194 protein-coding genes, 7 tRNA genes, 1 other RNA gene and 1 pseudogene (2 of these 203 cut by a window edge) are annotated in these 230,686 nt (G+C 70.8%); 78 read left to right on the top strand and 125 right to left on the bottom strand.

Going from position 1 to position 230,686, the window contains the following annotated elements:
- The 5 genes from QK288_RS14415 to manA form a co-directional block, all read right to left on the bottom strand.
- Positions 1–523: the 5' end (the start) of a DUF5719 family protein gene (locus QK288_RS14415; protein WP_281264970.1), read on the bottom strand. 875 nt of this gene lie to the left of the window's left edge; only the first 523 of its 1,398 coding nucleotides appear in the window; the start codon lies at positions 521–523; its stop codon lies beyond the left edge, outside the window.
- Positions 520–3,372 (bottom strand): glycosyltransferase family 2 protein, encoded by a 2,853-nt coding sequence (locus QK288_RS14420; protein ID WP_281264971.1) that lies wholly within the window; start codon positions 3,370–3,372, stop codon positions 520–522. Before QK288_RS14420 ends, QK288_RS14415 begins: the two co-directional genes overlap by 4 nt.
- Before the next feature lie 128 nt (positions 3,373–3,500).
- Entirely contained in the window at positions 3,501–3,824 is a 324-nt protein-coding gene (locus tag QK288_RS14425; RefSeq protein ID WP_281264972.1) for a WhiB family transcriptional regulator, read from the bottom strand.
- Positions 3,825–4,152: 328 nt separating this feature from the next.
- Positions 4,153–5,115, bottom strand: a complete 963-nt coding sequence (galE, locus tag QK288_RS14430) for a UDP-glucose 4-epimerase GalE (protein ID WP_281264973.1) — start codon at positions 5,113–5,115, stop codon at positions 4,153–4,155.
- 117 nt (positions 5,116–5,232) lie between these two features.
- On the bottom strand, positions 5,233–6,450 hold the full coding sequence (gene manA, locus QK288_RS14435; protein ID WP_281264974.1) for a mannose-6-phosphate isomerase, class I: 1,218 nt from the start codon (positions 6,448–6,450) through the stop codon (positions 5,233–5,235).
- A gap of 78 nt (positions 6,451–6,528) precedes the next feature.
- On the opposite strand from manA, the gene QK288_RS14440 reads away from it, so the two are divergent.
- On the top strand, positions 6,529–8,640 hold the full coding sequence (locus QK288_RS14440) for an acyltransferase family protein (protein ID WP_281264975.1): 2,112 nt from the start codon (positions 6,529–6,531) through the stop codon (positions 8,638–8,640).
- A 19-nt stretch (positions 8,641–8,659) separates the two neighbouring features.
- On the top strand, positions 8,660–10,039 hold the full coding sequence (locus QK288_RS14445) for an O-antigen ligase family protein (RefSeq protein WP_281264976.1): 1,380 nt from the start codon (positions 8,660–8,662) through the stop codon (positions 10,037–10,039).
- Positions 10,040–10,054: 15 nt separating this feature from the next.
- Here QK288_RS14445 and QK288_RS14450 read toward each other — a convergent pair whose 3' ends face one another.
- Entirely contained in the window at positions 10,055–11,377 is a 1,323-nt protein-coding gene (locus QK288_RS14450) for a hypothetical protein (protein WP_281264977.1), read from the bottom strand.
- Between the two features lie 143 nt (positions 11,378–11,520).
- Here QK288_RS14450 and QK288_RS14455 point away from each other — a divergent pair, with 143 nt between their 5' ends.
- The 5 genes from QK288_RS14455 to QK288_RS14475 all read left to right on the top strand — a co-directional run bounded on the left by QK288_RS14455 (position 11,521) and on the right by QK288_RS14475 (position 20,370).
- Positions 11,521–12,834 carry an exopolysaccharide production protein gene (locus QK288_RS14455; RefSeq protein WP_281264978.1) on the top strand — a complete coding sequence of 438 codons (1,314 nt, stop codon included), beginning with the start codon at positions 11,521–11,523 and terminating at the stop codon, positions 12,832–12,834.
- 122 nt (positions 12,835–12,956) lie between these two features.
- Positions 12,957–14,963, top strand: coding sequence for a hypothetical protein (locus QK288_RS14460; RefSeq protein ID WP_281264979.1), 2,007 nt, complete (start codon positions 12,957–12,959; stop codon positions 14,961–14,963).
- A gap of 38 nt (positions 14,964–15,001) precedes the next feature.
- Positions 15,002–16,948, top strand: a complete 1,947-nt coding sequence (locus tag QK288_RS14465) for a hypothetical protein (RefSeq protein ID WP_281264980.1) — start codon at positions 15,002–15,004, stop codon at positions 16,946–16,948.
- A 125-nt stretch (positions 16,949–17,073) separates the two neighbouring features.
- Positions 17,074–18,405, top strand: a complete 1,332-nt coding sequence (locus tag QK288_RS14470; protein ID WP_281264981.1) for a hypothetical protein — start codon at positions 17,074–17,076, stop codon at positions 18,403–18,405.
- A gap of 72 nt (positions 18,406–18,477) precedes the next feature.
- Positions 18,478–20,370, top strand: a complete 1,893-nt coding sequence (locus QK288_RS14475; RefSeq protein WP_281264982.1) for a hypothetical protein — start codon at positions 18,478–18,480, stop codon at positions 20,368–20,370.
- A gap of 9 nt (positions 20,371–20,379) precedes the next feature.
- Here the strand turns inward: QK288_RS14475 and QK288_RS14480 are convergent, their stop codons facing one another.
- Together QK288_RS14480 and QK288_RS14485 are read right to left on the bottom strand one after the other, a co-directional pair.
- Complete coding sequence (locus tag QK288_RS14480; RefSeq protein ID WP_281264983.1) at positions 20,380–21,144, bottom strand: polyprenol monophosphomannose synthase; 765 nt, start codon at positions 21,142–21,144, stop codon at positions 20,380–20,382.
- Positions 21,141–22,184 (bottom strand): glycosyltransferase family 2 protein, encoded by a 1,044-nt coding sequence (locus tag QK288_RS14485; RefSeq protein WP_281264984.1) that lies wholly within the window; start codon positions 22,182–22,184, stop codon positions 21,141–21,143. The genes QK288_RS14480 and QK288_RS14485 overlap by 4 nt, the downstream gene beginning before the upstream one ends.
- A gap of 123 nt (positions 22,185–22,307) precedes the next feature.
- On the opposite strand from QK288_RS14485, the gene QK288_RS14490 reads away from it, so the two are divergent.
- Positions 22,308–22,784, top strand: coding sequence for a GtrA family protein (locus tag QK288_RS14490; RefSeq protein WP_281264985.1), 477 nt, complete (start codon positions 22,308–22,310; stop codon positions 22,782–22,784).
- Positions 22,785–22,791: 7 nt separating this feature from the next.
- Here the strand turns inward: QK288_RS14490 and QK288_RS14495 are convergent, their stop codons facing one another.
- The 3 genes from QK288_RS14495 to QK288_RS14505 all read right to left on the bottom strand — a co-directional run bounded on the left by QK288_RS14495 (position 22,792) and on the right by QK288_RS14505 (position 28,225).
- Positions 22,792–24,858: a hypothetical protein gene (locus tag QK288_RS14495; RefSeq protein ID WP_281264986.1), complete on the bottom strand. Its 2,067-nt coding sequence runs from the start codon at positions 24,856–24,858 to the stop codon at positions 22,792–22,794.
- A 26-nt stretch (positions 24,859–24,884) separates the two neighbouring features.
- Positions 24,885–26,978, bottom strand: coding sequence for a hypothetical protein (locus QK288_RS14500; protein ID WP_281264987.1), 2,094 nt, complete (start codon positions 26,976–26,978; stop codon positions 24,885–24,887).
- A 218-nt stretch (positions 26,979–27,196) separates the two neighbouring features.
- The gene (locus tag QK288_RS14505) at positions 27,197–28,225 is read right to left on the bottom strand and encodes a glycosyltransferase (protein ID WP_281264988.1); all 1,029 of its coding nucleotides are present in this window, start codon (positions 28,223–28,225) and stop codon (positions 27,197–27,199) included.
- Positions 28,226–28,348: 123 nt separating this feature from the next.
- Between QK288_RS14505 and QK288_RS14510 the strand changes: the two genes are divergently transcribed.
- From QK288_RS14510 to QK288_RS14535, 6 genes are all read left to right on the top strand, one after another.
- Positions 28,349–30,916, top strand: a complete 2,568-nt coding sequence (locus QK288_RS14510; protein ID WP_281264989.1) for a glycosyltransferase — start codon at positions 28,349–28,351, stop codon at positions 30,914–30,916.
- A 69-nt stretch (positions 30,917–30,985) separates the two neighbouring features.
- Positions 30,986–31,882, top strand: coding sequence for an ABC transporter permease (locus QK288_RS14515; RefSeq protein WP_281264990.1), 897 nt, complete (start codon positions 30,986–30,988; stop codon positions 31,880–31,882).
- Positions 31,883–31,886: 4 nt separating this feature from the next.
- Positions 31,887–33,128, top strand: a complete 1,242-nt coding sequence (locus QK288_RS14520; protein ID WP_281264991.1) for an ABC transporter ATP-binding protein — start codon at positions 31,887–31,889, stop codon at positions 33,126–33,128.
- 16 nt (positions 33,129–33,144) lie between these two features.
- Positions 33,145–34,260 (top strand): glycosyltransferase family 1 protein, encoded by a 1,116-nt coding sequence (locus QK288_RS14525; RefSeq protein ID WP_281264992.1) that lies wholly within the window; start codon positions 33,145–33,147, stop codon positions 34,258–34,260.
- Positions 34,257–35,102: a glycosyltransferase family 2 protein gene (locus QK288_RS14530; protein WP_281264993.1), complete on the top strand. Its 846-nt coding sequence runs from the start codon at positions 34,257–34,259 to the stop codon at positions 35,100–35,102. Before QK288_RS14525 ends, QK288_RS14530 begins: the two co-directional genes overlap by 4 nt.
- 53 nt (positions 35,103–35,155) lie before the next feature.
- Positions 35,156–36,301 carry a glycosyltransferase family 2 protein gene (locus tag QK288_RS14535; RefSeq protein WP_281264994.1) on the top strand — a complete coding sequence of 382 codons (1,146 nt, stop codon included), beginning with the start codon at positions 35,156–35,158 and terminating at the stop codon, positions 36,299–36,301.
- Here the strand turns inward: QK288_RS14535 and QK288_RS14540 are convergent.
- The 3 genes from QK288_RS14540 to rfbC all read right to left on the bottom strand — a co-directional run bounded on the left by QK288_RS14540 (position 36,298) and on the right by rfbC (position 39,694).
- Positions 36,298–38,094, bottom strand: a complete 1,797-nt coding sequence (locus QK288_RS14540; RefSeq protein WP_281264995.1) for a glycosyltransferase — start codon at positions 38,092–38,094, stop codon at positions 36,298–36,300. The genes QK288_RS14535 and QK288_RS14540 overlap by 4 nt on opposite strands.
- A gap of 119 nt (positions 38,095–38,213) precedes the next feature.
- Positions 38,214–39,077, bottom strand: coding sequence for a glucose-1-phosphate thymidylyltransferase RfbA (rfbA, locus tag QK288_RS14545; protein ID WP_281264996.1), 864 nt, complete (start codon positions 39,075–39,077; stop codon positions 38,214–38,216).
- A gap of 8 nt (positions 39,078–39,085) precedes the next feature.
- Positions 39,086–39,694 carry a dTDP-4-dehydrorhamnose 3,5-epimerase gene (rfbC, locus tag QK288_RS14550; protein WP_281264997.1) on the bottom strand — a complete coding sequence of 203 codons (609 nt, stop codon included), beginning with the start codon at positions 39,692–39,694 and terminating at the stop codon, positions 39,086–39,088.
- A gap of 133 nt (positions 39,695–39,827) precedes the next feature.
- On the opposite strand from rfbC, the gene QK288_RS14555 reads away from it, so the two are divergent.
- Entirely contained in the window at positions 39,828–41,369 is a 1,542-nt protein-coding gene (locus QK288_RS14555; protein WP_281264998.1) for a DUF2142 domain-containing protein, read from the top strand.
- Positions 41,370–41,396: 27 nt separating this feature from the next.
- On the opposite strand, the gene QK288_RS14560 is transcribed toward QK288_RS14555, so the two are convergent.
- The gene (locus QK288_RS14560; RefSeq protein WP_281264999.1) at positions 41,397–42,494 is read right to left on the bottom strand and encodes a hypothetical protein; all 1,098 of its coding nucleotides are present in this window, start codon (positions 42,492–42,494) and stop codon (positions 41,397–41,399) included.
- Between the two features lie 172 nt (positions 42,495–42,666).
- Here QK288_RS14560 and QK288_RS14565 point away from each other — a divergent pair, with 172 nt between their 5' ends.
- Genes QK288_RS14565 through QK288_RS14595 form a run of 7 tightly spaced genes read left to right on the top strand, consistent with a single transcriptional unit; the run spans position 42,667 to position 51,036 of the window.
- The gene (locus tag QK288_RS14565) at positions 42,667–43,608 is read left to right on the top strand and encodes a glycosyltransferase family 2 protein (RefSeq protein WP_281265000.1); all 942 of its coding nucleotides are present in this window, start codon (positions 42,667–42,669) and stop codon (positions 43,606–43,608) included.
- Positions 43,601–45,157: a glycosyltransferase family 39 protein gene (locus QK288_RS14570; RefSeq protein ID WP_281265001.1), complete on the top strand. Its 1,557-nt coding sequence runs from the start codon at positions 43,601–43,603 to the stop codon at positions 45,155–45,157. The genes QK288_RS14565 and QK288_RS14570 overlap by 8 nt, the downstream gene beginning before the upstream one ends.
- Positions 45,154–46,701: a hypothetical protein gene (locus tag QK288_RS14575; protein ID WP_281265002.1), complete on the top strand. Its 1,548-nt coding sequence runs from the start codon at positions 45,154–45,156 to the stop codon at positions 46,699–46,701. Before QK288_RS14570 ends, QK288_RS14575 begins: the two co-directional genes overlap by 4 nt.
- Entirely contained in the window at positions 46,698–47,684 is a 987-nt protein-coding gene (gene rfbB / locus QK288_RS14580; RefSeq protein ID WP_281265003.1) for a dTDP-glucose 4,6-dehydratase, read from the top strand. Before QK288_RS14575 ends, rfbB begins: the two co-directional genes overlap by 4 nt.
- A 27-nt stretch (positions 47,685–47,711) precedes the next feature.
- Positions 47,712–48,563 (top strand): dTDP-4-dehydrorhamnose reductase, encoded by an 852-nt coding sequence (gene rfbD / locus QK288_RS14585; RefSeq protein ID WP_281265004.1) that lies wholly within the window; start codon positions 47,712–47,714, stop codon positions 48,561–48,563.
- A complete protein-coding gene (locus QK288_RS14590) occupies positions 48,560–49,540 on the top strand; it encodes an NAD-dependent epimerase/dehydratase family protein (protein ID WP_281265005.1) in 981 nt (326 codons plus the stop codon). The genes rfbD and QK288_RS14590 overlap by 4 nt, the downstream gene beginning before the upstream one ends.
- Complete coding sequence (locus QK288_RS14595; RefSeq protein WP_281265006.1) at positions 49,537–51,036, top strand: hypothetical protein; 1,500 nt, start codon at positions 49,537–49,539, stop codon at positions 51,034–51,036. Before QK288_RS14590 ends, QK288_RS14595 begins: the two co-directional genes overlap by 4 nt.
- Before the next feature lie 36 nt (positions 51,037–51,072).
- On the opposite strand, the gene QK288_RS14600 is transcribed toward QK288_RS14595, so the two are convergent.
- Entirely contained in the window at positions 51,073–52,254 is a 1,182-nt protein-coding gene (locus QK288_RS14600; protein ID WP_281265007.1) for a glycosyltransferase, read from the bottom strand.
- Between the two features lie 29 nt (positions 52,255–52,283).
- Between QK288_RS14600 and QK288_RS14605 the strand changes: the two genes are divergently transcribed.
- The 4 genes from QK288_RS14605 to QK288_RS14620 all read left to right on the top strand — a co-directional run bounded on the left by QK288_RS14605 (position 52,284) and on the right by QK288_RS14620 (position 56,346).
- Positions 52,284–53,339, top strand: coding sequence for a YbhN family protein (locus QK288_RS14605; protein ID WP_281265008.1), 1,056 nt, complete (start codon positions 52,284–52,286; stop codon positions 53,337–53,339).
- Between the two features lie 82 nt (positions 53,340–53,421).
- Positions 53,422–54,564, top strand: a complete 1,143-nt coding sequence (locus QK288_RS14610) for a glycosyltransferase family 1 protein (protein ID WP_281265009.1) — start codon at positions 53,422–53,424, stop codon at positions 54,562–54,564.
- Between the two features lie 100 nt (positions 54,565–54,664).
- Positions 54,665–55,318, top strand: a complete 654-nt coding sequence (locus QK288_RS14615; protein WP_281265010.1) for a hypothetical protein — start codon at positions 54,665–54,667, stop codon at positions 55,316–55,318.
- A 98-nt stretch (positions 55,319–55,416) separates the two neighbouring features.
- Positions 55,417–56,346: a GH25 family lysozyme gene (locus QK288_RS14620; protein WP_281265011.1), complete on the top strand. Its 930-nt coding sequence runs from the start codon at positions 55,417–55,419 to the stop codon at positions 56,344–56,346.
- Positions 56,347–56,377: 31 nt separating this feature from the next.
- Here QK288_RS14620 and purE read toward each other — a convergent pair whose 3' ends face one another.
- From purE to QK288_RS14635, 3 genes are all read right to left on the bottom strand, one after another.
- Positions 56,378–56,887 (bottom strand): 5-(carboxyamino)imidazole ribonucleotide mutase, encoded by a 510-nt coding sequence (gene purE, locus QK288_RS14625; RefSeq protein WP_281265012.1) that lies wholly within the window; start codon positions 56,885–56,887, stop codon positions 56,378–56,380.
- A 70-nt stretch (positions 56,888–56,957) separates the two neighbouring features.
- Positions 56,958–58,937 (bottom strand): glycoside hydrolase family 6 protein, encoded by a 1,980-nt coding sequence (locus QK288_RS14630; RefSeq protein ID WP_281265013.1) that lies wholly within the window; start codon positions 58,935–58,937, stop codon positions 56,958–56,960.
- 120 nt (positions 58,938–59,057) lie between these two features.
- Positions 59,058–60,221 carry a 5-(carboxyamino)imidazole ribonucleotide synthase gene (locus QK288_RS14635; protein WP_348639024.1) on the bottom strand — a complete coding sequence of 388 codons (1,164 nt, stop codon included), beginning with the start codon at positions 60,219–60,221 and terminating at the stop codon, positions 59,058–59,060.
- A 103-nt stretch (positions 60,222–60,324) separates the two neighbouring features.
- Here QK288_RS14635 and QK288_RS14640 point away from each other — a divergent pair, with 103 nt between their 5' ends.
- Complete coding sequence (locus QK288_RS14640) at positions 60,325–60,858, top strand: GtrA family protein (RefSeq protein WP_281265015.1); 534 nt, start codon at positions 60,325–60,327, stop codon at positions 60,856–60,858.
- A gap of 50 nt (positions 60,859–60,908) precedes the next feature.
- Here the strand turns inward: QK288_RS14640 and QK288_RS14645 are convergent, their stop codons facing one another.
- The 3 genes from QK288_RS14645 to QK288_RS14655 are packed head-to-tail and all read right to left on the bottom strand — an operon-like array spanning position 60,909 to position 63,633.
- Complete coding sequence (locus QK288_RS14645) at positions 60,909–62,216, bottom strand: UDP-glucose/GDP-mannose dehydrogenase family protein (RefSeq protein ID WP_281265016.1); 1,308 nt, start codon at positions 62,214–62,216, stop codon at positions 60,909–60,911.
- A gap of 54 nt (positions 62,217–62,270) precedes the next feature.
- A complete protein-coding gene (locus QK288_RS14650) occupies positions 62,271–62,798 on the bottom strand; it encodes a PH domain-containing protein (RefSeq protein ID WP_281265017.1) in 528 nt (175 codons plus the stop codon).
- A 4-nt stretch (positions 62,799–62,802) separates the two neighbouring features.
- Positions 62,803–63,633, bottom strand: a complete 831-nt coding sequence (locus QK288_RS14655; RefSeq protein ID WP_281265018.1) for a biotin--[acetyl-CoA-carboxylase] ligase — start codon at positions 63,631–63,633, stop codon at positions 62,803–62,805.
- Positions 63,634–63,707: 74 nt separating this feature from the next.
- Here QK288_RS14655 and QK288_RS14660 point away from each other — a divergent pair, with 74 nt between their 5' ends.
- Entirely contained in the window at positions 63,708–65,303 is a 1,596-nt protein-coding gene (locus tag QK288_RS14660) for an acyl-CoA carboxylase subunit beta (protein ID WP_281265019.1), read from the top strand.
- Positions 65,303–65,557, top strand: coding sequence for an acyl-CoA carboxylase subunit epsilon (locus tag QK288_RS14665; RefSeq protein ID WP_281265020.1), 255 nt, complete (start codon positions 65,303–65,305; stop codon positions 65,555–65,557). Before QK288_RS14660 ends, QK288_RS14665 begins: the two co-directional genes overlap by 1 nt.
- Positions 65,558–66,091: 534 nt before the next feature.
- Here QK288_RS14665 and QK288_RS14670 read toward each other — a convergent pair.
- From QK288_RS14670 to QK288_RS14685, 4 genes are read right to left on the bottom strand one after another with little or no spacing between them, the layout of a single operon-like run.
- On the bottom strand, positions 66,092–67,144 hold the full coding sequence (locus tag QK288_RS14670) for a hypothetical protein (RefSeq protein WP_281265021.1): 1,053 nt from the start codon (positions 67,142–67,144) through the stop codon (positions 66,092–66,094).
- Entirely contained in the window at positions 67,141–68,406 is a 1,266-nt protein-coding gene (locus QK288_RS14675; protein WP_281265022.1) for an ATP-binding protein, read from the bottom strand. Before QK288_RS14675 ends, QK288_RS14670 begins: the two co-directional genes overlap by 4 nt.
- Positions 68,390–69,154: a response regulator transcription factor gene (locus tag QK288_RS14680; protein ID WP_281265023.1), complete on the bottom strand. Its 765-nt coding sequence runs from the start codon at positions 69,152–69,154 to the stop codon at positions 68,390–68,392. Before QK288_RS14680 ends, QK288_RS14675 begins: the two co-directional genes overlap by 17 nt.
- A 59-nt stretch (positions 69,155–69,213) precedes the next feature.
- Positions 69,214–70,473, bottom strand: coding sequence for a TRAM domain-containing protein (locus QK288_RS14685; RefSeq protein ID WP_281265024.1), 1,260 nt, complete (start codon positions 70,471–70,473; stop codon positions 69,214–69,216).
- 14 nt (positions 70,474–70,487) lie between these two features.
- On the opposite strand from QK288_RS14685, the gene QK288_RS14690 reads away from it, so the two are divergent.
- A complete protein-coding gene (locus QK288_RS14690) occupies positions 70,488–71,267 on the top strand; it encodes a Maf family protein (protein ID WP_281265025.1) in 780 nt (259 codons plus the stop codon).
- Between the two features lie 79 nt (positions 71,268–71,346).
- The gene (locus QK288_RS14695; RefSeq protein ID WP_281265026.1) at positions 71,347–73,125 is read left to right on the top strand and encodes a biotin carboxylase N-terminal domain-containing protein; all 1,779 of its coding nucleotides are present in this window, start codon (positions 71,347–71,349) and stop codon (positions 73,123–73,125) included.
- Positions 73,126–73,209: 84 nt separating this feature from the next.
- On the opposite strand, the gene QK288_RS14700 is transcribed toward QK288_RS14695, so the two are convergent.
- From QK288_RS14700 to QK288_RS14760, 13 genes are all read right to left on the bottom strand, one after another.
- The gene (locus QK288_RS14700) at positions 73,210–74,013 is read right to left on the bottom strand and encodes a hypothetical protein (RefSeq protein WP_281265027.1); all 804 of its coding nucleotides are present in this window, start codon (positions 74,011–74,013) and stop codon (positions 73,210–73,212) included.
- Between the two features lie 374 nt (positions 74,014–74,387).
- The gene (locus tag QK288_RS14705) at positions 74,388–76,031 is read right to left on the bottom strand and encodes a phospho-sugar mutase (protein WP_281267603.1); all 1,644 of its coding nucleotides are present in this window, start codon (positions 76,029–76,031) and stop codon (positions 74,388–74,390) included.
- Positions 76,032–76,087: 56 nt separating this feature from the next.
- Positions 76,088–76,915 carry a purine-nucleoside phosphorylase gene (locus QK288_RS14710; RefSeq protein WP_281265028.1) on the bottom strand — a complete coding sequence of 276 codons (828 nt, stop codon included), beginning with the start codon at positions 76,913–76,915 and terminating at the stop codon, positions 76,088–76,090.
- 56 nt (positions 76,916–76,971) lie between these two features.
- On the bottom strand, positions 76,972–77,259 hold the full coding sequence (locus QK288_RS14715) for a PTS sugar transporter subunit IIB (protein WP_281265029.1): 288 nt from the start codon (positions 77,257–77,259) through the stop codon (positions 76,972–76,974).
- The gene (locus QK288_RS14720) at positions 77,256–77,702 is read right to left on the bottom strand and encodes a PTS sugar transporter subunit IIA (RefSeq protein ID WP_281265030.1); all 447 of its coding nucleotides are present in this window, start codon (positions 77,700–77,702) and stop codon (positions 77,256–77,258) included. The genes QK288_RS14715 and QK288_RS14720 overlap by 4 nt, the downstream gene beginning before the upstream one ends.
- Positions 77,703–77,706: 4 nt before the next feature.
- Complete coding sequence (locus QK288_RS14725) at positions 77,707–78,822, bottom strand: adenosine deaminase (RefSeq protein WP_281265031.1); 1,116 nt, start codon at positions 78,820–78,822, stop codon at positions 77,707–77,709.
- A gap of 98 nt (positions 78,823–78,920) precedes the next feature.
- Positions 78,921–80,207, bottom strand: coding sequence for a thymidine phosphorylase (locus QK288_RS14730; protein ID WP_281265032.1), 1,287 nt, complete (start codon positions 80,205–80,207; stop codon positions 78,921–78,923).
- A gap of 1 nt (position 80,208) precedes the next feature.
- The gene (locus QK288_RS14735; RefSeq protein WP_281265033.1) at positions 80,209–80,688 is read right to left on the bottom strand and encodes a cytidine deaminase; all 480 of its coding nucleotides are present in this window, start codon (positions 80,686–80,688) and stop codon (positions 80,209–80,211) included.
- 16 nt (positions 80,689–80,704) lie between these two features.
- Positions 80,705–81,976 carry an ABC transporter permease gene (locus QK288_RS14740; RefSeq protein ID WP_281267604.1) on the bottom strand — a complete coding sequence of 424 codons (1,272 nt, stop codon included), beginning with the start codon at positions 81,974–81,976 and terminating at the stop codon, positions 80,705–80,707.
- Between the two features lie 17 nt (positions 81,977–81,993).
- Positions 81,994–83,247, bottom strand: a complete 1,254-nt coding sequence (locus tag QK288_RS14745; RefSeq protein WP_281267605.1) for an ABC transporter permease — start codon at positions 83,245–83,247, stop codon at positions 81,994–81,996.
- A 92-nt stretch (positions 83,248–83,339) separates the two neighbouring features.
- A complete protein-coding gene (locus QK288_RS14750; protein WP_281265034.1) occupies positions 83,340–84,860 on the bottom strand; it encodes an ABC transporter ATP-binding protein in 1,521 nt (506 codons plus the stop codon).
- Between the two features lie 80 nt (positions 84,861–84,940).
- Positions 84,941–86,014, bottom strand: a complete 1,074-nt coding sequence (locus tag QK288_RS14755; RefSeq protein WP_281265035.1) for a BMP family ABC transporter substrate-binding protein — start codon at positions 86,012–86,014, stop codon at positions 84,941–84,943.
- Between the two features lie 197 nt (positions 86,015–86,211).
- A complete protein-coding gene (locus QK288_RS14760) occupies positions 86,212–87,324 on the bottom strand; it encodes a mannose-1-phosphate guanylyltransferase (protein ID WP_281265036.1) in 1,113 nt (370 codons plus the stop codon).
- Positions 87,325–87,475: 151 nt separating this feature from the next.
- On the opposite strand from QK288_RS14760, the gene QK288_RS14765 reads away from it, so the two are divergent.
- The 6 genes from QK288_RS14765 to QK288_RS14790 all read left to right on the top strand — a co-directional run bounded on the left by QK288_RS14765 (position 87,476) and on the right by QK288_RS14790 (position 93,007).
- Positions 87,476–88,714, top strand: coding sequence for a glycosyltransferase family 1 protein (locus tag QK288_RS14765; protein WP_281265037.1), 1,239 nt, complete (start codon positions 87,476–87,478; stop codon positions 88,712–88,714).
- Positions 88,715–88,789: 75 nt separating this feature from the next.
- Entirely contained in the window at positions 88,790–89,239 is a 450-nt protein-coding gene (sdhC, locus tag QK288_RS14770; protein ID WP_281265038.1) for a succinate dehydrogenase, cytochrome b556 subunit, read from the top strand.
- Positions 89,240–89,253: 14 nt separating this feature from the next.
- Positions 89,254–89,700 (top strand): succinate dehydrogenase, hydrophobic membrane anchor protein, encoded by a 447-nt coding sequence (sdhD, locus tag QK288_RS14775; RefSeq protein WP_281265039.1) that lies wholly within the window; start codon positions 89,254–89,256, stop codon positions 89,698–89,700.
- 47 nt (positions 89,701–89,747) lie between these two features.
- Entirely contained in the window at positions 89,748–91,541 is a 1,794-nt protein-coding gene (gene sdhA, locus QK288_RS14780; protein ID WP_281265040.1) for a succinate dehydrogenase flavoprotein subunit, read from the top strand.
- A complete protein-coding gene (locus QK288_RS14785) occupies positions 91,541–92,311 on the top strand; it encodes a succinate dehydrogenase iron-sulfur subunit (RefSeq protein ID WP_281265041.1) in 771 nt (256 codons plus the stop codon). The genes sdhA and QK288_RS14785 overlap by 1 nt, the downstream gene beginning before the upstream one ends.
- 51 nt (positions 92,312–92,362) lie before the next feature.
- Positions 92,363–93,007, top strand: coding sequence for a TNT domain-containing protein (locus QK288_RS14790; protein ID WP_281265042.1), 645 nt, complete (start codon positions 92,363–92,365; stop codon positions 93,005–93,007).
- A gap of 63 nt (positions 93,008–93,070) precedes the next feature.
- On the opposite strand, the gene QK288_RS14795 is transcribed toward QK288_RS14790, so the two are convergent.
- The 8 genes from QK288_RS14795 to ptsP form a co-directional block, all read right to left on the bottom strand.
- A complete protein-coding gene (locus QK288_RS14795) occupies positions 93,071–93,625 on the bottom strand; it encodes a DUF805 domain-containing protein (RefSeq protein WP_281265043.1) in 555 nt (184 codons plus the stop codon).
- A gap of 78 nt (positions 93,626–93,703) precedes the next feature.
- A complete protein-coding gene (locus tag QK288_RS14800) occupies positions 93,704–94,450 on the bottom strand; it encodes a DUF805 domain-containing protein (RefSeq protein WP_281265044.1) in 747 nt (248 codons plus the stop codon).
- 49 nt (positions 94,451–94,499) lie between these two features.
- Complete coding sequence (locus tag QK288_RS14805; RefSeq protein ID WP_281265045.1) at positions 94,500–94,988, bottom strand: DUF805 domain-containing protein; 489 nt, start codon at positions 94,986–94,988, stop codon at positions 94,500–94,502.
- 20 nt (positions 94,989–95,008) lie between these two features.
- Complete coding sequence (locus QK288_RS14810; protein ID WP_281265046.1) at positions 95,009–95,926, bottom strand: NADP-dependent oxidoreductase; 918 nt, start codon at positions 95,924–95,926, stop codon at positions 95,009–95,011.
- 151 nt (positions 95,927–96,077) lie between these two features.
- Positions 96,078–97,238, bottom strand: coding sequence for a mannitol-1-phosphate 5-dehydrogenase (locus QK288_RS14815; RefSeq protein WP_281265047.1), 1,161 nt, complete (start codon positions 97,236–97,238; stop codon positions 96,078–96,080).
- The gene (locus QK288_RS14820) at positions 97,235–97,672 is read right to left on the bottom strand and encodes a PTS sugar transporter subunit IIA (RefSeq protein WP_281265048.1); all 438 of its coding nucleotides are present in this window, start codon (positions 97,670–97,672) and stop codon (positions 97,235–97,237) included. Before QK288_RS14820 ends, QK288_RS14815 begins: the two co-directional genes overlap by 4 nt.
- A 73-nt stretch (positions 97,673–97,745) precedes the next feature.
- On the bottom strand, positions 97,746–99,284 hold the full coding sequence (locus tag QK288_RS14825) for a PTS mannitol transporter subunit IICB (RefSeq protein ID WP_281265049.1): 1,539 nt from the start codon (positions 99,282–99,284) through the stop codon (positions 97,746–97,748).
- 64 nt (positions 99,285–99,348) lie between these two features.
- On the bottom strand, positions 99,349–101,004 hold the full coding sequence (ptsP, locus tag QK288_RS14830) for a phosphoenolpyruvate--protein phosphotransferase (protein ID WP_281265050.1): 1,656 nt from the start codon (positions 101,002–101,004) through the stop codon (positions 99,349–99,351).
- A 312-nt stretch (positions 101,005–101,316) separates the two neighbouring features.
- On the opposite strand from ptsP, the gene QK288_RS14835 reads away from it, so the two are divergent.
- The 10 genes and pseudogenes from QK288_RS14835 to QK288_RS14880 all read left to right on the top strand — a co-directional run bounded on the left by QK288_RS14835 (position 101,317) and on the right by QK288_RS14880 (position 110,966).
- Positions 101,317–102,087 (top strand): DeoR/GlpR family DNA-binding transcription regulator, encoded by a 771-nt coding sequence (locus QK288_RS14835; RefSeq protein WP_281265051.1) that lies wholly within the window; start codon positions 101,317–101,319, stop codon positions 102,085–102,087.
- Between the two features lie 71 nt (positions 102,088–102,158).
- The gene (locus QK288_RS14840; RefSeq protein ID WP_111106577.1) at positions 102,159–102,431 is read left to right on the top strand and encodes an HPr family phosphocarrier protein; all 273 of its coding nucleotides are present in this window, start codon (positions 102,159–102,161) and stop codon (positions 102,429–102,431) included.
- Positions 102,432–102,545: 114 nt separating this feature from the next.
- Positions 102,546–103,388 (top strand): exodeoxyribonuclease III, encoded by an 843-nt coding sequence (locus QK288_RS14845; RefSeq protein WP_281265052.1) that lies wholly within the window; start codon positions 102,546–102,548, stop codon positions 103,386–103,388.
- Positions 103,389–103,424: 36 nt separating this feature from the next.
- Positions 103,425–104,435, top strand: a complete 1,011-nt coding sequence (gene trpS, locus QK288_RS14850) for a tryptophan--tRNA ligase (protein WP_281265053.1) — start codon at positions 103,425–103,427, stop codon at positions 104,433–104,435.
- Between the two features lie 2 nt (positions 104,436–104,437).
- Entirely contained in the window at positions 104,438–105,010 is a 573-nt protein-coding gene (locus QK288_RS14855; RefSeq protein ID WP_281265054.1) for a GNAT family N-acetyltransferase, read from the top strand.
- Between the two features lie 75 nt (positions 105,011–105,085).
- Entirely contained in the window at positions 105,086–106,144 is a 1,059-nt protein-coding gene (ribD, locus tag QK288_RS14860; RefSeq protein WP_281267606.1) for a bifunctional diaminohydroxyphosphoribosylaminopyrimidine deaminase/5-amino-6-(5-phosphoribosylamino)uracil reductase RibD, read from the top strand.
- A 29-nt stretch (positions 106,145–106,173) separates the two neighbouring features.
- Positions 106,174–106,797: pseudogene (gene ribA / locus QK288_RS14865) on the top strand (GTP cyclohydrolase II); the annotation flags it as partial.
- 199 nt (positions 106,798–106,996) lie between these two features.
- Positions 106,997–108,436: an MFS transporter gene (locus QK288_RS14870; RefSeq protein WP_281265055.1), complete on the top strand. Its 1,440-nt coding sequence runs from the start codon at positions 106,997–106,999 to the stop codon at positions 108,434–108,436.
- 460 nt (positions 108,437–108,896) lie between these two features.
- The gene (locus QK288_RS14875) at positions 108,897–109,112 is read left to right on the top strand and encodes a hypothetical protein (protein WP_022907338.1); all 216 of its coding nucleotides are present in this window, start codon (positions 108,897–108,899) and stop codon (positions 109,110–109,112) included.
- Positions 109,113–109,118: 6 nt separating this feature from the next.
- Positions 109,119–110,966 carry an ABC transporter ATP-binding protein gene (locus QK288_RS14880; RefSeq protein ID WP_281265056.1) on the top strand — a complete coding sequence of 616 codons (1,848 nt, stop codon included), beginning with the start codon at positions 109,119–109,121 and terminating at the stop codon, positions 110,964–110,966.
- 1 nt (position 110,967) lies between these two features.
- On the opposite strand, the gene QK288_RS14885 is transcribed toward QK288_RS14880, so the two are convergent.
- The 4 genes from QK288_RS14885 to QK288_RS14900 form a co-directional block, all read right to left on the bottom strand.
- A complete protein-coding gene (locus tag QK288_RS14885; protein ID WP_281265057.1) occupies positions 110,968–111,684 on the bottom strand; it encodes a hypothetical protein in 717 nt (238 codons plus the stop codon).
- Positions 111,685–111,787: 103 nt separating this feature from the next.
- Positions 111,788–112,408, bottom strand: coding sequence for an isochorismatase family protein (locus QK288_RS14890; protein WP_281265058.1), 621 nt, complete (start codon positions 112,406–112,408; stop codon positions 111,788–111,790).
- Between the two features lie 23 nt (positions 112,409–112,431).
- Positions 112,432–113,910: a D-alanyl-D-alanine carboxypeptidase/D-alanyl-D-alanine-endopeptidase gene (gene dacB / locus QK288_RS14895; RefSeq protein ID WP_281265059.1), complete on the bottom strand. Its 1,479-nt coding sequence runs from the start codon at positions 113,908–113,910 to the stop codon at positions 112,432–112,434.
- A gap of 11 nt (positions 113,911–113,921) precedes the next feature.
- On the bottom strand, positions 113,922–114,971 hold the full coding sequence (locus QK288_RS14900) for a Gfo/Idh/MocA family oxidoreductase (protein WP_281265060.1): 1,050 nt from the start codon (positions 114,969–114,971) through the stop codon (positions 113,922–113,924).
- A 129-nt stretch (positions 114,972–115,100) separates the two neighbouring features.
- Between QK288_RS14900 and QK288_RS14905 the strand changes: the two genes are divergently transcribed.
- Together QK288_RS14905 and QK288_RS14910 are read left to right on the top strand one after the other, a co-directional pair.
- Positions 115,101–116,780: an HAD family acid phosphatase gene (locus QK288_RS14905; protein ID WP_281265061.1), complete on the top strand. Its 1,680-nt coding sequence runs from the start codon at positions 115,101–115,103 to the stop codon at positions 116,778–116,780.
- A 51-nt stretch (positions 116,781–116,831) separates the two neighbouring features.
- Positions 116,832–118,535 carry an alpha-glucosidase gene (locus QK288_RS14910; protein ID WP_281265062.1) on the top strand — a complete coding sequence of 568 codons (1,704 nt, stop codon included), beginning with the start codon at positions 116,832–116,834 and terminating at the stop codon, positions 118,533–118,535.
- A gap of 123 nt (positions 118,536–118,658) precedes the next feature.
- Here the strand turns inward: QK288_RS14910 and QK288_RS14915 are convergent, their stop codons facing one another.
- The 11 genes from QK288_RS14915 to QK288_RS14965 all read right to left on the bottom strand — a co-directional run bounded on the left by QK288_RS14915 (position 118,659) and on the right by QK288_RS14965 (position 129,009).
- Positions 118,659–119,513, bottom strand: a complete 855-nt coding sequence (locus QK288_RS14915; protein WP_281265063.1) for an ABC transporter permease — start codon at positions 119,511–119,513, stop codon at positions 118,659–118,661.
- Positions 119,510–120,442: an ABC transporter ATP-binding protein gene (locus tag QK288_RS14920; RefSeq protein WP_281265064.1), complete on the bottom strand. Its 933-nt coding sequence runs from the start codon at positions 120,440–120,442 to the stop codon at positions 119,510–119,512. The genes QK288_RS14915 and QK288_RS14920 overlap by 4 nt, the downstream gene beginning before the upstream one ends.
- A gap of 140 nt (positions 120,443–120,582) precedes the next feature.
- Positions 120,583–120,658: transfer RNA gene (locus tag QK288_RS14925), tRNA-Thr, on the bottom strand.
- 44 nt (positions 120,659–120,702) lie between these two features.
- Entirely contained in the window at positions 120,703–121,338 is a 636-nt protein-coding gene (locus tag QK288_RS14930; RefSeq protein WP_281265065.1) for a TetR/AcrR family transcriptional regulator, read from the bottom strand.
- A gap of 78 nt (positions 121,339–121,416) precedes the next feature.
- A complete protein-coding gene (locus tag QK288_RS14935; RefSeq protein ID WP_281265066.1) occupies positions 121,417–122,559 on the bottom strand; it encodes a DNA polymerase III subunit delta' in 1,143 nt (380 codons plus the stop codon).
- A gap of 52 nt (positions 122,560–122,611) precedes the next feature.
- Positions 122,612–123,244, bottom strand: coding sequence for a dTMP kinase (gene tmk / locus QK288_RS14940; RefSeq protein ID WP_281265067.1), 633 nt, complete (start codon positions 123,242–123,244; stop codon positions 122,612–122,614).
- Positions 123,241–126,006 carry a type I DNA topoisomerase gene (gene topA, locus QK288_RS14945; RefSeq protein ID WP_281265068.1) on the bottom strand — a complete coding sequence of 922 codons (2,766 nt, stop codon included), beginning with the start codon at positions 126,004–126,006 and terminating at the stop codon, positions 123,241–123,243. Before topA ends, tmk begins: the two co-directional genes overlap by 4 nt.
- A gap of 475 nt (positions 126,007–126,481) precedes the next feature.
- On the bottom strand, positions 126,482–126,832 hold the full coding sequence (locus QK288_RS14950; RefSeq protein WP_281265069.1) for a TadE family type IV pilus minor pilin: 351 nt from the start codon (positions 126,830–126,832) through the stop codon (positions 126,482–126,484).
- Entirely contained in the window at positions 126,816–127,028 is a 213-nt protein-coding gene (locus QK288_RS14955; RefSeq protein ID WP_281265070.1) for a DUF4244 domain-containing protein, read from the bottom strand. Before QK288_RS14955 ends, QK288_RS14950 begins: the two co-directional genes overlap by 17 nt.
- A gap of 83 nt (positions 127,029–127,111) precedes the next feature.
- Positions 127,112–127,924: a hypothetical protein gene (locus tag QK288_RS14960; protein ID WP_281265071.1), complete on the bottom strand. Its 813-nt coding sequence runs from the start codon at positions 127,922–127,924 to the stop codon at positions 127,112–127,114.
- 59 nt (positions 127,925–127,983) lie between these two features.
- Positions 127,984–129,009, bottom strand: a complete 1,026-nt coding sequence (locus QK288_RS14965) for a TadA family conjugal transfer-associated ATPase (protein WP_281265072.1) — start codon at positions 129,007–129,009, stop codon at positions 127,984–127,986.
- A gap of 625 nt (positions 129,010–129,634) precedes the next feature.
- Between QK288_RS14965 and acs the strand changes: the two genes are divergently transcribed.
- A complete protein-coding gene (gene acs, locus QK288_RS14970) occupies positions 129,635–131,602 on the top strand; it encodes an acetate--CoA ligase (RefSeq protein WP_281265073.1) in 1,968 nt (655 codons plus the stop codon).
- Positions 131,603–131,680: 78 nt separating this feature from the next.
- On the opposite strand, the gene QK288_RS14975 is transcribed toward acs, so the two are convergent.
- Positions 131,681–132,142, bottom strand: coding sequence for a RidA family protein (locus QK288_RS14975; protein WP_281265074.1), 462 nt, complete (start codon positions 132,140–132,142; stop codon positions 131,681–131,683).
- Positions 132,139–132,297, bottom strand: a complete 159-nt coding sequence (locus tag QK288_RS14980; RefSeq protein WP_022907077.1) for a hypothetical protein — start codon at positions 132,295–132,297, stop codon at positions 132,139–132,141. The genes QK288_RS14975 and QK288_RS14980 overlap by 4 nt, the downstream gene beginning before the upstream one ends.
- Positions 132,298–132,347: 50 nt before the next feature.
- Here QK288_RS14980 and QK288_RS14985 point away from each other — a divergent pair, with 50 nt between their 5' ends.
- Both QK288_RS14985 and QK288_RS14990 read left to right on the top strand, forming a co-directional pair.
- Entirely contained in the window at positions 132,348–134,987 is a 2,640-nt protein-coding gene (locus QK288_RS14985; RefSeq protein ID WP_281265075.1) for a transglycosylase domain-containing protein, read from the top strand.
- On the top strand, positions 134,984–135,937 hold the full coding sequence (locus QK288_RS14990) for a metallophosphoesterase (protein ID WP_281265076.1): 954 nt from the start codon (positions 134,984–134,986) through the stop codon (positions 135,935–135,937). Before QK288_RS14985 ends, QK288_RS14990 begins: the two co-directional genes overlap by 4 nt.
- 18 nt (positions 135,938–135,955) lie before the next feature.
- Here the strand turns inward: QK288_RS14990 and QK288_RS14995 are convergent, their stop codons facing one another.
- On the bottom strand, positions 135,956–136,372 hold the full coding sequence (locus tag QK288_RS14995; protein WP_281265077.1) for a peptidoglycan-binding domain-containing protein: 417 nt from the start codon (positions 136,370–136,372) through the stop codon (positions 135,956–135,958).
- A 145-nt stretch (positions 136,373–136,517) separates the two neighbouring features.
- On the opposite strand from QK288_RS14995, the gene QK288_RS15000 reads away from it, so the two are divergent.
- From QK288_RS15000 to QK288_RS15030, 7 genes are all read left to right on the top strand, one after another.
- The gene (locus tag QK288_RS15000; protein WP_281265078.1) at positions 136,518–136,880 is read left to right on the top strand and encodes a peptidoglycan-binding protein; all 363 of its coding nucleotides are present in this window, start codon (positions 136,518–136,520) and stop codon (positions 136,878–136,880) included.
- Between the two features lie 95 nt (positions 136,881–136,975).
- Positions 136,976–137,049 (top strand) — tRNA-Pro (locus tag QK288_RS15005).
- A gap of 172 nt (positions 137,050–137,221) precedes the next feature.
- Entirely contained in the window at positions 137,222–138,271 is a 1,050-nt protein-coding gene (locus QK288_RS15010) for a hypothetical protein (protein ID WP_281265079.1), read from the top strand.
- 10 nt (positions 138,272–138,281) lie between these two features.
- Positions 138,282–140,606 carry a glycoside hydrolase domain-containing protein gene (locus tag QK288_RS15015; RefSeq protein WP_281265080.1) on the top strand — a complete coding sequence of 775 codons (2,325 nt, stop codon included), beginning with the start codon at positions 138,282–138,284 and terminating at the stop codon, positions 140,604–140,606.
- Positions 140,607–140,644: 38 nt separating this feature from the next.
- A complete protein-coding gene (locus QK288_RS15020; protein ID WP_281265081.1) occupies positions 140,645–141,127 on the top strand; it encodes a hypothetical protein in 483 nt (160 codons plus the stop codon).
- 152 nt (positions 141,128–141,279) lie between these two features.
- Positions 141,280–142,305, top strand: a complete 1,026-nt coding sequence (locus QK288_RS15025; RefSeq protein ID WP_281265082.1) for an ATP-binding protein — start codon at positions 141,280–141,282, stop codon at positions 142,303–142,305.
- Entirely contained in the window at positions 142,302–142,925 is a 624-nt protein-coding gene (locus QK288_RS15030; RefSeq protein WP_281265083.1) for a response regulator transcription factor, read from the top strand. Before QK288_RS15025 ends, QK288_RS15030 begins: the two co-directional genes overlap by 4 nt.
- 36 nt (positions 142,926–142,961) lie before the next feature.
- On the opposite strand, the gene QK288_RS15035 is transcribed toward QK288_RS15030, so the two are convergent.
- The 14 genes from QK288_RS15035 to ffs all read right to left on the bottom strand — a co-directional run bounded on the left by QK288_RS15035 (position 142,962) and on the right by ffs (position 164,829).
- The gene (locus QK288_RS15035) at positions 142,962–144,002 is read right to left on the bottom strand and encodes an LLM class flavin-dependent oxidoreductase (RefSeq protein WP_281265084.1); all 1,041 of its coding nucleotides are present in this window, start codon (positions 144,000–144,002) and stop codon (positions 142,962–142,964) included.
- Between the two features lie 383 nt (positions 144,003–144,385).
- On the bottom strand, positions 144,386–145,018 hold the full coding sequence (locus QK288_RS15040) for a thymidine kinase (protein WP_281265085.1): 633 nt from the start codon (positions 145,016–145,018) through the stop codon (positions 144,386–144,388).
- On the bottom strand, positions 145,018–145,719 hold the full coding sequence (locus QK288_RS15045) for a response regulator (RefSeq protein WP_281265086.1): 702 nt from the start codon (positions 145,717–145,719) through the stop codon (positions 145,018–145,020). Before QK288_RS15045 ends, QK288_RS15040 begins: the two co-directional genes overlap by 1 nt.
- A complete protein-coding gene (locus QK288_RS15050) occupies positions 145,706–146,794 on the bottom strand; it encodes a hypothetical protein (protein WP_281265087.1) in 1,089 nt (362 codons plus the stop codon). The genes QK288_RS15045 and QK288_RS15050 overlap by 14 nt, the downstream gene beginning before the upstream one ends.
- 101 nt (positions 146,795–146,895) lie before the next feature.
- Complete coding sequence (locus tag QK288_RS15055; RefSeq protein WP_281265088.1) at positions 146,896–148,125, bottom strand: ATP-binding protein; 1,230 nt, start codon at positions 148,123–148,125, stop codon at positions 146,896–146,898.
- 157 nt (positions 148,126–148,282) lie between these two features.
- Positions 148,283–149,419 (bottom strand): Rv2578c family radical SAM protein, encoded by a 1,137-nt coding sequence (locus QK288_RS15060; RefSeq protein ID WP_281265089.1) that lies wholly within the window; start codon positions 149,417–149,419, stop codon positions 148,283–148,285.
- Positions 149,420–149,456: 37 nt separating this feature from the next.
- The gene (locus QK288_RS15065; RefSeq protein WP_281265090.1) at positions 149,457–150,944 is read right to left on the bottom strand and encodes a malate:quinone oxidoreductase; all 1,488 of its coding nucleotides are present in this window, start codon (positions 150,942–150,944) and stop codon (positions 149,457–149,459) included.
- Positions 150,945–151,040: 96 nt separating this feature from the next.
- Entirely contained in the window at positions 151,041–152,096 is a 1,056-nt protein-coding gene (locus QK288_RS15070) for an aspartate-semialdehyde dehydrogenase (RefSeq protein ID WP_281265091.1), read from the bottom strand.
- Positions 152,097–152,107: 11 nt separating this feature from the next.
- On the bottom strand, positions 152,108–153,370 hold the full coding sequence (locus QK288_RS15075) for an aspartate kinase (protein WP_281265092.1): 1,263 nt from the start codon (positions 153,368–153,370) through the stop codon (positions 152,108–152,110).
- A gap of 145 nt (positions 153,371–153,515) precedes the next feature.
- Positions 153,516–154,115 carry a recombination mediator RecR gene (recR, locus tag QK288_RS15080; RefSeq protein ID WP_144763514.1) on the bottom strand — a complete coding sequence of 200 codons (600 nt, stop codon included), beginning with the start codon at positions 154,113–154,115 and terminating at the stop codon, positions 153,516–153,518.
- Positions 154,115–154,570: a hypothetical protein gene (locus QK288_RS15085; protein ID WP_281265093.1), complete on the bottom strand. Its 456-nt coding sequence runs from the start codon at positions 154,568–154,570 to the stop codon at positions 154,115–154,117. Before QK288_RS15085 ends, recR begins: the two co-directional genes overlap by 1 nt.
- Positions 154,477–156,810, bottom strand: coding sequence for a DNA polymerase III subunit gamma and tau (locus QK288_RS15090; protein ID WP_281265094.1), 2,334 nt, complete (start codon positions 156,808–156,810; stop codon positions 154,477–154,479). The genes QK288_RS15085 and QK288_RS15090 overlap by 94 nt, the downstream gene beginning before the upstream one ends.
- Positions 156,811–156,972: 162 nt before the next feature.
- Positions 156,973–164,511, bottom strand: coding sequence for a choice-of-anchor G family protein (locus tag QK288_RS15095; protein WP_281265095.1), 7,539 nt, complete (start codon positions 164,509–164,511; stop codon positions 156,973–156,975).
- Positions 164,512–164,732: 221 nt separating this feature from the next.
- Positions 164,733–164,829, bottom strand: an RNA gene (gene ffs, locus QK288_RS15100) — signal recognition particle sRNA small type.
- Between the two features lie 36 nt (positions 164,830–164,865).
- Here ffs and QK288_RS15105 point away from each other — a divergent pair.
- Positions 164,866–165,540, top strand: a complete 675-nt coding sequence (locus QK288_RS15105) for an NAD(P)H-binding protein (RefSeq protein WP_281265096.1) — start codon at positions 164,866–164,868, stop codon at positions 165,538–165,540.
- Between the two features lie 111 nt (positions 165,541–165,651).
- On the opposite strand, the gene QK288_RS15110 is transcribed toward QK288_RS15105, so the two are convergent.
- Together QK288_RS15110 and pta are read right to left on the bottom strand one after the other, a co-directional pair.
- Positions 165,652–166,848: an acetate kinase gene (locus tag QK288_RS15110; protein WP_281265097.1), complete on the bottom strand. Its 1,197-nt coding sequence runs from the start codon at positions 166,846–166,848 to the stop codon at positions 165,652–165,654.
- A gap of 64 nt (positions 166,849–166,912) precedes the next feature.
- Positions 166,913–169,039, bottom strand: a complete 2,127-nt coding sequence (gene pta / locus QK288_RS15115) for a phosphate acetyltransferase (RefSeq protein ID WP_281265098.1) — start codon at positions 169,037–169,039, stop codon at positions 166,913–166,915.
- Positions 169,040–169,162: 123 nt separating this feature from the next.
- On the opposite strand from pta, the gene QK288_RS15120 reads away from it, so the two are divergent.
- Positions 169,163–169,247, top strand: a tRNA-Ser gene (locus tag QK288_RS15120).
- Positions 169,248–169,480: 233 nt separating this feature from the next.
- A complete protein-coding gene (locus QK288_RS15125) occupies positions 169,481–170,035 on the top strand; it encodes a hypothetical protein (protein ID WP_281265099.1) in 555 nt (184 codons plus the stop codon).
- A gap of 57 nt (positions 170,036–170,092) precedes the next feature.
- Here QK288_RS15125 and QK288_RS15130 read toward each other — a convergent pair whose 3' ends face one another.
- Both QK288_RS15130 and QK288_RS15135 read right to left on the bottom strand, forming a co-directional pair.
- Positions 170,093–172,171, bottom strand: a complete 2,079-nt coding sequence (locus tag QK288_RS15130) for a helicase HerA-like domain-containing protein (RefSeq protein WP_281265100.1) — start codon at positions 172,169–172,171, stop codon at positions 170,093–170,095.
- Between the two features lie 147 nt (positions 172,172–172,318).
- Positions 172,319–173,575: a multidrug effflux MFS transporter gene (locus tag QK288_RS15135; protein ID WP_281265101.1), complete on the bottom strand. Its 1,257-nt coding sequence runs from the start codon at positions 173,573–173,575 to the stop codon at positions 172,319–172,321.
- Positions 173,576–173,804: 229 nt separating this feature from the next.
- Between QK288_RS15135 and QK288_RS15140 the strand changes: the two genes are divergently transcribed.
- Positions 173,805–174,386 carry a TetR/AcrR family transcriptional regulator gene (locus QK288_RS15140; RefSeq protein ID WP_281265102.1) on the top strand — a complete coding sequence of 194 codons (582 nt, stop codon included), beginning with the start codon at positions 173,805–173,807 and terminating at the stop codon, positions 174,384–174,386.
- A gap of 195 nt (positions 174,387–174,581) precedes the next feature.
- On the opposite strand, the gene QK288_RS15145 is transcribed toward QK288_RS15140, so the two are convergent.
- From QK288_RS15145 to QK288_RS15175, 7 genes are all read right to left on the bottom strand, one after another.
- The gene (locus QK288_RS15145) at positions 174,582–175,145 is read right to left on the bottom strand and encodes a substrate-binding domain-containing protein (RefSeq protein ID WP_281265103.1); all 564 of its coding nucleotides are present in this window, start codon (positions 175,143–175,145) and stop codon (positions 174,582–174,584) included.
- A 28-nt stretch (positions 175,146–175,173) separates the two neighbouring features.
- Positions 175,174–176,562 (bottom strand): MFS transporter, encoded by a 1,389-nt coding sequence (locus tag QK288_RS15150; protein ID WP_281265104.1) that lies wholly within the window; start codon positions 176,560–176,562, stop codon positions 175,174–175,176.
- A 71-nt stretch (positions 176,563–176,633) separates the two neighbouring features.
- Positions 176,634–177,779 (bottom strand): cystathionine gamma-synthase, encoded by a 1,146-nt coding sequence (locus tag QK288_RS15155; protein ID WP_281265105.1) that lies wholly within the window; start codon positions 177,777–177,779, stop codon positions 176,634–176,636.
- Between the two features lie 74 nt (positions 177,780–177,853).
- On the bottom strand, positions 177,854–179,218 hold the full coding sequence (locus tag QK288_RS15160) for a cystathionine beta-synthase (RefSeq protein ID WP_281265106.1): 1,365 nt from the start codon (positions 179,216–179,218) through the stop codon (positions 177,854–177,856).
- A 187-nt stretch (positions 179,219–179,405) separates the two neighbouring features.
- Positions 179,406–180,833: a mechanosensitive ion channel domain-containing protein gene (locus tag QK288_RS15165; RefSeq protein ID WP_281265107.1), complete on the bottom strand. Its 1,428-nt coding sequence runs from the start codon at positions 180,831–180,833 to the stop codon at positions 179,406–179,408.
- Positions 180,830–183,061 carry an adenylate/guanylate cyclase domain-containing protein gene (locus QK288_RS15170; RefSeq protein ID WP_281265108.1) on the bottom strand — a complete coding sequence of 744 codons (2,232 nt, stop codon included), beginning with the start codon at positions 183,059–183,061 and terminating at the stop codon, positions 180,830–180,832. The genes QK288_RS15165 and QK288_RS15170 overlap by 4 nt, the downstream gene beginning before the upstream one ends.
- Positions 183,062–183,204: 143 nt before the next feature.
- Positions 183,205–185,091: an ABC transporter ATP-binding protein gene (locus QK288_RS15175; protein WP_281267607.1), complete on the bottom strand. Its 1,887-nt coding sequence runs from the start codon at positions 185,089–185,091 to the stop codon at positions 183,205–183,207.
- 170 nt (positions 185,092–185,261) lie between these two features.
- Here QK288_RS15175 and QK288_RS15180 point away from each other — a divergent pair, with 170 nt between their 5' ends.
- On the top strand, positions 185,262–186,689 hold the full coding sequence (locus tag QK288_RS15180) for an amino acid permease (RefSeq protein WP_281265109.1): 1,428 nt from the start codon (positions 185,262–185,264) through the stop codon (positions 186,687–186,689).
- A gap of 132 nt (positions 186,690–186,821) precedes the next feature.
- Here the strand turns inward: QK288_RS15180 and QK288_RS15185 are convergent, their stop codons facing one another.
- The 5 genes from QK288_RS15185 to QK288_RS15205 form a co-directional block, all read right to left on the bottom strand.
- Positions 186,822–187,739 carry a hypothetical protein gene (locus tag QK288_RS15185; protein WP_281265110.1) on the bottom strand — a complete coding sequence of 306 codons (918 nt, stop codon included), beginning with the start codon at positions 187,737–187,739 and terminating at the stop codon, positions 186,822–186,824.
- A gap of 311 nt (positions 187,740–188,050) precedes the next feature.
- Positions 188,051–188,434, bottom strand: coding sequence for a 50S ribosomal protein L7/L12 (gene rplL / locus QK288_RS15190; protein WP_281265111.1), 384 nt, complete (start codon positions 188,432–188,434; stop codon positions 188,051–188,053).
- Positions 188,435–188,488: 54 nt separating this feature from the next.
- Positions 188,489–189,004: a 50S ribosomal protein L10 gene (rplJ, locus tag QK288_RS15195; RefSeq protein ID WP_123655473.1), complete on the bottom strand. Its 516-nt coding sequence runs from the start codon at positions 189,002–189,004 to the stop codon at positions 188,489–188,491.
- Positions 189,005–189,387: 383 nt separating this feature from the next.
- Positions 189,388–190,869: a HAMP domain-containing sensor histidine kinase gene (locus tag QK288_RS15200; RefSeq protein ID WP_281265112.1), complete on the bottom strand. Its 1,482-nt coding sequence runs from the start codon at positions 190,867–190,869 to the stop codon at positions 189,388–189,390.
- Positions 190,870–190,876: 7 nt separating this feature from the next.
- Positions 190,877–191,617 (bottom strand): response regulator transcription factor, encoded by a 741-nt coding sequence (locus QK288_RS15205; protein WP_281265113.1) that lies wholly within the window; start codon positions 191,615–191,617, stop codon positions 190,877–190,879.
- Between the two features lie 105 nt (positions 191,618–191,722).
- Between QK288_RS15205 and QK288_RS15210 the strand changes: the two genes are divergently transcribed.
- From QK288_RS15210 to QK288_RS15230, 5 genes are all read left to right on the top strand, one after another.
- On the top strand, positions 191,723–192,733 hold the full coding sequence (locus QK288_RS15210) for an acyl-CoA dehydrogenase (protein ID WP_281265114.1): 1,011 nt from the start codon (positions 191,723–191,725) through the stop codon (positions 192,731–192,733).
- Positions 192,727–194,079, top strand: a complete 1,353-nt coding sequence (locus QK288_RS15215; RefSeq protein WP_281265115.1) for a bifunctional PIG-L family deacetylase/class I SAM-dependent methyltransferase — start codon at positions 192,727–192,729, stop codon at positions 194,077–194,079. Before QK288_RS15210 ends, QK288_RS15215 begins: the two co-directional genes overlap by 7 nt.
- Entirely contained in the window at positions 194,076–194,774 is a 699-nt protein-coding gene (locus QK288_RS15220; RefSeq protein ID WP_281265116.1) for a glycosyltransferase, read from the top strand. Before QK288_RS15215 ends, QK288_RS15220 begins: the two co-directional genes overlap by 4 nt.
- A 108-nt stretch (positions 194,775–194,882) precedes the next feature.
- Positions 194,883–196,415: an ABC transporter permease gene (locus tag QK288_RS15225; RefSeq protein WP_281265117.1), complete on the top strand. Its 1,533-nt coding sequence runs from the start codon at positions 194,883–194,885 to the stop codon at positions 196,413–196,415.
- A 125-nt stretch (positions 196,416–196,540) separates the two neighbouring features.
- Complete coding sequence (locus QK288_RS15230; protein WP_281267608.1) at positions 196,541–197,215, top strand: ABC transporter ATP-binding protein; 675 nt, start codon at positions 196,541–196,543, stop codon at positions 197,213–197,215.
- Between the two features lie 90 nt (positions 197,216–197,305).
- Here QK288_RS15230 and QK288_RS15235 read toward each other — a convergent pair whose 3' ends face one another.
- From QK288_RS15235 to QK288_RS15260, 6 genes are all read right to left on the bottom strand, one after another.
- Positions 197,306–198,238 (bottom strand): biopolymer transporter Tol, encoded by a 933-nt coding sequence (locus QK288_RS15235; protein WP_281265118.1) that lies wholly within the window; start codon positions 198,236–198,238, stop codon positions 197,306–197,308.
- Positions 198,239–198,345: 107 nt separating this feature from the next.
- Entirely contained in the window at positions 198,346–199,185 is an 840-nt protein-coding gene (locus QK288_RS15240) for a carbohydrate ABC transporter permease (RefSeq protein WP_281265119.1), read from the bottom strand.
- Positions 199,178–200,176, bottom strand: coding sequence for a sugar ABC transporter permease (locus QK288_RS15245; protein WP_281265120.1), 999 nt, complete (start codon positions 200,174–200,176; stop codon positions 199,178–199,180). The genes QK288_RS15240 and QK288_RS15245 overlap by 8 nt, the downstream gene beginning before the upstream one ends.
- A gap of 121 nt (positions 200,177–200,297) precedes the next feature.
- A complete protein-coding gene (locus tag QK288_RS15250; protein WP_281265121.1) occupies positions 200,298–201,599 on the bottom strand; it encodes a sugar ABC transporter substrate-binding protein in 1,302 nt (433 codons plus the stop codon).
- 136 nt (positions 201,600–201,735) lie between these two features.
- Positions 201,736–202,881 carry a Gfo/Idh/MocA family oxidoreductase gene (locus QK288_RS15255; protein ID WP_281265122.1) on the bottom strand — a complete coding sequence of 382 codons (1,146 nt, stop codon included), beginning with the start codon at positions 202,879–202,881 and terminating at the stop codon, positions 201,736–201,738.
- On the bottom strand, positions 202,878–203,624 hold the full coding sequence (locus QK288_RS15260) for a sugar phosphate isomerase/epimerase (RefSeq protein ID WP_281265123.1): 747 nt from the start codon (positions 203,622–203,624) through the stop codon (positions 202,878–202,880). The genes QK288_RS15255 and QK288_RS15260 overlap by 4 nt, the downstream gene beginning before the upstream one ends.
- A gap of 141 nt (positions 203,625–203,765) precedes the next feature.
- Here QK288_RS15260 and QK288_RS15265 point away from each other — a divergent pair, with 141 nt between their 5' ends.
- Both QK288_RS15265 and QK288_RS15270 read left to right on the top strand, forming a co-directional pair.
- On the top strand, positions 203,766–204,977 hold the full coding sequence (locus QK288_RS15265) for an ROK family protein (protein WP_281265124.1): 1,212 nt from the start codon (positions 203,766–203,768) through the stop codon (positions 204,975–204,977).
- 180 nt (positions 204,978–205,157) lie between these two features.
- Complete coding sequence (locus QK288_RS15270) at positions 205,158–205,712, top strand: YqaJ viral recombinase family protein (protein WP_281267609.1); 555 nt, start codon at positions 205,158–205,160, stop codon at positions 205,710–205,712.
- Positions 205,713–205,719: 7 nt separating this feature from the next.
- On the opposite strand, the gene QK288_RS15275 is transcribed toward QK288_RS15270, so the two are convergent.
- The 6 genes from QK288_RS15275 to QK288_RS15300 all read right to left on the bottom strand — a co-directional run bounded on the left by QK288_RS15275 (position 205,720) and on the right by QK288_RS15300 (position 209,304).
- On the bottom strand, positions 205,720–206,334 hold the full coding sequence (locus QK288_RS15275) for a Pr6Pr family membrane protein (protein ID WP_281265125.1): 615 nt from the start codon (positions 206,332–206,334) through the stop codon (positions 205,720–205,722).
- Positions 206,335–206,412: 78 nt separating this feature from the next.
- Positions 206,413–207,102, bottom strand: a complete 690-nt coding sequence (rplA, locus tag QK288_RS15280) for a 50S ribosomal protein L1 (protein ID WP_281265126.1) — start codon at positions 207,100–207,102, stop codon at positions 206,413–206,415.
- Positions 207,103–207,191: 89 nt separating this feature from the next.
- Positions 207,192–207,623 (bottom strand): 50S ribosomal protein L11, encoded by a 432-nt coding sequence (rplK, locus tag QK288_RS15285; RefSeq protein ID WP_281265127.1) that lies wholly within the window; start codon positions 207,621–207,623, stop codon positions 207,192–207,194.
- A gap of 128 nt (positions 207,624–207,751) precedes the next feature.
- A complete protein-coding gene (gene nusG, locus QK288_RS15290; RefSeq protein WP_281265128.1) occupies positions 207,752–208,759 on the bottom strand; it encodes a transcription termination/antitermination protein NusG in 1,008 nt (335 codons plus the stop codon).
- Positions 208,760–208,932: 173 nt separating this feature from the next.
- Complete coding sequence (secE, locus tag QK288_RS15295) at positions 208,933–209,211, bottom strand: preprotein translocase subunit SecE (protein WP_281265129.1); 279 nt, start codon at positions 209,209–209,211, stop codon at positions 208,933–208,935.
- Between the two features lie 20 nt (positions 209,212–209,231).
- Positions 209,232–209,304, bottom strand: a tRNA-Trp gene (locus QK288_RS15300).
- A gap of 138 nt (positions 209,305–209,442) precedes the next feature.
- Between QK288_RS15300 and QK288_RS15305 the strand changes: the two genes are divergently transcribed.
- Positions 209,443–210,675 carry a pyridoxal phosphate-dependent aminotransferase gene (locus QK288_RS15305; RefSeq protein ID WP_281265130.1) on the top strand — a complete coding sequence of 411 codons (1,233 nt, stop codon included), beginning with the start codon at positions 209,443–209,445 and terminating at the stop codon, positions 210,673–210,675.
- A 99-nt stretch (positions 210,676–210,774) separates the two neighbouring features.
- On the opposite strand, the gene QK288_RS15310 is transcribed toward QK288_RS15305, so the two are convergent.
- Genes QK288_RS15310 through QK288_RS15320 form a run of 3 tightly spaced genes read right to left on the bottom strand, consistent with a single transcriptional unit; the run spans position 210,775 to position 212,674 of the window.
- Positions 210,775–211,803, bottom strand: a complete 1,029-nt coding sequence (locus QK288_RS15310; protein WP_281265131.1) for a UDP-N-acetylmuramate dehydrogenase — start codon at positions 211,801–211,803, stop codon at positions 210,775–210,777.
- A gap of 2 nt (positions 211,804–211,805) precedes the next feature.
- Positions 211,806–212,228, bottom strand: a complete 423-nt coding sequence (locus tag QK288_RS15315) for a MaoC/PaaZ C-terminal domain-containing protein (RefSeq protein ID WP_281265132.1) — start codon at positions 212,226–212,228, stop codon at positions 211,806–211,808.
- Positions 212,225–212,674, bottom strand: coding sequence for a MaoC family dehydratase N-terminal domain-containing protein (locus QK288_RS15320; RefSeq protein WP_281265133.1), 450 nt, complete (start codon positions 212,672–212,674; stop codon positions 212,225–212,227). The genes QK288_RS15315 and QK288_RS15320 overlap by 4 nt, the downstream gene beginning before the upstream one ends.
- A gap of 108 nt (positions 212,675–212,782) precedes the next feature.
- Between QK288_RS15320 and QK288_RS15325 the strand changes: the two genes are divergently transcribed.
- Entirely contained in the window at positions 212,783–213,172 is a 390-nt protein-coding gene (locus QK288_RS15325) for a hypothetical protein (RefSeq protein ID WP_281265134.1), read from the top strand.
- A 170-nt stretch (positions 213,173–213,342) separates the two neighbouring features.
- On the opposite strand, the gene QK288_RS15330 is transcribed toward QK288_RS15325, so the two are convergent.
- The 5 genes from QK288_RS15330 to QK288_RS15350 all read right to left on the bottom strand — a co-directional run bounded on the left by QK288_RS15330 (position 213,343) and on the right by QK288_RS15350 (position 215,858).
- Positions 213,343–213,416 (bottom strand) — tRNA-Met (locus tag QK288_RS15330).
- A 32-nt stretch (positions 213,417–213,448) separates the two neighbouring features.
- Positions 213,449–213,520 (bottom strand) — tRNA-Thr (locus tag QK288_RS15335).
- Between the two features lie 90 nt (positions 213,521–213,610).
- Complete coding sequence (locus tag QK288_RS15340) at positions 213,611–214,654, bottom strand: peptidoglycan DD-metalloendopeptidase family protein (protein WP_281265135.1); 1,044 nt, start codon at positions 214,652–214,654, stop codon at positions 213,611–213,613.
- A 226-nt stretch (positions 214,655–214,880) separates the two neighbouring features.
- Positions 214,881–215,702: an inositol monophosphatase family protein gene (locus QK288_RS15345; protein WP_281265136.1), complete on the bottom strand. Its 822-nt coding sequence runs from the start codon at positions 215,700–215,702 to the stop codon at positions 214,881–214,883.
- Between the two features lie 74 nt (positions 215,703–215,776).
- Positions 215,777–215,858 (bottom strand) — tRNA-Tyr (locus QK288_RS15350).
- Between the two features lie 124 nt (positions 215,859–215,982).
- On the opposite strand from QK288_RS15350, the gene QK288_RS15355 reads away from it, so the two are divergent.
- Complete coding sequence (locus QK288_RS15355) at positions 215,983–216,471, top strand: YajQ family cyclic di-GMP-binding protein (protein WP_281265137.1); 489 nt, start codon at positions 215,983–215,985, stop codon at positions 216,469–216,471.
- A gap of 37 nt (positions 216,472–216,508) precedes the next feature.
- Positions 216,509–217,969 (top strand): cardiolipin synthase, encoded by a 1,461-nt coding sequence (gene cls, locus QK288_RS15360; RefSeq protein ID WP_281265138.1) that lies wholly within the window; start codon positions 216,509–216,511, stop codon positions 217,967–217,969.
- A 40-nt stretch (positions 217,970–218,009) separates the two neighbouring features.
- Here the strand turns inward: cls and QK288_RS15365 are convergent, their stop codons facing one another.
- The 4 genes from QK288_RS15365 to QK288_RS15380 are packed head-to-tail and all read right to left on the bottom strand — an operon-like array spanning position 218,010 to position 222,464.
- Positions 218,010–219,107, bottom strand: coding sequence for a heparan-alpha-glucosaminide N-acetyltransferase domain-containing protein (locus QK288_RS15365; protein WP_281265139.1), 1,098 nt, complete (start codon positions 219,105–219,107; stop codon positions 218,010–218,012).
- 4 nt (positions 219,108–219,111) lie between these two features.
- The gene (locus QK288_RS15370) at positions 219,112–220,494 is read right to left on the bottom strand and encodes an FAD-dependent oxidoreductase (RefSeq protein WP_281265140.1); all 1,383 of its coding nucleotides are present in this window, start codon (positions 220,492–220,494) and stop codon (positions 219,112–219,114) included.
- A gap of 57 nt (positions 220,495–220,551) precedes the next feature.
- Positions 220,552–221,628, bottom strand: a complete 1,077-nt coding sequence (locus tag QK288_RS15375) for a polyprenyl synthetase family protein (protein ID WP_281265141.1) — start codon at positions 221,626–221,628, stop codon at positions 220,552–220,554.
- Positions 221,629–221,672: 44 nt separating this feature from the next.
- Entirely contained in the window at positions 221,673–222,464 is a 792-nt protein-coding gene (locus QK288_RS15380; protein ID WP_281265142.1) for a demethylmenaquinone methyltransferase, read from the bottom strand.
- A gap of 86 nt (positions 222,465–222,550) precedes the next feature.
- On the opposite strand from QK288_RS15380, the gene QK288_RS15385 reads away from it, so the two are divergent.
- On the top strand, positions 222,551–223,810 hold the full coding sequence (locus QK288_RS15385; protein WP_281265143.1) for a chorismate-binding protein: 1,260 nt from the start codon (positions 222,551–222,553) through the stop codon (positions 223,808–223,810).
- A 437-nt stretch (positions 223,811–224,247) separates the two neighbouring features.
- On the opposite strand, the gene menD is transcribed toward QK288_RS15385, so the two are convergent.
- Positions 224,248–225,975, bottom strand: coding sequence for a 2-succinyl-5-enolpyruvyl-6-hydroxy-3-cyclohexene-1-carboxylic-acid synthase (gene menD, locus QK288_RS15390; protein ID WP_281267610.1), 1,728 nt, complete (start codon positions 225,973–225,975; stop codon positions 224,248–224,250).
- Positions 225,968–226,321 carry a PLD nuclease N-terminal domain-containing protein gene (locus QK288_RS15395; RefSeq protein WP_281265144.1) on the bottom strand — a complete coding sequence of 118 codons (354 nt, stop codon included), beginning with the start codon at positions 226,319–226,321 and terminating at the stop codon, positions 225,968–225,970. The genes menD and QK288_RS15395 overlap by 8 nt, the downstream gene beginning before the upstream one ends.
- A gap of 65 nt (positions 226,322–226,386) precedes the next feature.
- Here QK288_RS15395 and QK288_RS15400 point away from each other — a divergent pair, with 65 nt between their 5' ends.
- The gene (locus QK288_RS15400) at positions 226,387–226,704 is read left to right on the top strand and encodes a DUF4229 domain-containing protein (protein WP_281265145.1); all 318 of its coding nucleotides are present in this window, start codon (positions 226,387–226,389) and stop codon (positions 226,702–226,704) included.
- 22 nt (positions 226,705–226,726) lie between these two features.
- On the opposite strand, the gene QK288_RS15405 is transcribed toward QK288_RS15400, so the two are convergent.
- The 4 genes from QK288_RS15405 to QK288_RS15420 all read right to left on the bottom strand — a co-directional run bounded on the left by QK288_RS15405 (position 226,727) and on the right by QK288_RS15420 (position 230,346).
- Positions 226,727–227,722 (bottom strand): 1,4-dihydroxy-2-naphthoate polyprenyltransferase, encoded by a 996-nt coding sequence (locus QK288_RS15405; RefSeq protein WP_281265146.1) that lies wholly within the window; start codon positions 227,720–227,722, stop codon positions 226,727–226,729.
- Positions 227,723–227,746: 24 nt separating this feature from the next.
- A complete protein-coding gene (locus tag QK288_RS15410) occupies positions 227,747–228,880 on the bottom strand; it encodes an AMP-binding protein (RefSeq protein ID WP_281265147.1) in 1,134 nt (377 codons plus the stop codon).
- A 13-nt stretch (positions 228,881–228,893) separates the two neighbouring features.
- Entirely contained in the window at positions 228,894–229,823 is a 930-nt protein-coding gene (locus tag QK288_RS15415; protein ID WP_281265148.1) for a 1,4-dihydroxy-2-naphthoyl-CoA synthase, read from the bottom strand.
- Between the two features lie 103 nt (positions 229,824–229,926).
- A complete protein-coding gene (locus QK288_RS15420; protein ID WP_281265149.1) occupies positions 229,927–230,346 on the bottom strand; it encodes a hypothetical protein in 420 nt (139 codons plus the stop codon).
- 119 nt (positions 230,347–230,465) lie between these two features.
- Between QK288_RS15420 and QK288_RS15425 the strand changes: the two genes are divergently transcribed.
- Positions 230,466–230,686, top strand: the 5' end (the start) of a protein-coding gene (locus QK288_RS15425) for an o-succinylbenzoate synthase (RefSeq protein WP_281265150.1). Its footprint extends 772 nt past the window's final position; 221 of the gene's 993 nt are visible here — the first part of the coding sequence; its start codon is at positions 230,466–230,468; its stop codon lies off the right edge, out of view.

Raw genomic sequence — 230,686 nt, forward strand, 5'->3', positions numbered from 1 at the left:
CGTTCACGTCGGTCGGGTTCGACAGGGTGATGAGGCTGGTGCGGCCGGTCTCGGTCGAGCCGCCGACGAGCCACGTCGACTGCGACGGGTCGTCGCACGACGCGGCTGCCACGCCGACGAGGTCGCCGTTCGACACGTTCTGGTAGCTCGATCCGGCGACCTGCGGGGTGGTGTCGCCCGCCGGCGCGGTGAGCAGGGTCGGGTCGCTGCTGCCGTTCGTGCTCGACGCCAGGTCGGATCGCTCGACGGACTCCCCCGTGGTCGCCGTCGCCACCGTGGCCGTCCCGACCGTGGTCGCCTTCGTCGCGTCGTTGCCGGCGTCGTCGGAGAGCCGGAGGGCGCTGCCGGCGCACACGCGCTCGGCGTCGGCCGGCACCGGGGTCACCGTGCGTCCGGCCGGTCTGCCGGGGGCCTCGGTGGTCCCGAACGCGTGGGCGGCTCCGATCGTGCCGACGGCGACGACCACCGCGATGGCGGTCGCCGTGCCGCGGACGATCCAGCGGCGCGCGGGGGTGGTGCTCATTCGTCGCGCTCCTCGTCGAAGGTGGTGGCGGGTTCCTCGGCCTCGATGACGTTCGAGGTGGCACGGCGCCGGCGCGGGGCGGTCGGGACGGCGAGGAGTGCTGCCGCGCCGAACACCACCCCGAGGACCACGAGGTACAGCACGTGGGTGGTCTTCGCGGCGGCCGACCCGGTACCGGTGCGGTCGACGTCGCCCTCGTAGTGGAACAGCTGACCGCTCGTGGTCTCACCGATGCTGGTGAAGAGCGCGTTCTGCCCGATCGCACCGGCAGCGCGGTCGTGCACGGCCTTCGCCTGGTCGTCCGCCGGGGCGTCGTCGAGCAGCACGAAGCTCACGCCGAGCTCCTTGAGCGCGGGACGCGGGTCGTAGCCGCTCCGGCTGGCGAGGTTCCCCGCGAGGGTGGCAAGGCGTGACCCGGACGGCGACAGCGACAGCGCCGTGGCGTCGAGCGTGGACTGGTCGTCGAGCGTCGAACCCTGTCCGCGCTCGAGCGAGACCGCGAGCGAGCCGTCCGTCTGCGGGTCGACGACGAGGGTGCCGACGTCGGGGTTCGCCTGCGCCTCGGCGTTCACGTAGGCACTCAGCACCCGGCCGGTGGTCGGCTGGATCACCGCGTTGCCGAGGTAGAACGCCGCGAACGCCGGCGCGACGGCGACCCCGGCGAAGACCGTCGCGACGAGCCCGATGACCGGAGCCTGCCGCGGCACGGTGTCGATGCCGATGCAGGCCGCGAGGACGATCGCCAGCCAGTACACGGTCAGCCCGCTGCCCGGCCACACGATGGTGGTCGTCGAGCCGACGCCGGTCACGGTGACGTGGGTGGCGGCGAACGCGGTGGCGAAGCCGAGGAGCGCGGCGATGAGCGCGGCACCAGCCACGGACCAGCGGTGCCCGAGCATCGAGCCGAGCGCGGTCACCGCGATCGGCAGCGCCAGGATCGCCAGCGCGATCGGCAGCGCCGCGAGGACGAGGGACAGCGGCTCGCTGACCGGCAGCCACCCGTTCCAGTCCGGCAGCGGCTGCCCGATCGCGAGCTGCAGCGCGGAGGGGGCCCTGGTCGCGGACGGCACGCCGGGGTCGGCGAAGATCCCGAGCACGTTGCCGCGGGCGAGCTGGGTCAGCACGAGCGGCAGGAAGAGCACCGCGGCGGGGACCGCGATGAAGACCCGGCGGTGCGCGTGGCGCCAGCCGATGCCGAGCGCCACGAGCCACCCGACGAGCAGCACGGGCAGGAGCGACGGCGCGGACGCGGCGACGCCGGCGAAGAGCAGGGCCGCACCGGACGCCGACGCCCACGAGCGGTGCGCCTCGAGCACGGTGAGGAAGAGCCACGGCAGGAGCACGTGGGCGATCACGGCACCGAGGTGGCCGGTCGTGACGGCCCCGACCAGCGACGGCGCGATCGTGTACAGCGCCGCACCGATGACGGGTACCCACGTGCGGGTCGTGACCTTGCGGACCACGAACCACGCACCGAGCGCCGACACCGGGAAGGCGAGCAGCATCACGACGACGACCGCGGTAGACGGTGACCAGAAGACGATCGACCCGAGCACGGCGAGCACCGCGGCGAAGGGGTCGCTCGGTCCGGTGAACCCGGTGCCGAGGGTGTGCCAGCCGTAGCCGACGTTCTGCCAGAGCTGCCCGACCGTCGTCGACAGCGGCAGCAGGCCACCACCGGTCAGCGCCGGGGAGCCGAGCAGCGGGAAGAGCGTGACGACGCTGAGGACGGCAGCGGCGAGGACGACCCAGATGCCGCCGTCGCCGAGGAACGACGCCCGGGCGATCGGCGCGTCCTCCACCCGCGCGAGCTCGACGTCGCGCGAGGTCGTGCGCCGTTCGTGCACGCGACGCCAACTGACGCGCAGCGGCTCGACCGCCGCCCATCCGAGCTTCTTCGTGCGTGCGAGTGCCGTCCTGGACCGACCGGCGCCGCCGCCGAAGGCCACGGCGAACGCTGCGGCCAGTTCACCGGACACCGCTGCCGGGTGCTTCGCGACGAGGTGCCCGATCGCACGACCGAGCGCGAACGGCACGAGCGTGAGCCAGTGGATCCAGAGCACCCCGGCCGATGCGTACGTCATGCGGCGGTGCAGCTGCGCCTGCCGGTGCAGGCGCACGCGACGGCCTTCGGAGACGCGCTTGCGTCCGAACTCCTCGATCGGGCCGGCGCTCGTCGTCCGCGCATCGGGGACGACCGCGACCCGGTGGCCCGCGAGGCGCACGCGCACGCAGAAGTCGAGTGCGGCGTCGACGTCGGGCAGCGCCTGGTCGAAGCCGCCGAGCGCGACCCACACGGAGCGGCGCACGAGCATGCCGCCGGCGGCGACCGCCAGGACGTCGGTGTTCCGGTCGTGCTGCCCCTGGTCGAGTTCGTCCTGCACGAGCACCAGCGAGCGGCCGAACCGGGTCATGCTCTCGCCGAACGCGCGGATGCGGGAGGGGTCCTCGTCGTCCACGAGCTTCGGGCCGGCGACCGCCACGGAGGGGGCGATCTCGACGGCCGCGAGCATCTCGGCCAGTGCCGTCGGCGCCGGCGCGTTGTCGTGACCGACCAGCCAGAGCCACTCGTCGACCGCTTCGTCGGACTCGGGGTGCGGAGCAGCCTTCTCGCCCGCGGCGACCGCGTCGCCGAAGGAACGTCCGGCGGGGATCCTGGTGAGCTGGGCGGATCCGCCGAACTCGAGCTCGGCGGTCGACCCGTCGGTGGAACCGACGTCGACGACGACCAGGTTCTCGGGGTGGCGGGTCTGGTTCGCGAGGGCGGCCAGGGTCCGGTCGAGGTGGTCGGCACCGTTCGCGCAGACGAGGATCGCGGTGACACGGGGCTGAGCGGAACTGGGCTGCATGACGGGCGTCACTCTACGGTCTGGAGGCCCGGCCACAGCCCGACGGGACGGCGTGCCGTGAACCTGTGGGGACGATCAACGCATGGTGCGAGGCGGACGTTCGTCCAGCCTCCAGGGTGGCTACGCGGCTACGCGCGCTTGCGGAGCTTGCGACGCTCGCGCTCGGAGAGGCCGCCCCAGATCCCGAAGCGCTCATCGTTCTCGAGCGCGTACTCGAGGCACTGGGCCCGGACCTCGCACGAGGTGCAGATCTTCTTCGCCTCCCGCGTCGAGCCGCCCTTCTCGGGGAAGAAGGCCTCCGGGTCGGTCTGCGCGCAGAGGGAGTCGACCTGCCAGGCAAGCGGGTTCTCCTCGTCGTCGCCAGCGGCTCGGCGGACACCCGGGACGCCGAGCGCCACGGGGTCGACGTGCCAGTCCTCTGGAACTCCGGCGTGGAAGTCGGAACCGCTCACCCTGATCACCCCTTGGTTCGTCTCGCTGTCGCCGCCTGTCGCAGCGTGTCTTGCCTGTAATTACAGCGGTGTGATTCGTCGGAGTCAAGTCGCGGATCATAGAAGGCACTGACCGTTCCGGCGTGTCATGTCCCCCATTCGGGCGTGTCGCGCCGGTTCTGTCGGCGTCTCGGGGGACAACGGGGTGCGGTACATGGCGGACGTGCCTCGGTTGCGCGCGTTGCGCCCCCATGCGAACATCGCGCCCCGTCGTGACGGGGCGCGATGTTCGTGGCTGGGCGCAAACCGGGACACGGAGGCAGGCACGGCCGTGCGCGGGACGCGGGCCCTACGCCACGCGGCGGCGGGCCTCCCAGGCGCTCGTGACCATCTCGTCGAGGGTGTGGCGCATCGCCCACTCGAGGTCGCGGGATGCGGCCTCGCCGGTCGCGACGATGCGTGCCGGGTCGCCGGGGCGGCGCGGGGCGACCTCGGGCTCGAAGGCGATGCCGGTTCCCCTGGCCATGGCGTCCATGATCTGCCGGACGCTGACGCCGTCGCCGCTGCCGAGGTTGTACGCACGGTCGAGCGGCTCCCCCGCCTCGAGCTTCCGTGCCGCCACGGCGTGCGAGTGCGCCAGGTCGGCGACGTGCACGTAGTCCCGCACGCAGGTGCCGTCGGGGGTGGCGTAGTCGTCGCCGTTGATCCGGGGGGTCTTGCCGGCGAGGAGCGCGTCGAACACCAGCGGGAAGAGGTTGTGGGGGCTCGCGTCGTAGAGGTCCGGCTCTCCCGACCCGACGACGTTGAAGTAGCGGAGCGACGTGGTGGTGAACCCGCGGGCGACCTCCATGTCCCGGAGCAGCCACTCGCCGATGAGCTTCGACTCGCCGTAGGGCGACTCCGGGTTCTTCGCGGTGGACTCCACGACCGTCTCGACGTCCGGCGTGCCGTACACCGCGGCGCTCGAGGAGAACACCACCTTGTCGACGTCCGCGTCGGCCATCGCCCGCAGGAGCGTCGCCATCCCGGTGACGTTCTGCTCGTAGGTGTGCAGCGGACGCTCGACCGAGACGCCCGCGTACTTGAACCCGGCGACGTGCACGACGCCCGTGACGTCGTGCTCCCGGATCGTCCGCGCGAGCAGGTCGGCGTCGAGGATCGTGCCCTCGACGAACGGCACGTCCGACGGGACGAACGCGCGGAAGCCGCTCGAGAGGTCGTCCAGCGCGACGGTGTCGATGCCGTCTGCGCCGAGCGCGCGGACGACGTGGGATCCGATGTACCCGGCACCGCCGGTGACCAGCCAACTCATGCCAGCCACGCTAGCGGACCGCGTGACGCGGACTCCCGCGCACCCGGTGCGCGAACCCGCTCGTCGCTACTCGCTGGTGCCCGTCACTCGCTGGTGCCCGTCACTCGCTGGTGCCCGTCACTCGCTGGTTCCCGTCGCGATGAAGACGGTCGACGTGAGCCCGGTGGTCGAGTCGGCCTCGACGGTCACGTCGCCTTCGTCCGGCGTGATGAAGCACGACTCCCCCTGCCGCAGCAGCGTCGCGGACCGGGCGCCGACGAGTGTCACGACGCCCTCGGTGCAGATCGCGATCGACGGGCCGGACAGCGGCGCGACGCCACCGGTGCCGAGCCCAACGGGCTTGCCGTCGCCGGTCACGCGGACGAGCGCGAAGCCGACGCCGTCCGGCGCGAACCGGTCGACACCAGAGGCGAGCGGCTCCGGCACGAGCACCGGCGCCGGGTAGGCAGTGAAGTCGAGCACGTGCAGCAGCTCCTGCACGTCGACGTGCTTCGGCGTGAGCCCCCCGCGCAGGACGTTGTCGGACGGCGCCATGAGCTCGATGCCGAGGCCGTCGAGGTACGCGTGGATGTTGCCGGCCGGGAGGTACATCGCCTCGCCGTGCGCGAGCGTCACGCGGTGCATGAGCAGCGAGACCACGACACCGGGGTCGCCCGGGTAGCGCTCGGCGAGCGCAGCGGCGGTGGCCAGGTTCGGGCTGACGTCCCCCGCTGCGACCGCGTCGGTGGCGAGGTGGCCCACGGCGTCGACGATCGCCAGGGCGGACGGGTCAGCGGTCTCGAGCCAGCGCACGGTGTCCTCGAGCCCCTGCTGCAGGTGTGCGACGAGCGGGCCGAGGCGTCCGCTGTCCGCGTCGAGTACCTCGACGTCGGCGAGCGTCGACTCGATCGGCCGGAACCCGCTCAGGGCCTCGAACCGCTCGCTCAGCGCGACCACGAGCTCCGGCTTCGGGAACGGGTCCTTGTAGTTCCTGGCGGGGTCGTCGAGCGGGACGCCAGCCGCGTTCTCGCGCTCGTACCCCGCTCGTGCCTGCTCCGGGGTGGGGTGCGCCTGCAGGGACAGCGGTGCGGCGGCGGCGAGGAGCTTCAGCAGGAACGGCAGCCCGGTGTGCCCGGCGCCGAGCGCGGTCTCCGGTTCCGCGGCGATCCAGTCGAGGACGGTGTCCGCGCCACCGACCATCGCCGGGTTCACGACGACGCTCGGGCTGCCGGGGTGCGCGCCCAGCCAGAGTTCAGCCTGCGGGGCGCCGGTGACGGTCCGGCCGAGGAGTTCTGGGATCGCGGTGACCGATCCCCACGCGTAGTCGCGCGCCGTGTTGGTGATGCCGAGGAACATGCCCCGAAGCGTATCGGGCACGACCGTCAGGCCGCCTCCTGCGCACTGGCACGATCCGCGATACATAGACTTTCCGCGATGTCCGACCAGCCCGCCGCCACTCGCCGCCGTCCCGACGCCACGCGGCCCGACACCACACGGTGGGACATCCAGGGGCTCCGCGCCTTCGCCGTGCTCGCCGTGGTGCTCTACCACCTCTGGCCGAACCGGCTCCCCGGCGGGTTCGTCGGCGTCGACGTCTTCTTCGTCATCTCCGGCTTCCTCATCACCGGGCACCTGCTCCGCGAGCAGACCGCGACCGGGCGGATCGCGCTCGGCCGGTTCTGGTCGCGGCGGGCGAAGCGTCTGCTCCCCGGGGCGTTCCTGACCCTGCTCGCGACGGGTGCTGCCGTCCTCGTGCTGGTCCCGAGCACGCTCTGGGGGCAGTACGGTCGCGAGCTCATCGCGTCGACGATCTACGTGCAGAACTGGCAGCTCGCGTCCGACTCGGTGGACTACCTGGCGTCGGACAACCAGCCGTCGCCGTTCCAGCACTTCTGGTCGCTGTCGGTCGAGGAGCAGTTCTACATCGCGCTGCCGATCCTGCTCGTGCTGCTCGCGCTGGTGCTGCGGCGCACGCGGTGGCACGCCCCGGTCCGCACCGCCCGGGTGCTGCTCGGCGCGGTGGTCGTCGTGTCGCTCGTCTGGTGCGTCGTCGAGACCCGCACGGCCCCCGGCATCGCGTACTTCTCCACGGCGACGCGTGCGTGGGAGTTCGCGCTCGGCGGGCTCGCGTCCACCGTCACGCTCGCGGCTCCCCGCACGCAGGTGGCCAGGCTGGTCCGGACGGGAGGCTCGTGGCTGGGTGTCGCACTGCTGCTCGCGTCGCTCGTCGTGATCACCCCGGCGACGGCGTTCCCCGGCATCGCCGCGCTCCTCCCGGTCTCGGGAGCGACGCTGGTCGTCCTGCTCGGCGCCCGCTCGGGACTCGACGTCCTCGGCCGCTTCGCGCCCGTCGCGTTCCTCGGCCGGATCTCCTACGCCGTGTACCTCTGGCACTGGCCGGCCGTCGTCCTGCTGCCGATCGCCACCGGGCACCCGCTCGGCACGCGGAGCAAGGTCGCGATCCTCGTCGCCTCGCTCGTCATCGCCGCCGTGACGACGCTCTTCGTCGAGGAACCACTCAGGTTCTCGACCTGGGTCCGTGCGCTCCGCCCGCGTCGTGTCGCGCTGTACGGAGCGCTGAGCACCGTGCTCGTCGTCGCGCTCGGCGCCTCGACCCTCGGCGCGCTCCATGTCCAGCAGGTCCAGGCGGCGGCGTTCCAGAAGTCGCTCGAGACCGGCGACGTGGACTGCTTCGGTGCCGCTGCCCGGATCGGGAGCGCCCACCCCTGCGTGAACCCGAAGCTCGCGGACGTGCGGGTGCCCACTCCCGCGGCTGCCGGCAAGGACGACGTCAACAGCTACGCGTGCTGGTCGAACACGACAGCGGACTTCAACGTCTGCTCGCTCGGGCCGAAGACCGGGTACACGAAGCACATCGCGGCGATCGGCGACTCGCACAACAACGCCCTGCTCAGCGCGTACGCCGCGATCGCGAAGCAGCGGAACTGGCGGATCGACGTCGCCGGGCACGTGGGCTGCTACCTCACCACCGCGGAGCAGCAGGCGCCGTCCCAGGCGTACACGGACTCGTGCGACGGCTGGAAGCGGTCGGCACTCACCTGGATCCGGCAGCACCCCGGGCTCGACGCCCTCGTGGTCACCCACGCGACGACGAAGTCGCCCGTGATCGTGCCGGATGGTTCGACGAACGAGGACACCGTCGTCCGGGGACTCGTCGGGGCGTGGAGCGCCGCGACCGAGGCCGGTGTGCCGGTCATCGCCATCCGGGACAACCCGGTCGCGCGGGACGACGTGCTGACCTGCCTCGGGAAGATGTCCGGACCGACCACCGACGCGTGCGACTCCCCCAGGGCCGACGCGCTGTCGTCGTTCGACGGATCCGCAGAGGCCGCCGCGACGCTCAGTGACCGTGCACGCACCATCGACCTCACCGACTCGTACTGCACCGCGACCGCGTGTCCCGCGGTGATCGGCGGCGTCGTCGTGCACCGCGATCCCACGCACCTGACCGCGACGTTCGCGACGACCCTCGCGCCGTACCTCGGCGCCGACATCGCGAAGGCACTCGGATCGTTCGGGGCGTGACCGGCGCTAGCCTGTCCCGGTGACGAACACCTGGCCCCTGGCACGCGGCACCGTGCCCGAGCGTGAGGCCTTCGCCTTCGCCACCACGATCCTGTTCACGATGTTCGCCGGCGACGCCGTGCCGAACATGCTGACCTGGTACGGCGCAGCCGTCGTCTGGGCGCTCGAGGCAACGTGGGGCATCACGATCGTCGTCCGGGCGAAGCCGACCGTCGCGCGGACCCCGAGGGCACTGTGGCTGTTCCTCGCCTGGTGCCTGGTCTCGGTCGCCTGGTCGCACTGGCGTGCGGCGACGCTCGCGAGCATGGCCGCCCAGCTCCTCTGCGTGCTCGTCGCCTTCGCGATCGCCTCCACGCTGACGTGGCGGCGCATCCTCGACGCCGTCAGCGCCGCGCTGCGCTGGGTCCTCGGCCTGTCGCTCCTCTTCGAGGCCGTGGTCGCCGTGGTCGTGCGGCACCCCATCGCGCCGATCTGGACCCACTACGGCGACCGCAAGATCCCGGACGCGTTCTACTTCTCCCGCGCCGAGCTCTTCACGGGCGGGCGCATCCAGGGCTTCCCCGGCAACGCCAATCTGCTCGCGATGGTCGCCCTCCTCGCGGCGATCGCCGTCGCCGTGCAGTTCGCCGAAGGTCGGATGGGCAGGAACCGCGCGATCGGGTGGCTCGTGGTCGCCGCAGCGGTGTTCGTCCTGACGCGATCGTCGACCGTGATCGTCGCAGCCGCGGTCGTGGCGGTGGCGTTCGCGCTCGCCGTCCTCGTCCGCCGGGTCCCGACCGAGCGCCGGACACCGCGGTACCTGCTCATCGCCGCCGTCGCCGTCGTCGTGGTCGTCGTCGGTGTCCTGGCCAGGGGCGCGATCGCCGGTCTGCTCGGCAAGAGCTCGGACTTCACCGGCCGGAGCGACATCTGGTCGGCCGTGCTCGGCATGATCGACCAGCACCCCGTCGTCGGCTGGGGCTGGATCGGGTACTGGTGGCCGAGCATCCACCAGCTCGCCGACCTGGCACCGCGCAAGGGTGTGACCTACCTGCAGGCGCACGACGCGTTCCTCGACGTGTGGATGCAGACCGGTCTGATCGGGCTGATCCTGTTCGGCATCTACGTCCTCACGACGCTGAACCGCTCGTGGTCCTGCGCGACGCGGATCGGGTACGGCGCCGACCAGCTCCCCCGCCCCTTCGACCCGGTGTCGCTCTTCCCGTTGCTCGTCGTCGTGGCGCTCCTCGTGCAGTCCCTCGCCGAGTCGCGGCTGCTCTACCAGGGCAACTGGGTCCTCTTCGCCCTCATCGCGATCAAGACGCGCATCGTGCTCGTCGGCGAGGAACCGGTGTCGATCGGCGACGGCCCGCGTACCCCGCACGGCAAGCGCGAGTTCCGCTGGGCAGCACGGTCCTGACCGACCGCCGAGGTCTCAGCGGTCCCGCAGCACCAATGAGCACGGAACCTCGGCCGCCCACGGCGCCGTCCTGATCACCAGGATGCGTCCGGGCTCGGCGCGGCAGGCAGCGATCGACTCCGTCACCTGCGGCGCCCACACGGGGCCGGCGCTGCGCTGCGCCGGACCAGGTGCGACGTTCAGGACCGACACCGCGACGACCAGCGCGACCACGCACCAAGCGACGGCCGCCCCGATCACGCGACCCGTGCCTCCCGTCCGCTGCTGCTCGACCAGGACGGCCGCAGTGAGCACGACCGCGGAGAGCAGCAGCATGCCGGCGGCGGCCGCGTAGCGGGTCGCGCCGAGCGTCGCGAGGTGCGCGTCGTCGAGCGATCCCCAGCGGCCGTCCGCCGAGCTGTTCGCGACGAGTGCCGCCACCCAGACGGCGACCGACCCGCCTGCGAGGCCGACGAGCAGGAACCTCGCAGGCCAGGTGCCGACGACCATCGCGGCGAGGACGAGCAGCACGAGGACGACGACGGGGACGGCCACGACCCACCAGCCGTGCGCGGCGACCGCCCGGCCGACCGCGGCCACGTCCCGGTCCCACGTCGCTGCGACCGGCTGCACCAGGTACCCGGCGACGACGTCGACGACCGACGGGTCGCCGCGGACGGACGACCGGTGTGTCGTCAGCGCGACGACGGCCTGCGCCGCACCGGCACCGAGTGCGACGACGGTGACGGGCAGCGCCCGGAGCCGTGGCGCCGACCTCGGGAACCACGCCAGGAGCAGCAGCGGCAGGAACAGGACCGTCTGCACCTCGGTGAGGACCGCCACCAGCGCGAGCACGGCGACGACCGAGGCGCCCCACCACGTCCTGGCGCGGTACGAGAACAGCCACGGGACCGCGACGAGCATGTACCAGTGCAGGTTCGCCGCCGTGCCGCTGATCTCGTACGGCGCCAGCGGCAACACGACGGGCACGGCGGCGAGCACCAGGCGGAGCGGCCACGCCCTGACGACGTCTCGGGACAGCAGGAACACGGTGGCGCAGACCGCTCCGGCGATCGCGCAGGACGCCGCCGAGACGGTCAGCGCGTACTGCTCGATCGGGCGGGCGACACCGAGGTCGACGACCAGCCGGGGCAGGAGGTGCAGGTACCCGGCGTACGGGTGCAGCAGCGACCCGTCGACGCCGAGCGCCAGACGTTCGCGGAGGAACAGCCCGCCGTCCTCGGCCCACGCCGTCCCGCGGGTGACCGGGCCGAGCCGGTACCACGCGAGCGCGGTCGCCCCGATGCCGACCACCACCGCGGCGAGCGCCGTCAGCAGGGTCCTCCTCGTGCGTTCCATCGACGGCCGACGCTACCGGTTCATCGCCCACAGCGATATCAACACGGTGCGATATCAACCCGGTGCGATGTCAACCCAGTGCGATACCGACGCACCGGGCGGACCGGGAGCCGGGACACGGGGCGGTGCGAGAGGATGGTGCGGTGACGGACGGCAGGGTGACCAGGCGAGCGCTCGCACGCCGGTACCTGTCGGCGTGGATCGGGTTCTCGGCCGGTGGCCGCTTCAGCCAGGCCCTCGCGACCGTGATGCTGCTCTTCGCGTTCGGGCAGCCCACCGTGCACGCACTCGTCGGCACCGCGGGGACGTGGGCGGTCCTCGTGACGCTGGTCGTCCTCGCCGGGCTCAGCCTGCTCGGCCAGCGCTACCGGATCGAGTGGCACGGCGTGCTGCCGCTGTCGCTCCTCGCCTTCGTCGGCTACTGCGCGCTCAGCGTCCTGTGGAGCGAGTACTCCTGGGTGGCGCTCCGTGGGTTCGTCGGCACCGTGTGCTTCGTCGGGCTGGGGCTCTACCTGGCGCTCGGCCGCGACCTCGTCCAGGTGATCCGCGCGTCGGGTGACGCCTTCCGCATCCTGCTCGTCGTGGGTCTCGGACTCGAGGTCCTGTCCGGGCTGGTGCTGGACGTGCCGATCCCGGCGTTCGGGATCCACGGCGACATCGCGTACGGCGGGCCGATCCAGGGCATCGGCGAGACCCGCAACTTCATGGGGTTCGTCGCGGCCACGGCACTCGTCACCTTCGTCGTCGAGTTCCTCACCCGCTCCGTGACGATGTGGCGCGCCGTCGGGTCCACCGCGCTCGCCGTGATCGCGCTCATGCTCGTGCAGTCCCCCATCACCGGCCTCGCGATGATCGCGCTCGCGGTGACCGCCCTCGCACTCTGGTCGCTGCGGCACGCGCAGGCACGGACCCGGCCGGTCGTGAACGGGGTGCTCGCCGCCTTCGTGGTGGGGGTCGGGATCGTCGGGGTGCTCGCGCGGCACCGCATCCTGGCGGAGATCGGTGCGGCGGGCGGCAGCGCCATCCGGATCGACCTCTGGTCGCAGATCCGCGTCTTCATCGGGCAGTTCCCGATCCAGGGCTGGGGGTGGGTCGGCACGTGGCCGAGCGAGCCGGTCGTGCCGTTCGCCGTCTTCGTCGACCCGTCCGGCGCCCGGTTCACGTCCGGGCTCAACGCCTTCGTGGACGCGTGGCTGCAGATCGGGCTCGCCGGCATGCTGATCCTGCTGCTCACGGCGCTGCTCGCGTTCGCCCGAGCCTGGGTCACGGCCACCACGTTCCCCGGTGTCGCCTACGTGTGGCCGGCGGCGATCCTGGTGCTCCTCGGGGTGACGAGCACCGCGGAGAGCTACCTGCTGCACGGCGCGGGCTTGATGATCTTCACGACGGTGCTCGTGGTCGCGGCCAGGCGGCGGTCGTGGCGGCGGTTGCTGCCGCGGAACGACCACGCGGGCTGACACCAGAAGAGGGGTCGTCTGCCTGTACGGATCGACAGCCGCCTGGCTCCTGCGCACCCGTACGATCCCAAGGTGCCCGTGCGGGCCACCGTCGCGGGAGCGACGGATTCCGAGGGGGAACCATGCTGTCGTCTCGTCGACTCGCCGTCGTCTCCGTCGTCCTCGCGGCCATCGTGACGACGGCCATCGCCGGTCCGGCGTTCGCAGCGCCCTCGACGGACGCAGCCACAGCCGCGCCGTCGGCAGCCGCGACCGCACCGGCCGCTACGACCGCGCCGGCCGCCGCGTCGTCCGCCTCCGGTGCGCAGCCCACGGCGCGCTCCCTCCCCGACGGCGGCCGCTACACCCCGCTGGACACCACCCGCGCATGGCACGGGACGGTCAGGGCCCCGGGGACCTCCGTCGAACTCCAGACGCTCGCGCACCTGCCGGCGGACGCGACGGCGGTCGTGGTCAACGTCGAGGTCGAACACCCGACACAGGACGGGTGGATCCGGGTCGCTCCGTACGAGTCCTCGGCCCAGGGAGCGACGCAGGTGTTCCGCGCGGGCCAGACCGTCTCCGGACTCACGACGGTGGCACTCCGGGTGAACGTCGGCGGCATGGTCGACGTCACCCTCTCCGGCGGGTCGGCGACGGTGTACCTCGACGTCGCCGGTTCGTACGGGCCGACCGGGTCGACCTACGACCCGCTCCCGCCCGCCCGCATCGCAGCGCCGAGCGTCGGCACCGCTCCCGTGCGAGTGCCCGTCGCGGGTCGTGGCGGCGTCCCGGCGGACGCGACCGCCGTCGCGCTGAACGTCGAGGTCGGCTCCCCGACCGCCGCCGGCTACGTCCGGGTGACGCCGGCCGGCCGTGACGCGGCCGTCGCGTCGCAGGAGTTCGAACGGGGGCGGACCATCTCGAACCTGGTCATCGTCCGGCTCCGGGACGGTGCGGCGCAGGTGAAGCTCTCCGCGGGACGCGCGACGGTGTTCGTCGACGTCGTCGGGGCGTACCGACCGGGCGACGACGGCTCGGTGTTCGTGCCGGAGGATCCCGTCCGCGTCGGGACGACCACGGTCGGACGCACGGCGACCCCGGTCCAGGTGACCGGCATCGGTGACATCCCGGGGGCTGCGAGCGCGGTGGCGGCGACCGTCGAGGTCGAGCGCACGACGGCGGCCGGGTACGTGCGGGTCACGACGCCCGGGACCGACGCGCAGGTCGCGACCCAGGTGTTCTCCGCGGGCGGGGCGCAGTCGAACACCGTCATGCCCGCCGTCACGGGGACGGACACGGCCAGGTCGATCGACGTCCGCGTCTCCGCGGGCACCGCACGGGTCGACGTCGACGTCGTCGGGTACTTCCTCGACGGGTCCGTGGGCATCGGCTTCGGCGAGTCCGTCTCGAGCCTCGGGTGCGTCGGATCGAAGCTGCCCGCGAGCACCGCGACCCGGCACGCCGCGTTCGTCGTCGTGTCGGCCGATCATGGCCCCGGCGAGCCGAACCCCTGTCTCGCCGCCGCCCTCGACGTCGCCTCCACCGCGGTCGGCGCCCTCGGACAGCCGGCCGTGCAGTTCTCCCTGCAGGCCGGACACTGGTTCACGAGCTCGGCGCCGGACCCTGCGCACCCCTGGCCGACGAGCGACGCGATCCCGGGCGGTCCGACGGTGACCGGGAGTCCGTACGGATCGTGTCACGCGATCGTCGACCAGGCGTGCTCGTACGTGCTCGGGTACTGGCACGCCGTCATCGCTGCGCGGCAGCCCGGGATCACCGACCCCGGTGCGCACCGCTGGTGGCTGAAGGTCGACACCGACGGCGGGTGGGTCGTCCCGTGGCTCGGGTCCACGCGCGAGCTCGGCAGGAACCGGGCGTACCTCGAGGGCGAGACCGCGTACCTGGAGTCGATCGGCGCGTCCGTCGGCGTGATCGGTCACACCCCGGGGTCCGTCGCGCAGCTGATCGGGACCGTTCCCCCCGAGAGCGACCTGGCCCAGCTGCCCACCTCGACGATCTGGCAGAACGCGCTCGACCTGGCCGCGGCACGGCGAGCGTGCACGACGGTCTCCCCGATCCTCGGCGGCCCGGTCGAGATGCTCAGCTTCCAGGGGTACGACCGCTCGGCGCTGGTGAGCTGCCGATGACCCGCGCACACCGGATCCGTGAGAGGAACTCCCCGCCCGTGACCACACTCCGCCGTCTCACGATCGTCCTCCTGGCGTCCGCCCTCGCCGTCGCGGGCATCGGCACCGCACAGGCCGGAGCAGCCGCGGCGGCACAGGCCGATCCGACCGCGCCCGCCGCGGTGGCCCCGGCCGCCCAGACCGCCCGGACGTTGCCGGCGGGCGGCCGGTTCACTCCGGTGGACACGACGAGGATCTGGCGTGGCACGGTCGGCACGAAGCCCGTGCGCGTCGAAGTCCCGCAGCTCGTCGGTCTCCCCGGCCTCGGGAACGCAGCGGTGCTGAACGTCGAGGTGGAGCACCCGACCGCTGCCGGATGGGTGCGGATCACCCCGGACGGCGCGACCGCAGCCGTCGCGGACCAGGTGTTCGCCCGAGACCAGACGATCTCCGCGCTGACCACCGTCGGCGTGGTCGACGGTGCCGTCCTGGTGTCGATCAAGTCCGGCACGGCGACGGTCTCCCTCGACCTGTCGGGGTACTACGCGGACACCGTCGGCTCGACCTTCACCCCGGTGAGCGCGGTCCGGACGTTCACCGGCACGGTCGGCACCGCTCCGGTGCGCGTCCCGCTGGCCGGCCGGGCCGGGATCCCGACGGACGCCACCGCCGTCGCCGTGAACACCGGCATCGGCTCCCCGACGACGTCCGGCTACGTCCGTGTCACGCCGGCCGGCCGCGACGCGCAGGTCGCCACCCAGGAGTTCACGGCGGGCCGTCCGGTGTCGAACCTGACGATCGTGCGCCTGGTCGACGGCGCCGCACAGGTGAAGGTGTCTGCAGGGCGCGCCCAGGTCTTCATGGACGTCGCCGGGTACTACACCGCGGACGACCGCGGCTCCGCCTTCGTGTCCGTCGCCCCCACGAGGACCGCGACCGTGCACCCCACCACGACAGCGAGCCTGGTCCCGGTCACCGGGACGGGCCCGGTGCCGGCGACCGCGTCGGCGGTCGTCGCCACGGTCGGTGTCAGCGCCCCCAGCGCGGCCGGGTACGTCCGGGTCACCGCTCCCGGTCAGGACGCGCAGGTCGCGGTCCAGTCGTTCCGCGCTGGTGAGGCGGTCTCCAACCTCGTCATGACGCCGGTGAGCGGGACGGACCGGACGAGGAACCTCCAGGTGAAGGTCTCGTCGGGGTCGGCGACGGTGTTCCTCGACGTCGCCGGGTACTTCGTCGACGGCTCGACCGGGTCCGCCGTCGGGGTCGACTACGGGCAGGGCGCGTGCTCGAGCCCCGCGAACACGGTCGACACCAGGCGCGCGCCGTCCGACGCCGCGTTCGGCGTCGTCGACGTCGGGAGCCGCACGAGCGCCGCCTACCGGTCAGCGTGCGTCCCCCCGCTCCTGGCGGCCGCGCAGACGGCGGTCGGCATCGCCGGCGAGGACCGTGTGCAGTACGTGATGCACGCCGGCAACCACGGCGACAAGTACGCGGCACGGTTCCCGGACGTCCTCCCCTGGCCGACCAGCGACACCGCTCCCACCGGCGGCCCGGTCGTCACGGGCAACCGGTACGGCTCGTGTGCCGGCGCGCTCGACGAGGCGTGCTCCTACGTGCTCGGTGTCTGGGCGGCGTGGGACGCGACCTCCGTCGCCGGTGTCCCCGACCCGGCCGACCAGATGTGGTGGCTCGACGTCCACAACGCCAGGTGGGCGGTGCAGGACGACCCGGCGTTCGGCCAGGCGTACCTGGAGGGCGCGACGACCTACCTGGAGTCCCGCGGTGCCCGCGTGGGCATCAGGGGGACGGCCGACGAGCTGTGGCAGCACCTCGGACCGGTGCCCGCGACCAGCGTCATCGCCGACCTGCCGTCCGCGGCGGTCGTTGCCGGGGACCTCACCGACGCGCACCGGATGTGCGTCACCGGGGCGCCGCTCCTCGGCGGCCCGCTCGAACAGGTGGTGTACTCCGGCGGCGGCGGCAGCCGCGTCGTCTCCTGCCGCTGAACCACGGCTCCAGACGCTGGAAGCACCGGACGGGAGGCACGGTGCGGGGCCGCCCCGTGCCTCCAGGACGGCCGTGGCTGGCCAGGCGGCCGTGGTCGCGTGCCGCGACCGGCTACCGTGATCACGTGCCGCTCCGCCTCCCCGAACGCATCGCGATGTGCGTCGTCGCCGCCGCGTTCTCCGTGCTGAACCTGCTCAACAAGCTCCTCTGCACGGTTCCCCAGCCCGCCGACGTGTCCCGCGGCGAGTACGTCAACCGCTACGGCTGCTGGTCGGACGTGGTGTCGCTGTGGAACCAGCGCGACCTCGGCGCCCACGTGTTCCCGTACGTGTTCGGGACCTACCGCGGCGATCCGCCCGTCCTCGGCGGCGGCACGGTCGAGTACCCGACCCTCACCGGCGTCTGGGTGTGGTTCACCGCGTTGTTCGCGCACTCGGCGGCGTCGTTCCTCGTCGTCACGGGTGTGGTCGCTGCGCTCCTCGCCGTCGTCGTCACCCTCGCGCTCGCCCGCATCGCCGGGCGGCGGGCGTGGGTGTTCGCCGCGACGCCCCCGCTCGCGCTGTACGCGGCCTACAACTGGGACCTCCTGCCGGTCGCCTGCACCGTCGCCGGTCTGCTCGTGATGACCGCGGCGCCCCGGTCCTGGCCGCCGCTCGTCCGCTGGGCCGTCACCGGGTTCGCCTTCGGTGTCGGCGGGGCGTTCAAGCTCTACCCGCTGATGTTCCTCGCCGCGCTCGTGCTCGCCGCGTTCCTCGACCGTGACCTCGACCTGCCCGGTCGCCTCCACCGGTCCCTCGTCGCGCTCGGCACGGGTGTCGGAGCGGTGCTGGTCGCGAACGTGCCGTTCATGGTCGTGAACTTCGAGGGGTGGCTCTCCGTCTTCCAGTTCCAGGCGGGGCGACCGATCGGCGCCTCGACGCTGTCGGTCTGGTACTACGGACTGCTCCCGTGGTCCGCGGACCTCGACGGCCCGTTCCAGGACACGATGTCGATGCTCGCGACCGTGTCGACCGGCCTCGGCATCCTGGTCGTCCTCGGCGTCACGGTCGCGATCGGAGTCCGCACGGGACGCACCCCCTGGATCCAGTCCTCGGCCGCGATGCTCTGCGTGTACATGGTCTGCAACAAGGTCGACTCGCCGCAGTACGTGCTGTGGCTGCTGCCGTTCTTCGTGGTGCTCCGCCTCGGGGGGTGGTGGATCGCCGCGTACCTGGTGACGGACGTCGCGCTCACGACGGGCTTCTTCCGGAACGGGTACTACGCGGCGATCGGCCAGACCGGGGACACCTGGGCATCGCAGATGATGACCGCGGGGATCTGGGTGCGTGCCGCGCTGCTCGTCGTCTTCGTGGTGGTGTTCCTCCGGACGCCGGTGGTCCGCCGACCGCTCGCCGACCGGACGGCCACCGGGAGGCGTCGCGCCGATGTGTCCGTGGACGCACCACCCGCGCGGTGACCACGGCCGGACACCCCGTGCCCGTACACTTCCGGTGACCGTCAGGGGGACGGTCCTGATCGAAGGAACGCCATGACGCGCCCGCTCCACCGGTTCGCCCTCGTCGTCACCACCGCACTCGTCGCGATCGGCCTGGTCAGCGCCGGCGTCGTCGCGGTCACACCGTCACCGGCAGCGGCAGCCGCGCCCACCACCGGGCGGTACGTGCCGGTGGACACCGCCCGCGTCTGGTCCGGAACCGTCGGCACCTCCCCCACCGTGGTGACGATCGCCGGCAAGGTCGGCGTCCCGTCGAACGCCACCGCCGTCGTCGTCAACGTCGAGGTGGGCACCCCGACCGCGAACGGGTACGTCCGCGTCACGCCGCGTGGGTCTGACCCGCAGGTGGCGACCCAGGAGTTCTCCGCCGGACAGACGATCTCGAACCTCTCGACCGTGAAGCTCGCGCGAGGCGGTGTGCAGGTCAAGCTGTCGGCGGGGACCGGCACCGTGTTCATGGACGTCTCCGGGTACTACGTGGACGGCTCCGGTGCGACGTACACCCCCCTCGACGCGACGCGCGTGTTCCAGGGGACGGTCGGCACGACGCCCGTCCGGGTCCCGCTGACCGGAGTCGGCGGGGTCCCGTCGACGGCCACCGCGGTCGCCGTCAACACGCAGGTGCAGGACACGACCGCGAACGGGTACGTGCGCGTCACCCCGTCCGGCCAGGATCCGCAGGTGGCCGCGCAGGTGTTCACCCGCGGGACCGCGATCTCCAACCTCGTCATCGTGAAGCTCGTCGGGGGCGCTGCTCAGGTGAAGGTGTCGAGCGGCACCGCGACGGTGTTCATGGACGTCTCCGGGTACTACGAGAACTCGGACAGCGGTTCGGTGTTCGTGCCCCTCGACACCACGCGCGCCTACGCGGGCCCGGTCACGACCACGGCACGCGTCGTCCGACTCTCCGGCACGGCCGGTGTCCCGGGGACCGCCACCGCCGTCGTCGCGAACGCCGAGACCGAGAAGACCACGGCGGCCGGGTACCTCCGGGTCACCCCGGCCGGCAAGGACGCCCAGGTCGCGACCCAGGTCTTCGGGGCGAACCGCGCGGTGTCGAACCTCGTGATGGCGAAGGTGACCGGCAGCACCGTGAACCGCGGTGTCCAGGCGAAGGTGTCGGCCGGGTCGGCCACGCTCGACCTCGACGTGGCCGGGTACTTCATGGACGGGTCGTCCGGATCGGGCATCGGCGCGGACATCTCGTGGCCGCAGTGCGGCTCGGCGTCGACGTGGCCAGACGACATGGCGTTCGGCCTGATCGGCGTCAACAACGGCCTCGCGAACAACGACAACCCGTGCTTCGGGCAGCAGCTCGTCTGGGCGCTGGGATCGGCCGGTGGGACGACACAGCCGAAGGTCCAGCTCTACGTGAACACCGCGAACCCGGGTGAGTACTTCAAGAACAACCCGGGCGCGAGCCGGGCGTCATGGCCGACGAGCAACGCGGGGAGCGACTCGACGAGGCCGACGAACCCGTACGGCACGTGCACGAACGACACCGCGGGGCTCACGTCGACCGCGTGCTCGTGGATGTACGGCTGGAACCGCGCGGTGGAGGACGCGAACGACCGCAGCGTCTCGAACCCGGGCAGCTACCGGTGGTGGCTCGACGCCGAGACGAACGGCACGTGGCAGAGCGGGATCGGCCAGAACCGCGCGACCCTCGAGGGGATGACCGCGTACTTCACGTCGATCGGGGCGTCCGTCGGGCTGTACTCCTCGCCGTCGGAGTGGAGCACGCTGTTCGGCTCGGTCCCGTCGTCGAGCGCGCTGTACCGCCTGCCGAGCTGGCGCGCGGTCGGCACCGCCACGCTCGCCACGGCGCAGCAGTCGTGTGCGGCCACCCCGTTCACCGCAGGCGGGCGCATCGAGATGGTCCAGTACGTCGCCGACGGGTTCGACCGGAACGCCACCTGCGTGTAGGGCTCGGACTCAGCGCCGGTCCGCCCGCGGTCGGACGGACCGTCGTCGGGCGAACCGGCGCTGCAGTCCCCACTGGGTGACGCGGAGCATGGCCTCGAGCACGATGGCCTGACTCATCTTGGAGACACCGCGGAGCCGGTCTCGGAACCGGATCGGTACCTCGACGATGGTGCCGCCGAGGTCGTGCACGCGGAGCGTCATGTCGACCTGGAAGCAGTAGCCCTTGGAGTCGATCGAATCGAGGTCCATCCGGGCGATCACGTCGGCGCGGTAGACGCGGAACCCCGCGGTGATGTCCCGGACGTCGATGCGCAGCATCCACCGGGCGTAGGCGTTCCCGCCGCGGCTCAGGGCCTCGCGGTACTTCGGCCAGTCGACCACGGAGCCGCCGGGGACCCACCGCGACCCGATCGCCAGTGCGACCCCCGCGTCGCCCACGACGGCCTCGATGAGGGCGGGCAGCCGGTCTGCCGGGTGCGACCCGTCGGCGTCCATCTCGACGAGCAGGTCGTACCCCCGCTCGAGTCCCCACCGGAACCCGGCGACGTACGCGCTCCCGAGCCCGAGCTTGCCGGCCCGCCGCATCAGGTGGACGCGATCGTCGTGGGCCGCGATCCCCGCGACGACGTCGCCGGTGCCGTCCGGGCTGCCGTCGTCGACGACGAGCACGTGCGCGGTCGGCACGGCACCGAGGACGAGCGACAGGATGTCACCGACGTTCTCGGCCTCGTCGTACGTCGGGACGATGACGAGGGGAACCGGACTGGTGGTCATCGGGCGGGGGTGCTCCCCGGCTCGTCACGGCCGATCGTCCTGCTGGCGATCTCGGACGGCGTCGCGGACTCCGGGGCGGAGTGCTCGGTCGGCAGCCGGCGCTGCGCAGCACCCGGCGCCGAGTAGGTCAGGTAGTTGAGCCGGCTCGTCTCGCGTCGGAGCCGTGTCACGCCCTCCAGCACGAAGCCCAGTATCCACGTCAGGAACGCGATCACCATGAGCGATGCGGCGAGGAACGCGGTCGGGAACCGCGGGACGAGTCCGGTGCGTCCGAACTCGATGAAGAGCGGGATCGCGAGGACGATGCCGACCACCGCGAACAGCGCGCCGATGATCCCGTGGAAGAGCACCGGGCGCTCGAACCGGATCAGGTGCGCGATGAGGGAGAGGATCTTGAAGCCGTCGCTGTAGGTGTTGAGCTTCGACTCGGTGCCGGCAGCGCGGTCGCGGAACCCGACCGGGACCTCGGTGTGCGGGACGCGGAGGTTCATCACGTGCACGGTGAGCTCGGTCTCCGTCTCGAACTCGCGGGAGAGCGCGGGGAACGACTTCACGAAGCGACGCGACATGACGCGGTAGCCGCTCAGCATGTCCGAGACGGGCGTCCCGAAGAGCCGGCCGACCACGCGGTTGAACATCCGGTTGCCGGCTTCGTGACCGGGACGGTAGGCGGTCGACGTCGGGTCGTCCTGCCGGACGCCGAGGATGTGGTCGTACGGTCCCTCGAGCAGGGTCCTGATCATCTCGGGGGCGGCTGCGGCGTCGTAGGTGTCGTCGCCGTCGATCATCAGGTAGACGTCGGCGTCGATGTCGCCGAACGCTCGGCGGATGACGTTGCCCTTGCCCTTGGTGTGTTCGTACCGGACCTCGGCACCGGCACGACGCGCTTCGTCGTCGGTGCCGTCGGTGCTGTTGTTGTCGTAGACGTACACGTGGATGCCCGGGACCGCCTGCTTGAGGTCGGTCACCACCTTGTGGATCGCGGGTGCCTCGTTGTAGCACGGGACGATCGCGGCGATGACGAGGTCGTCGAGAGTCACGGGTAGGGTCCTTCAGTGTCACGGATCCGTCGAGCGGCGGGGTCGTGGTCACGAAACCCCTGCGAGAGGCTAACAGTTCCCGTGCTCGACGGCGGACGCGCCCCGCGGAACAGGAAGGACACCGTGTCGAGAGCATCCGAGTGGTTCGTCGGGCACCTGCGCCGAGGGGGCTCGTTCCTCGTCGTCGGGGGCATCGGCTTCGTCGTCGACGCAGTCGTCTACAACGTGCTGGTCTTCTGGGGCGGCCACGGCCCCCTCTTCGCGCTCCCCCTGCTCGGCAAGGTCATCGCGATCGCCGTCGCCAGCGTCGCCACCTACTTCGGCAGCCGGCTGTGGACCTACCGGGACCGGAGCGGCGAGCAGACGCTGAAGAGCTTCGGCGTGTTCGCACTGCTCAACGTCATCGCGATCCTGCTGCAGCTCGGCTGCCTCGGGTTCTCGCGCTACGTGCTGCACCTCGACTCCCCGCTCGCCGACAACGTGTCCGGCACGCTCGTCGGGCAGGCCGTCGCGACCGTCTTCCGCTACTTCGCGTACGGCAAGTGGGTGTTCCCGGACCGCAAGGACGGCGCCGAGGAAGCGGTCCGCCAGGCGGTCTGAGCGACGCTCAGCGCTTGTCGACCTCGTAGATCCAGAGCGTCTCGGCACCCTCGGTGATCTTCCGCACCGGCGAGATGCAGTCGTCGGTGACGGGCTGGTCGGACAGCACGTACTGCACGTTCTCCTGCGCGAAGCGGCTGCACCCGTCGAAGCTCACCTGGATCTGGTCACGGACCGGCAGGAAGAGCTGCGGCGCCCCGTCGCCGTCGAGCCAGTTGACGTTCGCGAGACGGTTCCAGACGTCCGAGGACTTCCCCGACGGGTCGATCTCGTCCCACATCTCCTCGGGCGGGTAGGTCTGCACGCCGTTGTAGGAGTGCGCGCCGCTCTCGAGGAGCATCGCCGTCGGGACGTACCCGCCGATGCCGACCCAGTGCGCGTCCGGGTCGTCCCGGACGATGGCCGAGACCGCACGGCCTGCCGTCGTCTCGGTACCGAGGTCGTACACGCCGCGGTACAGCGGGTTGACCTGTCCGCCGACCGCGACCGAGACGGCGAGCACGAGGAGCGCGCCGACGGCGATCCACCGACGCGCGATGCAGACGACCGCGACGACGAGCAGGACGGCGGCGTACCGCCAGGCGTGGGAGGCGAGCACGATCGACTGGCCCGCGTGCAGGTGGGTGTACACGACGGCGATCGATCCGGCCACGAGGACGACCGAGTACCCGGCGACGAGCCACGGGGTGCGCGCCGCACCGGTCCCGGCTTCGGCGCGCCGGCGATCGAGCCGTGCCGCGATGAGGGCGACGGAGGCCAACCCGAGCAGGTCGAAGGCGAGCCGGAGTCGCGCGTCCGTGCTGCGGTCGAGCAGGAGCAGGTGCGCCACGGCGTCCCAGTGCGGCACGAAGACGAACGCGAGCAGGATGAGCAGCACGACGACGGTCGCGAGTACCGGCCAGTCCATCCGCCGGCGTCGGAGCGAGGTGACGAGCAGCCAGAGCAGGACCGGCAGCACGAAGACGACGACCATGATCGGCGCGGCGCCCTCCGACTGGTTCACCGCGAGTCCGCCGATGTGTCCACTCTGGAACGACCGCTGGAACGGGCCGCTGAACAGCGACATCAGTGCGTTGTAGTTCGACGCACCGGTCGCCTCGAGGCGCTGCCCCGGGTACACGGTGCCGAGGACGGCCTTGATGGTGTCGATGCGGGTGAGCGCCCACACGCCGATCACCACGACGGCCCCCACCGCGGCCGACGCGAGCGGGACGAGCCGCAGGAGCGTGCCGCGCCACGGGACGCCGGGGGTGCGGAGCCGTTCGACCAGGAACCCGATCGCGAGCGCCACGAGCACCACGCCGGCCGGGACCATGTACGGCACGTAGATGCTCATCACCATCGTGACGGTGAGGTACCCGGTGATCACGGCGGCCACGATCGACGGCCAACGCCGGGTGGAGCGGAACGCCCACAGCACGGCGGTGAGGCCGGCGAAGGCCCACGCCACCGGCCAGATCGTCGTCGGCAGGAACCACCACTGGATCATCGGCGACAGGCACAGCGCGACGGCCAGGAAGGCCGCGGTCGCCGGGCGGCGCGGCATCACGGTGACCGCGAACACGTACGCGGCGACCAGGGCGCCGAGGACCGGGATCCACCACCGCACGGCCATGCCCTGGTCGAGCGGCAGGAAGAGGAAGCCCACGACGTGCGGGCGGAAGACGCTCGACCAGTCCCACGACGGCAGGTCGTTCTGGATGGTCGCGTCCATGCCACCGGGGAACGACTGGTTGACGACCGGGAAGCCCTCGCGCACCTGCGACACGATCCAGCTCGACTGGACGAGCCACTCGTCGCTCCTGATGCCCTGGGGGTGGCCGGCGAGGAGGTTCGGGTCGGTTCCCGTGCCGAAGCTCTGCCAGTACACGCCGGTGGAGCTCCCGGAGATGCCGAGCGCCACGAGCACGACCACGATGAGCGCCGCGACGACGGGGAAGCCGAGCAGCACGACGAGGTTCGGGAGTCCGGACGCCCTGGGCTCGACGACCCGTTGCCAGCCGGCCTCGAGGCGGACCCACGCCGTCAGGAGCGGGTTCCGTGTGCGGGCTCGGTCGGTGGTGGGTGCGCTCACGCGGTGATCTTTCGGGTTGGTTCGCCTCACCCGACGGTGACGGCCTGGCAGCCGAGGAGGACGTTCTTCCCGGCCCCGACATTTATCGCATACGAGCAGACGGTGTGCGAACCGGCTCGCGCGGCGAAGGACTGGTTGATGCCGTGCGCGGAGCCCGCCGCCGGGTAGATCCGACCCACGTCGGCGCGCGCCGCGTTCGCCGGCCCGGACGCGACGCCGACGCCGTCGAGGTACGTGTCGACGCGGATGGCCGTCTTCTGCTGGTCGGGATCGATCGTCCACCCGTTCACCTGCACCCGGCCGGCCGCGGGCGACGAGGCGTCCATGCCGCCGAACGGCGAGGAGTTCGCAGCGATCGTGGCCGTGTCGCAGCCGAGCGCGGTGTCACTGCCGCCACCGACGTTCTTCGCGGTCACGCAGATCGTGTGTGCACCCTGCCGGAGGTCGTAGGACACGTTGATCCCGTGCTTCGCTCCGTACTTCGGGTACACCCGACCGATGTCGCCGCGCGTGGCGTTCGCGGTGGAGGTGCCCATGGCGACACCGTCCACGGTCAGGGCGATCTGCACCGGTGCCGTGGTGTCCGGGTCGATCGTCCAACCGTTCACGGTCGCGGTCGACCCGCTCGTCGTGACGTCCATGCCACCGAAGGGCGACGCGTCGGCGACGGTCACGCTGCGGCAGCCGAGGTTCGTGCTGCCGCCGGGCCCGGTCGCGTTCAGCCCGTAGACGCAGACCTGGTGCGTGCCGGCCGACGCCGAGACGGTCGTGGCGATGCCGTGTGCGTTGCCGTAGTTGGCGTAGACGCGCCCGACGTCGGGACGTGACGCGTTCGCGACCGAGCGACCGCGGTTGCGCCCGTCGACGTAGACGTCCACGGAGATCGACGCGGCAGTGTCGGGGTCGATCGTCCAGCCGCCGACGGCGATCGTGCCTGCCGACGGGGACGACACGTCCATGCCACCGATCGGGGACCCGGTGGACACCGCGACGGTGACGCACTGGCCGATCTGGGCGTTGGACCCGGAGCCGATGTTCACGCCGACGGCGCAGATCGAGTGCGTGCCGCCGCCGACCGTCAGGGTGTTCAGGATCCCGTGGTTGTTCCCGGCACCCGGGTAGGCGCGGCCGACGTCCGGTCGGGATGCGTTGGCGGGCAGGGTGCCGAGGAGCTTGCCGTCCGAGTACCACTGCACCTGCACGGTGGCTGCCTTGTTGTTCGGGTCGAGCGCCCAGCCGCCGACCTGCACGTAGCCGGGGCCGTACTGCTTGGCGTCGATGCCGCCGAAGGGGTTGTCGGCGGTGGAGACGCCGAACCAGTCGTTGTAGAGCCGCCAGAAGTTGCGGTTGCCGTAGGCCGAGCAGCCGTCGCCCGTGCCGTACAGGTTGTTCAGCGCCGCCTGGTTCGGCGTGTACGGCGTGTAGTAGTACAGCGCCGCCGTCGCCTTGTTCTGGATGTAGACGCTCTTCGTGCCGCACGCCGCGTTCGGGCTGTACTGCACGTTGCGGTTCGCGCCGGGGCCGAACCAGGTGAAGTAGTTGCTCGTGCCGGCGGGGTTGCCGTAGCGCTTCCACTGCCACGACGCCCAGAAGACCTGGTTGCCGACACCGGAGTACGCCGGGTCGCATCCACCGTTGGCGCTGTCCGGGCACGCGTAGCCCATGGCCCGGGCGAGCACGGCCGCTGACGGGTTGCGGGCGGTGCCGCCGTTCACCAGCGTCTGCTCCTTCTGGAGCGTGACGAGGATGACCTTGGGGTTGATGCCGCACGCGGCGCCGACACGGGCGATGATCTGCGCCGCGGAGAGCGAGGTCCCGCCGGCGACGGCGTTGCACATCGCGTCGGCACCGTGGCTGTTGAGCGAGTAGCGCCCGACGTTGAGGCACGAACTTGACGCGCAGGTGCCGACCTGGGCGTTGAGGAAGGTCTGGATGGCCGTCTCGGACATCCCTCCCCCGTTGTAGAACTCGGAGTCCGGGATGATGTTGCCCGGGTCGAACTGCGAGCCGCTCAGTGCGGATGCGGAGTCCTGCGACGCGGTCGGTCCGGTGATCTGGAAGCCGACCAGGACGCTCGCGACGGCGAGCACGCTCGCGGCGACGGCGATGAGCTTTTTCACGTCGGGGGCCTCCCTGGGGCGGCGACGGGGGTGGTTGGCACGCGCTTCGCGGTGGCGGCCGAAGCCGGATCCCTGGAACCGGCCAAGTCACACGTGCCACAGCAGGCTACCTCGATCACAGTGATCACACAGCCCCCAAGCCCTCCCCCGAACGGGAGGCGCGGCGCGGCTCCGCGCCGTCAGTGCGTTCCCGAGATGGTCACCACCTGAGTGCGTGTTCAGTCTGCGGTGTCGACCAGCGTCTCGACGCGCACACGCGCGGCGCGGTCGAAACCGTCCGCCCGGCGGGCGCGACGCGCGTGGCGGAGCACGGCAGGGGCCTCCAGGACGAGCCGGCGCCACGCGGACGGCGCGAGCTGCGCGCCGGACGGACGCGCCAGGTCGCGCAGCATGCGCACGACGGTGCGCACACCGACCCGGAGCGCGAAGGCCGGTGAGCCGTTGCGCACCACGACCGCGAGGCGGTTCCGCATGCTCTGGTACCGGACGAGCGGTGAGTCGCTGCCGGAGCTGGCGGCGTGCCGGTGGACGACGACCGCATCGGGGGCGTAGCGGACGTCGAACCCGGCGAGCCGGAGCCGCCACGCGACGTCGAGGTCCTCGTAGTACATGAAGAGGGACTCGTCGAAGCCGCCGACCTGCTCGAGCGGTCCGCGGCGCAGGAACACCGCTCCCCCGGAGAACCCGAACAACGGCGCCGACTCCGGCGCGTCGTCGATCGGGCGCAGCCAGTCCCGGTCGCGACCGTTGCCGGCGCGGTCGACGACGACGCCGGTGCCGTTGACGAGCGTCTGACCGGTGCCGGACCGACGCCAGCGCGTCCCGTCCCCGGCGACCAGGTCGTCGTCGCCGCGGTCGGCGCCGGTGACCCGGGTGAAGGCGCCCTCCAGCACCGCGGTGGCGGCCACCGCGGCGACGACGTCACCGCCGGCGGCCAGCACCGCGAGCCCGCGGTCGAGGAACCCGTGGTCCGCGACCGCGTCGTTGTTGAGGAGCACGACGACGTCACCGGAGGACGCGCGGATCCCGCGGGTGACCCCGCCGGCGAACCCGGAGTTGGTCGGCTCGGCGACGACGACCGCGTCCGGGTGGTCGGCGCGGTAGGCGGCGACGGTCGCGTCGTCGGCCTCGTTCACGACGATCACGAGCTCGATCGCCGCGTCGACGCGCTGCGAGCGCACGGAGTCGATCGCCCGACGGGTGAGTTCGGGCTGGTGCCAATCGACGATGACCACGGAGACGTCCACGCCGCCAGTCTCCCAGGCTCCCGGGCGGTCCGAGCCCCGGGCCGCCCGCACCGTGGATACGGCGTCGGTATAGTGGTGCCGCCTTCCGGGGCACCACCGCCAGCCGACGTATGGAGTTCGTCCGTGTCCACTTTCGCGCCTCGCGTGTCCGTCGTCGTCATCAACTTCCGCGGAACCGACGACACGCTCGAGTGCATCGCCCGCCTCAGCGAGGTCGACTGGCCGGCGGACCGTCTCGAGATCGTCGTCGTCGAGAACGGGTCGGGTGACGACAGCGAAGCGCGCCTCCGTGCCGCGCTCGGCGAGCAGAAGAACGTCAGGATCATCGTCTCCGAGGAGAACCTCGGGTTCACCGGCGGCAGCAACCTCGGTGCCCGTGAGGCGAGCGGCGACGTCGTCGCGTTCCTCAACAACGACGCCAAGCCCGACGTCAACTGGGTCAAGGAGGGCATCGCCGGGTTCGCACCGAGCCCCCGCGTCGCCGCCGTGGCCAGCAAGGTCCTCGACTGGGAGGGCAAGACGATCGACTTCGTCGAGTCAGGGCTCAGCTGGTTCGGCATGGGCTACAAGAACCACATCGCCGAGCTCGACGACGGCCGCTTCGACGAGCCGCGCGACCTGCTCTTCGGCACCGGCTCGGCACTCTTCGTGCGCCGCGACGTCTTCCTCGAGGTCGGCGGCTTCGATGAGGGCCTGTTCATGTTCTACGACGACGTGGACCTCGGCTGGCGCCTCAACCTGCTCGGCTACCGCGTCCGGTTCGCGCCGCGCTCGGTCGTCTACCACAAGCACCACGGCTCGATGAAGTCGTTCGGCGACCACCGCGAGATGTACCTGCTCGAGCGGAACGCCCTGCACCTGCTCTACAAGAACCTCTCCGACGAGAACCTCGGCACCTTCCTGCCGGCAGCGCTGGCGCTCCTGGCCCGCCGCGCGGTGGCGAAGAGCGGCCGCGACTCCGGCGAGTTCGACATCCGCCGCTTCACCGGCGCACCGGACGAGTTCGACCCGACGACGCCGATGTCCAAGGAAGCCGTCGCCGGCCTCTACGCGCTCGACCAGTTCGTCGCCGACCTGCCGCGCCTGTCCGAGGACCGCCGCCGCATCCAGGGCCAGCGGGTGAAGACCGACAAGGAGGTCTTCCGGCTCTTCGGCGACGCGTTCAAGCCGCTGTTCGAGGACGGCTACTTCCTCGAGGGCTACCAGGCCATCATCGAGGCCTTCGACGTCGAGCAGCCGATGCACCGAAACCGTGTGCTCGTCATCACCGGCGACGCCCTCGGCGAGAAGATGGCCGGCCCCGGCATGCGCGCGTGGAAGATCGCAGAGGCCCTCAGCGAGCACAACGACGTCCGTCTCGTGACCTGGAACGTCGCGAACCGCAAGTCCGACACGTTCGAGGTCTCCCGGGTGCCGCTCCAGCACGAGCGCACCATGAAGGACCACGAAGAGTGGGCCGACGTCATCTTCTTCCAGGGCTACGCGCTCCACCACTTCCAGACGCTGCAGCGCTCGAACAAGATCATGGTCGTCGACCTGTACGACCCGATGCACCTCGAGCAGCTCGAGCAGGCTCGCGACAACGGCGACGTCGGCTGGCGCAACCAGGTCACCTCGACGACCGAGGTCATCAACGCCCAGCTCGAGCGCGGCGACTTCTTCCTGTGCGCCTCGGAGCGCCAGCGCCTGTTCTGGCTCGGCCAGCTCGCCGGAGTCGGTCGTGTCAACCCGGACAACTACCTGGCGGACGACAACCTCAACAAGCTCATCGCCATCGCGCCGTTCGGCATGGACTCCACCCCGCCGAAGCACGAGCGCAAGGCGATCCGCGGCGTGACGCCCGGCATCGGCGAGGACGACAAGGTCGTCATCTGGGGCGGAGGTATCTACAACTGGTTCGACACCCCCTCGCTGGTCCGCGCCGTCGCGAAGGTCGCCGAGACCCACGACGACATCCGGCTGTTCTTCCTCGGCGTCGCGCACCCGAACCCGGACGTGCCCGAGATGGCGATCGTCTCCGAGACCCGCCGCATCAGCGACCAGCTCGGCCTGACGAACAAGCACGTGTTCTTCAACGAGCAGTGGGTCGCACTCGACGACCGGCAGAACTACCTGCTCGAGGCCGACGCCGGCGTGTCGACGCACTTCGCGCACATCGAGACCACGTTCTCGTTCCGCACGCGCATCCTCGACTACATGTGGGCGAACCTGCCCATCGTCACGACGGACGGCGACAGCTTCGGCGACCTCGTCGCAGCGGAGGGCATGGGCGTCGCGGTCAAGGAGCGCGACGTCGACGGCCTCGCCGCCGCACTCGAGTCGATGCTCTACGACGAGCAGGCGGCGCAGGCCGCTCGTGACGCCGTCAGCCGTGTCCGCTCGGACTTCACGTGGGACCGCGCCCTCGCGCCGCTCGTCGAGTTCTGCAAGGACCCGCACGTGGCCGCGGACCGCGCCCACGAAGCCGCGGTGCCCGCGGGGTCCGTCGCGGCCGGCGGACGTCCGCGCGTCGCCCTCAGCCCGGCCCGCCAGCGCGAGCTGCAGTTCCACCAGATCGCGAACAGCCGCCACGGCATCTCCCGTGACGTCCGTCTGGCGACCTGGTACCTCCGCGAGAACGGCGTCTCCGGGCTCCGCGACAAGGTGCAGAACCGGGTGCGCATCATGCGGGAGAGCAAGAACGGCCGCTGACCTCAGGCGGCCCCCAACGGCCGCCGATGTACAGTTGTCCGTCGCCCGCGTCGAATGTAAGGACCCCTTTTGAGCAACATCGTCACCGAGCGGTTCGATCGCCTCCGGCAGGAACACATGGTTCCCGCCGGTCGACCGGCCACGGCCGTCATCGGGTCGCTGCGCGAGATCTTCGCGCACCGGCAGCTGCTCGACCTGCTGATCCGCCGCGACCTGAAGTCGCGGTACAAGGACAGTGCCCTCGGGTTCGCCTGGACCCTGATCCGTCCGCTCGTCCAGCTGGCGATCTACTACTTCGTGCTCGGCGAGATCCTCGGCGCGTCCCGGAACATCCCCGAGTTCGCGATCTACGTGTTCTCCGGGCTGACCCTGTACGGGCTCTTCAGCGAGATCGTCGCGGCCGGTACCGCGTCGATCGTCGGGAACGCCGGCCTGATCAAGAAGATCTACCTGCCCCGTGAGATCTACCCGCTGGCGAGCGTCGGCGCCGCGCTGTTCAACTTCGGCGTCCAGCTCGTCGTCCTGCTCGCGGCCGCGATCCTGCAGAGCGGCTTCGCCTGGATCCGTCCCGACCTGCTGTACTTCTTCCCGGCGACCCTGGTGATCCTGATCTGGGCCACCGCGTTCGCGCTGCTGCTCGCCGCGGCGAACGTCTACCTCCGTGACATGCAGTACCTCGTCGAGGTCCTCGTGCTCCTGCTCATGTGGGGCTCCCCCATCGTCTACAGCTGGCAGATGGTCGCGACCCGCGCACCCGAGTGGCTGCTGAGCATCTACACGTCCAACCCGATCACCCTCGCCGTCCTCGGCATCCACCGTGCGTTCTGGACCGCCGGTGCCGACTCCGAGTACCCGTCGCACCTGCTGCTCCGCCTGGTCGTCGCCGGTGTCGTCGGCCTCGTCGCGCTGCTGGTCTGCCAGCGGGTGTTCGCCAAGCTGCAGGGCAACTTCGCCCAGGAGATCTGACCCGATGAGCATCGACAACGACATCGCCCAGGAGACCCGGTCCCCGTTCACCGACGCACCGGCCGTCGTCACGGTCAAGAACGTCTCGAAGCGCTTCACGATCCGCAAGGACAACTCCCTCAAGGAGCGCATCGTCACCCTCGGCCGCGCCGGACGTCGGCACAGCGAGGACTTCTGGGCGCTCAAGGACATCAGCCTGGACATCCCGGCCGGCACCACGATCGGGCTGCTCGGCCCGAACGGCTCCGGCAAGTCGACGCTGCTGAAGACCATCGGCGGCATCCTCGAACCGACGACGGGTTCGGTCGAGCGCCGTGGTCGTCTCGCCGCACTCATCGAGCTCGGCGCCGGGTTCCACCCCGACCTGACCGGCCGCGAGAACGTCTACCTCAACGCCGCGATCCTCGGCCAGACGCAGGAGGAGACCGAGGCCCGCTTCGAGGACATCCTGCAGTTCTCCGGCATCGGCGACTTCATCGACACCCAGGTGAAGTTCTACTCGTCCGGCATGTACGTCCGGCTCGCCTTCGCGGTCGCGATCAACACCGACCCTGATGTCCTGCTGGTCGACGAGGTCCTGGCGGTCGGTGACGAGCAGTTCCAGAAGAAGTGCCTCGACAAGATCCGCGAGTTCCAGGAGCAGGGCCGCACGATCATCCTCGTGTCGCACTCCCTCGGACAGGTCCAGGAACTCTGCGACTCCGCCGTCGTCCTGCACCACGGCGAGGTCAAGTTCCAGGGCTCGGCGCGCCTCGCGGTGAAGAACTTCCGCGAGATCCTCGAGGGCCGTCGTGTCGCCGAGGCCGAGGCCGCGAACCCCGAGGCGGACGCGAACCCCGGCAAGGTCGAGCACGTCGAGCTCGAGATCCCCGGCCGCGCCCCCGGGGCCGAACACCGCCACGGCGACGACCTGGTGATCCGTGCGACCTTCTCGCACAAGGACGTCCTGCCCGAGTGGCGTGCCGGCATCAAGATCGAGACGCACCTCGGCCACCCCGCGTTCGGCATCGACAGCCGCCAGACGCAGGTGCGGCACGATCCGCTCCGCGGCACGGCCACCGTCGAGTGGCACCTCACCGACCTGCGGCTCGGTGGCGGCCAGTACTTCGTGCACGTCTTCCTCGCGAAGCCGAACGGCGAACACATCGTCATCGAGCGCGAGGCCGCGCGGTTCGTGGTCGTCGACGAGGACACGCAGTCCGGCATCGCCTGGACGAAGACCACCGAGCGCCAGGTCAAGGGCTGACGTGCAGGAACGGCCGGTGCTGATCGACGCCACGTCGGTCCCGCCGAACCGTGGCGGGGTGGCTCGGTACATCTCGGGGCTCCTCACCGGCCTGGCCGACCTCGACGTCCGCGTCGACGTGATCGCGAAGCCCGGTGACCTCGACTGGCTCCGCGGGCTCGCACCGGTGCACCGCTACCACGCGGCGCCGGGGTGGACCGCCTCGCGGCCGGCGCGGTTCGTCTGGGAGCAGATCGGCCTGCCCCGTGCGGTGCGCCGTGTCGGGGCGACCATCCTGCACAGCCCGCACTACACGTTCCCGGTGACCCGTGCCTCCAGGACGGTCGTCACCCTGCACGACGCGACCTTCTTCAGCGACCCGGCCGCGCACTCGAGACTGAAGGTGCTCTTCTTCCGTACCTGGACGCGCCTTGCGCGCCGGTTCGCCCGTGCCACGGTGGCACCGAGTGCCGCCACGGTCAGCGAGCTCGACCGGTTCGCCGGTCCCGCGCGGACGGCGACGGTGGTCGCCCACCTCGGGGTGGACGCCGCCCTGTTCCACGCACCGGGCGCCGACGAGGTCGCGGCCTTCCGCAGCACCCACCGGATCGACGACGGCACGGAGTGGATCGCGTTCCTCGGCACCGTCGAACCACGGAAGCGCGTGCCGGAGCTCATCGCAGCGCACCGTGCCCTCGCCGACCGCACCGGCACCGACGTCCCCGCGCTGCTCGTCGCCGGTGGCCTCGGCTGGGACGAGACCGCCCGCGGACAGCTCGAAGCGGCCGGTGACCGACCGGGGGCGCCGCTGCGCTACCTCGGGTACCTGCCGATCGACCAGCTCCGCGCCTTCCTCGGTGGCTCCCGCGTCGTCGCCTACCCGAGCATCGCCGAGGGCTTCGGCCTCCCCGTGCTCGAGGCGATGGCGTCGCGTGCCGACGTCCTGACCACGGACCGTCTGGCGATCCCGGAGGTCGGCGGCGACACCGTCACCTACACCGAGCCGGACGCCGGCCCCATCGCGGACGCACTCGAGCAGCTGCTCGCGCAGGACCCCGCGGTCAGGGCGGACCGCGTGGAGCGCGCCGGTGCTCGTGCCGACGGCTTCACCTGGGCCGCGTGTGCCCGTGCCCACCTCGGGGTGTTCGCATGAGCGGGCGGGCCGCGATCGTCACGGTGTCGTACAACTCCCTCGACGTGCTGCCGCCGTTCCTCACGTCCACGGCGGACGCCAGCGCCGACGACGTCGAGGTCGTCGTGGCGGACAACGACTCCGCCGACGCCGACGAGCTCCGCGGCATCACCGAGGCGGCCGGCGCACGCTTCCTGGAGCTCGGCGAGAACCGCGGGTACGGTGCCGCGGCGAACAGCGCGGTCGCCACGCTCGACCGGGACGTCCGATGGGTCCTCGTCTCGAACCCCGACGTCGTGCTCGAACCGCTCGCACTCGACCGGATGATCGCCACGGCGTCCGCCGACACCACGATCGGCGCCGTCGGGCCCCGACTCCTCGAACCCACCGGCGAGGTCTACCCCTCGGCGCGGCTGGTGCCGTCGCTCCGGACCGGACTCGGGCACGCCGCGTTCGCGAACGTCTGGCCGGGGAACCCGTGGACCAAGCGCTACCGCCAGGACGGCGACCACTCCGCCCGGCGCGACGCCGGGTGGCTGTCCGGCGCGTGCGTGCTGGTCCGCCGGGACGTGTTCGACCGGCTCGGCGGCTTCGACGAGGGCTACTTCATGTACTTCGAGGACGTGGACCTCGGCTGGCGGATCGGCAAGGCCGGCTTCCGCAACGTGTACGACCCGTCGGCCACCGCCGTCCACGTCGGCGGGACCGCCACCAAGGGTTCGTCGGAGCGCATGCGGAAGGCCCACCACGAGAGCGCCTACCGGTTCCTCGCGCAGAAGTACTCCGCGTGGTGGCTCTGGCCACTCCGCGTCGCGCTGAAGGTCGCACTGTCCGTGCGTGCCCGCGCCACCCACACCCGCTGACCCACTAGCGTCGTACCGCAGCCCGACCCGTTCCCGAACCGGAGTTCTCCCCGATGATCCTCGCCGTCACCCTGATGGTCCGCGACGAAGCGGACGTCATCCCCGCCTGGCTCGACTACCACGTCGCGCAGGGGTTCGACGTCTTCGTCATCACCGACAACGGATCAGTCGACGGCACGACGGAGCTCCTGACGGCCTTCGCCGAACGCGACGACGTGACCGTGGACCTGCGACACGACCCCGTGCACCGGAAGCAGCAGGGCACCGTCGTCACGGGCATGGCACGCGACGCGGCGACCGTCCACCACGCCGACTGGGTCGTCAACGCCGACGCCGACGAGTTCATCGTCCCGGTGGACCGTTCCCTGACGGTGCGACAGGTCTTCGAACGGCTCGACCCCGCCATCGGCGCGTTCACCGTGCCGGTCGTGAACCTCACCGGTCGTCTCGCGAAGTCCGGCGGGGGCATCGAGCGACTGCACTGGCGTGACGAGCGCTCCGTCGACGACCTCCGTGCGGCCGGCCTCGTCGCACCACCGACCACCAACGCGATCCACGTGGGCTCCCCCGACGTCACCGTCGTGCAGGGCAACCACCAGGTGAGCGTCGCCAACGGCGCCCCGGTGCCCGATGCGCTCCGGCTCGAGGTCCTGCACCTGCCGTGGCGCTCCTGGAAGCAGTACGAGCACCGTGTCGACGTGAGCGGCAAGGCCTACGAGGCGAACCCGGACCTGACCCCGAGCCCGCGCCACCACGGCATGCGCGACTACCGGCGGCTGCACGAGGGCGTCCTGCAGTCGACCTTCGCGCTCCGGTTCGTCACCGACGAGGACGCCGTCGACGGCCCGTTCACCCGGGACGACGGCGTGGCCGAGGTGCTGCGCCGCGCCGGCTCCCCCGCCGTGGACGCCGGAAGCGACCCGCTCGTCCCCGCGGCAGAACTCCTCCGCCTGCAGACCCTCGGGCGCGCGATCACCGAGCGGGACCTGCGGATCGAGGAGCTCGAGGACCAGGTCCGCGTCGGCGAGGAGACGGCGAACACGCTCCGCTCGACCGTGCAGTTCGAACGGGAGCGTGCCGAGGCCGCGATCCGCGAGACCGCCGCCCGTGACGCCGAGCTCGCCGCGATGCACGCCAGGCGGGTGGTCCGGCTCGCCGACAAGGCCGGGGACCTCGCGCGCCGGGTCCGCCGCCGCTAGCGAGCCGACGCGGCGCGCGCGCTCCTGACGGCGTCGAGCAGCACCGCTGCCCGGCGCGCGAACGAGTGCTCCGCGCCGATCCGTTCCCCGCGGACGCGGCGCTGCTCGTCCGTCGCCGCTTCCCCGCCCGCGACGAGCGCCTGCAGCGCCTCCACCGAGTCGTACGTCCGGACCGCACCGTGGAACAGCTCGTCGACGCCTGGGACCGGGTCCGTGACGACGAGCGCTCCTGATGCCGCGGCGTCGAAGAGCCGGTTCGACAGGAACCCGTCCCGCGCCATGTCGTCCCAGTGGTCGTTCAGCACGACGCGAGCGCTGCGGTAGAGCGCCGGCAGCTCGTCGTTCGGCACGAAGACACCGCGGTGCACGCCCTCCGGCAGCAGCCCCTCCCAGCCCTCGCCCCACACCGCCATGTCGGCACCGGCCGCCACGGCGTCGCGGACCACCGGCCGGAACACCGCCCGGGTCTTGCCGACGAACGCCGTGTCGAGCCCCGCGTACGCCGGGTCCTGGCTGCCCGGGTGGAACCGCGCCGGGTCGGTGGCCTGCAGGAGCGGAGCAATGGGCAACCCGGTCGACGACGCCGTGCGGGACGCCCACGCCGGTCCGGCAGCGAACCGCAGGTCGTAGCGGGCGAGTTCGGCCGGTGTCAGCAGGTCGGGGTGCGAGATCACCCAGAGCACGTTCGTCGCCGATGGGTGCACGGGGGTGTCGTCGAGCCCGCGCAGCGTCAGTGCGACGTCGTCCAGGTGCTCGGAGAACGGCCGGACGTGGGACTCGCGGTGGTCGATCACGACCTCTTGCCCGAGGGACCGGAGTGCGGCGGCGAGGTCGCGCGCGAAGAACGTGTCGCCCCAGTCGTCCCCGCGGGGTCCCGGGTGTGCGGCGATCCGGATCGACCACCGGAGCCGCTCGCCGCGGTCGAGGAGCGTCAGCCGCCCCGGACCGCGTTCGGCCCGGACGATCGGCTCCCGCAGCGCGACCGGTGCGCCCACCTGGTCGGCCGACGGCACGCCCGGCACGAAGCCGAGTCGGCCGAGCGCGGCGGTGGCGGTGTCGTCCGTCCGTCCACCCCAGGCGAGCAGGGCGTCAGCGGCATCGGTGTCGTAGCGGCGCTCACGCAGCGCGGTCGTCCGGTAGACCCGGCCGAGCGGCACGACGACGCAGTCGCCGTCAGCACCGTCCGCGGTGTCCCGGGTGAGCCGGGCGACGGCCGTGCGGGTGTCGACGGTCCGGACCGGTGCCGCCAGGTCCGCCGTGCGGGTGGCGAAGCACGGCTCGTCAGCGGCGAAGACGGCGACGCCGTCGAGGACCTCGGCGTCCTCGGCGGGGTGGCCCCGGAGGAGCGACGCGACGGGAGCCGTCGCACGCGGCAGCACCGCACCGGCGCTCGCGACCACGTCGTCCCCGGTGCGGACGACGGCCAGGGCGACCCGTGCCTCCTGGCCGAGCGCGCGGAGCAGGCGGCCGTACCCGTCGACCGGCACCGTGACGGACGCGTCCTGGACGACGACCGATGCGCTCGTCAGGAGCGGGCGTGCCGCGGCGACCGCGCCGCCCCAGGTGGCCGCGACGGTCGCGCGGGCGGCGACGTGGTCGTCGCCGTCGACGACGGCCGGGTAGACGCTCGTCGGACCGGCGTGCACGTCGTACGCGCTCACGACGACCGACGCCGCGCCGGCCGCGCGCGCGGCCGCGACCGCCGCCAGGTATGCGCCGTCGCGGTACGCGGACTCCGCGACGGTGACGACGACGTCGAAGCCGCCGTCACCAGGTCGCGGCGCGTCCGTCACGAGGGACGTGTCGACCGGGAGGCTCGTCTCGCCTCCGTCGGTCGGGTCCGGTGCCGACGTGGCCGGCTCGGGCGAGCCGGGCCGCCCCAGCAACCGGCGCAGCCCCGCTCGGGCCATCGTCAGCCGCGCAGCAGGTTCTGCAGGTAGACGCCGTAGCCGCCCTTGACGAGCGGTGCGGCGAGGTCGGCGAGCTGTGCGTCGTCGATCCAGCCGTTGCGCCAGGCGATCTCCTCGATGCAGCCGACCTTGAAGCCCTGACGGTCCTCGATGACCTTCACGTACTCGGAGGCCTGCATCATCGACTCGAACGTGCCGGTGTCGAGCCAGGCGGTTCCGCGGTCGAGGACCTGCACGCCGAGCTCGCCCGCCTCGAGGTAGCGCTCGTTGACCGTCGAGATCTCGAGCTCCCCGCGGGCGCTCGGCTCGATGGTCTTCGCGATCTCGATGACCTTGTTGTCGTAGAAGTACAGGCCGGGAACGGCGTAGTTGGACTTCGGCTCCGCCGGCTTCTCCTCGATGGAGACCGCGGTGAAGTCGTCGTCGAACTCCACGACGCCGTACGCCTTCGGGTCGGCCACGTGGTACGCGAAGATCGTCGCGCCCTGGACCTCGGTGTTCTTCTTCAGGCTGGTGCCGAGACCGGTGCCGTGGAAGATGTTGTCGCCGAGGACGAGCGCGACGCTGTCGTCGCCGATGAAGTCCTCGCCGATGACGAAGGCCTGCGCGAGGCCGTCGGGGGACGGCTGCACGGCGTACTGGATCTCCATGCCGAGGGCCGAGCCGTCGCCGAGGAGCGCCTTGAACTGCTCGTTGTACTCCGGCGTCGTGATCACGAGGACCTCGCGGATGCCGGCCATCATGAGCGTCGACAGCGGGTAGTAGACCATCGGCTTGTCGTAGATCGGCATGAGCTGCTTGCTGATGCCCTTGGTGATCGGCCAGAGGCGCGTGCCGGAACCGCCGGCGAGGATGATGCCCTTCACGGGTCTCCTTAGTTCTTGGTCCGGAGGGACTCGGTGTAGGCGACGCACTCGTCGTACGTCGGCAGCAGACCGAGCTCGGCCGCCTGCTCGAGCGTCGGTGCGCTGGTGTCCTTCTCGGAGAGCACCGGCTCGCCGATGCCGTCCGGCAGCTCGAGCCCGACGGTCGGGTCGAGGATCGTGATGCCCTTCTCGCGCTCCGGGTTGTAGTGGGCGCTGACGAGGTAGTTCACGGTGGAGGCGTCCTCGAGCGCGACGATCGCGTGGCCGAGCCCCTCGGAGAGGTAGACGGCCTTGCGGTCGACGTCGTCGATGCGGACCGAGTCCCACTGCCCGAACGTCGGCGACCCGACGCGGATGTCGACGATGTAGTCGATGAACGCGCCACGGACGGCCGTCACGTACTTGGCCTGGCTCGGCGCGACGAGGGCGTAGTGGATCCCGCGCGCGACGCCGCGCGACGAGACGGACATGTTCACCTGGCGGAGGTCGAGCGGGTGCCCGACGGTCTCCTCGAGGACGTCGGCGCGGTAGGCCTCGAGGAATGCTCCTCGTGCGTCGCCGTGCTGGACGGGGGTGAACTCCCACGCGCCGGGGATCTTCAGTTCGCGGATCTGCACCGGAGCAGCCTAGCAAGGACCCCGATCACCGCCCTGCGAGCACCTTCACCAAACCGAGACGTGCCGTTGCCCGATTGCCAGTTGTCGATCCGCTACTTTTCCGGATGTCACATCCTTGGGGGAACCAGAGAACATGCTCGCGAACGTCGATGAACCGTCCGGCACCACGGTGCGGGAGCTGCCACCTCGACCGCGGCGTGTCCTCGACCCGGTGCTCGGGCCGATCGGCCGACTGCTGCGCCGACTCGGTGCCGCACCGGTGCTCTACGCGATCGTCGCGGCCGTCACGGTCGGGTACTTCATCGCAGCGGTGCCGGCCGGCTGGGGGCTCGACGAGCAGTCGCACGTCAACCGGGCGTACCAGGTGCAGCAGGGACAGCTGCTCCCCCAGCTCCGGGACGACGGCCGGACCTTCGGTGGGGAGATCCCGACCGACCTGCAGCGCTTCGACATGCTCGGGTGGGACTGGGCGAACCACGTCGACTACCGAGCCCCGTACTTCCAGCGCCACGACTTCCGCGACCGCGCCCAGTACGACGAGCTGGGCTCCGTCGTCCTGGGCCCCGATTCCCCCACCGAGTCCGTCGACTTCACCAACGCGGGCGCGTCGAGCTTCGTGCCGTACCTGCCGAGTGCCGTGGGGATGCGGATCGGCCTCGCACTGCACCAGGACGTCGCGACGGTGATGGTGCTCGGCCGGGTCGTGAACGCCCTCGTCGCGATCGGGTTGACGACACTCGCCATCGGTCTGCTCCGACGCAGCCGGTCCCGCTGGTTGTTGATGGCGGTGGGGCTCCTGCCGAGCGTGCTGTTCCTGGACTCGTACACGACCGCCGACTCCTTCACGACCGCGATCTGCATGCTCTTCGTCGCCGGCATCGTGCGGCTCTGCACGGACCAGCACCCCCGCCTCGCGATCGTCATCGGGACGGCCGCCGCCGGCCTCGGCGTCGTGGCCGCGAAACCCACGTACGTGCTGCTCCTCGCGCTCGCGCTCCTCGTCCCGCTCGCCAGGTGGACCACCGCTCGTCGATCGGACGCCGCCGGGCGACCCAGGACGCTCCGCGAGTTCGGTGCGGCCGCAGCGTTCCTGGTCGTCGCCGCGGTGCCGACGCTCGTCCTGCTGTCCGTGACCAGCCCGATCGCGAAGGCCATCCGACTGCAGCGGGTGGGCGTCTGGCAGGGCATCGACTCCGGCCGGCAGGTGCACTTCCTGCTCGAGCACCCGACGGCGTTGGCCGGCATCCTCGGCCGGTCGGTCGCATCGTTCGGCGAGTGGTGGGTGCACGGCCTCGTCGGGGCGTTCGGGTACAACGCCGTCGACCTCATGCAGCCGTTCAGCACGATCGCCGTCATCGGCGTCGTCCTCGCGGCGGTCGTCGCGGACCGGCTGCCGCGGCTCGTCGCGCTCGGGATGGCCGTCGTCGGAGCCGTGACCGCGCTCGCCGTGATCGTCGCGCTCTACCTGACCTTCAACGTGGTGGGGTCCCCCGACGTCGTCGGCGTGCAGGGTCGGTACTTCGCTCCGCTCGTGGCGCTGCTCGGGGTCGGCATCGCCGGACTCGTCCCGATCCGCGCACGGGTGAGCGACCGCGGCGGCGCGGCGTTGTTCACGACGCTCGCGGTCGTGCCGCTGGTCGCGTCCGTGGTGCAGTGGCACGTGACCCTCTACTGACGCGCGGCGCTGACCACCCAGGGCTCGTCAGACGCCGAGGGCCGCTCGCCACGCCGTCTCGGCACCGATCGACCGCTCGGCCCTGACGTACTCCTGTGCCAGCGCGACCCGGGCGTCCGACTCCGCGAACGCCGTGAGCAGGGCGCGTCGCCACGGGTCGACGCCGTCCCCGGCGAGGAGCCCGCCGTGGGCGTCCACCCCGGCGTAGGAGGGACGATCCGACCCGACGAACGGCAGGCCCAGCATCGCGTACTCCAGGAACTTCAGGTCGCTCTTGGCGTCGTTGAACGGATCGGCGGTGAGCGGCGCGACACCGGCCGACCACCGCGAGGCGTTCGCGCGCAGGAACGCCACGAACTCCGGGTAGTGGGTCCCGCCCTCCGGCAGCGGCAGGCGGTCGAACCACTGGTCGTCGACGTCGGTCACGCCGATCACCTCGAGGCGCACCGGCCGGCCCGTGGCGTCGGCGAACCCGTCGAACACCGGCCGGAGCAGGTCCAGGTCGCCCCCGTGCGTCGCGGAGCCCATGTACAGGACCCGCCTGGGACCGTCCGGGTCGGGACGCACCGGCCCGTCGCCCCACATGCCCGGCTGCACCGCGTTCGGGACGACCACGACGTCGAGCCCCTCGGCACGGAGCACCGCGCCGAGGGGCTCGGTCGACGTGACCACGACGTCCGCCGCTCGGACGATCCGCTGGACGGACTCGAGCCGATCGGGCGCGTACTCGGCACGGGCGAGCCGCGCCCGGGCGTCGTCGCTGAAGAAGTCGTCGTCGATCTCGGCCACGATCCGGGTGCCCTCCCGGGCTGCCCGCTCGAGCGCGGCGTCCACGGAGGCCAGGGGGAAGGCGTCACGCTGGACCAGCAGCACGTCGATGTGCGCCGTGTCGGAGCCGTCCGCCCACCGCACCGGGTCGACCTGCGCGACGATCGCGGCACCCGTCGCGGCCAGGGCCGACATCCGACCGGTGACGCGAATGTGCGCGGATGCGGGGTGCACGCCGCCTGCACCGTGCACGACGAACCCCACCAGCGGCGGCGGTGTGGACACGGTGGCACCGGGTGCCGGTGCGGAGCCTGGACGGCGGAGGAATCGGGCGACGGACGACCGGAAGGGTGCCATCCGACCATCGTGGCACGGCGAGCGTCCAGCCAGGCGCGCGCCCACGGCTCGGCTCCGGTCTGCATAGACTGAGTCGTCTGTGCGCCCGCACGATCAGTGCATCCGCATAGAATGTCCGGCGACTTCCGGGCCGGAACCCGCCGGCCGACGACCCCACAGGACCCACTCCCCCGTGAAACTGTTCGTGCAGATCCCTTGCCTCAACGAGGAGCAGACGCTCCCCTCGGTGCTCGAGACCATCCCCACGTCGATCCCCGGGGTCGACGAGATCGAGATCCTCGTCATCGACGACGGCTCGACCGACCGCACCGTCGAGGTCGCGAAGGCGCACGGCGTCCGGCACTTCGTGCGGCACACGACGAACATGGGGCTCGCCCGGTCGTTCCGCGACGGGGTCGACTACGCACTGCTGCACGGTGCGGACATCGTCGTGAACACCGACGGCGACAACCAGTACCCGCAGTCCCAGATCGCCGACCTCGTCCAGCCGATCCTCCGACGCGAGGCGGAGATCGTGATCGGCGACCGGCAGACGCGGACGATCGAGCACTTCTCCGGCTTCAAGAAGCTGATGCAGCGATTCGGTTCGTGGGTCGCGAGCCGCGCAGCCGGGCTCGACCTCCCCGACGCCGCGAGCGGGTTCCGCGCGTACTCGAAGTACTCGCTCATCCGGCTGAACATCGTCACGCGCTTCAGCTACTGCATGGAGACGATCGTCCAGGCCGGGTACAAGCGCCTGGCGATCGCAAGCATCCCGATCACGACGAACGCCAAGACCCGGGAATCGCGCCTCTTCAAGAACATCTGGCAGCACATGTTCCAATCGGGCTCGGCGATCGCCCGTGTCTACCTGATGTACCGGCCGATGGCGCTGTTCCTCTGGGTGGCGCTCGTCCTCGGCGGACTCGGCGCGTGGCCGCTGGTGCGCTACCTGGTGCTGCTCGCGATGCACACCGGCGGGAACCACCTCCAGTCGATCATCCTCGGTGTGGTGCTGCTCATCACCGCGGTCCTCGCGATCGTGATCGGTGTCGTCGCCGACCTCACCAGGCTGAACCGGACCCTCGCGGAAGAGCAGCTCGACCTGCAGAAGCTCGCACGGTACGGTGACTGACCGCGGCACCGTGGCGGACGAACGCGGGCTCGGCGCGCCCCGTCCGACCCGGTCCGAGGGCATCACCGTCACGGTCGTCACCGCCCTCTTCGTGCTCGTGCTCTGCGCGTTCGCCGTCATCACCCGCCCGTACGACGCCGCCGACGAGATGGCACACGTCGACGCGGTACTGCAGCTCGCGACCGGGCACGCCTGGGCGGCCCCGGGGACGATGCACGTCCTCGACGCCGTGCACGCCTCGGTGTCGTCGGCGTCCGCCGCGACGGCCACGTGGGGCGAGCTGCTCGCCGGTCACCCCGGGTACTACGAGCGCATCACCGACCAGATGACGCAGCACCCGCCGACCTACTACCTGATCGGTGCCGGGTTCCTCCACCTCATCGGCTTCGAGGACCTGCACTGGTCCGACGGCGTGCTGGCGCTGCGCCTGCTCGACGTCGCGTTCGTCGCCCCGCTCCCGGTGATCGCCTGGGCCACCGTCCGACGGCTCACCCGGTCCGGGCGCGCCGGGGTCGTCGGTGCAGCCGCCGTGCTGGCGGTCCCGCAGGTCGCGGTGGTCGGATCGGCCGTGACGAACGACGCCCCCGTCCTCCTGTTCTCCGGACTGGTCACGCTCGTGGCGGTCCGGGTGCTCACGGGTGACCGACGGCTCCTGGTCGCGGTCCTCCTCGCGCTGCTCACCGGCGCCCTGGTCTGGTTCAAGGGCACCGGCCTGCCGGCGGTGCCCTTCGTCCTCGTCGCCGTCCTGTTGCCGGCGGTGCGCTGGTGGGGCTGGCCACGCGCCCTCCCGCGGACCGTCGTCGTCGGCGCGGTCACCGCGGCCGTCGGCTCGTGGTGGTGGCTGCACAACCTGCTCGCCTACGGCACCGTGCAGCCGGACGGGTTCGTCGCACGCAAGGCACAGTCGTTCCCGGACGGACAGGGACCTGATCTCGCGCAGTTCGTCCAGGTCACCTGGGACACGATCGTCCGGACGTTCTGGGGCAGCTCGGGGGTCGGCGCCTCGAACGCCGTGACCCCGTACCTGTCGGTCGTCGGCACCGTGCTCGGGATCGTCGTCATCGCGGTGTTCGCGTTCCGTCGGGGACGCACGCTCGTGCCGGCGATCACCCTCGCGGTCCTGCCCGTCGTGATCCTGCTGCTGCAGACGCAGACCACCTGGTCGGCGTACCTCCGGTCGACCGAGATCGCCGGCACCCAGGGGCGGTACTACTTCCCCGCCCTGGTCGCACTCATCGCCCTCAGCGCGCTCGCCTGGCGACGGCTCCCCCGCACCGAGGCCGGTCGTCGCCGACTCGCCGCCGGCATCGGCATCGTCGCGATCGCGATCGCCGTCTACGGTGTCTGGCTGCAGTGGCGTGCCGGTTGGGAGGGACGGTCGTTCCTCGTGACCACCGGCGGTATCGACGACTACGCCGCGAACGGTCCGGTGCCGCTCGCCGCACTGGTGGTCGTCCTGGTGGCGCTCCTGGTGGGTGGCGTTGTCGCCGTGGTGCTCGTGGTGCGCGCGACCCGGTCCGTGGTCCCGTCGACGGAAGGCACAGCGTGAGGCGCTTCACCCGTCCGACCGTCCTGCTCCTCGCACTCACGACCATCGCGTGGATCGCGTTGCTGACGCTCTGGGCCCTCGTCACCCCGGCGTTCGGCACGCACGGCGAGGTCGACGGCGTCGACGCGGCCTTCCGGACCGCGCTCGGGGCCGGCTGGCCCGCCCCGGGGCAGATGCACGCGCTGGCCTCGACACGATGGCTGTTCGAGAACCCCGCCGATCGGTCCACGGTCGCCGCCGTGCTCGCGGCGCACCCGGGCGAGACGACGATCGTCAACCCGTTGTCGCAGCATCCCCAGACGTACTTCCTCGCCGCGGGCGCCGTCCTGCGGATCGCACACTGGGAGTCGCTCCGCTGGGACCACGCCGTCCTGCTGATCCGCCTGGTCGACGTCGTCCTGCTCGCACCGCTCCCGCTGCTCGTCGCCGGGACCGTCCGTCGACTCGTCGGATCGCCGCGTGTCGCCGTCGTCGCACCCCTGCTGCTCTTCGCCGTCCCGAAGGCCGCGCAGTTCGGCGCATCGGTCACGCTCTGGGCACCGCTCGTCCTCATCGCAGCGATCGTGACCTGGCTCGCGGCACGCGTCCTCACCGGCGACCGGTCGTGGTGGACGTCCGTCGGACTCGCCGTGGCGGCGGCGTGCGGCGCGACGATCAACGCGATGGGGCTGCTGCTCGTGGTCTTCGCGCTCACGATCGTGCTCGTCGCCCGCCACGACCTGCGGTGGTCCGAGACCCTCGTCCGCCGCGCGATCGACGTCGTGGTCGTCATCGTCCCGGCGGCGATCGTCGGAGCCGTGTTCTGGCGGAGCCTCCGGACCGGATGGGTCCCGGACGCCGCCCCGCAGCCGGACCCGATCCCCCCGGCATCCCCGACCGGGATGAACCCCGGCGACTTCCTCAACGGGCAGTGGAACGGCGGCACGGCCACGTTCTGGGGCGGACTCGGCGACGACGCGTTCGGATTCACGCCACCGCTCGTCGCCGGACTCACCGTGGTCGGCCTCGGCGTGCTCTTCTGGGCGGCCGTCCGCGCCGACCGTGCCCTGCGTCCGACGTGGGGTGTGCTGCTGTGGCCGGCGCTCGTCGTCGCGGCCGTGCTCGGCTACGAGTGGCGCAACGCCCTCGCCGACAACCAGATCGCCACGTCGAGCGGCCGCTTCCTGCTCGTCGCCGTCCCCGCCCTGGTCGCGGGGTTCGTCGCCGCCGCCGCGTCGCTCCTCCCGAGCACCCGAGCCCGTCGCACCACGGCGCTCGTCGGCGGGGTCGGAGCGCTCCTCATCGCGGCATACGGGCTCCTCATCGGCTTCTCCGGCGCGTACCAGGCCGGACGTTTCGGGCTGACCGGTGCCGGGATCGCCGCCCTCGCCGAGTCGACCCCGCTCGGGTGGCAGGTCGTGGCCGCAGTGGCCGCGCTCCTCGGCGCGGCATCGGTCGCAGCCGTGGTCGCGCTCGTGGTGGTCGTGGCCGCCAGGAGTACGCCGCCGCCGCTCCCGCTAGACTCTCCGCCGACCGTCGAACCGACACAAAGGAACAATCCGTGAAGATCCTCGTCACCGGAGGAGCCGGCTTCATCGGCTCGAACTTCGTCCGCCGGACCCTCCAGGACGCCTACCCGGGCCTCGAGGGCGCCGAGGTCGTCGTCTACGACGCACTGACCTACTCGGGGAACCTGGCGAACCTCGCTCCCGTCGCCGACTCCCCCCGGTACAGCTTCGTGCAGGGCGACATCCGCGACGCCGCGAAGCTCGACGAGGTCGTGCCGACCGTGGACGCGATCGTGCACTTCGCCGCCGAGTCCCACGTCGACCGCTCGGTCCGCGACTCCGGCATCTTCGTCGAGACCAACGTCGTCGGCACCCAGCGTCTGCTCGACGCCGCGCTCCGGCACGGCACCGAGCGCTTCGTGCACGTCTCCACCGACGAGGTGTACGGGTCGATCAGCGAGGGCTCGTGGGACGAGGAGCGCCCGCTCGAGCCGAACTCGCCGTACTCGGCGTCGAAGGCCGGCAGCGACCTCCTCGCCCGCAGCTACCACCGCACGCACGGACTCAACCTCTCGATCACGCGCTGCTCGAACAACTACGGGCCGTACCACTTCCCCGAGAAGGTCATCCCGCTCTTCGTCACGAACCTCATCGACGACGTGCACGTGCCGCTCTACGGCGAGGGCAACAACATCCGCGACTGGCTGCACGTCGACGACCACACCCGCGGCATCGCGATGGTCCTGACCCGCGGTCGCGCCGGTGAGATCTACAACATCGGTGGCGGCACGGAGCTCACGAACAAGGAGCTCACCGAGCTCCTCCTCGAGGCGACCGGCAAGGACTGGTCGTACGTCGATCGCGTCGCCGACCGGCTCGGCCACGACCTCCGCTACTCGGTCGACATCTCGAAGATCCAGGCGGAGCTCGGCTACGAGCCGCAGGTCCCCTTCGCCCAGGGCCTCGCCGACGTCGTCCAGTGGTACCGCGACAACCGTTCGTGGTGGGAGCCCCTCAAGGAGCGCGCCGCGCTCGCCTGAGCACGGCCAGGAACGACGGACGCACGCATGACCCGCTACCTCATCACCGGCGCTGCCGGCATGCTCGGTCAGGACCTCCAGCAGGCCCTGGCCGGGCGTGACGTGACCGCACTGTCCCGAGCCGACCTCGACATCACCGACCAGGCAGCCGTCACCGCAGCGGTGGCCGGGCACGACGTGGTCATCAACGCGGCCGCGTACACGAAGGTCGACGACGCCGAGTCGCACGAGGACGACGCCCACGCCGTGAACGCGCAGGGCCCAGCCGTTCTCGCGACGGCTGCGGTCGCGGCCGGCGCGAAGCTCGTGCAGGTCTCGACGGATTACGTCTTCGACGGCAACGGCACGTCCCCCTACGCCGAGGACGAGCCCACCGACCCGATCGGTGCGTACGGCCGGACGAAGGCGGCCGGTGAGGCAGCCGTCCTCGCGATCGCGCCGGACTCGTCGTACATCGTCCGGGCCGCGTGGCTCTACGGTGCGCACGGTCCGAACTTCGCGAAGACGATGATCCGACTGTCCGCGTCCCACGACACCGTGAGCGTCGTCACCGACCAGATCGGGCAGCCCACCTGGACCGGCGACCTCGCCCGGCAGATCGTGGCGATGCTCGACGCCGACGCGCCGGCCGGGATCTACCACGGCACCAACGGCGGCCAGGGGTCCTGGTTCGACTTCACCAAGGCGATCTTCACCGAGGCCGGCCTCGACCCTGCACGGGTCCTCCCGACGGACAGCGCCGCGTTCGTCCGCCCGGCCCCACGCCCCGCGTACTCGGTGCTCGGGCACGACGCCTGGTCGCGCGCCGGCATCCCGCCGATGCGCGACTGGCGCGAGGCACTCCACGCCGCGGCCGCGGACGGGGTCCTCGCCGCGTGACGGTCACCACTTCGCTCGTCGTCGGGGGCGGCGGGTTCCTCGGCCGTGCGGTCGTCGCCGCGCTCGAGGGCGCCGGCGACCGGGTGCTCGTGCCCCGCGTGCCTTGGGGCGACCAGGACGCAGCAGCAGCGGTCCTGGTCGACGCCGTCCGTGCGCTCCGTGCAGGCGACGGCCCCTGGCGGCTGGTCTGGTGCGCCGGGACGGGCTTCGTGGCGACCGGAGCGGACGCCTTCGCCATCGAGGCCGCGTTGCTGGCCCGCGTGCTCGACCCCGCTGCGACCGCCCCCGACGGGGCCGCCGCGGCGAGCACCCCCGGCATCGTGTTCTTCGCGTCGTCCGCGGGTGCCACCTACGCCGGGTCGACCGGGGTCCCGTTCGACGAGTCCACCGATCCCCGCCCGCTCGCACCGTACGGCTCGAGCCGGCTGGCGGCCGAAGCGCAGTTCCACAGCTGGGCGGCGGCAACCGGCACCCGCGCGCTCGTCGGCCGGATCGCGAACCTCTACGGCCCGGGTGCCAACCTGGCGAAGCCGCAGGGTCTGGTGTCGCAGCTCGCGCTCGCGCACGTCGAGGGTCGCCCGTCGTCGATCTACGTGCCGTTCGAGACCACGCGCGACTACCTGTACATCGACGACGCCGCCGCGATGATCGTGGATGCGCTGGACGCGGTCGCCGCCGACCCGGTCGGATCGGCGCGGACCAAGATCTTCGCCTCGCAGGAGGGCCGGTCCATCGCCGAGGTGATCACGGCCGTCGAGCAGGCGTTCGGCTCGTCGCTCGACGTGATCGCCGGGCAGGACCCGTCGGCGTCCTTCCAAGGCACCGACCTCCGCTTCCGGTCGACAGTGCTCCCGAGCGTCGACGACCGGCAGCTCCTGCCCTTCGCGGACGGGGTGGCGCGCACCGTCGACGCGATCCGATCGGCGGCGAGTTCGACGACACACCCGCAGGACGAACGAGGAGAACGACGAGGATGACCCGCACCGGAACCCGCCGCGAACGGCTCGTCGCATGGACCGCGGCGCACCCATGGGCCGGGTTCACCGTGCTCTGTGCGCTGGTCTTCGTCCTCGCCGCGTCCACGGCCCGCGCCTTCACCTACCCGCCGCTGAACGGCGGCGACGAGCCGGCGCACCTCGACTACGTGATCACCGTCTGGCACCTGCACCTGCCGGTGTTCGAGAACGGGATCACCTACCACGCCCCGTTCGGCGCCACGACGCCGGTGCAGTGGGTGTCGCAGCACCCGCCGCTGTACTACCTCGTCCTCGCGCCGGTCGTCGGACCGCTGTTCGACGGCGGACACCCCCTGATGGCCGTCATCGCCGGACGGCTGATCAGTGCGCTGATGGCCGGTGCCGTGGTCGTGGCCTCGGCGTGGGCTGCGTGGCGGTGCTTCCCCACCGCGCGTCGGCTCCCCGGCGGCGTCGCGATCGTCACCGCCCTCGCGGGCATGCTCATCCAGCAGGGCGGCTCGATCTACAACGACGTCCTGTTCGTGCTGTTCTGCGTGCTCGCGTGCGGCATCGCCGGTGCCGCGCTGCGCTCCGGCGTCGGTCCCGGCCTGTTCGTCGGCGCCGCCCTGGTCGGCGCGGCCGGGATGACCACCCGGTTGTCGTTCGCGCTCTGGCTCGTCGCGATCGTCGTCGCCGTCGTCCTCGCCCGCCGCGTGCGGTTCTGGGGCCTGTCCGGGATCTGGGCGCGGATCGTCGCCGGTGCCGCACCGGTCGTCGCCGCGGTCGCAGCCTCCGGGTGGTTCTACCTGCACAACAAGCGCACGGCCGGCAACTTCAGCGGCCGGCACGCCGACTGGGGCATCCAGAACATGGGCCGTGTCGAGCGCCCCATCCCGGAGGTCGCGTTCGACGGCAAGTTCTGGACCGACCTGTACGGCATCTACCGAGGCGTGCTGCCCCAGTCCGACCCGATCCAGTGGGTGCTGATGATCCTCCCGATGGCCCTCGCGGTCGTGGTCGGCGTCACCCTCCTGGTCCGACGCCGCCGGAGCACACCCGCCGGCCTCGACGCCCGCGCCGGCGTCACCGCACAGCGCCGCGACCGTCTGTCGACGCTGCTCATCGTCCTGATGTTCGTGGCCGTGTCGGCACTGCTCAGCGTGACCGAGATCGACTACGTGCACGGCGGCGGTGCGCCGAACACGCGGTACGCCCTGACGATCCTGCCGGTCATCACGATCGCGATGGCGGCTGGACTGACGGGGTGGCGTCGCGCGTCCGGGATCCTCGTCACCGTGTGGATCGCCGTGTCGTTCGTGCCGTACCTGTCGCTGGTCGGCCTCCACGTCGCCGGCATCGTGCCCCACGCCGCCCGCGTCGTCCAGCTCATGTTCGCGATCTCGGTGGTCGCGGCGGTCGGGTGCGCGGTCGGTGCCTTCCTCGACGCACGGCGCGCCCGACCTGCCGCCGTGACGGAGCCCCGCGAGACCGCAGAACCGGTCGACGTCGAACGCTGACCCGCGCTGCGGGCCCGGTCCGGGAGCGCCGAACGGTCAGCCGCGCAGCGCCGCGGTGAGCAAGCCGCGGTACCGGTCCGCGACGGCGTCGACGGTGTGCGCGGCCGCGGTCACCGCTGCTGCGCGTCCGAGGCGCTCTGCGAGGTCCGGATCGGCGAGCAGTCGATCCACGGCGGCGGCGAGTGCGGCGGCATCCCCTGGTGGCACCAGGAGCCCGTTCTCGCCGTCCCGGATCACGTCGACGATGCCGGGGACGGCCGATGCGACGATCGCGCAGCCGGCGGACATCGCCTCGAGCAGCGCGACGGGCAGACCGTCGCGGTCGCCGTTCGCCGCGGGGACCGACGGGTAGAGCGCGATCGACGCACGCGCGTACTCAGAGGCCAGGTCGTCCTTGCCCCGGGCGCCGAGGAACGTGACGCCGTCGCCCGCACGACGCTCGAGCGCCCCGCGGAGCGGTCCGTCCCCGACGACGACGACCTCGGCCGGGCGCTCCGCCATGCGGTCGAGCGCGTCGAGCAGGACCACGGCACCCTTCTTCTCGACGAGTCGGCCGACGAACAGCACCCGACCGGGCACGCGGGACTCGCGGGCGACCGCCGCGGTGATCGGCGCCAGGTCGACGCCCATCGGGACGACGTGGACCTGGTCGGGTCGTGCGCCGAGCTTGCCGAGTTCGCTCGCCATGTCCGTGCTCATGCAGGTCACGGAGGAAGCGTTCCGGATGACGGCACGCTTGACGGCCTGGAGGACCGGGTTGCGCAGGGCGTAGAGGTCGCCACCCAGCGTGGTCACCACCCGCGGCAGGTCGCCGAGCACGAGCCGGCCGACGGCCCCCTGGGGGATGATCCAGTGCAGGAGGGCGACGTCGGGCCGCGACCGCCGGCGCTCACGACCGAGCGCGGTCGCCATCGCACCGAAGAAGAACGGCACCTGCACCCAGCGAGCGCGCTTCGCACGCAGGTTGTCGACGATCGCGCCGTCGGCGAGGTCCTGCCAGCGGCTCGGGAAGTAGGTGTACCGCCGGACCTCGACGTCGCCGATCCGCTGGTGCTTCCGTGCGCCCTTCGTCATCGGTGCGACGACCACGATCCGGTACTCGTCGGACAGCGCCGTCGCGAGGTCGAGGACGAACCCCGGCGTCCCGTCGCCCGGTTCGGCCGGGAACGTCGACGCGGCGACGAGCAGTGTCGGTCGGGCAGCGGGGTCGGGTTGCATGCAGCGCACTCGCTTAGAGTTGTCGGTCGATGGACGCACGACAGCCTACGGGGTCGACCCCGACCTCCCCGGAACCCCTCGACACGACGGCGGGGCCCGTTCCGGACCCACCCGCCAGACGGGGCCGTCGAGAGCGCGTCCTGACCGTCGTGAAGTGGGTGGCGGCCGTCGTCGCCGTCGGGCTGCTCGTGTGGGGCGTCGTCAAGCAGTGGGACGACATCGCCCGCGACTTCGCACGCCTCGACGCCTCCACGATCACCCTCGGCATCGTGTTCACGCTCGCGGCACTCGTCGCGAACATGCTGTCGTGGCGCTCCATGATGGCAGCGACGGGGCACCGGGTGCGCCTCGCCCCGTCGTCGTCGATCTTCTTCGTCGGACAGCTCGGCAAGTACATCCCCGGTGGCGTCTGGTCGATCGCCGCGCAGGCGGAGCTCGGTCGCGCCCACGGACTCGCCAGGACCGGCAGCGCCGTCGCGTCGCTCGCGTCGATGCTCGTCAGCATGGTGACCGCGGCGCTCGTCGGCATCGTCGCCCTCCTCTTCTCCGCCACGGACGGCCTCGCACACTTCTGGTGGCTCGCCATCGTCGTCGTGATCGGGCTCGTGGCGCTCACCCCGCCGGTGCTCGGACGGCTCATCGCACTCGCGTTCCGGCTGCTCCGGCGGCCGCCGCAGGAGATCTCGCTCACGTGGTCGGGCACGACGATGTCGATGGTGTGGTCCGTCGTGATGTGGATCGCGTACGGCGTCCAGGCCTCCTTCGTGCTCCGGGTGTTCGGAGCCGACGACCCGACGCTGTTCCCGGTGGCCACCGGTGCCTACGCGGTCGCGTGGCTGGTCGGGTTCCTGGTCGTCATCGCACCAGCCGGTGTCGGTCCTCGGGAAGCGGTGCTCGTCCTGCTCCTCGGCTCGGTCGCCAGCCCGTCCGCTGCACTCGCGCTCGCGGTGATCAGCCGTGCGTTCATGACCGTCGGGGACGTCGTGCTCGCCGGCTTCGGTGCCGCGCTGGCGGTGCGCCACCGTCGGCGGGCAGCCGTTCCCGGTGCCCAGGTGGGCGGCCCGGTTCCTCCCGGCGGCCACTGATAGTGTCTGCCATCGGAGCGGCCGGACCGCTCCGATCGACGGCCGAGCCGTTCCGACCGACGGCCAGCAGGAGGCGCACCAGATGACCACACTCCGCGTGATCGTGGACCAGGTGATCGCACCGGTCCCCGGCGGCATCGGTCGCTACGCGGAGGAACTCACCCGGCAGCTGATCGCCACCGCCCCGAGCGGATGCGACGTCGAAGCCGTGGTCTCCGCGGCATCGCCGGCAGAGATCGAGCACCTCACCATGCTCCTCCCCGGGCTGTCCGGGATGGACCGGCTGGCACTCCCCCGTCGTGAGCTCGCGCTCGCCTGGCAGGGCGGCATGGCGCGCGGGGCCTCGCAGGGCATGGTGCACGCACCGAGTGTCCTCGCGCCCCTCGTGAAGCACGATCGCACGCAGGAGCCCGGTCGTCAGACGGTCGTCACGGTGCACGACACCGTGCCGTGGACGCACCCGGAGACCCTCACGCCGCGCGGCGTGCACTTCCACAAGGCCATGGTGAAGCGCGCGTACAAGTACGCCGACGCCGTGGTGGTCCCCACGCACGCGGTCGCCTCGGCGCTCAACGAGATCCACCGCTTCGACGAACGGCTCCGGGTCATCGGCGGCGCTCCGAGCGGTCGCCTCCGGGTGCCCGTGGACGCGGACCTCCGCGCCGAACGACTCGGCCTCCCGGAGCGCTACGTGCTCGCGGTCGGCACCCTCGAGCCACGGAAGGGCCTCACCGCCCTGATCGAGGCGATGGCCCACCCGGATGCTCCGCAGGACGTCCCGCTCGTCATCTCCGGCCCCGACGGCTGGGGCGACGTGGACGTCGTCGGCACCGCCGAGCGTGCCGGACTCGCGCCCGACCGCGTGAAGGTGCTCGGCCGTGTGGACGACGCCGACCTCGCCGTGGTCTACGACCGCGCGACGGTGTTCGTGTTCCCGAGCCTCGCCGAGGGGTTCGGCCTCCCCGTGATCGAGGCCATGAGCCTGGGGACGCCCGTCGTGCACTCCGACGACCCGGCCGTCCGCGAAGTCGCCTCGGACGCCGGCGTGTGCGTCGAGCGCTCCCCGAGCGATCGCTACCCGGAGCGTCTGGCGCAGGCCGTGTTCCAGGTCGTGAACGACCCGCTCCTCCGCTCGCAGCTCGCGATCGCGGGGCCGGACCGTGCCCGGATGTTCGACTGGCGCGACTCGGCGCTCGAGACCTGGCAGCTGCACGCCGACCTCTGAGGCGACGGGCATCCGGCGCCGAATCACGGCTCCGCATCGATCGCCTCCGGCCACCGTGTCGTCCAGCTCCGTCGGCGCGAGCACCTGCCATCATCGGCTCATGGCACGCCGCAACCGCATCACGGTCCTCACCGCTTCCCTCGTCATCGGCATCGGCATGACCGCCGTGCTCGCGGCCTGCTCGACCGGGGACGACGCGGCGCCCAGCGGATCGGCGTCGCCATCGGCATCACGGAGCGCGTCGACCTCCCCGAGCGCGACCCCGACCGACGACCAGACCGGTTCCGCCGACGACGGCACCGGTCCCGGCACGGGCAACGGCAGCGGCGTCGACAACCCGACCTCGGTCGACTGGGCGACCGTGACGAAGCAGGGGCTCGCGGCAGCCGGTGGCGGCACGGTCGTCTCGCTCACCGGAGCCGGCGACAACTGGACCGTGGTCGTCGCCGATGCCAGCGGTGCCCGGACGCAGTCGGTCGTGTCCGCGACGCTCGCACGGGTGACCTCCGGACCGTTCCCGAAGGCATCGGACAGCCAGACGATGGCCGACGACGTCGCGCGTGCGGCGGCGCTGAAGGTCGACGCCGCGGCGGCCGCCGCCGACGCCGAGAAGTCCACCGCTGGGGCGAAGCTCTCGTCGCTCGTCCTCGGCGGGACCGGGGCCGCACCGGTGTGGACGGCGACGCTGACCGTGTCCGGCGCGACCACGACGGTGACGGTCGACGGCACGACGGGGGCGACCACGGCCTCCTGAGCGACGGCACGCGCCGTCTGCGCACGGCGCGTATGCTCTCCCGAACGTGACCGAGGTGGGTCCGCCACGGTCACTGTCGACAGGGAGGACGAGACCGGATGCGAACGACGAGATGGCGCACGATCGCCGTGGGGACGATCCTCGGGGTGGGGGCGGTGACCGCCCTGGCGAGCGGGCCGGCCGCCGCCGTGACCGGTGTGGATCCCACACCGACCGCGACCAGCAGCACGTCGACGGCCGAGGACCCGTCGATCGCCACGATGGACCAGACCGGCAACCACGCCATGGGTGCGAGCATCGCGGCGCACGCCGCCTCGGCGGGGTCGGCTGCCGGTGCCCGGGCCCAGGCGACCACGCAGGCCGCGACCGGCGGCCCGCCGCCTGGACGGGTGCAGGGCATGGACGTCAGCGCGTGGCAGCACGACGTCGACTTCCGCAGCGCGTACGCGAAGGGTGCCCGCTTCGCCTACATCAAGGTGTCCGAGGGCGTCAGCTACACGAGTCCGTACTACCCACGGCAGTACAACGCCTCGAAGAACGCGGGCGTGATCCGCGGGGGGTACGCGTACGCACAACCGTCCCAGGCGAGCGGCACCGCGACGGCCGCGTACTTCTTCTCGCACGGCGGCGGGTGGAGCAACGACGGCAAGACCCTGCCTCCGCTCCTCGACATCGAGTACGGCAGCGCCGCGCAGGGCACCTGCTACGGGCTGAGCCAGACGGCGATGGTCAACTGGATCCTGGAGTACTCGACGGCCGTGTACGACAAGGTCCACCGTTGGCCGGCGATCTACACGACGACCGACTGGTGGAAGCGCTGCACCGGCAACTCCGCGAAGTTCCCGGGCAACCCGCTGTTCGTCGCCCTCTACCCGGTCAACGACTTCACCACGCCCGGCACCGTCGGCGCGAGCTGGGGACGGTGGACCTTCTGGCAGTGGGCGTCGACCGGCACGTTCCCGGGTGACCAGGACGTGACCGTGCACTCCGTCTCGTCGCTCCGCGTGTTCGCCAGCCGCACCGACTGACGAGCGTTCGACCGGCGACCGGCGGCCGGGCTCAGAGTGCGTCGCGGAGGGCCTGCGCCTTCCGCTCGACGACGTCCTCGAGCCCGGCCGCGTACTCGGCGAGCCTGGCCGCGACGCCCGGGTCGGATGCCCCGATGATCCGGGCGGCGAAGAGTCCGGCGTTGGCGGCTCCGTTGATCGCCATCGTGGCGACCGGGATGCCCGCCGGCATCTGGACGATCGACAGCAGGGAGTCGATGCCGTCGAGCCGCGCGAGCTGCACGGGGACGCCGATGACCGGCAGGGTCGTCACCGATGCGACCATCCCGGGGAGGTGTGCTGCGCCACCGGCCCCGGCGATCACCGCCCGGATGCCACGTCCCGCCGCCGAGCGGCCGAAGCGCATCATCTTGTCCGGGGTGCGGTGCGCCGAGACGACGTCCGCTTCGAACGGGATGCCCAGCTCGGTCAGGATGTCGGCTGCCGCACGCATCGTGGGCCAGTCCGAGTCGGACCCCATGATGATCGAGACGAGCGGTGCGGGCTGGGCGGTGTCGGTCACAGGTCGAGCCTACCGGCGGCCGGTCAGCGGACGGTGGCGGTACTGGTCATCGGACCGCGACGGCGGCCGGTCAGCGGACGGCGACGGTCCGGCACCCGAGGTCCGCGTCGCCGCCGCTGCCGAGGCCGACCGCCCGGACGCAGATCCGGTGCGTCCCTGACGGGCTCACCACCCGTCCGCCGTAGCCGTGCGCCGGCCCGGCACGGTACGTCGTGTCGACGTCGGCGCGTGCCCGGTTCGCCGTGAGGCGTCCGGTGGTGTTGCCGTCGACGGTGACCACGACGCTCACAGCGGTGTTGACGGCATCGCGGTCGAACACCCAGCCGGACACGTCGACGCGCCGCGTGGACGGTGACGAGGCGGATCCGAACGTGCCGAAGGGTGCACTCGCCGCGACGGTGACCGTTCGGCACGCCGACGTCGTGTCGGAGCCGACGCCACGGTTCCGCGCGACGACGCACACGCTGTGCTTGCCGGACCCCCCTGGCACGGTGAGGTCCCAGCCGTGCCCCGTCCCAGCCCCGTCCGGCACGGCACCGAGGTCCGCGCGCTGCAGGTTCGCCGTCGCGGCCGCCACACCCCGCCCGTCGACGGTCACCGCGATCCTGACCGGGGACGCGGCCTCGTCGGGGTCGACGGCCCACCCGGTCACCACGATGCCCGCACGAGCGACACCGACCCGTTCGAGCTGCACCACCGGGTCGTGTCCGTACACGGTCACCGCGACGCAGCCGAGCTGTCGATCGGCCCCGGCGCCGACGTTGACCGCCGTCACGCAGACGTTCCTCGTGCCGGAGCCGGCTGCGACCGTCATGTCGAAGCCGTGGTCCGCCCCGACCCCTGCTGCCCGGTCGACGTCAGGACGGGTCGTGTCGGCGAGTGCGGTGCCGACGACCGTGCCGTCCACGGACACCCGTACCGTGACCGGGGACTCCGGGTCGTCCGCGTCGAACGTCCACCCGCGGACCCGGACGGTGCCCGCCCCACCCGCTGCTGCGTCCACCGTGCCCTGCGGCGACGTCACTGCGGCCGGGGCGCCGAGCGAGGCGTTGGCGACCAGCTGCTGCGCGTACGCCGAGTACCACTTGCCCGCGGCCGGGCCCCCGTTGCAGGTCCCGTCGCTCGCACCGGGGGTCTTCACCCAGAGCAGCGCGTCGAGGGCCGTCCCGTCCGTCGCCACCCGCGGCGAGGTCCCGAGTCCGGCGCCGGGGCCGTTGCACCACGTCCCCCGCCATCCACGACCGTTCCGGGAGGTGTCGATCACGTAGTGCGAGCCGCCGGTGAGCGCGGAGACCTTCTGCGCGTACGACTGCTCCTGTGCGGTCGGGTAGTAGTTCGCGACGTTCGTGAAGAACCCGCGGGCCTGCCGCACGCCGGCGGCGTCGAGCCGGGCGGCGATCGTCGCGGGCTGCACCCAGTTCGAGTTGCCGGCGTCGAGGTACGCGGGGATGCCGGCGGCGGTGAGCGCGGCGACCTCCCTCGAGAGGATCCGGTACCGCTGCTGGTCGAGCGCCGGTGTGCACCTGCTGTCGCTCAGCATGGCGAGGGAGTCCGGCTCCACGATGACCGCAGCACGCTTCCCGGCGAGCCCCGCGACGATCTGGTCCACCCATGCGTCGTACCCGGCTTCGTCGAACCCGCCTGCCGAGTAGCCGCCGCAGTCACGCTCCGGGATCGCGTAGGTGACGAAGACCGCCGTGGTGCCGTTCGCCGCGGCGCCCGCCGTCGCGCTCTGGAGGGTCTTCGTCAGGCCGGTGCCGGTCGACCACTCACCGAGCCACGTGGCGACCGGGTACTTCGCGATCGTCGATGCGGCCGCAGCGCCCGCCGGGTCGCTCGAGGCGAGGGCCGCGGCGTTCTTCGCGGCCTCGCTCGTCGGCGAGTTGTACTGCCCGTTGCCGTACAGCTGCGCCGCCGTCCGCGAGCGCAGGTCGGTCGCCGTCGTCGCGGCGGTCGCGCGGTCGGCCCCGATCGGCGCGACGGGCGCGATCACACCACCGAGCACCCCGGCGAGCGCGATGCAGACGGTGAGGGCGGTACTGGTGCGCATGCGCGATCCCCTGGCTGGTCGGTCGTCCCCTGACCGATCCATGGCACCACGCGTTGCCTCGTGCAACCAGCCGCCAGAACGGGTGCCACCACGACGGGTGGCACCCGCACCGGACGCTCGTCAGTCGTCGAAGTGCGACGCTGCCGACCGTGCCCGGTACACGACGTCGTCCGGGTCCTCGCCGGTGACCGTGACGTGCCCGATCTTCCGGCCGGGCCGGGGTGCCTTGCCGTAGAAGTGGTACTTCGCCTCGGGGAACGCCCCGAGCGCGGCGGGGTAGCGTCCGGCGAGGTCGCCGTCCGACGGACCACCGAGGACGTTGATCATGACCGCGACGGGGGCGTTCATCCCGGTGGCGCCCAGCGGCAGGTCGAGGACGGCACGCAGGTGCTGTTCGAACTGACTCGTGGTCGCGCCGTCGATCGTCCAGTGCCCGGTGTTGTGCGGCCGCATCGCGAGCTCGTTGATCAGGATCCGCTCGTCGTCGGTCTGGAACAGCTCGACGGCGAGGACTCCCGTCACCCCGAGTTCCTCCGCGACCCGCACGGCGATCGACTCCGCCAGGTCGGCGATCCGGCCGGCGCTGTCCGGGGCCGGCGCGAGCACCTCGGCGCACACGCCGTCGCGCTGCACCGTCTCGACGAGGGGCCACGCGACGATCTCGCCGGACGGGCGACGTGCCACCGACTGCGCGAGCTCCCGGGTGAACGAGACGAGCTCCTCGACGAGGAGCGCCTGCCCGCCACCGGCCTCGGCGACGGCGATGAACCAGTCCTCGACCTCGGCGGGGTCGGACACGACCCGGACGCCCTTGCCGTCGTAGCCGCCGCGCGGGGTCTTCACGACCGCACGACCGCCGTGCTCGTCGATGAAGGCACGGAGCTCATCGGGGTCGTGCACCGCTGCCCAGTCGGGCACCGGGAGCCCGAGCTCGGTCAGGCGGGTCCGCATCGTGATCTTGTCCTGCGCGACCGCGAGGGGCTCCGGCCCTGGTCGGACGGCCACACCGGCATCGACGAGTGCCCGGAGGACGCTCTGCGGCACGTGCTCGTGGTCGAAGGTGACCACGTCGACGTCGCGGGCGAAGGCGAGCACCGTCTCGGCGTCGTGGTAGTCGCCCTCGGCGGTCGCGGCGATGGCCGCCGACATCCCGGGCCCCTCCGCGAGCACGCGGATGTCGATGCCGAGTTCGACGGCCGCCGGGACCATCATCCTGGCGAGCTGTCCTCCGCCGATCACACCGACCCGCAACGCCATGCTGTGTGTTCCTTCCGCCGCTCTCACCGCACGGTGAGTGCGCGCTGTCTACAATCGCTGTTCGGCCGGGTGTTCACCGGCCGGGACCGCCGGAGCGGTCAGCGACAACTCTACGGACACTGGAGAACACGTGCGGCGACTCATTGCGCAGCTGGCCCGGTTCGGCGTCGTCGGGGCCGTGGGCTTCGTCGTCGACACGGTCATCTTCAACGTGCTGCGCGCGACGGTGCTCGCGCCGGAGGACGTCCACGCCGGCCCGTTCATCGCGAAGGTCATCTCGACGGTCGTCGCGATCTTCGTGAACTGGATGGGCAACCGCTACTGGACGTTCCGCGACCAGCGCCGAGCCGTCGCTGCACGAGAGGGCTTCGAGTTCGTGGTCGTCTCGCTCGGCGGCATGGTGATCTCGCTCGGCTGCCTGGGGCTCTCGCACTACGTGTTCGGGTTCACGTCCGCGCTCGCCGACAACATCTCCGGCAACGTCATCGGGCTCCTGCTCGGGACCGCGTTCCGCTTCTGGCTCTACCGCGTCTGGGTGTACCACCCCGACCGCCAGACCGCCGTCCGTCCGGTCGCGGACGGCACCGGCGCAACCGGCACCACCAAGAACGGCGCCGGCACCATCGGTACCGACGCCGTCACGGACGAACAGGTCGCACGCTGACGCCAAGCGCGAGCAGCGAACAGGGAGCAGCGAGCAGCGAGCAGCGCTGACTAGCGCCCCATCCCGCGGTAGGTGAAGCCCGCCGCGGTCCAGGCGTCCCGGTCGAGGCAGTTCCGTCCGTCGATCACGACGGGGCTCGCCACCTGCGCGACCACCGCTGCCGGGTCGAGCGTGCGGAACTCGTTCCACTCGGTGAGCACGAGCACGAGGTCCACGTCCTGCAGCGCGGCGGACGCACTGTCGACGTAGGACAGCGACGGGTGGATGCGCGCCGCGGTGTGGTTCGCCTCGGGGTCGTACGCGGACACGGTGGCGCCGAGCTCGAGCAGGCGCGCGGCGATGTCGAGCGCCGGGGAGTCGCGGACGTCGTCGGAGTTCGGCTTGAACGCGAGCCCGAGCACCGCGACCCGCTTGCCGGCGACCGCGCCGCCCAGCAGCTCCGAAGCGAGCGTCACGACGTGGGCGCGGCGACGCAGGTTGATCGCGTCGACGTCGGCCAGGAAGTCGAGCGACTCCCCCACCCCGAGTTCGGTCGCACGGGCCTGGAACGCGCGGATGTCCTTCGGCAGGCAGCCGCCGCCGAACCCGAGTCCGGCGTTCAGGAACTTGCGGCCGATCCGGTCGTCGTGCCCGATCGCGTCGGCGAGCGCCGTCACGTCCGCCTCGGCGACCTCGGCGATCTCGGCCATCGCGTTGATGAAGGAGATCTTCGTCGCCAGGAACGCGTTCGCGCTGACCTTGACGAGCTCGGCCGTCGGCAGGTTCACGACGAGACGCGGGGTCCCCTCGGCCAGGGTCGTCGCGTACACCTCGTCGAGGGCCTCGACCGCCGACGATCCCGCGGGGCCGGACGGCACGCCGTAGACCAGCCGGTCGGGCGAGATGGTGTCCTGCACGGCGAATCCCTCGCGGAGGAACTCCGGGTTCCACACGAGCGTCGCGCCGGGCACCGCGTCCTGCAGGCCGGCGGCGAGCCGCGCAGCGGTCCCGACGGGCACGGTCGACTTGCCGACGACGAACTCCCCGGCGGCGACGTGGGGCGTCAGCGACGCGATCGCGGAGTCGATGTAGGTCATGTCCGCAGCGCCGGTCGGCCCCTGGGGGGTCCCGACGGCGAGGAAGTGCACGCGGGACCCGGCGACCTCGGCGTAGTCCGTCGTGAAGCGGATGCGGCCGGAGGCGATCGCCTCGGCGAGGATCTCGGGGAGTCCCGGTTCGAAGAAGGGGGCGTCGCCCGCGGCGAGCCGCTCGATCTTCACCGGGTCGACGTCGACCGCGACGACCTCGTGTCCGAGTTTGGCCATGGATGCGGCGTGCACGGCACCGAGGTACCCGCAGCCGATGACAGAGATACGCACGGGACGACGGTACCGGACCCCGCGCGAACTTCCGCCGAGAGCGATGACGACGCCTCAGGAGCGGTCAGGGCCCCGCACGATCTCGTCCCAGTCCGGCTCGCGGTGCCGACGGCGGGCCTCGTACGCCTCGACCATGTCGTGCAACACCGCGACCACGAGGTCGGCGTGCGGCACGTCGGCGAGCACCACGGCGGGGTCGTCGCCGGGGAACACGAGGACGTCTCCGGACCGGAACAGCCCCTGCAGCCCACGCCGCCGGACGGTCACGTCGTACCCACGCGAGTGCAGGAGCTCCTGCCGGGTCCTGGTGCCGAAGCCGTGCACGACGACGAGTCGCCTCGTGGTGACCACGTACCGCTCGGTCATCCACCGCACCAGCGGCACGACGCCGCCGAACAGCACCAGCACGAGCACGAGTCCGGCGACCACGGCGTTGATCCACGCGAGCTGCGCCTGGAAGACCCCGAACCCGAAACCGCCGGCGACCGCGACCAGGACGACGAACACCGCCGGACGCACCAGACGACGCGCGTGGGGCCGGAGCCGGGCCACGACGCGTTCGGGCGGTGGCTCGGCGGTCATGCCGTCATGCATACCGCAGGTGGGTGACGTCACCCACGGCGACGCCCCTCTCCGCGCCGTCTCGATCCCGGATCGTGATCCGGCCGTCGTCGTCGATGCCGGTCGCGTCGGCTTCCTCGGTGCTGCCGTCCGGCAGCTCGAGGCGCACCCGCGCGCCGATCGTGCCGCAGCCCGCGCGGACGTGCGACCGCACCGCCTCGGCAGCCACGCCGCCGGCGACCAGGGCGACCACGGCCTCCCGGACGCCCGACCAGAAGGCGGACAGGACCGCATCCGCCAGGTCGACCGCCTCGCCGGTCGCGCCCGCCACGGCGAGCGAGGTGGACGTCGGGGTCGGGAGCCGGTCGGCCGGGATGGTCAGGTTGACGCCGGCGCCGACGACGACGGAGCCGTCGGCGGCGACCTGGCAGAGGATGCCGCAGAGCTTCCTGCCGTCCACGAGCACGTCGTTCGGCCACTTCACGGTCGTCCTGGAGGACCGTCCTGACCCCGCCTCGCCGGTCCCGTCCTGCGCATCCGGCTCCAGGGCCGCGATCACCGCGTCCCGCATCGCTGCGCCGGCCACCAGGGGCAGCCAGCCGCGGTCACGGTCGGACAGCGCGGCACGGACGAGCACGCTCGCCGCGAGGGTCTCCCCGACCGGTGCCGACCACGAACGGTCGAGGCGTCCGCGGCCGGCGGTCTGGTCCAGCGTCACGATCGCGCTGCCGTCCGGCAGGTCGGACGCAGCAGCGAGCAGGTCCGCGTTGGTCGAACCGGTCGTGTCGCGGACGTCGAGGACGGCACCCGCCCGGTCGAGTGCGGCGCGCGAGAGCGGGAGGACCGGTGTGGACATGCACGCAAATCTACGGGCAGGAACCGTGGAGGTCCTCCAACCGACGCCCGCCCCGCCGCCGGTAGGGTGAGCGGGTGACTTCAGGAGACACCCCCGATCTCTCGACGACGGCAGGCCGGCTGGCCGACCTCCGCGAGCGGTACCACGAGGCCGTGACCGCTGCGGGCGAAGCAGCCATCGCGAAGCAGCACGCCAAGGGCAAGATGACGGCGCGCGAGCGCATCGAGCTGCTCCTCGACGAGAACTCGTTCGTCGAGCTCGACGAGTTCGTCCGGCACCGCACGCACGCCTTCGGCATGGAGTCGAAGCGGCCGTACGGCGACGCGGTCGTCACCGGACTCGGCACGATCCACGGACGACAGGTCGCGGTCTACGCGCAGGACTTCACCGTCTTCGGCGGCTCCCTCGGCGAGGTCGCCGGCGAGAAGATCGTCAAGGTCATGGAGCACGCACTGAAGACCGGCGTGCCGATCATCGGGATCCTCGACTCCGGCGGCGCCCGCATCCAGGAAGGCGTCGTCGCGCTCGGCAAGTACGGCGAGATCTTCCGCCTCAACACGCAGGCGTCCGGCGTCATCCCCCAGATCTCGATCGTCATGGGCCCGGCGGCCGGCGGCGCGGTGTACTCCCCCGCACTCACCGACTTCGTGATCATGGTCGACAAGACCAGCCACATGTTCGTCACCGGCCCCGACGTCATCAAGACCGTCACCGGCGAGGACGTCGGCTTCGAGGAGCTCGGCGGCGCACAGACCCACAACGCGGTCTCCGGTGTCGCGCACTACCTCGCCGACGACGAGAACGACGCGCTCGACTACGCGCGCTCGCTCATCGGGTTCCTGCCGGACAACAACCTGTCCGACGCACCCGCCTACGACCTGGCCCCCGAGCTCGAGACGACCGACGCCGACCGCGAACTCGACGTCGTCATCCCGGACTCCGCGAACCAGCCGTACGACGTCACGCAGATCATCGAGCACATCGTCGACGACGCCGACTTCCTCGAGGTGCAGCCGCTCTTCGCACCGAACATCCTCATCGGCTTCGGCCGGGTCGAGGGACGCACCGTCGGCATCATCGCGAACCAGCCGCAGGCCATGGCCGGCACGCTGAACATCGACGCCGGCGAGAAGGCGGCGCGCTTCGTGCGGTTCTGCGACGCGTTCGGGATCCCGATCCTGACGCTCGTCGACGTCCCCGGGTACCTGCCAGGCACCGACCAGGAGTGGACCGGCGTCATCCGACGCGGCGCGAAGCTCCTCTACGCGTACGCCGAGGCCACCGTCCCGCTCGTCACCGTCATCACGCGCAAGGCCTACGGCGGCGCGTACATCGTGATGGGCTCGAAGCAGCTCGGTGCCGACATCAACCTGGCGTGGCCGACCGCCGAGATCGCCGTGATGGGCGGTCAGGGTGCCGTGAACATCCTCTACCGGAGCGAGATCAAGCGCGCGGAAGAGGCGGGCGAGGACGTCGCAGCCGTACGCTCCCGCCTGGCCAACGAGTACACGTACAACGTGGCGTCGCCGTACCTCGCCGCCGAGCGCGGGGAGCTCGACGGCATCATCCAGCCGCATGCCACGCGCGTCTCGGTCATCAAGGCGCTGCGGGCGCTGCGCGGCAAGCGGGCATCACTGCCGCCGAAGAAGCACGGGAACATTCCCCTCTGATGGCGCGCCACGCAGCAGCCGTCCCCGCGGACGAACCGACTCCGGTCGCGGACGTCCACGTCGTCTCCGGCGAGCCGACGCCCGAGGAGCTCGCGGCGGTCATCGCCGTCCTGCAGCACCAGGCCGACGAAGCGGCGGCCGCTGGCCGTGCGCAGATCGAGGTGTCGCCGCGTGTCGGCTGGGAGACCTCCGCTCGTGGGCTCCGCGGCCCGCTGCCTCACGGTCCGGGTGCCTGGGCCCGTTCGCTGCGCTGACGACCGAGCTGGGATGTACCCCTGGGATACCGGACGGTATGCGCGTTGCAGGGTGCACTTCCCGGTCGGTCTCCCCTCGTGCGGGGGACACGTGTCGCTCGAGGGGGACCGGAAAGGGCGTGTTTGTCCCCCATAATGATGACTGACACGATGCGTACTTCCGGGCATAGTTACTGGTGTTCGGTGTACGAAGTACATCGCCGGACGGTGGCCGACTAGGGTACGAAGCCACTGTCCGCTGCGAGCCAGGGCGATATTCGGGTTGTCGCTCTGCCTCGGGTCGTGAACGGGCCGGTCGGGTTTCCTGACCGGCCCGTTCCCCGTTTCCGGGCGTGCTGCCACGTGCCGGGCGCTGCCGACCCGGAACGACAGACTCGCTGTCGTACGACGACGACGCTGTCGCTCGTTGCGGACGCAACGAGCGCCGACACCGCACCACGTGCGGTGGTCGCGACCACCCATCGGACGGGAGGCTCGTGGCGGCGCCGCCACGGGCCTCCCGTCCGGCGCGGAGCGCGTCCAGGGCCGCCCCGGCTACGCGCGCTCGTGCCGCGGGATCTCGAGCCAGAGCGCGACCGAGTCGTCCTCGTCGCCGTCATCGTCGTCATCGTGGGCCGTGCCCAGCGCCGCCGACTCGCTCGCCGCGACGTCGAGCCGCAGGCCGACCACCGTCACCGCAGCGCCCGACCCCTCCGGTACCGTCCGGACGATCACGTTGTCCGCGTCCCACGCCTGCCGGAGCGCGTCTGCGAGCTGTGCGTGGATGCGCCGGACGTCGTCGGCCTCGAGCTCGTCGAGACCACCGTCGTCGTGCAACTGGACGACCGCACCGCGGCGACGGAGGCGCATGACCTCCTCGCGGACGTCGTCGGAGAGCAGGGACCTGCCGCGGATCTCGTCGCGGATGGCCTGCTCGAGGTGCAGGCACTCGGTGCGCTCGGCGTCGGTGAGGTCCCCGCACGAGTCGATGATGCGTTGCAACATCGGCAGCGCCATCCGCGTCGTCTGGCTGAGTCGGAACTGCCGCTCGAACACGTGGGCGTCCTGCGCCGCCTGCCAGTCGGCGGTCTCCTGCTCGGCGCGGATGAAGTCACGGGTGGTGCGGGTCGCGCGGTTCATCACGAAGTTGAAGATCGTCGCGATGGCGACCCAGACGACGCTGCCGAGCACGCCGAGCGCACCCAGCGCGTCGGGTCCCGCCCACGCGACCGTGTACATCACGAGGAACGACACCCCGACCCATGCGAACACGATCCGCTGTCGCACGGCGACGATCACCATGAGCGTCCCGACGGCCGCGATCCACCACGTGCCGAACCCCGGCGTCGCGCCGGCCTCGGCCCCCGGCGCCGCGACGACCGGCATCATGACCGCCGTGGCGAGCGAGAAGCAGGCGACCCACACCGGCAGGACGGCACCCTTGGCGAACAGCGCCGCGCCGGTCGCTGCGGCGTACAGCGCCATGCACGCGAGCACCGCGCCGACGTCGTCGACACGGAACAGCGTCGTCGAGGCGAGGAGCAGGTGGTAGAGCGAGAACAGCGCGGCGAGACCGATCGCCACGCCGGCGGGGATCGAGATCTTCACGACGCCTCCGCCCGGTCCACTGGTCGGGCGGGCCACGTCAGCACCACGCGGGTCCCTGCTCCGGGTGCCGTGTGGATCTCGGCGATCCCGTCGGCAGCGGCGACGCGTTCGATGATCGACCGTCGGACGCCGAGACGACCGGCAGGGATCGCATCGGCGTCGAACCCGGTCCCGTCGTCCCCGACCTCCACGCGCACCACGCCGGAGGCCGACACGTCGACGCTGACCCAGCGTTCGACGCCGTCCCCGGCGTGCTGCACGCTGTTCACCGCTGCCTGGATCGCCGCCGACGCCAACGCGTCCGCGGCGGGTGCTGGCGCGTTGTGCATGCCGAACGGCCCGCCCCGGACCGCCACCGGGGCGGCGAGTGCGGACACCGCAGCACCGATGCGCGCGTGCAGCTCTGCGAGCGGCACCGGTGGCACCTCACGCGGCCCGTCGGACGCCGCCGCGAGGTGGTCGATCGCGTTCCGCGCCATCCTGCTGGCGAGCGTCTTCGCCTCGAGCGTGTCCGCACGTGCGGCCGAGAGCAGCGTGGTGAGGACGCTGTCGTGCACGATCGCGTCGACCTGCACACGCTCGACCTCGGTCGCGTGCTCCCGGATCGCGTGCGAGTACCGGCGCACGGCGGTCGCCTGGGCCGAGTCGACGGCGGCCGCCGCCCGGCGGAGCACCACCGCGAGCACGAGCGTGACGATGCCGAGGATCGTCGTGTAGACGCCGTCGAGGAGCGCCCGGGTCAGTCCGACCTCGCCGCCGGCGGGCGTCAGGCGGATGACGATGTACACGATCGGGACGAGCGCGTTGTAGACGGTCGCCCGCCACGGCGCGAAGCCCATCGCGGCCGCCGTCGTCCCGACGTTGCAGAACCACCACGGCCACGGCACCTGCCCGGCCGGCAGATCGTCGCGGAGCGTCAGCGGCCACGTCACGAGCGCGACGAAGAACACGAGCGCGCACAGGATCTGCGCGGGCTGCGCGAACCGCTGCACCAACGCCGAGACGCCCACGAAGACGAACGATGCGGCGACCGCGACCACGACGACCGGACCCCAGAGCGGGTCGAGCACCGGGAGCTGGTGCACGACCGCCGGCGCGTCGACGACGCCGAGCCCGACCGCCGCGAGGGCGAGCAGGATCGCGAACGCGCGCTCCGTCGACGCCTGCGTGATCCTCGCCCGCACACCGCGGGACGGGTCGGTCCCGAACGGCGCGACGTCGGCCGTCAGCGGCGCCCGGGTGCCGTCAGCGCCCGTCGACATCCGGGTCGATGCCGGAGTCGAGCCCCGGCAGGATGCCGTCCTCGACCGCACGGCGGAGCAGGTCCACCTTCGTCGGGGCCGGACGGCCGACCTCGACGTACTTCACACGGATCCGGTCGAGGTACTCGCGCGCGGTCGAGTACCCGATGCCGAGCTGCTGCGCCGCGAGCTTGAGGGGCAGACCGGATGCGTAGAGATGGAGGATCTCGCGCTCACGACGGCCGAGCTGCGCCTTCGCGAAGTCGCGGTCGGCGTCGATCGCGCTCGCCCACTCGAGGTTGTTGAGGACGTCGCCCCGAGCAACGGTGGCGACGGCGGCCATCACGGTCTTCGTCGCGGACGACTTCGGGATGACCCCGGCAGCCCCTGCCGCCAGTGCCTCACGGACGTTCGCGACGCGGTCGGCGATGCTGTGCACGAGGACGGCCGAACCGGTCCCCTGCACGCCCTTGACGTTCTCCGTCACGGTCGAACCGTCGCCGAGCGACAGGTCCAGGACGACGACGTCCACCTCTCGCCCCTCGAGGTTCGCGATGTACTCGGGCACGCTCGCTGCGGTGAGGACGACCTCGAACCCCTCGTTCTGGCATGCGGCCTGGATGCCGAGCCGGACGGATTCGTGGTCGTCGACGATCGCGACGCGGACCGGCCTCGTGGTGAGTCCGGTCGTCCCTGTGGTGGTGGTCGATTCTGCTGGCACGGTGACCTCTCGTTCCGACGGGCCCGGCCCCTGAAACCGGGTTGCCATCAGCAACCAAGGATACCCAGGTCCGTCTCAGGTTCAGGTCTCGCCACACACAGTGTGCGCTATGCGATCGGCACCAGGCGCGCGACGGCCTCCATGTGGTGCGTGTGGGGGAACAGGTCGAACGCACGCAGCGCCTCGAGGCGGTACCCGAGGTCGGCGAACGTGGCGACGTCCCGCGCGAGTGCGACCGGGTCGCAGGCGACGTAGACGACCTGCGCGGGCTGCAGTGCGGCGATCTGCACCACGACCTCGCGCCCGGCGCCGGCGCGCGGCGGGTCGAGCACGACCGTCCCGGCACGGAAGCGCTGCTTCTCGGCCGCGGACGCCGTCGACGTGGTGCGCGACAGCCAGCGGTCGACCCGACCGGTCTCCGCGCGGGCCCCGATCCACTCGGCGAGGTTCTCCTGCGCGTGCTCGGTCGCGCGCGGGGCGCTCTCGACGCTCGTGATGCGCGCCTTGGGTCCGACGAGGTCGCCGAGTGCCGCGGCGAGCAGGCCGACACCGCCGTAGAGGTCGAGGTGGGTGCCCTCCGGGTCGAGCCGGTCACGGTCGACGAGGTCCTGCACGGCAGCCGTCAGCACCTCGGCGGCGCGGTGGTGCACCTGCCAGAAGCCGTTGTCGTCGACCTGGAACGTCCGCTCCCCCACGACCTCGGTCACGATCGTCGGCTTCTGCTCGTCGATGACGAGGCGCGCACCGTCGGAGCTGCTCGGTGCGAGGACGTCGACGACCGATGCCCCGGGCATCGCCGCCCGGCCGATCGGCGCGCTCTCCTGCACGGCAGCGGTGGCCAGGGGCAGCGAGGAGACCTGCACGACGTCGTGCGAACGCGCGGCGAACGGCCCGGCCGTGCCCTCCTCGTCGACGTGCAACCGGACGCGGGTGCGCCACCCGAGACCGTTCGCCTCGTCGTCACCGGGAGCCGGCTCGACGACCACGTCGTGCCCGAGCGCCTCGGCCAGGTCCATGTGCGCGAAGCGGGAGAAGGAGTCGACGAGCACGTCGTGCTTCAGGGTGCGCTGGTGGGAGAGGGCGATGTGCCCGAACTCCGCGCCGCCCGGGCGGACGGCGGGGTCGCGATCGAGGCCGGCTTCGGGCCAGACGTGGTCGACGCGGTGCTCGCTCGGGGTGACGACGCTGACGGTGTCCGCGCGCCAGAACGACTTCTTCCGGTCCTCGGTCACCCGCGCGACGACACGCTCGCCCGGGATCGCGTCCGAGACGAACACCACGCGCCCCTCGTGCCGTGCCACCGAGATGCCGCCGTGGGCGATCCCGGTGACGTCGAGTTCGAGCAGCGTTCCGACGGATTCACCCATGGTTCGATGTTCCCATGCGTCTGTACCTCGCGAGTACCTCCCCCGCCCGTCGAGCACTCCTCGCCCAGTCCGGCATCGAGCCGGTGCTCGTCTCCCCCGGGGTCGACGAGGACGCCGCGGCAGCAACAGCCTCGGCATCGCTCGGGCGCGACCTCACCGGACCGGAGCTCGTCTCGCTCCTCGCCGTCGCCAAGGCGTCGGCGGTCGCGGACGCCGAGGTCGCGGGCTCCCCGGTCGACGGGTTCGTCTTCGGTGGCGACTCCGCGTTCGAGGTCGACGGGCACCTGTACGGCAAGCCGCACGACCCGGCCGTCGCGAAGGAACGCTGGCGGCAGATGCTGGCCGCCGGCGGCGGCACGCTGTGGAGCGGCCACTGCGTGGTCGACAGACGCCGTGACCTGGACGCCACCGCCCACCGGACGGGAGGACCGGGTGCGGCCCGCACCGAGCCTCCCGTCCGTCTCGGTTCCGGTCTCGGGCCGTGGGCCGGTCCGCTCAGCGAGGTCGCGCCCGGCGGGTCCGCCCTGGTCGCCTCCGGCGACCGCGTCGTCGCGGTCGACAGCGCCGTCCTGACCTTCGCGGACGACGTGTCCGCGGACGAGATCGACGCGTACGTGGCGACGGGTGAGCCGCTCGAGGTCGCCGGGGCGTTCACGATCGACGGTCGGGCCGCTGCGTACATCACCCGGATCGACGGCGCGCCGTCCGCCGTGGTCGGGCTGTCGCTGCCCGTGCTCCGGTCGATGCTGCTGCGGGGCTTCGGCGTGGCGTGGCACGACCTCTGGGCACTGTAGACATCCACACTCCAACGCGGTCGTTCTTTGTGGATGCCGGTCAATTCGCACTCCCGCAGCACGAATACGCTGACTTACCATGCCCCGTATCAGCAAGGTCCTCATCGCGAACCGCGGCGAGATCGCCGTCCGCATCATCCGCGCGGCCCGCGATGCTGGAAAGGCCTCGGTCGCGGTCTACGCCGACCAGGACCGTGACGCTCTGCACGCACGCCTCGCCGACGAGGCCTACGCACTGAACGGCACCACCAGCGCGGACACGTACCTGGTCATCGACAAGATCATGTCCGTCGCCCGCCGCTCCGGCGCCGATGCCGTGCACCCCGGCTACGGCTTCCTCGCCGAGAACGCCGACTTCGCCCGCGCCGTCATCGACGCCGGGCTGATCTGGATCGGCCCGTCGCCCGAGTCCATCGAGCAGCTCGGCGACAAGGTCTCCGCGCGGCACGTCGCCGAGAAGGTCGGCGCGCCGCTCGCCCCTGGCACCATCGAGCCCGTGCAGGACGTGTCCGAGGTGTTCGACTTCGTCGACCAGGTCGGGCTGCCCGTCGCGATCAAGGCGGCGTTCGGCGGCGGGGGCCGAGGGCTGAAGGTCGTGCGCTCGCGCGACGAGATCGTCTCGCAGTTCGAATCAGCAACCCGCGAGGCCATCGCGGCGTTCGGTCGTGGCGAGTGCTTCGTCGAGAAGTACCTCGACAAGCCGCGCCACGTCGAGACCCAGTGCCTGGCCGACGAGCACGGCAACGTCGTCATCGTCTCCACCCGCGACTGCTCGCTGCAGCGTCGTCACCAGAAGCTCGTCGAAGAGGCACCGGCGCCGTACATCACGGCGGAACAGCACGACCGGCTGTACGAGTCGTCCAAGGCGATCCTCCGCGAAGTCGGCTACGTCGGTGCCGGCACGTGCGAGTTCCTCATCGGGGCCGACGGCACGGTGTCCTTCCTCGAGGTGAACACCCGTCTGCAGGTCGAGCACTGCGTGTCCGAGGAGGTCACCGGCATCGACCTGGTCCGCGAGCAGTTCCGCATCGCCGAGGGCGGCGTGCTCGACTACGAGGACCCTGCGCCCCGCGGCCACTCCTTCGAGTTCCGCATCAACGGCGAGGACCCCGGTCGCAACTTCTTCCCGGCTCCCGGCCCGGTGCACGTGTTCCACGTGCCGTCCGGCCCCGGCGTCCGCGTCGACTCGGGCGTCGTGTCCGGTGACGTCGTCTCCGGTTCGTTCGACTCGATGCTCGCGAAGCTCATCGTCACCGGTGCCACGCGTGCCGAGGCGCTGGAGCGGGCTCGTCGTGCGCTTGCCGAGTTCGAGGTCGCCGGGCTCCCCACCGTGATCCCGTTCCACCGTGCGGTCGTGTCGGACCCGGCGTTCGCGACGGACGACTCCACCCCGTTCAGCGTCTACACGCAGTGGATCGAGACCGACTTCGTGAACGAGATCCCGGCGTGGAGCGGTTCCCCCGAGGAGCTCCCGGCACCGGCCGCACGCGACTCGGTCGTCGTCGAGGTGCAGGGCAAGCGCATCGAGGTCACCATGCCGTCGATCGTCGGTGGTGGTGCCGCTGGTGCCGCCCGCCGCCCTGCTGGTCCGTCCGCTCCCCCGCGTCGTCGTTCGTCGGCGGTCAAGGGTGGCCGTGCCGCGTCGGGTTCCTCGGTCGCATCGCCGATGCAGGCCACCGTCGTGAAGCTCGCCGTGGCCGAGGGCGACACCGTCGTCAAGGGCGACCTGCTCGTCGTGCTCGAGGCCATGAAGATGGAACAGCCCGTGCAGGCCCACAAGGACGGCGTCGTCACCGGCTTGAACGCCCCCGTCGGCCAGACGATCTCGTCCGGCCACGTGCTGCTCGAGCTCGCGTAGCGGCGCGGGCGCTTCGCGTTTCGCCGCTCGCGGCTGCACCCCTGTGCGAACATCGCGCCCGGTCACGCCCGGGCGCGATGTTCGTCAGAGAGTGCGACTCGCAGCCGCTCGCCACGCAGCGCCCCAGTTCGGTGCCAGCGGGACCCCTGCTTCGATCAGGCGCCTGGGTAGCTGACCGGCGGGCATCGCATCCGCCCAGGTGACCCGCGCGAAACCGTTCACCTCGTGTCGCGCTCGGAGTCGGTCTTCGCGGCGTTTCTCTGCGACGAGTACCTCTTCTGCAGTCCGCCCGTTCCGCATCTCGGGCCTCGTGTACTTGGTTGCGCCGTCGAACTCGACGATCGTGCCGCTCGCGGGGAACCACAAGTCGACCCGCTCGGCACCGCCCCACTCGTTCGGGAACGCGTGTTGGAGTTCTGCAGGCGGAGCGCCGAGAACGATCGCGCCCCATCGCGTGATGCTCTCGCCGGGTGAGTCGGCAGCGGCATCCGCCGCATCGATCAACCGGAGTGCCCGGACCCGCGATCGTGCTGCGGTGCGATGGGCGAGTTCGTCGCGGATCACCGACTTGGACACCCCGCGACGGAGGACCGCATCCAACACGACAATGGCGCGCCACGGATGCTCTCGCAGGGCGACGTCCACAGCGGTGACGGCAAGCGACGTGACGACGACGCCGTCGACCAGCTCGACCGGTGGCATTCGGCCCGCGGAGCCGACACGCTGGATGCGGTGCTTCGTCTGCCCACGGTCGCGCGCTGGATCGGTCACGACCACCCGGTCCCCGAAGGAGCCGATCCAGGGGAGGCGGTGCTGCGCAACGGCCGACACGTGCGACACGATCAGCGCTGCGCGGCCCGAGTCCACGACGGCCCGGATGAGCGACACGTGTCGATCGTGCGCCGAGGCAGCCTCCCATTCGCTTGCGTCCGCGTAAGCGCCGCGACGGACACGCACGAGTTCGCCGCGTGCAGCAGCCCGACGTATCGCGATCCCGTCGGCTGCATCGACTCCCGCCGCGGTCGACACCAGTTCGATTCCCATCATCCGACGGTCGCATGATCCGGGTGGGGTGCGGGCTCGGGGCGGCGCTCGGTGGAGAAACTCCGTTGTCCGGCGTCCGTTGAGGCATCCCGTGCTGGATTGCGCCCTCTCTCGGACATCGCGCCCCGTCGGGATGGGGCGCGATGTTCGTGAGAGGGCGCAACCTCGCGGCGGGCGCCGACGGCGCGGCGGGCGCCGACGGCGCGGCGGTCCCGCCGCTACGACACGCGGGGGCGGATCGCGTCGGCGAGGGCGTCGACGAGCGACTGGGCCTCGGCGGGGGTCGAAGCCACCGTGTCGATGTAGACCTTCACCTTGGGCTCGGTGCCGCTCGGGCGGACGATGACGCGCGCGTCGCCCTCGAGGTCGTAGCGCAGGATGTCCGACGGCGGGAAGCCGTCCACGCCCGACGCGTAGTCCGTCGTCGACAGGACCGTCAGCGGACCGAGCGTTGCAGGCGGGGAGGTCCGCAGCGCCGCCATGATGTCGCCGATGCGGGCGAGGTCGTCAACGCGGGTCGCGACCTGCCCGGACGCGAACGCGCCGAACTCTGCGGCGAAGGCATCGAGCTGCCCGGCGATGGACGAGCCGGCCGCAGCGAGCGACGTCGCGAGGTCCAGCAGGACGAGTGCTGCGGAGATGCCGTCCTTGTCACGGACGACCTCGGGGTCGACCAGGTAGCCGAGTGCCTCCTCGTACCCGAAGAGCAGATCGGGGACGCGGGAGACCCACTTGAAGCCGGTGAGCGTGTCGCGGTACCCGAGCCCGTACCGTGCGGCGACGCGGGACAGCGCCGGGGACGACACGATCGATGCGGCGAGCACGCCCGACGCACCGGCGTCGACGGCACGGGACGCCCCACGCCAGCCGAGCAGCCACCCGACCTCGTTGCCGGACAGTCGGCGGAACGAACCGGAACCGTCCGGGATCGCCAGCGCAAGTCGGTCGGCGTCCGGGTCGTTCGCGATGACCAGGTCGGCGCCGACCTCCGTGCCCCTGGCCGTGGCGAGGTCCATCGCGCCGGGTTCCTCCGGGTTCGGGAACGACACCGTCGGGAACGCGCCGTCCGGCTCGATCTGCTCCGGGACGACCGCCGGCTCGGCGAACCCGGCCGCGGCGAACACGGCCCGCGCGGTCTCCCACCCGACGCCGTGCATGGCCGTGTAGACGACCGAGGGCTGCGCATCGACCGGCAGCGCCGGGGCGGGCACGATCGCGGCCGTGGCGGCCACGTAGGCGTCGACGAGCTCCGAACCGGCGACGGTGTAGTCCGTCGCGCGAGCGAGGTCGGCGACAGAGCCCACCGCCGCGATGGCGTCAGCGATCGACGCGTCGACGGGCGGGACGATCTGGGAGCCGTCGTCGTCCCCGCCAAGGTACACCTTGTAGCCGTTGTCCCGTGGCGGGTTGTGGCTTGCGGTCACCATCACACCCGCGCCGACGCCGAGGTGCCGGACGGCGAACGCCAGCACGGGGGTCGGGAGCGCCGAGGGCAGCAGCGTGACGTCGAGGCCGAGGCCCCGCATGACCTCTGCGGAGTCACGGGCGAACACGTCCGAGTTGACGCGTCCGTCGTAGCCGATCACCACACTGCGGTCGCGCCCGGTCTCGATGAGGAAGCGAGCGAGCCCGGCGGCCGCCTGGGAGACCACCACACGGTTCATCCGCAAGGGCCCCCACCCGAGCTCGGCTCGGAGACCAGCGGTGCCGAACTGCAGGCGCCCGGCGAACCGCTCGTCGAGCGTCGCGAGCGCGGTCGGATCGCCGGAGGTCGCCGCGGTCAGCACCTCGGACAGCTCGTCCCGCGTCGTGTCGTCCGGGTCCTGCGCGAGCCAGGCCCGCGCGACGTCGAGGACCGACACGTCCTCGCCGAGGTCCCCGTCCCCGATCGCCCCGTCGGACGCCCCCGTGTACGGGCTCACAGCGCCGCCACCACCCGCGCGAGCAGGTCCGCGATCACCGGCTCGGCCGATTTGCCCGCCTCGAGCACCTCGGCGTGCGACAGCGGCGTCTTCTGGATGCCGGCAGCCAGGTTCGTGATGAGCGAGAACCCGAGGATCTCCATGCCCGCCTGTCGCGCCGCGATCGCCTCGAGCGCCGTGGACATGCCGACGATGTGCCCGCCGATCGTCTTGGCCATCTGGACCTCGGCCGGCGTCTCGTAGTGCGGCCCGCGGAACTGCGTGTACACGCCTTCGTCGAGCGACGGGTCGATCGACCGGGCGACGGCACGCAGCCGCGCCGAGTACAGGTCCGTCAGGTCGACGAACGTCGCGCCCTCGAGCGGGCTGTCGGCGGTCAGGTTGATGTGGTCGCTGATGAGCACCGGGGTGCCGGGCGTCCAGTGCTCCTTGATGCCGCCGGCACCGTTCGTGAGCACCATGGTGGTCGCACCGGTCGCCGCCGCGGTCCGGACGCTGTGCACGACACGACGGACCCCGTGCCCCTCGTAGTAGTGCGTCCGCGCACCGATGACGAGCGCGTGCCGCCCGTCCGCCAGCCGGATGGACCGGACCGTGCCGGAGTGTCCGGGAACCGCGGACGCGCTGAAGCCGGGGACGTCGGCGGCGTCGATCGACGACACCGTCTCGCCGATGAGGTCGGCGGCCTTGCCCCAGCCGGACCCGAGGGTCAGGGCGATGTCGTGACGCTCGATGCCCGACCGTTCCGCGATGACGGCTGCGGCGTCGCGTGCGACGTCGAACGGGTCGACGGAGGGGTCGTTGAGCGGGTTCGTGCTTGCCATGGAGCAATGCTACGGGGCGGGCACCCACCCCAGGGACCGGACCCCACCCCCGACTCCTACGGGGCGGTCGGATCCCCCAGGGACTTCTCGACCGCCGCGGTGATCTCGGTCTGGTCGAAGTGGTTCCGGATGACGATGACCTCGGCGTAGGTGCTGCCGATCGCCTCGACGAACTCCTGCGAGGTGAGGATCACGTTCGCGTCGTCGGAGACTTCTCGCACGGATGCCACGTCGGCCGCCACCACCTCGGCGGAGAGCCCGAGCGCCGCGAGGGCCTTCTCGGCGTTCACCTTGAGGATCCCACTCGACCCGATGCCGGCACCGCAGATGGTCACGATCTTCACGCGGACACCCCCATGATCGTCCTGACCTCGGCAGCGGAGGACGCCGCCGCGAGCCGCGACGTCACCGACGCGTCGTTGAACAGGTTCGCGATCTCGCCGATCGACTCCAGGTGCGTGCCGACCTCGGCGACGGCGAGCCCGAGCACGACCGACACGGGGTCGTTGTGCGGGTGGCCGAACGCGACCGGCGATGCCAGGGTCACCACGGACAGGCCGTCCCGCAGCACCGCGGACCCCGGCCGGGCGTGCGCGAACGCCAGCCCTGGTGAGATCACGATGTACGGCCCGTGCTCTTCCACCATGGCGATCATGGCGTCCGTGTAGGCGTCCGTCGCCGCGCCCGACGACACGAGCGCACCACCGGCGAGCCGGAGCGCGTCACGCCACGACGGCGCGGACGCACCGAGCACGACGGCGTCGTCGGAGAGCGGCGGGAGACCCATGCGATCAGGCCTCCGCGTACCCGGTCGTGATGATGGAGATGATCTCCTCGCGGTCTTCGAGCGGCAGGAACGAACCGAGCGCCGCGTTGATCTGGAACGCGGCCAGGTCGTCGAGGTCGTAGCCGAAGGTGCCGGCCAGGAGCGCGAGCTCCTTGCTGAGCGAGGTGTTGCTCATCAGGCGGTTGTCGGTGTTCACCGTGACCCGGAAGCCGAGCTGGTACAGCACGTCGAACGGGTGGTCGGCGAGGTCGTCGCCCCACGCCGCGATCGCCCCGGTCTGCAGGTTCGACTGCGGCGAGAGCTCGAGCGGGATCTCCCGGTCGCGGACCCACGAAGCGACCTCGCCGAGGGAGGCGAGCGTCGAACCGTCACCGGCGTCCGAGAGCTGGATGTCCTCGAACAGGCGGACGCCGTGCCCGAGCCGCAGGGCCCGGCCGTCGACGAGCGCCGAACGGATCGAGGCGATGCCGTCCGCCTCACCGGCGTGCACGGTGACCGGGAAGAGCTCGGAAGCGAGGTGGTCGAACGCCGCGCGGTGGTTCGACGCGGGGAACCCGGCTTCGGCCCCGGCGATGTCGAACCCGACGACGCCGTGATCACGGTGGCGGACGGCGAGCTCGGCGATCTCGAGCGCACGGTCCGCGTGGCGCATGGCCGTCACGAGCTGCCCGACGCGGATCGCACCGTCCGCTGCGACGACCGCTTCCTCGATGCCCGCCTGCACGGCTTCCACCGTCTGGTCGAGCGTCAGGCCGCCCTGCAGGTGCTGCTCGGGAGCCCAACGGATCTCGCCGTAGACGACGCCGTCGGCGACGAGGTCCTCCACGAACTCGCGGGCGACGCGGGTCAGGCCGTGCGCGGTCTGCATCACGCTGGTGGTGACGTCGAAGGTCTTGAGGTACTCGACGAGCGAACCGGAGTTCGACTGGTCGGCGAACCACTGGCCGAGCTCGGCCGGGTCGGTGGTCGGCAGGTCGATGCCGCCGTCCGAGGCGAGCTCGACGATCGTCTCGGGGCGGAGTCCGCCGTCGAGGTGGTCGTGCAGCGAGACCTTCGGCAGGTCGTTGATCACGGCACCCGCGTCGGGCAGTCGGTACGTGGGGGCGTCGTGGGCGCTCATGACGACCAGGCTATCGGTGGTCGCGCCCGCCTCGCCCGTGACGTCCCACAGGTTTGTGGAGAACTGACTGGAGGCTCGCTACATGTGAGCGGACCGGCTCACGTCAGGCGCTCACGGACGATCGGTCCACGCTCGGGAGCGGACGTCCCGATCGACCAGGCCCCGTCGAGCACCTCGAGCGCGCGCGGGATCCGGGACTCCTCGTCCGTGTGCAGGGTCCAGAGCGGCTGCCCCTCGACGACCGCATCGCCGGGCTTCACGTGCAGCTCGATGCCGGCACCCGCCTGGACCGGGTCCTGCGCACGGGCTCGACCAGCACCGAGACGCCACGCCGACACACCGAACGGCAGGGCTTCCTGCGTCACGAGCACGCCGGAGGACGGCGCGGTGACGACGTGCTGCTCGCGGGCCACCGGGAGCGCGGCGGACGGGTCGCCGCCCTGCGCCGAGATCATCCGCCGCCAGGTGTCCATCGCGCGGCCGTCGGCGAGCGCCGCAGCCGGGTCCGCGTCCGGCAGACCAGCGAGCCGCAGCATCTCGGAGGCGAGCGAGAGCGTCAGCGACACGACGTCCGACGGTCCACCGCCCTCCAGCACCTCGATCGACTCCCGCACCTCGAGCGCGTTGCCGATCGTCAGGCCGAGCGGGACCTCCATGTCGGTCAGGAGCGCCGAGGTGGCGACCCCTGCGTCCTTCCCGAGGTCGACCATCGTCTGCGCGAGTTCCCTGGACGCCTCGTACGTCGGCATGAACGCCCCGGATCCGAACTTCACGTCCAGCACGAGCGCACCGGTGCCCTCGGCGATCTTCTTCGACATGATGCTCGACGCGATGAGCGGGATGCACTCGACGGTGCCGGTGATGTCCCGGAGCGCGTAGAGCTTCTTGTCGGCGGGAGCGAGGCCTGACCCGGCCGCGCAGATGACCGCTCCGACGTCGGAGAGGATCGACATCATGCGGTCGTTCGACAGCGACGCCTGCCACCCCGGGATCGACTCGAGCTTGTCGAGCGTGCCCCCGGTGTGCCCGAGCCCACGGCCGGACAGCTGCGGCACCGCCACCCCGAACGACGCCACGAGCGGTGCGAGCGGCAGCGTGATCTTGTCGCCGACACCACCGGTGGAGTGCTTGTCCACGGTCGTCTTGCCGAGCGAGGAGAACGACATCCGCTCCCCCGACGCGATCATCGCGAGCGTCAGGTCCTTGATCTCCCGACGCTCCATGCCGTTCAGGAAGATCGCCATCGCGAGGGCCGCCATCTGCGGGTCCTCGACGTAGCCGCGCGTGTAGGCGTCCACGAGCCAGTCGATCTCCGGGGTGCTCAATGCGGCACCCGAACGCTTCGTGCGGATGAGGTCGACGGTGTCGAAGGGCTCGACGGCCATGTCAGTGCTCCTGTTGGTACGTGACGAGGGTGCGCGGCCCGAAGGCGTCCGGGAGCACCTCGTCGATGGTGCGGATCCCGGAGACGGTCTCGAGCAGCATGCCCTCGGCCGAGTGCTCGAACAGCAGCTGCCGGCACCGACCGCACGGCATGAGCGTCGCGCCGTCGCCGTCCACGCAGGTGAACGCGACGAGCTTGCCGCCGCCGGTCATGTGCAGCTGCGAGACGAGCGAGCACTCCGCACAGAGGGTCACCCCGTACGAGGCGTTCTCGACGTTGCAGCCGGACACGATCCTGCCGTCGTCGGTGAGCGCGGCAGCGCCCACCGGGAACGACGAGTACGGCGCGTAGGCGTGCCGCATCGCGGCCGTGGCCGCGTCACGCAGTGACGCCCAGTCCAGATCGGACGGGAGGCTCGTGGCCGCGTCCGCAGCGGCGGTGTCGGTGACCCCCTGGTCACCTGATGCGTTCGTGTCGGTCATGTGCCGAGCCTCCCGGCTAGCTCTTGATGTACGGCTTGCCGGACGCGGCGGGACCGCGCGACTGCCCGACCAGGCCGGCCACCGCGAAGATCGTCACCACGTAGGGCAGCATGAGCAGGAACTCGCTCGGGACGGGCGAGTTGATCGACCCGAGGACGTTCTGCAGGTTCGACGCGAAGCCGAACAGCAGCGCAGCGAGCGTCGCGCGGATCGGGTCCCAGCGGCCGAAGATGACCGCGGCGAGGGCGATGTAGCCGGCCCCTGCGGTCATGTCCTTGGCGAACGGCCCGACGGAGCCGAGCGTGAAGTACGCGCCACCGAGCCCCGCGATGGCACCGGCGAGCGAGACGTTCCAGAACCGCGTGCTGAGCACGTTGATGCCGACGGTGTCCGCCGCCTGCGGGTGCTCGCCGACCGCGCGGAGCCGGAGGCCCCATCGCGTCTTGAACAGGGCGAAGGTCACGACCGCGACCGCGATGTAGGCCAGGTACACGATGACGTTCTGCTCGAAGAAGACCGGGCCGATGACCGGGATCTGGTGCAGGACCGGGATCGGCAGGACCGGGAACCGGATGCCGACGTTGAGCGTCTGCTCGGCCGGGGAGAGCACCTGCGAGTAGAGGAAGCCGGTCAGTCCGGAGATGAACGCGTTGATGACGACACCGACGATGACCTGGTCGACGAGGTACTTGATGCTGAACGTCGCGAGGACGAACGACACCAGGACACCGGCGACGAGCGCACCGACGAGACCGACCCATGCGGAACCGGTGAGCGAGCCGATCATCGCGGAGACGAACGCCCCGGCGAGGAACTGGCCCTCGATCGCGATGTTCACGACGCCCACACGCTCCGAGATCACACCGCCGAGGGCACCGAAGACCAGCGGGACGCTCAGGCCGAGCGCCCCGACGAGCAGCCCTGGAAGCGGGATCGTCGCACCGGCCGCCGCCCAGGTGAGGAACCCGACGACGAACAGGATGGCGAAGACCGAGGTGACCCAGAGCGGGACCCTCCGGTACCCGTTCGACTGGACGAACGCGTACACGGTCGCCAGGGCGAGCAGGACGGTGACGGTGATGCCGGTCCCCGTGGCGGGGAGCTGCACGTCCGGCAGCTGGACGAAGTCGCCCGCGTTCGCGAGGCGGAACGTCGCAGAACCGTCGCGGCCGAGCAGGACGAAGAACACCAACGCGACGACCGTGAAGACGGCGAATGCGATCGGGGCCTTCCAGCTGCGGGTGGACTCGACGGCGCGGTCGGCCAGCGTCTCCGCTCCGGAGGGCATGGAGGGGCTGATGGTGCTCACGCGGCGACTGCCTTCCGCTGGGACTTCTTGGAGACCTTGCGGCGGGCGCCCGGCTGCGGGATCCGGAAGATCGCGCGGACGAGCGGCGGTGCCGCGATGAACAGGACGATGAGGGCCTGGATGACACCGACGATGTCGATCGGGATGCCGTTGGCGGCCTGCATCGCGTAGCCACCGTTCTTCAGCACGCCGAACAGGATCGCCGCCCAGAAGGTGCCCCACGGCTTCGAGCGGCCGAGGAGCGCCACGGTGATGGCGTCGAAACCGATGCCCGCGTCGATGTTCGACGTGAAGCCACTCGTCACGGCGCCCTGCACCTGGTACGCCCCGGCGATGCCGACGAGGGCACCGGAGATGACGAGCACCCAGATGGTCAGCGACGGGACGCTCATGCCGGCGACGCGTGCCGCACGCGGGTTCTCACCGATCGTGCGGAACCGGAAGCCGAGCGACGACTTGTTGACGAGCCACCACACGACGACGACGGCGATGATCGCGACGACGAACCCGAGGTCGACGCCGTAGCGCGGACCGAACAGCGCCGGCAGCACCGCGGAGTCCTTCATGGCGGGCGAGATCGGGTTCGGGCTCCCCGGTGCCTGCAGCAGCCCCGGAGTGCGGAGCAGGTAGCTGACCAGGTACAGCGCGACGTAGTTGAGCATGATCGTCAGGACGACCTCGTTCGCACCGGTCCGCGCCTTCAGCACACCGACGATGCCGCCCCACACCGCGCCGCCGACGATGCCGGCGACGATGGTCAGGGGGATGTGGATGATCGCGGGCATGTCGAACGCGAACCCGACCCACCCGGCGGCCGCGGCACCCATCAGGATCTGCCCCTGGCCACCGATGTTGAAGAGGCCGGCGCGGAACGACAGCGCGATGCCGAGACCCGCGGCGATGAGCGGGACGGCGTAGTCGATCGACCGGGTGATCGGGACGATCGCCTGCGCGAACGAACTCGCGCCGAAGTTGACGACCGAGCCCTGGAACAGCGAGGCGTACGAGCCGCCGACGGCGGTCCAGATCGCCCGGAAAGTGTCGGCCGGACGGGCGAAGAAGTACCCGGCGGCCTGCTGCACGGCGGGGTCCGTCACCGCGATGAGGATGCCGCACGCCACGAGCGCGAGCACGATCGCGAGGACCGTGACGAGGACGGAGCCGTTCAGGATGCTCTGCAGCGCGGTGTTCCAGCGGTCGCCGCCCGAGTCGCCGGCACGGCGCTCGGTGTCGGCGGCGGAGTCCGTCATCAGGTGCGGCGTGCCCTCGACGTCCTGGATGCGGTCGTCGGTGGGCAGCTCGTCCCCGGCCTGCGCCGGCTGCGTGTTCTCTGGCGTGTTGCTCACGCTGCCAGCTCCGTTCCTTCGGGAAGCTCCCCGGCCATCATGAGGCCGAGGACGTCACGCGGGGTGTCCGCGGGGACGATGCCGATGATCGCGCCGCGGTACATGACGGCGATGCGGTCGGCGAGCGCCACGACCTCGTCGAGCTCCGTGGAGACGACGATGACCGGGACACCGGTGTCGCGGGTGGCGACGATGCGCTTGTGCACGAACTCGATCGACCCGACGTCGATGCCGCGCGTGGGCTGGGCGGCGACGAAGAGGCGCAGTTCGCGGCTCAGCTCGCGTGCCAGCACGATCTTCTGCTGGTTGCCGCCGGACAGCCGACCGGCGGCGGTGGTGCGCGAAGGCGTGCGGATGTCGAACTCGGCGATCTTCTCGTCGGCGAACGCGTCGCGCTCGGCCGACCGGATGGTGCCGGCGCGGACGAACTCGGCGTGGTCGGCGCGGTCGAGCATCAGGTTCTCGGCGATCGTGAACTCACCGACGAGCCCGTCCTCCTTCCGGTCCTCGGGGACGAACCCGACCCCGGCGTCGAGGATCTGCTTGACGCTGCGGCCGCTGATCTCGCGGCCGTCGAGGGTGATCCGGCCGGAACGCATGTGCTCGAGGCCGATGATCGCCTCGGTGAGCTCGGTCTGGCCGTTGCCCTGCACGCCGGCGATCGCGAGGACCTCACCACGTCGCACGGTGAACGAGACGTCGTCGACGAGCACGATGCCGGACGGGTCGGTGACGGTGACGTGCTCGACGACGAGGGCGTCCTCGCCGCCGGTCGCGGGCTCCTTCTCGACGACGAGCGACACTGCTCGGCCGACCATGAGCGCTGCGAGCTCGTTGTTCGTCGCGGTCGGCGATGCCTCGCCCACGACCTTGCCGAGCCGGATCACCGTGATGCGGTCCGCCACCTCGCGGACCTCACGGAGCTTGTGGGTGATGAAGACGATCGCGGTGCCGGCTTCACGGAGCTGGCGCATGATGCCCATCAGCTCGTCGGTCTCCTGCGGGGTGAGGACGGCCGTCGGCTCGTCGAACACCAGCACGGACGCGTCGCGGGAGAGCGCCTTGATGATCTCGACGCGCTGCTGCACGCCGACGGGCAGGTCCTCGACCTTCGCGTCCGGGTCGACGTCGAAACCGAACCGCTCGGAGATCTCGCGGACGCGCTTCCGGGCGCCGGCGAGGTCGAGGCGGCCGCCGAAGGACGTCTCCTCCTGTCCGAGCATGACGTTCTCGGCCACGGTGAAGACCGGGACGAGCATGAAGTGCTGGTGGACCATGCCGATGCCGGCACGCATGGCGTCGCCGGGGCCGTCGAAGTCCTGGACGACGTCGTCCAGGAGGATCTCGCCCTCTTCGGCCTGGTACATGCCGTAGAGCACGTTCATCAGGGTGGACTTGCCAGCACCGTTCTCGCCGAGGAGGCAGTGCACCTCGCCCGGTTCGACGGTGAGGGAGATGTGGTCGTTCGCGACCAAGGGGCCGAACCGCTTGGTGATGCCGCGGAGCTCGAGCTTCATGTCGGGGTTTACGTTTCTGTCGCTGCGGAGCGCACGGGAATGCGGGCGGAGGACTGCTCCCCCGCCCGCATCACATCGTGCTACTTGACGGTCGCCTTCGTCTCGACCTTGATCGAGCCGTCGATGATGCCGGACTTGATGGTGTCCAGCTCCTTCTGCAGACCCGAGTCGACCTTCGACTCGTAGTCGTGGAACGGCGCGATGCCGACGCCGTCGTTCTTCAGCGTGCCGACGTACGGGGTCTTCGAGAAGTCACCCTTGGCGGCCTGCTCGACGACGTCCTTGGTCGCCGGGCGCATGCCCTTCTCGACCGAGGTCAGCGCGATGTCCTTGTAGCGGGGGTCCGCCTCGTAGAGGTCGCTGTCCGCACCGATGAGCACGGAACCGTCGTTCGCGTCCTTGATCGCCTCGGCCGCAGACTGGTAGATCGGGCCACCGACGGGCAGGATCACGTCGGCGTTCTGGTCGAGGAGCGTCTGCGCGACCGACTTGGCCTGCGTGCCGGCCTCGAAGCCACCGGTGAAGGAGCCCTTCTGGCTGTCGACGTCCCAGCCGACGACCTTGACGTCCTTCTTCTTCTGCTCGTTGTAGTACTTCACGCCGTCCGCGAAGCCGTCCATGAAGATGGTGACGGTCGGGATCTGCATGCCGCCGAAGGTGCCGACGACGCCGCTCTTGGAGTACGACGCGGCCGCGTAGCCGGCGAGGAAAGCCGCCTGCGAGGTGTCGAACGTGATCGGCTTGACGTTCTTGGCGTCGATCGAGTTGTCGTCGATGATCGCGAAGTCCGTGTCGGGGTTCGCCGCCGCCTGCTTCTTCGTGGCGTCGGCGAGGTTGAAGCCGACCGTCACGATGAGCTTGCAGTTCTGGTTGATGAGCTGCTCGATGTTCGAGTCGTAGACCGTCGAGTCCTTCGACTCCGCCGACTTGTAGGTCGCGCCGAGCTCCTTGGCGGCGTCCTTGAGCCCCTCGTAGCCGAGCTGGTTGAAGGACTTGTCGTCGAATCCGCCGGAGTCCGACACCATGCACGGGCGGAAGTCGGTGGACTTCGCCGACGAGGAGTCGGACGGAGCGGCGGAGCAGCCGGCCAGGACGGCGACGGTGCCGAGGAGCGCGAGGCCGCTGAGTGCGATCTGACGGGTACGAGATGACACGGGATGTTCCTCCGGGAGCAAGGGCCCGGGTCACTGCGCACCGGGCGATCGTGGCGACAGTACACGACCGCCCGGCCGGTACAGAGCCCGTTCCGACCACCCGGATGATCGGTTACGGGATCGCGACCGCGTCGTAACAGGCCCGTAACGCGGCGCAACGCCGGTGTCCCCAGTTCGGGGGATTTCGTGGTGGAGCGCTACAGGACGTCGTCCCGGCCGCTGATCTTCAGTGCATCCACCACACCCTTGACCCGCTGGGCGTTCGCGCTCGTCGTGACGAGGAGCGCATCGGGGGTGTCCACGACGACGATGTCCTCGACGCCGATGAGCGAGATGAGCCGCTGGCTGTGCGCGACGACGATGCCGCTCGACGAGTCGGCCAGGATGCGGGCGTTGTCGCCGAGCACCGCGAGGTTGTTCGTCCGCCCACCGGACTGCAGTTTCGCGAGGGACGCGAAGTCGCCGACGTCGTCCCAGTCGAAGTCGCCGGGGACCACGGCGAGCCGACCGGCGGCGGCGGCCGGCTCGGCGACGGAGTAGTCGATCGCGATCTTCTTCAGCCCCGGCCAGATCGCGTCGACGACGGCGCCGCGGGACGAGGTGTCCCACGCGGCGGCGAGTTCCTCGATGCCGGCGAGCAGGTCGGGCTCGTTCCGACCGATCTCGGCGAGGAGCACGTCGGCGCGGGCGATGAACATGCCGGCGTTCCAGAGGTAGCTGCCGTCGGCGAGGTACCCCGTCGCGGTGTCGAGGTCGGGCTTCTCGACGAAGTCCAGCACGGCGTGCGCACGCGGGGCGGTGTCGATGCCGAGCGAGTCGCCCGCGTGGATGTACCCGAACCCGATCGCCGGCTCGGACGGCGTGATGCCGATGGTCGTCACGTAGCCGGCGCGGGCCGCGAGCACCGCTTCGCGCACCGACCGACGGAACCCGCGGGCGTCGCCGATGACGTGGTCGGCGGCGAACGACCCGATGACCACGTCGGGCTCGCGCCGGCGGAGGATCGCTGCGGCCAGACCGATGGCGGCCGTCGAGTCCTTCGGCTCGCTCTCGAGCACGACGTTGTGGTCGTGGATGCCCGGCAGCTGCGACTCGACCGCGACCCGGTGGGCACGCCCGGTCACCACCATGATCCGCTGGTCCCCGGACAGCGGCGCGAGGCGGTCCCACGTCTGCCGGAGGAGCGAGGTGCCCGAGCCGGTCAGGTCGTGGAGGAACTTCGGGGCGTCGGCGCGCGACAGCGGCCAGAGGCGCGAACCGATCCCACCGGCGGGGATGATCGCGTAGAAGTCGTCGAGAGGGTCAGCCACTCGCTCACCGTACCGTCCGGTCGCCGCCGTTCCTGGGTACCGACCGCTCGGATGTGCGGGAAGCCGCACGACCTGTTCACCCCCGCCGAACGCGCCGTTCACCGTGCGGCCCCCGTCCGCGTCACGTGCGCCGCGGAGCATGGCGAGTGCCATGAACGCACGCAGCGTGGAGCGCGGCCAGGTCCAGCGGACCGTCGCCGTCGTGACCGAGAGCTTCCTGCCCACCCTCAACGGCGTGACCACCAGCGTCCTGGCGGTCCTCGACCACCTGGAGCGCCGTGGCCACCGCGCGGTCGTCATCGCGCCGGACGCCCCCGGTCTCGCAGCCTGGCGATCCCGCACCGAGCTCGAGCGGTACCGCGGGTTCGACGTGCACCGTGTACCGGCGGTCGCCTACCGCCAGTTCCCGGTCGCCCTCCCCCACCCGGTCCTCGACACGATCCTCGCCGCGTCCGGCGCCGACGTACTGCACGCAGCCAGTCCGCTCCTGCTGGGTGGGCGTGCGATCACGGCGGCCGGGAGGCTCGGCATCCCGTCCGTCGCCGTGTTCCAGACCGACGTGGCCGGGTTCGCCCGCCGCAACGGCCTGGCAGCGGCCGCCCCGTTGGCGAGACGGGTGCTCGCCCGGATCCACCAGGGCGCGTCGCTGACGCTCGCGCCGTCGTCCGCGACCGCGGCCATGCTGGCCGCGGACGGCGTCCCGCGCGTCACGCGATGGGGTCGCGGCGTTGACACCGACCTGTTCCACCCGTCGCGACGGCAGTCGGCGCACGTCCGCGCGTTCCGGAGGCGACTCGCTCCGCGCGGCGAGACCGTCGTGGGGTACGTGGGCCGGCTCGCACCGGAGAAGGAGGTCGAACGGCTCGCCGAGCTCGGCGGCATCCCGGGCATCAGGATCGTGGTCGCGGGAGGGGGGCCCTCCAGGCAGGCACTGGAGCGACGGCTCCGCCACCTCGACGTGACCTTCACCGGTCCGCTGCGCGGCGACGCCCTCGCGGATGCGTACGCGGCACTCGACGTGTTCGTGCACACCGGACCGGCGGAGACCTTCGGGCAGACGCTGCAGGAGGCGCACGCCACCGGCCTGCCGGTGGTGGCGCCGGCATCCGGTGGGCCGCTCGACCTCGTCGCGCCGGGGCTCGACGGCGAGCTCTACGACCCGGAGGTCCCGCAGGCGCTCCGGCAGGCGGTCGTCGGACTGCACCTCGACCGGGACCGCGCCGCGCGCATGGGGTCGGCCGGGCGGCTGCGGGTGGAGGGCACCACGTGGGAGGCGGTCGGCGACCAGCTGCTGGCGCACCACGACACGGCGAGGAACATCGGCGCGCCGCCCGCCGCCGCACGGGGTGTCCGAGCCGAGTGGAACGAGAAGGTCAGCTCCCGGTCATAGGATGGTCGTGTTCCACACGAACACGACGGCAACGGTGCGCCGATCGGCGCCCCGGTCTCAACGGAGGGCGAGCTCATGGCCGAGCAGACCGCAGGGAGTACGGCGACAGCCGTGCCACAGGTGACCATCGAGGCGCCCCGCGCGTCTCGGACCCCCAAGGGGACGCTGTACCGCGGCAGCACCGGTATGTGGTCGTGGGTCCTGCACCGCATCACCGGCGTCGCGATCTACTTCTTCCTGCTCGTGCACATCCTCGACACCGCGCTCGTGCGCCTGTCGCCAGAGGCCTACAACGCGGTCATCGGCACGTACAAGACCCCGATCATGAACCTCGGTGAGATCGCCCTCGTGATGGCGATCGTCTTCCACGCGTTCAACGGGCTGCGCATCATCCTGGTCGACTTCTGGTCCAAGGGGCCGAAGTACCAGCGGGCCATGTTCTGGATCGTCATCGTCCTGTGGGCGATCGCGATCGCGGGCTTCCTGCCGCGCCAGCTCATGAACCTCGTCGCCGACTTCCACTGACCAGGGGGCACCACATGACCACCGACACCATCGCACCCCCTCGCAGCTCCGAGGCCGCCCGCCGCTCCACCAACTGGGAGAAGTGGGGCTGGATCTACATGCGCGGATCCGGCGTCCTGCTCGTCGTCCTGATCTTCGGCCACCTGTTCGTGAACATGGTCGCGGGCGAAGGGGTCAAGCAGATCGACTTCGCCTTCGTCGCCGGCAAGTGGGCCAGCCCGTTCTGGCAGGTGTGGGACACCCTCATGCTCTGGCTCGCGCTGATCCACGGCTCGAACGGCATGCGCACGATCGTCAACGACTACGTGTCGAAGCCCGGCATCCGCAAGACGCTGCTCGTCGCCATCCTGGTCGCGTGCGTCCTGCTGATCGTCCTCGGCACGCTGGTCTGCTGGACCTTCGACCCGTGCCCCGCGGGCGCTGCCGCCGCCGACCTGCCGTCGTTCTGCCCGGCGCAGTAGCGCGACCCACCGCTTCTTCCTCTGCACCCCTGACTCGAGAGATCCACGTGACCGACATCACCGTCCATCACCACCAGTTCGACATCGTCATCATCGGCGCGGGCGGCGCGGGCATGCGTGCCGCGATCGAAGCCGGCCCGAAGGCGAACACCGCGGTCATCTCGAAGCTGTACCCGACCCGCTCGCACACCGGTGCGGCGCAGGGCGGCATGGCGGCCGCGCTCGCGAACGTCGAAGAGGACTCGTGGGAGTGGCACACGTTCGACACGATCAAGGGCGGTGACTACCTGGTCGACCAAGACGCCGCCGAGATCCTCGCGAAGGAAGCCATCGACGCGGTCATCGACCTCGAGAACATGGGCCTGCCGTTCAACCGCACCCCAGAGGGCAAGATCGACCAGCGTCGCTTCGGCGGCCACACCCGCGACCACGGCAAGTCCCCCGTCCGCCGGGCCTGCTACGCCGCCGACCGCACCGGCCACATGATCCTGCAGACGCTGTTCCAGAACTGCGTGAAGCTCGGCGTGAACTTCTTCAACGAGTTCTACGCGCTCGACCTCATCATGGTGGACGTCGTCGGCGAGGACGGCGTCACCCGCAAGCAGCCCGCCGGCGTCGTGGCGTTCGAGCTCGCGACCGGCGAGCTGCACGTCTTCCACGCCAAGGCGATGATCTTCGCCACCGGCGGCTTCGGCAAGATGTACAAGACGACGTCCAACGCGCACACCCTCACCGGTGACGGCGTCGGCATCGTGTGGCGGACGGGTCTGCCGCTCGAGGACATGGAGTTCTTCCAGTTCCACCCGACCGGGCTCGCCGGACTCGGCATCCTGCTGACCGAGGGCGCCCGCGGCGAGGGCGCGATCCTCCGCAACGCCTCTGGTGAGCGCTTCATGGAGCGCTACGCCCCCACCATCAAGGACCTCGCCCCACGCGACATCGTGGCGAGGTGCATGGTGCAGGAAGTGGCGGAGGGCCGGGGCGCCGGCCCGAACAAGGACTACGTGCTGCTCGACTGCACGCACCTCGGTGCCGAGGTCCTCGAGACCAAGCTCCCGGACATCACCGAGTTCGCCCGCACCTACCTCGGCGTCGACCCCGTGACCGAGCCGGTGCCCGTGATGCCGACCGCGCACTACGCGATGGGCGGCATCCCGACGAACACCAACGCCGAGGTCCTGTCCGACAACGACCACGTCGTGCCGGGCATGTACGCCGCCGGCGAATGCGCGTGCGTCTCCGTGCACGGGTCGAACCGTCTCGGCACCAACTCGCTCCTCGACATCAACGTGTTCGGCAAGCGGTCCGGCAACAACGCTGCCGAGTGGGTCAAGACGGCGGAGTTCCTGCCCCTGCCCGAGGACCCGGCCGCGAACGTCCGCGGCATGCTCGAACAGCTCCGCGCCTCCACCGGCACCGAACGCGTCGCCGCGCTCCGCAAGGAGCTGCAGGAGGAGATGGACAAGAACGCGCAGGTGTTCCGCACCGACGAGTCGCTCGCACGCGTCACCGAGACCATCCACACGCTGCGCAACCGGTACATGAACGTCGCCGTGCAGGACAAGGGCAAGCGTTTCAACACCGACCTGCTCGAGGCCGTCGAACTCGGGTTCCTGCTCGACCTCGCCGAGGTCGTCGTCTACTCGGCACGCAACCGCAAGGAGTCCCGCGGCGGCCACATGCGCGACGACTACCCGAAGCGCGACGACGAGAACTACATGCAGCACACCATGGCGTACCTGACGGGCGACCCGCACTCGTCACTCGCCGACGACCACATCACGCTCGACTGGAAGCCCGTCGTCGTGACGCGGTACGAGCCGATGGAGAGGAAGTACTGATGACCGACGCCCTGGTCTCCGACGCCCCCCGCACCGACGCGGCGACAGCACCTCCCGGGTCGTTCCCCGTCACGATCATCGTCCGGCGCTTCGACCCGGACGTCGACGACGAGCCGCGGTGGCAGGACTTCGACGTCATGATGCTGCCGACCGACCGCATCCTCGACGCGCTGCACCAGATCAAGTGGGAGCAGGACGGGTCACTGACCTTCCGCCGCTCCTGCGCGCACGGCGTGTGCGGCTCCGACGCGATGCGCATCAACGGGCGCAACCGTCTGGCGTGCAAGACCCTCATCAAGGACCTCGACGTGTCGAAGCCGATCTACGTCGAGGCGATCAAGGGCCTGCCGCTCGAGAAGGACCTCGTCGTCGACATGGAGCCGTTCTTCAAGTCCTTCCGAGAGGTCCAGCCGTTCCTGCAGGCGAACTCCACGCCGGAGAAGGGCAAGGAGCGCGTACAGTCCGTCGCCGACCGTGCCCGCTTCGACGACACCACGAAGTGCATCCTCTGCGCAGCGTGCACGTCGTCCTGCCCGGTGTTCTGGACCGACGGCCAGTACTTCGGTCCGGCCGCGATCGTCAACGCGCACCGCTTCATCTTCGACTCGCGCGACGACGCGGCCGACGTGCGCCTCGACATCCTCAACGACAAGGAAGGCGTCTGGCGCTGCCGCACGACCTTCAACTGCACCGACGCCTGCCCCCGCGGCATCCAGGTCACCAAGGCGATCTCGGAGGTCAAGCAGGCGGTCATGCGTGGTCGGGCATAGGTCCGTCGCGGCACCAGGATCGGCAGAGGTCAGACCACTAGGCTCCCGCTCATGACGTTCGCGGACACCCGCCCCATCCTCGACCAGCTCGGCTACACGATCCGCTACGTGCAGCTCCCCGGAGAGACACTGCACGAGCCTCCAGTGGAGGGTGCGCTGCGCCTCGTGCCGGCCGATGGCGCGGACACCTTCGCGCTCGAGGTCGTCGACTACGGCACCGCGCGACGTCTGGCGACGGCTCGCGGCGAGTCGGACGCGGTCGAGATGCTCCGCCGGTTCCTGAACCGTCCGTTCCCCGCGCCGCGCGACATCCAGCGGCACGAGCTCGACGGCCTCCGCGACCGCGCAGCGTCGACGTACCCGCAGCTCGCGCAGCAGGTGTCGCAGGCGGGCCCGGACGGCCTCACCATCCAGATCCCGGCGGGTGTCCCGGTCGACCGCATCGGCGGTCCGGACGGGTACCTGCTGCACCCGCTCGACACCCCGATGCCGTCGCGGTCGCTCCCCCCGCACGTCACGGCGGCACCCGAGGTGCACCGCTACGTCGTCGACCGTCCGTTCCTGGTGTCCGTCCGGTTCGTGCAGCCGTGGTTCGAGCAGCCGGGTGGCGCGCTCCGCTTCCAGATCGCCGACCCGACCACGACCATCCGCGACCTCGTCGTCGACGGGTCCCTGGTCCGCGTCCGCGCGGTCTGACGCCTCCCCACGACGAAGCAGGGCCCCGGCACACGCTGGGGCCCTGCTTCGTGGTCTGACCGGTCAGCCGCGACCGGGCTGGTCGAACCGCTGCCCCTCGGGCTTCGACGGCAGGATCGCCAGGATGATGAGGATGATCCCGCCGACACCGGGGATGAACCCGAGGAACCAGAACGGTCCGGCGAGGTTCGCGTCGTGCAGACGGCGCCAGAACAGCGCGATGGTCGGCACGATGATCGCGAGGAACCAGATCGTCGCGATGATCCCGACGATGACGTAGAGCGCCGAGGGGCTCTGCATCGTCGACACGGTGCTGTAGCCGTTCGACACGGTGGTCATCTGCGACGTCGCGGCGCCCACTCCGAGCAGAATGCCGAGCACGATGCTGATGATGCCGTTCGCGAGGTACCACCACCAGAACTCGCTGCGGCTCGCACGACCGTCGAACCGGGCGTACTTCTTGAAGAACCGGCGGACGGCTCCCCCGAAGGAGATCCCGTACCACGGTGCCCACAGTGGCGGCTCGCCATCAGGCCCCGTCGGTGCGGGCGCACCGTACTGCGGCGTGTGTCCGGGCTGCTGCCCGTACGGATTGTCGGACGGGTACTGATCGGTCATGGTGGACCCCCTGGGTGTCGGCTGATACTCCTGTCAGAGTCAATCAGAACGGCACCCGTCCGTCCGAAGAAGTCTCGACTACCGCTGGTCGGGCCGGTCGTACTGCGCACCGGCCGGGTTCGGCTCGAGGCAGCCGAACACGATCCCGGCGAATCCGGCGGCGAACGAGATGAGCCAGAACGGGCCGGCGAGGTTCGCGTCGTGGACCCGGCGCCACCCGAGGGCGAGGCTCGGCACGATCGTCCCGAGTCCCCAGATCCCCCAGAGGAAGAGGAGTCCGAACGCCCAGAACGGCGGCGCCCCGGTCGTGTGGCTGTACCCGTACTGGTCCGTCGTGCTGTTCGCGACGCTCCACGTGATGAGCGCAGCGATGAACCCGCCGTAGAGCACGACCGTCACGATCGCGTTGGCGAGGAGCCACCACCAGAACTCGCTCCGGCTGGCGCGGCCGTCGAACCGCGCGTACTTCGTGAAGAAGCGCTTGATCGCACCGAGGAACCCGATGCCGTAGTGCGGCGCCCAGAGCGGGGGCGTGCCGCCGGGGCCGGTGGGGATCGGTGGGAACGTCGGGTACGGCTGCGCGTACTGGGGCTGCCCGTACGGCTGCTGCGATTGCTGCCCCTGCTGGCCGCCGTACTGCGGCTGGCCGCCGTAGTGCGGCTGGCCGCCGTAGTGCGGCTGGCCGCCGTACTGCGGCTGGTTGCCGAACTGCGGCTGACCGCCGTCCTGCGGCTGGCCCCACTGCGGCCGGCCCTGCTGCCCGCCGTGCCCCGGCTGCTGGCCGGACGGCCCCTGCTGCCCCTGCGTCGGATCGGTGTTGCTCACACTGTCCCCTGTCGTGCGTCGATCGGTGTCCGGCCCCGAGCGGGTCGGGTCAGCCGCGGTCCGGTCGGTCGTACTGCTGTCCCTGCGGGTTCGTCCCGAGCAGCCCGACGATGAGCGAGAACAGGACACCGATCGGCGGGATGATGAAGAGCAGCGCGAACAGGCCGCTGAGGTTCACGTCGTGCAGGCGACGGACGGTCAGCGCGATGAACCCGAGCGCGCACGCCAGTGCCCACAGGCTGCTCAGCCCGTCGTCCGCGTTGTCGATGAACGGCAGCGCGTTGAGGATGCCCCCGACGATGCCGGTCGCCACGTTGCCGAGGACGTACCAGAGCGCCCAGAACCAGAACTCGCTGCGGCTGGCGCGTCCGTCGAAGCGGACGTACTTCTTCCAGAACCGCAGGAAGGCCTGCGGGAACGGGATCCCGTACCAGGGCGCCCACAGCGGCGGCTGGCCCGAGGTCGGCTGCTGGCCGTACGGATTCTGCCCGTACGGGTTCTGGTTCGGCTGGCCGTACGGCGGATACTGATCGCTCACACCGCGATCCTGGCACATCCTCAGGGAACGAGTGCGAGCTTCCCACCCGGGTGCCCGGACTCCAGCAGTTCGGCGGCTTCGCGCGCCGACGCCAACGGGAACGTCCGCGCGACCAGCACGTCGAGCTGCCCGGCTCCGGCGAGGTCGACCAGCCGCTGCCGGACGGAGTCCCGGAACGCCTTGCTCTCCGGCTGGGCACCGCCGACCGCCGGGAACCCGTCCGCCGCCGCCCTGGCCTGCGCGGCGATCGTGACGATGCGGCTCCGGTCGGCGACGAGTGCCAGTGAGACGTCCACGGCCTCGTCGGTCCCGACACAGTCGATCGCGACGTCGACCCCGGTCGGGGCGGCCTCGCGCACACGGTCCTCGAGCCCGTCACCGTACGGCACCCACTCGCCGCCGTACCGCCGGACGGTCGCTGCTCCACGCTCCGACGCGGTGCCGAGCACCCGGGCGCCGAGCGGACGGAGCAGCTGCAGGACACTGAGCCCGACGGCACCCGAGGCGCCGTGCACGAGCACCGTGTCGTTGCCGGAGGCGCGGGTGACCCGGATCACGTCGGCCGCCGTGGCCCCGGCGAGCAGCAGGTTCGCAGCCTCCGGGAACCCGAGCGATGCCGGCTTCCGGAAGACGTCGACCGCGGGCACCGTGAGCGATGCCGTCCACCCGCCGGCGATGCGGAAGGCCAGGACCTCGTCGCCGACCACGAACGACACGTCGGGTCCGACGGCGGAGACGACCCCGGCGACCTCGTAGCCGATCGGCATCGGGTACGCGGAGGGCTCGCCTCCGCGGGTGTGCTTCGTGTCGGCGGGGTTCATGCCAGCGGCGCGCACCTCGATCGTGACCTCGCCGGGTCCCGGCGCCGGGACCTCCACGTCGATCGCTTCCAGGACCTCGCTGCCGCCGGGACGCGGCGCCACCCACTGTGTCGTCATGTCCCGGACGGTACCCGCGCGTGCCGAGCATCGAACCGACCTCGCAGGCTCGGCCGGCGCTGGCGCCGCGCGCCGCTGGCGCGTCGCAACATGCGGAGCGCGCGCCGGAGGCCCGGTGCCAACTGGCACCGGGCCTCCAGTCCGCGCGTGGCTAGGAGCGCGCGACGCGCACGCGGTCCGCGAACGCCGCGTGCAGCGGGTGTTCCGCACCCAGACCCGTGATCTCGGTCACGACGTCGGCATCCGACTTGTCGGATGCGAGCAGCGCCTGCAGCTCGACGCTCTGCTCGTCGTCGGGGACGTCGAAACGGAGCGCAGCACCCATCGCGTCGAGGAGCGCGACCGGCTCGGTGCCGTCCTCCGCGAGTGCCGCTGCCGGCGAGACGAAGCGCTCGTCGCGCGAGAGCTTGCGGAGCGGCTGCCGACCGACGCGGGTGACCGTGTCCGGCAGGTGCGGGTTCTCGAACCGACCGATGATCGCCTGGACGTAGGCGCGGTGCACCTCTGGGTCGATCTCGTGGCGACGGACGAGGAGGTCGCTCGTCTCGGCGAGCACCGACTCGAGCTCGGACCGGACCGCGGGGATCGCGATGGCGTCGGAGATCTTGTCCGCTCCCGCGAGGAACCCGTGGTACGCGACCGTGGCGTGCCCGGTGTTCACCGTGAAGAGCTTGCGCTCGATCGACGCCGCGAGGCCGTCGACGTAGTGCACGCCGGGGATCTCCGGCTCGGAGCCCCCGAACGGCGTGCGGTCGATGGCCCACTCGAAGTACGTCTCGACGGTGACGTCGAGGCCGGCGCCCTCCGGCTGGGCCGGGACGATGCGGTCGACGGCGGTGTTCGCGAAGACGGCCTTCGCGAGTGCCTGGTCGCGGGTGTCCGACGGCAGTGCGTCGACGATGAACTCGCGGAGGCGGTCGGTCGCGTTGATGGCGTTCTCGCACGCCATCACGGCGATCGGCGCGGCGTCGGCCGGTCGTGCCTGCAGCGCCGCGGCGATCACGGGGGCGATGAACTTCAGGACGTTCGGACCGACGGCGCAGGTGACGATGTCGGCCGCCGCGATCTCGGCGACCACGGCTGCTTCGTCCTGGGCGCTGTTCAGTGCACGGAAGTCCGTGACCTCGTGGTCACGGGCACCGGCACCGACCTCGTGCACGGTGTAGGAGTCGGCGGCGGCCAGGGCGTCGATCAGCGGCGCGGCGACGTCGGCGAAGACGACCTCGTAGCCGGCCTCGTGCAGGAGCAGCCCGACGAAGCCACGGCCGATGTTCCCCGCGCCGAAGTGGACGGCGGTGCGCTGGTCGGTCACTCGTTGACCTCGCCGAGGATGGCCAGGATCGCGGCGACGTCGGGCGCGTCCGTGAGCGCCTGGACCTGGTCCTCGTCGGAGAACACGATCGCGATCTTGGACAGGATGTCGAGGTGCTCGTTGTTCACCCCGGCGATGCCGACGACGAAGCGCACCTCGTTGCCGTCCCAGTCGATCGGGGCCGCGTAGCGGATGAACGACAGCGCGGACGACTTGATGGCGTCCTTCGCGTCGTTGGTGCCGTGCGGGATGGCGAGGAAGTTGCCCATGTACGTCGAGACGCTCTTCTCGCGCTCGAGCATCGCCGGGTAGTACTCACCGGTGACCGCGCCTGCAGCCTCGAGGATCTCGGCCGCCTCCTTCATCGCTTCCGACTTGGTCGGAGCGGTGTCCTCGGCGTGGATGCGGATCTGGCTCTCCTGCAGGACGGGCATGGGTGTTCTCCTTGCTTCGTGGACGTGGTGGAGGGGGCAGGCCGTGGCCCACCCCCTCCGATACTGCACTGCGTTACTGGTTCTTGAGCTGTTCGACGACCTGGTCGTACTGCGGCGCGTTCATGAAGTTGCCGACCGACACGTGCTGTGCGTTCGGGGTCTTCTGCTTGGCGCGGTCCGTCAGCTCTTCCTGCGTGATGACGAGGTCCTCGTCGCCGGACAGGTTCGCGATGGCCTTGTTGACGACGGTGACGCCCTCGATGCCGGCCTTCTTGATCTTGTTGCGGAGGACGCTCGCACCCATCGCACTCGAGCCCATGCCGGCGTCGCAGGCGAACACCACGTTCTCGACCCGGGTCGCGGTCGTGGTGCCGCCGACGGCAGCTGCCTCGTCGGCGTTCGCCGGGGCGTTGCCGCCGAAGAGACCGGCGGTCGCCGCGTTGGCGTCACGGCCCTTGGTTGCCTGCATCTTGTCGAACGCCGCCGCCATGTCGCCGCCGCCGGACGCGAGGTCGCGCTTGCGGGTGGCGATGAGGAAGAACGACGCCACGGCGAAGGACACCGCTGCGGAGAAGAGGACGGACAGGATGACGCCCACGAAGCTGTCCTTCGCGGTCGCACCGAGCACGGCGAAGATCGACCCGGGCGATGCGGGAGCGACGAGGCCGGAGTGGAACGCCACGTTGGTCGCGACACCCGTTGCACCACCGAGGATCACGGCGATGAACAGGACCGGCTTCTGCAGCACGTACGGGAAGTAGATCTCGTGGATGCCGCCGAAGAACTGGATGATGATCGCGCCGGGAGCGGTCGAGCGGGCGATGCCGACACCGAAGAACGTGAAGGCGAGCAGGATGCCGAGACCGGGGCCGGGGTTCGCCTCGAGGAGGAACAGGATGGACTTCCCGGACGCCTGCACCTGCTGCGCACCGAGTTGGTCGAGCACACCGTGGTTGATCGCGTTGTTGAGGAAGAACACCTTCGCCGGCTCGATGATGACGCTCGCGAGCGGCAGCAGCGAGTGCTGGACGAGGAAGTTCACCGCGGCACCGAGCCCCTCGGCGATCAGCTTGAACAGCGGGGCGAGCCAGAAGAACCCGATCATCGCGAGCACGAAGCCGAGGATGCCGGCCGCGTAGTTGTTCACGAGCATCTCGAAGCCCGGCTTGATCTTGCCGTCCCAGATCTTGTCGATCTGCTTGATGAGGTACGCGCCGAGCGGCCCGCAGATCATCGCGCCGAGGATCATCGTGGTGCCGTTGGCGCCGATGATGACGCCCATCGTCATGATCGAGCCGACGACGGCGCCGCGGGTCTCGTAGACCATCCGGCCACCCTGGATCGCGATCGCGAGCGGGATGAGGTAGGTCAGGATCGGACCGACGAGGCCGATGTTGGCCACGCCGTTCGTCTCGCCGAACCCGCCGAGGATGCCCACGGGGGTCCAGCCGGTCTCGATGAAGAAGGCGGTGATGATGCCCCACGCGATGAAGATCGCGATGTTGGGCATGACCATGCCGGAGAGGAACGTGCCGAACTTCTGAACGGCGACGCGTGCGCCGCCCCGCGACTTCGCGGGGGCGTCGGGCGCTGCAACGGACGACGTTGTCATGTGCGGTGACTTTCTGTGTGGTGGTGCTGCTGCTGTGTCAGGGAAGGGGTGGTGCTGGGTGGGCTCAGACGGCGTGCGCGGCCGCGGCGGCGGACTTGGCTGCTGCCGCCGTGGACGCGGCGAGTGCCGCCTGGGCCATCTCGCGGGCCTCGTCGAGGGTGTGCTTGCCGAGTTCGGCACGCACGTCGGCGAGGGCTGCGGGGGTCATGGAGAGGGTGGTGGCGCCGAGTCCGACGAGGACGACGGCGAGGAGCGGGTCGGCGGCGGCCTCGCCGCAGATGCCGACGGGCTTCGACGCGCTGACACCGGCGGTGCCGAGCTGCGCGACGAGACGGAGGACGGCGGGGTGCCAGGGGTCCTGGTAGCTCGCGACGGTGCCGAGCATGCGGTCGGCGGCCATCGTGTACTGGGTCAGGTCGTTCGTGCCGATCGACACGAAGTCCGCCGACTGGAACACCTGCTCGGCCATCAGCGCGAGCGAGGGCACCTCGGCCATCACGCCGGCGGTCCTGATCCCGAGTTCACGGGCGAGGTCGACGAAGTACTCGGTCTCCTCGGCGTCGGCGACCATCGGGGCCATCACCCAGAGGTCGGCCTCGGTCTCGGCGTCGGCCTGCGCGAGCGCGGTGAGCTGGTCGCGGAGCACCTCGGGGTGGTTCCGGAGCGCACGGAGCCCGCGGCGTCCGAGCGCCGGGTTCTCCTCGTCCTTGTCGGTGAGGAACGGCAGCGGCTTGTCGGCGCCGGCGTCGAGCGCACGGACGACGACCTTCTTGCCGGGGAACGCGGCGAGGAGCTGCTTGTACGACTCCTTCTGCTCGTCGACCGTCGGGGCCTTCGGGGAGTCGAGGAAGAGGAACTCGGTGCGGAAGAGCCCCACGCCCTCCGCACCGAGAGCGACGGCGCCGGCGGCGTCTGCCGGGCTCCCGAGGTTGGCGAGGAGCGGCACGACGTGGCCGTCGGCGAGGGCACCAGCGGTGAGGGGCGCTGCGGCGGCGGCGAGGCGGTCGGCGATGCGCTGCTCGACGTCGGCGACAAGTTCGGCGGACGGCTCGGTGACGACGGTACCGGCAGCGGCGTCGACGACGACCGTCTGGCCGTCGGCGAGGTCGTCGGCGCCGGTCACGCCGACGATCGCGGTGATGCCCTTGGCGCGGGCGAGGATCGCGGTGTGCGAGGTCGGGCCGCCGTCACGCGTGACGAGGGCGAGGACCTTGTCGAGGTCGAGGAGTGCGGTGTCGGCAGGGGCGAGGTCGCGGGCGACGAGCACGAAGGGGGTGTCCGACTCGGGGACGCCGGGTGCGTGCACGCCCCGGAGCTTGGCAATGATGCGCTGGGCGACGTCGTCGAGGTCCGTCGCGCGCTCCCCCATGTAGCCGCCCATCGAGACGAGCAGGTCGCGGAACTGGCCGAACGCCTCGAACACCGCACGCTCGGCGTTGGTGCCGCCGTCGATGCGGGTGTGCACGTCGTCGAGGAGCGTCGGGTCCTGCGCCATGAGCGCCTGCGCCTCGAGCACGGCCTGGGCGTCGCCACCGGCGAGCTGTCCGCGCTTGGTGAGGTCCTCCGCCACCGCGGCGAGCGCTTCGTGCACCGCCTGCTTCGCGTCGTCCGCCGAGCCCTCGAGCGCCGTGGTCGACGGTTCGCCGAGCGGGTCCGCCATCCGGAGCACGGGGCCGTGGGCAACGCCGCGGCCGACGCCGGTTCCGAGCAGTTCGGACATTCGAGACTCCTTCATCTCACGCGCGCTTGCGGTGGGGGCCGGTGGTTCTGGTCGTTCTGGTGGTCCTGGTGGTTCGGTGCACAGCGGCACGAACGGACCACGCCCGTGCGGCTTGGCAGCACACTACATCGATCCGCGTTGACAAACAAACACATCCGGGGATAAAAATGCACAAACAGATGCCCGTTTCGGTCTGAGCCGCCCCCAGTTCGGGCGTCGATCCCGACGAACACCGCCGTCCGTGCCCGTTCTGATCCGTTCGGGCCGGACCGGACCGTTCCACCCGACACCCTCACGAGACACCGAGGTCCGATGTACGCACCAGAGCGCCACCAGCGCATCGTCGAGCAGGCGCGCGCCAACGGCCGGGTCGACGTCAAGGACCTCGCCGAGCTGCTCGAGGTCACACCGGAGACGATCCGGCGTGACCTGACGTCGCTCGAGCGTCGCGGCCTCGTCCGCCGCGCCCACGGTGGTGCGATCCCCGTCGAGCGGATCACGCTGCACCCCGGTGTCGGCGATCGCGGCGGCATCAACCAGGCCGAGAAGATGGTCATCGCCGAGGCCGCGCTCGAGGAACTGCCGGAGAACGGCTCGATCATGATCGACGCCGGCACGTCGACGATCTGCCTCGCCGAGATGCTCCCCACCGACCGCGGCCTGACCGTCGTCACGCACTCGCTCCCCGTCGCGATGGCCGTCGCCAACCGCCCGGGGATCGACCTGCACCTGCTCGGCGGCAACATCCGCAGCGACTCCCTGGCCGGGGTCGGCACCTGGACGCACCAGCTCATCGGCATGGTGAGCGTCGACGTCGCCTTCATCAGCATCAACGGCATCACCCCGGAGCGCGGCCTCACGACCCACAACATGGCGGAGGCCGCCGTGAAGAGCGCCATGATCAAGTCGGCCCGCCGGAGCATCCTGCTCGCCGACCACACGAAGTTCGGCCGGGAGGAGTTCGGTCGCGTCGCCCCACTGGCCGCGATCGACACGATCATCACCGACCCAGCCGTCAACCTGGACCTCGTCCGCGAGGTCGAGGCAGCAGGCACCGAGGTCTTCTGGCCCGGCCGTCCCTGACCGCCCGCCCGGTTCCGTCCACCCCCTGCTCGCTACCATGAGCGCACCACCCATCGACTAGGAGTTCATCGATGTCCGAAGCCACCCGCACCGTCACCGTCGCCAGCGGATCCGGTCTGCACGCCCGTCCCGCGTCGCTCTTCGTCCAGACCGTCACCGCGTCGGGTCACCAGGTCACGATCGCCAAGGGCGACAAGTCCGCGAACGCCGGCAGCATCCTCGGGCTCCTCGGGCTCGGCGTCGAGAACGGCGACGAGGTCACGCTCACCGTGTCCGGCGACGACGCCGAGACGACTGCGGACAGCCTGGTCGAGTTCCTGAAGACGGACCACGACGCGGCCTGATCGCGCGCGTCGCGACCACGTCCTGACGGGAGGCACGGTGCCGGCTGGCACCGTGCCTCCCGTCTTTCCTGGTCGCGTCCAGGGCTGTCGGCGGCCGCCGATAAGGTGGTCTGCATGACACGCCTGCGCCTCGCATCCGTCAACGTGAACGGCGTCCGCGCCGCGTTCCGCAAGGGCATGGGCGACTGGCTCGACGGGCGGGGCGTCGACGTCCTCGCCCTGCAGGAAGTCCGCGCATCGACCGACGACCTCACCGCGCTCCTCGGCGACGGGTGGGACATCGTGCACGACCCCGCCTCGGCGAAGGGCCGCGCGGGCGTCGCGATCGCGTCACGGCACACGGCGCACATCCACCGCGTCGAGCTCGGACCGTCGGAGTTCGACTCCGCCGGTCGCTGGCTCGAAGCCGACTACGAGATCGACGGCACCCTCGTGACCGTCGTGTCGACGTACGTGCACTCGGGCGAGGTCGGCACCGAGAAGCAGGACGAGAAGTGGAAGTTCCTCGACGCGATGACCGAGCGACTGCCGGAACTCCGCGAGCACAACCCGCTCGCGGTCGTCGTCGGTGACCTCAACGTCGGTCACGACGAGCGCGACATCAAGAACTGGAAGGGCAACGTCAAGCGTGCCGGCTTCCTGCCCAGGGAGCGCGCGTACTTCAGCCGCTTCTTCGGCGCCGACGGCGAGCAGGTCGAGGGCGCTGACGGATCGACGGGCACCGGCCTCGGCTGGGTCGACGTCGGTCGTGACCAGGCCGGCGACGTCGACGGTCCGTACACGTGGTGGTCCTGGCGCGGTCAGGCCTTCGACAACGACACCGGGTGGCGCATCGACTACCAGATGGCCACGCCCGACCTCGCCGCGAAGGTGAGCTCCTACACGGTCGACCGCGCCGCGGCGTACGACCAGCGATGGTCCGACCACGCCCCCGTGGTCGTCGACTACGAGCTCTGACTCCCCACCCTCTTCCAGCAGTACAGGAACACCACCATGACCACGACCCGCATCTTCTCGGGTATCCAGCCGTCCGCCGGCTCGCTGCACCTCGGCAACTACATCGGCGCCCTCATGCAGTGGAGGGACCTGCAGGACGACCACGACGCGATCTACTGCGTCGTCGACATGCACGCCATCACGAGCCCGCAGGACCCGGCCGAGCTCCGCGCGAGCACCCGTGCCACCGCTGCGCAGTACATCGCATCGGGCATCGACCCGTCGAAATCGACCCTCTTCGTGCAGTCCCACGTGCCCGCGCACGCCGAGCTCGCGTGGGTGCTGAACACCCTCACGGGCTTCGGTGAGGCGAGCCGCATGACCCAGTTCAAGGACAAGTCGGCGCGCCAGGGGACCGAGGCAGCGTCGGTGGGGCTCTTCACCTACCCCGTCCTGATGGCCGCGGACATCCTGCTCTACGACACCGCCGTGGTGCCGGTCGGTGACGACCAGCGGCAGCACGTCGAGCTGACCCGCGACCTGGCGAACCGGTTCAACTCGCGGTTCGGCGACACCTTCGTGGTACCGAAGGCACAGATCGGCACCGAGTCGGCCCGCATCTACGACCTGCAGGACCCGACGAGCAAGATGAGCAAGTCGGCCGCGTCGGACAACGGTCTCATCCGCCTGCTCGACGACCCGAAGCGCACGGCCAAGAAGATCAAGTCCGCGGTGACCGACACCGAACGCGAGATCCGGGCCGACCGTGCCGCCAAGCCGGGTGTCACGAACCTGCTCGCGATCCTGTCGGCGTTCACGCGCACCCCGGTCGCCGAGCTCGAGTCGTCGTTCGCCGGACGGGGCTACGGCGACCTGAAGGGCGAGGTCGCGGACGCGGTGGTCGCCGAGCTCGAACCGGTGCGCGCCCGCACGCTCGAGCTCCTCGACGACCCGGCGGAGCTCGACCGCCTGCTCGCCGTCGGCGCCGAGCGTGCCGAGTCCATCGCCGATGCGACCCTGGCGCGCGTGTACGACCGCATCGGCTTCGTCCCGCGCGTCCGGCGCTGACCGTGTTCCCCGTCACGCTGGCGTCCGAGCGCGTCCGGCTCGACCTCCCCACCCGGGCGGACACCGTCGCGATCACCGAGGCGTGCCAGGACCCGGACGTCATCCGCTGGACGACGATCCCCACGCCGTACCGGCCGCAGGACGCGAACGCCTTCATCGACGCGCTCGTGGGGCCGGGGTGGGCGTCCGACCGCGAGTACACGTGGGCGATCCGGCAGCCGGGCTCCACCTGGCTCGTCGGCGTCATCTCGTACCGCACCCAGCGCCGCGACCTCGGCTTCTGGCTCGCCCCGTCCGCGCGCGGCCACGGACTCGTGCACGAAGCGGTCACGCTCGTCGTGGACTGGGCGTTCGACCGAGGCGCCCCCGACGTGTACTGGGAGTGCTACGAGGGCAACGTGGCATCGGCGAGCGTCGCACGGCGTGCCGGTTTCTCGTACACGGGTACCGGCGACGCCGTGATCCCGAACCGCGACGGCACGCCCGCCTCGGCCTGGAAGGGGCTCCGTCGCGCGGACGGCACGCCCGCGTCCGACCTCGCCTGGCCCGCCGAGTCGTTCGCGGCCGCCCGGTAGTCTCGGACCGTGGACGGCAGCGCACCGACGACTCCCGACCCGGCCCCGTCGGCATCGCCGGCAGAGGTCCGGGCGATGCGCCGCGGGCTCGAACTGGCAGCGCTCGGCCCCGTGCTCGGCGACCACGCCCGGGTGGGCGCCGTCGTGCTCTCCCCCGCCGGCGAGGTGCTCGCAGAGGGCTGGCACAAGGGTGCCGGGACGCCGCACGCCGAGGTCGACGCGATGGCGAAGCTCCGACCCGAGCAGCTCCGCGGGGCGACCATCGTCGTGACGCTCGAGCCGTGCAACCACACCGGACGGACCGGCCCGTGCTCCGTGGCGCTGATCGAGGCCGGCGTGGGGCGCGTCGTGTACGCGATCGACGACCCCGGAGCGGACGTGCACGGCGGTGCCGACCGGCTGCGAGCCGCCGGTGTCGACGTCGTGTCGGGCGTCCTGGCGGACGAGGCCTCCGCGTTCCTCGAACGCTGGCTCGCATCGGTCCGCCGGGGACGCCCGTGGGTGACCGTGAAGTGGGCGTCGAGTCTGGACGGCCGGGCAGCAGCAGCCGACGGCACGAGCAAGTGGATCACGGGAGCGGCCGCCCGCCAGCACGTGCACGAGCAGCGCGCCTCGCACGACGCGATCGTCGTCGGGACGGGCACCGTGCTCGCCGACGACGCGTCCCTGACGGCACGCGGCGACGCCGGCGAACTCCTCGCCGACCAGCCCCTCGCGGTCGTCCTCGGCGACCGCCCCGTCCCCGCTGACGCCGCCGTCCGACGCCACCCCCGCGGCTTCGTGCAGCTGCCAGGACACGACCTCGATGCGGCGCTCCGTGCGCTCGGCGACCGTGGTGTCCGCACGGTCTTCGTCGAGGGCGGCCCGACCGTCGCGTCGGCCTTCATCGCCGCCGGACTCGCCGACGAGTACCTCGTCTACGTCGCGCCGGTCCTGCTCGGCGGCCCCCGTGTTGCGCTCGGTGACGTCGGTGTGGGAAGCATGAACGAACGTCTGCGGTTGGACGTACTATCGACAACCAGCCTCGGCCCTGACCTGCTGGTGCGTGCACGTCCGTCCGGTCGCGACCCTGAGCGACGCCGCCACGACGACCACACGAACGACGGGGCCCGTAACGACCGGAGTACCCCATGACCGACGCGCTGACCTCCCCCACCCCCGGGAGTCCGGTCCAGTTCGAGGTGTCCACGAACGTCCCGACGAGCCACGGCACCTTCGAGATGCGCGCGTACCGCGACCTGGTGACCGGTGCCGAGCACGTGGCGATCATCGGTGCGCTGCCCGACGGCTCCGCACCGACCGACGGCGCGCTCGTGCGGGTGCACTCGGAGTGCCTGACCGGAGAGGCATTCGGTTCGCTGAAGTGCGAGTGCGGTCCGCAGCTCGACGCCGCCCTCGACACGATCGCCGCGGAAGGCGGCGTCGTGGTCTATCTGCGCGGCCACGAAGGTCGCGGGATCGGACTCGTCAACAAGCTGAAGGCCTACCGGCTGCAGGAAGACGGCCTCGACACGCTCGACGCCAACCTGGCGCTCGGTCTCCCCGCGGACTCCCGCGAGTACGGCGGTGCCGCCGGCATCCTCACCGACCTCGGCATCGGCCGGGTGCGGCTGCTGTCGAACAACCCGGAGAAGCGTCGTCAGCTCGAAGAGCACGGCATCACGGTCGACACACTGGTCCCCCTGGTCGTCGGTGTCTCGGCGCAGAACGCCGGGTACCTGGACACCAAGCGCGACCGCATGGGCCACGAACTCCCCGGACACCTGCAGGTCGGCGCACACAACTGACACTGGGATACCAGCTCCTCGGCGGATTCGCAGGTTGCCGACATCCGTCGTACACTGAGGTCTCCCGTCACAAGCGGTACACCACCAACCGAACGCACCCGGTCGAACACCAGCGCCACCTGCGCGAACCGATCGGTGTTCGCAGTCCGGTACCGCTGCGTCGCCTGCACGACGCTCTGCTCGGAGTCCACACCGTCCCATGTCCGCCACATCGGCAGCACCAGCACCAGCACCCGCCACGAACCCGCGTTCCCGCGTCGTCGTCGCGAGCCTCATCGGCACGTCCATCGAGTTCTACGACTTCTACGTCTACGCCACCGCCGCGGTCCTCGTCTTCCCGACCCTGTTCTTCCCGAACGAAGACCCCACCGCGTCGCAGCTGTCGTCGTTCGTGACGTTCGCGCTCGCGTTCTTCGCGCGTCCCGTCGGCTCGATCATCTTCGGCCACTTCGGTGACCGCATCGGCCGGAAGACCACCCTCGTCGCATCGTTGCTCGTGATGGGCACGGCGACGTTCCTGATCGGCTGCCTGCCGACGTTCGACTCGATCGGCATCTGGGCACCGGTCCTCCTCGCCGTGATGCGCTTCGCACAGGGTGTCGGCCTCGGTGGCGAGTGGTCCGGTGCGGCCCTGCTCGCGACCGAGAACGCCCCGAAGGGCAAGCGCGGCGTCTTCGGCTCGATGCCGCAGCTCGGCGCCCCGATCGGCTTCCTGCTCGCCAACGGCCTGTTCATCGCGATCAACGCCGCGATGCCCGCCGGCGCCGACGGAACCCCGAACCCCGACTTCCAGGCATGGGGCTGGCGTCTGCCGTTCCTGCTGTCGGCCGTGCTGGTGCTCGTCGGGCTGTACGTCCGCTTCCGGCTGGTCGAGTCGACGGTCTTCCGCGGCGTGCAGGAGTCCGGCACGGTCGCGAAGGTCCCGCTGGGCCGAGTGTTCCGCACCTCGTGGCGCGCACTCATCGTCGGCACGCTCGGCATGGTCGCCACCTACGTGCTCTTCTACTTCATGACGACCTTCACGCTGTCCTACGGCACCACCGGGTCGACCGCCTCGGCACTCGTCCCGAAGGTCGGCCTCGGCTACTCGCGCGGCGAGTTCCTGACGCTGCTGATGATCGGCGTGGTGTTCTTCGGCATCTTCACGCCGATCGCCGGGCTCCTCGCCGACAAGTTCGGCCGTCGGAAGACCCTCATCCCGACCACCATCGGCATCGCGCTCTTCGGTCTGACGTTCCAGTTCTGGTTCGCCGCCTCGACCGGCCCGATCACCGTCGTCACCTTCCTCATCGTCGGCCTGTCGCTGATGGGGCTGACGTTCGGCCCGATGGGCGCACTGCTCCCCGAGCTGTTCCCGACAAACGTCCGCTACACGGGTTCGGCGATCGCGTACAACGTCGCGTCGATCCTGGGCGCATCGCTCGCACCGACCATCGCGCTCGCGCTGTGGAAGCCCGACGGCAACATCTTCCTCGTCGGGCTGTACCTGACCATCGCAGCGGTCGTCACGCTCGTCGCGCTGCTCTTCATCCGCGAGACGAAGGGCGGGGACTTCGGCGACGGGGACGCACCGCGCGTCCACGCCGACCCGACCGCCTCGGACGGGCACGTGCACACGTCCGGCAGCCTCGCGCCGTAGACGCGACCATCGTCCGAGACGGGAGGCCCGGTGCCAGCTGGCACCGGGCCTCCCGTCCGTCTGCGCGCACGTTCCCACCCACAACGCGCGCAATGGAAAGCCGAATCGCGCGTAGGTGCGCGGAAAAACGGGCCAACTACGCGCGATTCGACCTCCTCCGCGCGATTCGACCACCCCACTCGCCCCCGCTCCCGCTCCCGCTCCCGCTCCCGCCCCGCCCCGCTCCCGAACGACAGCATCGCTGTCGTACGACAACGATGCTGTCGTTCCTTGCGCGCGCGGGATGTTGCAGACGCGTCGCAGCGACAAGGTCGTCGTCGTACGACAGCGACCTTGTCGTTCCGAGTCGATCCCGTCAGTCCGCCGAAGCCAGCAGCGCACCCTGAGCACCCACCGCCTCCCACACCCTGCGCGTCAACTCAGGTTGACAAGCACATCGCGTCAATGTAGGTTGACACGCATGGACCGGCCGACGATCACGAGCCTCGCGGCGGGGGCAGCGGGAGACGATCCGTTCTCCGCCCTCGCCAGCGTGCGCGAGCTCCGTCGCGAGCTCGACCGCACCGAGGAACTCGCCGCGCGACGCGCGAGGAACGCCGGCGCCTCGTGGCAGGAGATCGCGACGCTCCTCGGCGTGAGTCGTCAGGCAGTGCACAAGAAGTACGGCAGAAACTAGGAATCGATGAGCTCCCCCTTCGCCCGCCCGAAGAAGACCGACGGACCCCGCGCCACCTTCGGCCGCCTGCTGTCCTACCTGTTCGAGAACAAGCCCGCGATGGTCGTGATCATCGTGCTGAGCATCCTCGGCGCCGGGGCGTCACTCGCCCAGCCGTTGCTCGTGAACCAGGTCGTCACCGCGGTCCAGCACGGCAACACGCTGAGCATGCTCGTGTGGGCGCTCGTCGTGCTGGTGATCGTCGCCGGTGTACTCAACGGCGTCCAGCACTTCCTGCTGCAGAGCGCGGGTGAAGGCGTCGTCCTCTCGACCCGTCGCAAGCTGATCGCCCGCATCCTCAACCTGCCGATCTCCGAGTTCGACACCCGGCGCACCGGCGACCTCGTGTCCCGCGTCGGCAGCGACACGACCCTGCTCCGAGCGGTCCTCACGCAGGGACTCATCGAGTCCATCGGCGGGATGCTCACCTTCATCGGGGCGATCATCGCGATGGCGATCATCGACCCGCTGCTGCTCGGCATCACCGTCGCGATCGTCATCGTCGCGATCGTCGTGGTCGGTGGGCTGAGCCGCCGCATCCGCATCGCGTCGAAGCGCGCGCAGGAGAAGGTCGGCGACCTCACCGCCGCGGTCGAACGCGGCATCGGCGCCGTCCGGACCATCCGCGCCGCCGGCGCCACCGAGCGCGAGGTGCACGAGGTCGACGGCCACGCGACCGAGGCGTACAAGCGCGGCCTCGACATCGCGAAGATGTCCGCGTTCGTCGTGCCCGTCGCGAGCATCGTGATGCAGGTCGCGTTCATCGCCGTGCTCGGCGTCGGAGGCGCGCAGGTCGCCGCGGGGACGATCACGATCGCCACGCTGATCACGTTCATCCTGCTGCTCTTCATGATGATCATGCCGCTCGGCCAGGCGATGGGGGCAGCGGTCGCCGTCGCGCAGGCACTCGGCGCGCTCGGCCGGATCGAGGAGATCCTCCACCTGCCGACGGAGGACCAGGACGACGCCGCGGTACACCCCGCCGCCGCCATCGCGACCGACGACGCCATCACCTTCGAGCACGTGTCGTTCCGGTACGCCCGCTCCGCGGACGCGTCCGGTCCCGACGGCGCAGAAGCCGCCAACGGCCAGCCGGGAGGCCCGGATCGCCGCCGCGACGTCGCCGACGACGAGCAGGCGGTCCTGCACGGCGTGTCGTTCCGCGTGCCGCGCGGGTCGCGTGTCGCCCTCGTGGGCCCGTCCGGCGCCGGGAAGTCGACGACCCTGGCGCTGATCGAGCGCTTCTACGACCCGACCGAGGGCGTCATCCGTCTCGGCGGGATCGACGTCCGCGGGCTCGACCGCGACGAACTCCGCGCACAGATCGGGTACGTCGAACAGGACGCCCCCGTGCTCGCCGGCACCATCCGGGCGAATCTGCTGCTCGGGTCGCCGAACGCCAGCGAGGACGACTGCGTCCGTGTCCTCGAGGCCGTCAACCTCGGCGACGTGCTGCACCGCGACCCCCGTGGGCTCGACGCGCAGGTCGGCGAGGACGGCGTGATGCTCTCCGGTGGTGAGCGCCAGCGTCTGGCGATCGCCCGTGCGCTGCTCGCCGCTCCCCCGATCCTGTTGCTCGACGAGTCCACGTCGTCGCTCGACGGCGTGAACGAGCAGAAGATGCGCCTGGCGATCGACGCCGTCGCCGAGGACCGCACGCTGCTCGTCATCGCGCACCGCCTGTCCACCGTGGTCGACTCCGACGTCATCGTCGTGCTCGAGCACGGACGGGTCGTCGGGGTCGGGACGCACTCGGAGCTGGTCGAGTCCACGCCGCTGTACCGCGACCTGGCGAAGCACCAGCTCCTGGTCTGACTCAGCCGCGCGGCAACGCGGAGTCGAAGTCGTTGCCGGAGACGTCGACCACGATCCGGTGCTCGGGATTGCGCGAACAGACGGCGACAGGGAGCCACTTCGTCACCTCTTGCTTGGTGCGTCTGCCGTCCTGGTAGTGGTCGACCCACGTCTCCGGGATCTGCACGAACCGCATCGGACGCCCCGGGCACCGGTCGCAATCCGCGGCGAGGCGCAGCCGGTACGGGAACGTCCGCCCCGATTCGTCGCGGATCCCCGCCCAGGCGCGCCCCCACCGCTTCGGGAGCCGGAGCAGGTGTCGCCCGAGGAAGCGGACGATCGAGAACCCGCCGATCCCGATCGCGACGAGGAGCGCCGCCACGAGCACGCCGACCGGGACCGCGGGATCCATCGTCGGCGCCGAACTCAGTCCGTCGCGGAACTGCCCGACGAGTCTCGACACCGAGGTCGCTCCTGTGACGAACCCGATGATCGTCACGAGGCCGGAGACGATGCCGATCCAGGTGGATGTGATCGGGATGCGGGACGCCTTGGTGATCGTGAACTCGCGCTCCGGACCGCCGCCGTCGGCGAAGCCGGTGATCACGATCCCCGAGTTGCCGTCGCCGATGTGGATGCCCCCACCGGCGACGACAGGACCGTGGGCATCACCCCCGACGTTGACCTGCTGCCCGCTGCCGTTCTCGTTCCGGGACGTGTTCCCAGGACCATCGACCATGTCGACCCCTCCGTGACTGTGGTGGTGATGTTTCAGTCAACGGTAGACCAGGCCACCGACATCCCACGAACCGATCAGTCGAGGACGGGCCATCCCGCCGGGGTCAGAGCTGCGCGCCTCCGGGGTTCGCGAGCCCCTCGTCCATGTCGCTGGGTTCGACGTGACCGCCGGCGGCCGCGATCTCCGCGAGTGCCGCCTCGCTGCGCGCCGGGTCCACGCCGACGACGAGGTCGGTGTAGACACCGACGTCGAGGCCCGCGTGGACACCGTCGAGGGCGGTGGCCCGGACGCAGTGGTCGGTCGCGATGCCGACGATGTCGATGGCGTGCACCTTGCGGTCGTAGAGCAGGTCGGTGAGGTCCTCGCCGGACTCGGTCGTGCCCTCGAACGCTGAGTACGCGGGCGCTCCCTGCCCCTTCACGACGTGGACGTCGATGGGTGCGGTGTCGAGTTCCGAGTGGTAGTCGGCACCCGGCGTCCCGGCGACGCAGTGCACCGGCCAGGTCGTCTCGAAGTCGGGCTCGCCGCCCACCGCGAAGTGGCCGCCGTTGTCGTCGTCCCCGTGGTGCCAGTCGCGCGACCCGACGATGAGGTCGTACTCGTCGGCGTGCCGGCCGAGGAACGCCGTGATGCGTGCGGCGACCTCCGCACCGCCGACGACGCCGAGCGCGCCGCCCTCGGTGAAGTCGTTCTGCACGTCCACCACGAGGAGAGCCCTGGTCATGGGCCCATCCAACACCAGGTCGATCATGAGTTGGTGAGCTTGTTCCCGCAGGAGTAGGCGGCAGCGGTGACCGCATCGAGGGCGGGCAGCGCGGCCGCGCGGGAGGACCCGATGGCGTAGAACGCGAACGTCAGCTTCGTCCCGTCGGCCGCGTCGATGTACCCGCCGAGCGTGTTCGCGCTGTCGATCCACCCGGTCTTGGCGTGCACCTTGCCGCGCGCGACGGCGTTCGCCCCCGTGAAGCGGCTGGACAACGTGCCCGACTGCCCGGACACCGGCAGTGCCTGGGCGAGCGTCCCCAGGCCCTTCGCCCCGGCCGCGACCTGGACCATCAGGTGCGCCACGAAGTTCGGCGAGACGGCGTTCGACGCGCTCTCGCCGGAGCCGTCCTTGATGACGATGCCGGCTGGGTCGACGCCGTACGACGCGAGGGCCTTCTGGTAGACGCCGGTCAGGGACGCCGCAGACCCGTCTGAACCGGACTCCTTCGACGAGATCCGCGCGAGCATCTCGGCGAGGGTGTTGTCCGAGTTCGGGATCATCTGGCCGATGAGGGTCGACACCGGCTGCGACGACACCTGCGCGATGGTGCTCTGGCTGGTGGTCGCGCGCTTCACGATCTGGGCGTTCGCGGCACCGACGACGCCGGCGTTCGCCAGGGCCGTCCGGAACGCCGCACCTGCACGCCCGACCGGGTCCTCGGAGCGGGGCGAGGTCGCGGCGCCCGGGTTCGCGCGATCGCCGTCGACCATCAGCGCGGTGACCTCCGGCTGGTACCCGATCGTCCGCTCGCTGACGGGCCACGTCGGGTCCCAGGCGTCGGCGTCGTTCCAGTAGGTGTCGTCGGTGACGATCGTCGAGACCGCGGTGTCGCCGAGCTTCGTCTTCACCTGCTGCGCGAGCTGGGCCAGGGTCGGGGCGCCCGGGTACACCGTCGCGCCGCCCGCCGAGAGCGTCGCGTCGCCGTGTCCGACGAGTGCGATCGTGCCGCTGCCCTCGTCGGTGACCGTCGTCGGGATCGTGTGGTCGCCGCCGAGCACGGCCAGCGCGGTCGCGGTCGTGAGCGTCTTCATGACGCTGCCGGTCTGCGCGGCGGTGTCGCCGTTCTTGGAGAAGAGCATCTCCCCGGTGGAGGCGTTCATCACGTAGCCCTCGAAGTTCCCGAGACCGGCGGCGGACGCCGGGCCGGCGATCGAGCAGGTCCGGAGCGCAGACGGCCCGGGGGCGTCGGACGGCACCGTACGGGGTGCCACCGTCGGGGTCGGCGTCGTGCTCGCCGTCGGCGTCGCGGAGCTGCTCGTCGTCCCCCCGGCCGACGGCGCCCTGGACGCCGATCCGGTCGGAGCGGTCGCCGCGGCGACCGCGACGGCACCGCCGGAGCCGAGCACCAGGACGGCGGCGAGGCCACCGATCGCCCACGGCAGGGGCTTCTGCGCGATCGACCCGCGGATCGCGGTGAACACGCCGCGGAGGCGGTCGGGGACGGACTCGTGCTCGGACATCGGGACCGATCCTACGGAACTGCGGGAGGAGCCTCCAGGCCTGCTGCCGACTCGGCGTCTGCCGACTCGCCATCTGCCGACCCGCCGTCCGCCGCGTACCGGACCCCGACCTGCCTGCGTGCCTCGTCCATCACCGCCATGATCGCGACCGTCTGTTCCGGGTCCATCGCGCCACCCTCGTGGTCGCCGGAGGCGATCATCGCCTCGAACGCGCGGACCTCGTGCGCGTAGCCGGTGAGTTCCTCACGCGAGTCGTACTCCTCCACGACCGCTCCGTCGCGGTCGCGCACCCGCCACGTCGTCGGCGTGTACCAGGTGGCGTCGATGTCGATCCGCCCGTCGTCGCCGATGATCGACGCGGTGTTCGGGGTCCGGACGTCCAGCGAGAAGTGCACCATCGACTGCGCTCCCCCGTCGTGGGTCGTCACGATCCCCATCTGTGTGTCCACTCCCTCGGCGCTGAGCGTGCCGGCCGCCACGACGTCGGTCGGGACGCCGAGGACGTCCACGACGAACGAGATCGGGTACACGCCGAGGTCGAGGATCGCGCCACCCCCGAGCTCCGGGTCGCGCAGCCGGTGGTGCGGATCCGTCGGGAGGGCCTGGTGGTGCGTGGCCTCCACGAACCGCGGGCGACCGATCCGTCCTTCCGCGATGAGCTCTCGGATCATGGTCATCTGGGGCAGGAAGCGCGTCCACATGGCCTCCATGACCACGACGTCCTCCCGGCGAGCGGCATCGACCACGCGACGCGCCTGCTCGGCGGTGATCGTGAACGCCTTCTCGACGAGGACGTGCTTGCCCGCGTCGATCGCGAGCAGAGCGTCTTCCGCGTGGCGGGAGTGCGGTGTCGCGACGTACACGGCGTCGACGTCGGGATCGGCCACCAGGTCCGCGTAGCTGCCGTGGGCCCGCGGGATGTCGAACTCTGCCGCGAACGCGTCGGCGCTCGCCCGGGTGCGGCTGCCGACCGCGACGAACTCCACCCCCGCAGCGGTGCAGTCGCCCACGAATGACCGGGCGATGCCGCCCGTGCCGATGACTCCCCAGCGAACCGTCATGTGCCCTGTCTACCAGCGTCGACGAGTTGTCCACATCCAGCACCCGGCTATGGACTGCACTGCCGATTGCCAGCTAGCGTGCTGGAACGTCCCCCGACCGGGGGCCACTCCCCGAAGATCAGGAACGCCATGCGTCGACCCGTGTCTCCTTCCCGGCTCCTCTCCGCCACCGCTGTCGGCGCGGCCATCGCCGTCGCGGCGACCGTCGTCGGCGGCGCGCCCGCATCGGCGCACGGCTGGGGGTCCCCGGGGCACGGACACGATCCGGACGCCGGGCTGACGCCGCGGACCTCGTTCACGATGGCGGCGGACGGGTCCTCCGGTGCGACGCAGGGCGGTGAGGGCATCCCCAACATCGACTCCGTGAAGAAGACGATCGCGACGTACTACGGCGACCCCGGCACCGGGATCGCGAACCGGACCGACTCGCCCTACATCCGCGAGATGCGGTCGATCGTCGCACGGCAGACGGCGCAGCTGCGGCAGATCCACGACCGCGCGGTCCGGAAGGGCGAGAAGCCCGCGATCGTGCTCGACGCGGACGACACCACGCTGTGGACCTACGACATGGAGGTCGCGGACATGCACTTCGTCTTCGACCCCACCGAACAGGACGTCTGGGTCCAGGACCAGCGCTTCCCCGCCACCCCGTCGATGGTCGGCCTCGTCAACACCGCATCGGCGATGGGGTTCACGGTCTTCGGGCTGACCGGCCGGAACGACGACCAGAAGGCAGCAACGGTGGCCAACCTGACGAAGGTCGGCTACCAGGGGTTCTCCTCGGACGACTTCTTCACGAAGTGGACCGGCGTCGGCGCCAGCCAGCAGCCGTCGTACATCACGTGCGCGACGGCGTCGTGCACCACGGTCGAGTACAAGGCGCAGACCCGCAAGCACATCGAGCAGGACCTCGGGTACGACATCGCGCTGAACATCGGCGACCAGTGGAGCGACCTGCAGGGCGGGTACGCCGACCGGAACCTCAAGCTGCCGAACCCGACGTACTACCTCCCCTCGGCCGACCTCCCCGGGGTCTCCGAGCCGTCGCTCGCGCCGCGCACGCACTTCACGATGGCCGCGGACGGGTCGTCCGGTGCGACGCAGGGCGGTGAGGGCATCCCGAACATCGACTCCGTCAAGAAGACGATCGCCACGTACTACGGCGACCCCGGCACCGGGATCGCGAACCGCACCGACTCGCCCTACATCCGCGAGATGCGGTCGATCGTCGCGCGCCAGGCCCCGGTGATCGCTGCACAGTGCGCCGTCGGCCGGGCGAAGCACAGCAACCCGGCGATCGTGCTCGACGCCGACGACACCACGCTGTGGACCTACGACATGGAGGTCGCGGACATGCACTTCGTCTTCGACCCCACCGAACAGGACGTCTGGGTCCAGGACCAGCGCTTCCCCGCCACCCCGTCGATGACGTCCCTGGTGTCGATCGCCCAGCGGTCCGGCTGCACCGTGATCGGGCTGACCGGTCGGAACGACGACCAGAAGACGGCGACCATCGCGAACCTGCAGAAGGTCGGGTACCCGCAGTTCCGCGCTGAGCAGCACGGCACGCAGACCTACTACACGAAGTGGACCGGGGTCGGCGCGTCGCAGCAGCCGTCGTACGTCCAGTGCGCGACCGCGAAGTGCACGACGATCGAGTACAAGTCGCAGACCCGCGCACACATCGAGTCGACGGCCGGCGGACGGTACGACATCGTCGCGAACGTGGGCGACCAGTACAGCGATCTCAAGGGCGGCTCGGCCGACCGAGCCGTGAAGTTGCCGAATCCGACGTACTACCTGCCCTGATCAGAAGTACCGTCCGTCGCAGGGGGAAGTGAGCGCGAGGAGGCGTCTGCCGTGACCGGACCGGAGCCGTGGTGGACGGACGCGGTGGTCTACCAGGTCTACCCGCGGAGCTTCGCGGACGGCAACGGTGACGGCGTCGGCGACCTGGCCGGGATCCGCCAGCACCTCGACCACATCGCGGACCTCGGGGTCGACGTCGTCTGGCTCTCCCCCGTGTACCGGTCGCCGCAGGCCGACAACGGGTACGACATCAGCGACTACGAGGACATCGACCCGCTGTTCGGCACGATCGACGAGTTCGACGCGCTGCTCGTCGAGGTGCACCGACGCGGCATGAAGCTCGTCATGGACCTCGTCGTGAACCACTCGAGCGACCAGCACCCGTGGTTCCAGGCCGCGAAGCTGTCCCGGGCCTGCCCGAAGCACGACTGGTACATCTGGCGCGCCCCGGTGGACGGCCACGAGCCGAACGAATGGCGGTCGGCGTTCGGCGGGCCCGCCTGGACGTGGGACCCGGGCACGGGCCAGTACTACCTGCACATGTTCACGCCGCAGCAGCCCGACCTGAACTGGGACAACCCGGACATGCGGGCGGCCGTCCACGCCATGATGAACGGCTGGCTGGACCGCGGGGTCGACGGGTTCCGCATGGACGTGATCAACCACATCGCGAAGGACCCGGAAGCGCTGTCTGACGGCAGCGCCGCGTACGTGATGCAGCCGCGTGTCCACGACCACCTGCAGGAGATGCACGAGCGGGTGTTCGCCGGGCGCGACGCCATGCTCACCGTCGGCGAGATGCCCGGTGTCACCGTCCAGGACGCCGCGCTCTTCACGGATCCGGACCGCCACGAGCTCGACATGGTCTTCCAGTTCGAGCACGTCGGACTCGACCACGGGCCCACGACCAAGTTCGACAACCGTCCGTTCGACCTGCCGGTGCTCAAGGCCTCGCTCGCCCGGTGGCAGACCGCGCTCGCCGAGACCGGTTGGAACTCGCTCTACCTCGCCAACCACGACCAGCCGCGGCCGGTGTCGCGGTTCGGCGCCGCGGCCGTGGCCGCAACGGCCGGGGCTGCTCCGCCGGGATCCGGGGCCGACCCGTTCGCGTTCCGCTACGAGTCCGCGACGCTCCTCGCGACCGTGCTGCACCTGCACCGCGGGACGCCGTACGTCTACCAGGGCGACGAGATCGGCATGGTGAACGCCGGGTTCCGGACGATCGACGAGTACCGCGACATCGAATCGCTCAACTGGTACCGCGGGGCGGTCGGGCGCGGCATGCCCGTGGCCGAGGCGCTCGACGCGTTGGCGTTCCGCAGCCGGGACAACGCCAGGACGCCGATCCCCTGGGACGACAGCGAGCCAGCCGGCGGGTTCTCCTCGACCACGCCGTGGATCGGCATGGGGCAGGGATGGCCTGCCGTGACGGTGGCCGCAGACCGTGCAGCAGGCGACCGCTCGGTGTTCGCGCACACGCGCCGACTCATCGATCTCCGGCACACGTCGCGGACGGTCCGGCTCGGTGCGTTCGAGCTGCTCGAGGCCGATCACCCGTCGCTGTGGGCCTTCACGCGGTCCCTGCCGGACGAGTCCGAGCCGCCCCTCGCGGTGGTCGCGAACCTGTCGTCCTCCGCTCTGGAACTCCCGGAGGACGTCGGGTCCCACCTCGGCGACCTGGTCCTCGGCAACCTCGGTGTGCCGGAGACGGGCGCGCTGCGCCCGTGGGAGGCGCGGGTCCACGCGTTCGGGTGACCAGGGACGGACTGGAGGCTCGGTGCCGGTCCGGCACCGAGCCTCCAGTCCGTCATGGGTCGCGTCAGCGACGCGTCGTCGGTCCGCTCACACGTCGCGCGGGCGACGCCGTCGTCGGTCCGCTCACACGTCGCGTGTGCGCGCCGCGGCGATGGCGGCGCCACCGACCACGACGACCTCTGCGAGGAGGACGCCGAACCCACCCCAGCCGTTCAGGACGACCCCCGGCTGGTCAGGGGCCGGACCGGACGACGAGTAAGCGTAGAGCTGCGCCCCCGCGTCCGACGGCAGGAACCGAGAGACGTCGAGGATCCACTGCGCGTCGATCAGGCTGCCGAGGAGCGACAGGATGACCGGCAGTACCAGCAGGATACCGAGCGTGATCGCGATGCCGCCGGCGCTCGACCGGACGAGCAGCCCGATGCCGAAGGCGAGCAGCGCGAGGAGCGTCACGTAGACGCTGCTGCCGAGGATCGGCATGAACACCGAGGGATCCCCGAGGTCGGCCTCCACGCCGTTGCCCGCCTGCAGCGGTGTCGAGATCAGGACACCGATCCACGTCGAGACGGCGCTGACCACGAAGGTGCTCACGGCGAGCACGACAGCCTTCGCCAGCAGCACGCCGGTTCGGCCGGGGTCGGCCGTGAAGGTGGAGCGCACCTGCCCGGTGCCGTACTCGCCGGTGATGATGAGCACGCCGAGCACCCCGACGACGAGCGCGGTGAACGAGACGCTCGCCGTGTTGACGCTCACCAGCGTGCCGTTCGCGGCGTCCGTCGGCATCGCCTGCCCACCCTGGTTCACGAGTGTGCCGAGGAGCACCGCCATCGCGACGGTGAGGGCGACGAGGATCGCGAAGCACCAGACGCTGGATCGGATGCTCCGGAGCTTGATCCACTCGCTGCGGACGAGACGAGGGAGGGACAGACGGACGCCGGACATCGTGTCCGGTGTGGCCATCGCGTGCTGGGCGGTCATCGGGTGCCCTCCGATCGGTACTCGACGTCGTCGCGGGTGAGGGCCATGTACGCCTCTTCCAGGCTCGCGCCCTGCGGAGTCAGCTCGTGGAGCACGACCCCGGCGCCGGCGGCGATCGCACCGACGGTCGGCGCATCGGGACCCACGACGAGGAAGGAGCCGTCGTCCCGTGCGGTGACGCCGGCGTTCGGGCCGATCGCCGCGAACAGCTGGTCAGGGGACGGCGTCCGGACGACGACCCGCGAGCCGCCGCCGGCAGCGCCACCGGCGTTCCCGGCACCGGCGACGAACTCCGCGATCGGGGCGTCGGCGAGGACCTTGCCGCGACCGAGGACGACGACGCGGTCGGCGGTCTGCGCCATCTCGCTCATCAGGTGGCTCGACAGGAAGACCGTGCGACCGTCGGCAGCCATGCGTCGGGCGAGCTGCCGGACCCACAGGACTCCGTCCGGGTCGAGGCCGTTCACCGGCTCGTCGAGGATCAGGGTCTTCGGGTCGCCCAGCAGCGCGGCAGCGATTCCCAGACGCTGCCCCATGCCGAGCGAGAACCCGCCGACACGCTTCCGCGCGACGGAGTCGAGCCCCGTCATGTCGATGACCTCGTGCACCCGCGACTTCGGGATGCCGTGGGTCGCCGCGAGGGAGAGCAGGTGGTTGTACGCACTCCGGCCGGAGTGCACCGCCTTCGCCTCGAGCAGCGCCCCGACCTGGCGGAGGGGGTCACGGAAGGCCTGGTACGGCCGCCCGTTCACGATGGCATGGCCGGCTGTCGGCCGGTCCAGCCCCATGATCATGCGCATCGTCGTGGACTTCCCGGCGCCGTTCGGGCCCAGGAAGCCGGTCACGCTGCCCGGCCGCACGACGAACGAGACGTCGTCGACGGCGAGCTTCGGACCGTAGCGTTTGGTGAGATGGTCGACTTCGATCACGCGGCAACGCTACGGGACCCCCGTTCGGGGCGCGTCATCCCTGCGTACGAGATGCGGCATACATTTCCTCCACCCTGCGGTGGAGGGGCGGTCGGCGAACGGAAGAACCCCTCGTTTCCGGGGAAACGAGGGGTTCTTGGTGGAGCCGCCTGTCGGAATCGAACCGACGACCTATTCATTACGAGTGAATCGCTCTACCGACTGAGCTAAGGCGGCGGACGCTCCGTTCCCGGAGCGGCACGGGTCACAACTATACAGGTTCAGACGAGCGAGCGCGAAACGAGCGCCCCGAGCTCGTCGAAGGACCGCCGCAGATCGTCCACCAGGTGGGACTCGGCCGGGGACTCCGACCACTCCCACCATGCGTGCCGCAGCGTGGCGAGTGACACCAGCGAGGCGAGCCGGGCGCGGCGACGGAGCGCGGCCCCGTCCTCGGCGAAGGTCGGGTCGTCGTTCGCGAGCCGCCGTGCGATCACGGACTCGAGGGTCGACTGGAACTCCTTCATCGACGCCATGCGCTGGCTGAAGAGTTCCGGATTGGCGCGGAGCACCTGCTGCCGTTCCTCGATCAGACCGCGCTCCTCGATGAGCTCCTGCGTCGAGTGCACGAGCAGAGCACCGACGTCCGCGAGCAGCTCCCCGGCCGGACCGCCGGCGACGAAGGCGTCGAGCACCTCGTCTTCCGGCAGCGTCGGGTCGTCCCCGAGGATCGCCTGCTCCTTGCTCGGGAAGTAGTTGAAGAACGTCCGCGGCGAGATGTCGGCGCGGCGTGAGACCTCGTCCACGGTGACCGCGGCGAGGCCGTCCTCGACCGCGATGCGGAGGGCAGCCTGCTGGATCGCGAGTCGGGTGGCGCGTCGCTTCCGTTCACGCAGGCCGGGTTCTGCATCGGGCATGGGCTGATTCTCCCACGCCTGGGTCAAGTCCCCACGCCTGGGCCAGGCCCCCGCCTGGGTCCGCTCCTCGCGCCTGGGTCAGCGCAGCGCCCGGACCACCGTGACGAGGAGCGCTTCGAGTGCCAACAGTGCCGCCACGTTCGCGGCGATGCGCTGCCGCGCCAACGCGATCGCGTCGAGGATCTCGAGGGCGGCGGCCGGCGGGACTGACTGCTTCACCCGGTCGAGGTCATCCTGCATGGCGAGGTTCACCGGCTCCCCCGGTGCACCGAGTCCGATGAGCAACAGGTCACGGTACAGCGAGGAGACGTCGACCAGGATCCGGTCGAGGCCGTCACGGAGACTCCGGGTGGCACGACGCTTCTGGTCTTCTTCCATCGCACGGAGCTGCGACCGGAGCGCCGGCGGCACCGTCCCGCCCGGCTCCACCCCGAGCGACCGGAGTGCTGCGTCCCGCTCTTCGGCGTCCCGCTGCTGGGTGATCGCCTTCGCGTCTTCGTCGGCGACCGCGAGGAGTTCCGCCGCGGCGGTCACGGCGTCACCGACGCTGCGGATCCGGAGCACGGTCTGCAGGGTCCGTCGCCGGCGGTCCCTGGCGTCTTCGCTCGTGGCCAGGCGCTGCGCCATGCCGATGTGGCTCTGCGCCTGCCGGGCGGCGTCCATGGCGAGCGAACGGTCGACACCCGTGCGCGCGACGATGAGGTCCGCGACGGACTCGATGCCGGGGACCCGCAGCCGGACCGATCGGACGCGGGAGCGGATCGTCGGCAGCAGGTCGGCTTCGCTCGGGGCGCAGAGGATCCAGACCGTGCGCTCCGGCGGTTCCTCGAGCGCCTTGAGCAGCAGGTTCGACGTGCGCTCCGTCATCCGGTCGGCATCCTCGATGATGACCACGCGCCAGCGGCCGACCGACGGCGAGTAGTACGAGGACGTGACGAGCTGGCGGATCTCGTCGATGGTGATGATGACCCGCTGTGTCGTGAGCACGGAGACGTCGGGGTGCGTGTGGGCGGTGATCTGCCGCAGGGTGTGGTCGTCGTCCGGGCCGGAGCCGACGAGGGCCGCAGCGAACGCGGTCGCGACGTTCGACCGTCCTGACCCTGGCGGGCCGGTGATCAGCCACGAGTGGGTCATGCCACCGGTGCCGTCCGGGGCCTCGGCGGCGCTGCGGAGGGCGGCGACCGCTTCTTCCTGACCGGTCAGGCCGTCCCACACGCTCACAGCGAGATCCTCGCAGGGACCACCGACGCCGTGGATCGAGCCACGAGCCCGGTCACGCGTCGATCCCGACGAGCGGGGCGAGTGCGCGACGGATCCGCTGCTGGACCACGTCGGCGGGCTCGGCAGCGTCGACGACCAAGAACCGCTCGGGCTCTGCCGCGGCCATGCCGAGGAACGCCGAGCGGACCGATTCGTGGAACGCAGCGGCTTCGGACTCGAGGCGGTCGAAGGTGTCGCCGCGGGCGGCCGCCACACGGGCACGACCCTCGGTCACGTCGAGGTCGAGGAGCACCGTGCGGTCCGGCACGAGGCCGTCGGCCGCCCAGTCGGACACCGAGCGGATGTGCTCGGCACCGAGGCCGCGTGCGACACCCTGGTACGCCACCGATGAGTCGATGTAGCGGTCCTGCAGCACGACGTCGCCACGGGCGATCGCCGGACGCACGACCGTCTCGACGTGGTGGGCACGGTCCGCAGCGTAGAGCAGTGCCTCGGCCCTGGCGGACACGTGGCCGCGTTCGTGCAGCACGATCTCGCGGATACGGAGCCCGAGGTCCGTCCCCCCTGGCTCACGCGTCCGAACGACGGTGCGTCCGTTCGCTTCGAGCCACTCGGTGAGCAACTCGGCCTGGGTGGTCTTCCCCGCGCCGTCGCCGCCCTCGAGGGTGATGAACCGACCGGTCACTTCTTCTTGGCGGGAGCACGCCGGGTCGTCGTCTTCTTCTTGACCGGGCCCTTTGCACGCTTGTCCGCGATGAGCTGGACGGCACGTTCGAAGTCGACCGCTTCGACGTCCTCGCCGCGCGGGATGGTGGCGTTCGTCTCACCGTCGGTGACGTAGGGACCGAACCGGCCGTCCTTCATCTTGATCGGCTTGCCGGACACCGGGTCGGCGTCGAACTCCTTGAGCGCGGCGCTGGCCGCACGCTTCGCGCCGTACTTCGGCTGCGCGAACAGCTCGAGCGCACCGGCGAGGTCGACGTCGAAGATCGCGTCCTCGCTCGGCAGCGTGCGGGTGTCCGTCCCCTTCTTCAGGTACGGGCCGTAGCGACCGTTCTGCGCGGTGATCTCGTCGCCGGACTCGGGGTCGGTGCCGACCGTGCGGGGCAGGTCGAGGAGCTTCAGCGCCGTCTCGAGGTCGACCGACTGCGGGTCCATCGACTTGAACAGGGACGCCGTGCGCTCCTTCGGCGCTGCGGCCTTCTTCGTCGTCTTCTTGGCCTTCGTTGCGGGCTCGGCCTTCGTGGCGGTCGCCGTCGCGGTCGACGCGCTGCTGCTCAGGACCTCTCCCGTGGACGGGTCGACCTCGGGTTCCGGCTCCGGCGTGCGCTCGGTCACGTACGGGCCGAACCGGCCGTCCTTGGCGAGGACCTCTTTCCCGCTCTCCGGGTTGATGCCGACGACGCGGTCACCGACGACCGGCGCCTCGACCAGCTCGCGGGCCTTCTCGGCGGTGAGCTCGTCGGGGGCGAGGTCCTCGGGGACGTTCACCCGACGCGGCTTCTCCGGGTCGTCGCTCGGCGTCTCGATGTACGGGCCGTAGCGGCCGATGCGGAGCGTGAGGCCGGGCGAGAGCTCGACGGAGTTGATCTCTCGCGCGTCGATCTCGCCGAGGTTGTCGATGACCGTCCGGAGACCGCGCTGGTCGCCACCGCCGAAGTAGAACCCGTTGAGCCAGTCGACGCGGTCTTCCTCGCCGCTGGCGATGCGGTCGAGGTCGTTCTCCATCTCGGCGGTGAAGTCGTACTGCACCAGGTCGCCGAAGTAGTCCTCGAGCAGTCGCACCACGCTGAACGCGATCCAGTTCGGCACGAGCGAGCTGCCGCGGGGCGTGACGTACCCACGGTCCACGATCGTCGAGATGATCGCCGCGTAGGTCGAGGGTCGGCCGATGCCGAGCTCTTCCAGGGTCTTGACCAGGCTCGCCTCGGTGTAGCGCGGCGGGGCGGACGTGTCGTGACCCTTCGCCTCCACCTCGTCCACGCCGAGGTGGTCGCCTTCGGTCATCGACGGCAGCTTGGCGTCCGCGCCGTTCGACGATGCCTCGTGGCGTTCCTCGTCCTTGCCTTCTTCGTACGCGTTGAGGAAGCCGCGGAACGTGATCACGGTGCCGGACGCGGTGAACTCGACGTCCGTGCCCGTCGCGGTGGAGGCGATGCCCTCGACGGGCTCCGTCGAGGTGATGCCGAGGACGACCGACGCGGTCGATCCCTTCGCGTCCGCCATCTGCGAGGCGACCGTGCGCTTCCAGATGAGGTCGTAGAGCTTCCAGTCGTTGCCGCGGAGCACCTTCTCCATCTGCGACGGCGTGCGGAACACGTCTCCGGCCGGGCGGATCGCCTCGTGGGCTTCCTGGGCGTTCTTGCTCTTGCCGGCGTAGCTGCGGGGCTTGTCCGGCACCGTCTCTGCGCCGTACAGATCGGCTGCCTGCTTCCGGGCGGCGGCGATCGCCTGCTGCGAGAGCGACGCGGAGTCGGTTCGCATGTAGGTGATGTGGCCGTTCTCGTACAACGACTGCGCGACGCTCATCGTCTGGCGAGCCGAGAAGCGGAGCTTGCGAGCGGCTTCCTGCTGCAGTGTCGAGGTCGTGAAGGGCGCGGCGGGACGACGCGTGTAGGGCTTCGAGTCGACGCTGCGGACGACGGCGTCGCCGGCGCGTTCGATCACCGAGCTCAGGGCGGTGGCCGAGGCCTCGTCGAGGACGACGGCGTCCGAGGTCGTCGTGCCCCGGTCGTCGAAGTCACGGCCGGACGCGACACGGGTGCCGTGGATCCGCGCGATCCTGGCGGTGAACGCGCTGTCCCCGGCCTTCTCGAACCGTGCGGTGAGGTCCCAGTAGTTCGCCGAGACGAACGCGAGACGCTCGCGCTCACGATCCACGACGAGGCGGGTGGCAGCGGACTGCACACGACCGGCCGAGAGCCCCGGACCGACCTTGCGCCACAGCACCGGGGAGACCTCGAACCCGTAGAGGCGGTCGAGGATGCGGCGGGTCTCCTGGGCGTCGACGAGGGCCGTGTCGAGCTCACGCGTCGCTTCCTGGGCGCGCTGGATCGCTTCCTTGGTGATCTCGTGGAACACCATCCGCTTGACGGGCACCTTCGGCTTCAGGACCTGCAGCAGGTGCCACGCGATGGCTTCGCCTTCGCGGTCTTCATCTGTTGCGAGGTAGAGCTCGTCGGCGTCCTTGAGGGCACGCTTGAGTTCAGCGACGGTCTTCTTCTTCGCGTCGGAGACGACGTAGTACGGCTCGAACCCGTTGTCGACGTCGACCGAGAACTTGCCGAGCGAGCCCTTCTTCAGCTCTGCCGGGAGGTTCTTGGGCTCGACGAGGTCACGGATGTGTCCGACTGACGCCTGGACTTCGTATCCGTCACCGAGGTATTGCGCGATCGTCTTCGCCTTCGCGGGGCTCTCGACGATCACGAGCTTCTTCGTGCCTGGCACGTGACTCCTTGATCGATGGTGCTGTCGGCCCTGGGACACGGAAGCGTCCGGGTCGACCGGGACATCGATGACCGGCGGGCCGACAGGCACACCATACACACAGTGGCGGGGATGCCCGCCGGACGATCTCGGTCCGGTCGATCGGCAGGGGTCCGTCGGGGACCGGCGACCGCGGTCGCCCCGAGACGGAGCGGCCCGGACCGGAGCTCGACGACGACGCGGACGAACGCGCCGCTCGTCGAGCAACCGGTGAGGTCCGCCCCGCCGCGCCTGGCCACCCGCGACGCGGCGTCGCACGGTGCACCGGACACCAGCCGGACGGCGGCCGCGGCACCGGCGAGCGCGGCGGCGTCCGCCGTCGACTGCGCACGGACGGACACGACTCGAGCACCGGCGGCCGCGAGCACCGAGCCGACGACGATCGTGGCCGCGGCGACGACCGCGACGAGCAGGACCGTCGCCGACCCGTGCTCGTTCACCGGCCGCCCGTCGCCGCGCACGACGCACCACGGAGGGTGATCGCCGCGAGCGGCCCCGGCCCTGACCGACGTTCGGCGACGACGCACACGAGTTCGTCTGACCGGGTCACGGAGCTCGTCGCGCCCGGGGCGATCCCGGCGAGCGCCGCTCGTGCAGCAGCGTCGTCGTCACGGCCGTACGCCCTGGCGGCAGTCGCTGCAGCAGACTGGAGCCGTCCCTGCCCGTCGACGAGCACGACACCCCCGATGGCCAGCGACACGACGACCGCGAGCACGGGGAGCGCGACCGCGAACTCGACGGTGACCGCCCCGCGCTCGTCGGAGCCGTGCTCACAGCGACAGGGCACCGCGGACGAGTTCGGTCAGGATCGCCTGGACCTCGCCGGAGCGCATCACCGCGACGAGGACCCCCGCGAACGCCACGGCGGCCAGGATGACGACGGCGTACTCGGCGGTCGCGGAACCACGGTCGTCGCGGAGTCGGGCAGCGAGTCCCGAGGTTCGGCGAGCTGGTGCGGATGGTGGGTTCGGTCGTTCGGTCATGATGGGGTCCCTTCTGAACTGGTGCATCCAGCCTCGCGATCCTCCGTCGGGGCCGGGCCACGAGCGGCGAACCCGTGGAGCGATCACCCCGTTCCGTTCACGGTGGAGGAGAGGATCCCGACGACGACGGGCACCACCCCGACGAGGACGAACGCCGGCAGGACGCAGGTCCCGAGCGGCAGCACGAGGCGCACCGCGAGCCGCTCCGCCACCGCGAGCGACTCCGACGCGACGTCGTCCCGTAGGTCCTCGGCCGCACTGCGCAGGAGAGCTGCCGCCGGCACCCCCGCGCGCCGTGCGAGGTCGAGCACCTCGGCGAGCCGTCGTCGTTCCGCAGCGTCCACGGCGCGGTCCGGCAGGGCGGTGCGAACGGCTTCGCCGGCGCCGGACCACGACCCGCCGCCGGACAGCGCCACGGCCCAGGCGTCGAGCAGGACGCCGGGGATCCGTCCGGTGGGTGTCGCTGCGCGGATGAGTCGGGCCGACCAGGCGCGGCCGACCCCGACGAGCAGGGCTGCACCGGTGCAGCACGCCCAGCCGATCGGCGTCCCGGTGAGCACGCCGACCGTGTCGATCCCCCACAGCGATCCCAGCAGCAGTCCGAGCACCGGCAGCGTGAGGACCACGTTCGCGCTCGTGCGGGGCCCCGCGAGCGCCACCCGGACGGCTCGGTCCCCTGCCGCTGCCCGCCGGAGCGCCGCGGCCAGGGCGCGGAGCGTCGGCGCGATCGGCGCACCGGTCCTGGCGGCGACCGTCGTGACGGTGCGCACGTCCTCCCATGCGGGGCAGGCGACCACGGGCGGGCCGGCCGCCGCCGCCAGCGCCCACGCCCGGGACGGCAGTACCCCGGCGGCGACGAGCGTCGCGACACGGTCGAGCAGCCGAGCCGCACCCACGGCGTCCGCTGCACCAGAACGAGCAAGACGAGCAAGACGACCAGGACGACCAGGACGCGTCACCCGCGCCGACCCGACCGGCCGGTGCCCGTTACCACGGGTTCGACGGTGAGCCGCCCTGCCGGGTCGACCCCGAGCCTCCCGGCCGCTGCGAGCCGACGCACGCCCCGCCGACGCTCCACGTGGAGCACCAGGTCGAACGCACTGACCGCCTGCCGGGACAGCACGGTCGGCCCGAGCCCAGCGAGCGCGCCGAGCGCCTCGAGGCGTGCGGGGACGTCGTCGAGTCCGTTCGCGTGGACCGTGCCGGCTCCACCGTCGTGTCCGGTGTTGAGCGCGGACATGAGCTCGCGGATCTCTGCCCCACGGCACTCCCCCACCACGATCCGGTCCGGGCGCATCCGGAGGGATTCGCGGACGAGCCGGTCGAGGCCGATCGCTCCGGCGCCCTCGGCGTTGGCCTGCCGCGATTCGAGCGACACGACGTGCGGGTGGTCGATCCGGAGCTCTGCGACGTCCTCCACCGTCACGATGCGCTCGTCGCGCGGCACGATGGCCAGCATCGCGGCGAGGAGCGTCGTCTTCCCGCTGCCCGTCGCCCCGGACACGAGCACGTTGCGTCGGCGCTGGACGGCGTCCTCCACGAATCCGCGGGGTACCCGCTCGAAGGTCCCGCTCCGCTCGAGCGCATCGAGCGTCGGCGGTGCACCACGAGGCAGGCGGAGGGACAGCGTCGTCCCCCGCACGGAGACCGGCGCCAGGACGACGTGCACCCGGACCCCGTCACCGTGCCGGACGTCCGCGACCGGGGTGCTCTCGTCGACGTGCCGGCCACCGAGCGCGACCAGTCGTGTCGCGAGTTCGCGTGTCCGTTCCTCGTCCAGCACGATCCCGGAGTCGACCAACCCGTCGCCCCGGTCGAGCCAGACGCCCAGACCGCCGGACACCAGCACATCGGTGACGCTGTCGTCCGCCACGAGCGGAGCGAGTTCCTCGAACTCGACCGGGTCGATCCCCCGTCGAGCGCGTCGGGGCACGGCCGCACCCGGGAGGAACGGCGAGGGGACGGCGCGGTGGCGGTGCATCTCCGGAACGCTAGGTCTGCGCGCCGCTCTGCTCGCCGCTCGCCGCGAATCGGGGAGGACGGGCTCGTCGTCCACACCAGTGGACAGTTTTGTCCCCCGATCACAATGCGCGTACCCCGGAGCGCTCGGACGCCGGTCGACGCCGCGGTGCGACCCGCGCAGCGCCGACTCGCGCCGTCCGGGGCGCCGCGGAGTCGGCCCGACGCCACCGGAGGTCCATGCAGCAGCATGGACCGGTCTGTCCACCGTTCCGCGGACGGACGCGGATCGTCCCGAACGGAACCGGTCCGTCGCGCGACGCTGCACGGCGGACCGGTCCGGGGAAAAGAAGAGGCGGCACCGGTTGGGGGGAACAGGTGCCGCCAGGACAACGGAGGATTGGGGGGAATCCGATCCGATGCCGCCGGAAACGAGTCCGGCGGGATCTACTGTACCCCACGACGAGGCCCTGCGGGCAACCCCGACGCGCCGAGTCCTCACCGAATCCCTCCGACCGGAACGAGGACCCGTCGACGACACACGGGTTCCACGGCCCGGAACGCCCTGGCGGCGCCGCGCACGACGCGTCCACACCGAGGGGTAGTCTCCGTTTGCACCCCGGACGCAACGACGCGAAAGGACATCGATGTCCACTCCGACCAACGTCGACGAACGACACGACGACGGCCACCACGACGACAGCAGCACCTTCCCGCCGCCCCCGGAGTTCGTCGCGGACGCCGTCGCGGACCAGGGTCTGCACGACGCGGCCGCCGCCGACCGCGAAGCGTTCTGGGCCGAGCAGTCGAAGAGCCTGCTGGACTGGCGCACGCCGTTCACGCGGACCCTCGACTGGTCGGGGGCACCGTTCGCGAAGTGGTTCGACGACGGCACGTTGAACGTCGCCGAGAACTGCCTCGACCGGCACGTCCGTGCTGGCAACGGCGACCGGGTGGCGATCCACTTCGAGGGCGCTCCCGGCGACACGCGGCGCATCACCTACGCCGAGCTGACCGCCGACGTGCAGCGCGCCGCGAACATGCTGACGGACCTCGGCGTCGAGCAGGGCGACCGGGTCGTCGTCTACATGCCACTCATCCCCGAGGCCGTCGTCACGATGCTCGCGGTCGCCCGCATCGGCGCCGTGCACTCCGTGGTGTTCGGCGGGTTCAGCGCCGAGAGCCTCCGTGCCCGCATCGAGGACGCCGGCGCGAAGCTCGTCGTCACCGCTGACGGCGGCTGGCGCCGCGGGGCCGTCGCCCCGCTGAAGCCCGCGGTCGACGAGGCGCTGCAGGGCGAGGGCACCGACAGCGTCGAGCACGTCGTCGTCGTCAAGCGCGGCGGCAACGACATCGCGTGGAACGACCGCGACCTCTGGTGGCACGACGAGTTCGCCAAGGCGGACCCGACCCACGAGCCGCAGGCCTTCCCCGCGGAGAACCCGCTCTTCATCCTCTACACGTCTGGCACGACCGGGAAGCCGAAGGGCATCGTGCACACCTCGGGCGGCTACCTCACGCAGGCCGCGTACACGCACAAGAACGTGTTCGACATGCACCCGGGCAAGGACGTCTACTGGTGCACCGCCGACATCGGCTGGATCACCGGGCACACGTACGTCGTCTACGGCCCGCTCGCGAACGGCGTGACGCAGGTCCTCTACGAGGGCACCCCCGACGAGCCGAAGCCCGGCCGCTGGTGGGACATCGTCGACGCGTACGGCGTGACGGTCCTCTACACGGCGCCGACCGCGGTCCGCGCCGCCATGAAGGGCGGGCGCCAGGTACCGGACGCGCGGAGCCTGGACACCCTGCGACTCCTCGGCAGCGTCGGCGAACCGATCAACCCGGAGGCGTGGCACTGGTTCCGCCAGGTCATCGGCCACGACCGCACGCCCATCGTGGACACGTGGTGGCAGACCGAGACCGGCGCGATCATGATCTCCGCGCTGCCCGGTGTCACGAAGCTCAAGCCCGGCGCGGCGCAGACGCCGCTGCCCGGCATCGTCGCCGAGATCGTCGACGACGAGGGCCACCGTGCCGACCCCGGCGAGAGCGGCTACCTCACCATCACCGAGCCGTGGCCGTCGATGGCGCGCGGCATCTGGGGCGACCCGGACCGGTTCGTCGAGACGTACTGGGACCGCTTCCCCGGCCGGTACTTCGCCGGCGACGGGGCGCGACTCGACGGGCAGGGCGACATCTGGGTGCAGGGCCGGGTCGACGACGTCATGAACGTCTCCGGACACCGGCTCTCCACCGCGGAGATCGAGTCGGCACTCGTCGGACACGAGGGAGTGGCCGAGGCGGCCGTCGTCGGCGCGGCCGACGAGACCACGGGTCAGGCGATCGTCGCGTTCGTGATCCTGACGTCCGAGGCGGCGGAGGGGGTCGACCGCGACGCCGTCGCCGCCGAGCTCCGCGCCTGGGTCGGCACGCGCATCGGAGCGATCGCGAAGCCGCGGCAGATCACGATCGTGCCGGAGCTGCCGAAGACGCGGTCGGGCAAGATCATGCGCCGGCTGCTCCGCGACGCGGCGGAGGGCCGTCGCATCGGCGACACGACGACGTTGGCCGACCCGACGATCATGGCGACCATCGCGGAACTCATGTAGTCCGCATCACGCAGGTGGGGCCTCCAGTCCGTGTCGGACGGGAGGCCCCACCTGCGTTCGGCGCGTCGGTCACCGCCGTCAGGCGGTCAGCTCCACCACCAGCTCGACCTCGACCGGCGCGTCCAGCGGGAGCACCGCGACGCCCACCGCGCTCCGCGCGTGGACGCCGGCGTCGCCGAAGACCTCGCCGACGAGCGTCGACGCGCCGTTGGCGACGCCGGGCTGTCCCGTGAACGACGGGTCGGACGCGACGAACACCGTGACCTTCACGACACGGGCGACGTGCTCGAGCGACCCGGCGACGGACTGTACGGCCGCCAGCGCGTTCAGCGCCGCCTGTCGCGCCTGTGCCGTCGCGGTGTCCGCGTCGACCTCGGAGCCGACCTTGCCGGTCACCGGCAGCGCGCCGTCGACGAAGGGCAGCTGCCCTGCCGTGTAGACGTACTGCCCGGTCACGACCGCCGGGACGTACGCGGCGACGGGGGCCGCGACGGTCGGGATCTCGAGGCCGAGTTCGGCGAGACGTGCCGCGACGGTCATGCGTCGGCCTTCGGGCGCTTCAGGTACGCAACGAGCCCACCCTCGGGGCCGGTGACGACCTGGACCAGCTCCCAGCCCTCGTCACCGAAGTTGTTGAGGATGGCGGTGGTGTTGTGGATGATCAACGGCGTCGTGAGGTATTCCCAGCGAGTCATGCGGTTCCTTGCCAGCCTTCCGGTCGTGGGTGTCGTTTAGGCTGCATCCTATGTCTGCCCAGAAGACGTCTGCCTCGCGGACCAAGCCCGTCTCTGCAGTCGGCGCCTTCATCGGATTCGTCGGCTTCAGTGTGCTCGCCGGACTCCTGGTCACCATCGGTGTCACCCCGGCCATCGCCGTCGCCGGGGTCACCACGACCTCGACGATCGGCGTGTTCGAGTCGCTCCCGGAGTACATCGAGATCGGCGAACTCCCGCAGCGCAACGAGGTCCTCGCGTACCAGAACGGTCAGCCGGTCCACCTGGCGACGGTCTACGACCAGAACCGTCAGGAGCTGAAGTTCGACCAGATCAGCGACCAGCTGAAGAACGCGGCCATCGACGGCGAGGACAAGCGCTTCTACGACCACGGCGGCGTCGACATGACCTCGCTCGTCCGCGCGGGTGTCGGCTCGCTCGCCGGCGGGCTCGGCGAGTCCGGTGGTGGCTCCACCCTGACGATGCAGCTCGTCCGCAACATCAAGATGCAGCAGGCACTGGAGCTCCCGACGCTGGAAGAGCAGCAGAAGGCGTACAAGGACGCCGTCGAGCAGACCATCCCCCGCAAGCTCGAGGAGATGAAGCTCGCGATCGGGCTCGCGAAGAAGTACTCGAAGAAGGAGATCCTCACCGGGTACCTCAACATCGCGTACTTCGGCGACCAGACCTACGGCGTGCAGGCAGCCGCGCAGCACTACTTCAACAAGAACGCGACCGACCTCACCCCGCAGGAAGCCGCGTCCATCCTGGCGATCGTGCAGTCGCCGAACACCCGGAACCTCTCCGACCCGAAGTTCTACGACGCCAACGTCGCGCGTCGCGACGTCATCCTCAAGTCGATGTACGCCCAGAAGCACCTGACGAAGGAGCAGTTCGACGCGGCCATCGCGTCGAAGCCGGCGGACTACGTGCACCTCACCGCGCCGACCCAGGGCTGCAAGGCCTCGGCGGGCTTCGGGTCGCAGTTCTTCTGCGACTACGCGGTGCAGGTCGTCAAGGAGATGCCCCAGCTCGGCGCAACCGCGAAGGAGCGCAAGGCGGCATGGCGCAACGGCGGCTACACCGTGCAGACGACGCTCGACGTCGGTCTGAACAACCAGCAGAAGGACCTGATCGACAGCTACGCGCCGAACACCGAGGCGCGGTTCAAGCTCGGCGGCACCATCGACTCCGTCGAGGCCGACACCGGCCGGGTCATCACGATGGTGCAGAACAAGAACTACAACCAGCTGGCCGGGTGCGACGTGCAGGGGGCCGATCCGAACGCGTGTGCGCCGTCGACGGACTCCGGCATCAACTTCAACGTCGACTCGAAGTACGGCGGCGGTGAGGGCTTCCAGACGGGTTCGACGTTCAAGGTCTTCACGCTCCTGAACTGGCTGCAGAACGGGCACGGGCTCAACGAGACCGTGAGCGGGACGCCGCGTGCCTTCACGAGTTACCCGATCTGCGGCTCCCGGTCCGGGATCGGCGGCGGCTACACGCCCAAGAACGACTCCGCCGGTGAGGGCGGCAACATGTCCGTCGAGAGTGCGACGTACCGCTCGGTCAACGTCGCCTTCGTGAACATGGCGCAGAAGCTCGACTACTGCGACATCCGGAAGACCGCGGACAGCCTCGGCGTCCACCTCGCCAACCCCCGGGCCACCGTGCAGGGCTACGGCGACGACATGTCGCAGAAGACGACCACGGACATCGCGTTGAACGCGTCGGCCGTCCTCGGCACGAACTACATCGCGCCGCTCACGATGGCCGCCGCGTACGCCGGCATCGCCAACAACGGCACGTTCTGCCGTCCGATCGTGATCGACAACGTCACGAACGCCGAGGGCAAGGCGCTCGGCGGGCAGCAGAAGGAGTGCACGCAGGCGATCGACCCGTCGGTCGCGCAGACCGCCATCTACGCGATGAAGAAGGTGCTCACGGTCGGTACCGCAGGTGGCGGTCGGACGCCGGACGGCTACGACGAGTTCGGCAAGACGGGAACCACCGACGAAGCGGACCAGATCTGGCTCGTCGGCTCCACCTCGAAGATCGCGACCGCCACGTGGCTCGGCAACATCGAGGGCAAGCAGAGTCTGCGCAAGGTCGCCGGCCCGCACGGTCTCTACTCGCTGTCTCGAACGTCGCTGTGGCGTCAGGCGCAGAGCATCGTGAACACCCAGTACGCAGGGGCCCCGTTCCAGGCGCCGAGTTCGTCGTCGATCCGCGGGAACAGCATCACCGTCCCGGACGTGGCGGGCAAGACCACTGACGAAGCCCGCGCCACGCTCAGCGGTGCCGGCTTCACCTACGTCGACGGCGGCACGCAGCCAGGCGCAGGGACTGCCGGGACCGTCCTGTCGACCTCCCCGGCCAGTGGGTCCGCGCTGTCGAAGGGCTCGAGCGTGACCGTCTACACGACGGACGGTTCCCAGTCGACGGTGCCGGAGGTCGCGGGCAAGTCTGTCGGTGACGCCCGCTCGGCGCTGAACGGCGCCGGCTTCGGGAACGTGAGCGTCGCCGATCAGTACCAGCCGGGAGACGGCAAGAACCAGTGCAAGGTCGCCGCGGTCGATCCGGGCGCAGGAACCGCTGCGTCGAAGGACACCACGATCAACCTCACCCTGTTCGGCAACAAGGACGGCAAGGCCCCCAAGGACTGCAAGTGACCCGCGGCCGGGCAGCGCTCGGCGTCCTCGCAGCAGGAGCTGCGGCCGGCGCCGGCGCTGCCGCGTGGGGCACGCTCGTCGAACGGCGGCGGTTCGAGATCCGCTGGGAGACGATGCCGATCCTGCCGCCTGGTTCGCGTGACGTCGTCGTCCTGCACCTGTCGGACATCCACATGGCGCCGTGGCAGGCGGACAAGCAGCAGTGGCTGCGCGACCTGAGCCTGGTCGAACCCGACTTCATCGTGAACACCGGTGACAACCTCGGGCACCCGACGGCGAACGCAGCGGTCGAGTACGCGCTCGAGCCGTTCCGCGGTGTCCCCGGCGCGTTCGTGTACGGCTCGAACGACTTCTACGGCCCCTCCCCCCGCAACCCGCTGAAGTACTTCGGCGGCCCGAGCAAGCTGCACGCGTCCGCGAAGCCGGTCGACCTCGACATCGAACGCCAGACAGCGTTCTTCGAGTCGCTCGGCTGGCTCGACCTCAACGACAAGGCACACGCCATCGAGGTCCGTGGCTCACGCTTCGAGCTCTTCGGCACGTCCGACGCACACCGCAACTGGGACCGCCTCGACCTGCTCCCGACGAACGTGGACGAGATGCGCGGCGACGTCCCCTGGTCCGAAGACGAAGACGGTCCGGCACCGGTGTCGATCGGCGTCACGCACGCCCCGTACCGCCGCGTGCTCGACGCGTTCGTCCGACAGGGTGCCGACGCGATCTTCGCCGGGCACACGCACGGCGGGCAGGTCGCCGTCCCCGGTGTGGGTGCCCTCGTCACGAACTGCGACCTCCCCCGCAAGTACGCGAGTGGCCTCCACCGCTGGCAGAACCGGACGCACTGGGCCTGGCTGCAGGTGTCGGCCGGCCTCGGGACGTCGATCTACGCGCCGGTGCGGTTTGCGTGCCGCCCCGAGGCAGTCGTCGTCACCCTGACCGCCCGCGTCTGACCAGCCGCTCCAGTCCGATCAGAGCGTCGCGCATCCCACCGAGACCTGCATCGCGGTGAACCCGGCGGCGTCCGGCACGCAGAGGACGCGCCAGGTCCCCGGGCCGACGATCCCGTCGATCGTGATCCACGACCGGCTCTGCACGACACGGACCCGACCGTCGGTGAGCGGCCCGTACCGCCGGTCGACGGCGATCGGCGCTTGCCCGAAGCGGAAGCGGTCGTAGTTGAGGAGCGACTGCAGTCGGGCGACGCAGAACTCGTCGTCGACGCCAGCGCGCAGGATCTTCGTGACGCATCCGGCCGGAACGGCCCGTGCAGCCGCGGGGGTCGCCAGCGGGAGCGCGAGCCCTCCGGCGACCACGGTCGAGAGCACGATCGTGCGGAGGGCACCGGCACGGTTCATCGAGGTCTCCAGTTCGTCGAGGACTGACATGCAACGTATCAGTTCGTCTCGATCTCGACTACGCCTCAGGACACATTGTCGATGACCCGAGTCACCTGCCCGCGACGGCGCCCAGCAGAATCGTCACCGCACCGCTCGGTGCGAACGACCAGATGGAGGCCCCAGCTTGCACACCATGATCCGCCGACTCGCCGTCCCCGCCATCGTGCTCGGGGCGGTCGTCGCCACCTTCGGCACGAGCACTGTCGCCAACGCCGCACCAGTCTCGACGAAGGCTGCATCCGGTTGCGTGACGAGCCAGTTCCGTCAGGGATCGACCGGCAACTGCGTGAAGTACATCCAGCAGATCCAGGCGATCACCGCCGACGGCATCTTCGGTCCGGCGACCCGCGCGAACATCGTGGCCTTCCAGCGAGGCTTCGGGCTCACCGCCGACGGCATCGTCGGTAAGAACACCTGGCGCTACCTCTGTGTGCCGCTCGACGGCCCGTCGTGGAGCGCCGCGCAGAAGAACGCCGGCTGCATGAGCCTCTACTGAGCGGTGTGCTCGTGACCATGGCGAGGATGGTCACGAGCACCCCCGATCATCCGCTAGACTTTCCAGGTCGCTCCGTGCGGGCGACGATCACACCTCGGGGTGTGGCGCAGCTTGGTAGCGCGCCTCGTTCGGGACGAGGAGGTCGCAGGTTCAAATCCTGTCACCCCGACACATGAAGGCCCGGGTCCACACGGACCCGGGCCTTCGCTGTCACTGACGTGCCGCCTACAACCATGGACACATCCACCTGCTTCGTTGAGGAACGCAGGAGCGAGCACCCTAGGCTGAAATCTCGCACATGAAGGCTTGGGGTAAAGGTGACGGTTTCTCGTCGATGGTTCATGCTCGGCGCTGGCGCGGTGGGGCTTGCAGCACCACTCACAACGGTGTCGAACGCCAGCGCGACGGCTGGAGCTGCTGCGGACTCCGGGAGCCTCGAGATCGTTCCCCTCACGACCACGAGCTACGTCTTCGATGCGGCCTACACCTCGGCCCTCCCGTTCGCAGAGCTCATGGGAGTGACGATCAGCGGCGATCTGTCACTGCTGAACGGGTCGACCCTGGAGGTCGACTACGACCCGCGGGTGATGTCCCCCACCAGCGCCGACAGTGTTGCTGCATCAGGCATCCGCACGACACACGAACTCGCGGTTGTCGGGGGTGACGGGCGTGACGGCGACACCGCCACGCTGTCGATGGCTCTCCCAGCGCTCGACCGATCGAGCGACATGGAGCAACGAGCAATCACGGTCGGGGTTCCGCTGAAGCGCACCGCGGACTACCCGAACGATGCTGTCGCGGACCCCCGCCCAACACGCGTGCGGGTGCGAACCGATGCTGCGAGCACGGGCGCGGAACTCACCGTGGTTCCTGATCACCCGGACGCTGTGTCGGGCTCGGCCTGGGGCGGGTCGATCGCAGTCGTCTGGGATGACCTCCTCGTGGGAGACAGGGACGGCTCAGATCGTTATTCGTACCCCGCTTACATTCGCTTGAACAGTGTCGGCCCCGGCGATGTCCCGACGGGAACACAGGTGTCGATCGCCGTCGACGCGAGTATCTGCGTGCTCGAGATCACCGACGTGTTCGCAGGGGACGATCCGCTTCAGACTGTTCGGACCACACAGGCCACAACGTCGGACAGCGGCGCAACCACCATCGTCCTCACCCTGCAACAGGCGCTGGCCGCCGGCGCAACGCTGAGCATCGCCCTCTCTGCGCATCCAACTCCGATCACGGACGACCCACGAGACATCAGCATGGCGAGAGTCAGCCTCTGCGGCCCCATCCACAGCGACCCCCTGCAACGTGTGACGGGGGCCGAATCAGCATCGGCCGTGTCCGAGTCGGGGCGGCCGCGAGTCGCAGCCGCTTTCACCAGCAAGATTTAGGAACGATCTCATGGCCGATCTCTGGGTGATGAACTCACAGAAGTGGATCAACACGACCTACGCCTCAGTGAGCGGTGTGCCGCGTCTCGTCGAAGACGGAATCACCGGTTGGGGGACGATGTACGCCTTGACCCGTGCGCTTCAGCACGAGCTCGGGATCACGTCCCTCTCCGATGCGTTCGGACCAGCAACGCACAGCGCGTACGAGTCCAAAGTCGGATCAGTGGGGTCCGCGACGAAACCCAACATCGTCGGGATCCTCCAATGCGCACTGTGGTGCAAGGGTTACACCGGTGGTACGAAGATCGGCGCATGGGACGACGTGATCGCTGCTTCGGTGGGCAACGTTCGAAAGGATGTCGGTCTCGCGACAGGCGTTCGAGTGGACGTCAAGCTCATGAAGTCGCTCCTCACGTTGGACGCCTATGTGCGGGTCGGGGCCGGTTCTGAGCTCGTACGCGCAGGCCAACAATGGCTCAACTCTCGCTACACCACTCGCGCGGACTACTACATCGTTCCGTGCGATGGGCGTTTCACACGCGATGTCCAGCGTGGGCTCATGCTCGCCATCCAGTACGAGATCGGTATGGCCGACGGAGTCGCAAACGGTAACTTCGGCCCGGGTACGCAGACCGGACTGCGAGACCAGGCCAGCGTGACTTCTGGATCGTCGGACGGATCCAAGAAGTTCGTTTCCCTCTTCCAACTCGCGCTCGCCTTCAACGGATACGACGTTGCACGGTCCGGAACGTTCAGTACTGCGACCCGCACGTCAACGCTGGATTTCCAGCGATTCCTGGAGATCGCCGCCACGGGGAACGGCGACTACGACACGTGGGCGGCCCTGCTCGTCAGCACCGGAAACCCGAACCGACCGGTGTCGGGCTTCGACACGACGACTGCGCTCACTCCTGCCTTCGCCGCCGCGCGCCACGCCGATGGATACCGCGTGGTCGGCCGGTACCTGACAGTGACAGGCAAGTCGATCGGCGCCGGCGAGCTCGACACGATCTTCGCAGCGGGCCTCGAACTCGTACCCATCTTCCAGAACTTCAACAACGGCCCGCAGTACTTCACGAGGACGCTCGGCTTGGACCACGGCAAGCAGGCAGCGACGCGTGCCCGACAACTCGGGATACGTGGTGGGGTCACCATATTCTTCGCGGTTGACTACGACGCATTCGAAACCGAGATCGAATCGCTGCTCGTGCCGTACTTCGAAGGAGTCCGCGACGGACTCAAACACTCCGTTGCACAGACCTACGAGGTCGGAATCTATGCGACGCGGAACATCGCGGCAAAAGTTGCAGAGCGCGGACTCGCATCTGCGATCTGGGTGAGCGGGATGTCAACTGGGTACAGCGGCAACCTGGGGTACCCGATGCCCGCCGGTTGGTGGTACAACCAAATCCAGGAGATCACGTCCATCAACATCGATCGAAATGCCGTTTCGGAACGCGCGCGACCGGCAGGGCGCGACCTCGTGATGAGGACCCCCGACTACGACGACGCCACTCGGGCTCTGTACTGGAGACTGGTGGAGACGCAGTTGCTGGCAGAGACGGCCTTGAAGAGCCAGAACCAGGGCGTCTACTCCGACAACATGGCCAACGCCCTGGTCTTCGCGTTCTTGATGAGCGACAAGTACCATTACGGGCCCTTCCTGGTGTACGCCCCGTGGCCCGAAGATCGTCCGGGAATGCCAGCCGCACCGCTCAGCCGCGCACGCGAACAGTACTTCGCAGCAGCGGGGGCCGTCGCGAACCTGGTTCCCCAATACGCTGGGGATCTCGAGCACCTCGCTGTCGTCACGCAGGGCCTGAACTACTGGTGGACCGACGGCGGATCAGCCGTGGTCGGGATGGGAGATCTCGGCGGCTGGGCACTCGACGTCGTCCAGCTCTGGGCCAACTACTGCAAGTTCCAGAAGGGCGAGTCAGTGAAGGCGTTCGTCGAACGCAACCTCGGCGGCACGGATTCTTCCACCTCAGAGTTCACTCTCGTCGATCTCATCTCGGACGCCGACGGATATCTGATCGGGTCTGAAACCAGAGGCCAGACCTCGTTCGTCGACAGCTTCGCCTACTGGCTCGTGCGCTTCCCAGATCCGCGAGACCGGATCGCCGAATTCCTCCGGCGGCGGTTCAGTCGTGACGACATGTCGCTCCGAGATTCGATCATCAGCAACATCGATTCACTGTGGCACGGCTGGCCGTGGCCCGAGGTGCCGAGGAAGGGCTTCCAAGAAGGCCAGGTCGACCCCACGTCCAGCCAACTTGCCGAATTCGCGGCCGCGTGCGCTGACACGCTGATGACGCGCGGCGGGATCAGATGAGTGACCCGCCGACATCCGCACTCGTTGTCTTCCGCTCCGTGATCGCAGTCGCGCTCACTGCTTGCGCGGTCCTCATCGAACTCACCGTCGGTCGGCTGGCCACTGAGTTCACGAATTGGATCCAGTATCCTGCCGGCGTCAACGCGGTCGAACCTGCTGGCTGGTGGATGGCGATGCTCCTCGTCGGGCACATCGCACTCCTCAGCGCGACGCTCCGACCGCGGTCACCGTCGCTTGTCGGAAGGATCGTGACCGTGTCGACGGTGATCGGGATGGTCACCTCGGTGATGTGGGCGGTGGTCCTTCTCTTCCTGATCGCGTTGGGGTCCACCGACAACGCCCATCCGGTCTCGACCGTGATCAACGCCGGCATTCCACTGCTCCACGTCGGCCTCTTCCTGACCACCGCCGCGATCGCATCGACCCGCGTCCGGCCGGGTAGAACGATCGCCCTGGTCGGTGTGGTCGTTGTCGCATGCATCGCCGTCGGCGCAGTGTTGGCGGTTCCGCCTCTGTCCTGACGTCTCGCGCCGGCAGGGATGCGCTGCGGCGAGATCGATGACAGCCGGACGTCGGATGATCCAGGCCTCCGTCGTTCCCGCTGTTCCTCGAGACACATCGATCCATCAGCGTCTGCTCGGCCACTCCGACCACCGCTAGCCTGAAGGGCGACATGCAGACCACCGACCGCCTCGCCCCCGTCGTCGCCCGCATCGGCACGATGTTCCCCGAACTCCGCGACGACCCCGTGATGGCAGCCAGCCTCTTCGAGAACGTGACGTCGATGCTCGAGGACGCACACCACCGGTACGCCCACGGCGATGAACGCGCCATCACCAGCGATCTCCTCCTCGCCGACGAGCACCTCGCGACGGGTGCCCTGCACGCCGAACGCCTGCAGCACCCGGCAGGAGCGATGCTGGCCGCGGAGGTCCTGTTCGACGAGTACCTGCCGATCTTCGTGGACGAGGTCGGGGCGACGACCGCTGCCGAACTCCTCCGCGCGTCACGGGCACTCCACGCGGGCATCTGGAGCCGCTTCCCGGCCGGCGCCGTCGCCTACACCGAGGCGCTGCGCCAGCGCGTCACCACGGCGAACCTCGACTCCCGGGCCCACATCGCGCGCGACCTGCACGACCGGGTCGCGCACGGGATCCTCGCCGGGCTCCAGCGCATCGAGCTCGCCCTGCTGACCGATCCCCCGGCTCCGGAGCGCGTCGCGCAGCTCGAGGCAGCCGCCGCGCAACTCCGCCGTGCCCTCGGCGACGTGCAGAACCTCGCCGTCGCCCTGCACGCCCGGGTCGGCGACGACACGCTCGACGCCGCACTCACCCGCCACGTCGCAGACCTGTTCCCGGACACGGAACGCGTCACGGTCGAGTCGAACGGCTCGCCGGTCACGCTCGTCAACTGGCGGGCGGAAGAGGCGCTGACCATCCTGCTCGAGGCGATGACCAACTGGTGGAAACACGCGCGCGAAGCCCCGGTCCACGTGCGGTTCGATTGGGGCTCGTCGGAGGTCACCGTGACGATCCGCGACGAGGGTCCTGGTTTCGACCAGGGGACGATGGTGCAGGGCCGGCTCGGCCAGACGACGATGCGGGAGCGGGCGTCCCTCGTCGGCGCGCGGCTCGACGTGACGAGCGCTCCTGGTGCCGGGACGACGGTCACACTCGTCGTGCCGAAGGGCGCACTGTGACGTCGGCGGTGACGCACGTCGCGATCGTCGACGACCACCGCCTGTTCCGTGAGGGGCTCGCGACGATCCTGTCGTCGGTCCCGACGATCCGCGTCGTCGCCCATGGGGAGCGCCCGGCCGAGGTCCTGGAGGGCGCAGAGGCGGCGGCGATCGACGTGCTCCTCCTCGATGTCGAGCTCGACGGTCCCCCCGCCCGCACGACCATCGCCACCGTGCGCCGGAACCACCCGGGCATCGCGGTCGTCGTGCTGACCATGCACCGGGACGCCGTCCTCCGGCGGGCACTCCTGGACGCGGGCGCCGTCGACTTCGTGACGAAGGACACCCCGAGCCGCGAGCTCGTCGAACGCATCGTCCGTGCGAGCACCGGACCGGCCGCCCCGGTGACGTTCCCGGTGGACGTCGTCAGCGACACCCAGGCGGGGTCGCCGCTCAGCGACCGCGAGGTCGAGGTGCTCCGGCTGATCGCCGCTGCGCACTCGAACGCCGAGATCGCCACTGACCTCGGCCTCGCGGTCGGGACGGTGAAGCGCCACGTCTACAACGTGTTCCGGAAGCTCGACGTGACCAGCCGGGTGGGAGCCGTGGCGACGGCCACGCGACTCGGCCTGCTCACCTAGCCAGAGCCTCCCGGCCAGCCAGCGGGCACGCGCCCCTCAGCCGACCGCGACGGACGGCCGCACCAGGCGGCCGGCCTCGTGCAGCGACGCCACGACGTCGAGCGCCTGGTGCCGGTACCGCGCCTGTGCCGCACCAGGTGCGACGATCACGCCGTTCGCCCCGGTGGACTCGAGCAGCGAGTTGATCTTCGACGCGACCTGGTCCGCGGACCCGTACGCCTGGCGTTCCGTGCGCGCCGCTATGAACCGGCGCTCGAGGTCACTGAACTCGTAGGCACGGGCCTCGTCCATCGAGACCGGCTCGGGCTTCGCCCCCTGCCGCATCCGGATGAACGAGATCATGCCAGGGGCGCTCTGCTCCTCGATGACGGCGGGGTCCTCGTCCGTGACGACCTGCACGCCGATGAGCGCGTTCGGCTCCGACCGGAAGCGCGACGGACGGAACGAGTCCCGGTAGAGCGCGAGCGCGGCCTCGGTGTTGTCGGACGCGAAGTGGTGCGCGAACGCGAACGAGATGCCGAGCGCACCGGCGACCTGCGCGCTGTAGCCGGAGGAACCGAGCAGCCAGAACTCGGGCACGTCGCCGTACCCGGGGACGGCGCGGATGCGCGCGAGCGGGTTCGACTCGTCCATGCCGGTGAAGAATCCGATCAGGTCGGCGAGCCGCTCGGGGAAGTCGTCGACGTCGAGCCGGTCGGTCCTGCGGAGCGCCATCGCGGTCGCCCCGTCGGTCCCGGGGGCACGCCCGAGGCCGAGGTCGACGCGGTCGCCGTAGAGCGCGCGGAGGGTCCCGAACTGCTCGGCGACGACGAGCGGCGCGTGGTTCGGCAGCATCACCCCGCCGGAGCCGATGCGGATGGTGCTGGTCGCGGCCCCGACGGCGCTCAGGAGCACGGCAGGAGCCGACGAGGTGATCCCGGGCATGCCGTGGTGCTCGGCGACCCAGAACCGCTCGTAGCCGAGCTTCTCGGCGTGCACGGCCATGTCGATGGAGCCCTGCAGCGCCTCGGTGTTGGACTGGCCGTACTCGCGGGTCGCCAGGTCGAGGACGGACAGGTGCACGGATGCGTCGCTCATGTGGGCGGCAACGCCTGCCGCCGCGCGTGCATTCCGCGGTGCGCAGGTGCAGCGCCGCCGGAGGGCCGAACGGTCACGACACACCGCCGCCCGTCCGCCGGGTGGTCACGATTCGTCGCGCCGCGTCGCCGACGACGACGATCCGCGGCCGCTCGCCGGACGCGAGCGGTGTGTCGTGACCGGTGACGACGGCGGACCGGTGACGACGGCGGACCGGTGACGGCTGCGGACCGGTGACGACGGCGGACGGGAGGCCCGTGGTGTGCTCGCACCGGGCCTCCCGTCCGTCCCGTGGCCGGGTCGAGAGCCGCGCTCGCCGCAACGACGGACGCTCGCGTCGCCCCCGGTGCAGTCATCGCACCCGTGCGTGCCTGGGCGCGCGGTCAGGCCAGTTCGCCGTCGAGACGGCCGCCCGACTCCGTCAGGTAGCAGTTCGCGCAGAGGGACTCGTACTCGACGTCGACCCCGTCGATCGCCACCTGCGACCCGTCGAACACGAAGCGGCCGTCGACCTTGCGGGCGTTGAACACGGCCTTGCGGCCGCAGCGGCAGATCGTCTTGAGCTCTTCGAGCGAGTGCGCGACCTCGAGCAGGCGCCGGCTGCCGGGGAAGGCCTCTGTACGGAAGTCGGTGCGGATGCCGTACGCGATCACCGGGACCTCGTCGAGGACCGCGATGCGCAGCAGGTCGTCGACCTGGATCGGGGTGAGGAACTGCGCCTCGTCGACGAGCACGCAGCTGACCGGACGGACCATGCCGTCGAGCCGGTCGGACTCGGGGTCGGTGGCACCGGCGTCGGTGACCGCACCACGCACGTCGACGTCGGCCGGCAGCACGATGTCGACCTCCCGCGTCACGCCGAGGCGGGAGACGATCTCGCGGTCCCCCCTCGTGTCGACGGACGGCTTCGCGAGGAGCACCCGGTGCCCGCGCTCCTCGTAGTTGTACGCGGCCTGCAGGAGCCCCGTGCTCTTGCCGCTGTTCATCGCCCCGTAGCGGAAGTACAGCTTCGCCACTAGGAGAGGAAGCCGTCCTCCGCCGCGCGACGGATCAGGTCGGACTTCTTCGACGCGGGACGGCCGACCTTGGCGTACTTCTCGCGGACGCGGCGCAGGTAGGTCTTCGCGGTCTCGTACTGCACGTTCATCTGCGACGCGACCTCGTTCGTGGAGTAGCCGGACACGTACAGCCGGAGCGCCTCTTCCTCGCCGTGGCTGAGCTTCGGGCGCTGGTGGGCCGTCGCGCCGGTCGGGAGCGGACGCCATTCACGCTGGGTCGGGGTCTCCCGCTCCACGCCCATCACGTCGCGGGCGACGTCCATCACCTCGCGCATCGGGAGCGACTTCGACAGGAATGCAGCGGCACCGGCGGCGAGCGCACGGTCGCGGGACTCCCGCGTGTCGACGCTCGACAGGACGATGACCTTCGCGCCGGCGGCGCGGCAGGTGCGGACGCGGGCCTCGATCGAGACCGGCTCCTTGAGCTGGAAGTCCAGGAACACCAGGTCGGTCGGGAAGCTGTCGCTGTGCACCATCTCGAGCCAGGTGTGCGCGGTGAGGGCCAGGTCGAAGTCGAAGGCGTTCACGGCGATCCAGCTCGACAGGCTGTCGAGGAGGACTTCGTGGTCGTCGAGGATGGCCAGTCGCACCCGGCGGGATCCGGGGTTCGGCAGGGCTGGCATCCCTTCCGTCAGCCTGTTCGGGTCAGTGCTGGTCATACGAGAACCTTAGTGCGAGGGACGAGGGACGGACCGCGACGTCGAGGTCGGGGAAGGTGACGCGGAGGACGGCGAAGTAGGGGTCGAACGTGCGGTGGATGCCGACGTCCGAGTCGGCGACCGCGACGTCGAGGGCGATCTCGACGCGGCCGTCCGCGACGCGCTGCACGGAGGCGCGGAAGCCCGCCGGATCGACGGTGGAGGCGCGGAGCGCGGCCCGGACGAACGTCCTGACGACCGTGCGTTGGTCCGCGTCGAGCGTGCTGATGAGCCCGTCGGGATCGTCGATCGCCGCTCCCGCGCCGCCCTCGGCACGGACGGCCTGCTCGAACCACGTCCGGTCGGCGTCGGCGACCATCGCGCGGCGGATCCCGTCGGCGATGGACCTGGCACGGGCCCGGTCCGCGTCCGTGATCGTCTCGCGGGTGCGGAGCTCGGCGAAGAACGGTGCGACGTCCCGCGCGAGGATGATCGAGCGGTCCTGCTGCACGCTCGCGGCGATGCCGTCGCGCTCGGCCCGCGCCACCGAGTACGAGCCCGCGCGGATCTGCACACGCTCCGCGAGACCGCCGAACGTCCAGGCGAAGACCCCGGCCGCCGCGGTGAGGACCAGGGTCGGAGCGGCCGCGAGGAAGGCCGCGACGGCCACCGGCACGCCGTTCGGGAACTGTGCCGCCGCGACGCCCCAAGCGACACCGTCGACCACCGCGAGGACCACGCCGCCGACCACGAGGTCACGCCACGGGCGGTACGGGGCCACCATCACGATGCCCGTCGCCGTGAGCAGCGACATGAAGTCGTTCAGTGCGCTCTCGTCCGGCCCCCACTGCGCGGCGACGCTCGTCACCGCGGCCAGCGCGAGCAGCCCGACGTGGAGGACGAACGCCCAGCGCGGGAAGGGCGCGCGGAACGGGCTCGACGCCGTGATCACCACCGCTGCGGACGCCGCGAGGAGCAGGACGGTCAGGGCGCTGAGCGTCGGGCTGCCGACGACGTCACGGTCGAACACCGAGACGATGATCGCCCACACGACGCCGACCGCACCGAGGACTACGGCGAGCGGCCTCGATCCCATCGCCCCGAGCGGGTCGTACTGCTGCGCGGTTCTGCCCAGGACTGCGCGACGGATCGTCCTCCGCGTCGTCGGGTCCGGCGCCGACCCGCTCCGGCCGCCGCTCACGACGCGGACTCCAGGTGGTCGTCGCCGTCCGTGCGACCGATCGACCGGACGGATCCGGTCAGCGCGCCGTACGGCACCGTCATCATCACGCTCGTGCCGGTCCCGGGTGACGACCACACCTGCACGTCGCCGCCGACACGGCCGACGCGCTCCCGGACCGAGTTCCGCAGCCCCATCCGGTCGGCGCCGGTCTGCTGTTCGTCGAAGCCGCGGCCGTCGTCGACCACCATGACCGTGCACGCGACGCCGTCGTCGAACACGCTCACCTCGGCGGTGTCGGTGCCGGCGTGCTTCCGCACGTTCGCCAGGCACTGTCCGACCGCACGGACGAGGGCCGTCACCGCGGCCGGCTCGAGTCGCGCGATGGCCGACGGGTCCCCGGTCACGACGACCTCGAGCCCGTGGGCGCGGTGCTCCTCGACGACGTGCTCGAAGGCCTCGACCGCCGCTCCCCCGTCGGCGCGCGGCTCCGGAGCGAGCCACTCGCGGCCGGTGAGCATCGCCACGTCGGACTCGACGGTCCGTGCGAGGTGTTGGTCCATCGGGCCGTCCGGTGCCAGCGCGATCGCGCCGAGGTGGTTGAGGACGGTGTCGTGCAGGATCGCGGAGGCCTCTGCCTCGACGCCGGAGCGGTACGCCGACACGTGCTCCTCTCGCGCCGAGCGGAGGAGCTCCGGCTGGACGCGCTGCGACCGTGCCGTGCTGCGGCCGGCGACCAGCACGATCGCCACGACGAACGCGAGCGTCACCCACGCCAGGACGAGCGGATGGCCGGCACCGCCGACCTGGACGATCGCGATGGTCGTGGCGATGCGGCCGACGACGAGGCCGGCGATGGACCAGAGGACGACCCTGCCCGGCACCGCGCCGGCACCGCCGACGAGCACGAGCGGGATCACGACGAGCGACAACAGGTACGAGGTCACCCACGGCACGGCGATCTCGCTCTGGACGACGTGCGTGAACCACCAGGCGCACGCTCCGCCGACGGCCAGGAAGGCGATCGCCGACCGCCACGTGCCGAACTGCACGTGGACGCCGATCATGCCGAGCATCGGCACCAGCGCGAGCACGGCGCCGATGATGCGGACGTCAGGGTCGCTGGCACGGAACAGCAGCAGGGTGATCGCTGCCGCGACGAGGGAGCCGATGGCCGCCGCGTGGAACGCCCGCACCGTCGACCACGCGTTCACGCGCGGAGCGAGGTGCGTGGGGATGCCGAGCACGGTGCATCGTCCTTCCGGGAGCCAGGGAGCGCCGCCCACGATCCAACCACCGATGGTCCGGCCGTGTACCCCGGATCGGGCACCGGGCGACGACTGGGTCGATGATACCGGGCATGGCTGCACCCCTGCTGTCCCCCGAACGCGCACCGAGCGGATGTCAGAAGAGCGTCGGCACCCCGTTCGTGATGCCCTGCACCCGGGACCTGGTGGGTGCGAGCGCCTGCTGCCGGAGCCCACGTTCCCAGCCCGGATCGGCGCGCTTGAGCGGCGAGACCCCCGCCGCCCGGTCGCTCCCCGGGCCGTCCACGGAGAACCCCATCGAGCCCGTCGCCGGATCCACACGTCCGAGACCGACGCCGTGCGCCCGCATGATGGGGCGGATCCGCTCGCCGAGCCACCGTCGGTAGTCCTTCGGCGGGTAGGTGTTGTCGAGGTACATCGACCGGTACCTGCCGACGAGGTCCGGGTGCGTGCGCGCGAGCCAGTCCATGTACCAGGGCTTGACGCCGGGCTTCAGGTGGAGCGCGGAGTACATGACGCTGGTGGCCCCGGCAGCCGCCGCGCGGCCGATCGCGTCGTCGAGGTGCGCCTTCGTGTCGGTGATGAACGGCAGCACGGGCATCAGGAACACCGAGCACGAGAGCCCGGCGTCTCGTACTGCCCGCACCGTGGCGAGCCGTGCCGTCGTCGTCGGGGTGCCCGGCTCGACGGACTGCTGCAGCTCGTCGTCGTACACCGCGATGGACATGGCGAGGTCGACCGGGACCCGCTCCGACGCCGCGACGAGCGCCGGGATGTCCCGACGCAGGAGCGTGCCCTTCGTCAGGATGCTGAACGGCGTCCCCGAGTCAGCGAGGGCGCCGATGATGCCGGGCATGAGCCGGTACTTGCCCTCTGCCCGCTGGTACGGGTCGGTGTTGGTGCCGAGCGCGACGGGGTGGCGGTCCCAGGTGGGCTTCGCGAGCTCACGCCGCAGGACGTCGGCGACGTTGGTCTTCACGACGATCTGCTGGTCGAAGTCCGAGCCGCCGTCGAACTCCAGGTACGTGTGCGTCGGACGCGCGAAACAGTAGACGCACGCGTGCGAGCACCCACGGTACGGGTTGATGGTCATCCCCCACGTACCGCCGTCGATCGCGCCGACACGGTTCAGGGCGGACTTCGCGAGGACCTCGTGGAAGGTCACGCCGGCGAACTCGGGCGTGGTGACACTGCGCACGAACCCGCTGTTCGACTCGAGCCCGGGGAGCATGTCGCTGCCCGACGCGTCGATCGCCTGTCCGTCCCACCGCATGCAGCCATTCGAACACACGTTCGAACAGATGGCAAGGTCAGTGGTGCAGGCCCAGTACCTTCGCCGTACGCTCGAGCGTTTCGTCAGCGAGCTGCGCGTCGTCGCCGAGGTCCTTGCCGTAGGTCGGGACCATCACGCGGACCGCGTCCTCCCAGCGGTCCCAGCGGTCCGGGAAGCACTTGCGGAGCAGTCCGAGCATGATCGGCACGGCGGTGGACGCACCCGGCGACGCACCGAGCAGCCCGGCGATCGAGCCGTCGGCGGCCGTGATGACCTCCGTCCCGAACTGCAGCACCCCACCCTTGTCCTTGTCGGGCTTGATGACCTGCACGCGCTGCCCGGCGATGATCTTGTGCCAGTTCTCCGGCTGCGCCGCCGGCATGAAGTCACGCAGGGCGTCGAACTTCGTCGACTTCGACGCCAGCAGCTGCCCGATCAGGTAGCGCACCAGGTCGAAGTTCGAGAACGCGACGCTGAGCATCGGGCGGAGGTTGTGCGGCCGGATCGACCGGACCAGGTCGAACAGCGACCCCTGCTTCAGGAACTTCGGGCTGAACCCGGCGTACGGGCCGAACATCAGCGATGCACTGCCGTCGACGATGCGGGTGTCGAGGTGCGGCACGGACATCGGGGGCGCGCCGACGCTCGCCTTGCCGTAGACCTTCGCCGAGTGCTTCTGGACGACCTCGGGGTCGTCGGTGCGCAGGAACTCCCCCGACACCGGGAAGCCGCCGTACCCGCGGATCTCCGGGATGCCGGACTTCTGCAGCAGGTGCAGCGCACCGCCGCCGGCGCCGACGAAGACGAACTTCGCGGCGATCGACTGCTTCGAACGACCGACCTCGTTCAGGACGTCGAGCGCCCAGCCGCCGAACACCTTGCCGCGGCTGATGTTCGTGACCTGGTGGTTCGCCTCGAACTCGACGCCGTCCACCTCGAGCTGGTCGAACAGCTGGCGGGTCAGCGACCCGAAGTCGACGTCGGAGCCTGCCGCGGAGTACGTCGCCGCGATCGGCTGGTCCTTCTTGCGACCGGGGATGAGCGCCGGTGCCCACTTCCGGATCTGCTCGGCGTCGTCGCTGAACTCGAGCCCGGCGAAGAGCGGATGGTCCTTCATGGCCTCGTAGCGGGCACGCATGTACTCGACGTTGTCGGCACCCCAGACGAAGGAGATGTGCGGCGTCGGGTTGATGAAGTTCTTCGGGTCCGGCAGGGCGCCGGTCTCGACGAGGAACGACCAGAACTGGCGCGAGACCTGGAACTGCTCGTTCACGACGACGGCCTTGGCGATGTCGACCCGGCCGTCCGGCAGCTCCGGCGTGTAGTTCAGCTCGCAGAGGGCGGAGTGGCCGGTCCCGGCGTTGTTCCACGGGTTCGACGACTCCTGCGCGACGCTGCCGAGACGCTCGTACACGCGGATCTTCCAGTTCGGCTCCAGCCGGTGGATCAGTGCGCCGAGCGTGGCGCTCATGATGCCACCCCCGATGAGGACGACGTCGATCGGTTCCACCTGCTTCACTGCCACCCGACGATCCTACCGGCGTGCGCTGACAAGGCGACCAAGGAAACGGACGGGAGGCTCGTGGCGGATCCGCCACGAGCCTCCCCTCCGTCTTGCTGGTTACGCGGCGACCGCGCGACGCGCGACCACGACCTCCGCGATCTGCACCGCGTTCAGGGCTGCGCCCTTCCGCAGGTTGTCGTTGCTCACGAAGAGCGCGAGGCCGTGGCCCTCTGGTGCGGACTGGTCGGCGCGGAGGCGGCCGACGAACGTCGGGTCCTGCCCGGCGGCCTGCAGCGGCGTCGGGACGTCGGAGAGTTCCACCCCCGGAGCGCTCGCGAGGATCTCCGTCGCGCGCTCCGGCGTGAGGGTCCGCTCGAACTCCGCGTTCACCGAGATCGAGTGCCCCGTGAACACCGGCACGCGCACGCAGGTCCCGGCGACGAGCAGGTCGGGCAGCTCGAGGATCTTGCGGCTCTCGTTGCGGAGCTTCTTCTCCTCGTCGGTCTCTCCCAGGCCGTCGTCGACGATGCTCCCGGCGAGCGGGACCACGTCGAAGGCGATCGGGCGGACGTACTTCACCGGCTCGGGGAACGTGACCGCACTGCCGTCGTGGGTGAGACGAGCGGTGTCCTGCTCGAGCGCGGCCTTGGCCTGCCCGAGGAGTTCGTCGACGCCGGCGAGCCCACTGCCCGACACCGCCTGGTAGGTCGTCGCCACGAGACGACGGAGCCCCGCCTCGGCGTCGAGGACCTTGAGCACCGGCATGATCGCCATGGTGGTGCAGTTCGGGTTCGCGACGATGCCCTTCTGCGCCGTCTCGATCGCGTGCGGGTTGACCTCGCTCACGACGAGCGGCACCTCGGGGTCCATCCGCCAGGCGCTCGAGTTGTCGATCACGAGCGCGCCCGCTGCGGCGAACTTCGGCGCGAGGGCGCGGGAGGCCGTGGCCCCCGCCGAGAAGAGCGCGATGTCGATGCCCGACGGGTCGGCGGTCTCGGAGTCCTCGACGACGACGTCCTGCCCGCGGAACGACAGCGTCGTGCCGGCGGAGCGGGCGCTCGCGAAGAAGCGGACCGAGGTGGCGGGGAAGTCGCGTTCCTCGAGCAGGCGGCGCATCACGGCGCCGACCTGGCCGGTGGCGCCGACGACGGCGACGGTGAGCTCCTGGGACATGGCTGCTCCTCTCAGCGGCCGGTGCCGGCGTACACGACGGCTTCGTTGTCGGCATCGAGACCGAACGCCTGGTGGACGACGCGCATGGCGTCGTTCAGGGTGTCGGCGCGGGTGACGACCGAGATGCGGATCTCCGACGTGGAGATCATCTCGATGTTGATCGACGCCTGGTGCAGCGCGCGGAAGAGCTCGGCGGAGACGCCGGCGTTCGTGCGCATCCCGGCGCCGACCAGGGCGAGCTTGCCGATCTGGTCGTCGTACTGGATCCCCTCGAAGCCGATCTCCGACTTCGCGACGCCGAGTGCGGTCAGGACGCTCTGGCCCTGGTCCTTCGGGAGGGTGAACGAGATGTCGGTGCGCCCGTTCGAGGCTGACACGTTCTGCACGATCATGTCGATGTTCGCGCCGGCGCGGGCCACGATCGTGAAGATCTCGGCCGCCTTGCCCGGCTGGTCGGGCACGCCGACCACGGTGATCTTGCCCTCGGAGAGGTCTCCGGCGATGCCGGTGATGATCGGTTCTTCCACGGTTTCCCCCTCTGCAGGGTTGTAGACGATGGTTCCCTCGACGTTGCTGAACGACGAGCGGACATGGAGGGTGACGCCGTGCCGACGGGCGTACTCGACGGCACGGATGTACAGGACCTTGGCACCGGAGGCTGCGAGTTCGAGCATCTCCTCGCTCGTGATGCGGTCGATCTTGCGGGCCTTCGGCACGACACGGGGGTCGGCGGAGAAGATGCCGTCGACGTCGGTGTAGATCTCGCAGATGTCCGCGTCGAGGGCGGCTGCGAGGGCGACGGCCGTCGTGTCCGAGCCGCCGCGTCCGAGAGTGGTGATCTCACCCGTGGTGCGGTTGAAGCCCTGGAAGCCCGCGACGATGGCGACGTGGCCGGCGTCGAGCGCCTCACGCACGCGCTTCGGGGTGACGTCGACGATGCGGGCCTTGCCGTGCTGGGCGTCGGTGAGCATGCCTGCCTGGCTGCCCGTGTACGACGAGGCCTCGACGCCGAGGCTCTTGATCGCCATCGCCAGGAGCGCCATCGAGATGCGCTCCCCGGCGGTGAGGAGCATGTCGAGCTCACGGCCGGCCGGGATCGGGGTGACCTGGTGCGCGAGGTCCACCAGTTCGTCGGTGGTGTCGCCCATGGCGGAGACGGCCACGACGACGTCGTTCCCCGCCTTCTTCGTCTCGACGATCCGCTTGGCCACGCGCTTGATGCTCTCGGCGTTCGCGACGGACGATCCACCGAACTTCTGCACGATCAAGGCCACGGGTAGGTACTCCTGGGGACGACGGTTCCGCGACGATGCGCGGCTTCCACAATGGTAGGGGGTGTTTCGGGGATGTTGCGTGTGAGCGGGTGTCCACGCAACGATCGTGCGTGACGATGCCCGCGCGGCACCGCGGTGACGCGGTTCAGCCCCCGACGAGCCGGCGCCCCTCGAAGGCGCGCCCGAGGGTGACCTCGTCGGCGTACTCCAGGTCGCCGCCGACGGGGAGGCCGGACGCGAGCCTGGTCGTGCGGATGCCCATCGGCACGAGCAGGCGGCTGAGGTAGGTGGCGGTCGCTTCGCCCTCGAGGTTCGGGTCGGTCGCGATGATCACCTCTTCCACGGTGCCGTCCGCGAGCCGGGTCATGAGCTGCTGGATCCTGAGGTCGTCGGGGCCGACGCCGTCGATCGGGCTGATCGCGCCGCCGAGGACGTGGTACAGCCCGCGGAACTCGCGGGTGCGTTCGATCGCGGCGACGTCCTTCGCTTCTTCCACGACGCAGATCACGGCGGGTTGGCGTCGCGGATCGCGGCAGATGCTGCACCGTTCCGACTCGGTCACGTTGCCGCAGATCTCGCAGAAGCGCACCCGCTCCTTGACGTCGGCCAGGAGCTCGGACAGCCGTGATGGGTCGAACGACTCGCTCTGGAGGATGTGGAAGGCGATCCGCTGTGCCGACTTCGGACCGATGCCGGGCAGACGACCGAACTCGTCGATGAGGTCCTGCACGATGCCGTCGTACATCAGATGCCCTCGCTCAGGGAGGTCTCCTCGATGAACTGCGCGCCGAGGATCTCACGCACGACGGCCTCGCCGTACCGACCGGGAACGGGCGGGCGACGGACCTGCGGAGCCGCCTGCTGTGCGGGTGCCGCGGGTGCCTGGGCCGGTGCAGGCGCTTGTGCCTGTGCCGGTGCCTGTGCCGGTGCCGGTGCGGGCGCGGTCTGGGTCTGGGGGTTCCGCGCCGGTGCTCCGCCGGGCCCCGGGTCGGGGAACGGTGCGCCGTCGTCGAACGGTTCGTCGTCCAGCGGGTAGTCGTCGACGGGGACGTCCGGCGCCGCCGGTGCCGGTGCCGGCTGCGAGACGGGCCCACGGCCGCCGGCCTTCAGGGCGTCGAGGGCCGCCTGGGTCTCGGCGACCGGTCCCGACGTGGGCGTCGAGGCGGGAGCGACGGTGTCGTCCGGACCGATCGAGCCCATCGGTGCGGCCCAGGTCGGTTCGACGTCGTCCGGGACGGCACCGACGGTGGGGTCCGTCGCCGGGATGGTCGCGACGGCCCACTCGGTGACCGGGCCCGACGGCGCCGGTGTCTCGGGTGTGCGCGCTGCGGCGGTCTCCGCGGCGGGTGCCGAAGCCGGTGCAGGGGTGTCGGTGTCGGCGTTCGTGGTCTGCACTGGTGACCGCGGCGCCGAGGACGGCGCCGCCGACGCGGGCGCCGGCTGCGCCCGGTCCGTGTGGGACGATGTCGGCTCGGATGGCGCAGCGGCCGACGCAGCAGGAGCGGCCGGGGCCGGGCCGACGCAGCAGGAGCGGAGGCGGGCTCGGGCGATGTCGGCGTGTCCTGGCGCGGGGCCGGACGCTGTGGGGCTCCCCCAGGACCACCGGCACCTCCGGGACCACGCGCGACGAACTTCACGCGGAACCCGAGCACGTCGATGATCGCAGCCCGGACGAGTTCGCTGACGCTGGTCGCCGGGTCGGACATCTCCTTGAACGAGGCGACGTCCTGCTGACTCGGGAACGTCAGCGTGAGGACGTCGTCCCGCAGGGCGGTGACCTGCGCCGGCTGGACGACGGTCCACGCCGACCGCTTCGCGCGCTGGACGTGCTCGAGCACCTGCGACCAGGCGTCCCGCATCTGCTGCAGCCCGACCGCGGCGATCGGCTGGATCGCGGGCTCGGTGCCGATGACGGAGCCCATGCCCGTCGACGACGCCGATGCGTGTCCGTCCGGTTCCGGAGCGCTCGGTGCGGGTGCGGGTGCAGGCGCGGCCTCGGGTGTCCCCGGTGCGACGGCCGCCCAGGACGCAGCCGCGTCCTGCGCGGCGTTGGTCGGAGGCGTGGCCTCGACCGGCGCGGGTTCGGCGCGACGCGGTGCAGCAGCCGGCGTGGTCGAGGGTTCGGGACGGCGCTGCTCCGGAGCGGCTTGCGCCGCCGGAGCCGCCTGGACGGACGGTGCAGCCTGGGCGGTCGGAGCAGCCTGGGCCGGGCGGGGAGCTGCCACGGCTGACCCGGACGGCACGGCTTCCGGGCCACCCTGGTGTCCACCGGCGTCGCCGACACCGACCCGGCGCTCGAGCCGCTCGACCCGTGCGAGCGCACCACGCTGCGTGTCGTCGGCTTCGGGGACGAGCATCCGCGCGATCATCAACTCGAGGTGCAGGCGCGGCGAGGTCGCGCCGGTCATCTCGGTGAGGGCGCGGTTCGCGATGTCGGCACCACGGGACAGCCCGTTCGCGCCGAACACGCCCGCCTGACGGGTCATCGTGTCGAGTTCTTCCGGCGAGACGCCGCGGAGCACCGCCCCGGCGCTCTCGTTGGTGGCGGCGACGACGATGAGGTCGCGGAGCCGCTCGAGGAGGTCTTCGACGAACCGTCGGGGGTCCTGCCCGGTCTGGATCACCCGGTCGATCGCCGCGAAGGCGGAACCAGGGTCGGCGACCGAGAGCGCGTCGACCACGTCGTCGAGCAGCGCGCTGTCGGTGTACCCGAGCAGGGCGACCGCACGTTCGTACGCGATCGCGCCGTCTTCGCTGCCGGCGATGAGCTGGTCGAGCAGCGAGAGCGTGTCGCGGACGGAGCCGCCGCCGGCCCGGACGACCAGCGGCAGCACACCGGGCGCCACCGACACGGACTCCTGCGTGCAGAGCTGCTCGACGTACTCGAGCATCGCCGCCGGTGGGACCAGGCGGAACGGGTAGTGGTGCGTGCGGGACCGGATCGTCCCGATCACCTTCTCCGGTTCGGTCGTCGCGAAGATGAACTTGACGTGCTCCGGCGGTTCCTCGACGAGCTTCAGCAGCGCGTTGAAGCCCTGTGGCGTGACCATGTGCGCTTCGTCGAGGATGAAGATCTTGTAGCGGTCACGAGCCGGCGCGAACACGGCCCGGTCGCGGAGGTCACGGGCGTCGTCGACACCGTTGTGGCTGGCGGCGTCGATCTCGATGACGTCGAGCGATCCGCTGCCGCCGCGCGCCAGCTCGACGCAGCTCGGGCAGACGCCGCACGGGGTGTCGGTGGGGCCTTCCGCACAGTTGAGGCAGCGCGCCAGGATGCGGGCCGACGTCGTCTTGCCGCAGCCGCGCGGGCCGCTGAACAGGTACGCGTGGTTGACCCGGTTGGTCCGGAGCGCGGTGCGCAGCGGGTCGGTGACCTGCGACTGCCCGATGAGCTCGGCGAAGTTCTCAGGCCGGTAACGGCGATACAGGGCGGTGACCACGCGACAAGGGTAGCCGGGACGACCGACAGCCGGGGCCGGTGTGGAGAGCCGCCACTCGGGGTGGACCCGACCACGTCGTGACGCCGGGTGCGTGCGTGGACGGCACCGCGCCTCCCGGCCGTCAGGACGACGACCGGGAGGCGCGCTGCGGGAGGTGCCGACCTACCCCTGGTTGCGGCGGCGGATGCCGCGCGCCAGCCGGGAGAGGCCGAGCAGCAGGAACCCGAGGACCACCAGGCCTCCAGCTGCCCCGGCGAGCGGGGCGACGTCGGCACCGGTGAAGGCGAGACCACCTGCGGTGCTGCCCGAGCCGTTGCCGGCGCTGCCGGAGCCGTTCCCGGGGCCCGATCCGGGCAGGCCCGGCGTACCGGGTGCGCCGGGGGCTCCCGGGGTCCCCGGCGTGCCGGGGCCGCCCGGGTCGACCGCTGCGTCGACGATCATCGTCCACACCTGCGGCTCGGACGTCGCGCCGTCGACCGTCTGGGTCGCCGTGATCCGGTGCGTGCCGACCGCGAGGCGCAGCACGACCCGCCAGGTCCCGTCCGTCCCTGCCGTCACCGTCACGGGGTCGCCTCCGTCCGCCGTGACCGTCACCGTCGCGCCGGGTTCGGCGGTACCCGTCACGGGCCAGTCGACGAACCCGTCGCTGCCGGCGGTCCGGTGCGACCCGGACGGCGGCGAGGTGACCGCGAGCGGGTCGACCGCTCTGACGACGATCGGGACCTCGGGAGCGGTGCTGTTCGTGCCGTTCACCGTCTGCACGGCGCGGATCGTCCAGCGTCCCTCCGGGACGCGGTCGAAGCTGACGCTCCAGTTGCCGTTCGCGTCGGCCCTCGTCGTGCGCACCTGCCCGGTCGACAGCGTGACCGTGATCGTGGCACCCGGTGTGGCGTGGCCCGTGACCGTGAAGGACCCGGTGTCGTCCGCCCCGGTGCCGGGGATCAGCTGGCCGGGGACCGGCGAGGTGATCACCACGTCCTCCGGTTCGGCGACGACCACCGTCACCCCGCTCGTGACGGGGTCGGAGGTCCGGCCGCCGACCGTCCCGGTGACGGACACGGTGTGGTCGCCCGGCGGGATGTCGCCCACCGTGACGGTCCACGACCCGTCGGTCCCCGCGGTCGTGGTCACCGTGGTGCCGTCGATGTCGACGGTCACGGTGGCCCCGGGCTCGGCGGTGCCGCTCACCGGGATGGACACGCTGCCGCCGGTGGTCGGGACGACCTGACCGTCCGACGGACTCGTCACCGAGACCGGCGTCGCGGCGACGACCGAGAAGCCGACCTCCGGAGCGGTGACGTCCGTGCCGCCGACGGTCTGCGTCGCGCGGATCGTGTGCTGCCCCTCCCCGACACCCGGCACGGTGACCGTCCAGGCCCCGTCGCCGTTCGCCGTGGTCGTGACCGGCGTGCCGCCGTCGATCGTGACCGACACCGGTGCGTCCGGAGCGGCCGTTCCGGTGACGGTGACGTCGGTCGACCCGCCGAGCACCCGGTACGCCGTCCCGGCTGCCGGCGACGTGACGACGATCGCGTCGGCGTCGGCGATCGCGACCGAGAACCCACGGCCGACCGGATCGGACGTCGTGCCGTTCACGACCTGCGTCACGGACAGGGTGTGGTCTCCCTCGCCGAGTCCGTCGACGGTGGTCGTCCAGCGGCCGTCCTGACCGACGATCGTCTCGACCGGGTCGCGCCCGTCGACGACGACGCGGACCGTGGCGCCCGGTTGGCCGCTGCCGTTCACGACGACGTCCGCACCCGTGGTGCCCGACGGCAACGTGATGGTCGACCCCGCCGCCGGGGCGTCGATCGCGAGCGTCGTCGCTCCGGCGACGGTGAAGCGGGAGGTCACCGGTGCCGAGGTCGAGCCGCCGGTCGTCTGGGTGGCCCGCACGGTGTGCTGGCCGGTCCCGACGCCGTCGAACTCGACCGACCACGTCCCGGCGTCCGTCGCGGTGACCGTCTGCTGGTCGCCGTCGTCGAGCGTGACCCGGACGGTGGCGCCCGACTGGGCGGCGCCGGTCGCGGTGACCGTCGTGGTCTGGTCGTCCTCCGCCACCCGGATCGTCGAGTCGGCGACCGGGGTCGCGATCGTGATCGGGTCGGCGACGACGACGTGGATCGGCACGGTGACCGGAGCGGACTCCGTGTCGCCGATGCGCTGCGTGACGCTGACGACCGGGTCGCCGGCACCCACGTCAGCCACGTCGACGCTCCACGCGCCGCCCGTCCCGGCCGTGGTCGACTCGCTGCGTCCGCCGCCGAGGTCGACGACCACGGTCGCGCCCGGTTCGGCGGTGCCGCGCACCGTGATGGTGGTCGTGGCGTCGTCGTCGGCGACGGTGTACTCCTGGTCGGTCTCCGGCGTCGTCACCACGACCGGCGCACCGGCCTCGACGGTGAACGTCGACTCGACGGGGGTCGTCGAGGTCGATCCGCCCACGGTCTGCGTGACGCTGACGTCGTGGTCGCCGACACCCAGGCCGTCGACGTCGAGCGTCCACGTTCCGTCCGGTCCGGCGGTGACGTCGACCGGGTCGCGGTCGTCGATCGTCACGGACACGGTGGCACCCGGCTGGGCGTCACCGGCGACCGTCACGGTCGTCGTCTGGTCCGCGTCCGCGACCGTGATCGGCTCGTCGGCGTCCGGCTGGCGGATCGTCAGGTCGGCGGCAGCGACGACGGACACCGGTCGTTCGACCGCCGCGCTCGTCGTGCCGTTCAGGGCCTGGGTCACCGATGCCGTCCAGGACCCGGTCGGGATCCCCTCGACGGTTGCCGCCCAGTCACCGTCGTCGTCGACCGTCGCCGTCGCCGACCCGCCGGCACCGAGGTCGACGGTGACCGTCGCACCGGGTGCACCGGTTCCGGAGAAGTCGAGGTCGGTCGTCGCGTCACCGTCGGCCACGGTGACACGGGTGGCGCCGGCCGGGTCGGTGACGGTCAGTGCCGCCCCGGCGACGACGGACACGCCGACGCTCGCAGCGGGCGACGTCTGACCGTCGAAGCGTTCGGTCGCCGTCACCCGGTAGTCGCCGACCGGCTTGTCCGCGAAGGTCCACTCCCAGTCGCCCCCGTCGCCGGCGGTGACCGTGTGGGTGGAACCGTCGGACAGCGTGACGGTGACGTCGGCGCCCGCCTGCGCGGTCCCGGCCACACGCACGTCGGCCGTCCCGCTCGGGTCCGCGACGGTGAGCTGCTGGCCGTCCGTCGGCGCGTCGATCACCACGCCGTCCGCGGCCCGGACGTCGACCGTGCGGTCCGGACTGGAGGCAGTGGTGCCGTTGACGGTCTGGGTGGCGGTCACGGGGACCACACCGACACCGACGTCGGTGAACGTGACCGTCCAGTCGCCGTCGCCGTTCGCCGTCGTGGTGACCTCGTCCTCGCCGAGCCGCACCGTGACGGGTGCGTTCGCCGCGGCGGTGCCGCGCACCGTCACGTCACGGGTGCCGTCGTCGCCGACGACGTACAGGACGTCACCCGCCGCCGGGTCGGTGACGGTGACGGGGTCGGCCGCCTCGATGCGGACGGTGCGGTCGACGGGGCTCGACGTGGCGTCGCCGATCGTCTGCGTCACCGAGACGGGGTGCTCCCCCACACCGAGGCCGGGGAAGGTGACCGACCAGGTGCCGTCTGCCCCGACCGTGGTGCTCTGGTCGTCGGCACCGTCGGTCCCTGCCGTGATGGTCGCCCCCGGCTGCGCCGTGCCGGAGACCGTGACGTCGGTGGTGACGTCCGGTCCTGCGACGACCGTCGTGGCGTCGGCCCCCGGTGCGGTGATCCGGACCGGCGACGCGGTCACGACCTGGAAGGTGGTCGGGAGCGCGCTCGTCTCGACGTCCTCGATCGACTGCGTCGCGTTCACCGTGTACGTGCCGGTTGGCGCGAGCCCCTCGGCCGTGACGGTCCACGCCCCGCTCGTGGCGTCGGCGGTCGTCGTCAGCGGGGTACTGCCGCCGACGGACACGGAGACGTCCGCACCCGGCTCCGCGGTCCCCGTGATCGTCACGTCCGCGCTCGCGTCCGCGTCCACCACGACGAACCGTGAGCCGGTCGGCGGGGTGTCGATGGTGATGGCACGACCGGGCACCACGGTGAAGTCCCGTTCCACGGTGGGACCGTCGGTACCGTTCACGGTCTGCGTGGCGCTCACGGTGTGGCTGCCGATGCCAAGGGTCGTGCTGCCCGTCGCCGGAGCCGTCCAGCGGCCGTCGGCTCCTGCCGTCACCGTGATCGGGTCACCGTCGTCGAACACGACCGTGACGGTCGCTCCGGCTTCGGCGGTGCCGCTCGCGATGACGCCGGCGGTGCCGTCGCCGCCCGCGGGGACCTCCTGCGCGTCGGTCGGCGTGTCGATGGTCAGGGCGTCTCCGGCTTCGACCGAGAAGTCCCGGTCGACGGCGGCAGAGGTCTGTCCGCCGACGGTCTGCGTGACGGACACGGTGTGGTCGCCGGTCCCGACGTCGGGCAGCGTGACGCTCCACGCACCGCTGTCGTCCGCGGTCGTGGAGACCGGAGTCCCGCCGTCGACCACGACGCTGACGTCGGCGCGGGGCTCGGCGGTCCCGGTCACCGGGACGTCGATCGTCGAGGAGTCCTGCGCGACCGTGGTCGTCGAACCCTGCGCCGGCGCGGTCACGGCGAGCGCCGCTGCTGCCCGCACGGTCACCACCTGCCGGAGCACCGGCGAGGTGGTGCCGTTCACGGTCTGCGTGGCCGCGATCGTGTACCGGCCGACCGGGACGTCGTCGACGGTGACCGACCAGTCGCCGTCGTCGTCAGCGGTCGTGGACGCGGTCCGGCCGCCGCCGAGGTCGACCGCGACGTCGGCGCCGGCCTCGGCGGTCCCGGAGACCGGGAGGTCCGTCGTGGTGCCCGCGAGCACCGTGACCACGGCGCCGTCCGCCGGGGCTGTGATCACGAGCGGGTCGCCGGCGCTGACGGAGAAGGTCGAGGTCACCGCGGCCGAGGTGGTGCCGCCGACGGTCTGGGTCGCTGTCACGGTTCGGCCGCCGACCGGGACGCCCTGGAACGTCGTCGTCCAGTCGCCGTCGTCGTCCGCCGTGACGATCGCCGTGAACGCACCGCCGATCCGGACCGAGACGCGGGCGTCCGGTGCCGCCGAACCACTCACCGTCACGGGCGTGGTGGACGATGCGTCGGCCACCGTGATGACGCTGCCGTCGGTCGGTGTGGTGATCGTGAGTGCCGCTGCCGCGGTCACCGAGAACGCACGCTCGACCGGGTCGCTCGTCGATCCGCCGACCGTCTGGGTGACCGACGCGGTGTGGTCGCCGGCCGGGATCCCCGTGACCGTGGTCGACCAGGTGCCGTCGGCGCCGGCCGTGGTGCTGGCGGTGTGGCCGTCACCGGCGTCGACGGCGACCGTCGCGCCGGGTTGGGCGGTGCCGGAGAACGGGACGTCGCGCGTGCCGTCGCCGGCCACCGCGAAGTCCTGCCCGTCGGTCGGGGTCGCGACCGTCAGACCGGCGGCCTGCACGACCCGGAACCCTCGGGTGACCGCGTTCGACGTCGAGTCGCCGACGGTCTGTGTGACGCTCGCGGTGTAGCTGCCCGCCGGGACACCTGGGACGGTGACGCTCCAGGCGCCCGAGCCGTCCGTGGTGCCGGTGCCGGTGCGACCGCCGCCGAGGTCGACGGCCACCGTGGAGTTCGGGGTCGCGGTGCCGGTGAGCGTCACCGGGGCCGAGGCACCCGTGATGGTGAAGGTCTGCCCGGCGGTGGGTGTCGTGATCGTCAGCGCCTGCTGCGCGACGACCGAGAACGGCTGCGTGGCGGTCCCCGCCGTCGCACCGCCGACGGTCTGCGTCGCCGTCGCGGTGTGGTCACCGGTCGGTACGTCCGCGATCGAGGTCGTCCACGTGCCGTTCGCGGCCACCGTGGCGGTTCCCGTCCGGCCGGCACCGAGGTCGACCGCGATGGTCGCCCCGGGTTCGCCGGCACCGCTGACGGTGACGGACCTGGTCGACGATGCGGACGGGACGCTGAACTGCTGGTTCGCGGTCGGCGTGGCGATCGTCACCGGAGCGACCGCGCTGGCACGCACCGTCGACGTCGCGAGGTCGACGGTGGCGACGTTCGCACCGGGCAGGATCGACAGCCGCAGGGCGTGCACGCTCCTCGCGCCGGCGTCGGTACCGCGCGGGTCACGGAACCCGGTCGTGGTGTCCTGCGCGTTCACGGTCAGGTCGATGACCTGGCGCAGCAGCAGAACCGCCGGTGACAGCAGGTTCGCCACCGCGGTGGTGGTCGTGGTGAGGGTCTGTCCGAGCGTCGTGATCGCGTTTCCCGTGAGGAGCGGGCCGACGACCCCGCGCACGAGCGGGATGAGGGTGGTGTTCACGACGGGTGTCAGGAGCGGCGCGAGCGCGGCGCCGGTGAGCCCGGACGCCGTGACCGTGGGGGTCCCCGCCGCCGTGCCGAGGAGCTGCCCGAGGGTCGTGGCGACGTTCAGCGTGAGCCCCGTGATCGGCAGTCCGGCGAGCGTGGCGTTCGCGGTGACGCGGATCGAGATCGCGGTCGAGTTGATCGCGTTCACGACGGCGGTCTGCAGTGCCGAGGGCAGCTGGCGTTCGAGGATGTCCGCGATCGCCGTGTTGATCGACGTGACCGCCTGCTGCGTCAGCACCGGGGTGTTCGCCGGCTGGCCGTTCAGGGCGGTGAGCTGGTCGAGGTCGACCGACACCGCGCCGGTGGCCGGCGTGATCGTGACGGCCCCGGAGGTGAGCGGTTGGGCGAGCACCTGCGTGAGCGTGTCGTCCAGGTTCAGGTTCACGGTCGCCTGTGCCGTCGTCCCGCTCAGCGAGATCAGGCCGAGTGACGACAGCGCGCCCGTGAGCCCGGTGGTCAGCTGCCCGGTGATGCCGGAGAGTGCGCCGTTCGCGCCGATGGTGGAGTTCACGCCCGACGAGAACGTCCGGAGGTCGCTCCGGAGCGACGTGGTCAGCCCCGACACCGCCGGGCTCTGCAGGTTCAGCTTCGCGCCGGCGATCTGGTAGTCGCTCGTCGTCCCGACCGAGGTGCCGCGCGTCGCGGAGATCGTCGAGGCGAGCGCACCGACCTCGAGTCGGCCGTCGGCGAGGACGCTGGAGTTCGCGCCGACGCGGGACAGCAGCGGGTCGAGGTTCAGCGAGGCGCCGGACCCGTTCGCGCCGTTGCCGACACCGATGCCGCCGTTGCCGGTGATGAGCCCGGACGACCCGGTCGCGCCGGACGCCGAGGACGTCGCGTACTGACCGGCCGCCCCGAGGGTCAGGATGCCGTTCGACCCGAGCAGGTTGATGTCGTTGCCGAGGTTGACGTTCACCGCGTTCAGCGCCGTGACGTCCACCGGCTGGCTCGTGGTCCCGCCGCCGGATGTCGCACCACGGGCGGAGTAGGCACCGGCCAACTGCACGACGGCGTCGGCGTCGACCAGCCCGGACCCGCCGAGCAGCACGCCTTCGCTCTCCGCGACGTCGCTCGGCGCGGCGGCGGCCGGCTGGATCGCGACCGTCGCGGCGATGAGGGCGGTCACGGTGGCGACGACGCCGCCGCGGAGCAGCAGCCGATCACCGCCTGGTGCTCGCCGTCGGTGTTCCCGTCGGCGTTCCCGTCGGCCTGGAGTGGTCTGTCGTGTGCCATCGCCGGCTCCGGTGGGTACGCGGGTACCACGGAGCGACACGTGCTTGCGCATGTGTGTTCCTCATCCTGGCGGGCATGCCCGCCACCTGATCCTCGGATCCCCGCCGGTGGTGAGCCGGTGAGGGCAGGAACCCTGGTTGGGGGTTCCTGAGGGTGATCTTGACACACGTTCAGGCTGGATGCGCATCCCAGAACGAAAAAGACTCCTCACGCACCCCGCGTGAATCCGACGCTGCCCCGGTTACCTGGTCCCCGCGTTCCCCGCGCGGACACGAAAAAGACTCCTCACGCACCCGCCAGAGCCCGGTTACCCTTGCTGCGTTTCCGCCCTGGGGGAGTTGGCCTGGATGGCGTCACGTGAGGAGCCGCCAAGCAGTCTACCGGACACGAGGAGCACGATCGAACCATGAAGATCGCCATCGCCGGAGGACACGGCCAGATCGCCCTGCTCCTCGCCCGCCTGATCACCGAAGCCGGACACGAGGCCATCGGCATCGTCCGCAACCCCGCCCACGTGTCGGACGTCGAGCAGACCGGCGCAGCCGCGATCGTCGCCGACCTCGAGCAGCTCGACGACGACCAGCTCGCACTCCGCCTCCGCGGTGTCGACGCGGTCGTCTTCGCCGCCGGTGCCGGCCCGGGCAGCGGTGCGGAACGGAAGCTCTCCGTCGACCGCGACGCCGCCGCTCTGCTCGCTGACGCCGCCGAACGGGCGGGGATCGACCGGTACGTCATGGTGTCGGCGATGGCCGCGGACACCTACGACCCGGAGCTCGCGGTCGTCCCGGCGAAGGACGACGCCGCGGTGTTCCAGGTGTACCTCCGCGCGAAGGCCGAGGCGGACGCCGACCTGCGGGCGCGGAGCATGCGGTGGACGATCGTCCGACCAGGTGGCCTGCTCGACACCCCGCCGCAGGGCACGATCGCGGTGGGCAGCACGGTCCCCAGAGGATCGATCCCCCGTGCCGACGTCGCCGCCGTCGTGCTGCACGCGCTCCTCGACGACTCCGCGGTCGGCGTGCAGTTCGAGGTCACGAGCGGCAACACCCCGATCCCGGCGGCGCTGGCAGCGATCAGCTGACGATCCGCCGTCTCTCCCGCGAAAGCGACAGGGTGCCGCGGAAGTTCCGCGGCACCCTGTCGCTTTCGCGGACCACACGCGCAGGCCCCACCCGCGTGACGCAGCACTCCCCTACAGCGCGACCGCGGCGGACTGCCGGGCGATCTCGAGCTCCTCGTTCGTGGGGATCACGAGCACCGCGACGCGAGAGGAATCGGTCGAGATCAGTCGCGCCTCCTTCGAGTGCAGTTCGTTGCGGTCGTTGTCGACCTCGATCCCGAGGTGCTCCAGCCCCGCGAGGACGCGTCGGCGGAGCAGCGCGTTGTTCTCGCCGACGCCCGCGGTGAACACGACGGCGTCGAGCCCGCCGAGCTGGGCGGTGTAGGCGCCGACGTACCGACGGATCCGGTGCCGGTAGACGGCGAGCGCCGCCTCTGCGGTCTCGTCGCCGTCGATCGCAGCGGCCTGCACGTCACGCATGTCGCCGTTGCCGGTGAGCCCGAGCAACCCGGAGCGCTTGTTGAGCATGTCGTCGAGCTCGTCGAAGGACAGACCGGCCTGACGGTGCAGCTGGATGAGGACGGCGGGGTCGAGGTCGCCGGAGCGGGTGCCCATCACGAGGCCCTCGAGCGGGGTCAGTCCCATCGACGTCTCGATCGACCGGCCCCCGTCGATCGCGGCGGCAGAGGCCCCGTTGCCGAGGTGCAGCACGATCGTCTTGAGCTCGGACAACGGCCGGTCGAGGAACACCGCCGCCTGCTCGGAGACGTACTTGTGGCTGGTGCCGTGCATGCCGTACCGGCGGATCCCGTACTCGGCCGCGAGGTCGGCCGGGATCGCGTAGGTGTACGCGTGCGGCGGCATCGTCTGGTGGAACGCGGTGTCGAAGACGGCCACGTGCGGCACGTCGGAGAAGACCTGCTTCGCCGCGCGGATCCCCTCGAGGTTCGCCGGGTTGTGCAACGGTGCCAGGCTCGAGAGCTCTTCGATCTGGCGCTCGACGTCGTCCGTGACGACCGTCGCACTGTCGAAGGTCGTCCCGCCGTGCACGACCCGGTGTCCGACGACCGACGGCGGGTGCTCGTCGAACGACGGTCCGACCTTCGCGAACGCGTCGATCATCGCCTGGAACCCCGCTGCGTGGTCCGGCACGCGAGCGGCGTCGTTCGAGGAGGACTCCCCCGTCAGCGCGTTGGTGTGCTTCCACGCACCGGTGGACTCGCCGATGCGCTCGACGAGCCCGGACGCGAGCGTGCGCTCGCCGTCGAGCTCGATGAGCTGGTACTTGAACGAACTCGATCCGGAGTTCACGACGAGGGCAGCGGTCACTGGTGGCTCACTTTCATGGGTGGCCGGGTGCGGCCGGACGGGAGGCTGTGGCTGGGTCTGGTGGTCAGGCGGCGGTCGGCGCCAGGTCGGCCTGTGCCGCGGTGCCGGCCTGGATCGCGGTGATCGCGACCGTGTTCACGATGTCGCTGACGAGCGCACCGCGGGAGAGGTCGTTGATCGGCTTCCGCAGCCCCTGCAGGACCGGTCCGATCGCGACGGCGCCGGCGGAGCGTTGCACGGCCTTGTAGGTGTTGTTGCCGGTGTTGAGGTCCGGGAAGATGAACACCGTCGCGCGGCCGGCGACCGGCGAGTCCGGCATCTTCGTGCTCGCGACGGTCGGGTCGGCGGCGGCGTCGTACTGGATCGGCCCCTCGACCAGCAGATCGGGTCGGCGCTCACGCACGAAGGCGGTGCCGGCGCGGACCTTGTCGACGTCCGCGCCCGAGCCGCTGTCGCCCGTGGAGTAGCTGAGCATCGCCACGCGCGGGTCGATGCCGAACTGCGTCGCGGTCTCGGCGGACGAGATCGCGATGTCCGCGAGCTGCTCGCTCGACGGGTCGGGGATCACCGCGCAGTCGCCGTAGACGAGCACCCGGTCGGCGAGCGCCATCAGGAACACGCTCGACACGATCGACGTGTCCGGACGGGTCTTGATGATCTCGAACGACGGTCGGATGGTGTGCGCGGTCGTGTGCTTCGCACCGGAGACCATGCCGTCGGCGAGGCCGAGCTGCACCATCATCGTGCCGAAGTAGGAGACGTCGGTCACGGTGTCGCGGGCGAGTTCGACGCTCATGCCCTTGTGCGCACGGAGCTTCGCGTACTCCTCGGCGAAGCGTTCGCGGAGCTCCGGGTCGAACGGCGACACGAGGTTCGCGGCGTCGAGGTCCAGGCCGAGTTCCGTCGCGCGTGCCCGGATCGCCGCGGGGTCGCCGAGGATCGTCAGCTCGCACACCTGCCGCTGCAGGAGGGTCGAGGCGGCACGGAGGATCCGGTCGTCGTCGCCTTCCGGCAGGACGATGCGCTTGCGGTGCTCCCGGGCCCGGTCGAGCAGGCCGTGCTCGAACATCAGCGGTGTGACCACCCCCGACGGGGTGACCTGCAGCCGGGCGAGCAGTTCGTCGGCCTGCACGTGCCGTTCGAAGAGCGACAGCGCGAGGTCCGCCTTCCGCGGGGAGTCCGCGGCGAGCCGACCGCGCGTCTGGGTGATGCGGAGCGCGGTGTCGTACGTGCCGAGGTCGTTCGTGGCGATCGGCAGCGAGCTCGACAGCCCTTCGAGCAGCCGCGTGATCTGCGGCGCGGTCTCGAACCCGCCGTTGAGGATCACGCCGGCGAGGCTCGGGAAGGTGTCGGACTGGTTCGCCAGCAGCGTGGCGATGAGGACGTCGCTGCGGTCCCCCGGGACGACGACGATGCCGCCCTCGATAAGCCGCGGGAGCACGTTCTCCATGCTCATGCCCGCGACGACGGTGCCGAGTGCTTCACGGTCGAGGAGCGCGTCGTCCCCGCGGACGAGCGTCGCCCCGGTGGCGGCGAGCAGGGCCCGTACGGTCGGTGCGACGAGCACGGCGTCCTCGGGGATGGCCCACACCGGGACGTCCGGGTGGTCGTCGTGCACCGCACCGGCGACGCTGTCGCAGATCGCCGCGAGGGCATCGGGGTCCGCGCGGTTCACGACGACGCCGAGCAGCTGCGCGTGCGCCGCGCGGAGTTCGCTCGTGGTCACGTCCGCGACCTGTGCCATGTCCGCCGGGGTGCGGGTCCCACGTTCGGCGGAGTCCCGGCCGCCGAGCACCAGGAGCACGGGAGCGCCGAGGTTCGTGGCGACCTTCGCGTTGAACGAGAGTTCGGTCGGGCTCCCCACGTCCGTGTAGTCCGAGCCGAGGACCACGACCGCGTCGCACTGGCGCTCGACCTGGGCGAACCGGCTGACGATCGTGCCGAGCGCGGCGTCCGGGTCCGCGTGCACGTCGTCGTACGTCACCCCGACGGCGTCTTCGTAGGACTGGTTCGCACCGCTGTGCTGGAGCAGGAGCTCGAGCACGTAGTCGGGTTCGTCCACGGAGCGGGCGACCGGCCGGAACACGCCGACGCGTCCGACCGTGCGGGCGAGGGTCTCGAGGACACCGAGCGCCACCGTGCTCTTGCCCGTGTGTCCTTCTGCTGACGTGATGTAGATGCGGGTCGACACGCTTCCCAGGGTAGCCGTCGGACATGTCACGACATCTGGGAGCGAAGGATCTGTAGAGCGGGGTGGTCATCCACACCCCGCAAGACCTGTACCATGGGGTGTCGTCATCGAGAGATGGCGCCAGGAGAATTCGCCTAGTGGCCTATGGCGCACGCTTGGAAAGCGTGTTGGGTGCAAGCCCTCGGGGGTTCGAATCCCCCATTCTCCGCACCGAACCGAAAGCGCACGTGTCCGAACGGACCGTGCGCTTTCGGCGTTCGTGAGGGGATCCGACGGGTTGACACGTCACCGGTCCCCCACGTTGGGGACCCCGCTGCACCCCGTTCGCCAAGGACTGCCACCGAAGGGGTGGACAGACCTGTCGCCGATACCCGCGAGTCCTCTAGGCTGACTCCGCGGCACGCCCGGGACGGACGGGCCGCGGGGACGAGGAGAGCAGTGGTGGGGGAAACGACGGCGCCGGCGACGGCGATCACGGACCGGGGGACGTACGACGTCTTGGTCCGGCCACGGGCTGCACTCGTCCGCTCCACCGCGCTGAGCATCGTCTTCTCGGCGGTGCCCCTGGCCGTCGCACTGGTGTGGGTGTCGTTCCCGTTGCAGATCTGGGCCGTCGTCGCCAGCGTGGTCGTCGTTATCGGCGGCCTGGTCGGTCTCCTGTTCATCCGCCTGCGGTCGGCGTTCGTCGGCCTCGGTCCCGACGGCGTCACCGTGCGCGGCGTGCTGACCCCGCATTGGACCGTCGCCCGTGAAACCGTTGCGGGCGTGGTGCTCGCGACGACGTTCGGCAGCTCCGTCGATCGCACCTCGCGGGAGCTCGTCGCGCTCGACGCGGAGGGCACGCGCCTGTTCCGGATGCGGGCCGACGTGTGGGGCGACACCGGTCTCGAGCAGATCGTCGACGGTCTCGGCGTGCAGGTGACCGAGCTCGGACGTCCGCTGTCCACGCGCGAGTTCAGCCGACGCCACCCCGCCGTCCGAACCCGCCGACGCTGACGCCGACGCAGGGTCGCCCGACGCACAAAAGCGCCGAGCGCCGAGCGCCCGGACGACCTACCGCCGACGACGCAGGGTCGAGAAGATCCCCTGCACCACCTCTTTCGCGATCGAGCCGCCGAGCCCGCCACCGAGCAGCTCGGACAGCGGGTCGTCCGCCTTCCGCGAGGTCGACGTCCGCGACGACGTGCTCCGTGACCGTCGGGTCTGCGCAGCCCGCTCCGCCTTCTCGAACTCGCGCTGCGTCCGCTCGTACTCCTTCTGTGCCGCTGCCCGATCGCGTGCTTCCTGCTTCGCCTGCGCCGCGGCCTCCTTCGCGGCGGTGGCCGCGGCGCGTGCGGCTTCCTTCTCCGCCTCAGCCGCAGCGGCGGCCGCGGCTTCCTGTGCGTCCGCGGCAGCAGCCTGCGCGGCAGCCGCCTCCATCCGACGGGCCAGCATCTCGTGCGCCGAGTCGGGGTCGACGCGGGTGCCGTAGGTGGCGAGGAGCGGGGACGAGGCGACCCGTGCCTCCATCTCGGCCGACGGCATCGGGTCCATCGACCCCTGCGGCGCGCGGAGGCGCGTCCACGCCACCGGGGTCGGTGCGCCCTTCTCGTTCATCACGGTGACGATCGCCTCGCCGGTGGCCAGCGACGTCAGGACCTCCCCCAGGTCGTACTCGCTCGTGGGGTACGTCGACACGGTGGCCCGCAGCGCCTTGGCGTCGTCGGGGGTGTGCGCCCGGAGCTGGTGCTGGATGCGGGAGCCTAGCTGGGCGAGCACGTCGTTCGGGACGTCCTTCGGGGTCTGCGTGACGAAGAAGATCCCGACGCCCTTCGACCGGATCAGCCGGACCGTGCGGACGATCTGTTCGGTGAAGTCCTTCGAGGCGCCGCTGAAGAGCAGGTGTGCCTCGTCGAAGAAGAACACGAGCTTCGGCTTGTCCTGGTCGCCGACCTCCGGCAGCTCGTTGAACAGGTCGGCGAGGAGCCACATCAGGAACGTGGAGAAGACCTCCGGCTGGTCCTGCACCCCCGGTACCTCGAGCAGGCTCACGATCCCCCGGCCGTCCGCGGCGGTCCGGAGGAAGACCTGCGTGTCGATCTCGGGCTCCCCGAAGAACTGGTCGGCCCCCTGGTCCGCGAAGGTGATGAGCTCGCGGAGGATCACGCCTGCCGTCTGCTTCGACAGCCCACCGAGTTCGGCGAGCTCCGGTTTGCCCTCGTCACTCACCAGGAACGTCAGGACGGCCCGGAGGTCGGACAGGTCGACCAGCGGCAGCCCGGCCCGCTCGGCGTAGTGGAAGACCAGCCCGAGCGACGACTCCTGCGTGTCGTTCAGCCCGAGGACCTTCGACAGCAGCAGCGGCCCGAAGCCCGAGACGGTCGCCCGGATCGGCACGCCGGTGCCCTGCCCGCCGAGCGAGTAGAACTCCGCCTGGCTCGCCGCCGGGGTCCAGTCCTGGCCGATGCCAGCGGTCCGTGCCAACAGCTTCTCGTTGCCGGTCCCGACCACCGCGAGCCCGGACAGGTCGCCCTTGATGTCGGCGGCGAACACCGGGACGCCGTTCGCGGCGATCTGCTCGGCGAGCACCTGCAGGGTCCTGGTCTTGCCCGTCCCGGTCGCGCCGGCCACCAGGCCGTGCCGGTTGAGCATGCCGAGTGGGATGCGCACCTGCACGTCCGGCAGGGGGTCGCCGTTGACCAGGGCGCCGAGCTCGAGGGCGCTGCCGTCGACGGTGTAGCCGTCGCGGATCGCCGCGACGGACGCTTCACCCAGCGGCCCGCTCGGGGCGCCACCCGGTTCCGCCTCGGCGGTCGCCCCGAGGGTTGCCCCGACGGTCGCCCCGACGGTCGCTCCGACGGGAGGCTCGGCGCCGGTCACCGGGGCGGCCGGCGGTGTCACGGCAACCGGCTCCGGAGCCGGGTCGGCCGCCAGCGGAGGCTCCGCGTCCGGGGTGAGCGGGGCCTCCTGACCGGTGGGAGCCGGGGACTCGGCAACCGCGGGCTCTGCATCGGGCGTGAGCGCCGTTTGCTCGAGCGCCTTCGCGAGTTCCTCGGCACGCGCCGCTGCTTCGTCCGCGAGGCGTCGTGCCTCTTCCGCTGCTGCCCGCGCTGCCTCGGCTGCGGCCCGTGCCTGCTCCACCACGTCGCTCATGGACACAGCCTATGGACGCGTGCGCCGCCGCGGTACGGTCCTGCGGGAACCCCGATCCAGAACGACAAGATCGTCGTCGCACGACATCGATCTCGTCGTTCCGAGTCGACCGCGGGAGCGCAGCGCCGCCTCTCCGACCGGCGACACTCAGTGGGTGAGCGCCGGCACCGTCCGCGGGCGCACGACGGCCCACAGCAGCACGATCGCGACCGCCGAGGTGCACGCCATCACGGCCGCCATCGGCGCAGCCTGCGAGATGCCGAGCCATCCGACGATCGGCGAGATGAGCCCGGCGACCCCGAAGTTCAGGGCGCCGAGCACGGAGGCAGCGGTCCCCGCCTCCTTGCCGTGGGCGGCCAGGCCGATCACCTGCACGAGCGGGAACGAGAACCCGCAGGCCGCGATGAAGAACCACAGCGGGACGAGCACACCGACGAGCCCGGCGCCGAGCAGGTCGAGCACGATGATCGCGACCGCCGCCAGGAAGAGCGTCGCGGTCGAGCACGCCAGGATCCACTGCGGTCCGACGCGCTGCGCGATCCGCGACGAGATCTGCACCCCGACGACGACACCGACGGAGTTGACCGCGAAGAGCAGCCCGTACTGCTGGGCGTCCAACCCGAAGACGTCCTGGAACAGGAACGGCGACGCGCTGAGGTAGGAGAACAGCCCGCTGAAGACCATCGCCCCGATGAGTGCGACCCCGACGAAGATCCGGTCGGAGAACAGGGCGCGGTAGCGCTGCCCCATCGTCGAGTGGCCGGCCTCGTGCCGACGGGCGGGCGGCAGCGTCTCCACGATGAGCAGGATCGACGCGATCACGACGGCCAGGCCGTAGCAGGCGAGGAACACGAAGATCCCACGCCAGCTGACGAACCGCAGCATCTGGGAACCGATGAGCGGCGCGAGGATCGGCGCGAGGCCGTTCACCATCGCGAGCCTGGACAGCATCCGGACGAGGGGCTTGCCGCCGAACAGGTCGCGGACGGTGGCCATCGCGACCACACCACCGGCAGCAGCACCCATGCCCTGCAGCACGCGGAAGACGGCGAGCACCTCGATGTTCGGCGCCATCGCCGCGCAGATCGACGCCGCGATGTGCACCGTCGTGGCGATGATGAGCGGCAGTCGGCGACCGACCTTGTCGCTCCACGGGCCGACGAGCAGCTGGCCGAACGCGAAGCCGATCGTGGTCGCGGTCAGGGTGAGCTGCACGGCGCCGTCGGTGACCCCGAACTGGTCCTTCAGGGACGGGAACGCCGGCAGGTACAGGTCGATCGTGAACGGCCCGAGCGCGGTCAGCGCACCGAGCACGAACACGTACACGAGGCGCTGGGCGCGGGAGAGCGAGTCTCCCGGGTGGAGGATGACGGTGAGCGAACCAGTGGTCGCGGGCGCGGTCACGGCAGAGTCCTTCGACGATGAGGGGTGGTGGGGAGAGGTGATCGCGGGATCGATCGAATCGATTCGTCCGCGGAACCATCCTAGGGGCGGGTCCGCACGCGCCGCATCCGTCGCCGTTCGTTGCCGCGTGTCGTCGTGGTCGACACGGTGCCGCTCCCCTGACCTGCGGTACCGTCGGAGGGCTCGGGAGCCTCCGGGCGGACTCGTACCGGAAGAGGGGGTGGGCGTCATGGTGGACGCTCGGATCCTGCACACCACGGCCGCGCTGCGCGAGGCGATCCTCCGGCTCGCCGCCGACCGCCCCGTCTCCGAGATCACGGTGGCCGACGTCACGCGCGCCGCCGGGATCAACCGTGCCACGTTCTACTCACACGCCGTCTCCCCCGGCTCGCTGCTCGCCGACGTGCTCACCCCGGAGCTCGACCGCATCCGCGACGACGACGCCGAGGCGCGCCGGGTCGCCTCCGACCGGGGTGCGAGCCGCGACGAACTCGCCGCGATCACCCGCAAGGGCATCAACGCCGTCGTCGAGCACGTCGTCACGCACCGTGACATCTACGGCAAGGCACTCCCCGACCCGAACGACGGCTCGCTCCACCGGCTGCTCGTCGAGCACTTCACGGTGTCGAGCGCGCTGCACATCCGGGAGCTCGACCAGGCCACGCGCCCGGAGCTCCTCGACGACGTCGCGGCTGGCTTCGTCGCCCAGGGGTTCGTCGGCGCGATCGAGGCCTGGCTCGCCGGGCCCCGACGTGCCCGCAAGGCCCTCGTCGACACCATCACCGCGTCCTTCCCGACGTGGTGGAGCTGACCGCAGCCGTTCCGCGCGTACGAAGCAGTTCCGCGCGTAGGAAGCCGATTTTCCCCGCCTCCTACGCGCGATTCGGCTTCCTACTGCGCGCGTGATGGGTCGGAACGTGCGCGCACGGCGGACGGGAGGCTCGTGGCGGGGTCGCCACGAGCCTCCCGTCCGGCCCGCGGTCGCGACCAGAGCGGCCGACCTGCGTCAGTCGGTGGCCGGCTTCTCGCCCCGCTGGAGCGACGTCACGGCGTCGACCGACTGCTCGACGAGGTCGGCGTCGGAGTCCGTCCCGGTGATGCTGTAGTCGGACGACACCCCGTCACCGCCGGTGCCGCTGGCGGGGACCGCGCCGTCGAGACCGACCACGACCACGCCCGCGTCGTGCGCTGTCTGCAGGACCCCGGTCAACGCCGAGGGGTCGTCGGCCTGCACGAGCAGCGCCTTCGCTCCCGTGCGCACGAGGTCCCGCACCGCGGTCCGCTGCGATCCCGCCGGGTCGTCCGCGTCGGCGACCCGCACGTCGGGTCGGAAGCCCGCCTCGGTCAGCGAGGTGCGGAACCGGTCGGGCAGCGATGCACCGCCACCGGCCGGCGTGGCTCCTTCCGGGAGCAGCACGACCCCGACGACGGCGTGCTGGTCGAACCCGCCGTCCGAGCTGGTGAGGTCCGTGCTCTTGACCGGCGTCGGCGCGACCGAGGTCGTCCCGCTGCACCCGGCGAGCACGAACACCGCGCTCACCAGGGCGGCGGCGGCCAGGATGCGACGCACGGTTCCTCCTCGACGTGGGTCTGCCACGCTACCCGTTCCCGGCGGACGACGGAGGCGGCACCGGACCGAGTCGGCGGACGGCGAACCACCCGACGAGCGCGATGACGGTCATCGCGGCGAACACGAGGGAGAACGCCGTGGCGTCGTTCCGTCCACCCGAGGCGGTGAACAGCAACCCGGCGACGGCGAGCCCCACCACGCTGCCGGCCGCGTCCGCGATCGTCAGGGCGGAGCTCGCGAACCCGTCGTCCCCCTCGCTCGAGAACCGGAGCGTCAGCATCGAGGTGCGCGGGTACGCGACGCCCATCCCGGCGCCACCGACGAACCAACCGGCCACGAGCACCCACACCGGCAGGTCCCACGCCGCCACCGCGAATGCCGCGACCAGACTGACGACGACGAGGCCGAGCCCGACGCCGAACGCCCACGCCGCGGTGAACCGACGCTCCCCCAACCGCCCGTGCACCCAGCTCGCGCCGGCCCAGCTGAGCGCCGCGACGGTCAGCGCCAGCCCGGCCGCGGACGGCGAGAGCCCGTGCTGCGCCTGCAGGAGGAACGGCACGTACGCCTCGGCACCGAAGAACCCCGCGGCGAGGACGCCGCGGAGCAGCACCACCGACGGCAGACCGGGCGCGGCGGTCAGGGTGCGGCGCGGCAGCAGCGGACGCAGGGCGACCCAGGCGCCGACGAGCCCGACGACCACCGCGGCGATGCGTGGGACGACCGGCAGGTCCGGAGCGACGTTGAGCAGGAGGACGGCGACAGCGGCCGCGACGGACCACGCGATCCGCCCGCGCTGCCACGGTGGGCGGAGTGCAGCGGCCGGCGGGTGGAGCCGTCCGAGGGTCGGCACGAGCAGGCTGAACGCGACGACGGCGATCACGAGCGCCCCGGCGAACACCCAGTGCCAGCTGGAGAGCTCCGTGACGAACCCGGCGAGCGCCGGTCCGACGAGCGCCGGGACCACCCACGCCGCGGCGAACCCGGCGAACACGGGACCGTGCAGCTCCGCGGGGAAGATCCGCGCGACCAGGACGTAGAGCACCACGTCGATCGCGCCGGCGCCGAAGCCCTCGACCAGACGACCGGCGAGGAACACCGGCATCGTCGGCGCGAGCATGACGATCGCGGTCCCGACGGCGAAGAGCGCCGCGGACACCCACGCCACCACGCGGCCACCCGCCCGGTCCGTCCAGTTGCCGGCGAGCACCATCCCCGGGACGCCGGCGGCGAGCGGTGCCGCGAAGCTCAGCGAGTACAGCGTCTCCCCGTGCAGGTCGCGGCTGATCTCCGGCATGATCGTCGTCATCGCCAGGTTCTGGAACGCGGCGACGGCCACGATCGCGACCATCCCGATCGTCGGGAGGGCGTACCCCCTGCTGAACAGGGTCGTCCTCGTCGGCGTCGTGGCGGTCACCCGCCCAGGCTAGCGGGGACCGGAGGGACCGCGAGTCGGAGGCGGAGCGCCTGCCGGACGTCGGCGCAGGGTCAGCGGCGCAGCGCCTGCCGGACGTCCGCGACCAGGTCACCGGCGTCCTCGATGCCGACCGACAGGCGCACGATGTTCTCCGGGACCTCGAGCTCGGTGCCCCTCACGGACGCGTGGGTCATCTCGCTCGGGTAGCCGATGAGCGACTCCACCCCGCCGAGCGACTCGGCGAGCGCGAACACCTCCGTCGACTCGGCGAACCGCTTCGCCGCCTCCGGACCACCCGCGAGCGCGACCGAGAGCATCCCGCCGAACCCGCGCATCTGCCGGGCGGCGACGTCGTGCCCGGGGTGGTCGGTGAGCCCCGGGTAGTAGACGTGCTCCACCGCGGGGTCGCCGACGAGCGCCTCGGCGACGGCCTGCGCGTTCTGCGAGTGCCGCTCCATCCGGACCGCGAGGGTCTTGATGCCGCGGATCGTCAGCCAGGCGTCGAACGGCGACGAGATCGCACCGGCGCCGAACTGCAGGAACTGGACCTTGTCGGCGAGCTCCTGGTCCCGCAGCACGATCGCCCCGCCGACGACGTCGGAGTGTCCGCCGAGGTACTTCGTGGTGGAGTACGCGACGACGTCCGCGCCGAGGGCGAGCGGCTGCTGGAGGTACGGCGACGCGAAGGTGTTGTCGACGACCACGAGCGCACCGGCGTCGTGTCCGACGGCGGCGAGCGCCTCGATGTCGGCGATCTTCATGAGCGGGTTCGTCGGGGTCTCGACCCACAGCACGGTCGACGCCGGCGCGTCCTGCAGTGCGGCACGGACCCGGTCGAGGTCGCTCATGTCGACGACGACGAGTTCGACACCCCACGGTACGTGCAGCCGGTTCACGAGCCGGTGCGTGCCGCCGTAGACGTCGTTGCCCATGACGACGCGCGAACCCGGCGTCAGCGTGGCGCGGAGGAGGGCGTCCTCGGCGGCCAGGCCGGACGAGAACGAGTACGCGGCGACGCCACCGTCGAGGTCGGCGAGCAGGGTCTGCAGGGAGTCACGCGTCGGGTTGCCGGATCGGGAGTACTCGTAGCCGTTCCGCATCTGCCCGATACCGTCCTGCACGTAGGTCGACGTCAGGTGGAGCGGCGGGATGACGGCGCCGGTGGGCCCGTCAGGCTCCTGGCCGGCGTGGATGGCGCGGGTGCTGAACTCGGTCATGTGCTTTCTCCAGGTCGCAACGGGAGGCTCGGATCGCGTCGGTCGCGCACCGCACGGTGGGTGCGCTGCCGTGCTCACTCGGACAGGTAGGTGAGCAGGTCGTGCCGGGTGAGCACGGTGACGGGCTTGCCGTCCTCGACGACGAGGAGCGCGTCGGCGGACTCCAGCGCCCGCCGGGCCGCCGACACGGACTCGCCGACGCCGATGAGCGGCAGCGGGTCCCCGACGAAGGCGGTGAGCGCGTCGGCCATCTTCGCGGCACCGGTGAAGACCTGCTCGAGGAGTGCCTTCTCCTCCACAGCGCCGACGACCTCGCCGATGACGACGGGCGGCTCGGCGCTCAGCACGGGCATCTGCGAGACGCCGTACTTGGTCATGATGTCGACGACCTCGCGGACGGTGTCCGACGGGTGCGCGTGGACGAGGTCGGGCAGGCGTCCGTCCTTGCCGGCGATGAGCGACCCGACGGTCCGGGCGTCGTCGGTCTCCGCGAACCCGTAGGAACGCATCCAGCGGTCGTTGAAGATCTTGCCGAGGTAGCCGCGCCCGCCGTCCGGCAGGAGCACCACGACGACGTCGTCCTCGGTCAGGTCCTGCGCAGCACGGAGCGCCGCGACGACGGCCATGCCGCTCGAGCCGCCGACTAGCAGGCCCTCCTCACGCGCCAGGCGACGGGTCATCGCGAACGAGTCGGCGTCCGACACCGCGATGATCTCGTCGGGGACCTCGGGGTCGTACGCCGACGGCCAGAAGTCCTCGCCGACGCCCTCGACCAGGTACGGACGACCGGTGCCGCCGGAGTAGACGGAGCCCTCGGGGTCCGCGCCGACGATCCGCACGCGGCCGTCCGACGCCTCCTTCAGGAAGCGCCCGGTGCCCGTGATGGTGCCCCCGGTGCCGACGCCGGCGACGAAGTGGGTGATGCGCTCGTCGGTGTCGCGCCAGATCTCCGGACCGGTGGTCTCGTAGTGACTGCGCGGCCCGTTCGGGTTCGCGTACTGGTTCGGCTTGTAGGCACCGGGGATCTCCTGCACCAGCCGGTCGGACACCGAGTAGTACGACTCCGGGTGCTCCGGCGGGACGGCCGTCGGCGTGACGACGATCTCGGCGCCGTAGGCGGTGAGCACGTTGCGCTTGTCCTCGCCGACCTTGTCCGGCAGCACGAACACGCACCGGTACCCGCGCTGCTGGGCGACGAGGGCCAGCCCGACGCCGGTGTTGCCCGACGTGGGCTCGACGATGGTGCCGCCCGGCTGCAGGTCACCGGAGGCTTCGGCGGTGTCGAGGATCCGCGTGGCGATGCGGTCCTTCGACGACCCGCCGGGGTTCAGGTACTCCACCTTCACCAGCACCGTGGCGCGAATGCCCTCGGTGACGCGGTTCAGCCGGACCAGGGGGGTGTCGCCGACGAGGTCGACGACGGAGTTCGCATAACGCACGCATCGAGTCTACGGACTGCCTCCCTGTGCGAGTCAGCATGTGTCGGGCTGGGCCCACGCCGCCGGTACCGGCGCGACGCGCCAGCGGCGTGCCGGCCATGCCGATGGGGGGAGGCACGGTGCCAGCTGGCACCGAGCCTCCAGTCCGGAACGGAGCGCGACCGAGCCGCTGCCGCAGCTCGCCGGGTCAGCTCGCCACGGCGCGGAGCTGCGCGATCCGCGCCTCGAGCGCGTCGGCGACGTCCTGGTGCCGTCGGTCGATGACCGCACCGATGTCCTTCGCGAGTTGCGGCGACGACCGCACGATGGTGTCGATCGCCTCGACCGGGACCACGAGCACCGTCACCTCGGTCAGGGCGACCTGGTTGGTCTGCACGACCTCCCGCGTCAGCGCGGTCTGCCCGACGTAGTCGCCTGCTTCGACCCTGGACGCCGGGAGCTGCTCGTCCTCGAACGGGACGCGGAGCTCGACGCTGCCGGACAGGACGAACCGCAGTGCCCGCGGGACGACTCCCGGGCGCATGATCGTCTCCCCCGCCGCGTACCGCTCGAGCCGCACGACGGGGCGCAGGGCGATCGCGTCGTCGGCGCCCAGGTAGAGCGTCGGCGCGATCGTGTCCACGGCGGCGTCACGGCGCTCGTCGGTGACGAAGTCGTCCGTGGTGTCGCCGTCGAGCCCGAGCCCGGCACGACGTGCGGCGTACCAGAGCCACAGCCGGAACACGGCGAGCGCGTCGCCCTCCTGCGACGGCCCGCGCACCTCGAACGACACCGAGTAGGCAGCCCCGCCCATCGGCACCGCTGACGGCGTCGTGCCCGGGTACTTCTGCGGGAGTTCCGCCGCGATGCGCTGGAGCAGCGCCACGACGGCCGCCGGCGGGTCGTCGGTCGTGAAGGTGACCTCGGTCGACACCGGGAACGTGCCGCCCGTGCGGGACAGGTTCGTGAACGACGCCCCCGCGAGCGACGAGTTCGGCATGATCAGGATGCCGTTGCCGGTGTCGATGTGCACCGACCGCCAGTTCACCTCGACGACCCGGCCCCGCGCGCCGCCGGCATCGAGCCAGTCGCCCAGACGGAACGGCTGCTCGAACAGCAGGAACAGGCCGGCGATGACCGGACCGACCGCGGACTGCAGCGCGAGGCCGATGACGAGCGACCCGACGCCGAGCGCCGTGAAGATGCCGCCGACGTCCGCGTTCCAGACGAGCTTGAAGACCAGCGCGAGCCCGAGGGCGATGAGCACGATCCTGGCGATGTCGACGAAGATCGACGGGATCTTCTCGCGCCAGGTTCCCTTCCTGGCGTTCGTGAACAGCATGATGTTGAGGCCGTTGAGCACGAAGATGATCACGAGGAACCCGAGGACGGTCCCGATGATCCGGTTCGCCGTCACCTCCTTCGGGTCGACCGCCTCGGTGACCTGCGTCGACAGGATGAAGATCGCGATGAGCGGGACGACCGCGTTCCGGAGCAGCCCGATGATCTTGTGCAGGTCGTTGCCACGCCGCTGCAGGTTCGACTGCCACTCGGTGAGGACGAGCAGCACGACGGGCAGCCCGATGATCACGACGATCGCCGGCCAGAACCAGTCCTGCTGCCAGAACGGGGTCATCGCGCACTCCTGACGAACTTCCACACCCGCTGCGGGCCGCCCTGCGTCTCGACGAGGCCGGCCTCTTCCAGGTCGTTCCGGTCGCCGAGCTTGTCGACCACCCGCTGCGTCGCGAAGACCCCTGGTGTCGGCGCGATGCCCTGCACCCGGAAGGCCAGGCTGACGGCGTCGCCCCACATGTCGTAGATCAGGCTCGACTTGCCGACCAGGCCGCTCGTCACCTCACCGGTGTCGATGCCGGCCCTGAGGCCGATCGATGCGCCGTTCTGCGCGTTGAACCGGTCGATCACGGCCTGCGCGTCCGCGGTGAAGTCGACGACCCTGCGGACGTTGTCCACCCGGGGCACCGACAGGCCGCAGCTCGCCAGGTACCCGCTCCTCGTCGACCGCACGCGTTCGACGCCGTGGCGCTGTGCGGCGTCGTCGAAGGACCGCCAGACGTCGTTCACGAGCGCGAGGGACTCCTCCGCCGACAGGTCCCTCGCGAAGTCGTCGAACCCGATGATGTCGGCGTAGACCACCGCGACGTCCTGGTGGTCAGCTGCGATCGTCTGGTCGCCCTGCTTGTACCGCTTGGCGACCTCGTCCGGCATCATCGTCCGCAGCAGCGCGTCGTTCTGCCGTCGCTGGTCGTCGAGCAGGTCCTGCTTGACCTTGAGGCTCCGGCTCATGTCGTTGAATGCGAGCCCGAGGTCGCCGATCTCGTCGCCCTGCTTCGCGCGGACCTCGACGCCGATCTCGCCCGCGCTCACGCGGTTGACCGCGGTCTGCAGCCGTCGGATCGGCCGGACGAACACCTGCGCGAGCAGCAGCGACAGCAGGGACACCAGCACGATGATCCCGACCAGGGCGAGCCCGATGTTCCTGGTGAGCTCGTTGATCGGCGCGAACGCCTCTGACGTGTCCATCTGCGCGACCACCACCCAGCGCAGGCCGTCCACCTCGAGCGGGGCGTAGGCCGCGAGGGTCTCCTTGCCGCGGTAGTCGTCCGCGACCACCGTGCCGGTCTTGCCCTGCAGGGCACGGGTCACCGGCGTGGTGTTCACCTGCTGGAGCAGGACCGACCCCTTGACCTGCAGCTCGCGCTTCGCCGTCGCCGGAGCGGTGCCGGCCGAGACCACGTCCCGCTCGTACTGCTTCGGGTGCTCGAGCAGCTGACGCGGGTACGACCGCATCAGGTCGTCGTCGCCGACGAGGTACGACTCACCGGTGTCCCCGAGGCCGTCCTTCGCCCAGTGCTGGTCGCCCGTCATGACCTGGTTGATCAGGTCGACGGGCACCTGGACGGCCATGACGCCGATGATCTTGCCGTCCTCGCCGACCGGCGACATCACCCAGAGGGTCGGCACGTTGAGGCTCGGCACGTACCGCGCGAAGTCCGTCACCACGATGTCGTCCGAACTCGTCAGCTGCAGCGCCTCCTTGTACCCGGTCGCCAGGTTCGAGTCTCGGTAGGGCCCGTCCTCGACGTTCGTGCCGAGGTCGGCACCCGCGTAGGCGGAGTAGACCACGTTGCCGTTCGTGTCCATCAGCGCGAGGTCCTCGTAGCCCTGTGCCTCGACGATCTGCCGGAAGTACGGCTGGTACTCGGCGTGCGCGGCGGACCAGGAGCTGCCGTCGCCTGCGTCGTCCTGCTTGATGGCCTTGTCGTAGTCGTCGAACGGCGCCGTGTACTTCGCCTGCAGGTACGCCTGCGGGTCCTGGGTCGGTGCGAACTGCTCCGGGTTCGCCGTCCCTCCGCTGCGGGCATCGAGCTGCGGGACGAAGGTGTCCCGGTACCAGCCGTCGACCTTGCTCCGGTCGCTCGCCGACACCGGGGTGTCCTGCAAGTCGTCCCATCCCGACGTGAACGCCTTCGTGGCGCCGATGACGCTCGCGTTGCGGCTCTGCGACACCACCGTCTGGGTGAACTGGTTGAACGATCGCTTCAGTTCTGTGATGCGCGACTCCCGCAGCGACGTCACCTGGTTGAGCGCCGCGGTCTGGAGGGCGTTCCGGCCGTTCACGTACCCGACGGCCCCGATCACCAGGGCCGCCAGCACACTGACACCGAGGAGCATCACCAGCAGCTTCGACTGGATGTCGAGCGAGCCGGTGGTGAGGAACCGGCGCCAGCGACCCTTGCGGCGTGCCGGCTGGTCGGTCACCCGGATCGAACCCGTGCCGGTCCCGGGTTCTGCTGGCGGGATCGGGTCCGCGTCGGGGGCTGCTGGAGGGACTGCTGTCACAGGAACTCCGATCAGGAGGCACGGCGATCGCGTGCGCAGGGAACCGGTGGTGCAGCGCCGCAGGATCGGCGTTCAATCACAAGTACCACGTGCGCAACACGCGTGTCAGCAGTTGCTCCGGGTTGCGTCCGGTTGCACCGGTGTCACGCGTCGATGGCGCCGGTTGCCGCCTCGATCGGGGTGTTCTGCTGGAGGTGCAGCATCGCGTAGATGCCGTCGAGCGCCAGCAGTTCGTCGTGCGTGCCCTGCTCCACGATCCGACCGTGATCGAGCACGAAGATCACGTCGGCGTCGCGCACGGTGGAGAGCCGGTGCGCGATCGAGATCGTGGTGCGCCCCTGTGCAGCGGCGTCGAGGGCCGTCTGCACGACGCGTTCGGAGATGGAGTCGAGCGCACTCGTCGCTTCGTCGAGCACCAGGACCGGCGGGTCCTTGAGCATGACCCGCGCGATCGCGATGCGCTGCTTCTCGCCGCCCGACAGTCGGTAGCCACGCTCCCCGACCACGGTGTCGTACCCGTCGGGGAACGACGCGATCGTCTCGTGGATGTTCGCTGCGCGAGCCGCACGCTCGAGTTCCTCGTCCGTGGCGTCGGGTTTGGCGTAGCGGAGGTTGTCGCCGATCGTGGCGTGGAACAGGTAGGTCTCCTGGCTGACGATCCCGACGTGCCGCATCAGGTCCTCGTGCTCGAGGTCACGGACGTCGGCGCCGGCGAACCGCACCGAGCCCTTCGTCGCCTCGTAGAGCCGCGGGACGAGGTACGAGACGGTGGTCTTGCCGGCACCGGACGGCCCGACGAACGCGGCGAACTGCCCGGGTTCGAGCTCGAACGAGACCCCGCGGAGCGTCGGCTTGTCGGCTTCACCGTCCGGGTAGGTGAACGTCACGTCGTCGAAGGCGACGTGGCCCACGCGGGTCTCGTCGACCTTGCCGGCCGTCGGCGAGTCCGTGATCGCCGGCTTCAGGTCGAGGTACTCGAAGATGCGGGCGAACAGCGCGCCGGAGGTCTGCAGGTCGAGGACGACGCGCAGCAGCCCCACGGTCGGGAACAGCAGCCGAGACTGCACGGTCGTGAACGCGACGATCGTGCCGGCCGTGATCGGGACGCCGCCGAGGATCAGGTAGGCGGCGACGAGGTAGATGATCGCCGGGATGATCGACAGGAAGATCTGCACGATCGCGAAGAACCACTGGCCGGACATCTGCTGCCGGACCTGCAGCGCGATCTGGTTGCGGTTCTCATCGCCGTAGCGGTGGGTCTCGCTGCGCTGCTGGTTGAAGCTCTTGGCGAGCAGGATGCCCGAGACGCTCAGGGCTTCCTGCGTGATGGCGGTCATGTCGGAGAGCGACTCCTGCGTCTGCCCGGCGATCTTCGCCCGGACCTGACCGACCTTGCGCTGGGCGATGACCAGGAACGGCAGCAGGACGACCGCCACGAGGGTCATCTGCCAGCTCAGCAGGAGCATCGCGACCACCGCCGCGATCACCGTGACGGTGTTGCCGAGCACCGACGAGATCGTGTTGTTCAGCACGCTCGCGACGCCACCGACGTCGTTCTGCAGGCGCGACTGGATCACCCCGGTCTTGGTGCGGGTGAAGAAGGCGAGCTCCATCCGCTGCAGGTGGGCGAACAGGCGCATGCGCATCGCGCCCATCACCTTGTTGCCCACCGTCGCCGTGAGGTACGTCTGCCACACGCCGACGCCGGCGCTGGCGATCCACAGGACGACCATCGCGGTCACCAGCCAGAACAGCACCGGGATGTCCGGCGTCCCCGACTTCGGGAACAGCCCGAGGTCGAACGCCTTCTGCGTCAGGAGCGGCGGGATCACCGAGAGGGCCGCCCCGATGAGCACGAGCACGACCGTGAAGACGATCGACCGACGGTGCGGGACGAAGAGGCCGGCGATGCGTCGCAGCAGGTGCGGGATCCGTGGCGCCTCGGCGTTGGCGGCCTTCTGCGCGTCGTAGTCGCCGCTCGAGATCCGGCCGCCGCGACCGCCGCCGCCACCGCCGCGCATCCCCGGCATGCTCATCGCGAGGGTCCTTCCGCCCGGTGCCCACCGGACGGTGCGCTCACTCGAGCAAATGTATCCCCGGGCCCCGACGTCGGGACGCCACCTGCACGGATCCGTGGAATTGACCCCCATCCGGGGCCGTGCGAGCATGATCCGTCCCGTTCCCCGCACCACGAGGTCCCATGTCGTCCGCGCCGTCCCGCCCCGCAACGTCCCTGCGTCACCAGCTCGCGCGACGGAAGCCGATCGACCAGCTGCAGTCCGAGTCCACGACCGGCGTGAACGGGGAGCCGCTCCGCCGGACGCTCGGTGTCTGGCACCTGACGATGATCAGCGTCGGGGCGACGCTCGGCACCGGCATCCTCGTCGTCCTCGGTACCGCGGTGCCGCTCGCCGGGCCTGCGGTGTGGATCTCCTTCGTGCTCGCCGGCGTCGCGGCGCTGCTGTCGGCGCTGTCCTACGCGGAGATGGCCGGCGCCGTCCCGACCTCCGGCTCCAGCTACTCGTACACCTACGCCACCATGGGCGAGGGGATCGCCTGGGTCTGCGGGTGGTGTCTGGTGCTCGAGTACGCCGTCTCGGTGGCGGCCGTCGCGGTCGGTGCGAGCGAGTACGTCGACGAGACCCTCAAGGTGTTCGGGCTGCACCTGCCGACCGCGCTGGCCGCTCCCCCCGGCGAGGGCGGACTGGTCAACCTGCCGGCGGCGGCGCTCGTGCTCATCGCCACCGCGATCCTGATCCCCGGTGCCCGCGAGAGCGCCTGGGTGAACACGCTGATGGTCGTCGTGAAGATCGCGCTGCTGGTGTTCTTCGTCGCCGTGGCCTTCACGGCGTTCCGGACCCAGAACTTCGAGCCGCTCGCCCCGATGGGAGCCGCGGGTGTGACCGCTGCGGCATCACGACTGTTCTTCTCCTACATCGGGTTCGACGCCGCGTCCACCGCGGGCGACGAGGCGAAGAACCCCCGCCGTGACCTCCCCCGCGCGATCATCGGGTCGATCGCGCTCATCACCGCGCTCTACATCCTCGTGGCCATCGCCGCGATCGGTGCCCGGCCGTGGACGTCGTTCTCGTCCACCGAGGCGTCCCTGGTCCGCATCGTCGTCGACGTGACCGGCCAGCCGCTCGTCGCCCTCGTCTTCTCGATCGGTGCCGTCATCGCGATCGCGAGCGTCGTGCTGACGGTGCTCTACGGACAGACCCGCATCCTGCTGACCATGGCGCGCGACGGACTGGTCCCGCGGGTGTTCGGGCGGGTCTCGCGGCGCACGGGTACCCCGATCGCGAACACCCTGATCATCGGCATCGTCGTGACGATCGTCGCCGCCCTGGTACCGCTCGGCGAACTCGCCGACGCGACGAGCATCGGCACGCTCGTGGCGTTCGCGCTCGTGAACGTCTCGGTGATCATCCTGCGCCGGTCGCAGCCGGACCTCGAGCGGTCCTACCGGGTGCCCCTGTTCCCGGTCGTCCCGATCCTCGGTGCGCTGTGCTGCGTCCTGCTCGCCGTGTTCCTCGGCATCGGCACGTGGATCGCCTTCGGCATCTGGATGGTCGCCGGCGCCGCGCTCTACCTGCTCTACGGCCGCCGCCACAGCACCCTGTCCTGACCGCGGCGCTGCCGCGCGGCCCTTCCGCGAAAGCGACAGGTTCCCGCCCGCACTCGGCGGCACCCTGTCGCTCGTGCGCACCGGACAATTCGACGATGTCGAAACGTGTCGCTTCGGCGTCACACGGAGATGTCACCGACATGGCACCCCCTGCTGCCGGAACAGCGCCCGGAGCCGCTCCGGCGCGACGAGGTGGGACCAAGTGACCCGAACGAACCGACGCACCTCGGCCCTCGCACGGAGGCGGTCCTCGCGACGCTTCTCGTCCCAGAGGACATCACGCGGGGCTCTTCCCGCGAGCATCACGGGGTCGTCGTACTTCTGACGGCCGTCGAACTCGACGACGATGCCCAGTCGTGGCAACCAGAAGTCGACGCGATCGACGGTTCCGTCAGGCGCGACGAACTCGTGCTGGGGCTCGAGGTCGGGGCAGCCGAGTTCCGCTGCGCGGGCCGCGAGGTACGACTCACCGACGGACTCGTGTCGAACGTCCGCGATCTCGAGGGCGTGCTCGAGCCGCACCGATCCCCACGGACCCGTCTCCGCGGCGATCTGCTCGAGTTCCGCGGCCGACACGCCCCTTCGGAGTGCGTCGTCGATGACCACGACGGCCGCCGACAACGAACTCCGACGAGCGAGTTCCACCACCGTCCATGCGCGTGACGAGAACGGCACACCCCAGAACAGGCGCCCGTCTGCCCCGACGTGTCCGGCGTGCAGCGTCAGACCGACACGGTGGACGTCGTGGTCGAGCGACGGCACGACCGCACGGACCCGGTCCGGCCACGGATCGAGTCTGGGGAAGCCGAGGATCGCAGCCGCCGAGTCGAGCGCGAACAGGGCGCCTGGTCTCAGAAGCGGGATCACCGCCCGCATCCGGACGAGGTGCCGAGAACGACCGTCGAGCGCCTCCCACTGGTTGCGCTCGACGTACACACCGTGCCGTATCCGGACGAGTTCGTCGGCCGCACGTCGCCGCTGGAGATGTCGCGCTGCAGCACGGTCGAGCGAGGTGGTTCGGAAGAGGTCGATGTCACGAGCTGTGCACATACCCGCACGCTGTCGCCCTGGCGGACCGAGTTGGCGCGCTGTCCAGCGATCTGTGGACTGATCGTCCGCCCCGGACGATGTGGAGTCTGACGTCAACCCGACGCTGTGCCGCGTGGTCCCATTGTCACTGCCGCCGAAGCGACTTCCACCCGCAAGACTTCGGCGGCAGACTGTCGCTTTCGCGGAAGGACGCCGCCGGCAGCCGTCCGCGCCCAGCCGCCGCCCGCGCCGCCCACGCGCCCGCCGCCCCCGCACACGACGAAGGCCGCCACCCCGAGGGGCAGCGGCCTTCGTGACCGGATCGGTCGAACTTATGCGAGCTCGATCGTGGCGCCGGCGGCCTCGAGGGCCTCCTTCGCCTTGTCGGCCGTCTCCTTGTTCGCACCCTCGAGGATCTTCGCGTCGGCGGTCTCGACGAGCGCCTTGGCCTCGCCCAGGCCGAGCGACGTGAGGCCACGGACCTCCTTGATGACCTGGATCTTCTTGTCACCGGCGGACTTGAGGATGACGTCGAACTCGGTCTTCTCCTCAGCGGCCTCGGCCGGAGCGGCAGCGCCGGCCGGAGCGGCAGCGGCGACCGGGGCGGCCGCGGTGACCTCGAAGACCTCTTCGAACTTCTTCACGAAGTCCGAGAGCTCGATGAGCGTGAGCTCCTTGAAGGCCTCGATGAGCTCGTCCTGCGAAAGCTTCGCCATGATTTTCTCCTACTACTTACTGATGCGTGGTGTGGTTGTGGAACGCGAGCCTGATCAGGCCGCGGACTCCTGCTTCTCGCGGAGGGCGTCCACCGTGCGGACGGCCTGCGAGAGGGGTGCGTTGAACAGGTACGCAGCACCGAACAGCGAGGCCTTGAAGGCGCCGGCGAGCTTGCCGAGCAGAACTTCACGGGACTCGAGGTCGGCGAGCTTGTCCACCTCGGTCGCGGTGAGCGGGTTACCGTCGAAGTAACCGCCCTTCACCACGAGCTCGGGGTTCGCCTTGGCGAATGCACGCAGCGACTTCGCGACGGCGACGGTGTCACCGTGGACGAAGGCGAGAGCGGACGGACCGGCGAGCTCGTCGTCGAACGACGAGATGCCGGCGTTGTTCGCCGCGATCTTGGTCAGCGTGTTCTTCACCACGGCGTACGTGGCGTGCTCACGGATCGAGTTGCGGAGCTCCTTGAGCTGCGCGACCGTGAGACCGCGGTACTCGGTGAGCAGAACGGCGTTCGAGCTACGGAAGGACTCCGTGAGCTCGGCGACCGCAGCTTCCTTGTTCGCCATGGTTCTCCTTGGGGTTCTTGCCGGTAGCCCCAGGTCCCGAACTGTGACGAACACAGCCACCACATGAAAAAAGCTCCGGCGCAGAGGCTCGGAGCTGCTCCCCCGCGAACGGATGGAGAGGTTCTGAACACCTGCGCGGGTTGCCTCATGGATGAGGACCTTCGCTTGCTGCGCGAGCGCAGCAAGAACCGGCGGTCTTTGGCTTCGAGAACTGTACCAGATGCAGTGGTCGCCACCAACCACCGGACGGGAGGCTCGGTGCGGCCTGGCACCGGTCCTCCCGTCCGTCAGCTGGCGCGGTCCGACCCACAACGCCCGCCCTGGAAAGCCGAATCGCGCGTAGGTGCCCGGAAAATCCGACCTCCTACGCGCGATTCGACCCCCTACGCGCGATTCGGCACGTCGGACCAGGCGCCAGCAGCACCAGCCGCGTCGGGTACCGGCTCCGCGGGCAGGTGCACCGTGAACACGGTGTTCCCCGGCTCGCTGGCCACGTCCACGGATCCACCGTGGGCCTGCACGACCGCGTCCACGATCGCGAGCCCGAGGCCCGTCGACCCGGCGGTGCGGGACCGCGAGCTGTCCGCACGGGCGAAGCGCTCGAACAGCTTCGGGAGGAACTCGGGGTCGATCCCCTGGCCGGTGTCCCGCACGGTCAGGTCGACGCCACCCTGGACCGGAGCGATCCCCACGGTGATGCGGGTGCCGTCCGGCGTGTGGGTCCTGGCGTTCGTGACGAGGTTCACGATGACCTGGTGGAGCCTCGCGGCGTCACCGAGCACCACGACGGGCGACGACGGCACGTCCACGTCGATCGGGTGCTCAGGGGACGCGGCGTGGGCATCGTTCACGGCATCGAAGACCAGCCCGGTCAGGTCGACGTCGTCGAACTGGATCTCGCGGCCTTCGTCGAGCCGGGCGAGGAGCAGCAGGTCCTCGACCATCGAGGTCATCCGGACCGACTCCGACTCGATCCGGCTCATCGCGTAGACGACGTCCGGCGGCAGGTCCCCACCCATCCGCCGGGTGAGTTCGGCGTACCCGCGGACCGACGCCAGCGGGGTGCGCAGCTCGTGCGAGGCGTCCGCGACGAACTGCCGCACCTTCTGCTCCGAGCGCTCGCGGGCCTGCATGGCGCCGCCGATGTGCCCGAGCATGCGGTTGAACGCACTGCCGACGCGGCCGACCTCGGTGCGGGGATCGGTGTCCGGCACCCGGACGCCGTCGAGGGCGTCGCTCCGCTCCAGGGGCATCCTGGCGACGGCCGAGGCGGTCTCGGCGACCCGCTCGAGCGGCCGCAGCGATCGCCGGACGACCACCGCAGCGACGATCGACGCGGCGATCAGCGCGCCACCGACGACGACGATCACGACCCAGAGCAGTGACCACACGCTCTGGTAGACGGGCGACATCGGCAGACCGACCACGAGCACGGCGTCGTCGAGGTAGCCGTTGTCGACGCGGACGGCGGCGACCCGGTAGCTCCCGGTGCTGCCGAGGCCGATCGTCGCGGGTGCCACACCGACCTTCACCTGACCGAGTCGCTGCAACTGGTCCGTCGACAGGGACGTGGGCGACCCGTCGTCCTGGATGACGATGCCGCCGGCACGACCGTTGGTGAAGTAGTAGGCGGTCAGGGTCCCCGCCGCCTGCCCGGCCGGCCGCAGGACGTCGTCGCCGGGCGGCTGGTCGGTCTGGCCCTGCCCGAACTTGTTCGTGGCACGCTTCGTCGCGGTCTGCAGCTGCTGGTCGATCGCGCCGGTCTGGATCGAGGCGAGCGCGATGATGCTCCCGGCACCGATCACCGCGCTGACGGCGACGACCAGGGCGACGATGCTCAGGACGAGTCGACGGCGGAGGGTCACGGGAGTCTCAGGAGACGGGCTTGATGACGTAGCCCACGCCACGCACCGTGTGGATCATCGGCTGCTCGCCGGCGTCGATCTTCTTGCGCAGGTAGGAGATGTAGATCTCGACGACCGAGGACTTGCCGCCGAAGTCGTACGACCACACGCGGTCGAGGATCTGCGCCTTCGAGAGCACACGACGCGGGTTGCGCATCAGGAAGCGGAGGAGCTCGAACTCGGTGGCGGTCAGCTCGATGGAACGGCCGGCGCGGGAGACCTCGTACGACTCCTCGTCGAGGACCAGGTCACCGACGACGATCCGCGAGTCGCCGGCCTCGGAGACGGAGATCTGCGAGCGGCGGATGAGCCCACGGAGCCTGGCGACGACCTCCTCCAGCGAGAACGGCTTCGTGACGTAGTCGTCGCCGCCCGCGGTCAGGCCGGTGACCCGGTCCTCGACGGAGTCCTTCGCGGTGAGGAACAGCACCGGGGTGTCGTCGTTGTTCTGCCGGAGTCGGCTCAGCACCTGCAGCCCGTCGAGGTCCGGCATCATCACGTCGAGCACCATCGCGTCCGGCTTGAACTCGCGCGCCTTGGCGAGCGCGTCCTGCCCGCCGTTCGCGCTCGTGACGTCCCAGCCCTCGTAGCGGAGGGCCATCGACAGGAGGTCGGTGAGGCTGGCCTCGTCGTCGACGACGAGGATGCGCAACGGCGAACCGTCGGCACGCGTGAGGCGCGGGGCTGCGGAGGGCTGGGAGATGGTCACGTCTTCGAGTATCGAGAGTTTCCTATGAAGCGTCTGAGACGGACCGAAGTGCCGTCTGTGGATGATCCGGCAGGATTCCACGGGTGCCGCCCGTAGCGTCGAGGCATGATCCGTTCCACGGCATGGCCGACCGACGCGTCCGGCGTCGACACCGCGCGTCTCGAGGAGGCCGCCGGGAGGCTCGGCTCGTCCCCGGCGGACCGGCTCGCGTTCACCAGGTGGGTCGCCACCACCACCGCACCCCTGACCGCGGGCACGGCCGGTCCGGTGTTCGCCACGCTCGCCGCCGTCGCGGCCGCGGACGTCGCACTCGCCCGCACGGTCGAGCCGCACCTCGACGCGCTCGGGATCCTCGCGCAGGCCGGGGTCGACGTCCCCGAGGGATCCACGTGGGGCGTGTTCGCCGCCGAGGCACCGGGGCTGCGGCTCGAGGTCGACGACGCCGGTGTCCTGACCGGGACGAAACCGTGGTGCTCACTGGCCTCGGTGCTCTCGCACGCGCTGGTCACGGCACACCGCGGCGACGAGCGGCAGTTGTTCGCCGTCGACCTGCGACATGCGGGCGTCACCACGCACGACGAGGCCTGGGTCGCGCGCGGGATGCCCGACGTGCCGAGCGGACCCATCGACTTCGACGAGGTTCCGGCCGAACCGGTCGGTGATCCCGGCTGGTACCTCGACCGGCCGGGGTTCGCCTGGGGTGGGATCGGCGTCGCGGCCTGCTGGTGGGGTGGTGCCGTGGGGCTCGCCCGGATGCTCCGCGCACACCTCGCATCGCGCCCGGACGCCGAGCTGCTGCGGGTTGCGCTCGGCGCCGTCGTGGCGGACCTCGCCGACGCGGAGGACGCCATCGCCGGCGCCGCCGCCGCGATCGACGCCGAGCGGGACGAGGACTGGGCGCTCGTGGCGCAGACCGTCCGGTCGCGTGTCCGTCGTGCCGTGGACGACGTGCACACACGGGTCGTCGGGGCGCTCGGTCCCGCGCCGCTGACGTCCGACCCGGCGATCGCCGCCCGCGTGGCCGACCTCGAGCTCTACGTCCTGCAGGACCACGGCGACCGGGACCTCGCGCGCATCGGCCGGATGGTCGTCGAGCGTGGCGGTGTCGCATGGTGAGCTTCGACCACCGGCAGCCCGGCACCGACCCCGCAGCCTGGTCGGCGTTCCTCGCCTCCGTCCCCGCCGGACCGGTCAACGTCGCCGCGTACGCGTCCGTCGTGGTCGTCGCGCCGCACCCCGACGACGAGACGCTCGGCGCCGGCGGGCTCATCGCGACCGCAGCGGACGCCGGTGTCCCCGTGCACGTCGTCCTGGTGTCGCTCGGCGAGGGGTCGCACCCGGACTCCCCCACCACGACGGCCGCCGAACTCGCCGACACCCGTGCGTCGGAGTTCCGAGCGGCGCTCGGGACCCTCCACCCGTCCGTCACGTCGGAGTTCCTCGGGGTGCCGGACGTCGGCCTCCGCGAGCAGCCCGACACGCTGCGCGACGCGCTCGTCGCCCGACTCGACGCCGCACCGGCACGAACGCTCCTCGTCGCACCGTGGCGCGGGGACGGGCATCGTGACCACCGGGTCGCCGGCGAGGTCGCCGAGGCCGTCGTGCACGAGCGTGACGACGTCGACCTGCTGTCCTACCCGATCTGGGCGTGGCACTGGGACGACCCGACCGCGTCGGCGGCGCCGTGGGGCGATGCCCGGGCGCTCGCACTGTCCGCGGCCGTGCTCGACCGGAAGCGCCGTGCCCTCGCCGCGTACCGGTCCCAGGTGGAGCCGCTCTCGCCGGCGCCCGGCGACGAGGCGATCGTGGACGAGCGGCACGCGGAGCACCACCTGACACCGACGGAGTGGTCCTTCGGGATGGCGCGGTCGCGGTCGCGCGAGTCCTTCGACGCCCACTACGAACGGAAGCCGGAGGGCTGGGACTTCGACGGCTCCTGGTACGAGCGACGCAAGCGCGCCGTGACCCTGGCGGCGTTGCCCCGCGAGCGGTACCGGTCCGCGCTCGAGATCGGTTGCGCGACCGGCGTGCTCACCGCGGCGCTGACCGACCGGGCCGACGACGTCCTCGGCACCGACATCGCCGCAGCACCCCTGGAACGAGCGCGAGCACGGGCCCCTCGTGCACGGTTCCTGCAGGCGGCGCTCCCGGACGAGTGGCCGGCGGGGACGTGGGACCTCGTGGTCATGTCCGAGGTCGGCTACTACCTCTCCCCTGCTGACCTCGACCGGACGATCGACCTCGTGCTGGACTCCCTCGCCGACGACGGTGTCCTCGTCGCCTGCCACTGGCGACACCCGGACGACGAAGCGGTCTCGAGCGGCGACGTCGTGGACGAACGGCTCCGCGCACGCTGGCCACGTCCCGCGCTCGTCCGGCACGTCGAGGACGACTTCGTGCTGACGGTCATGCCCGGTGCCGACGTCCGCTCGGTCGCGCGCGACGAAGGACTCGTCCGGTGACCGGCCGCATCGACGTCGTCGTGCCCGCCCACGACGAGGAGGACCGCCTCGCCGCCTGTCTCGACGCGCTCCGCACCGCGACGAGCCGGCTCGCAGCAGAACGCCCGGACGTCTCGGTCGGTGTGACCGTCGTGCTGGACGGGTGCACGGACGGCAGCGCGGCGATCGCACGGTCGTACGGCGTCGCGGTCATCGAGACGCCGCACGTCGGTGTCGGACGAGCCAGGTCCCTCGGCGTCGCGCACGCCGTGCGAGTCGCCGGCGACCCCGACGCCGTCACGCACTGGCTCGCCCACACCGATGCCGACTCCCGGGTCGACGCCTCGTGGCTCGTCCAGCAGGCCGACGCGCTCGCCCGCGGGGCCCACGTGCTCGTCGGTGCCGTCGTCCCGGACCCGGACGACCTGGACCCGGTCGTCCTCGCCCGCTGGACCACGGCGCACCCGCCCGGTGCCGCACTCGGTCACGTGCACGGCGCCAACCTCGGGGTGCTCGCCGCCGCGTACCGCGTGCTCGGCGGCTTCGACCCGGTCCCCGAGCACGAGGACGTCCGCCTGGTCGAGCGTGCCCGTGCCCTCGGACTCCGCGTCGAAGCGACGATCGAGGCACCGGTCGTGACGAGCGGACGGTTCGCCGGGCGGACGCCTGGCGGGTACGCCGAACACCTCCGCCAGACCTACGGCGACGCGTCCTGAGCAGCACTTAGACACCTCATAGGGACGCGATGGCCCGGCCACAACCACCGTTCGTACGTTCTCCTCATTCCCGCACCGGCCCCACCGGTCACACCCCCGAGGAGAACCATGTTCCTGACCTACCTCAGGCGCGAGCTCACGAACCGCAAGAAACAGACCGTCATCATCGCGATCGGCATGGCGCTCGCCATCGCACTCGTGGTCATCGTCTCCTCGATCTCGAGCGGCGTGAAGACCGCGCAATCGAGCGTCCTGCAGTCGGTGTACGGCGTCGGCACCGACATCACCGTGTCGAAGACCGCGACGCCGTCCTCGAGCGGCGGACGACCGAGCTTCGACTTCGGCGACCAGGACTCGTCCGACTCCAGCGGCAGCACGAACCTCTCGCAGTCGCGGCTCTCCGTCTCCCCCGGCACGAGCACGCTGTCCGCGGCGAACCTGAAGACCGTGACCGCGACCGACGGCGTCAAGGCGGCGACCGGCGTCCTCACGCTGCAGAACAGCACGTTCTCCGGGACCGTCCAGCAACAGGACTCGAGCAACGACAGCAGCGACAGCAGCAGCAGCAGTGGGACCAGCACCCAGCAGGGACCCCCGAGCGGTGGCGGTGGTGGTGGCTTCGGCGGCGGCTCGTTCGACGTCGACTCCTTCAGCGTGACCGGCATCCCCGTGTCCGGCGACGCGGTCGGCCCGCTCACCAGCACCGAGATCACGAAGGGTCGCACCTTCGCCGCGAAGGACGCCGGCAAGGACGTCGTGGTGCTCGACGCGAGCTACGCCAAGAGCGAGTCGAAGGCGGTGGGCGACACCGTCTCCATCGGCGGGACCGACTTCACCGTGATCGGCATCGTCTCCTCCACGGGCTCCTCGAGCACGACCGGGTCGAACACCTACATCCCGCTCGACACCGCACAGTCCCTCGCCGACCTCGACGGCAAGGTCACCTCGATCTACGTCTCCGCGGAGTCGTCCTCGGACGTGAGCTCGATCAAGACGGCACTGCAGAAGCAGCTCACGAGCGCCACGGTGTCCACGGAGTCCGACCTCGCGTCGAGTGTCTCCGGTTCACTCTCCACCGCGTCGAGCCTGGTCTCGAACCTCGGCACGTGGCTGTCGATCCTGGTGCTCGCGGCGGCGTTCCTCATCGCCATCCTCTTCACGATCTCCGGCGTCACCCGCCGCACCCGTGAGTTCGGCACCCTGAAGGCCATCGGCTGGTCGAACGGCCGCATCACCCGGCAGGTCGCCGGCGAGTCCCTCGTCCAGGGCCTCATCGGCGGCGTCATCGGTGCGGCGGCCGGTCTGATCGGCATCCTCGTGGTCAACGTCATCTCGCCGACGATCTCGGCGAGCGCCTCGACGAGCACCCGCGGTGCAGGCGGAGGCGGCGGGATGCCCGGCGGCGCGGCGACCGCGGCAGCGGGCAGCGGCACCACCGGCGGAGCCCCTGCCGGCGGGTTCGGCGGCGGCGGAGCGAGCACCGCCTCGACGACCGACGTCGTCCTGCACGCCCCCGTGACGGTCGAGGTGATCCTGCTCGCGATCGGCCTGGCGATCCTCGGTGGCCTCATCGCCGGTGCCCTCGGTGGCTGGCGTGCGAGCCGGCTCCGTCCGGCCGAGGCCCTGCGGAGCGTGGCCTGATGGCCGACGACACCGCCGCGACCGAGACCGGCGCGACCGACACGACCGAACCGACGACAGGAGCAACCGTGACCACCACCGAGACCGCAGCGCCGACGGCGGACGCGACCCGTGCCTCCAGTCCGATGTACCGGCTCAGCAACGTGAGCAAGACGTACAAGCAGAAGAACCGCACCGTCACCGCCCTGACGAACGTCGACCTGACCATCCCGCAGGGGCAGCTCGTCGCGATCCAGGGGCCGACGGGCGGCGGCAAGTCGACGCTGCTGCAGATGCTCGGCGCGCTCGACCGGCCGAGTGCCGGATCGGTGCTCCTCGGCGAGCGTGACGTCGCGAAACTCGGGGACGGCGCGCTGACGAACGTCCGTGCGACGGAGATCGGGTTCGTGTTCCAGAGCTTCAACCTCATCCCGACGCTGACGGCGCTCGAGAACGTGGAGACCGCGTTCGCGGGATCGCTCGCGAACCGGGCACGATCGGAGATCCGGTCGCGTGCGACGGCCGCGCTCCAGGAGGTCGGCCTCGGTGAGCGCCTCGACCACCTGCCGGCCGAGCTGTCCGGCGGGCAGCAGCAGCGCGTCGCGATCGCCCGCGCGCTGGTGAAGAACCCGAGCGTCCTGCTGGCCGACGAGCCGACGGGCGCGCTCGACGAGGGCACCCGTGACGAGATCATGGGGCTCATCGAGCGGCAGTGGAAGGACCGCGGCCTGACGGTCGTGATCGTCACGCACGACTCGTGGGTCGCCAAGCGAGCGGAGCGCCGCCTGCACATCAAGCAGGGGCAGGTCCGCGAGGCGTAGGGCCCTGACGGCTCGCCGCACGACCGGGAGCACGCAGCACCGCGGGATTCCGTGGTGCTGCGTGCTCCCCGTCGTGCGCGGCGCGTCCGGTTACTCCCCGACGGGGTAGTCGCAGTACGCGAACCAGGTCGAGTCCGGCGACCACGGCGGCACGTTGACCGTTCCCTGCCCGCCGTCGAGCGTCACGAGGGTCTCGGGCACCGGCATCATGCGGGCGCCACGCACGAGGACACCGGGCAGGAGTCGGAGCTCGACACGGTGGTCGGCCGGGTGTCCCTGCACGCCGGGCTCGTACGACAGGTACAGCAGGTGCGCGCCGTCCGGCGACACGTGCGGGAACCAGTTCACCCGGTCGTCGTTCGTGATCCGCACGGGCTCGGTCGCGCCGGGCCACAGGGCGACGAGCTGGGCCGTCCCCGGGCTGCAGCGCTCCGAGTTCCAGACGAGCATCTCCCCCGCGTAGGAGACGCCGTCGTCCGGGTGCTCGTCCCGGGTCAGGAAGGTCGGCTCTCCCGACGCGACGTCGACGAGCGCGACGTCGGTCGTCCAGACGCCGTCCTCGCTGCGCTCCCCCACGATCGCCGCGAGCGCCCCACCATCTGGTGCGATGCCGTGCAGGTAGTACTTCCGGACGACGGGCAGGGCGTCGGCCGCGTGGGTGAGCGGCGCCGAGGCTCCCCCGGCCGGCAGCGGGATGCGGTAGAGGTCCCCGTCGCGACTGCTCACCACGACGGACTTCCCCGAGGGGTCGAGGACGTGGTCGTTGTTGATCTCGGGGACGCCCGGCATCGGGACCCGTTCGAGGGCGCTCTCGTCGAGGACGGTGTCGGCGTCCGGGATCCGCAGCAGCCAGAGGTCCCCGTTGCCGTTCAGCACCAGGGTCCGGTCGTCGAGGACGTTCGGTGCCTCGACGAGGACGGTGGAGCTCTCGAACACGAGTCTCGGTTCGCGCCGGTCGACGTCGTACACGTGCACCCGGCTGGTCTGTCCGGGCAGCAGCTGCCGCCCGCGTGCGTCTGTCATGCGTCCATCCTGCCGCGCCCGTGCCGTCCCTCACGCGAAAGCGACAGATCCCGGGCAACTTCTGCCCGGGATCTGTCGCTTTCGCGGAAGGGAGCGTGCTGGTCCGCCTACTTCACCGCACCGGCGGTCAGGCCGGCGACGAACTGGCGCTGGACGATGAGGAACGCGATGACGACCGGGATGCTCACGACGAGGCTCGCCGCCATGATCTGGTTCCAGTAGACGTTGGTCTGCGTCGAGTACTGCTGCAGACCAACCGCGAGCGTCTGCCCGTTGCCGTTCGTCATGACGGAGGCGAAGAGGACTTCGCCCCATGCCGTCATGAACGAGTAGATGCCGACTGCGACGAGACCCGGGCGGGCCGACGGCAGGATGATCCGGAACAGCGCACCCATCGGGCCGGAACCGTCGACCATCGCGGCCTCGTCGAGTTCACGCGGGATGGTCTCGAAGTACCCGGCGAGCATCCAGATCGAGAACGGGAGCGTGAACGTCAGGTAGGTGATGATCAGGCCGGTCCAGCTGCCGACGAGCTGGATCCCGAGCGAGTTCCCGAGGTTCGTGAAGATGAGGAACAGCGGGAGCAGGAACAGCACACCGGGGAACATCTGGGTGGAGAGCACCGCGGTCGTGAAGGTGCTCTTGCCCTTGAAGTTCCACCGCGACACCGCGTAGGCGGCGAACGTGGCGATGATGAGCGAGAACACCGTCGCGACCGTGCAGACCACGAGCGAGTTGATGAAGTACTGCCCCAGCGGCACCGTCGACCACATGTCGATGAACGGCTGGAAGGTGATGTTGGTCGGGATCCACGTGAAGTCGTTCTGCACGTCACCGAGCGGCTTGATGGCCGTGGTGATCATCACGTAGAGCGGCACGACCGTGAAGACGGTCAGGAGTGCCAGGACGATGATCTTGAAGGACTTTGCGCCCACTGTTTCACGCACGGACGGACCTCCGGTTGGTCACGGCGAGGTAGATGCCGGTGACGACGAGCAGGAAGAGGAGGAGCAGGACGCTCATCGCAGCACCGGAACCGAAGTTCCAGGTGATGAACGAGGCGTTGTAGATGTGGAAGCTGAGCAGGTCGGCCGCCGGGGGCTGTGCCGTCGAGCCGAAGAGCACGTACGGGGTGTTGAAGTCGTTGAAGGTCCAGAGGAACATCACGAGCACGAGCGTCACGTTGACCGGGCGGACCATCGGGAGCGTGATCGAGCGCCACTGCCGGAAGGGCTTCGCACCGTCGACCGAGGCTGCTTCGTACACGTCCGCGGGGACGGACTGCAGACCGGCCATCAGCATCAGGAACGCGAACGGCCAGGTCTTCCAGATCGCCACGACCACGACGGCCACGAAGGCGTTGTTGCCGATCAGCCAGAACGGCCCGCTCCCGCTGACCAGGTGCAGCTGGTCGACCAGGATGTGGTTGATCGCACCCGAGTCACGCTGGAACATGAACTTCCACGTGATCACGCCGGCGTACATCGGCAGCGCGTACGGCACGAGGAACAGCGTGCGGAACAGCCCGCGACCCTTGAACGGCTTCTGCAGCGCGACCGCCGCCATCATGCCGAAGCCCCACGAGAGGCCGACGACGAGGATCGTGAACGCCACGGTGATCAGGAACGAGTTGAGCAGTCCCTTGCCGATCGCCTGGTTGAAGTCGACGGCCACCTGGTAGTTGTGCAGGCCGGCCCACGGCGCCGCGCCCCAGTTCGCGATGAAGTACTTGGTGAGCTGGACGAAGCTGATCCAGATGCCGGTGAGCATCGGCACGATGTGGATCAGGAGCTCGAAGAGGATCGCGGGACCGACGAGCGCGTAGGGCAGCCACTGGAAGCGGCTCTTCTTCCCCTTGTGCGGAGGACGCGACAGGGTCGGCGCCTTCGTGTGCGTCAGGTCGATGGCCTCGGAGTCGGGCAGGACCGTCGTGGACATGGGCAGGGCCTTTCGGCTGAGGAGGGTTCGGGTGCTGCGCCGGCCGTGGCAGCGGCCGGTGGAGGTGAGGGGTGGAGGCCCGGGGCGGCCTTGCGGACGCGCCCCGAGCCTCCAGGGTGGATCAGCCGTTCGCCTGGGACACCTGGTCCTGGGCGGTCTGCAGCGCGGACTTGATGTCACTGTCGGACACCGTGCCGCCGGTCGCGATCTTGGCGAACATGTCGTTCATCGCCTTGCCGACCGTGGACTCGAACTGGTCCTCTGCGGGCACCAGCGGGAGCGGCTTCGCCTTGTTGTTGTAGATGTCGAGGAACGTCTTCGTCTGCTCGTCGGTGACCGAGTCGGCAGCGGAGGCGAGCACCGGCAGGGCCGAGTACGGCTTGTCGAGCGTGGTCTGCGTGGCCTCGCTCGTCATGTACTTGACGAACTTGAGCGCGCCGTCCTTGTTCTTCGTGTTCTTGAAGATCGACAGGTTGATGCCGGCCGGGAAGCTCGCGATGTCCTTGCCGCCCTCGGGGGCCGGGAAGGGGACCACGCCGAAGTCGTCGGCGGACATGCCGTTCGACGTGATCGTCGCGTTCGCGTTGTTCTGCGTCAGCATCATCGCGGCCTTCTTGTTCGCGAAGTCCGAGACCGCCTGGGTCCCGTTGTCGTACTGCGCGTTCGAGGTGTTGACCACCTTGTCGCTCTGCATCAGGTCGAGGTAGCGCTTGATGCCGTCGACGTTGGCGCTCGACGTGAAGGTCGGCTTGCCGCTCTTGTCGAACCACTCGCCGCCGTTCTGCGCCGAGTTGATGAACGCGAAGTGCGCGTTCTCGGTGTACGAACCACCCGCGATGGTGAAGCCGTACTTGCCGTCGGTGGTGAGCTTCTTGGCGTCGGCGGTCAGGTCCTCCCAGGTGGTGGGGGCCTCGATGCCGGCGTCCTTGAACATCTGCTTGTTGTAGTACAGGCCGTAGGCGAGGCCGTAGAGCGGGACGCTCGTGACGGTCTTGCCGGGGGCGCCACCGGTGGAGAGCGCGACCTTGCCGAACTTGTCGGCACCGCCGATCGCCTTCATCTCGGAGGAACCGAACTCCTGGAACGCACCGGTGGCCTGGAGCGACGTCGCCCAGGTGTTGCCGATGTTGACCACGTCAGGGCCCTGCCCAGAGGTGACGGCGGTCTGGATCTTCGTCTGCAGGTCGTTCCAGCCGATGACCTGGAGGTTGACCTTGATCCCGGTCTCCTTCGTGAACTTCTCGAGGACGGGGGTCAGCACCTCCTTGTCGTTCTGCAGGGACGTGCCCTGGTTCGACGCCCAGTAGGTGAGCGTCTTGGAGTCGCCGGACGAACCGGAGCCTCCGGAGGAGCAGGCTGCGAGGCCGGTCACGGTGAGTGCCGCGGCCGCGGTGATGGCCAGTGCGCGGATGGCAGTGCGCATGACTCTCTACTTTCTCGTCGTTGAGATGGTGCAGTGGGATCTGCGGGGTGCTCCGGGTGGAGCGGTTTCGGGTGCTGCTGTGTGGTGTCGGCGGGCTGCGTCGTCCGACGACGTGGTGCGGGGCGGACCCCGGCCGTCAGGCCAGGGTCTGCTCCGCGGGGTCCCAGCCCTCGGGGAGGGTCGGGGAGGGTGCGACGGTGCTCTCGACGAGCACCGCCTCACCACGTTCGGCACTCTCGGCGATGGAGACCATCACGTCGAGGACGTGGAACGCGAGGGCGCCGGGGACCCGGTTCTCCTCGCCTGCACGGAGGGAGCGGGCCAGGTCGACCACGCCGGTGCCGCGCGAGTAGGTGGAACCGACGGCCGGGATGGTCTCCGGCTCCTCGGAACCGAGCGCGTACAGCTCGGTGTCGCCGTCGAAGTTGTTCGGGTCCGGGAAGACGACCGTCCCGGTCTCCCCCGCGATCTCCACGAAGCCGGTGCGGCCGCGGTCCGACTCGAACGAGAACACGCTCTGGGCGCTCCCGCCGTTCTCGAACTCGATGAGCGCCGAGTGGTTCGTCGGCACCTCGACCGGGAACTCGGTGCCGGCCTTCGGACCGGAGCCGATCGTGCGCGTCGCGCGGGACTTCGACGACGTCGCCGTCACCTTCGCGACCGGGCCGAACGCCTGCACGAGCGTCGTGATGTAGTACGGGCCGATGTCGAACAGCGGACCCGCGCCGTAGGCGAAGAGGAACTCGGGGCTCGGGTGCCACGACTCCGGGCCGGGGCTCTGGAACAGCGTCAGGCCGTTCAGCGGCGTCCCGATCCGACCGTCGCGGATGGTGCGGAGCGCGGTCTGCAGGCCGGCACCGAGGAAGGTGTCCGGCGCGACGCTGACCGTCTTGCCCGCAGCAGCCGCGGCGTCGCGCAGCTGTGCGGCACTCGAGCGGTCGAGCGCGTAGGGCTTCTCGCCCCAGACGTGCTTGCCGGCGGCGAGGACCTGCAGCGCGACCTCGACGTGGGCGGCGGGGATCGTCAGGTTGACGACGATCTCGATGTCGTCGATCGCCAGGAGCTCCTCGACGGTGCCGGAGCCCGCGACGCCCCACTTCTCCGCCTGCGCAGCCGCGCGGGGCAGGTCGATGTCGGCGATGAAGTGGACCTTCACGTCGGGGAAGACGGTGAGGTTCGAGAGGTACTGGTCCGAGATGACCCCGGCGCCGATGACGCCGACGCCGACCGGGCCGGTCTTCGTGGTGGTCTGGGTCTGTGCGCCCGTCGCGGTGTCGGTCATGCGTCCACGCCCTGCAGGAACGTGTACGAGTCGGCGACGGCCTGGAAGACGTCGCCGTCGTGGTCGTCGAGCTCGATGACGTGCAGTGCGTTCGGCGCAGCCGCGACGATCTCGCGGATGGCCATGATGCCGTTGCCGGCCGCGACCTGCTGCTTGTCGTCGTGCGACCCGTCGCCGTCCTTGACGTGCAGGAACTGCACCTTGTCGCCGAGCTTCTCGATGACGGCCACCGGGTCGTCGCCACCGACCTTCGCCCAGTAGGTGTCGAGCTCGAGCACGACGTCGTCGGAGAGGGCACCGGCGAACACCTCGTAGGCGCTGACGCCGTCGATGCGGTTCGAGAACTCGAACGCGTGGTTGTGGTACCCGAGGGTCAGGCCGTGGTCAGCGGCACGCGGGGCCAGTGCGCTGAGTTCGCGGGCGATGGCCTCGACGTCCTCGCGGGTGGTCCAGCGGGCCTCGTCGATGTGCGGGTCGATCAGCGTCTCGGTGCCGATCGTCGCCGTGGCGTGGAAGATGCGCTCGAGGTCCTGCTCACCCGCGTCCAGCAGACGTGCGTGGCCGCTCGGGGCCTCGAGTCCTGCCTCCTTGAGCGCGGCCGCGTACTCGTCGGCGCGGTCCACGTAGCCGAAGAGCTCGACCTTCGTGAAGCCGATGCCGGCGATGCGCTGCAGGGTGCCGGGGAGATCGGCCCCGAGTGCGTCGCGGACCGTGTAGAGCTGAACCGAAAGCGGTTGTGTCACCAGTGTTCTCCTCATCGAGACGGTGGTCGTCACTGACCGAGCGTCACACTACGAGCACTTCTGTCGGCGGTCAAGCAGAAGTCCGCAAATCTTCGGCGGACTTCATTGCGTGCCCTGTTCGATGTGTGGTTCACTCCCCCCATGGTCGACTTGACACGGACGGCAGCGTCGCCTCCGGTCGGGACGAGCGAGCTCTTCCAGATCCTCCGCGACGGTGTGCCGCGGACCCGGGCCGAGCTCGCCGCACTGACGGGGGCAGCACGCTCCACCATCGGCGTGCGCCTGGACGCGCTCTCGGACATCGGGCTCATCGGGCCCGTCGAGACCGCGGCGTCCACCGGTGGCCGCCCACCGGCGCAGATCGCGCTCCGTTCCACCTCGCGCCTCGTGATCGCCGCGGACCTCGGGGCGTCGCACGGCCGCGTCGCCGTCACCGACCTCGTCGCAGCACCCCTCGCCACGCGCGAGGCCCGCATCGACATCGCCGCCGGCCCCGTCCCGACGCTGACCTGGCTGGTCGAGGCGATCGACGAGCTCCTGTCCGAGGTCGGTCGCGCCCGCGACGACGTCATCGCCATCGGCATCGGCGTCCCCGGGCCCGTCGAGTTCTCCACCGGTCGGCCGGCGAACCCGCCGATCATGCCCGGGTGGGACGGCTTCGACGTCCCTGGCTGGCTCCGGCAGCACGTCTCCGCGCACGTGCTGCTCGACAACGACGTCAACATCGCGGCGCTCGGCGAGCGGGAGCACGGGTGGCCGAACGTGGACCACCTGCTGTTCGTCAAGGTCGCCACCGGCATCGGTTCCGGCATCGTGTCCGAGGGGCGACTCCAACGAGGCGCACAGGGCACCGCCGGTGACATCGGGCACGTGCGCGTCTCCCGCGCCGGCGACATGCCGTGCCACTGCGGGAACACCGGCTGTCTCGAGGCCGTCGCCTCCGGGCCCGCGATCGCCCGGTCGCTCCGGGCAAAGGGCCACGACGTGCACACCAGCGCGGACGTCATCGACCTCGTCACCCGCTCGGACCTGGACGCCATCGGGGCGGTCCGGCAGGCCGGCCGGGACATCGGCGAGGTCCTCGCGACCTGCGTGTCCCTCATGAACCCCTCGGTCATCGTGCTCGGCGGATCGATCACGCAGGCGGGCGAGCACCTCCTGGCAGGCGTCCGGGAGGTCGTGTACTCCCGCTCGATGCCGCTCGCCACCGAGCACCTCGTCATCGCGCCCTCCCGTGCCGGGGGCATCGCGGCGCTCCAGGGAGCGGCCGCGCTCGCGATCGGCTACGCCCTCTCCCCCGCAGGCGTCGACGAGTTGGTCGCGTACGCAGAGGGGCGCGAGCTGGTCTCCTGACCGCGCGTTCCGGTCGGCGCGGTGCGCCGGTTTCCGTCCGTCGGTGCTCGGGGAGAGAATCGTCGGGTGACGATCGTGCAGCCCACCCTGTGGGACAGCCTGGAGGCCGAGCCCGGCCCCGGCGCGTCCGTCACCGGCGCGCACGACGCGTTCACGAGCCTCCGGGGCCACACCGAGCGGATCGTCGCGCACTCCTCGGACCGCGTCGCGTGGCTCCGCGCCCGCGCCGCGGGCATCACCGCCACGGACGTCGCGCGGCTCGCCTCGCTCCGCGCGGTCGAAGCCGTCATCGCGGACAAGCGCTACGGTTCCCGGTTCTCCGGCAACGCCTACACCGAGCACGGCAAGGAACGGGAGCCCGTGATCGCCGCGTGGGTCGCCGCCACGCACGGCATCCAGCCGTCGGCGCACCTGTTCCACGCGAGCGCCAACCGTGCCCACCTCGCGACCCCGGACGGCGTCGGGCAGGACCGGGACGGCCGGCTGCTCCTCGCCGAGATCAAGACGACCTCGTCCGGCTGGAAGCGTGTCCCGCGGCACTACCTGCGGCAGGTCTGGTGGCAGCAGTACGTGCTCGGCGCCGAGCGCACGTTGTTCGTCTGGGAGAAGCACGACGGGTTCGTGCCGATCGCGGACGAGCCCGAGTGTCGGTGGATCGACCGCGACGACGACCAGATCCGCGGACTCGTGCAGCTGGCGGACATGGTGCTCGACCGGCTGCGCTCGTCGCGCTGACCGCTCGCTAGACCTTCACCAGCCGCAGTCGGCTCATCCCGACGACCAGGATGCCCATCAGCGCGATGAACACCGCCACTCCGAGGCAGTACAGCGCCACGACCCCGTAGCCCTGCGCCGGGTCGAGGAACGGGTACGGCACCCATCCGTCCGTCGCCCCGCGGATCAGGACCACGACGAGCCACACCGCCGGGTAGAGCAGGAACCACCACACGTTGCGCAGGACGAGCCGCGCGCGATCCGAGAAGAGCAACCAGTCGAGGACCGCGTACACGGGGATGATCTTGTGCAGCACGTCGTTCGACCACGGGACCGTGAACGAGTTGTCCAGCGCCGCGTTCACGAGCAACGTGTTGTAGACGATGCCGGTGGTCGCGATGTACACCGTCGCGGCCCCGCGGAACACCGACAGCCGGACGTCGCCGCGCTGTCTCCGAGCCGCGGTGACCAGCGTCAGGGCGAGTGCGAGCGCGATGATCACGTTCGACTGGATCGTGAAGTAGCCGAAGAAGTTCCAGAACAGGAACGTCGGGCTCTGCAGGCTCCTGAGCAACTGGGCGACGATCGCGGCGGCGACCGCGATCACGGCGATGAGCCGCAGGGAGTTCACGAACGTGCGCACCCGACCACGCTAGCGGCTGGCATGCAGAAGGCCCCGCACCATTTCGGTGCGGGGCCTTCTGGCGTCAGATCAGTTCGATCAGATGCTGTTGACGTCCAGCGGGATACCCGGGCCGAAGGTCGTCGAGACGGCGCCCTTCATGACGTAGCGGCCCTTCGAGGCGCTCGGCTTGAGGCGGTTGATCTCCTCGAGCGCGGTCGAGATGTTCTCGTCGAGCTGCTCGGCGGTGAACGAGGCCTTGCCGACGACGAAGTGCACGTTGGCGTGCTTGTCGACGCGGAACTCGATCTTGCCGCCCTTGATGTCGTTGACGGCCTGCGCGACGTTCGGGGTCACGGTGCCGGTCTTCGGGTTCGGCATGAGGCCACGCGGGCCGAGCACCTTGCCGAGACGACCGACCTTGCCCATGAGCTCCGGGGTCGAGACGGCCGAGTCGAAGGCGGTGTAGCCCTCGGCGACCTTCGCGATGAGCTCGTCGCCACCGACCTCGTCGGCGCCGGCGGCGATGGCGGCCTCAGCAGCGGCACCCGTCGCGAAGACGATGACGCGGGAGGTCTTGCCGGTGCCGTGCGGCAGGATGACGGTGCCACGGACCATCTGGTCCGCCTTGCGGGGGTCGACGCCGAGCTTCAGCGCGACCTCGACCGTGGAGTCGGTCTTCGCAGAGCCGGTCTCCTTGGCCAGGGCGACGGCCTCGGTCGGGGTGTAGAACTTGTCGGCCTCGATCTTCGCGGCCGCGGCCTGGTAGGCCTTGGACTTCTTCGCCATGGTGGTCTCCTTGCGAGATACGTGGTTGACGAGCCGGCGAGGCTCTCCCACGGAAGGGTTTGGGGGTGTGGACCTGAGTGGGGTGAGGCCTACGCCTCGACCGTGATGCCCATCGAACGAGCAGTGCCGGCGATGATCTTCGCGGCCTGGTCGATGTCGTTGGCGTTCAGGTCGGCCTGCTTGGTCTCGGCGATCTGACGGACCTGGTCCATCGAGATCTTCGCGACCTTGACCGTGTGCGGGGTCGCGGACCCCTTCTGCACACCCGCAGCCTTCTTGATGAGCTCAGCGGCCGGCGGGGTCTTGAGGATGAACGTGAACGAACGGTCCTCGTAGACGGTGATCTCGACCGGCACGACGTTGCCACGCTGCGACTCGGTCGCGGCGTTGTACGCCTTGCAGAACTCCATGATGTTCACGCCGTGCTGACCGAGCGCCGGACCGATCGGCGGGGCCGGGTTGGCGGCTCCCGCGTTGATCTGCAGCTTGATCAGGCCCGTGACCTTCTTCTTCGGTGCCATGTTGTGCTTCCTCCTGGAATCGAACGCACGGGGATCCGTGCACTCTCCCGCGTGGCCGGCGGTTCCGGCTCGCGGTCACGAGCCCGACGCACGAGGCGTTCGGGCCCAAACTCGATAAGTGTACTCGACTAGAGCTTGGTGACCTGGTCGAAGCTGAGCTCGACCGGGGTCTCGCGCTCGAACAGCGAGACGAGGACGGTCAGCTTGCCGCTCTCCGGCTTGATCTCGGAGATCGATCCGGGAAGCCCCGCGAACGAGCCTTCCTTGATGGTGATCGTCTCGCCGACCTCGAAGTCGACCTCTGCGGCCGGGGAGGCCTGCGTCTGGCCGCTGCCCTTGCCGCCCTTGGTCGGTGCCGGCTCGGCGACCTGGACCAGGGACTTCAGCATGCCGAACGCCTCGTCGAAGCGGAGCGGAGTGGGGTTGTGCGCGTTGCCGACGAAGCCGGTGACACCGGGGGTGTGCCGGACGACGGACCACGAGTCCTCGTTGAGGTCGAGGCGGACGAGCACGTAGCCGGGGATCCGGACGCGGGTGACGAGCTTGCGCTGCCCGTTCTTGATCTCGACGACGTCCTCCATCGGGACCTCGACCTGGTAGATGTAGTCCTCCATCGACATCGAGACCATGCGGTTCTCGATGTTCGACTTCACGCGGCGCTCGAAGCCCGCGTAGGAGTGGATGACGTACCACTTGCCCGGCTTCATCCGCAGCTCGGCCTTGAAGGCCTCGTACGGGTCGATCTCGGCGGGCTCCTCGTCCTCGAGCGCGTCGGCGGCTTCGTCCGCGGCGATCGTGGCGTTCGCCTCGGCGGCGGACTCCTCGTCGATCTCGGACTCTTCCTCGTCCTCGACTGCCTCGACGGCGGCTTCTGCCTCGTCGGCGGTGTCGATCTCGAGCGCGTCGTCGACGATCGCGTCGGCCTCGGGGTCCTGCGACTCCGCAAGGGCGGTCAGGCTCTCGTCGATGCCGAGCGACTCGTCGTCCTCGTCCTCGACCGAGATCGCGCGCTCCTCGGCGGACTCCGCCGAGCGCTCCTCACCGGTCTCGACGTCGCCTTCCTGGTTCTCCTCCACCTCGGAGGACTGCTCTGCAGCGGTCGCGAGGTCGATGTCGTCGCGGGAGTTGTCAGACACTGTCGGTTCTTTCCGTTCGGTGGTGCGGATCGGGTTGGCGTTCGGTCTCCGGGTCTGCCTGGTTTCGGCTCCGCCCGCACGATGTTCGATCAGCACCGTGCTGATCTGCGCGGGCGGGGAACCGGGTGACCCGGGAGTCGGCCCGTGTGGACGAGCCTACGTGGACGGCCTGATCAGGCGGTCGGACCGTTGCCGAAGACGTAGCCGACACCGAGTCCGAACACGAAGTCGAGGACCGACACGAGGATCATCATCACGACGACGAAGACCAGGACGACACCGGTGTAGCTGAAGAGCTCCTTGCGGGTCGGCGTGACGACCTTGCGGAGTTCGCCGATGACCTGGCGGATGAACAGGGCGATCGCGGCGAACGGCCCGCGGCGCCCGGCCCGGTCCTGCTTCGCCTTGGCGACGACGTCGTCCGCCGTCGCTTCCACGTCTTTGCTCGCCAACTTCTACCCTTCCAGAGTTGCAGGGCGGACAGGACTCGAACCTGCAACCTGCGGTTTTGGAGACCGCTGCTCTACCAATTGAGCCACCGCCCTTCAGGGGCCGATCCGGCTCCTGGGTGAACACGTCCGCCATCAGGCAGGCCGTGACCACCGCAGATGAGTGTACGGGAGTGCGTCACACGGTGTCCACTTGAGGGCCGCTCCGGCGTGCCGCGCCGATAGGCTGGACCGGTGAGCACCGCAGCCAACGGCCCCGAGTCCACCGCCAACCAGCGCCCGCGCATCGCGTCCCGCATCGCCGCGATCGCCGAGTCCGCCACGCTGAAGGTCGATGCCAAGGCCAAGGCGCTGAAGGCCGCCGGTCGCCCGGTGATCTCCTTCGCGGCCGGCGAGCCCGACTTCGCCACGCCGGCGCACGTCGTCGACGCGGCGGTCGCCGCAGCGCAGGACCCGAAGAACCACCGCTACACGCCCGCGACGGGCCTCCCGGAGCTCAAGCAGGCGATCGCCGAGAAGACCGCCCGCGTCTCCGGCGCGGCCGTCGACCCCTCGCAGGTCATCGTCACGAACGGTGGCAAGCAGGCCGTCTACGAGGCGTTCGCCACGAGCGTCGACGACGGCGACGAGGTCCTGCTCCCCGCTCCGTACTGGACCACCTACCCCGAGGCGATCCGTCTCGCCGGCGGTGAGCCCGTCGAGGTCTTCGCCGGCAGCGACCAGGACTACCTCGTCACGGTCGAGCAGCTCGAGGCAGCGCGCACCCCGAAGACGAAGGCACTGCTGTTCTGCTCCCCCTCGAACCCCACGGGCGCCGTGTACTCGGCCGAGCAGACCCGCGCGATCGGCGAGTGGGCGCTCGAGCACGGCATCTGGGTGATCAGCGACGAGATCTACCAGGACCTCGTCTACGACGGCACCGAGTTCGCCGGCATCCTGCAGCAGGTCCCCGCCCTCGCCGACACCACGATCCTGGTGAACGGCGTCGCGAAGACCTACGCGATGACCGGCTGGCGCGTCGGGTGGTTAATCGGCCCGGCCGACGCCGTGAAGGCCGCCTCGAACCTGCAGTCGCACCTGTCGTCCAACGTGTCGAACGTGTCGCAGCGCGCCGCGATCGCGGCCCTGAACGGCCCGCAGGAGCCCGTCGCCGAGATGCGCGAGGCGTTCGACCGCCGCCGCAAGGCCATCGTCGCCGGGCTCAACGCGATCCCCGGGTTCGTCACGCCGACCCCGAAGGGCGCCTTCTACGTCTACCCAGACGTCACGGCACTCCTCGGTCGCGAGTGGGCAGGCAGCACCCCGACGACGTCGCTCGAGCTCGCCGACCTGATCCTCGAGCACGCCGAGGTCGCGGTCGTCCCCGGCGAGGCGTTCGGCCCCTCCGGCTACCTCCGGCTGTCGTACGCCCTCGGCGACGACGACATCGCCGAGGGCGTCGCCCGCCTGGCGGAGCTCTTCAGCTGACCGACCTCCCGCCAAAGCGACAGTGTCCGCCCGGATTCCGGGCGGACAATGTCGCTTTCGCGGTGCGGGTTGGTGCAGGGCCGGGAGGCCCGTGGTGCGTCAGGCGAGCAGGTCGCCGACCACGACGGGTTCCGGCACGAGCGACACACCGAACCGGTTGAGCACCGTCAGCTGGACGTAGCGCGCCAGCTCCGCGACCTGCGCGGCCGTCGCGTCGCCGCGGTTCGTCAGCGCGAGGGTGTGCTTCGACGAGATCGCCGCGTGCGAACCGGCGAGCGCGTACCCGCGGTGCACCCCGGCGTGCTCGATGAGCCAGGCGGCGCTGAGCTTGACGTCGTCGCCGGCCGGCCAGCGCGGTGCGTCGGCGGGCAGCGACTCCGCGAACCCGGCCGAGACGATCGGGTTCGTGAAGAACGAACCGGCGCTCCAGGTGTCCGGGTCCTCGGCATCCAGGACCATGCCCTTCGCGGCACGCAGACCGAGGACGGTCGAGCGCACCACGGCGGGGTCGACACGGTCGCCGAGGGTCACCCCGAGGGACCCGGCGAGCTGCGCGTACCGGACGGGCACACCGCCCTCGGTGTCGGTGCCGAGTGCGAACTCCACGGTGAGGACGACACCGCGACGACCGTGCTTCAGCGTGGACGTGCGGTACCCGAGCGCCAGCTCGGCAGCAGGCACCCACGTGCGCTCCCCCGTTGCCGCATCGAGGAACTCGACCCGGGTGAGCACGTCGGAGAGCTCGACCCCGTACGCCCCGATGTTCTGCACGGGGGACGCACCGACGGTGCCCGGGATGCCGCTCAGGGCCTCCAGTCCGGTCCAGCCGTTATCGACGGTCGACGCGACGAACGCGTCCCACGGCTCACCAGCCGCGACGCGGACGGTGACGCCGTCCGCGGTGGCCTCGTGCTCGACGCCGCGCGTCCGGACGAGCACCACGGTGCCGTCGAACCCGGCGTCGGCGACGAGCAGGTTGCTGCCCCCGCCGACCACGAGCCACCCCTCGTCCGCCCAGGCGTCCCGGGTGTGCGCGACCAGCTCGTCGGTCGTCTCCGCGACCAGCAGCCGCCCTGCCGGACCACCGACACGGAGGGTGGTCAGCTCCGCGAACGCCTGCTGCGACACGGTCAGCGGAACGCCACCGTGACCTGCGCCTTGCCGAGCACGGTCTGCTCGGCGGCGGTCACGGTGAGGTCGATGCGCTGCGGACGGCCCTCGTCGTCGACCGTCCCGACCTTGGCGACGATGCCGATGTCCGCGCCGGTCTCCGGGTCGACCACGACGGGCCGGGTGAAGCGGACCCCGTACGACACGATCCAGCCGCCGTCGCCGAGCCACTCGGAGACGGGCTGGACGGCGATGCCCATCGTGAGCATGCCGTGCGCGAGCACGCCGGGGAGCCCGACGGACGCGGCGACGTCGTCGCGGTAGTGGATCGGGTTGAAGTCACCGGAGGCGCCGGCGTACCGGACGAGGGAGTCACGCGTGATGTGCACCTGGCGTTCGGCGACGACGGTGCCCACGGCGGTCTCGGTTGCTGCGTCGGTCATGCGTCGTCCCCCCGGACCACGAGGGTGGAGGTCGCCGTGACGACGTGCTCCCCCGCGGCGTCGTTCATCGTGCTCTCGGCCGTGACCATCGCGTTGCCGCCGAGCGTCTTCACGCTCGTGACCGTCAGGGTCGCGGTGAGTTCGTCGCCGGCGACGATCGGTCGGTCGTAGGTGAACTTCTGCTCGCCGTGCACCACGCGCGAGAAGTCGATGCCGGCGTCGGGCTCGGCGAGGAGCTGCGCGAGTGTGGCTTCCTGCACGACGACCGCGAAGGTCGCCGGGGCGACGACGTCGTCGTGGCCGGCTGCACGTGCGGCGTCCGGGTCGTGGTGGATCGGGTTCGTCGCGAACGTGGCACGGGCGAACTCGCGCACCTTCTCTCGACCGACCAGGTACTTCGGGGCCGGCGGGAACATCCTGCCGACGAGCTCGGGGTTCACTGACACGACGGGGAGTCTACCGAGGCCGGTCGAGGCTTGCGATTCATGAGTATGCATCGGCTATGCTGGTTCCCGCGGCGCCGGGGGGCGCCGGTTCGTTCGAGGGGGATGCACGTGGAGTCGACGATCGAGTTCGCCGTGCACACCGGCGATCGGCGCACGGCGATGGAGCTCGCGGCCGCGGCGCTGCGATCCGAGGGCCACGACGTCGTGGCCGCACCCGGGTCGATCACCGCGACGTCCGGCAGTCGGTTCCTGACGGTGCTGCTCGGGGCGCTCGTGCACCCGGCGAAGCAGTACCGCCGGTACGAGGTCATCGTGTCCACGGCGGGAGGCAGGTCGCTGCTGACGCTCCGGCACGCCGGACACGGGCCGGCCGTCGCTGGCGGTTCGATCGGGGCCGCTCGACGACGGGAGCGCTGGCACGACGTCGTCCGGGTCCTCGAGCGGACGCTCCGGTCCGCCGGGCTGCTCGTCGCCGACGTCGATCGGGCCGGGCGGTAGCGACGCTCCGCGGCGCTGCGCCGTGCGGCTGCGTCGTGTACCGCTCGGTTGCGCCCGCGCACGATCGTCGCGCCCCGGTGTGACGGGGCGCGGTGTTCGTACGGGGGTGCGAACGCGACCGACCGGCGGACGGGAACGACGAAAGCCCGGCGCGGACGCCGGGCTTGCGGTAGCGAGGGCGGGACTTGAACCCGCGACCCCACGATTATGAGTCGTGTGCTCTAACCAACTGAGCTACCCCGCCACAGATCCGGCGCTGGTTTCTCGCCGGGTCGGAGCCCCGAGTCAGGATTGAACTGACGACCCCTTCCTTACCATGGAAGTGCTCTACCACTGAGCTATCGGGGCGTGTACCGCGAGCGGCACCACACGAGGATAGCAGAACCGGGACGGTGGTCTGGAACCGGCCGTGACGCCCGGGCGCGCCGCCTCGTGGAGCTAGTTCGCGTTGGCCTGGAGCCACGCCAGCGGGTCCACCGGGACGCCGTCGACGTGCACCTCGAGGTGCAGGTGCGGGCCGGTCGAGTTGCCCGTCGAGCCCACGAGCCCGAGCTCGTCCCCGACCGCGACCTGCTGGCCCTTCACGACCTTGAACGAGTTGTCCATCATGTGGCCGTAGACACTCGTGAACTGCTTGCCGTCGACGTCGTGCTCGACCCACACGTCGTTGCCGAAGCCACCGTCGTTCGGCTGCACCTTGATGACGGTCCCGGCAGCGATGACCCGGATGGGGGTTCCCGCCCCGGGGGCGAAGTCGACGCCCTGGTGGTTGGTCGAGCAGAACGAGCAGCCCTCGACCTGGCGCCCACCGAATCCGGAGGTGATGGGCACGCCGGTCAGGAACGGCCACTGGATCGTGCCGTTCGGGTCGTTCGTGAAGCTCGACGAGTCGACGTTCTTGTACTGCGTGGCGTCGGACACGGTGTAGGCGTCGCGGTTCGTCGAGCCCTCGGTCGCGTCACCGACGCGGAGCGACTGCGTGTCGCCGTCGGCGGCGGCCCGCACGGTCGTCGAGCCGGGCTCCGGCGTGTAGAGGGCCTGCGCGGGCAGGGAGGTCGACACGACCAGCCCGGCAACGAACAGCAGCGCGCCGACGGCGGTCGCGCGCGAGGCGTTCTTGCGGAACGACGCACCCTTGCGCTTCGTCGGCACCGGCGCGGCAGCCACGGACGGGCGGCCGGCACCGAGGTGGCGCGTGGCCCGGTCGACGCGGGGAGCCGGAGCGGTGGTCCGGCGACGAGCGGGAGGCACCTGGCCGCTCACCCGGCGGGTCGCTGCGGGTGCGACGACCGGCGACGACGGTGCGGGCGGGGTCGCCGGCTCGATCACGGACGCCGGCAGGACGGGCGAGGAGGGCGCCGGCGGCGTGACGGGCTCGGCCTGGTCGGACGGCGACACCGGGGCGGCCGGTGCGACGTCCGTTCGCTGGACGCCGTGCTTCGCTGCTGCGCGCTCCGCTTCGATGCGGGCCCTGCGGGTCATGTGGACCACGGGCGAGGCACCGTCAGTGGCCCTTCCGTCGGGGGTGGTTCGTCCGGAGACGGCGGGCTGCAGCGTGGCTTCGAGCATGCGTTTCGGTGGGGATCCTGATCAGGGCTGTCGGCGCTCGTTGATAACGAGCAGATAACGGGACTGCAGCGACGGTACCAGGGGTCGTAGCGCGCCGCCAGTCGTGGTCATGACCACACAGCGGCCCCAGAGGTGGGGGTCAGGACCCGAGGACCCCGGCTTCGACCCGGCGCACGAGGGTCTCGAGCTCGGCGGCGATCGACGGTGCGGCGAAGAGGAACGAGCGCGTTCCACCGGCTTCCCACGACGTGACGACGGCGCCGGCTGAGGCGGCGACGATCGATCCGCCGGCCATGTCCCACGGGTTGATCCCGCGCTCGTAGTACGCGTCGACGACCCCTGCGGCGACCGAGCAGCAGTCGAGTGCGGCCGACCCGCCACGACGGATGTCGCGGACCTCGCCGAGCAGTCCGGTGAGCACGGCGACCTGCTCCCGACGGCGGTCGGCGGTGTACCCGAAGCCCGTCGCGACGAGCGTCTCGCCGAGGGAGGCGGGCTCCCCCACGGTGATCACGGTGCCGTTGCGGGTGGCGGGCTCGCCGGCGACCGCACGGAACACGTCACCCGTCGCCGGGGCGATGACCACGCCGGCGATCGGTTCCCAGACCGCAGGGTCCGGGTCGCCGCGGACGACACCGATGCTGACGGCGTACTGCGGGCTGCCGTAGAGGTAGTTGACGGTGCCGTCGATCGGATCCACCACCCACGTGATGCCGGAGGTGCCGTCGGCCCCGCCGGTCTCCTCGCCGAAGAACCCGTCGTCCGGGCGGGTGGCACGGATGCGGTCGTGCACGAGGGCCTCGACCTCTCGATCGGCGGCCGTGACGACGTCGACGATGCTCGACTTCCGGTCGGCGACCTCGACTCCTTCTGCACGACGACGAGCGGCGAGCTCGGCGGCTTCGGTCGCGATGGACTCGGCCAGGTCGGCGAGCTCGGTCGGGGTCGGGTCTGCGCTCATGCACTCGATCCTTCCAGCAACACGGTCGCCGAGACGACGAAAGCCCCGTCCTGTGGACGGGGCTCTTGGTCGTGTGGCGAGTGAGGGATTCGAACCCCCGAAGGCTACGCCGGCTGATTTACAGTCAGATCCCTTTGGCCGCTTGGGTAACTCGCCATGTGCGCACCCAGCCCGTGTAGTCACCAACCGGAGGCGCCAGAACAGCATACCGGATGGTCGACGATGGTCGTGACCACCGTGGCGCGGACCGAGGTCGGCGCTCCCCGTTAGGCTGTCGGGCATGGCAGACAGCTCCTTCGACGTGGTCAGCAAGGTCGACAAGATGGAGGCGGACAACGCCCTCAACCAGGCCGCCAAGGAGATCGAACAGCGCTACGACTTCAAGGGCGTCGGCGCATCGATCGCGTTCAGCGGTGAGGACGTCCTCATCAAGGCGAACACCTCCGAGCGGGCGACCGCGGTCCTCGACGTGTTCGAGTCCAAGGCGATCAAGCGCGGCATCAGCCTCAAGAGCCTCGACGCCGGCGAGCCGTACCCGTCGGGCAAGGAGTTCCGCATCGAGGTGAAGTTCAAGAACGGCATCGAGCAGGACGTCGCGAAGAAGATCGGCGCGTTCCTCCGGGCGAACGCCGCGAAGAGCGTGAAGAGCCAGATCCAGGGCGACGAGCTCCGGGTCTCCTCGAAGAGCCGCGACGACCTCCAGAACACGATCCAGCTCCTCAAGGGTGAAGAGTTCGACGTGCCGCTGCAGTTCATCAACTTCCGCTGACGCCCCGCGCGCCCGCGAAAGACGACTCGACGCCCCCGTGGAGCACTGGCTCTCCGTCACCCTGACCGTTCTCCTGGTCCTGCTGGACCTGGCGATCCGTGCCTTCTCGCTCATCTACGTCCCGATCAACCGGAAGCCGCAGACCGCGACCGGGTGGTTGCTCGCGATCTTCCTCATCCCCTACATCGGCTTCATCGTCTTCCTGGTCATCGGGTCGACGAAGCTGCCGAAGGCCAGGCGTGAGAAGCAGACCGAGATCAACGCCTACATCCTCGAGCAGACCGAGGGCATCGAACGCGTCCGTCGGGACCACCCGTGGCCGCCGTGGTTCGAGAGCATCACCGAGCTGAACCGCAAGCTCGGCGCGATGCCACTGGTGGGGGGCAACTCGGCGGAGCTCTACCCGGACTACGACGAGTCGATCGCCGAGATGGCCCGCGCCATCGACGACGCACGGCGGTTCGTGCACGTCGAGTTCTACATCGCGACGCTCGACGACACCACGCGGGGCTTCTTCGACGCACTCGCCCGGGCGCAGGCGCGCGGCGTGACCGTCCGGTTCCTCATGGACCACTGGGCGAGCCGCGGCTACCCCGGGTACAAGGACACGCTGGCCTTCCTGGACCGCGCGGGCATCGAGTGGCACCTGATGCTCCCGCTGCAGCCGTTCAAGGGGAAGTTCCAGCGCCCTGACCTCAGGAACCACCGGAAGATCATGGTCATCGACGGGTCGGTGGCGTTCACGGGGTCGCAGAACCTCATCGACAAGTCCTACGACCTCAAGGCGCACATCGAGAAGGGGCTCGCGTACAAGGACCTGTTCGCCCGCTTCGAGGGTCCGGTCGTCGCCGGCATCAACGCCCTGTTCGTGACCGACTGGTACAGCGAGACCGACGAACTCCTGCTCCGCGAGAGCGACCCGGTGCAGCGAGCCGACCGCGGCGACGCGCTCGACTGCCAGGTCGTGCCGTCCGGCCCCGGGTTCGACGGCGAGAACAACCTGCGCCTCTTCAACGCGCTGCTGTACTCGGCGCAGAAGAAGGTGTCGATCACCTCGCCGTACTTCGTCCCCGACGACTCGATGCTGTACGCCATCACGACGACGGCGCAGCGCGGGGTCGAGGTCGAGCTGTTCGTCGGGGAGATCGGCGACCACGCGATGACCTGGCACGCTCAGCGCTCCTACTACGAGGGGCTCCTTCGCGCCGGCGTGAAGATCTGGCTGTACCGCTCGCCGACGATCCTGCACGCGAAGCACTTCACGATCGACGACGACGTCGCCGTGATCGGGTCGAGCAACATGGACATGCGGTCGTTCAGCCTGAACCTCGAGATCTCGGTGATGGTCCGTGGGGAACGGTTCGTCGACGCGCTCCGCGGCGTGCAGGACGCCTACCGGAAGGACAGCATCCCGCTCGAGCTCGACGCGTGGCTCGGTCGCACGCGTCCTTCGCAGGTGCTCGACAACATCGCGCGGCTCACGGCAGCCCTGCAGTAGCGGCCGGGAGGCCCGGTGCGCGTCCGGCGCGCCGGCTCGGTCAGCGCGGGACCACCGACACGATCCGTGCGACCAGACGCTCGGCCGGCCCACGTCCCAGGAACCGGCTCCACAGCGCGGCGAACAGGCCGGCGCCGATGGCGAACCACCACCGCGTGGCCGGCTGCTGCGGGAGCGGCGGCAGCACCGCGATGACGACGAGGTGCAGCGCGTAGATCGTCAGCGGCATCGACCCGATCGCGGCGAGCGGGAAGGCGATCCGGCGGGCCACGGCACCGCGGCCGTCGAACAGCAGCGTGCAGAGCCCGATCACGGCGACGGCGACGCCGGCGGTCCCGACGACGTCGACGATCGACGACGAGTGGTCGCGCGGGGACAGGAACACCTGCGCGAAGGCCTGCCCCGCGGACGCGCCCTGCGGCACGAACGGGACCCCGGGGAACGCGTCACCCGCGTCCCACGGCACCGGTGCCGCCACTGCCCCGGCGAGGTAGGCCGCGGTGGCGACCACTGCGCCGGACGCGAGGAGCGCGACCTGCGTACTCCGAGCCTCCAGGTCGGATCTGGCGACCGCGAGCCCGACCAGCACGTACGTCAGGAACGTGACCACGGGGTAGACGAGGCCGAGCTGCAGCGTGAAGGTGCTCGCGTCCGCGTAGGCCGGGACGATCGCGATCGCGACGGGCGCAGACAGCAGCGCACAGGCGCCTGCGGCGGAGACGAGTGCCCACCGCGGCCAGCGCAGCGCCGGGAGCACCAGCAGGAACAGCACCCCGTAGGTCGGCAGGATGACGTAGACGGGCGTGTTCAGCGCCATCAGCAACAGGCCGATCACGACGATGACGACGGCCCGGATCGCCAGCCGTGCGCGCACCCGCCCGATCTCGGGCGGACCCGGCGGGTCGGTCCGGCCGCTCACGAGGCCGACCGAGACCCCGGCGAGCACCGCGAACAGCGTCGACGACCTCCCGTTCACCACGGCCGACCAGGTGGCGGGGTCCGACCAGTCGAGCTGCTCGGCGACGCCCCCGACGTGCGCGGCCACCATGCCGAGGAGTGCGACGGAACGGGCGACGTCCACCCCGTACAGGCGTGCGCCCCGCACCTCCGTGACGAGGGCGGGGCGCACGGCGGTCATCGGATCAGCTCCGGTCGGCGGTCTGCCCGGCTGACGTGCGACCGAGCGACGCGTCGATCATCTCGTCGCGCGGGACGACCTTGACGCGCGCGCGGCCGTGCGGCTCACCGAGCGCGATCTCGTGCGCGTCCAGCCGGTGCCACCCCTCGAGGTCCGTGAACTCCACGCCACGCTCGCGCAGCAGCGCCGGGATCGCCTCCGGGGACGGGTCCTCCGGGGTCCACCAGCTCGCCTGGTCCCCCACGATGTGCTGCACGGTCTCCATCGCGTCCGACTTCGTGTGACCGATGAGTCCGACGGGGCCGCGCTTGATCCAGCCGGTCGCGTAGACGCCGGGGATCTGGTCGTTGTCGTCGTCGAGGACCTTGCCCTCGTGGTTCGGGATGACGCCGTGCCGCTCGTCGAACGGCACACCGGGGAGCTCGGACCCGAAGTACCCGACCGCGCGGTAGGCCGCCTGGATCGGGATCTCCCGGATCTCGCCGGTGCCCTCGACGCCGCCCTGCCCGTTCGGCCGGGTGCGCTCGTAGCGGATCGCGGTCAGCTTGCCGTCCTCGCCGACGAACTCGAGCGGCTTCGCGTAGAAGTGCAGGTGCAGCCGACGGCTGGCGGTGCCGGGCTCGCGCTTCCGCCACTGCTCGAGGACACGGTTGATGACCATGACCTGCTTGTTCGTCTGGATCGCCGTGAGCGACGCCTCGTCGTGGTCGAAGTCCTCGTCGTACACGACCATGTCGACGTCGGGGACCTCGCCCAGCTCGCGGAGTTCGAGCGGGGTGAACTTCACCTGCGCGGGGCCGCGGCGGCCGAAGACGTGCACGTCGGTGACCGGCGATGCCTTGAGTCCCTCGTAGACGTTGTCCGGGATCTCGGTCGGCAGCAGGTCGTCGGCGTGCTTGGCGAGGATGCGCGACACGTCGAGGGCGACGTTGCCGTTGCCGATGACCGCGACGCTCTCCGCGGTGAGCGGCCAGGTGCGCGGCACGTCTGGGTGGCCGTCGAACCAGCTGACGAAGTCGGCGGCACCGTACGAGCCCTCGAGGTCGACGCCGGGGATGTCGAGGTCGGCGTCCTTGATGGCACCGGTCGAGAACACGACCGCGTTGTAGTGCTTCTTGAGGTCGTCGAGAGTGATGTCCTCGCCGAAGCGGACGTTGCCGAAGATGCGGATGTCACCGCGGTCGAGCACGTCGCGGAGTGCGTTCACGATCCCCTTGATGCGGGGGTGGTCCGGCGCGACGCCGTAGCGGACCAGGCCGTACGGCGCCGGCAGCTGCTCGAAGAGGTCGATCGACACGTCGTACGCGTGCGCTTCCCGCAGGAGGATGTCCGCGGCGTAGATGCCGGCGGGGCCGGCGCCGACGATGGCGAGGCGGAGGGTGGGCACTGATCGTCTCCAGTTTCGTTCGGGTGGGGTGCTCCCGTGGGCGTGTGGTCGGCTCGGCTAGTGCGTGCGGTCCACGACCGACTCGGCGAACCGGGTGAGGGCGCGCTTCACGACGCCGTCCGGCAGCGGTGCGAGGGCCACCACGGCTTCGTCCGCCCACTGGCCGGCGAGCGCGCGGGTCGCCGCGGTCGCCTCGTGGTCGCGGAGTGCCGCGACGGCCGACAGGTACGCGTCGGTGGTGACCGCGTCGTCCGGGGCACCGGTGACGTCGCGCTCGATCCGTTCGACGAGCTCGGCAGCGCCCCGATCGGTCGCGGCACGGCGGCGGAGCTGTAGCAACGGCAGGGTGTCGACGCCCGCGCGGAGGTCGTTGCCGGCGATCTTGCCGGTCTTGTCCTTCGCCGGGGCGAGGTCGATGACGTCGTCCACGAGCTGGAACGCGACGCCGACCTTCTCGCCGAACGTCCCGACGGCGTCGAGGTAGGCGCGGTCCGCACCGGAGAACAGCACGCCGGCGCGGGCGGCGGTCGCGATGAGGGAGCCGGTCTTGTCGCTGAGGACCTGGATGTAGTGCTCGAGCGGGTCGTCGTCCGGCTGAGGGCCGGTGGTCTCGTGGAGCTGGCCCATGCACAGGCGCTGGAACGTCTCCGCCTGCATCCGAATGCCCTCCGGCCCGAGGTCCGCCGTGATGAGGCTGGCCCGGGCGAAGAGCAGGTCACCGGTGAGGATCGCGACGTTGTTGCCGTAGGTGACGTGGGCTGCCGGGACCCCGCGGCGCACCGGGGCCTCGTCCATGACGTCGTCGTGGTACAGCGAGGCGAGGTGGGTCGTCTCGACGCTCACCGCCGCCTTCACGACGTGGTCGGTCACCCCGTTGCCGAGCTGCGCGATGAGCAGCGTCAGCGTCGGCCGGATCCGCTTGCCCCCGGCCGAGAGCAGGTAGCGGCTGGTCGTGTCCGCGAGGGTGTCGGCGGAGCGCATCGCGTCCTCGAGCCCCTGCTCGACGAGCTCGAGCCCGTCGTCGACCGCGGTGATGAACCGACGCTCCGCCGGACTGGCGAACATCCGCTCGCCGATGCCGAGCGACGCTCGGAGACTCGGTGCTCGGCGTGCGACCGGGACGCTCGGGTTCAAGTGCTGCTCCGTGTTTCGGGGAAGTCCGTCTGGGTGGGGGCCGGTCAGCTGTCGGTCGGCTCGACGCTCGGCTGCTCGCCTGTCGCCTGGTGCTCACGACGGGCCTTCGCGCGTCGCGCGACGGACTCTCGGACCGTCCCAGCGACGGGCTTGCGTCCGCGGTGCAGTGCGACGATACCGGCCGTGAGGTTGCGGTAGGCCACCATCGTGAAGCCGACACCACGGAGCCACTGGCTGAGGACCTGCTGGTCCGGCCACGCCTCGATCGACTCGGCGAGGTACTTGTACGCCGCCGGGTTGCTGCTCGAGAGCTTCGCGATACCGGGCAGGACACGCTTGAGGTAGGTGCCGTACCCGAACCGCAGGGCGGCGAGCGGCGGCGTGGAGAACTCGCAGATGACGACGCGGCCGCCGGGCTTCAGGACGCGGAGCATCTCGGTGAGCGCCTGCATCGGGTCGTTGACGTTGCGCAGGCCGAACGAGATCGTGACGGCGTCGAACGTGTCGTCCTCGAAGGGCAGGTGCTCCGCGTCGCCCTCGACGAAGGTGATCTCGGGGTGGCGCTCACGTCCGACGGCGATCATGCCGGCGGAGAGGTCGAGCGCCGTGACGTCTGCACCCTTCTTGGCGAACGCCGCAGCGCTCGTGCCCGTCCCCGCGGCGATGTCGAGCACGCGCTCGCCTGGTTGGGGATCGACGGCGCGCACGGTCGCCACCCGCCAGAGCGGGGCGTTGCCGGCGGAGAGGATGTCGTTGGTGAGGTCGTACTTCTCCGCGACGTCGTCGAACATGGCCGCCACCTCGTCCGGCCGCTTGTGCATGTCCGCTCTACTCACCCGACCAATCCTAGAGGTCCGTCCCGTGCGTTCCCGGGACACGCGGCGCGGCGTTCTCCTCCATCCGGCGCGCGTACGATCGTCCCGTGACCCGAACCGCCACGGCGGCCCCGCCGCTCACGGTCTCGACCCGGATCCTCGACGACCCGGGCGCCGTGCTCCGCCACACGCTCCCCGACACCCCGCTCGCCTTCGTGCGCAACGGTGACGGCATCGTCGGCATCGGCGAGGCGCTCCGGTTCGAGTTCACCGGGCCGTCCAGGATGCGGGACGCGGCAGCGGCCTGGAAGACCATCGCCGAGCGCGCGGTGGTCGACGACCCGGTGCAGCTCCGCGGGTCCGGTCTCGTCGCGTTCGGCGCGTTCGCGTTCGCCGACGACTCGGCCGCGACCAGCGTGCTGATCGTGCCGCGCGTCGTCGTGGGACGCCGCCGGGGCAAGGCCTGGCTGACCGCGATCGACACCACGGCAGACCCCGCTCCCCTGGCGTTCACCAGGACCTCGGTGCCCGTCCCGCACGTGGGACCGCACCTGTCCGTCACGTTCTCCCCCGGGCGCATCGACGAGGACGCCTACGCGGCGTCGGTCGCCGAGGCCGTCCGTCGGATCACCGCCGGCGACGCGCAGAAGGTCGTCCTCGCTCGGGACCTCGTCGGCTCGCTGCCCCCCGGTGCCGACCGGCGTGCCCTCCTCCTCGACCTCGCCGACACCTACCCGCAGTGCGTCACGTTCGCCGTGGACGGACTCGTGGGGGCCACGCCGGAGACCCTCGCCCGCACCGACGGCACGCGGCTCACCGCCCGGGTGCTCGCCGGCAGCGCGGCACGCGGCACCGACGCCGTGTCGGACCGCGCCGCCGCCGAGGCCCTGGCATCGAGCGCGAAGGACGTCTCCGAGCACGCGTTCGCGATCAGGAGCCTCGTCGACGCGCTCCGCCCGCTCGCCACGGACCTGCGGGTCGACCCGGAGCCGTTCCGCCTGCAGCTGCCGAACCTGTGGCACCTCGCCAGCGACGTCCAGGCGACGCTGCCCGTCGGGACGACGTCGCTCGACATCGCCGACGCGCTGCACCCGACCGCCGCCGTCGCCGGGACCCCGACCGACGTGGCCGTCCGGCTCGTGGCCGAGCTCGAAGGGGTCGACCGCGGCCGCTACGCCGGGCCCGTCGGCTGGCTCGGCGCATCGGGCGACGGCGAGTGGATGCTGGCGCTCCGGAGCGCGGAGATCGACCACGACGGCGCCGTGCGGGCATGGGCCGGCGCGGGCATCGTCGGTGAGTCGGACCCGGCGCGCGAGGTCGCCGAGACCGCGCTGAAGTTCCGCCCGATCCGCGACGCGCTGGCGTAGGGCAGCGCGCCGGTTCTCGCGCCGCCCGGTTCCGCTTCTCGCTCTGCCGACTCGGAACGACAGGATCGCTGTCGTACGACAACGGCGTTGTCGCTCCTCCGCGCGCGCAACAGTTGCGCGCGCGTGGTTGCGACAGAGTCGCTTTCGTACGACAGCGACTCCGTCGCTCGTTGTGGACGCAACGAACGCGCGGTGCGGCCCCCGGCCCTGGTCGCGACCAGCGCCGGACTGGAGGCTCGGTGCCGGACGCGCGCCGAGCCTCCAGTCCGGTGGTCGGGACGCGCCGCCTCAGAACGACAGCGTCGATGTCGTACGACAGCGACGATGTCGCTCCCACGCGCCTGCAACTGTTGCGCGCGCGTGGTTGCGACAGACTCGATGTCGTACGACAGCGGTCCTGTCGTTCCGAGTCGGGCCAGCGGGGAGCGATTCGAGCCTCAGTCGGCCAGGGGCACCTCGATGACCACCCGCTCGGCGGGGTCGGTGAGCACCTGCTCGAGGTCCCCCCACGTCGCGGCACGGCGGTACTCCCACCCGAGCCCCCTGACGACCTGCTCGACGTCGACGTGCTGCGGGGTCGTCATCATCCGGCGCATGTCCGCCGCCGGGGTGGTCTCGGCGACCTCGAGCCCGCGGAAGATCGCCCCGCCGGAGTCGTTGCCGACGACGATCTGCACGCGGCTGGTGCGTTCCTCGGTCCCGGTGACGAACGCCCCGAGGTCGTGCAGGAACGTCAGGTCCCCGAGGAGCACGCGGGTCGTCCCGCCGGCTGCCTGCGTCTGCTCGAGCGCAGCGGCGATCCCGAGCGCGGTGGACACCGTGCCGTCGATGCCGGCGAGCCCGCGGTTGGCGTGCACGCGGATCTTCTTGCCGGGGACGCGGCCGTCGGCCACGCGGATGATCTGGGACGCGCCGAGGACCAGCCGGTCGTGCGGCCAGGTCACGCCCCACACGGCGTCGGCGAGCATCGCCCGGTCGACCGGGCGGCGGCGCAGTGCGACCTCGTCGCGGAGGAACCGGTTGCGTTCGGCGCGGTCCTCCGACCGCTTCGCGTCCAGGTCCGGCCCGGCGTCGCCGTCACCGAGCGCTGCACGGCTCGCGGCCACCCAGCGGCCCACCCACGCGCGGTGTTCCGGACGGGTCCGGCCCGTGACGGTGACGTCGGACACCAGCCGGGAGGCTCGGCTCGGGTCGTACGCGTCGGCTCCGGCCCCGCGGACGGTCACCACCTCGACGTCGTCGCGCTGCAGGAGCGCCGGGACCTCGCGGCTGAGCGTCGGATGGCCGAGCACGACGGCACGGCGGACCCGGCCGCCGAACTCCGGGTCGCGCAGCAGCTCGCGGTAGGTCACGGCCAGGTTCCGCCCGAAGCGCGCTCCGCTCGACACCTCGGCCAGCAACGGCGCACCGAGCTCCCATGCCACGCGTTCGGCGTCCTCGCCGGCGTCGTGCCCGGCGATCACGACGGTCGCGGGCTCGTCGTCCGGCGTGAGCTCCACGGCGCCGAGCCCGGTGTGGACGCGGCGGGTGGCGAACCCGAGGTCGATCTCGTCCTCCGGGACACCCTCGACGTCGGTGAGCGTCGCGGAGAGCGGTTCGCGGAAGGCGACGTCCAGCTGCACGGGCCCCGGCTGCCCGGTGTGTCCCGACGCCGCGGCGACGGTCTCGCGGACGGTGCTCCGGATGGTGTCGCGGGTGCTGTCGTCGACGCCGTGCTGCGTCGGGGCCTCGACCTCGCGGACGAAGGAGACCGCCTGCGCGAAGATGCCGGGCTGGACGGTGGTCTGGTTGCTGCCGATCCCGCGGAGTTCGGCCGGACGGTCGGCGGACACGACGATCATCGGCACGCCGGAGTGGTGCGCTTCGAGCACGGCGGGGTGCAGGTTGGCGACGGCGGTGCCGGACGTGGTGACCACGAGCGCGGGACGACCGGTCTCGACGGCGAGCCCCAGCGCGACGAACCCGGCCGTCCGCTCGTCGAGTCGCACGTGCACGGTGATGCCGCCGGCACGTTCGAGGGCGACCGCCGCGAGGGCGAGCGCCTGGGATCGGGACCCGGGGCTCACGACGACGTCGGTGACGCCGGCGCGTGCGAACTCCTGCAGGAGGGCGAGGGCGAAGTCGGACGCCGGACTGCCGGAGCCCTGCTGAACGCCGTCAGCGATCGGTGCGGCCGTCGTCGTCGGTGTCGTGGAACTGCTCTTCGAGGTTGCGGAGGGTCGCGTCGTCCTGGTCCTTGTCCGTGCGGGGCCGCTCGGGAGTCTGCTCACCGAGGAAGTCCGGGTCGTCTTCGGGACCACGGTACCGGGCGACACGCTCCGGAACCGCCGGGGCCCTGCCGAGCAGGAACCAGAGGACGCCACCGAGGACCGGCAGGATGACGATCAGCAGGATCCAGAGTCCGCGCCCGAGCGACCGGATGCGGTGCTTCGGCATCGTGGCGCAGTCGATGAGCGTGTAGACCGTGAACGCCACGGCGGCGACGACGACGACGAGCCACAAGCGGACCATGCCGAGGAGTGTAGGTGCCCAGGCTGTGACCGACCTCACGGTTCGCGAGTCCGTAGACTTGCCGGGTGAAAGCGTGGCTCGTCTACACCCTCGCCCGTCTCGGGATCTTCGCGGCGGCGCTCGTCGTCCTGTTCGTGATCGGTCTCCCGTGGTACTGGGCGACGATCGGCGCGGCGCTCATCGGCCTGCTCGTCTCGTACATCGCGCTGCCGAAGCTCCGCTCGGAGGTCACGACGAGCATGGCGAACCGACGCGGCCGTCCGGAGCGGGACGCCGACTCCGACTTCGAGGACGACTTCGTCTCGGCGTCCGACACCGACGTGGACGCCCCGGTGTCGGACGCCGACCGTCACGCGGAGCGCCGCGAGCACCCCACGGACTGACCCGTTCCGCCCCGGCGTGCGGCTACGGCTGCAGCGCGAGCATGACGCCGAGCACGACGCCGTAGGCCAACGACCCGAACGACGACAGCTGCAGCGCGGTGATGAGCTCGCGCGGCTTGCGGGACGACACCCCGATCGCGAGTGCCGGCAGCACCAGCAGCAGCGAGAAGTACGTGAAGCCGGTCCGGAAGTACAGCAGCACGAACCAGATGAGCAGCACGTACGGCAGCAGCAGGAACAGGCCGTAGAGCACGCGGGCGATCGGCAGTCCGACGGTGACCGCCAGGGTCCGCTTGCCGGCGAGCCGGTCCTCGTCGATGTCACGGATGTTGTTGACCATCAGGACGGCACAGGCGAAGAACCCGGCGGCGACGGCCGCTGCCCAGCCACTCGCGGCGACCCGGCCGATGAGCACGTACTCGGTCCCGAGCACCGCGACGAGACCGAAGAAGACGAAGACGAAGACCTCGCCGAGCGCGTTGTACCCGTACGGCTTCTTGCCGCCGGTGTAGAACCACGCGGCGACGATCGCCGCGGCGCCGACGATCAGCAGCCACCAGAGCTGGGTGAGGACCACGATGACGATGCCGGCGACGGCAGCGAGCCCGAAGAACGTCAGGGCGACCGTGAGCACCGTGCGGGGCTTGGCGAGGCCGGCGCCGGTGAGCCGGGCGGGGCCCACGCGGAACTCGTCGGTCCCGCGGACACCGTCCGAGTAGTCGTTGCTGTAGTTCACGCCGATCTGCAGGAACAGGGCGACGAGGAGCGCGAGCACGGCGATGGTGAGGTGGCCGTCCTTCGCGAGGAAGGCGCCGAAGTCACCGGCGATGCCGCTGTCGACGAAGCCCACCGTGGTGCCGAGCACGACCGGGACGACACCGAGCGTCAGGGTGCGGAGCCGTGCCCCGCCGATCCAGTCGCGTGCGGTCGCGCGACCGCGGGTCCGTGCCGGGGATGCCGCCTTGGCCGGGTTGCCCGACCTGCCATGCTTGTGCGTCTCGTTCTTCGCTCGTGCCACGACCGTCAATCCTATTCGTGGGAGCTATCGATCAGCGACGAGTGCTCGGATCGCCCGCCGGTCGGGCTTGCCGGACGCGAGCATCGGCACGCGGTCGACGACCAGGACCTCGGCGGGCCTCGCCGCGCGTCCGAGTGCAGCACCGACGTGGGCACGGACCGTGTCGAGGTCGAGCGGTGTCGCCGTCACGACGACGGGGACCTCGCCCCACTCCCCCGAGTCCCGACGGGTGACGACCGCGGCGTCCTGCCCGGGGAGCTCCCGCACGTGACGCTCGACCAGTCCGAGCGGGACCTTCTCGCCGCCGGAGATGATCACGTCGTCGAGCCGGCCGAGCACTCGGACCCGGCCGTCGTCGAGCGTCGCCGCGTCGCCCGTGCGGTACCACCGGAGCCCGTCACGCTCGACGAACGTCGCCGCGGTCCGGTCCGCGTCGCCGAGGTACCCCTCCGCGAGCATGGGGCCGTGCAGCAGGAGCTCGCCGTCGACGAGCTCCGTGCGGACGGTCCCGAACGGCTGTCCGTCGTAGACGCAGCCGCCACTCGTCTCGCTCGCGCCGTACGTGGTGACGACGTGCACACCGGCCGCCACCGCGCGTTCCCGCAGCGGTCCCGGGGTCGACTGACCGCCGACGAGGACCGCGTCGAACCCCGCCAGCGCTGCCGTCGCACGAGGGTCGTCGAGCACGCGGGCGAGCTGGACCGGCACGAGCGACGTGTACCGACGCGGTGCAGCCGGACCGGTCGCGAGCTGATCGGCGGCGTCCGCGAACGCCCCGGCCTCGAAGTGCCCGGGAGCGACGACCGACGGGGTCGTGCCCGCCGCGATCGACCGCGTGAGCACGTTGAGGCCGGCGATGTAGTGGGTCGGCAGCGCGAGCACCCACCCGCCGGGTCCCCCGAGGGCGGCGTCGGCTGCGGCCGCGCCGGCGAGGAGCGCCTCGGACGACAGCGCCACACGTTTGCCGGTGCCGGTGGAACCGCTCGTCTCGACGACGAGGGCGACCCGCTGCTCGACGTCAGCCGGAGCCGGGGTCGGCAGGGCGGGAACGCCCTCGGCGACGGGGAGCAGTGCGGGACCGCCGGCGAGGGCAGCCTCCAGGCCGCGCAGCACGGCCAGCGGGTCCGACGCGCCCAGCCGGACCAGGGGGCGGGGCATCAGGACCGCCGCATCAGTAGTGCCAGGGGAAGGACGTCCACTCGGGCGCGCGCTTCTCGAGGAACGAGTCGCGGCCCTCGACGGCCTCGTCGGTGCCGTAGGCGAGGCGGGTGGCCTCGCCGGCGAAGACCTGCTGGCCGACCATGCCGTCGTCGACCGCGTTGAAGGCGTACTTGAGCATCCGGATCGCCGTCGGGGACTTGCCGAGGATGATCTCGCCCCAGCGGATCGCCTCGCGCTCGAGGTCCTCGTGCGGCACGACGGCGTTCACAGCGCCCATCTCGTACGCGCGCTGTGCCGAGTACTCCTGCGCCAGGAAGAAGACCTCGCGCGCGAACTTCTGGCCGATCTGCTTGGCGTAGTAGGCGCTGCCGTACCCGCCGTCGAACGATCCGACGTCGGCATCGGTCTGCTTGAACTTCCCGTGCTCGGCGCTGGCGATCGTCAGGTCGCAGATGGCGTGCAACGAGTGACCGCCGCCGGCCGCCCACCCGGGGACCACGGCGATGACGACCTTCGGCATCATGCGGATCAGTCGCTGGACCTCGAGGATGTGCAGCCGACCCATCGACGCCTGGGCTGCTGCCGGGTCCACGCCCTCCGGCGGGGCGCCCTCGTCACCGACGTACTGGTAGCCGCTGCGACCGCGGATGCGCTGGTCACCGCCGGAGCAGAACGCCCAGCCGCCGTCCTTCGGGCTCGGGCCGTTGCCGGTGAGCAGGACGACGCCGACGCGGGGGTCCTGGCGGGCGTCGTCGAGGGCGCGGTAGAGCTCGTCCACCGTGCGGGGGCGGAAGGCGTTCCGGACCTCTGGACGGTCGAACGCGATGCGGACGATCCCGTGCGAGACGTGCTTGTGGTACGTGATGTCGGTGAACGACGCCGCTGCGGGGGCGGTCGTCCAGACGTCGGGGTCGAACAGGTCGGACACGGTGTCGGGCATGTACCCAACCTATCGCCGCGTGCCGACGCCCCGCCCTGTCGCCGGAGGCCTCCGCCCCGCCCTGTCGCCGAGGGGCCTCCGCCCCGCCCTGTCGCCGAGGGGCCTACGCCCCCATGTCGGTGAGGAGCTCCGGGGCGACCATGACGACGAGCACGATGAGGATCACCGGGTTTGCGAAGAACGCGACCACGACGCCGATGGAGCCGTACCACCGCCCGAACCCGCCGACCGCGGCGATGAACCCGAGGACGGCGGCGACGAGCGTCAGGAACACGACGACGAAGCAGATGCCGAACGCGAAGGTCGTGTCGCCGCCCATGAACACCGCGAAGGCGCTGGCGTCGACGGCGGCCGAGACGATGGCGAGGCCGAAGGCGATCTTGCCGACGAGGGGGTTCTTGCGGCGCCGTGTGGCGGTCTTCGCCCGGACGTCGACGGTGTTGCTCCGCATGAGGCGGGCGAACTCGTCGCTGCCCCCGCCGGGCGTGCTGCGTGACGACCGCTGGTGCGGGTTGGACGTCACGGAGCCTCCCTCTGGTCGTGGCCGATCGGAGCCGACCGAGGCCGACCGATGCATGCTAATGCTCTGCCCTGGCGGTCCCCTCCGAGGAACTGTGAGGTCCGCTGGACGAAGATGTCCGTGTGCTTCCCGCCCTTTCCGAACTCCTCGCCGACGCCCATGTCGTCGCCCTCCCGATGCGGGTCCGCTTCCGCGGGATCACCACGCGCGAGGCGATGGTCCTCCGCGGTCCGGCCGGGTGGACCGAGTTCTCCCCGTTCGTGGAGTACGACGACGCCGAAGCGGCTGCCTGGCTGCGCGGGGCGATCGACTTCGGCTGGACGGAGCACGTCCCCGCCGCGGC

The sequence above is a fragment of the Curtobacterium sp. 9128 genome, from assembly GCF_900086645.1.
Taxonomy (GTDB): domain Bacteria; phylum Actinomycetota; class Actinomycetes; order Actinomycetales; family Microbacteriaceae; genus Curtobacterium.

Coding starts and splice junctions, on each gene's coding strand:
- QK288_RS14420 (WP_281264971.1), bottom strand. CDS start 3,372: ATGCAGCCCAGTTCCGCTCAGCCCCGTGTCACCGCGATCCTCGTCTGC.
- galE (WP_281264973.1), bottom strand. CDS start 5,115: ATGAGTTGGCTGGTCACCGGCGGTGCCGGGTACATCGGATCCCACGTC.
- manA (WP_281264974.1), bottom strand. CDS start 6,450: ATGTTCCTCGGCATCACCAACACGGCGCGCGACTACGCGTGGGGATCG.
- QK288_RS14440 (WP_281264975.1), top strand. CDS start 6,529: ATGTCCGACCAGCCCGCCGCCACTCGCCGCCGTCCCGACGCCACGCGG.
- QK288_RS14450 (WP_281264977.1), bottom strand. CDS start 11,377: ATGGAACGCACGAGGAGGACCCTGCTGACGGCGCTCGCCGCGGTGGTG.
- QK288_RS14460 (WP_281264979.1), top strand. CDS start 12,957: ATGCTGTCGTCTCGTCGACTCGCCGTCGTCTCCGTCGTCCTCGCGGCC.
- QK288_RS14475 (WP_281264982.1), top strand. CDS start 18,478: ATGACGCGCCCGCTCCACCGGTTCGCCCTCGTCGTCACCACCGCACTC.
- QK288_RS14480 (WP_281264983.1), bottom strand. CDS start 21,144: ATGACCACCAGTCCGGTTCCCCTCGTCATCGTCCCGACGTACGACGAG.
- QK288_RS14520 (WP_281264991.1), top strand. CDS start 31,887: ATGAGCATCGACAACGACATCGCCCAGGAGACCCGGTCCCCGTTCACC.
- QK288_RS14530 (WP_281264993.1), top strand. CDS start 34,257: ATGAGCGGGCGGGCCGCGATCGTCACGGTGTCGTACAACTCCCTCGAC.
- QK288_RS14535 (WP_281264994.1), top strand. CDS start 35,156: ATGATCCTCGCCGTCACCCTGATGGTCCGCGACGAAGCGGACGTCATC.
- QK288_RS14555 (WP_281264998.1), top strand. CDS start 39,828: ATGCTCGCGAACGTCGATGAACCGTCCGGCACCACGGTGCGGGAGCTG.
- QK288_RS14560 (WP_281264999.1), bottom strand. CDS start 42,494: ATGGCACCCTTCCGGTCGTCCGTCGCCCGATTCCTCCGCCGTCCAGGC.
- rfbD (WP_281265004.1), top strand. CDS start 47,712: ATGACCCGCTACCTCATCACCGGCGCTGCCGGCATGCTCGGTCAGGAC.
- QK288_RS14595 (WP_281265006.1), top strand. CDS start 49,537: ATGACCCGCACCGGAACCCGCCGCGAACGGCTCGTCGCATGGACCGCG.
- QK288_RS14600 (WP_281265007.1), bottom strand. CDS start 52,254: ATGCAACCCGACCCCGCTGCCCGACCGACACTGCTCGTCGCCGCGTCG.
- QK288_RS14605 (WP_281265008.1), top strand. CDS start 52,284: ATGGACGCACGACAGCCTACGGGGTCGACCCCGACCTCCCCGGAACCC.
- QK288_RS14610 (WP_281265009.1), top strand. CDS start 53,422: ATGACCACACTCCGCGTGATCGTGGACCAGGTGATCGCACCGGTCCCC.
- QK288_RS14615 (WP_281265010.1), top strand. CDS start 54,665: ATGGCACGCCGCAACCGCATCACGGTCCTCACCGCTTCCCTCGTCATC.
- QK288_RS14620 (WP_281265011.1), top strand. CDS start 55,417: ATGCGAACGACGAGATGGCGCACGATCGCCGTGGGGACGATCCTCGGG.
- QK288_RS14630 (WP_281265013.1), bottom strand. CDS start 58,937: ATGCGCACCAGTACCGCCCTCACCGTCTGCATCGCGCTCGCCGGGGTG.
- QK288_RS14650 (WP_281265017.1), bottom strand. CDS start 62,798: ATGACCGCCGAGCCACCGCCCGAACGCGTCGTGGCCCGGCTCCGGCCC.
- QK288_RS14655 (WP_281265018.1), bottom strand. CDS start 63,633: ATGTCCACACCGGTCCTCCCGCTCTCGCGCGCCGCACTCGACCGGGCG.
- QK288_RS14665 (WP_281265020.1), top strand. CDS start 65,303: ATGGCGCGCCACGCAGCAGCCGTCCCCGCGGACGAACCGACTCCGGTC.
- QK288_RS14675 (WP_281265022.1), bottom strand. CDS start 68,406: ATGTCGACGGGCGCTGACGGCACCCGGGCGCCGCTGACGGCCGACGTC.
- QK288_RS14680 (WP_281265023.1), bottom strand. CDS start 69,154: ATGGCAACCCGGTTTCAGGGGCCGGGCCCGTCGGAACGAGAGGTCACC.
- QK288_RS14685 (WP_281265024.1), bottom strand. CDS start 70,473: ATGGGTGAATCCGTCGGAACGCTGCTCGAACTCGACGTCACCGGGATC.
- QK288_RS14690 (WP_281265025.1), top strand. CDS start 70,488: ATGCGTCTGTACCTCGCGAGTACCTCCCCCGCCCGTCGAGCACTCCTC.
- QK288_RS14695 (WP_281265026.1), top strand. CDS start 71,347: ATGCCCCGTATCAGCAAGGTCCTCATCGCGAACCGCGGCGAGATCGCC.
- QK288_RS14710 (WP_281265028.1), bottom strand. CDS start 76,915: ATGGCAAGCACGAACCCGCTCAACGACCCCTCCGTCGACCCGTTCGAC.
- QK288_RS14720 (WP_281265030.1), bottom strand. CDS start 77,702: ATGGGTCTCCCGCCGCTCTCCGACGACGCCGTCGTGCTCGGTGCGTCC.
- QK288_RS14725 (WP_281265031.1), bottom strand. CDS start 78,822: ATGAGCGCCCACGACGCCCCCACGTACCGACTGCCCGACGCGGGTGCC.
- QK288_RS14730 (WP_281265032.1), bottom strand. CDS start 80,207: ATGGCCGTCGAGCCCTTCGACACCGTCGACCTCATCCGCACGAAGCGT.
- QK288_RS14735 (WP_281265033.1), bottom strand. CDS start 80,688: ATGACCGACACGAACGCATCAGGTGACCAGGGGGTCACCGACACCGCC.
- QK288_RS14740 (WP_281267604.1), bottom strand. CDS start 81,976: ATGCCCTCCGGAGCGGAGACGCTGGCCGACCGCGCCGTCGAGTCCACC.
- QK288_RS14745 (WP_281267605.1), bottom strand. CDS start 83,247: ATGACGGACTCCGCCGCCGACACCGAGCGCCGTGCCGGCGACTCGGGC.
- QK288_RS14750 (WP_281265034.1), bottom strand. CDS start 84,860: ATGAAGCTCGAGCTCCGCGGCATCACCAAGCGGTTCGGCCCCTTGGTC.
- QK288_RS14765 (WP_281265037.1), top strand. CDS start 87,476: ATGAACGCACGCAGCGTGGAGCGCGGCCAGGTCCAGCGGACCGTCGCC.
- sdhC (WP_281265038.1), top strand. CDS start 88,790: ATGGCCGAGCAGACCGCAGGGAGTACGGCGACAGCCGTGCCACAGGTG.
- sdhD (WP_281265039.1), top strand. CDS start 89,254: ATGACCACCGACACCATCGCACCCCCTCGCAGCTCCGAGGCCGCCCGC.
- QK288_RS14785 (WP_281265041.1), top strand. CDS start 91,541: ATGACCGACGCCCTGGTCTCCGACGCCCCCCGCACCGACGCGGCGACA.
- QK288_RS14790 (WP_281265042.1), top strand. CDS start 92,363: ATGACGTTCGCGGACACCCGCCCCATCCTCGACCAGCTCGGCTACACG.
- QK288_RS14795 (WP_281265043.1), bottom strand. CDS start 93,625: ATGACCGATCAGTACCCGTCCGACAATCCGTACGGGCAGCAGCCCGGA.
- QK288_RS14810 (WP_281265046.1), bottom strand. CDS start 95,926: ATGACGACACAGTGGGTGGCGCCGCGTCCCGGCGGCAGCGAGGTCCTG.
- QK288_RS14820 (WP_281265048.1), bottom strand. CDS start 97,672: ATGCCCGTCCTGCAGGAGAGCCAGATCCGCATCCACGCCGAGGACACC.
- QK288_RS14825 (WP_281265049.1), bottom strand. CDS start 99,284: ATGACAACGTCGTCCGTTGCAGCGCCCGACGCCCCCGCGAAGTCGCGG.
- ptsP (WP_281265050.1), bottom strand. CDS start 101,004: ATGTCCGAACTGCTCGGAACCGGCGTCGGCCGCGGCGTTGCCCACGGC.
- QK288_RS14835 (WP_281265051.1), top strand. CDS start 101,317: ATGTACGCACCAGAGCGCCACCAGCGCATCGTCGAGCAGGCGCGCGCC.
- QK288_RS14840 (WP_111106577.1), top strand. CDS start 102,159: ATGTCCGAAGCCACCCGCACCGTCACCGTCGCCAGCGGATCCGGTCTG.
- QK288_RS14845 (WP_281265052.1), top strand. CDS start 102,546: ATGACACGCCTGCGCCTCGCATCCGTCAACGTGAACGGCGTCCGCGCC.
- trpS (WP_281265053.1), top strand. CDS start 103,425: ATGACCACGACCCGCATCTTCTCGGGTATCCAGCCGTCCGCCGGCTCG.
- ribD (WP_281267606.1), top strand. CDS start 105,086: ATGCGCCGCGGGCTCGAACTGGCAGCGCTCGGCCCCGTGCTCGGCGAC.
- QK288_RS14870 (WP_281265055.1), top strand. CDS start 106,997: ATGTCCGCCACATCGGCAGCACCAGCACCAGCACCCGCCACGAACCCG.
- QK288_RS14875 (WP_022907338.1), top strand. CDS start 108,897: ATGGACCGGCCGACGATCACGAGCCTCGCGGCGGGGGCAGCGGGAGAC.
- QK288_RS14880 (WP_281265056.1), top strand. CDS start 109,119: ATGAGCTCCCCCTTCGCCCGCCCGAAGAAGACCGACGGACCCCGCGCC.
- QK288_RS14885 (WP_281265057.1), bottom strand. CDS start 111,684: ATGGTCGATGGTCCTGGGAACACGTCCCGGAACGAGAACGGCAGCGGG.
- QK288_RS14890 (WP_281265058.1), bottom strand. CDS start 112,408: ATGACCAGGGCTCTCCTCGTGGTGGACGTGCAGAACGACTTCACCGAG.
- dacB (WP_281265059.1), bottom strand. CDS start 113,910: ATGTCCGAGCACGAGTCCGTCCCCGACCGCCTCCGCGGCGTGTTCACC.
- QK288_RS14900 (WP_281265060.1), bottom strand. CDS start 114,971: ATGACGGTTCGCTGGGGAGTCATCGGCACGGGCGGCATCGCCCGGTCA.
- QK288_RS14905 (WP_281265061.1), top strand. CDS start 115,101: ATGCGTCGACCCGTGTCTCCTTCCCGGCTCCTCTCCGCCACCGCTGTC.
- QK288_RS14915 (WP_281265063.1), bottom strand. CDS start 119,513: ATGACCGCCCAGCACGCGATGGCCACACCGGACACGATGTCCGGCGTC.
- QK288_RS14930 (WP_281265065.1), bottom strand. CDS start 121,338: ATGCCCGATGCAGAACCCGGCCTGCGTGAACGGAAGCGACGCGCCACC.
- QK288_RS14955 (WP_281265070.1), bottom strand. CDS start 127,028: ATGACCGAACGACCGAACCCACCATCCGCACCAGCTCGCCGAACCTCG.
- QK288_RS14965 (WP_281265072.1), bottom strand. CDS start 129,009: ATGCACCGCCACCGCGCCGTCCCCTCGCCGTTCCTCCCGGGTGCGGCC.
- acs (WP_281265073.1), top strand. CDS start 129,635: ATGTCCACTCCGACCAACGTCGACGAACGACACGACGACGGCCACCAC.
- QK288_RS14975 (WP_281265074.1), bottom strand. CDS start 132,142: ATGACCGTCGCGGCACGTCTCGCCGAACTCGGCCTCGAGATCCCGACC.
- QK288_RS14980 (WP_022907077.1), bottom strand. CDS start 132,297: ATGACTCGCTGGGAATACCTCACGACGCCGTTGATCATCCACAACACC.
- QK288_RS14985 (WP_281265075.1), top strand. CDS start 132,348: ATGTCTGCCCAGAAGACGTCTGCCTCGCGGACCAAGCCCGTCTCTGCA.
- QK288_RS14995 (WP_281265077.1), bottom strand. CDS start 136,372: ATGTCAGTCCTCGACGAACTGGAGACCTCGATGAACCGTGCCGGTGCC.
- QK288_RS15000 (WP_281265078.1), top strand. CDS start 136,518: ATGATCCGCCGACTCGCCGTCCCCGCCATCGTGCTCGGGGCGGTCGTC.
- QK288_RS15010 (WP_281265079.1), top strand. CDS start 137,222: ATGCTCGGCGCTGGCGCGGTGGGGCTTGCAGCACCACTCACAACGGTG.
- QK288_RS15015 (WP_281265080.1), top strand. CDS start 138,282: ATGGCCGATCTCTGGGTGATGAACTCACAGAAGTGGATCAACACGACC.
- QK288_RS15025 (WP_281265082.1), top strand. CDS start 141,280: ATGCAGACCACCGACCGCCTCGCCCCCGTCGTCGCCCGCATCGGCACG.
- QK288_RS15035 (WP_281265084.1), bottom strand. CDS start 144,002: ATGAGCGACGCATCCGTGCACCTGTCCGTCCTCGACCTGGCGACCCGC.
- QK288_RS15045 (WP_281265086.1), bottom strand. CDS start 145,719: ATGACCAGCACTGACCCGAACAGGCTGACGGAAGGGATGCCAGCCCTG.
- QK288_RS15050 (WP_281265087.1), bottom strand. CDS start 146,794: ATGGGATCGAGGCCGCTCGCCGTAGTCCTCGGTGCGGTCGGCGTCGTG.
- QK288_RS15060 (WP_281265089.1), bottom strand. CDS start 149,419: ATGCGGTGGGACGGACAGGCGATCGACGCGTCGGGCAGCGACATGCTC.
- QK288_RS15070 (WP_281265091.1), bottom strand. CDS start 152,096: ATGTCCCAGGAGCTCACCGTCGCCGTCGTCGGCGCCACCGGCCAGGTC.
- recR (WP_144763514.1), bottom strand. CDS start 154,115: ATGTACGACGGCATCGTGCAGGACCTCATCGACGAGTTCGGTCGTCTG.
- QK288_RS15085 (WP_281265093.1), bottom strand. CDS start 154,570: ATGGGCTCGATCGGTCCGGACGACACCGTCGCTCCCGCCTCGACGCCC.
- QK288_RS15095 (WP_281265095.1), bottom strand. CDS start 164,511: ATGCGCAAGCACGTGTCGCTCCGTGGTACCCGCGTACCCACCGGAGCC.
- QK288_RS15105 (WP_281265096.1), top strand. CDS start 164,866: ATGAAGATCGCCATCGCCGGAGGACACGGCCAGATCGCCCTGCTCCTC.
- QK288_RS15130 (WP_281265100.1), bottom strand. CDS start 172,171: ATGAGCGACGTGGTGGAGCAGGCACGGGCCGCAGCCGAGGCAGCGCGG.
- QK288_RS15140 (WP_281265102.1), top strand. CDS start 173,805: ATGGTGGACGCTCGGATCCTGCACACCACGGCCGCGCTGCGCGAGGCG.
- QK288_RS15155 (WP_281265105.1), bottom strand. CDS start 177,779: ATGACCGAGTTCAGCACCCGCGCCATCCACGCCGGCCAGGAGCCTGAC.
- QK288_RS15165 (WP_281265107.1), bottom strand. CDS start 180,833: ATGACCCCGTTCTGGCAGCAGGACTGGTTCTGGCCGGCGATCGTCGTG.
- QK288_RS15175 (WP_281267607.1), bottom strand. CDS start 185,091: ATGCCGGGGATGCGCGGCGGTGGCGGCGGCGGTCGCGGCGGCCGGATC.
- QK288_RS15180 (WP_281265109.1), top strand. CDS start 185,262: ATGTCGTCCGCGCCGTCCCGCCCCGCAACGTCCCTGCGTCACCAGCTC.
- QK288_RS15185 (WP_281265110.1), bottom strand. CDS start 187,739: ATGTGCACAGCTCGTGACATCGACCTCTTCCGAACCACCTCGCTCGAC.
- rplL (WP_281265111.1), bottom strand. CDS start 188,434: ATGGCGAAGCTTTCGCAGGACGAGCTCATCGAGGCCTTCAAGGAGCTC.
- rplJ (WP_123655473.1), bottom strand. CDS start 189,004: ATGGCGAACAAGGAAGCTGCGGTCGCCGAGCTCACGGAGTCCTTCCGT.
- QK288_RS15210 (WP_281265114.1), top strand. CDS start 191,723: ATGATCCGTTCCACGGCATGGCCGACCGACGCGTCCGGCGTCGACACC.
- QK288_RS15215 (WP_281265115.1), top strand. CDS start 192,727: ATGGTGAGCTTCGACCACCGGCAGCCCGGCACCGACCCCGCAGCCTGG.
- QK288_RS15225 (WP_281265117.1), top strand. CDS start 194,883: ATGTTCCTGACCTACCTCAGGCGCGAGCTCACGAACCGCAAGAAACAG.
- QK288_RS15230 (WP_281267608.1), top strand. CDS start 196,541: ATGTACCGGCTCAGCAACGTGAGCAAGACGTACAAGCAGAAGAACCGC.
- QK288_RS15235 (WP_281265118.1), bottom strand. CDS start 198,238: ATGACAGACGCACGCGGGCGGCAGCTGCTGCCCGGACAGACCAGCCGG.
- QK288_RS15245 (WP_281265120.1), bottom strand. CDS start 200,176: ATGTCCACGACGGTCCTGCCCGACTCCGAGGCCATCGACCTGACGCAC.
- QK288_RS15250 (WP_281265121.1), bottom strand. CDS start 201,599: ATGCGCACTGCCATCCGCGCACTGGCCATCACCGCGGCCGCGGCACTC.
- QK288_RS15255 (WP_281265122.1), bottom strand. CDS start 202,881: ATGACCGACACCGCGACGGGCGCACAGACCCAGACCACCACGAAGACC.
- QK288_RS15265 (WP_281265124.1), top strand. CDS start 203,766: ATGGTCGACTTGACACGGACGGCAGCGTCGCCTCCGGTCGGGACGAGC.
- rplA (WP_281265126.1), bottom strand. CDS start 207,102: ATGGCGAAGAAGTCCAAGGCCTACCAGGCCGCGGCCGCGAAGATCGAG.
- rplK (WP_281265127.1), bottom strand. CDS start 207,623: ATGGCACCGAAGAAGAAGGTCACGGGCCTGATCAAGCTGCAGATCAAC.
- QK288_RS15315 (WP_281265132.1), bottom strand. CDS start 212,228: ATGACCGACGCAGCAACCGAGACCGCCGTGGGCACCGTCGTCGCCGAA.
- QK288_RS15340 (WP_281265135.1), bottom strand. CDS start 214,654: ATGACCCGCAGGGCCCGCATCGAAGCGGAGCGCGCAGCAGCGAAGCAC.
- QK288_RS15345 (WP_281265136.1), bottom strand. CDS start 215,702: ATGAGCGCAGACCCGACCCCGACCGAGCTCGCCGACCTGGCCGAGTCC.
- QK288_RS15355 (WP_281265137.1), top strand. CDS start 215,983: ATGGCAGACAGCTCCTTCGACGTGGTCAGCAAGGTCGACAAGATGGAG.
- QK288_RS15365 (WP_281265139.1), bottom strand. CDS start 219,107: ATGACCGCCGTGCGCCCCGCCCTCGTCACGGAGGTGCGGGGCGCACGC.
- QK288_RS15395 (WP_281265144.1), bottom strand. CDS start 226,321: ATGGTCCGCTTGTGGCTCGTCGTCGTCGTCGCCGCCGTGGCGTTCACG.
- QK288_RS15410 (WP_281265147.1), bottom strand. CDS start 228,880: ATGCCCCGCCCCCTGGTCCGGCTGGGCGCGTCGGACCCGCTGGCCGTG.
- QK288_RS15415 (WP_281265148.1), bottom strand. CDS start 229,823: ATGCCCGACACCGTGTCCGACCTGTTCGACCCCGACGTCTGGACGACC.